Annotated in this window: 235 protein-coding genes, 9 tRNA genes and 1 other RNA gene (2 of these 245 cut by a window edge); 97 read left to right on the forward strand and 148 right to left on the reverse strand. The window is 40.4% G+C overall.

Annotated elements, in window-relative coordinates:
- The 14 genes from AC6H4V_RS08920 to AC6H4V_RS08985 all read right to left on the reverse strand — a co-directional run.
- Positions 1 to 178, reverse strand: partial view of a vWA domain-containing protein gene (locus AC6H4V_RS08920; protein WP_497606555.1) — the beginning only. It extends 752 nt beyond the left edge of the window; only the first 178 of its 930 coding nucleotides appear in the window; its start codon is at positions 176 to 178; its stop codon lies beyond the left edge, outside the window.
- Entirely contained in the window at positions 171 to 578 is a 408-nt protein-coding gene (locus AC6H4V_RS08925) for a hypothetical protein (protein WP_497606556.1), read from the reverse strand. The genes AC6H4V_RS08920 and AC6H4V_RS08925 overlap by 8 nt, the downstream gene beginning before the upstream one ends.
- On the reverse strand, positions 578 to 1408 hold the full coding sequence (locus AC6H4V_RS08930; protein WP_497606557.1) for a DUF58 domain-containing protein: 831 nt from the start codon (positions 1406 to 1408) through the stop codon (positions 578 to 580). Before AC6H4V_RS08930 ends, AC6H4V_RS08925 begins: the two co-directional genes overlap by 1 nt.
- A 15-nt stretch (positions 1409 to 1423) precedes the next feature.
- On the reverse strand, positions 1424 to 2371 hold the full coding sequence (locus AC6H4V_RS08935) for an AAA family ATPase (RefSeq protein ID WP_497606558.1): 948 nt from the start codon (positions 2369 to 2371) through the stop codon (positions 1424 to 1426).
- 65 nt (positions 2372 to 2436) lie between these two features.
- On the reverse strand, positions 2437 to 3441 hold the full coding sequence (locus AC6H4V_RS08940) for an LPP20 family lipoprotein (RefSeq protein WP_497606559.1): 1005 nt from the start codon (positions 3439 to 3441) through the stop codon (positions 2437 to 2439).
- Positions 3438 to 4445, reverse strand: coding sequence for a CsgG/HfaB family protein (locus AC6H4V_RS08945; protein ID WP_428729469.1), 1008 nt, complete (start codon positions 4443 to 4445; stop codon positions 3438 to 3440). Before AC6H4V_RS08945 ends, AC6H4V_RS08940 begins: the two co-directional genes overlap by 4 nt.
- A complete protein-coding gene (locus tag AC6H4V_RS08950; RefSeq protein ID WP_497606560.1) occupies positions 4442 to 5584 on the reverse strand; it encodes a hypothetical protein in 1143 nt (380 codons plus the stop codon). Before AC6H4V_RS08950 ends, AC6H4V_RS08945 begins: the two co-directional genes overlap by 4 nt.
- Positions 5565 to 6989 carry a vWA domain-containing protein gene (locus tag AC6H4V_RS08955; RefSeq protein ID WP_497606561.1) on the reverse strand — a complete coding sequence of 475 codons (1425 nt, stop codon included), beginning with the start codon at positions 6987 to 6989 and terminating at the stop codon, positions 5565 to 5567. The genes AC6H4V_RS08950 and AC6H4V_RS08955 overlap by 20 nt, the downstream gene beginning before the upstream one ends.
- Complete coding sequence (locus AC6H4V_RS08960) at positions 6986 to 7909, reverse strand: VWA domain-containing protein (RefSeq protein ID WP_497606562.1); 924 nt, start codon at positions 7907 to 7909, stop codon at positions 6986 to 6988. Before AC6H4V_RS08960 ends, AC6H4V_RS08955 begins: the two co-directional genes overlap by 4 nt.
- Before the next feature lie 4 nt (positions 7910 to 7913).
- Positions 7914 to 8684: a sulfite exporter TauE/SafE family protein gene (locus AC6H4V_RS08965; RefSeq protein WP_497606563.1), complete on the reverse strand. Its 771-nt coding sequence runs from the start codon at positions 8682 to 8684 to the stop codon at positions 7914 to 7916.
- Positions 8685 to 8882: 198 nt separating this feature from the next.
- Complete coding sequence (locus AC6H4V_RS08970) at positions 8883 to 9116, reverse strand: hypothetical protein (protein ID WP_497606564.1); 234 nt, start codon at positions 9114 to 9116, stop codon at positions 8883 to 8885.
- Between the two features lie 54 nt (positions 9117 to 9170).
- A complete protein-coding gene (locus AC6H4V_RS08975) occupies positions 9171 to 10754 on the reverse strand; it encodes a phosphoethanolamine transferase (protein WP_497606565.1) in 1584 nt (527 codons plus the stop codon).
- A 50-nt stretch (positions 10755 to 10804) separates the two neighbouring features.
- Entirely contained in the window at positions 10805 to 12193 is a 1389-nt protein-coding gene (locus AC6H4V_RS08980) for a sensor histidine kinase (RefSeq protein ID WP_497606566.1), read from the reverse strand.
- Positions 12162 to 12851 carry a response regulator transcription factor gene (locus tag AC6H4V_RS08985; RefSeq protein WP_497606567.1) on the reverse strand — a complete coding sequence of 230 codons (690 nt, stop codon included), beginning with the start codon at positions 12849 to 12851 and terminating at the stop codon, positions 12162 to 12164. The genes AC6H4V_RS08980 and AC6H4V_RS08985 overlap by 32 nt, the downstream gene beginning before the upstream one ends.
- 168 nt (positions 12852 to 13019) lie before the next feature.
- Between AC6H4V_RS08985 and AC6H4V_RS08990 the strand changes: the two genes are divergently transcribed.
- The 3 genes from AC6H4V_RS08990 to AC6H4V_RS09000 all read left to right on the forward strand — a co-directional run bounded on the left by AC6H4V_RS08990 (position 13020) and on the right by AC6H4V_RS09000 (position 15765).
- A tRNA-Lys gene (locus tag AC6H4V_RS08990) sits at positions 13020 to 13095 on the forward strand.
- Positions 13096 to 13108: 13 nt separating this feature from the next.
- Positions 13109 to 13183, forward strand: a tRNA-Glu gene (locus AC6H4V_RS08995).
- A gap of 101 nt (positions 13184 to 13284) precedes the next feature.
- Complete coding sequence (locus tag AC6H4V_RS09000; protein ID WP_497606568.1) at positions 13285 to 15765, forward strand: efflux RND transporter permease subunit; 2481 nt, start codon at positions 13285 to 13287, stop codon at positions 15763 to 15765.
- Positions 15766 to 15912: 147 nt separating this feature from the next.
- Here the strand turns inward: AC6H4V_RS09000 and AC6H4V_RS09005 are convergent, their stop codons facing one another.
- The 4 genes from AC6H4V_RS09005 to AC6H4V_RS09020 all read right to left on the reverse strand — a co-directional run bounded on the left by AC6H4V_RS09005 (position 15913) and on the right by AC6H4V_RS09020 (position 19764).
- Entirely contained in the window at positions 15913 to 16665 is a 753-nt protein-coding gene (locus tag AC6H4V_RS09005) for an energy transducer TonB (RefSeq protein ID WP_497606569.1), read from the reverse strand.
- A 57-nt stretch (positions 16666 to 16722) separates the two neighbouring features.
- Positions 16723 to 17898, reverse strand: coding sequence for an ammonium transporter (locus tag AC6H4V_RS09010; protein WP_497606570.1), 1176 nt, complete (start codon positions 17896 to 17898; stop codon positions 16723 to 16725).
- 206 nt (positions 17899 to 18104) lie between these two features.
- Positions 18105 to 18443 carry a P-II family nitrogen regulator gene (locus tag AC6H4V_RS09015; protein WP_428729482.1) on the reverse strand — a complete coding sequence of 113 codons (339 nt, stop codon included), beginning with the start codon at positions 18441 to 18443 and terminating at the stop codon, positions 18105 to 18107.
- Positions 18444 to 18507: 64 nt separating this feature from the next.
- Complete coding sequence (locus tag AC6H4V_RS09020) at positions 18508 to 19764, reverse strand: ammonium transporter (RefSeq protein ID WP_497606571.1); 1257 nt, start codon at positions 19762 to 19764, stop codon at positions 18508 to 18510.
- Positions 19765 to 19973: 209 nt separating this feature from the next.
- Between AC6H4V_RS09020 and gyrA the strand changes: the two genes are divergently transcribed.
- The 9 genes from gyrA (at position 19974) to AC6H4V_RS09065 (ending at position 28418) form a co-directional block, all read left to right on the forward strand.
- Positions 19974 to 22457 (forward strand): DNA gyrase subunit A, encoded by a 2484-nt coding sequence (gene gyrA / locus AC6H4V_RS09025; protein ID WP_497606572.1) that lies wholly within the window; start codon positions 19974 to 19976, stop codon positions 22455 to 22457.
- A gap of 45 nt (positions 22458 to 22502) precedes the next feature.
- Positions 22503 to 23078: an LPP20 family lipoprotein gene (locus AC6H4V_RS09030; RefSeq protein WP_497606573.1), complete on the forward strand. Its 576-nt coding sequence runs from the start codon at positions 22503 to 22505 to the stop codon at positions 23076 to 23078.
- The gene (locus tag AC6H4V_RS09035; RefSeq protein WP_497606574.1) at positions 23027 to 23440 is read left to right on the forward strand and encodes a hypothetical protein; all 414 of its coding nucleotides are present in this window, start codon (positions 23027 to 23029) and stop codon (positions 23438 to 23440) included. Before AC6H4V_RS09030 ends, AC6H4V_RS09035 begins: the two co-directional genes overlap by 52 nt.
- 12 nt (positions 23441 to 23452) lie before the next feature.
- On the forward strand, positions 23453 to 24619 hold the full coding sequence (locus AC6H4V_RS09040) for a sigma-54-dependent transcriptional regulator (RefSeq protein WP_497606575.1): 1167 nt from the start codon (positions 23453 to 23455) through the stop codon (positions 24617 to 24619).
- 113 nt (positions 24620 to 24732) lie between these two features.
- Positions 24733 to 25767, forward strand: coding sequence for an aspartate-semialdehyde dehydrogenase (locus AC6H4V_RS09045; RefSeq protein WP_497606576.1), 1035 nt, complete (start codon positions 24733 to 24735; stop codon positions 25765 to 25767).
- Positions 25768 to 25769: 2 nt separating this feature from the next.
- Positions 25770 to 26288 carry a YqhA family protein gene (locus AC6H4V_RS09050; RefSeq protein ID WP_428729489.1) on the forward strand — a complete coding sequence of 173 codons (519 nt, stop codon included), beginning with the start codon at positions 25770 to 25772 and terminating at the stop codon, positions 26286 to 26288.
- A gap of 34 nt (positions 26289 to 26322) precedes the next feature.
- Positions 26323 to 27354 carry a uroporphyrinogen decarboxylase gene (hemE, locus tag AC6H4V_RS09055; protein WP_497606577.1) on the forward strand — a complete coding sequence of 344 codons (1032 nt, stop codon included), beginning with the start codon at positions 26323 to 26325 and terminating at the stop codon, positions 27352 to 27354.
- The gene (locus tag AC6H4V_RS09060) at positions 27355 to 28287 is read left to right on the forward strand and encodes a radical SAM protein (protein ID WP_497606578.1); all 933 of its coding nucleotides are present in this window, start codon (positions 27355 to 27357) and stop codon (positions 28285 to 28287) included.
- 56 nt (positions 28288 to 28343) lie between these two features.
- Positions 28344 to 28418 (forward strand) — tRNA-Asn (locus AC6H4V_RS09065).
- A gap of 111 nt (positions 28419 to 28529) precedes the next feature.
- On the opposite strand, the gene AC6H4V_RS09070 is transcribed toward AC6H4V_RS09065, so the two are convergent.
- The 3 genes from AC6H4V_RS09070 to AC6H4V_RS09080 all read right to left on the reverse strand — a co-directional run bounded on the left by AC6H4V_RS09070 (position 28530) and on the right by AC6H4V_RS09080 (position 30499).
- A complete protein-coding gene (locus tag AC6H4V_RS09070) occupies positions 28530 to 29606 on the reverse strand; it encodes a tyrosine-type recombinase/integrase (RefSeq protein ID WP_497606579.1) in 1077 nt (358 codons plus the stop codon).
- Positions 29607 to 29862: 256 nt separating this feature from the next.
- A complete protein-coding gene (locus tag AC6H4V_RS09075; RefSeq protein ID WP_497606580.1) occupies positions 29863 to 30351 on the reverse strand; it encodes a hypothetical protein in 489 nt (162 codons plus the stop codon).
- Positions 30341 to 30499 carry a hypothetical protein gene (locus AC6H4V_RS09080; RefSeq protein ID WP_428729080.1) on the reverse strand — a complete coding sequence of 53 codons (159 nt, stop codon included), beginning with the start codon at positions 30497 to 30499 and terminating at the stop codon, positions 30341 to 30343. The genes AC6H4V_RS09075 and AC6H4V_RS09080 overlap by 11 nt, the downstream gene beginning before the upstream one ends.
- A gap of 119 nt (positions 30500 to 30618) precedes the next feature.
- Here AC6H4V_RS09080 and AC6H4V_RS09085 point away from each other — a divergent pair, with 119 nt between their 5' ends.
- A complete protein-coding gene (locus tag AC6H4V_RS09085; RefSeq protein WP_497606581.1) occupies positions 30619 to 30942 on the forward strand; it encodes a tyrosine-type recombinase/integrase in 324 nt (107 codons plus the stop codon).
- A gap of 30 nt (positions 30943 to 30972) precedes the next feature.
- On the opposite strand, the gene AC6H4V_RS09090 is transcribed toward AC6H4V_RS09085, so the two are convergent.
- Together AC6H4V_RS09090 and AC6H4V_RS09095 are read right to left on the reverse strand one after the other, a co-directional pair.
- A tRNA-Asn gene (locus AC6H4V_RS09090) sits at positions 30973 to 31047 on the reverse strand.
- Between the two features lie 12 nt (positions 31048 to 31059).
- Positions 31060 to 31136 (reverse strand) — tRNA-Met (locus AC6H4V_RS09095).
- 224 nt (positions 31137 to 31360) lie between these two features.
- Between AC6H4V_RS09095 and groES the strand changes: the two genes are divergently transcribed.
- The 4 genes from groES to AC6H4V_RS09115 all read left to right on the forward strand — a co-directional run bounded on the left by groES (position 31361) and on the right by AC6H4V_RS09115 (position 38837).
- Complete coding sequence (groES, locus tag AC6H4V_RS09100) at positions 31361 to 31621, forward strand: co-chaperone GroES (RefSeq protein WP_428729082.1); 261 nt, start codon at positions 31361 to 31363, stop codon at positions 31619 to 31621.
- A 108-nt stretch (positions 31622 to 31729) separates the two neighbouring features.
- Positions 31730 to 33358, forward strand: coding sequence for a chaperonin GroEL (gene groL, locus AC6H4V_RS09105; RefSeq protein WP_497606582.1), 1629 nt, complete (start codon positions 31730 to 31732; stop codon positions 33356 to 33358).
- A gap of 136 nt (positions 33359 to 33494) precedes the next feature.
- Positions 33495 to 36173, forward strand: a complete 2679-nt coding sequence (pepN, locus tag AC6H4V_RS09110) for an aminopeptidase N (protein WP_497606583.1) — start codon at positions 33495 to 33497, stop codon at positions 36171 to 36173.
- Between the two features lie 9 nt (positions 36174 to 36182).
- Complete coding sequence (locus AC6H4V_RS09115) at positions 36183 to 38837, forward strand: hybrid sensor histidine kinase/response regulator (RefSeq protein WP_497606584.1); 2655 nt, start codon at positions 36183 to 36185, stop codon at positions 38835 to 38837.
- A 19-nt stretch (positions 38838 to 38856) separates the two neighbouring features.
- On the opposite strand, the gene AC6H4V_RS09120 is transcribed toward AC6H4V_RS09115, so the two are convergent.
- From AC6H4V_RS09120 to AC6H4V_RS09140, 5 genes are all read right to left on the reverse strand, one after another.
- Positions 38857 to 39606: a response regulator transcription factor gene (locus AC6H4V_RS09120; RefSeq protein ID WP_497606585.1), complete on the reverse strand. Its 750-nt coding sequence runs from the start codon at positions 39604 to 39606 to the stop codon at positions 38857 to 38859.
- A gap of 322 nt (positions 39607 to 39928) precedes the next feature.
- Positions 39929 to 40549 carry an arylesterase gene (locus AC6H4V_RS09125; RefSeq protein WP_497606586.1) on the reverse strand — a complete coding sequence of 207 codons (621 nt, stop codon included), beginning with the start codon at positions 40547 to 40549 and terminating at the stop codon, positions 39929 to 39931.
- Between the two features lie 15 nt (positions 40550 to 40564).
- The gene (locus AC6H4V_RS09130) at positions 40565 to 41008 is read right to left on the reverse strand and encodes a hypothetical protein (protein WP_497606587.1); all 444 of its coding nucleotides are present in this window, start codon (positions 41006 to 41008) and stop codon (positions 40565 to 40567) included.
- A gap of 12 nt (positions 41009 to 41020) precedes the next feature.
- On the reverse strand, positions 41021 to 42313 hold the full coding sequence (locus tag AC6H4V_RS09135) for a DEAD/DEAH box helicase (protein WP_497606588.1): 1293 nt from the start codon (positions 42311 to 42313) through the stop codon (positions 41021 to 41023).
- 15 nt (positions 42314 to 42328) lie between these two features.
- Positions 42329 to 42940 (reverse strand): DedA family protein, encoded by a 612-nt coding sequence (locus AC6H4V_RS09140; RefSeq protein ID WP_497606589.1) that lies wholly within the window; start codon positions 42938 to 42940, stop codon positions 42329 to 42331.
- A 182-nt stretch (positions 42941 to 43122) separates the two neighbouring features.
- On the opposite strand from AC6H4V_RS09140, the gene AC6H4V_RS09145 reads away from it, so the two are divergent.
- A complete protein-coding gene (locus AC6H4V_RS09145) occupies positions 43123 to 44763 on the forward strand; it encodes a DNA polymerase III subunit gamma/tau (protein WP_497606590.1) in 1641 nt (546 codons plus the stop codon).
- Here the strand turns inward: AC6H4V_RS09145 and AC6H4V_RS09150 are convergent.
- Together AC6H4V_RS09150 and AC6H4V_RS09155 are read right to left on the reverse strand one after the other, a co-directional pair.
- A complete protein-coding gene (locus AC6H4V_RS09150; protein ID WP_497606591.1) occupies positions 44760 to 46154 on the reverse strand; it encodes a sensor histidine kinase in 1395 nt (464 codons plus the stop codon). The two genes, AC6H4V_RS09145 and AC6H4V_RS09150, sit on opposite strands and share 4 nt — an antisense overlap.
- Positions 46148 to 46822 (reverse strand): response regulator transcription factor, encoded by a 675-nt coding sequence (locus AC6H4V_RS09155; protein ID WP_428729096.1) that lies wholly within the window; start codon positions 46820 to 46822, stop codon positions 46148 to 46150. Before AC6H4V_RS09155 ends, AC6H4V_RS09150 begins: the two co-directional genes overlap by 7 nt.
- Before the next feature lie 198 nt (positions 46823 to 47020).
- Here AC6H4V_RS09155 and AC6H4V_RS09160 point away from each other — a divergent pair, with 198 nt between their 5' ends.
- Entirely contained in the window at positions 47021 to 47479 is a 459-nt protein-coding gene (locus AC6H4V_RS09160) for a hypothetical protein (RefSeq protein ID WP_497606592.1), read from the forward strand.
- On the opposite strand, the gene AC6H4V_RS09165 is transcribed toward AC6H4V_RS09160, so the two are convergent.
- From AC6H4V_RS09165 to yajC, 11 genes are all read right to left on the reverse strand, one after another.
- Positions 47476 to 48285, reverse strand: a complete 810-nt coding sequence (locus AC6H4V_RS09165) for a TIGR00282 family metallophosphoesterase (RefSeq protein ID WP_497606593.1) — start codon at positions 48283 to 48285, stop codon at positions 47476 to 47478. The genes AC6H4V_RS09160 and AC6H4V_RS09165 overlap by 4 nt on opposite strands.
- Positions 48286 to 48299: 14 nt before the next feature.
- Positions 48300 to 48983, reverse strand: a complete 684-nt coding sequence (locus AC6H4V_RS09170; protein ID WP_497606594.1) for a uracil-DNA glycosylase — start codon at positions 48981 to 48983, stop codon at positions 48300 to 48302.
- Positions 48984 to 48993: 10 nt separating this feature from the next.
- On the reverse strand, positions 48994 to 51960 hold the full coding sequence (gene mfd, locus AC6H4V_RS09175) for a transcription-repair coupling factor (RefSeq protein ID WP_497606595.1): 2967 nt from the start codon (positions 51958 to 51960) through the stop codon (positions 48994 to 48996).
- Positions 51938 to 53095, reverse strand: coding sequence for a bifunctional folylpolyglutamate synthase/dihydrofolate synthase (locus AC6H4V_RS09180; RefSeq protein ID WP_497606596.1), 1158 nt, complete (start codon positions 53093 to 53095; stop codon positions 51938 to 51940). The genes mfd and AC6H4V_RS09180 overlap by 23 nt, the downstream gene beginning before the upstream one ends.
- Complete coding sequence (locus tag AC6H4V_RS09185; RefSeq protein ID WP_497606597.1) at positions 53092 to 54636, reverse strand: GGDEF domain-containing protein; 1545 nt, start codon at positions 54634 to 54636, stop codon at positions 53092 to 53094. Before AC6H4V_RS09185 ends, AC6H4V_RS09180 begins: the two co-directional genes overlap by 4 nt.
- Before the next feature lie 9 nt (positions 54637 to 54645).
- Positions 54646 to 55170, reverse strand: a complete 525-nt coding sequence (locus AC6H4V_RS09190; protein ID WP_497606598.1) for a hypothetical protein — start codon at positions 55168 to 55170, stop codon at positions 54646 to 54648.
- Position 55171: 1 nt separating this feature from the next.
- The gene (gene leuS / locus AC6H4V_RS09195) at positions 55172 to 57622 is read right to left on the reverse strand and encodes a leucine--tRNA ligase (protein WP_497606599.1); all 2451 of its coding nucleotides are present in this window, start codon (positions 57620 to 57622) and stop codon (positions 55172 to 55174) included.
- A gap of 9 nt (positions 57623 to 57631) precedes the next feature.
- Positions 57632 to 57970: a DUF6394 family protein gene (locus AC6H4V_RS09200; RefSeq protein ID WP_428729111.1), complete on the reverse strand. Its 339-nt coding sequence runs from the start codon at positions 57968 to 57970 to the stop codon at positions 57632 to 57634.
- Positions 57971 to 58050: 80 nt separating this feature from the next.
- Complete coding sequence (gene secF / locus AC6H4V_RS09205; RefSeq protein ID WP_497606600.1) at positions 58051 to 59022, reverse strand: protein translocase subunit SecF; 972 nt, start codon at positions 59020 to 59022, stop codon at positions 58051 to 58053.
- A 2-nt stretch (positions 59023 to 59024) separates the two neighbouring features.
- Positions 59025 to 60590 carry a protein translocase subunit SecD gene (secD, locus tag AC6H4V_RS09210; protein ID WP_497606601.1) on the reverse strand — a complete coding sequence of 522 codons (1566 nt, stop codon included), beginning with the start codon at positions 60588 to 60590 and terminating at the stop codon, positions 59025 to 59027.
- Positions 60580 to 60846 (reverse strand): preprotein translocase subunit YajC, encoded by a 267-nt coding sequence (gene yajC, locus AC6H4V_RS09215; RefSeq protein WP_428729114.1) that lies wholly within the window; start codon positions 60844 to 60846, stop codon positions 60580 to 60582. Before yajC ends, secD begins: the two co-directional genes overlap by 11 nt.
- Positions 60847 to 60949: 103 nt before the next feature.
- On the opposite strand from yajC, the gene AC6H4V_RS09220 reads away from it, so the two are divergent.
- The 4 genes from AC6H4V_RS09220 to AC6H4V_RS09235 all read left to right on the forward strand — a co-directional run bounded on the left by AC6H4V_RS09220 (position 60950) and on the right by AC6H4V_RS09235 (position 65528).
- On the forward strand, positions 60950 to 62188 hold the full coding sequence (locus AC6H4V_RS09220; protein ID WP_497606602.1) for an apolipoprotein N-acyltransferase: 1239 nt from the start codon (positions 60950 to 60952) through the stop codon (positions 62186 to 62188).
- A 93-nt stretch (positions 62189 to 62281) separates the two neighbouring features.
- The gene (locus AC6H4V_RS09225) at positions 62282 to 64393 is read left to right on the forward strand and encodes an RNA degradosome polyphosphate kinase (RefSeq protein ID WP_497606603.1); all 2112 of its coding nucleotides are present in this window, start codon (positions 62282 to 62284) and stop codon (positions 64391 to 64393) included.
- A 10-nt stretch (positions 64394 to 64403) separates the two neighbouring features.
- Positions 64404 to 64910, forward strand: coding sequence for a gamma carbonic anhydrase family protein (locus AC6H4V_RS09230; protein WP_497607928.1), 507 nt, complete (start codon positions 64404 to 64406; stop codon positions 64908 to 64910).
- 6 nt (positions 64911 to 64916) lie between these two features.
- Positions 64917 to 65528, forward strand: coding sequence for a trimeric intracellular cation channel family protein (locus tag AC6H4V_RS09235; RefSeq protein ID WP_497606604.1), 612 nt, complete (start codon positions 64917 to 64919; stop codon positions 65526 to 65528).
- Between the two features lie 35 nt (positions 65529 to 65563).
- Here AC6H4V_RS09235 and argJ read toward each other — a convergent pair whose 3' ends face one another.
- Genes argJ through rpmB form a run of 3 tightly spaced genes read right to left on the reverse strand, consistent with a single transcriptional unit; the run spans position 65564 to position 68071 of the window.
- Complete coding sequence (argJ, locus tag AC6H4V_RS09240) at positions 65564 to 66742, reverse strand: bifunctional glutamate N-acetyltransferase/amino-acid acetyltransferase ArgJ (RefSeq protein ID WP_497606605.1); 1179 nt, start codon at positions 66740 to 66742, stop codon at positions 65564 to 65566.
- Positions 66735 to 67871 (reverse strand): potassium channel family protein, encoded by a 1137-nt coding sequence (locus AC6H4V_RS09245; protein WP_428729122.1) that lies wholly within the window; start codon positions 67869 to 67871, stop codon positions 66735 to 66737. The genes argJ and AC6H4V_RS09245 overlap by 8 nt, the downstream gene beginning before the upstream one ends.
- Before the next feature lie 11 nt (positions 67872 to 67882).
- A complete protein-coding gene (gene rpmB / locus AC6H4V_RS09250; RefSeq protein ID WP_428729123.1) occupies positions 67883 to 68071 on the reverse strand; it encodes a 50S ribosomal protein L28 in 189 nt (62 codons plus the stop codon).
- A gap of 103 nt (positions 68072 to 68174) precedes the next feature.
- Between rpmB and AC6H4V_RS09255 the strand changes: the two genes are divergently transcribed.
- From AC6H4V_RS09255 to AC6H4V_RS09275, 5 genes are all read left to right on the forward strand, one after another.
- Positions 68175 to 69002, forward strand: coding sequence for an HDOD domain-containing protein (locus AC6H4V_RS09255; RefSeq protein ID WP_497606606.1), 828 nt, complete (start codon positions 68175 to 68177; stop codon positions 69000 to 69002).
- The gene (locus tag AC6H4V_RS09260; protein WP_428729125.1) at positions 68999 to 70393 is read left to right on the forward strand and encodes a chemotaxis protein CheX; all 1395 of its coding nucleotides are present in this window, start codon (positions 68999 to 69001) and stop codon (positions 70391 to 70393) included. Before AC6H4V_RS09255 ends, AC6H4V_RS09260 begins: the two co-directional genes overlap by 4 nt.
- A gap of 65 nt (positions 70394 to 70458) precedes the next feature.
- Positions 70459 to 71100 (forward strand): ribulose-phosphate 3-epimerase, encoded by a 642-nt coding sequence (gene rpe, locus AC6H4V_RS09265; protein ID WP_497606607.1) that lies wholly within the window; start codon positions 70459 to 70461, stop codon positions 71098 to 71100.
- The gene (locus AC6H4V_RS09270; protein WP_497606608.1) at positions 71100 to 71687 is read left to right on the forward strand and encodes a phosphoribosylanthranilate isomerase; all 588 of its coding nucleotides are present in this window, start codon (positions 71100 to 71102) and stop codon (positions 71685 to 71687) included. The genes rpe and AC6H4V_RS09270 overlap by 1 nt, the downstream gene beginning before the upstream one ends.
- Entirely contained in the window at positions 71674 to 72468 is a 795-nt protein-coding gene (locus AC6H4V_RS09275) for a 3'-5' exonuclease (protein WP_497606609.1), read from the forward strand. Before AC6H4V_RS09270 ends, AC6H4V_RS09275 begins: the two co-directional genes overlap by 14 nt.
- Before the next feature lie 30 nt (positions 72469 to 72498).
- Here the strand turns inward: AC6H4V_RS09275 and accA are convergent, their stop codons facing one another.
- The 8 genes from accA to gpmI form a co-directional block, all read right to left on the reverse strand.
- Positions 72499 to 73434, reverse strand: a complete 936-nt coding sequence (accA, locus tag AC6H4V_RS09280; protein WP_497606610.1) for an acetyl-CoA carboxylase carboxyl transferase subunit alpha — start codon at positions 73432 to 73434, stop codon at positions 72499 to 72501.
- A gap of 10 nt (positions 73435 to 73444) precedes the next feature.
- Positions 73445 to 74662, reverse strand: coding sequence for a beta-ketoacyl-ACP synthase II (locus AC6H4V_RS09285; RefSeq protein ID WP_428729130.1), 1218 nt, complete (start codon positions 74660 to 74662; stop codon positions 73445 to 73447).
- Between the two features lie 106 nt (positions 74663 to 74768).
- Positions 74769 to 74996, reverse strand: coding sequence for an acyl carrier protein (gene acpP, locus AC6H4V_RS09290; RefSeq protein WP_041672290.1), 228 nt, complete (start codon positions 74994 to 74996; stop codon positions 74769 to 74771).
- A 135-nt stretch (positions 74997 to 75131) separates the two neighbouring features.
- Positions 75132 to 76187 carry an EAL domain-containing protein gene (locus AC6H4V_RS09295; protein WP_497606611.1) on the reverse strand — a complete coding sequence of 352 codons (1056 nt, stop codon included), beginning with the start codon at positions 76185 to 76187 and terminating at the stop codon, positions 75132 to 75134.
- Positions 76188 to 76264: 77 nt separating this feature from the next.
- Positions 76265 to 77599: a cryptochrome/photolyase family protein gene (locus AC6H4V_RS09300; protein WP_497606612.1), complete on the reverse strand. Its 1335-nt coding sequence runs from the start codon at positions 77597 to 77599 to the stop codon at positions 76265 to 76267.
- Positions 77596 to 78543: a YbgA family protein gene (locus AC6H4V_RS09305; protein ID WP_497606613.1), complete on the reverse strand. Its 948-nt coding sequence runs from the start codon at positions 78541 to 78543 to the stop codon at positions 77596 to 77598. Before AC6H4V_RS09305 ends, AC6H4V_RS09300 begins: the two co-directional genes overlap by 4 nt.
- 18 nt (positions 78544 to 78561) lie before the next feature.
- Complete coding sequence (gene fabG / locus AC6H4V_RS09310; protein WP_497606614.1) at positions 78562 to 79308, reverse strand: 3-oxoacyl-ACP reductase FabG; 747 nt, start codon at positions 79306 to 79308, stop codon at positions 78562 to 78564.
- A gap of 24 nt (positions 79309 to 79332) precedes the next feature.
- A complete protein-coding gene (gpmI, locus tag AC6H4V_RS09315; protein ID WP_497606615.1) occupies positions 79333 to 80808 on the reverse strand; it encodes a 2,3-bisphosphoglycerate-independent phosphoglycerate mutase in 1476 nt (491 codons plus the stop codon).
- A gap of 75 nt (positions 80809 to 80883) precedes the next feature.
- On the opposite strand from gpmI, the gene mraY reads away from it, so the two are divergent.
- The 5 genes from mraY to AC6H4V_RS09340 all read left to right on the forward strand — a co-directional run bounded on the left by mraY (position 80884) and on the right by AC6H4V_RS09340 (position 83950).
- On the forward strand, positions 80884 to 81945 hold the full coding sequence (gene mraY / locus AC6H4V_RS09320) for a phospho-N-acetylmuramoyl-pentapeptide-transferase (protein WP_497606616.1): 1062 nt from the start codon (positions 80884 to 80886) through the stop codon (positions 81943 to 81945).
- Complete coding sequence (gene murD / locus AC6H4V_RS09325) at positions 81945 to 83144, forward strand: UDP-N-acetylmuramoyl-L-alanine--D-glutamate ligase (protein WP_497606617.1); 1200 nt, start codon at positions 81945 to 81947, stop codon at positions 83142 to 83144. The genes mraY and murD overlap by 1 nt, the downstream gene beginning before the upstream one ends.
- A complete protein-coding gene (locus tag AC6H4V_RS09330) occupies positions 83144 to 83707 on the forward strand; it encodes a formyltransferase family protein (protein ID WP_497606618.1) in 564 nt (187 codons plus the stop codon). Before murD ends, AC6H4V_RS09330 begins: the two co-directional genes overlap by 1 nt.
- Positions 83708 to 83747: 40 nt before the next feature.
- Positions 83748 to 83823 (forward strand) — tRNA-Phe (locus AC6H4V_RS09335).
- Positions 83824 to 83874: 51 nt separating this feature from the next.
- A tRNA-Phe gene (locus AC6H4V_RS09340) sits at positions 83875 to 83950 on the forward strand.
- A gap of 6 nt (positions 83951 to 83956) precedes the next feature.
- Here AC6H4V_RS09340 and rfbB read toward each other — a convergent pair.
- On the reverse strand, positions 83957 to 85033 hold the full coding sequence (rfbB, locus tag AC6H4V_RS09345; RefSeq protein WP_497606619.1) for a dTDP-glucose 4,6-dehydratase: 1077 nt from the start codon (positions 85031 to 85033) through the stop codon (positions 83957 to 83959).
- Positions 85026 to 85901: a glucose-1-phosphate thymidylyltransferase RfbA gene (gene rfbA, locus AC6H4V_RS09350; protein ID WP_428729140.1), complete on the reverse strand. Its 876-nt coding sequence runs from the start codon at positions 85899 to 85901 to the stop codon at positions 85026 to 85028. Before rfbA ends, rfbB begins: the two co-directional genes overlap by 8 nt.
- 291 nt (positions 85902 to 86192) lie before the next feature.
- Here rfbA and ssrA point away from each other — a divergent pair.
- Both ssrA and AC6H4V_RS09360 read left to right on the forward strand, forming a co-directional pair.
- Positions 86193 to 86571: a transfer-messenger RNA gene (gene ssrA, locus AC6H4V_RS09355) on the forward strand.
- A gap of 188 nt (positions 86572 to 86759) precedes the next feature.
- Complete coding sequence (locus AC6H4V_RS09360) at positions 86760 to 87974, forward strand: tyrosine-type recombinase/integrase (protein WP_497606620.1); 1215 nt, start codon at positions 86760 to 86762, stop codon at positions 87972 to 87974.
- Here AC6H4V_RS09360 and AC6H4V_RS09365 read toward each other — a convergent pair.
- The 4 genes from AC6H4V_RS09365 to AC6H4V_RS09380 form a co-directional block, all read right to left on the reverse strand.
- Positions 87946 to 88137, reverse strand: coding sequence for a helix-turn-helix transcriptional regulator (locus AC6H4V_RS09365; protein ID WP_497606621.1), 192 nt, complete (start codon positions 88135 to 88137; stop codon positions 87946 to 87948). The two genes, AC6H4V_RS09360 and AC6H4V_RS09365, sit on opposite strands and share 29 nt — an antisense overlap.
- Positions 88138 to 88150: 13 nt before the next feature.
- Positions 88151 to 88792, reverse strand: a complete 642-nt coding sequence (locus tag AC6H4V_RS09370; RefSeq protein WP_497606622.1) for a hypothetical protein — start codon at positions 88790 to 88792, stop codon at positions 88151 to 88153.
- Positions 88782 to 89501 (reverse strand): Lin1244/Lin1753 domain-containing protein, encoded by a 720-nt coding sequence (locus AC6H4V_RS09375; protein WP_497606623.1) that lies wholly within the window; start codon positions 89499 to 89501, stop codon positions 88782 to 88784. The genes AC6H4V_RS09370 and AC6H4V_RS09375 overlap by 11 nt, the downstream gene beginning before the upstream one ends.
- A gap of 129 nt (positions 89502 to 89630) precedes the next feature.
- Positions 89631 to 89828, reverse strand: coding sequence for a helix-turn-helix domain-containing protein (locus tag AC6H4V_RS09380; protein WP_497606624.1), 198 nt, complete (start codon positions 89826 to 89828; stop codon positions 89631 to 89633).
- A gap of 156 nt (positions 89829 to 89984) precedes the next feature.
- Here AC6H4V_RS09380 and AC6H4V_RS09385 point away from each other — a divergent pair, with 156 nt between their 5' ends.
- On the forward strand, positions 89985 to 91019 hold the full coding sequence (locus AC6H4V_RS09385) for a hypothetical protein (RefSeq protein WP_497606625.1): 1035 nt from the start codon (positions 89985 to 89987) through the stop codon (positions 91017 to 91019).
- 533 nt (positions 91020 to 91552) lie between these two features.
- Here AC6H4V_RS09385 and mobF read toward each other — a convergent pair.
- Positions 91553 to 95680, reverse strand: a complete 4128-nt coding sequence (gene mobF, locus AC6H4V_RS09390; RefSeq protein WP_497606626.1) for a MobF family relaxase — start codon at positions 95678 to 95680, stop codon at positions 91553 to 91555.
- Between the two features lie 91 nt (positions 95681 to 95771).
- Between mobF and AC6H4V_RS09395 the strand changes: the two genes are divergently transcribed.
- Positions 95772 to 96155 carry a hypothetical protein gene (locus tag AC6H4V_RS09395; protein WP_497606627.1) on the forward strand — a complete coding sequence of 128 codons (384 nt, stop codon included), beginning with the start codon at positions 95772 to 95774 and terminating at the stop codon, positions 96153 to 96155.
- A 62-nt stretch (positions 96156 to 96217) separates the two neighbouring features.
- Here AC6H4V_RS09395 and AC6H4V_RS09400 read toward each other — a convergent pair whose 3' ends face one another.
- The 8 genes from AC6H4V_RS09400 to AC6H4V_RS09435 all read right to left on the reverse strand — a co-directional run bounded on the left by AC6H4V_RS09400 (position 96218) and on the right by AC6H4V_RS09435 (position 101419).
- Entirely contained in the window at positions 96218 to 96478 is a 261-nt protein-coding gene (locus AC6H4V_RS09400; RefSeq protein WP_497606628.1) for a hypothetical protein, read from the reverse strand.
- 392 nt (positions 96479 to 96870) lie between these two features.
- The gene (locus tag AC6H4V_RS09405; RefSeq protein WP_497606629.1) at positions 96871 to 97905 is read right to left on the reverse strand and encodes a hypothetical protein; all 1035 of its coding nucleotides are present in this window, start codon (positions 97903 to 97905) and stop codon (positions 96871 to 96873) included.
- A gap of 12 nt (positions 97906 to 97917) precedes the next feature.
- The gene (locus tag AC6H4V_RS09410; RefSeq protein ID WP_497606630.1) at positions 97918 to 98487 is read right to left on the reverse strand and encodes a hypothetical protein; all 570 of its coding nucleotides are present in this window, start codon (positions 98485 to 98487) and stop codon (positions 97918 to 97920) included.
- The gene (locus AC6H4V_RS09415; RefSeq protein WP_497606631.1) at positions 98462 to 98905 is read right to left on the reverse strand and encodes a MotA/TolQ/ExbB proton channel family protein; all 444 of its coding nucleotides are present in this window, start codon (positions 98903 to 98905) and stop codon (positions 98462 to 98464) included. Before AC6H4V_RS09415 ends, AC6H4V_RS09410 begins: the two co-directional genes overlap by 26 nt.
- Before the next feature lie 114 nt (positions 98906 to 99019).
- On the reverse strand, positions 99020 to 100180 hold the full coding sequence (locus AC6H4V_RS09420) for a hypothetical protein (RefSeq protein ID WP_497606632.1): 1161 nt from the start codon (positions 100178 to 100180) through the stop codon (positions 99020 to 99022).
- 27 nt (positions 100181 to 100207) lie between these two features.
- A complete protein-coding gene (locus tag AC6H4V_RS09425) occupies positions 100208 to 100426 on the reverse strand; it encodes a hypothetical protein (protein ID WP_497606633.1) in 219 nt (72 codons plus the stop codon).
- Positions 100427 to 100489: 63 nt separating this feature from the next.
- The gene (locus AC6H4V_RS09430) at positions 100490 to 100990 is read right to left on the reverse strand and encodes a hypothetical protein (RefSeq protein ID WP_497606634.1); all 501 of its coding nucleotides are present in this window, start codon (positions 100988 to 100990) and stop codon (positions 100490 to 100492) included.
- Between the two features lie 114 nt (positions 100991 to 101104).
- Positions 101105 to 101419 (reverse strand): hypothetical protein, encoded by a 315-nt coding sequence (locus AC6H4V_RS09435; RefSeq protein WP_497606635.1) that lies wholly within the window; start codon positions 101417 to 101419, stop codon positions 101105 to 101107.
- A gap of 194 nt (positions 101420 to 101613) precedes the next feature.
- Here AC6H4V_RS09435 and AC6H4V_RS09440 point away from each other — a divergent pair.
- Positions 101614 to 102455, forward strand: a protein-coding gene (locus AC6H4V_RS09440; RefSeq protein ID WP_497606173.1) for an IS5 family transposase whose coding sequence is annotated in 2 segments (ribosomal slippage) — positions 101614 to 102013 and positions 102013 to 102455 — 843 coding nt in all. Because the reading frame shifts where the segments join, the coding sequence is not laid out codon by codon here.
- Here AC6H4V_RS09440 and AC6H4V_RS09445 read toward each other — a convergent pair.
- The 12 genes from AC6H4V_RS09445 to AC6H4V_RS09500 form a co-directional block, all read right to left on the reverse strand.
- Entirely contained in the window at positions 102417 to 104249 is a 1833-nt protein-coding gene (locus AC6H4V_RS09445) for a type IV secretory system conjugative DNA transfer family protein (RefSeq protein ID WP_497606636.1), read from the reverse strand. The two genes, AC6H4V_RS09440 and AC6H4V_RS09445, sit on opposite strands and share 39 nt — an antisense overlap.
- Positions 104249 to 105520 (reverse strand): DUF1206 domain-containing protein, encoded by a 1272-nt coding sequence (locus AC6H4V_RS09450; RefSeq protein ID WP_497606637.1) that lies wholly within the window; start codon positions 105518 to 105520, stop codon positions 104249 to 104251. Before AC6H4V_RS09450 ends, AC6H4V_RS09445 begins: the two co-directional genes overlap by 1 nt.
- A complete protein-coding gene (locus AC6H4V_RS09455) occupies positions 105498 to 105737 on the reverse strand; it encodes a hypothetical protein (RefSeq protein ID WP_497606638.1) in 240 nt (79 codons plus the stop codon). The genes AC6H4V_RS09450 and AC6H4V_RS09455 overlap by 23 nt, the downstream gene beginning before the upstream one ends.
- 11 nt (positions 105738 to 105748) lie before the next feature.
- The gene (locus AC6H4V_RS09460) at positions 105749 to 106078 is read right to left on the reverse strand and encodes a hypothetical protein (protein WP_497606639.1); all 330 of its coding nucleotides are present in this window, start codon (positions 106076 to 106078) and stop codon (positions 105749 to 105751) included.
- Between the two features lie 74 nt (positions 106079 to 106152).
- Positions 106153 to 106362 (reverse strand): hypothetical protein, encoded by a 210-nt coding sequence (locus AC6H4V_RS09465; protein WP_497606640.1) that lies wholly within the window; start codon positions 106360 to 106362, stop codon positions 106153 to 106155.
- A 43-nt stretch (positions 106363 to 106405) separates the two neighbouring features.
- Positions 106406 to 108151 carry a type IV secretion system DNA-binding domain-containing protein gene (locus AC6H4V_RS09470; protein ID WP_497606641.1) on the reverse strand — a complete coding sequence of 582 codons (1746 nt, stop codon included), beginning with the start codon at positions 108149 to 108151 and terminating at the stop codon, positions 106406 to 106408.
- A 5-nt stretch (positions 108152 to 108156) separates the two neighbouring features.
- Complete coding sequence (locus tag AC6H4V_RS09475; protein ID WP_497606642.1) at positions 108157 to 108534, reverse strand: hypothetical protein; 378 nt, start codon at positions 108532 to 108534, stop codon at positions 108157 to 108159.
- On the reverse strand, positions 108521 to 108844 hold the full coding sequence (locus AC6H4V_RS09480) for a hypothetical protein (protein ID WP_497606643.1): 324 nt from the start codon (positions 108842 to 108844) through the stop codon (positions 108521 to 108523). Before AC6H4V_RS09480 ends, AC6H4V_RS09475 begins: the two co-directional genes overlap by 14 nt.
- Positions 108845 to 109147: 303 nt before the next feature.
- Entirely contained in the window at positions 109148 to 109945 is a 798-nt protein-coding gene (locus AC6H4V_RS09485) for a P-loop NTPase family protein (RefSeq protein ID WP_497606644.1), read from the reverse strand.
- 44 nt (positions 109946 to 109989) lie between these two features.
- Entirely contained in the window at positions 109990 to 110241 is a 252-nt protein-coding gene (locus tag AC6H4V_RS09490) for a hypothetical protein (protein WP_497606645.1), read from the reverse strand.
- 224 nt (positions 110242 to 110465) lie between these two features.
- Positions 110466 to 110939 carry a hypothetical protein gene (locus AC6H4V_RS09495; protein WP_497606646.1) on the reverse strand — a complete coding sequence of 158 codons (474 nt, stop codon included), beginning with the start codon at positions 110937 to 110939 and terminating at the stop codon, positions 110466 to 110468.
- Positions 110923 to 111165, reverse strand: coding sequence for a hypothetical protein (locus AC6H4V_RS09500; protein WP_497606647.1), 243 nt, complete (start codon positions 111163 to 111165; stop codon positions 110923 to 110925). The genes AC6H4V_RS09495 and AC6H4V_RS09500 overlap by 17 nt, the downstream gene beginning before the upstream one ends.
- Positions 111166 to 112604: 1439 nt before the next feature.
- On the opposite strand from AC6H4V_RS09500, the gene AC6H4V_RS09505 reads away from it, so the two are divergent.
- The 8 genes from AC6H4V_RS09505 (at position 112605) to AC6H4V_RS09540 (ending at position 121139) form a co-directional block, all read left to right on the forward strand.
- On the forward strand, positions 112605 to 112895 hold the full coding sequence (locus AC6H4V_RS09505; protein ID WP_497606648.1) for a hypothetical protein: 291 nt from the start codon (positions 112605 to 112607) through the stop codon (positions 112893 to 112895).
- 271 nt (positions 112896 to 113166) lie between these two features.
- Positions 113167 to 114093: a ribose-phosphate pyrophosphokinase gene (locus AC6H4V_RS09510; protein WP_428729141.1), complete on the forward strand. Its 927-nt coding sequence runs from the start codon at positions 113167 to 113169 to the stop codon at positions 114091 to 114093.
- Positions 114094 to 114107: 14 nt separating this feature from the next.
- On the forward strand, positions 114108 to 115898 hold the full coding sequence (gene lepA, locus AC6H4V_RS09515) for a translation elongation factor 4 (RefSeq protein WP_497606649.1): 1791 nt from the start codon (positions 114108 to 114110) through the stop codon (positions 115896 to 115898).
- Positions 115899 to 115940: 42 nt separating this feature from the next.
- Positions 115941 to 116159 carry a hypothetical protein gene (locus AC6H4V_RS09520; protein WP_428729143.1) on the forward strand — a complete coding sequence of 73 codons (219 nt, stop codon included), beginning with the start codon at positions 115941 to 115943 and terminating at the stop codon, positions 116157 to 116159.
- Positions 116160 to 116319: 160 nt separating this feature from the next.
- The gene (locus AC6H4V_RS09525) at positions 116320 to 116895 is read left to right on the forward strand and encodes a ComF family protein (RefSeq protein ID WP_497606650.1); all 576 of its coding nucleotides are present in this window, start codon (positions 116320 to 116322) and stop codon (positions 116893 to 116895) included.
- A 48-nt stretch (positions 116896 to 116943) separates the two neighbouring features.
- Positions 116944 to 118806 carry a TonB-dependent receptor plug domain-containing protein gene (locus AC6H4V_RS09530; RefSeq protein WP_497606651.1) on the forward strand — a complete coding sequence of 621 codons (1863 nt, stop codon included), beginning with the start codon at positions 116944 to 116946 and terminating at the stop codon, positions 118804 to 118806.
- Positions 118807 to 119238, forward strand: coding sequence for a hypothetical protein (locus tag AC6H4V_RS09535; RefSeq protein WP_428729146.1), 432 nt, complete (start codon positions 118807 to 118809; stop codon positions 119236 to 119238). It abuts the gene before it with no gap.
- Complete coding sequence (locus AC6H4V_RS09540; RefSeq protein ID WP_497606652.1) at positions 119232 to 121139, forward strand: EAL domain-containing protein; 1908 nt, start codon at positions 119232 to 119234, stop codon at positions 121137 to 121139. The genes AC6H4V_RS09535 and AC6H4V_RS09540 overlap by 7 nt, the downstream gene beginning before the upstream one ends.
- Here AC6H4V_RS09540 and AC6H4V_RS09545 read toward each other — a convergent pair.
- The gene (locus AC6H4V_RS09545; protein ID WP_497606653.1) at positions 121128 to 123119 is read right to left on the reverse strand and encodes an AsmA family protein; all 1992 of its coding nucleotides are present in this window, start codon (positions 123117 to 123119) and stop codon (positions 121128 to 121130) included. The genes AC6H4V_RS09540 and AC6H4V_RS09545 overlap by 12 nt on opposite strands.
- Before the next feature lie 168 nt (positions 123120 to 123287).
- Here AC6H4V_RS09545 and grpE point away from each other — a divergent pair, with 168 nt between their 5' ends.
- The 4 genes from grpE to AC6H4V_RS09565 all read left to right on the forward strand — a co-directional run bounded on the left by grpE (position 123288) and on the right by AC6H4V_RS09565 (position 128798).
- The gene (gene grpE, locus AC6H4V_RS09550) at positions 123288 to 123833 is read left to right on the forward strand and encodes a nucleotide exchange factor GrpE (protein WP_497606654.1); all 546 of its coding nucleotides are present in this window, start codon (positions 123288 to 123290) and stop codon (positions 123831 to 123833) included.
- Between the two features lie 90 nt (positions 123834 to 123923).
- Complete coding sequence (gene dnaK / locus AC6H4V_RS09555; protein ID WP_497606655.1) at positions 123924 to 125807, forward strand: molecular chaperone DnaK; 1884 nt, start codon at positions 123924 to 123926, stop codon at positions 125805 to 125807.
- A 136-nt stretch (positions 125808 to 125943) separates the two neighbouring features.
- Positions 125944 to 126939, forward strand: a complete 996-nt coding sequence (locus tag AC6H4V_RS09560) for a hypothetical protein (protein ID WP_497606656.1) — start codon at positions 125944 to 125946, stop codon at positions 126937 to 126939.
- A gap of 119 nt (positions 126940 to 127058) precedes the next feature.
- Positions 127059 to 128798, forward strand: coding sequence for a sensor domain-containing diguanylate cyclase (locus AC6H4V_RS09565; protein WP_497606657.1), 1740 nt, complete (start codon positions 127059 to 127061; stop codon positions 128796 to 128798).
- Here AC6H4V_RS09565 and AC6H4V_RS09570 read toward each other — a convergent pair.
- From AC6H4V_RS09570 to AC6H4V_RS09595, 6 genes are read right to left on the reverse strand one after another with little or no spacing between them, the layout of a single operon-like run.
- Positions 128795 to 130120 carry a diguanylate cyclase gene (locus tag AC6H4V_RS09570; protein ID WP_497606658.1) on the reverse strand — a complete coding sequence of 442 codons (1326 nt, stop codon included), beginning with the start codon at positions 130118 to 130120 and terminating at the stop codon, positions 128795 to 128797. The two genes, AC6H4V_RS09565 and AC6H4V_RS09570, sit on opposite strands and share 4 nt — an antisense overlap.
- A gap of 9 nt (positions 130121 to 130129) precedes the next feature.
- On the reverse strand, positions 130130 to 131272 hold the full coding sequence (gene folP / locus AC6H4V_RS09575) for a dihydropteroate synthase (RefSeq protein ID WP_497606659.1): 1143 nt from the start codon (positions 131270 to 131272) through the stop codon (positions 130130 to 130132).
- Complete coding sequence (locus tag AC6H4V_RS09580; protein WP_497606660.1) at positions 131262 to 131879, reverse strand: DNA polymerase III subunit delta'; 618 nt, start codon at positions 131877 to 131879, stop codon at positions 131262 to 131264. Before AC6H4V_RS09580 ends, folP begins: the two co-directional genes overlap by 11 nt.
- A complete protein-coding gene (locus AC6H4V_RS09585; protein WP_428729156.1) occupies positions 131866 to 132414 on the reverse strand; it encodes a HobA family DNA replication regulator in 549 nt (182 codons plus the stop codon). The genes AC6H4V_RS09580 and AC6H4V_RS09585 overlap by 14 nt, the downstream gene beginning before the upstream one ends.
- A 4-nt stretch (positions 132415 to 132418) precedes the next feature.
- Positions 132419 to 133630 carry an aspartate kinase gene (locus AC6H4V_RS09590; protein ID WP_497606661.1) on the reverse strand — a complete coding sequence of 404 codons (1212 nt, stop codon included), beginning with the start codon at positions 133628 to 133630 and terminating at the stop codon, positions 132419 to 132421.
- A complete protein-coding gene (locus AC6H4V_RS09595) occupies positions 133631 to 134101 on the reverse strand; it encodes an RNA pyrophosphohydrolase (RefSeq protein ID WP_428729158.1) in 471 nt (156 codons plus the stop codon).
- A gap of 125 nt (positions 134102 to 134226) precedes the next feature.
- Here AC6H4V_RS09595 and AC6H4V_RS09600 point away from each other — a divergent pair, with 125 nt between their 5' ends.
- The 6 genes from AC6H4V_RS09600 to queA are packed head-to-tail and all read left to right on the forward strand — an operon-like array spanning position 134227 to position 139097.
- The gene (locus AC6H4V_RS09600; RefSeq protein WP_497606662.1) at positions 134227 to 134610 is read left to right on the forward strand and encodes a PAS domain-containing protein; all 384 of its coding nucleotides are present in this window, start codon (positions 134227 to 134229) and stop codon (positions 134608 to 134610) included.
- A 9-nt stretch (positions 134611 to 134619) separates the two neighbouring features.
- Entirely contained in the window at positions 134620 to 135738 is a 1119-nt protein-coding gene (locus AC6H4V_RS09605) for a methyl-accepting chemotaxis protein (RefSeq protein ID WP_497606663.1), read from the forward strand.
- Between the two features lie 3 nt (positions 135739 to 135741).
- A complete protein-coding gene (gene hemW / locus AC6H4V_RS09610) occupies positions 135742 to 136794 on the forward strand; it encodes a radical SAM family heme chaperone HemW (protein WP_497606664.1) in 1053 nt (350 codons plus the stop codon).
- Positions 136795 to 136845: 51 nt separating this feature from the next.
- Positions 136846 to 137268: a Sec-independent protein translocase protein TatB gene (gene tatB, locus AC6H4V_RS09615; protein ID WP_497606665.1), complete on the forward strand. Its 423-nt coding sequence runs from the start codon at positions 136846 to 136848 to the stop codon at positions 137266 to 137268.
- Positions 137261 to 138067 carry a twin-arginine translocase subunit TatC gene (gene tatC / locus AC6H4V_RS09620; protein ID WP_497606666.1) on the forward strand — a complete coding sequence of 269 codons (807 nt, stop codon included), beginning with the start codon at positions 137261 to 137263 and terminating at the stop codon, positions 138065 to 138067. The genes tatB and tatC overlap by 8 nt, the downstream gene beginning before the upstream one ends.
- A 1-nt stretch (position 138068) precedes the next feature.
- A complete protein-coding gene (gene queA / locus AC6H4V_RS09625) occupies positions 138069 to 139097 on the forward strand; it encodes a tRNA preQ1(34) S-adenosylmethionine ribosyltransferase-isomerase QueA (RefSeq protein WP_497606667.1) in 1029 nt (342 codons plus the stop codon).
- On the opposite strand, the gene AC6H4V_RS09630 is transcribed toward queA, so the two are convergent.
- Together AC6H4V_RS09630 and AC6H4V_RS09635 are read right to left on the reverse strand one after the other, a co-directional pair.
- Positions 139081 to 139857, reverse strand: coding sequence for a DNA-processing protein DprA (locus AC6H4V_RS09630; RefSeq protein WP_497606668.1), 777 nt, complete (start codon positions 139855 to 139857; stop codon positions 139081 to 139083). The genes queA and AC6H4V_RS09630 overlap by 17 nt on opposite strands.
- Positions 139858 to 139860: 3 nt before the next feature.
- Positions 139861 to 140964 (reverse strand): divergent polysaccharide deacetylase family protein, encoded by a 1104-nt coding sequence (locus AC6H4V_RS09635; RefSeq protein WP_497606669.1) that lies wholly within the window; start codon positions 140962 to 140964, stop codon positions 139861 to 139863.
- A 188-nt stretch (positions 140965 to 141152) separates the two neighbouring features.
- On the opposite strand from AC6H4V_RS09635, the gene rpsF reads away from it, so the two are divergent.
- From rpsF to AC6H4V_RS09655, 4 genes are all read left to right on the forward strand, one after another.
- The gene (rpsF, locus tag AC6H4V_RS09640) at positions 141153 to 141572 is read left to right on the forward strand and encodes a 30S ribosomal protein S6 (protein WP_497606670.1); all 420 of its coding nucleotides are present in this window, start codon (positions 141153 to 141155) and stop codon (positions 141570 to 141572) included.
- 54 nt (positions 141573 to 141626) lie between these two features.
- Positions 141627 to 142151: a single-stranded DNA-binding protein gene (locus AC6H4V_RS09645; RefSeq protein WP_497606671.1), complete on the forward strand. Its 525-nt coding sequence runs from the start codon at positions 141627 to 141629 to the stop codon at positions 142149 to 142151.
- A gap of 25 nt (positions 142152 to 142176) precedes the next feature.
- Entirely contained in the window at positions 142177 to 142440 is a 264-nt protein-coding gene (gene rpsR, locus AC6H4V_RS09650; protein WP_497606672.1) for a 30S ribosomal protein S18, read from the forward strand.
- Positions 142441 to 142549: 109 nt separating this feature from the next.
- Positions 142550 to 144292 carry an OmpA family protein gene (locus tag AC6H4V_RS09655; RefSeq protein WP_497606673.1) on the forward strand — a complete coding sequence of 581 codons (1743 nt, stop codon included), beginning with the start codon at positions 142550 to 142552 and terminating at the stop codon, positions 144290 to 144292.
- Between the two features lies 1 nt (position 144293).
- Here AC6H4V_RS09655 and AC6H4V_RS09660 read toward each other — a convergent pair whose 3' ends face one another.
- Positions 144294 to 144614: a hypothetical protein gene (locus AC6H4V_RS09660; RefSeq protein WP_497606674.1), complete on the reverse strand. Its 321-nt coding sequence runs from the start codon at positions 144612 to 144614 to the stop codon at positions 144294 to 144296.
- A complete protein-coding gene (gene serB, locus AC6H4V_RS09665; RefSeq protein WP_497606675.1) occupies positions 144608 to 145237 on the reverse strand; it encodes a phosphoserine phosphatase SerB in 630 nt (209 codons plus the stop codon). The genes AC6H4V_RS09660 and serB overlap by 7 nt, the downstream gene beginning before the upstream one ends.
- A 54-nt stretch (positions 145238 to 145291) precedes the next feature.
- On the opposite strand from serB, the gene AC6H4V_RS09670 reads away from it, so the two are divergent.
- Complete coding sequence (locus AC6H4V_RS09670) at positions 145292 to 146185, forward strand: methylenetetrahydrofolate reductase (protein ID WP_497606676.1); 894 nt, start codon at positions 145292 to 145294, stop codon at positions 146183 to 146185.
- A 5-nt stretch (positions 146186 to 146190) separates the two neighbouring features.
- Here the strand turns inward: AC6H4V_RS09670 and AC6H4V_RS09675 are convergent, their stop codons facing one another.
- Positions 146191 to 148302: a putative bifunctional diguanylate cyclase/phosphodiesterase gene (locus AC6H4V_RS09675; protein ID WP_428731032.1), complete on the reverse strand. Its 2112-nt coding sequence runs from the start codon at positions 148300 to 148302 to the stop codon at positions 146191 to 146193.
- 100 nt (positions 148303 to 148402) lie between these two features.
- Here AC6H4V_RS09675 and serS point away from each other — a divergent pair, with 100 nt between their 5' ends.
- Both serS and AC6H4V_RS09685 read left to right on the forward strand, forming a co-directional pair.
- Positions 148403 to 149650 carry a serine--tRNA ligase gene (serS, locus tag AC6H4V_RS09680; RefSeq protein WP_428729952.1) on the forward strand — a complete coding sequence of 416 codons (1248 nt, stop codon included), beginning with the start codon at positions 148403 to 148405 and terminating at the stop codon, positions 149648 to 149650.
- 48 nt (positions 149651 to 149698) lie between these two features.
- Positions 149699 to 152047, forward strand: a complete 2349-nt coding sequence (locus tag AC6H4V_RS09685) for a tetratricopeptide repeat protein (protein WP_497606677.1) — start codon at positions 149699 to 149701, stop codon at positions 152045 to 152047.
- Positions 152048 to 152090: 43 nt separating this feature from the next.
- Here the strand turns inward: AC6H4V_RS09685 and AC6H4V_RS09690 are convergent, their stop codons facing one another.
- From AC6H4V_RS09690 to AC6H4V_RS09720, 7 genes are all read right to left on the reverse strand, one after another.
- Positions 152091 to 152720: a phosphatidylserine decarboxylase gene (locus AC6H4V_RS09690; RefSeq protein WP_497606678.1), complete on the reverse strand. Its 630-nt coding sequence runs from the start codon at positions 152718 to 152720 to the stop codon at positions 152091 to 152093.
- Positions 152710 to 154683, reverse strand: a complete 1974-nt coding sequence (ftsH, locus tag AC6H4V_RS09695) for an ATP-dependent zinc metalloprotease FtsH (RefSeq protein WP_497606679.1) — start codon at positions 154681 to 154683, stop codon at positions 152710 to 152712. Before ftsH ends, AC6H4V_RS09690 begins: the two co-directional genes overlap by 11 nt.
- A gap of 2 nt (positions 154684 to 154685) precedes the next feature.
- Positions 154686 to 155519: a 50S ribosomal protein L11 methyltransferase gene (locus AC6H4V_RS09700; RefSeq protein WP_428729948.1), complete on the reverse strand. Its 834-nt coding sequence runs from the start codon at positions 155517 to 155519 to the stop codon at positions 154686 to 154688.
- Positions 155519 to 155893, reverse strand: coding sequence for a response regulator (locus AC6H4V_RS09705; RefSeq protein WP_428729947.1), 375 nt, complete (start codon positions 155891 to 155893; stop codon positions 155519 to 155521). The genes AC6H4V_RS09700 and AC6H4V_RS09705 overlap by 1 nt, the downstream gene beginning before the upstream one ends.
- Positions 155894 to 155954: 61 nt before the next feature.
- Complete coding sequence (gene hisA / locus AC6H4V_RS09710) at positions 155955 to 156677, reverse strand: 1-(5-phosphoribosyl)-5-[(5-phosphoribosylamino)methylideneamino]imidazole-4-carboxamide isomerase (RefSeq protein ID WP_497606680.1); 723 nt, start codon at positions 156675 to 156677, stop codon at positions 155955 to 155957.
- Between the two features lie 8 nt (positions 156678 to 156685).
- A complete protein-coding gene (gene hisH / locus AC6H4V_RS09715; protein WP_497606681.1) occupies positions 156686 to 157297 on the reverse strand; it encodes an imidazole glycerol phosphate synthase subunit HisH in 612 nt (203 codons plus the stop codon).
- Complete coding sequence (locus AC6H4V_RS09720) at positions 157294 to 158199, reverse strand: PDC sensor domain-containing protein (RefSeq protein ID WP_428729944.1); 906 nt, start codon at positions 158197 to 158199, stop codon at positions 157294 to 157296. Before AC6H4V_RS09720 ends, hisH begins: the two co-directional genes overlap by 4 nt.
- Positions 158200 to 158298: 99 nt before the next feature.
- Between AC6H4V_RS09720 and AC6H4V_RS09725 the strand changes: the two genes are divergently transcribed.
- On the forward strand, positions 158299 to 159183 hold the full coding sequence (locus tag AC6H4V_RS09725) for a lipid A biosynthesis lauroyl acyltransferase (RefSeq protein ID WP_497607929.1): 885 nt from the start codon (positions 158299 to 158301) through the stop codon (positions 159181 to 159183).
- A gap of 143 nt (positions 159184 to 159326) precedes the next feature.
- Here AC6H4V_RS09725 and AC6H4V_RS09730 read toward each other — a convergent pair whose 3' ends face one another.
- Genes AC6H4V_RS09730 through panB form a run of 3 tightly spaced genes read right to left on the reverse strand, consistent with a single transcriptional unit; the run spans position 159327 to position 162180 of the window.
- Complete coding sequence (locus AC6H4V_RS09730; RefSeq protein WP_428729942.1) at positions 159327 to 160370, reverse strand: AI-2E family transporter; 1044 nt, start codon at positions 160368 to 160370, stop codon at positions 159327 to 159329.
- Positions 160367 to 161380: a Holliday junction branch migration DNA helicase RuvB gene (ruvB, locus tag AC6H4V_RS09735; protein ID WP_497606682.1), complete on the reverse strand. Its 1014-nt coding sequence runs from the start codon at positions 161378 to 161380 to the stop codon at positions 160367 to 160369. Before ruvB ends, AC6H4V_RS09730 begins: the two co-directional genes overlap by 4 nt.
- Before the next feature lie 8 nt (positions 161381 to 161388).
- Positions 161389 to 162180 (reverse strand): 3-methyl-2-oxobutanoate hydroxymethyltransferase, encoded by a 792-nt coding sequence (panB, locus tag AC6H4V_RS09740; protein WP_497606683.1) that lies wholly within the window; start codon positions 162178 to 162180, stop codon positions 161389 to 161391.
- 99 nt (positions 162181 to 162279) lie between these two features.
- On the opposite strand from panB, the gene AC6H4V_RS09745 reads away from it, so the two are divergent.
- Together AC6H4V_RS09745 and trpA are read left to right on the forward strand one after the other, a co-directional pair.
- Positions 162280 to 162684 carry an Hpt domain-containing protein gene (locus AC6H4V_RS09745; RefSeq protein WP_428729939.1) on the forward strand — a complete coding sequence of 135 codons (405 nt, stop codon included), beginning with the start codon at positions 162280 to 162282 and terminating at the stop codon, positions 162682 to 162684.
- On the forward strand, positions 162681 to 163421 hold the full coding sequence (gene trpA, locus AC6H4V_RS09750) for a tryptophan synthase subunit alpha (RefSeq protein ID WP_428729938.1): 741 nt from the start codon (positions 162681 to 162683) through the stop codon (positions 163419 to 163421). Before AC6H4V_RS09745 ends, trpA begins: the two co-directional genes overlap by 4 nt.
- 25 nt (positions 163422 to 163446) lie before the next feature.
- Here the strand turns inward: trpA and AC6H4V_RS09755 are convergent.
- The 4 genes from AC6H4V_RS09755 to AC6H4V_RS09770 all read right to left on the reverse strand — a co-directional run bounded on the left by AC6H4V_RS09755 (position 163447) and on the right by AC6H4V_RS09770 (position 164337).
- A tRNA-Arg gene (locus tag AC6H4V_RS09755) sits at positions 163447 to 163523 on the reverse strand.
- A 55-nt stretch (positions 163524 to 163578) separates the two neighbouring features.
- Entirely contained in the window at positions 163579 to 163797 is a 219-nt protein-coding gene (locus tag AC6H4V_RS09760) for a hypothetical protein (protein WP_428729937.1), read from the reverse strand.
- A gap of 4 nt (positions 163798 to 163801) precedes the next feature.
- Complete coding sequence (locus AC6H4V_RS09765; protein WP_497606684.1) at positions 163802 to 164029, reverse strand: hypothetical protein; 228 nt, start codon at positions 164027 to 164029, stop codon at positions 163802 to 163804.
- Positions 164030 to 164112: 83 nt separating this feature from the next.
- Positions 164113 to 164337: a hypothetical protein gene (locus tag AC6H4V_RS09770; RefSeq protein ID WP_497606685.1), complete on the reverse strand. Its 225-nt coding sequence runs from the start codon at positions 164335 to 164337 to the stop codon at positions 164113 to 164115.
- Positions 164338 to 164581: 244 nt separating this feature from the next.
- On the opposite strand from AC6H4V_RS09770, the gene AC6H4V_RS09775 reads away from it, so the two are divergent.
- The 4 genes from AC6H4V_RS09775 to AC6H4V_RS09790 are packed head-to-tail and all read left to right on the forward strand — an operon-like array spanning position 164582 to position 168433.
- Entirely contained in the window at positions 164582 to 165016 is a 435-nt protein-coding gene (locus AC6H4V_RS09775; RefSeq protein ID WP_497606686.1) for an ATP-dependent zinc protease family protein, read from the forward strand.
- A gap of 9 nt (positions 165017 to 165025) precedes the next feature.
- Positions 165026 to 165958, forward strand: coding sequence for a 30S ribosomal protein S6--L-glutamate ligase (rimK, locus tag AC6H4V_RS09780; protein ID WP_497606687.1), 933 nt, complete (start codon positions 165026 to 165028; stop codon positions 165956 to 165958).
- 2 nt (positions 165959 to 165960) lie between these two features.
- A complete protein-coding gene (locus AC6H4V_RS09785; RefSeq protein ID WP_428729954.1) occupies positions 165961 to 166998 on the forward strand; it encodes a peptidase M42 in 1038 nt (345 codons plus the stop codon).
- 4 nt (positions 166999 to 167002) lie between these two features.
- Positions 167003 to 168433, forward strand: coding sequence for a mechanosensitive ion channel family protein (locus tag AC6H4V_RS09790; RefSeq protein WP_497606688.1), 1431 nt, complete (start codon positions 167003 to 167005; stop codon positions 168431 to 168433).
- Positions 168434 to 168507: 74 nt separating this feature from the next.
- Here AC6H4V_RS09790 and AC6H4V_RS09795 read toward each other — a convergent pair whose 3' ends face one another.
- Positions 168508 to 168639 carry a hypothetical protein gene (locus AC6H4V_RS09795; protein ID WP_497606689.1) on the reverse strand — a complete coding sequence of 44 codons (132 nt, stop codon included), beginning with the start codon at positions 168637 to 168639 and terminating at the stop codon, positions 168508 to 168510.
- 131 nt (positions 168640 to 168770) lie between these two features.
- Between AC6H4V_RS09795 and AC6H4V_RS09800 the strand changes: the two genes are divergently transcribed.
- Genes AC6H4V_RS09800 through AC6H4V_RS09810 form a run of 3 tightly spaced genes read left to right on the forward strand, consistent with a single transcriptional unit; the run spans position 168771 to position 172220 of the window.
- On the forward strand, positions 168771 to 169637 hold the full coding sequence (locus AC6H4V_RS09800) for a radical SAM/SPASM domain-containing protein (RefSeq protein WP_497606690.1): 867 nt from the start codon (positions 168771 to 168773) through the stop codon (positions 169635 to 169637).
- A gap of 24 nt (positions 169638 to 169661) precedes the next feature.
- Positions 169662 to 171644, forward strand: a complete 1983-nt coding sequence (uvrB, locus tag AC6H4V_RS09805) for an excinuclease ABC subunit UvrB (protein WP_497606691.1) — start codon at positions 169662 to 169664, stop codon at positions 171642 to 171644.
- A gap of 9 nt (positions 171645 to 171653) precedes the next feature.
- Positions 171654 to 172220: a DedA family protein gene (locus AC6H4V_RS09810; protein ID WP_428729928.1), complete on the forward strand. Its 567-nt coding sequence runs from the start codon at positions 171654 to 171656 to the stop codon at positions 172218 to 172220.
- Positions 172221 to 172229: 9 nt separating this feature from the next.
- Here AC6H4V_RS09810 and pckA read toward each other — a convergent pair whose 3' ends face one another.
- Positions 172230 to 173816, reverse strand: coding sequence for a phosphoenolpyruvate carboxykinase (ATP) (pckA, locus tag AC6H4V_RS09815; RefSeq protein ID WP_497606692.1), 1587 nt, complete (start codon positions 173814 to 173816; stop codon positions 172230 to 172232).
- A 173-nt stretch (positions 173817 to 173989) separates the two neighbouring features.
- Here pckA and AC6H4V_RS09820 point away from each other — a divergent pair.
- A tRNA-Val gene (locus AC6H4V_RS09820) sits at positions 173990 to 174065 on the forward strand.
- Positions 174066 to 174069: 4 nt separating this feature from the next.
- Here the strand turns inward: AC6H4V_RS09820 and AC6H4V_RS09825 are convergent.
- Genes AC6H4V_RS09825 through AC6H4V_RS09845 form a run of 5 tightly spaced genes read right to left on the reverse strand, consistent with a single transcriptional unit; the run spans position 174070 to position 177159 of the window.
- Positions 174070 to 175218: a BaiN/RdsA family NAD(P)/FAD-dependent oxidoreductase gene (locus AC6H4V_RS09825; RefSeq protein ID WP_497606693.1), complete on the reverse strand. Its 1149-nt coding sequence runs from the start codon at positions 175216 to 175218 to the stop codon at positions 174070 to 174072.
- A gap of 51 nt (positions 175219 to 175269) precedes the next feature.
- A complete protein-coding gene (locus AC6H4V_RS09830; RefSeq protein ID WP_497606694.1) occupies positions 175270 to 175767 on the reverse strand; it encodes an outer membrane beta-barrel protein in 498 nt (165 codons plus the stop codon).
- Positions 175764 to 176207 (reverse strand): hypothetical protein, encoded by a 444-nt coding sequence (locus AC6H4V_RS09835; RefSeq protein ID WP_497606695.1) that lies wholly within the window; start codon positions 176205 to 176207, stop codon positions 175764 to 175766. The genes AC6H4V_RS09830 and AC6H4V_RS09835 overlap by 4 nt, the downstream gene beginning before the upstream one ends.
- Positions 176208 to 176236: 29 nt before the next feature.
- Positions 176237 to 176998 (reverse strand): formylglycine-generating enzyme family protein, encoded by a 762-nt coding sequence (locus AC6H4V_RS09840; RefSeq protein WP_497606696.1) that lies wholly within the window; start codon positions 176996 to 176998, stop codon positions 176237 to 176239.
- Positions 176995 to 177159 (reverse strand): hypothetical protein, encoded by a 165-nt coding sequence (locus AC6H4V_RS09845; RefSeq protein WP_497606697.1) that lies wholly within the window; start codon positions 177157 to 177159, stop codon positions 176995 to 176997. The genes AC6H4V_RS09840 and AC6H4V_RS09845 overlap by 4 nt, the downstream gene beginning before the upstream one ends.
- Before the next feature lie 143 nt (positions 177160 to 177302).
- On the opposite strand from AC6H4V_RS09845, the gene AC6H4V_RS09850 reads away from it, so the two are divergent.
- From AC6H4V_RS09850 to tilS, 3 genes are all read left to right on the forward strand, one after another.
- Complete coding sequence (locus AC6H4V_RS09850) at positions 177303 to 177566, forward strand: XRE family transcriptional regulator (RefSeq protein ID WP_497606698.1); 264 nt, start codon at positions 177303 to 177305, stop codon at positions 177564 to 177566.
- Between the two features lie 171 nt (positions 177567 to 177737).
- Positions 177738 to 179051, forward strand: coding sequence for a 30S ribosomal protein S12 methylthiotransferase RimO (gene rimO / locus AC6H4V_RS09855; protein WP_497606699.1), 1314 nt, complete (start codon positions 177738 to 177740; stop codon positions 179049 to 179051).
- Positions 179044 to 180045, forward strand: a complete 1002-nt coding sequence (tilS, locus tag AC6H4V_RS09860) for a tRNA lysidine(34) synthetase TilS (protein ID WP_497606700.1) — start codon at positions 179044 to 179046, stop codon at positions 180043 to 180045. The genes rimO and tilS overlap by 8 nt, the downstream gene beginning before the upstream one ends.
- On the opposite strand, the gene AC6H4V_RS09865 is transcribed toward tilS, so the two are convergent.
- Genes AC6H4V_RS09865 through AC6H4V_RS09900 form a run of 8 tightly spaced genes read right to left on the reverse strand, consistent with a single transcriptional unit; the run spans position 180028 to position 185559 of the window.
- Positions 180028 to 180567, reverse strand: a complete 540-nt coding sequence (locus AC6H4V_RS09865) for a hypothetical protein (protein WP_428729923.1) — start codon at positions 180565 to 180567, stop codon at positions 180028 to 180030. The two genes, tilS and AC6H4V_RS09865, sit on opposite strands and share 18 nt — an antisense overlap.
- Positions 180557 to 181120, reverse strand: coding sequence for a hypothetical protein (locus AC6H4V_RS09870; RefSeq protein ID WP_428729922.1), 564 nt, complete (start codon positions 181118 to 181120; stop codon positions 180557 to 180559). Before AC6H4V_RS09870 ends, AC6H4V_RS09865 begins: the two co-directional genes overlap by 11 nt.
- The gene (locus tag AC6H4V_RS09875) at positions 181121 to 182125 is read right to left on the reverse strand and encodes a DUF8341 domain-containing protein (protein ID WP_497606701.1); all 1005 of its coding nucleotides are present in this window, start codon (positions 182123 to 182125) and stop codon (positions 181121 to 181123) included. It abuts the gene before it with no gap.
- Positions 182122 to 182961, reverse strand: coding sequence for a tyrosine-type recombinase/integrase (locus tag AC6H4V_RS09880; protein WP_497606702.1), 840 nt, complete (start codon positions 182959 to 182961; stop codon positions 182122 to 182124). Before AC6H4V_RS09880 ends, AC6H4V_RS09875 begins: the two co-directional genes overlap by 4 nt.
- Positions 182939 to 183397: a hypothetical protein gene (locus tag AC6H4V_RS09885; RefSeq protein ID WP_497606703.1), complete on the reverse strand. Its 459-nt coding sequence runs from the start codon at positions 183395 to 183397 to the stop codon at positions 182939 to 182941. The genes AC6H4V_RS09880 and AC6H4V_RS09885 overlap by 23 nt, the downstream gene beginning before the upstream one ends.
- Positions 183387 to 184010, reverse strand: a complete 624-nt coding sequence (locus AC6H4V_RS09890) for a lysophospholipid acyltransferase family protein (RefSeq protein WP_497606704.1) — start codon at positions 184008 to 184010, stop codon at positions 183387 to 183389. The genes AC6H4V_RS09885 and AC6H4V_RS09890 overlap by 11 nt, the downstream gene beginning before the upstream one ends.
- Positions 184003 to 185304 (reverse strand): tRNA (N6-isopentenyl adenosine(37)-C2)-methylthiotransferase MiaB, encoded by a 1302-nt coding sequence (miaB, locus tag AC6H4V_RS09895; RefSeq protein ID WP_497606705.1) that lies wholly within the window; start codon positions 185302 to 185304, stop codon positions 184003 to 184005. Before miaB ends, AC6H4V_RS09890 begins: the two co-directional genes overlap by 8 nt.
- 9 nt (positions 185305 to 185313) lie before the next feature.
- Positions 185314 to 185559, reverse strand: coding sequence for an HP0268 family nuclease (locus AC6H4V_RS09900; RefSeq protein ID WP_428729916.1), 246 nt, complete (start codon positions 185557 to 185559; stop codon positions 185314 to 185316).
- Positions 185560 to 185744: 185 nt separating this feature from the next.
- On the opposite strand from AC6H4V_RS09900, the gene nusA reads away from it, so the two are divergent.
- Positions 185745 to 186887, forward strand: coding sequence for a transcription termination factor NusA (gene nusA / locus AC6H4V_RS09905; RefSeq protein ID WP_497606706.1), 1143 nt, complete (start codon positions 185745 to 185747; stop codon positions 186885 to 186887).
- Positions 186888 to 186992: 105 nt separating this feature from the next.
- On the opposite strand, the gene AC6H4V_RS09910 is transcribed toward nusA, so the two are convergent.
- Positions 186993 to 187952 (reverse strand): ABC transporter permease, encoded by a 960-nt coding sequence (locus AC6H4V_RS09910; RefSeq protein WP_497606707.1) that lies wholly within the window; start codon positions 187950 to 187952, stop codon positions 186993 to 186995.
- Positions 187953 to 188026: 74 nt separating this feature from the next.
- Positions 188027 to 189379 (reverse strand): OprD family porin, encoded by a 1353-nt coding sequence (locus tag AC6H4V_RS09915; protein WP_428729913.1) that lies wholly within the window; start codon positions 189377 to 189379, stop codon positions 188027 to 188029.
- Positions 189380 to 189502: 123 nt separating this feature from the next.
- On the opposite strand from AC6H4V_RS09915, the gene AC6H4V_RS09920 reads away from it, so the two are divergent.
- Positions 189503 to 189982 (forward strand): hypothetical protein, encoded by a 480-nt coding sequence (locus AC6H4V_RS09920; protein ID WP_428729912.1) that lies wholly within the window; start codon positions 189503 to 189505, stop codon positions 189980 to 189982.
- 2 nt (positions 189983 to 189984) lie between these two features.
- On the opposite strand, the gene AC6H4V_RS09925 is transcribed toward AC6H4V_RS09920, so the two are convergent.
- From AC6H4V_RS09925 to gap, 5 genes are all read right to left on the reverse strand, one after another.
- Complete coding sequence (locus AC6H4V_RS09925; RefSeq protein ID WP_497606708.1) at positions 189985 to 190650, reverse strand: TorF family putative porin; 666 nt, start codon at positions 190648 to 190650, stop codon at positions 189985 to 189987.
- A 141-nt stretch (positions 190651 to 190791) separates the two neighbouring features.
- A complete protein-coding gene (fabI, locus tag AC6H4V_RS09930) occupies positions 190792 to 191607 on the reverse strand; it encodes an enoyl-ACP reductase FabI (RefSeq protein ID WP_428729910.1) in 816 nt (271 codons plus the stop codon).
- A gap of 142 nt (positions 191608 to 191749) precedes the next feature.
- A complete protein-coding gene (locus AC6H4V_RS09935) occupies positions 191750 to 192457 on the reverse strand; it encodes a triose-phosphate isomerase (protein WP_497606709.1) in 708 nt (235 codons plus the stop codon).
- Between the two features lie 4 nt (positions 192458 to 192461).
- On the reverse strand, positions 192462 to 193661 hold the full coding sequence (locus tag AC6H4V_RS09940; protein WP_497606710.1) for a phosphoglycerate kinase: 1200 nt from the start codon (positions 193659 to 193661) through the stop codon (positions 192462 to 192464).
- A gap of 9 nt (positions 193662 to 193670) precedes the next feature.
- Positions 193671 to 194669, reverse strand: a complete 999-nt coding sequence (gap, locus tag AC6H4V_RS09945) for a type I glyceraldehyde-3-phosphate dehydrogenase (protein WP_497606711.1) — start codon at positions 194667 to 194669, stop codon at positions 193671 to 193673.
- A gap of 63 nt (positions 194670 to 194732) precedes the next feature.
- On the opposite strand from gap, the gene nadD reads away from it, so the two are divergent.
- Complete coding sequence (gene nadD / locus AC6H4V_RS09950; protein WP_497606712.1) at positions 194733 to 195281, forward strand: nicotinate (nicotinamide) nucleotide adenylyltransferase; 549 nt, start codon at positions 194733 to 194735, stop codon at positions 195279 to 195281.
- Entirely contained in the window at positions 195266 to 195601 is a 336-nt protein-coding gene (gene rsfS, locus AC6H4V_RS09955; RefSeq protein ID WP_428729905.1) for a ribosome silencing factor, read from the forward strand. Before nadD ends, rsfS begins: the two co-directional genes overlap by 16 nt.
- Positions 195602 to 195610: 9 nt before the next feature.
- Here rsfS and mltF read toward each other — a convergent pair whose 3' ends face one another.
- Genes mltF through AC6H4V_RS09990 form a run of 7 tightly spaced genes read right to left on the reverse strand, consistent with a single transcriptional unit; the run spans position 195611 to position 203245 of the window.
- Positions 195611 to 197032, reverse strand: a complete 1422-nt coding sequence (gene mltF, locus AC6H4V_RS09960; RefSeq protein ID WP_497606713.1) for a membrane-bound lytic murein transglycosylase MltF — start codon at positions 197030 to 197032, stop codon at positions 195611 to 195613.
- Positions 197033 to 197041: 9 nt separating this feature from the next.
- Positions 197042 to 198316, reverse strand: coding sequence for an ArsS family sensor histidine kinase (locus AC6H4V_RS09965; protein ID WP_428729903.1), 1275 nt, complete (start codon positions 198314 to 198316; stop codon positions 197042 to 197044).
- 7 nt (positions 198317 to 198323) lie between these two features.
- Positions 198324 to 198986, reverse strand: a complete 663-nt coding sequence (locus AC6H4V_RS09970; protein ID WP_428729902.1) for a response regulator transcription factor — start codon at positions 198984 to 198986, stop codon at positions 198324 to 198326.
- Between the two features lie 8 nt (positions 198987 to 198994).
- A complete protein-coding gene (locus AC6H4V_RS09975) occupies positions 198995 to 199510 on the reverse strand; it encodes a ferritin-like domain-containing protein (protein WP_497606714.1) in 516 nt (171 codons plus the stop codon).
- A 17-nt stretch (positions 199511 to 199527) separates the two neighbouring features.
- Positions 199528 to 201663: a ferrous iron transport protein B gene (feoB, locus tag AC6H4V_RS09980; RefSeq protein WP_497606715.1), complete on the reverse strand. Its 2136-nt coding sequence runs from the start codon at positions 201661 to 201663 to the stop codon at positions 199528 to 199530.
- Positions 201660 to 201899, reverse strand: a complete 240-nt coding sequence (locus AC6H4V_RS09985; RefSeq protein ID WP_497606716.1) for a FeoA family protein — start codon at positions 201897 to 201899, stop codon at positions 201660 to 201662. The genes feoB and AC6H4V_RS09985 overlap by 4 nt, the downstream gene beginning before the upstream one ends.
- 44 nt (positions 201900 to 201943) lie before the next feature.
- The gene (locus tag AC6H4V_RS09990) at positions 201944 to 203245 is read right to left on the reverse strand and encodes a hypothetical protein (protein ID WP_497606717.1); all 1302 of its coding nucleotides are present in this window, start codon (positions 203243 to 203245) and stop codon (positions 201944 to 201946) included.
- 152 nt (positions 203246 to 203397) lie between these two features.
- Between AC6H4V_RS09990 and AC6H4V_RS09995 the strand changes: the two genes are divergently transcribed.
- On the forward strand, positions 203398 to 203955 hold the full coding sequence (locus tag AC6H4V_RS09995; RefSeq protein WP_497606718.1) for a CDP-alcohol phosphatidyltransferase family protein: 558 nt from the start codon (positions 203398 to 203400) through the stop codon (positions 203953 to 203955).
- A 1-nt stretch (position 203956) separates the two neighbouring features.
- On the opposite strand, the gene AC6H4V_RS10000 is transcribed toward AC6H4V_RS09995, so the two are convergent.
- Complete coding sequence (locus AC6H4V_RS10000; RefSeq protein ID WP_497606719.1) at positions 203957 to 204340, reverse strand: DoxX family protein; 384 nt, start codon at positions 204338 to 204340, stop codon at positions 203957 to 203959.
- On the reverse strand, positions 204337 to 204534 hold the full coding sequence (locus AC6H4V_RS10005) for a hypothetical protein (protein WP_497606720.1): 198 nt from the start codon (positions 204532 to 204534) through the stop codon (positions 204337 to 204339). Before AC6H4V_RS10005 ends, AC6H4V_RS10000 begins: the two co-directional genes overlap by 4 nt.
- A gap of 266 nt (positions 204535 to 204800) precedes the next feature.
- Here AC6H4V_RS10005 and AC6H4V_RS10010 point away from each other — a divergent pair, with 266 nt between their 5' ends.
- The 7 genes from AC6H4V_RS10010 (at position 204801) to AC6H4V_RS10040 (ending at position 211386) form a co-directional block, all read left to right on the forward strand.
- Entirely contained in the window at positions 204801 to 205019 is a 219-nt protein-coding gene (locus AC6H4V_RS10010; RefSeq protein WP_497606721.1) for a cold-shock protein, read from the forward strand.
- Between the two features lie 294 nt (positions 205020 to 205313).
- Positions 205314 to 206945, forward strand: coding sequence for a DEAD/DEAH box helicase (locus AC6H4V_RS10015; protein ID WP_497607930.1), 1632 nt, complete (start codon positions 205314 to 205316; stop codon positions 206943 to 206945).
- Between the two features lie 234 nt (positions 206946 to 207179).
- Positions 207180 to 208211: a sensor histidine kinase gene (locus AC6H4V_RS10020; RefSeq protein ID WP_428730629.1), complete on the forward strand. Its 1032-nt coding sequence runs from the start codon at positions 207180 to 207182 to the stop codon at positions 208209 to 208211.
- Positions 208208 to 208897 (forward strand): response regulator, encoded by a 690-nt coding sequence (locus AC6H4V_RS10025; RefSeq protein ID WP_428730628.1) that lies wholly within the window; start codon positions 208208 to 208210, stop codon positions 208895 to 208897. Before AC6H4V_RS10020 ends, AC6H4V_RS10025 begins: the two co-directional genes overlap by 4 nt.
- A 2-nt stretch (positions 208898 to 208899) precedes the next feature.
- Entirely contained in the window at positions 208900 to 210225 is a 1326-nt protein-coding gene (locus AC6H4V_RS10030) for a TrkH family potassium uptake protein (protein WP_497606722.1), read from the forward strand.
- Positions 210222 to 210878 carry a potassium channel family protein gene (locus AC6H4V_RS10035; RefSeq protein ID WP_497606723.1) on the forward strand — a complete coding sequence of 219 codons (657 nt, stop codon included), beginning with the start codon at positions 210222 to 210224 and terminating at the stop codon, positions 210876 to 210878. Before AC6H4V_RS10030 ends, AC6H4V_RS10035 begins: the two co-directional genes overlap by 4 nt.
- Positions 210879 to 210993: 115 nt before the next feature.
- Positions 210994 to 211386: an HIT family protein gene (locus AC6H4V_RS10040; protein WP_428730625.1), complete on the forward strand. Its 393-nt coding sequence runs from the start codon at positions 210994 to 210996 to the stop codon at positions 211384 to 211386.
- A 23-nt stretch (positions 211387 to 211409) separates the two neighbouring features.
- On the opposite strand, the gene AC6H4V_RS10045 is transcribed toward AC6H4V_RS10040, so the two are convergent.
- The 7 genes from AC6H4V_RS10045 to metK form a co-directional block, all read right to left on the reverse strand.
- Complete coding sequence (locus AC6H4V_RS10045; RefSeq protein WP_497606724.1) at positions 211410 to 212411, reverse strand: beta-ketoacyl-ACP synthase III; 1002 nt, start codon at positions 212409 to 212411, stop codon at positions 211410 to 211412.
- Positions 212411 to 213409 (reverse strand): phosphate acyltransferase PlsX, encoded by a 999-nt coding sequence (plsX, locus tag AC6H4V_RS10050; protein ID WP_428730623.1) that lies wholly within the window; start codon positions 213407 to 213409, stop codon positions 212411 to 212413. Before plsX ends, AC6H4V_RS10045 begins: the two co-directional genes overlap by 1 nt.
- A 3-nt stretch (positions 213410 to 213412) precedes the next feature.
- A complete protein-coding gene (gene rpmF / locus AC6H4V_RS10055) occupies positions 213413 to 213562 on the reverse strand; it encodes a 50S ribosomal protein L32 (protein ID WP_294880190.1) in 150 nt (49 codons plus the stop codon).
- Positions 213563 to 213617: 55 nt separating this feature from the next.
- A complete protein-coding gene (locus AC6H4V_RS10060) occupies positions 213618 to 213989 on the reverse strand; it encodes a DUF177 domain-containing protein (RefSeq protein ID WP_428730622.1) in 372 nt (123 codons plus the stop codon).
- A gap of 9 nt (positions 213990 to 213998) precedes the next feature.
- Positions 213999 to 214412: a nucleoside-diphosphate kinase gene (gene ndk, locus AC6H4V_RS10065; RefSeq protein WP_428730621.1), complete on the reverse strand. Its 414-nt coding sequence runs from the start codon at positions 214410 to 214412 to the stop codon at positions 213999 to 214001.
- Between the two features lie 151 nt (positions 214413 to 214563).
- The gene (locus AC6H4V_RS10070) at positions 214564 to 214848 is read right to left on the reverse strand and encodes a 4Fe-4S dicluster domain-containing protein (RefSeq protein ID WP_428730620.1); all 285 of its coding nucleotides are present in this window, start codon (positions 214846 to 214848) and stop codon (positions 214564 to 214566) included.
- 151 nt (positions 214849 to 214999) lie between these two features.
- The gene (gene metK, locus AC6H4V_RS10075; RefSeq protein WP_497606725.1) at positions 215000 to 216157 is read right to left on the reverse strand and encodes a methionine adenosyltransferase; all 1158 of its coding nucleotides are present in this window, start codon (positions 216155 to 216157) and stop codon (positions 215000 to 215002) included.
- A 161-nt stretch (positions 216158 to 216318) separates the two neighbouring features.
- On the opposite strand from metK, the gene AC6H4V_RS10080 reads away from it, so the two are divergent.
- Both AC6H4V_RS10080 and AC6H4V_RS10085 read left to right on the forward strand, forming a co-directional pair.
- Positions 216319 to 216915 (forward strand): peroxiredoxin, encoded by a 597-nt coding sequence (locus tag AC6H4V_RS10080; protein WP_497606726.1) that lies wholly within the window; start codon positions 216319 to 216321, stop codon positions 216913 to 216915.
- Positions 216916 to 216983: 68 nt separating this feature from the next.
- On the forward strand, positions 216984 to 218894 hold the full coding sequence (locus tag AC6H4V_RS10085; RefSeq protein WP_497606727.1) for an HD domain-containing phosphohydrolase: 1911 nt from the start codon (positions 216984 to 216986) through the stop codon (positions 218892 to 218894).
- A 2-nt stretch (positions 218895 to 218896) separates the two neighbouring features.
- Here AC6H4V_RS10085 and AC6H4V_RS10090 read toward each other — a convergent pair whose 3' ends face one another.
- Both AC6H4V_RS10090 and AC6H4V_RS10095 read right to left on the reverse strand, forming a co-directional pair.
- A complete protein-coding gene (locus AC6H4V_RS10090; protein ID WP_497606728.1) occupies positions 218897 to 220873 on the reverse strand; it encodes a sensor domain-containing diguanylate cyclase in 1977 nt (658 codons plus the stop codon).
- A 51-nt stretch (positions 220874 to 220924) separates the two neighbouring features.
- On the reverse strand, positions 220925 to 222178 hold the full coding sequence (locus AC6H4V_RS10095) for an ATP-dependent DNA helicase (RefSeq protein WP_497606729.1): 1254 nt from the start codon (positions 222176 to 222178) through the stop codon (positions 220925 to 220927).
- A gap of 49 nt (positions 222179 to 222227) precedes the next feature.
- On the opposite strand from AC6H4V_RS10095, the gene AC6H4V_RS10100 reads away from it, so the two are divergent.
- The gene (locus AC6H4V_RS10100) at positions 222228 to 223472 is read left to right on the forward strand and encodes a diguanylate cyclase (RefSeq protein ID WP_497606730.1); all 1245 of its coding nucleotides are present in this window, start codon (positions 222228 to 222230) and stop codon (positions 223470 to 223472) included.
- Positions 223473 to 223540: 68 nt separating this feature from the next.
- Here the strand turns inward: AC6H4V_RS10100 and AC6H4V_RS10105 are convergent, their stop codons facing one another.
- The 3 genes from AC6H4V_RS10105 to AC6H4V_RS10115 are packed head-to-tail and all read right to left on the reverse strand — an operon-like array spanning position 223541 to position 226902.
- Positions 223541 to 224641 carry a vWA domain-containing protein gene (locus AC6H4V_RS10105; RefSeq protein ID WP_497606731.1) on the reverse strand — a complete coding sequence of 367 codons (1101 nt, stop codon included), beginning with the start codon at positions 224639 to 224641 and terminating at the stop codon, positions 223541 to 223543.
- A 3-nt stretch (positions 224642 to 224644) separates the two neighbouring features.
- The gene (locus AC6H4V_RS10110; protein WP_497606732.1) at positions 224645 to 225640 is read right to left on the reverse strand and encodes an AAA family ATPase; all 996 of its coding nucleotides are present in this window, start codon (positions 225638 to 225640) and stop codon (positions 224645 to 224647) included.
- The gene (locus tag AC6H4V_RS10115; RefSeq protein WP_497606733.1) at positions 225637 to 226902 is read right to left on the reverse strand and encodes a hypothetical protein; all 1266 of its coding nucleotides are present in this window, start codon (positions 226900 to 226902) and stop codon (positions 225637 to 225639) included. Before AC6H4V_RS10115 ends, AC6H4V_RS10110 begins: the two co-directional genes overlap by 4 nt.
- Positions 226903 to 226994: 92 nt before the next feature.
- On the opposite strand from AC6H4V_RS10115, the gene AC6H4V_RS10120 reads away from it, so the two are divergent.
- From AC6H4V_RS10120 to AC6H4V_RS10140, 5 genes are all read left to right on the forward strand, one after another.
- Positions 226995 to 227309 carry a hypothetical protein gene (locus AC6H4V_RS10120; RefSeq protein WP_428729855.1) on the forward strand — a complete coding sequence of 105 codons (315 nt, stop codon included), beginning with the start codon at positions 226995 to 226997 and terminating at the stop codon, positions 227307 to 227309.
- A 75-nt stretch (positions 227310 to 227384) separates the two neighbouring features.
- A complete protein-coding gene (locus tag AC6H4V_RS10125) occupies positions 227385 to 227705 on the forward strand; it encodes a hypothetical protein (RefSeq protein ID WP_428729856.1) in 321 nt (106 codons plus the stop codon).
- Positions 227702 to 228898, forward strand: a complete 1197-nt coding sequence (locus tag AC6H4V_RS10130; RefSeq protein WP_497606734.1) for a TolC family protein — start codon at positions 227702 to 227704, stop codon at positions 228896 to 228898. The genes AC6H4V_RS10125 and AC6H4V_RS10130 overlap by 4 nt, the downstream gene beginning before the upstream one ends.
- Positions 228895 to 229965: an efflux RND transporter periplasmic adaptor subunit gene (locus AC6H4V_RS10135; RefSeq protein WP_497606735.1), complete on the forward strand. Its 1071-nt coding sequence runs from the start codon at positions 228895 to 228897 to the stop codon at positions 229963 to 229965. Before AC6H4V_RS10130 ends, AC6H4V_RS10135 begins: the two co-directional genes overlap by 4 nt.
- A protein-coding gene (locus AC6H4V_RS10140) for an efflux RND transporter permease subunit (RefSeq protein ID WP_497606736.1) crosses the window boundary here: on the forward strand, positions 229965 to 230686 show its start. Its footprint extends 2350 nt past the window's final position; 722 of the gene's 3072 nt are visible here — the first part of the coding sequence; its start codon is at positions 229965 to 229967; its stop codon lies off the right edge, out of view. The genes AC6H4V_RS10135 and AC6H4V_RS10140 overlap by 1 nt, the downstream gene beginning before the upstream one ends.

Consider the following 230686-nt stretch of genomic DNA (forward strand, 5'->3'; position numbering starts at 1 on the left):
TGCCTAGCCATTTGAGAAAGAAGAGGAGTTTTGAAGCGGCTATGGTATTTTTGAGAAACTCTTTTGTATGCGGAAAATAGAGCGATGTTGCACGCTCTTTGCAAAAAAAGGCGCAAAGTGCAAAGAGAAAAAGAAGCAAAAAGAGGAACTCAAACTCAAAAGAGAGTCCATCAAACATCAATCATCCCCTTGTAAAGCTCTATATAACCAAGCGTCTCGCCATCAAATGGTGCAACGCTCTTTTTGTACTTATAAACTTCCAGCCTGCTTATGAGATTTTGGTACATCTCTTGATGTCTGGGACTATCATCCCTAAATGTTGCGCCGTAAAGCGTGATGGCATATGCCGAACTTTTGGCATCACTCAAATCAAGCGTGTGCAAAAGCCTAAAATGCTCTTTTTTGAGGTTGAACCTGTTGCGCTTTTTGTACCAAACATAGATGAGATATCCAAACCCAAAAAGCACAAGAAGCGCAAAAAAAGCACTCCCCAAAAGATAATAAATGGAGTACTCCTGCACATCAACTATGGTTTTTATATCATGAAGCGGGATGTCAAAACTCTGCTCTTGCGCCATTATCGCCCCTCAAAAAGTCTGCGGAGTGCCACGGCGGCACTTGCGTCTGTATATACTTTTGTAAAACGAATACCGTCACTTCTTAGTTTTTCAAAAAGAGCATGGTCATGCGCTGCCACTTTTTGTGCATAGGCCTTGATGCTTGAAGCGTTAAAATCCCCCTCCAAAGTCGCTCCGCTTTGCGGGTCAAGGAGTGAAGCAAAGCCCATCTCAGGCGGATTTTCTTCAAGTCTGTCTCGTACGATGACACACACTACCTCATGTTTTCTTGCCAAAAGTCTGAAGTTTGGTATCTCAAAAAAATCGCCAATCATCAAAATAAGAGATTTTCTTTTTAGCCGCCCAAAAAGAGTGTCGGCTAGCAGTTTAAAGTCAAGCTGCGCTCCAAGCGCATCAAACTCCAAAATATCTTGAACACTTTTTTGCACCATAAAAAGCTTTTTTGTAGGTTTTTCATGCGCTACCATCTTGTCCGTAAAGATGTAGGAACTCAGCAAATCGCCGTTTTTAAGCGTCGAGTAGCCCAAAAGTGCGGCAACCTCGGCGATACTCTCTTGCTTAAACTTTTGAGAGCCAAAATGGACACTTCCGTTTAAGATAGAGACCAAAACGACATTTAGCTCCCGCTCCTCACGAAATATCTTTATAAAGGGTTTTTGCATCTTAGCCGTGATGTTCCAGTCGATATGGCGGATGTCATCTCCCGCCATGTACTCACGGAGTTCGATAAAGTCATACCCCTCGCCGTGAAAGATGGATGGGTTGTTGCCGACCATTTCGCTAAAGACCTGCCGTCTTGCACGAACCAAGATTTTTTGAAGTTTGCTCATGCGCTAATGCCCGATCTAGGGAATCGCAACGGTTTGAAGCACTTTTTGGATAATCGCATCCGTTGTCACGCCCTCAGCCTCTGCCTCGTAAGTTAAGACGATGCGGTGACGCATAAGCTCTTTTGCTATATAAGCGACGTCCACAGGTGTTACAAAATCTTTGCCTCTCATAAACGCCATCGCTTTTACCGCCTTGAACATATCGATACTCACACGTGGAGATGCCCCAAACTGGATGTACTCTTTAATCTCATCAAGTCCATACTCACTCGGATAACGAGTAGCATTGACAAGTTCTATCATGTACTCCTCAACCTGCGCATCGACGTGAACATTTTTTACCGCCGCTTTTAACGCTTCCAAATCTTCATGCGTCACAACAGCCACAATCTCTTCAAAGTTGCCGCTTGAGATGCGTCTTGCTATCTCAAGCTCCTCTTTTTTTGTATTGTAATCAACAATGAGTTTGAGCATAAATCTATCTAACTGCGCCTCAGGAAGCTGGTAAACGCCCTCTTGTTCCACAGGATTTTGTGTCGCCATAACGAAAAACGGTGGAGAGAGTTTAAAGGTGGTATCGCCAAGCGTTACCTGTTTTTCTTGCATAACTTCAAGAAGTGCCGATTGGACTTTTGCGGGAGAACGGTTTATCTCGTCTGCCAAAAGAAGGTTCGTAAAAATAGGACCTTTTTTGATTTTAAAACTGTTGGTCTGCGGGTCATAAATCTCCGCACCGAGTATGTCGGAAGGAAGCAAGTCGGGAGTAAACTGCGCACGCTTAAAATCAAGTCCCAAACTCTTTGCAAGTGCATTGACCGTCGTTGTTTTTGCAAGCCCCGGAACACCCTCGATGAGTATATGCCCCTCACACAAAAGCGCAATAAGAAGAGCATCAATCATCTTCTCCTGCCCCACAACTACTTTGGAAACCTCTTTTTTAATCAACTCTATTTTAGAAATCATAAATATTTTGTCCTTTTACATATAAAATGAAGTATAACAAAAAGGGATAAATGTTAAGCAAAAGACTAAAATTCAAGCCCTAAAACCTTGCCAATTCCCTCTTTTTGTATCATCTCGCCAAACTTTATGGCAACGCTCTGTTTGGCTATCTCGTATCCTTGCGTTGACTGCCCTGTGATGTTGAGCTTATTGCCTGCGATTGTGCTGTTTTTACTATCTTTTACGCTTATCTCTATAGCAGAACGGGTGAGCGTGAAGCCGTAGGAAGAGGCTCTTTGGATGTCGGAGCGGATGATGATTTTAAAATGTGTCTTGGCACTGCTGTTGTCAATTTGAACTTTTTTCGCATTTAGTGCCTCACGGATGGGTGCTTGAAGGTTTTGAGAGCTCTCGTCCGTCTCTATCTCAAAACTGATAGAAGCAAGAAGTGCGGCGTAACTGTTTTTGATTTTTTGAATCTTTTGGATGAAACTATCACCTTGAAAACTGCTCTGCAAAACGTTCATGACGACAAGCGTATTTGGAACATCCTCTAGCTCTTGGAGCAGTTTTTTGTAGATAGTAATCTGCTCTAGTGCATGGTGTAGATGGAGCGAGCCTATCTGGGCATCGGCTAATGCGAACTTTTGCTCAAGTTCACTCTTAAGGCTCTCAAAAAGTCTCTTTTTATCTGAGGCGATGAGAACGATATGTTTTCGAAAACCAAGCTCTTGTGCCTCTACAACCTCATAATTGCTTATGCGGATTTTTTTGACATCGCTTTGTATCTCGCTAAGAGTAGTTTGTTGGTGTGTGTTATACGTTCCTTCTTCTACAAACTTTTTAGAGCTAAATTTGGACTCTATGGAGACGCTAAGTGTGGATGCCATCATGCTAAGAGCGTTTGTTATCGCTATCTCTTTACTCTCTCCATCGCCAAGAGCATAGAGCTTTGTCTGCGTAGTAAGTGGCGGGTTTGTGTACCATGACGGAAGCGCTTTTTTCTGCATAAGAGGTACCTCTTGCTTTGCAGTGCAACCCGCAAAAACAACCATTACCGCCAATAAAAGAAAAAAGAAACCTCTTCTCATTGCTTTAGCTGCTCCATCGCTTTTTTATGGCTTTGGATTAAATCATCGATTCTAAAATGAGCTGCATTGATCTCCTCTACAGGCTCTATGGCTAGCGCGTCAGCTCTTTTATAGTAGTTTTGCGCCTCTCCATAAACACCTTGTGCCTCTTTGACAACCCCTAGATTGTAAAAAGCGACATAACTTTGCTGCTCTGTTGCGTCAACAAGCTCCGTTAAAAGCTCTTCTGCCTTATCGAGTCTATTTTGTTCGATAAACTCTAACGCCAGCTCCAAAAGTTTCTCTTCTCTAGCATCATACTTCGTATCAGGGTCATCTAAAAGAGCTACTCTCATGTTGACGTAATGCGGTGTTAACTTAAAGATAAAATGCTCCGCTATGCGCTCTGCTAGCATCTGTCCCGCTGCATCAACTGTTGGGATAAAATGAGTATCGTCATCACAGTGCGTCCATATTGTAGATGCTGGAATACTCGCTGCATAGATAACATCTCCTTGTGCAACATCAACCATGCGAACTTCCGCTGCGAGCTGTACGTCACGTTTCGTGCACCCAACAAGATACTCCCTCATTCTTTCACATCTTTTATCCACACATCGCAAACGCTTCTCGTAGTAGTAGCTATCTCTTGCGCTCACATTTGAAACACTTCCTGAAACAATCGCTTGAGCACCTATGAGGTTACCTACTGCTATGGCTTTTTGAACTTCTATCAAGCCACTGCTTTGGAGTTTTTGTTCAGCGATAATCTCATCAAAATCTTTTCTGCTCACAACCGTAAAGTACTGTTTGTTATCGATGGTTTTCTCGTACAGTTTTGTCTCGATTTTGCTAGAAACATCAAATTCATCATTTTCAAAGTAAGCTACACTCACTTTTTTTGTCGTTGCCGCACGGTCAATCTCTGCGGGTTGCAGTGCTTTGATGGTTACATGTTGCGTACATCCACTCAAAAAGATGCCAAAGACAAAAGCAAAAACTACCCACAAAACCATCTGTTTCATAATGCTACACCACCCGTTTTTTTACTAGTCGCATTATATAATTTTTGTGTACGTTTTTTCGCATCTGCTAGCGATGTTACCATGTCTTGCTCTATCTCTTTTATGAGTGGTTCATACCTTGTGGCATCCTCAACCACCAAAAGAACCATCAGCGCATCAAGTGATTTGACATCTTTTACCTTTTGCAAAAAAGTATCACTCGGTTTTGTTTGCACAGATTTTTTTCTCTTGATTTTTCCGACTAAAAAACCTGCAACAAACGTAAGCACATAGTAAAGATAGGCGCTATCAAAAACAAACTCCTTCTTTTGAACTACGTCAAGAAGCTCCTCTTTGGCAAAACCGCCCTCCACTTTTACATCTACTGCATCTATGACAAGCTTCTCTAACTTTTTTGTTTTAAGACTAAAGTACTCTATCTCTTGCTTTGGTATGCTAAAGCTCTTCTCTCCCACAAAAGCAAACTTCTGACTCCAAACTCCACTCTGCGCCTCTTTGGTTAGTTTTTGATTTAAAACCACATCCTCTGCAAAAATCTTGACACCCTCTATCTCAAACCTAAGCGGTTCAAGAGCTTCAAAGTTTCCATCGCCTTGAATCTTTATCTCCAAATGGTAAGGCTCATACGCCTTGACTAAAGGCTCTCTCTTTTTGACATCAAGTGCAAAATCCCCCACCAGAGCACTCGGCGTCTCCTCGATGAAAAGTTTAAAAACTTCCTGCTTCACAACTGTTTTTTTCGTATCCTCTTTTTTGACATTATCACGTCCGATAACCATCTCTTCGATAGACTCTCTACTTGTAAGCTTCATCAACGCCTCAAAAGCTATCTCTATCTCGCCTCCCTCTTTTGCAAAAAGAAGAAACTCATACGAACTTATCTTTTTGCCATCAACGATACTCTCATTTACATGCAAGCTCTTCACACGAAACTTCTCATATTCGCCGCTTGGGTTAAACTCGATGCTATAAAGCTCCGCACGGTCGCTAAATGCACATGTGTAGTGAACATAAATCGGCTCATTGACATACGCTTTTTGCTTTTGTATCTGCGCACTCCACTCATACGTCGTTGCAAAAAGCTCTGCTGAAACAAAGAGCATCAAAAGAAAAAAGACTCTACCAAGGTTTTTTTTCATCGACTCCCCTTTTGTTGATAAGCTCGTACTGTTTGGAGCTTAGTTTTGCTTTGCCACCTTCAAGATTGACTCCATTTTGCATCTCTGTTTTTTTACCGCTATCATCTGCGCCACTACTGCTTTGTGCGCTTACTTGCATGTTTGAACCGCCCCCCTCTTTTGCTTTTTTGTTGCTTTGCTCTTTTTTGGCAAGTGAAGATTTGTCTTTGCTCTGCTGTTTTCCGCTTGTCATCTCTTTTTTCTCGCCCACCTCACGAATAAACTCCAGATTTTCATCCGCTTCCTTTGAGTAAAGAAGCGTTAAAGACTTCACATACGCTTCCCTTGCCCTCTCAAACTCTTGTAGCCGCACAAGCGCATTGCCTATGTTGTAAAAAACGATTGACTTTACCTCTGCATCCCCAGACTTCACCATCTCAAAGTTTTGCATCGCCTTCTCATACTCGCCGCTTCTGTATAACTCCACCGCTTTGTTGAAAAACTCCATATTCTCATTTGCACTCGCATGCACTCCAAAGAGAAGCAAAAACGCTACAACAAACCTCTTAAGCGTCGTCACGCTCACTAAAAACGAGAGTATTGCCAAAGCCACAAAATAGCTAAAAAGCTCAAGATTACGCATAATCGTTGTCTGGCTTTTATGCTCTTTTTTACCTTGTGACGCCAGCGCATCAAGCAGTTCATCAAAATCTTTTGTATAAACCCCGCCCGTCGCATCCGCTATCTCTTTTACCGCACTATTTTCACGGCTGACCACGATAGCACCAAGCTCGTCTTTCATAAGCGTACCATCCTCTAGTCCTAGCGTTCCACCCATAGTTGTGGCTGTCATAAAGATGTTCACAACAAGGTTGTTCTCTCTTGCAAAATGCGCCTCAGCCTCATAACCCAGCTCATCCGCCCCGTCACTAAAAAGCACAACGGTAGCCTTTTTGGATGCGGACATCTTGCGTGCAAGCTTGAGTGCAGACATGACATCGCTTCCCTGTGTAATGATAAACTTCTCATCCAAAGAGCCAAAAAGATGCAACAAAAGCTCTCTATCTTCTGTAAGAGGAGAGAGAACCACGGCATTCGTGGTAAATCCAAGCACCCCAAATCTGCTCTTTTGCCCTGCATTTACGAGCTTTGTTAGCATCTCTTTGGCGAACTCAAGACGTGTAGGCTCCAAATCAGAAGCGTGCATGGAGTATGAGAGATCCACTCCGAGGATAACATCGCTTAAAAGCTGTTCAGATTTCAGAGGCTCTTGCTCTATAACAGGTCTGCAAAGTGCCAAAACAACAAAAAGAAAACTAAGCATATACCCATAAGAGGCAACCCTTAGCTCTTTAAAGTTTACTTTGAGAAAGAGCGGCAGCAAAAGAAGCAAAAGCCAGAGAAATTGAGGATACAGAAATTTCATTTTTGCACCCCTTTGTAGAGTAAAAAGAGCAGAAGTGCCGCCACGCCGAGCAAAAACATCCAGTAAAAATACTCTTTTTGCAGATACTCCCTGCTTTTTATCTTTGAAGATTCAAGCGTATCAATCTTCTCATAAACAGACTTTAGCTCTTTTGCGGAAGTTGCACTAAAGTACTCTCCGCCGCTCTGCTTTGCTATCTCTTGTAGCAGCGCTTCATCCGCCTCTCCCTTATTTCCCATCCCAATAGTATAGATTTTTATCTCATGCTCCTGCGCTATTTTGAGAGCATCTTTTGGCGAGATACTGCCGCTGTTATGCTCACCGTCGGTTAAGAGGATGATGATTTTCGTTTTGGCTTTGGAGTGTTTAAAGGCTCTCACGCTCACGCCAATCCCCTCGCCTATGGCTGTATTTTGCCCTGCCATGCCATGTGTGAGGTATCCAAGCATCTCCACAACCATCCCTTTTTCATAGGTAATGGGCGAAGCGATAAAAGCAAAATCTCCAAAAAAAACAACCCCAAGGTTGTCCATCTCCCTCTTTTGGATAAACTCCGAGGCGATAACCTGCGCAATCTCAAAACGACTAAGCCGCTCCCCTTTGCTCACCTCATTTTCAAAATCAAACCCAGAAGCATTCATAGAACCACTGCCATCAAGTGCCAAGACGATATCTTTTCCCACACGATTATGCGGGTCAAGAGTGTCAACAACGATGGGAGAAGCAAGAGCAGCACACAAAAGTAGAAATATAGCCGCTTTAACAATCCATTCAAGTTTCAAAAGATTTTTTTTAGTAGAAAAAAAGTGCAGATGCACAAAATAGCGGCTCTTTAACTGTTCCCTGCATTTATACATACAGTAAAGAAGCGGGAAAAAAAGTAAAAAGAGGTACGGATACTCAAAGCTAAAAAAACTCATCTCTCTAAATCAACCCGCCCATAAGCCCAAAAGAGATAACGACAAGAAGCACAGAGACCATCTTGCGTATAAACTCTATAGAGACTTTTTTTAACACTCTGTTCCCGACAAGCGTCCCAAAAAAAGCTGCACCAATGGCAATCGCCACCATACTCCACTCTATAGTGACATCAAGCAAAAAACTCTCTTTATAAAGCATCATCCTCGCACCATCAACCATTACAGCAAGCACAACGCCCGTTGCAACAAACTGCTCCTTTGTCAAACCCGCTTTTAGCAAAAACATACTTCTAAATGCACCCTGATTTCCAGATAACCCGCCAAAAAAACCGCTAAGCACTCCGCCAAGAGGAAGCCATTTTTTATCTAACGCCGCTTTTGCAAAAAAAGGCAGAGACTCAAGCACAACAAAAAAGAGTATCAAAACTCCAATACTAAGCTTAATCGGGGTAATAAAAAAGCCTTTATTGAAAAGTGTATACTCATAAATCGGCTTCATGTCAGACAAAAAACCCAGCAGATATGCGCCTAAAAAAGCAAAGAGAACCGCAAGCACTCCAAAGTAAAGCAAAACTTTTTTATCTGCATCTTTTGCTACTAAAAAAAACTTGAGTATATTATTTGCAAAATGGACTACCGCTGTTATGGCAATCGCTATGGCAGGCGGAAAAAAAAGAGCTACGACAGGCATAAGCAAAGTACCTAGCCCAAAACCGCTAAAAAAGGTTAAAAGTGCCGCAAAAAACGATGCCGATGCTATTACAACAACTTCCACACTGCCTCTTTTTTGATAAATTTGTCACATTTTAACTTATTAAAAATAAATTTGTTTAAAAAAATTCGCTTTTGTAAAATATTTTTAAAATTTTACGATTCAAAATGTAAAACGGCATCTATTCAACTACGATAAACCCGACATTTTCATGATGATGACACGCATTACAAGAGTTTTTGAAATCATCAAAGCTACGCTTTAGGAGTGCATCGTCTCAAATATCAAGCACCCATCCTCTGATTCGATCTCTCTCACCGTCTTTTTCGTCATCTTCCATAACTGCTTTGAATCAAACTCCTCTGAACTCAAAAACCGTGTAATCTGATCGTGGCTCACACAATTGTCCATCATCGCCGATAATCCTGTCGCCGTAGCGAATCCGCTGTTACTGATTAAATAGTCTGTATAGAGTTCTAGGTAGTCTGTCTTCATACTCCTTTAAAAGCATATCGTGTGCCGATTTGAGCTACCGCTGCGTAACGTCAGTTATGATATTTTTTTAGCATGAAAAATATCCAAATTTTTATCATACTCTTTTGTTTCTATCCCAAAGAGACCTAAAAAGGTATGAAAAATATAATCATGCGAATATTCATCTGTTTTTAAAGCCTCAAGAATCTCTTTTTTTTCTTTCATATCATTGCCAAAATAGAAAACGGCAGGTATATGCTTTTGAAAATCAGGTGCTATGGCATAGGGCAGTCCATGCAAGTATATACCGCCCTCACCGAGTGATTCGCCGTGATCTGAAGCATACATCATAAAAGTCTCATACTTTGACTCGTTGTTTTGAAGAAATTTTATAGTTCTATCCAGTAAATAATCAGTATAAAGTATAGTATTGTCATAAGTATTGACTATCTCTTCTTGCGTACACTTCTCTAAATCTTGCGTATCGCAAGTAGGCTGAAACTTTTTAAAGCTATCTGGGTATCTTTTATAGTATGTCGGTCCATGGCTTCCTTCTTGGTGCAGCACTATAAAAGTATCTTCATAAGATGTGTTAATGCTTTGTTGCAAATCTTCAAGCATTACTTCATCATAAACATTCTCGCCCCCAAAATATTTTACATCTTTTATCCTATCTGCGACACCCTTTGAACGCCCAGAGTTGTTATCTCTCCAGACAACTCTAACACCGCTTTTACTTATAACATCTACAAGATTTTCAAAATACTTTTTATCTTCACTATATTCGCTTCGTGTAAATTTTGAAAACATACAAGGAAGAGATACCGCCGTTGCCGTGCCGCATGAATAAAAATTTTCAAGATTGACAATATTGTCTTGAGCTTTAAGAAGCGGATTTGTATCATGACTATAACCGTTTAGTGAAAAATTTGCTGCTCGTGCCGTCTCGCCTACAACAAATACAAACAATCTTTTTTTAGCTCCGCTTTGAACCATCTTAGCATCTTGAGCTATCGGTATTATAATTTTTTGTGATGAAAACTCTCTTTTTATATACTTTGCAAATGAGTAGATAGGATATGAAGGGTTTAGATAGTATCTAAGCTCTCCGTGATTTCTAAAAAAAGAGCTGTAGTTTTTACTAAATACGGTATAAGCAATTGAAGCAAGAAGCAGTGTTAGTAGCACCATAAAAAATCTATTTAACACCTCTGCTCTATAGTTTTTATACTCTATTTTGTATCTTACTAAAAGTAAAATAGGAAATATACAAAACATCACAATATAACCGATTAGTTTTACCGTAATCAAATCAAAAGCTTCTGCATAATCTGTTTGAACTACATTTGCTATCATATCTTTATCTATAACAGTAGAAAATGTATTCATAAAATAACTGCTTATCCCTGCTACGACTATCAAAACCATAAGCAAGGCTTTAAAACTGTGCCTATGTGTAATCAGCAATACTATGTTTAATACCAGAATAAGCAATAAAAATAGTATAAAAGGAGCCGTCATCATCATTGTATAGTTATTTTCAAAACTCGCAAATTCGGTTAATTTAGTAAAAAACACGATATTTGCAAACACCGTAAAATAAGCAGACATCCAAAAAATTATTTTTTGAGAATCTGTAAAAAAAATGCGTTTTACCACTAAAAAACCTCACTAAAAAATATAGTGAAATTTTAGATTTGCAAAATGAACTATATATGAAAAGTTATGGTAACGGCAGTAAATTGATTTTCAATACTTTGAACAGATATCTTGAAATTATGAATGTCAAGTATGGTTTTTGTTATGCTAAGCCCAAGACCGCTGCCGCTTGAGTTGCTTCTAACTTTATCTACTCTATAAAATCTATCAAAAATATGCTCTATCTCATCTTGTGGGATGCCTAAGCCGAAATCTTTGATACAAAGAGCATCTTTTGTAAGCGACACCTCTACTTTTGTATCGTTATGCGAGTATTTTATGGCATTTTCAAGCAAATTACTTATAGCGATTTTTAAAAAAACAGCATTTCCCGACATATGCACATTTTCTAAACCTAAGAGTTTAATGGAAATATTTTTGTTTTTTGCGAGAAGTTGTTTCTCCTCTACGACTTCACGCACTATCGTATCCATAGAGATAGCGGTAAAACTGTTTTTTATAATATTTTCATCGGTATTTGATAAAAAAAGTATCTTCTCAATCGTATCTTGCAGATGGAGTGCTTCACTACGCACAATTTTTAAGATATTTTTATACTCATCTACGCTTCTATCTTTTCTCAGCCCCACATCTACTTCACCTTTTATTATAGTCAGAGGTGTTTTAAGTTCATGCGAAGCATTTTGCCCGAACTCCCGTACTCTTTTATAGGATTGTTGGATTTTCCTGATGAGATTGTTAAATGTTTCTATAAGCTCGTCTATCTCTTTAGCTACATGTGTTTTTTGAATTTTAAAAGAGAAGTGGTCAACCTCTATGCTTTTTACCTCGTGTAGGACTATTTTAGTCTGCATAAGTGATTTTGAAATAATAATATTTGTTGCTATAAGTATAACAACCAGTAAAAGCGGCAAACCAATCAAAAGCATCAAGATACTGCTTTTAATATGTGCGGAATAGACATCATACGGCATAGCACACTGCAAAATTAAAATATCGGAATTATTCACATCAAGTACGGATGTAGCAACTTTAATAGCGTCGTTTGTTAAGTCACTATTTTGTTGGATAGAAAAATATATATCATCTTTTTTTAAACTGTTTGCATTTATATTTTTATAATCCAACTCATAATTTTTTAAATCGTAAGACTTTTCTATAATAGCTTTTGTACCGTTTGAGATTTTTACGATTTGAACATATAAAGTTTCAATATTAAACTCTTTTTTTACCTCATTGATTCCATGCTTAAAATGCTTATCTTCGTACTCATAAACAAGGTCTTTAGCAACCATAGTCAATGTAGATTCTATGGAACGGTAATATGCCTCTTGCAACGAGTTTATAAGCACAAATCCAAATATACCGAAAATGGCGGCTAAAAATATACCAAGCCAAAAAAGCAGCTTAAATCTGATATTTAAAAATATCTTTTTCACTTATTTTATACCCTTGATTTTTATATGTTTTGATAAGCTTGAGTGCATGGTTTTTATCTATCTTTTTACGCAGCCTGTAGATATATACATTTACAACATTGCTTTGCATCGTGTTATCTATGTTGCTGATGCTCTCTAAAAGCATATCCTCACTTATGATTCTATCCTTATTTCTTAGCAGATATTCCAATATTGCATACTCTTTTGCCGTCAGCTCTATCTCTTGCATAGCTCGCAAGAGCGTTTTTGTCGTTGTATTTAACTCCAAGTCTGCTATTTTAAGGATATTGTCACTTTGTTCTTTTTTACGCAACTGTACTTTTATACGCGCCAGAAGCTCGTCAAAATCAAAAGGCTTTGTTATGTAGTCGTCTGCTCCGAGATTTAAAAAGGTCACTTTGTCGAAAATAGTATTTTTTGCACTTAACATGATGATGGGAGTAGTAACTTTTGCATCTCTTATCTTTTTGCATACCTCATACCCGTCACTGCCGTGTATCATTATGTCCAAGATGACAATATCATAACTGTTTACCTCTGCAAGATAGAGAGCTTCATCCCCGTTTTGTGTAACATCTATACTAAAATACTCCTCTTCTAAACCTTTTTTCAAAAAAGAAGCTATTTTTTTATCATCTTCAACAATTAAAATTTTCATTAATTTAGCAAACCTTTTATGCTTTTATCGCTTAAATCATATGTTTTATAGATGAATAGAATATGAACAGTTATGATTTTTACAATTTTTTAAAATTTCACTCTTTTTTCTTGACATATAAACTCTATTTGTCTATAATTCGCGTCCACAAACACTAGGTTTGTAAATGTCTTGTTAGCTCAGCCGGTAGAGCATCTCACTTTTAATGAGGTGGCCGATGGTTCGAATCCATCACAGGACACCATTTTTTATGTTTTGGCCCCGTCGTCTAGCGGTAAGGATCCCAGGTTTTCATCCTGGTTACAGGAGTTCGATTCTCCTCGGGGTCACCAACACAAACACTTCATTTTTCACACTCCCCAACTCCAAGAATTTAATATTAAGAAGCTATAATTTCAATTTTAAAAATTAAATTTTTCATGAAAGCTACACTATGTTTTTACAACGATATATAGATTTTGTTACAGACCACTTTAAGAGCGTTTTGATTTTTGTAGCCCTTGCTACGGGGGTTTTTGGGTACTATGCACAGTATTTGAGTATTGACGCTTCGGCTGAGACGCTTTTGTTGGAGAACGATGTCGATTTGAAGTTGACGCGTGAAGTTCATGGGCGTTACATCAGTCCTGATTATCTCGTCGTTGCCTTTAGCCCTAAAGAGTATATGCTCTCTGAAACCAACATTGCGACCATCAAAGCACTTAAAGAGTCTTTGTTGCACATAAAAGGTGTCGAGAGCGTTACATCGCTGCTTGACGTTCCCCTGCTTGAGAGTCCGCCAATGGCAGTTTCAGAGGTTGTAAAAAATGTACGCACTCTTTCATCTCCTGATATCAACAAAACGATGGTGCAAAAAGAGCTTACCTCAAGTCCTTTGTATGCAAAAAATCTCGTAAGCGACGATTTTAAAACTACCGCTATTTTAGTCAATCTCAAAGAGGATACCAAATACACCGAACTTCTTCAAAAACGAAATGTTTTTATAGAATTACAGCAAAAAAGAGAGCTTAACAAAGAAGAGAAAAAAGAGTATGAAGCTGCAAAAAAAGCCTTTAAGGAGTATGGTTACAGCACAAGAGATGAAGTGCATCAACTCATCGAAAATGTGCGTTCTACCATCCATCCTTTTCGCAAAGACGGGGAGGTCTTCTTAGGCGGAGTTATGATGATTGCCGATGATATGATAGGTTTTGTAAAGAGCGATATTGCCATTTACGGAACGGCTATCATGCTCATTATGGTACTGATGCTGTGGGTTATTTTCAGACAAGTGCGTTTTGTGGTTTTGCCTATTTTGGTCTCTTTTTCTGCCGTCATTATCACAACAGGCATAAATGCACTTTTAGGGCTTGAAGTAACGGTCGTCTCTTCAAATTATGTTGCGATGCAGCTTATTACCACGCTCTCTCTGGTTATACACCTAATTGTGAGTTACCGTGAAGAGTATGCGCTTTACCCACATTTTTCACAAAAAGAGCTTCTTGAGATTACGCTCAAGCGTATGTCGGTTCCATCTGTTTTTATTATTCTTACTTCGGTTGCGGGGTTCGGTTCACTGATGACATGCGACATCTTGCCGATCATCGATTTGGGTACGATGATGAATATCGGCGTAACTGTCTCACTGATTGCGGCATACCTTCTTTTCCCATCTATGATGATGCTGTTTCCAAAAAAGGAGCCTGTACTTACATTTGACAAAGCTTTTACGCTTAACACCATATTTGCACAAATCGTAGAACATCACGGTAAAAAAATCATCGTGATAGTAGTTGCAATCCTTGGTTTTAGCTTTGTCGGCACTACACAGTTGATAGTTGAAAACAGTTTTATAAACTACTTTAAAAAGAGTACCGAAATCTATCAAGGTATGCAAAAAATCGACAACAATCTAGGCGGTACGACACCTCTGGAGATAGTTGTAAAATTTCCTGAAACAAAGAGCGAGGAGAAGGCAAAAAGTACGACCGGTTCGGATGAACTTGATAGCTTTGCAGACGAATTTACAGAGACGGACAATGATGCACAGTACTGGTTTACAGCACAAAAAATGGAGACGATACTTAAAGTGCATGACTATTTGGTCTCTTTACCTGAAGTGGGCAATGTCTCTTCGCTGGGAACACTCACAAAAGTTGGACGCATCTTAAAAGAAGGGAAAGATTTTGACGGTGTTGAGTTGGCACTTATGTACAACGAACTGCCTCTTGAATTCAAAAAAATCCTTCTCTCGCCATATGTAAACACCGAATACAACGAAGCACGCTTTGTGGTTCGCATAGTTGATTCCAACAAAGACCTTAGACGTAATGAGCTGCTTGAAAAAATCCAAACAGATTTAGAGACAAAAATCGGACTTAAAAAAGAGGAGTTTGAGCTTGTCGGCATGATGGTACTTTACAACAACATGCTCCAATCCCTTTTTGACTCGCAGATAGGAACACTCGGTCTTGCACTCCTCTCACTTGGGGCAATGTTTTTGTTTCTGTTCCGCTCTCTAAAAATAGCGGTAGTCGCACTAACGGTCAACATGGTACCCATCAGCGTTATCTTTGGCATCATGGGCATCGCAGGCATCCCTTTGGATATCATGAGCATTACCATCGCATCTATCGCACTTGGCATCACGGTGGACAACACCATCCACTACTTCTACCGTTTTAGAGAGGAACTTGCACTTGATGGGAACTATATCGCTTCTATGCACAGAGCGCACGGAACTATCGCTTTTGGGATGTTTTACTACTCGCTGGCAACCATTGTAGGCTTTTTGGTATTGGTAACTTCAAACTTTATCCCGACGCTTATCTTTGGTCTTTTGACTGTTATCGTTTTACTTGTAGCAATCGTCTCAGACCTTCTTTTCTCGCCGCTTTTGGTGGTAACATTTAAGCCTTTTGGGGTAAAGAAATAGTAGAGTTCTTGCAAAACCCAAAAATTAGATTCCAAGTGACCAAAGGAAATACCCTTGTGGTACAAGCTTGGAATGACAAGATTTGTGAGTTTTCGTCATCCTGAACTTGATTCAGGATCTAGGTTATGCAAAAAAGAAGTCTAGTAGTTATTCGCTTATTAAACTGTAGTTGATGGGGACACTTAGTGTCGTCTTGCTTGCAGGTTTTGGAAATTTTGTCGAGAGTTCTTCTATGGTTTTGATGGCTGCACGGCTTAAAATCTTATCGCTTGATTCCACCACTGTGATGTTATAAACTTTTGCATCCACATCTAACGTAAATTTCACCTTTACAACACCTACAATCCCTTTTTGTCTCGCACTTCTTGGATAGTATAGGTTCTCCTTTAAAAGCTCTACTATTTTTTGCGTATTGAGTTCATAATACTCTTGTTCATACGACTTCTCTTGAGGTTTTGGTACTGTTTTTTGTTCAGAAGAAACCTCTTTGTGAACCTCTTGTGCCACACTTTTTTGAGGCTCTACAATCATCTCGCTCTGTTGTACTTTTGCCTCATTGGAAGTTTGCTCTTCTTTTTTTAACTCTACTTTTTCCTCTTCACGCTTCTCTATCTTTTTTTCTACTATTTTCTCAACCCTCTTCTCATCTTTTACTCTCTCTTTTTTCTCTTCTGCTCTCTTTGGCTTGCTCTCTTGGGGCTGCACAATACAAACTTCCTCTTTAGACTGATGCTGCGCCGTCGTTTGTGATGCTGCTTCCATCATAGAGAGTTTTAGGGGGATTTTTAGTGGAATTTCTTGCTCTATTTTTGTATCGTTGTTGTAAAAAAACCAAACCGATAGCAGTAATGAACCATGAAAGATAAGAGAAAGAAAAAAGGAGTTGCTGTATCGAATCATAGTGCATATAGTAACAAAAGAATTGTTACTAAGTGCTTAGCTTATACGAAATATAAGTTATATCGACCTTTTAAATTCCGGATACGCCTCTACACCGCATTCGTTGATGTCCATACCCATAAGTTGTGCTTCGTCATCTGCTCTAAATTTGAACACTTTGTTGATTGCCGACAAAACAACATAAGAAGATACAAAAGCAAAAACTCCAACTAAAAACACCCCTTTTACCTGCGCCATAAATGAAACCTCTTCTACAAAGATTCCGGCGGCAAGTGTTCCCCATATGCCATTGACAAGGTGTACGGAGAGCGCACCTACAGGGTCGTCCAGTTTTAACTTATCAAATACTGGAACAGCAAAAACAACTAACGCACCGCCAACAAGCCCGATAAATATAGGTGTAAATATGTCATAATGGTTTGCCGCCGCCGTTACGGCAACAAGCCCGCCTAAAGCACCGTTTAAAATCATCGTAATATCAAAGAGTTTGTAGCGAACATACATGATAAGCGCTGCGATAAGTGCACCTGCAAGCCCTGCTGTGTTTGTGTTCATGATGGTTTTAGCAACCATGTCCGCATTTGCAACACTTGAGATAGAGCCAACACTTCCGCCGTTAAATCCAAACCACCCTATCCAAAGCAGAAGCCCGCCAAGAACAACAAGCGGAATGTTGGATGCGGGGATAACCTTGATTTTTCCATCTTGATAACGCCCTCTTCTAGCGCCGATAATAATAATAGCCGCCAAGAGCGCCCAACCGCCTGTTGAGTGGATAACGGTTGAACCTGCTAAATCATACATCTCTATATCAAAAAACGTATCTTTGAGCATATCCGCACCCCAACTTACATTTACTACAAGAGGGTAGATAACCGCACCCATCACAAGCGTAAAGAGAGCCAGAGGAATGATACGAACACGCTCACTTACCCCACCACTCATGATGTTGACCGTCTTACCCACAAAAGCCATCTGAAACATAAAAACAGCCCAGATACTGCTAGATGCACTCTCCCAACTGCCAAAAGCAAGTTGGTATCCAAAGAGCAAAAAGGCAAGAGAAGCAACGGCATAAATCATCACATTGGTAGTCAAAACAGAGGAGACGTTTTTTGTACGAACCAAACCTGCTTCAAGCATCGCAAAACCGGGAACCATAAAGATGATAAGCGTCATGGAAAACAGGATAAAAAAGGTGTCGATGATATACTTAAAATCAGCTTCTGACACATAAAATCCTTCAAAAAAAATTGAAGGAAATTATAACTTATAAAAGAGGGATAGAATTTTTTTACTGATTAATTTTTAATCAGTAAATAGGATCATAAGGCACTTTGCAAATCTCGAAAAACTTGTTTTTCGTAGCTTTAGGGGGTTGCAAGGGACATCTGTCCCTGCCACTAAAACGGACGAGTTCGTTTTAGTGCGTAACATTACTAGATGGCTTCGCTATCAGTTTCACCCGTACGGATACGGATGATTTTTTCAATATCGCTTACAAATATCTTTCCATCGCCTATCTTACCCGTTCTCGCAGCTTCAACGATTGTCTTTACCACTTGATCCACATTTTCATCATCAACAACCATCTCCATCTTTATCTTTGGGAGAAAGTCAACAACATATTCAGCACCACGATAAAGTTCGCTATGACCCTTTTGACGTCCATAACCCTTCACTTCGCTAACCGTCATCCCCGTGATTCCAATCTCCGCCAAAGCATCTTTTACATCTTCTAATTTAAATGGTTTGATAACCGCTTCTACTCTTTTCATAATCATATCTCCAAATTTAGTTTAAAATTGTAACGACTTTTGCTATTTTAAGCAACTACTCACATCAGATATTGAGTGCTTTTTCTCCATGGATAGTCTCATCAAGACCTCTGCTCTCGCTCTCATCATCCACTCTTCCACCACCTGTTACAGCTGAAGCCACATAGTAAACCACCGCTGTAGCGATAGCACTATACACAACTGTAAGTCCTATAGCCTGAACTTGTTTTACAAGTTGTGAACCCATCTCATATGCCTCCGGCATCGCATAAGGTACGATAAAGAGCGCTGTTGCGATAGAACCCCAGATACCGACTAAACCATGAATCCAAAACGCATCTAAAGAGTCATCCACTTTAAACATCCCTTTGAGCTTTGCAACACCCCAAAAGCCTAGCATACCGCCCACAAGTCCGATGATGATAGCACCCTCGACACCCGCTGTTCCAGAAGCTGGAGTAATTGCCACAAGACCTGCAACCGCTCCGGAAGCTCCACCTACGATAGTTGCTTTTTTATAAACGAACCACTCAACAACAAGCCATCCAAGAACACCGAGTGCCGCTGCAACATTTGTTACTAAAAATGCCGATGCCGCAACACCGTTTGCTCCAAGTGCCGAACCTGCATTGAACCCAAACCATCCAAACCACAAAAGAGCCGCACCGAGTGCCACTAAAATCGGGGAGAAAGGCTTGATAGCCGCTTTGCCGTAATCTCTTCTGCGTCCCAAAATCATAGCAACAACAAAACCTGCCACGCCTGCATTGAGGTGAACAACCGTTCCGCCCGCAAAATCTATCTCACCGAAGTTAAGAGACTCGCCTCCGCCCCACGCCCAGTGTGTTACCGGTGCATAAACCGCTACAACCCAAAGAGCCGCAAACACCATGTATGTAGAAAACTTCACACGCTCTATCATCGAACCGCTTGCAATAGCTACGGCAATAGCCGCAAAAGTTCCTTGAAACACCACAAAAAGAAGCTCCGGTATAGTTCCTTTAAGTGTTTCAGATGTGATACCAGAGAGCATCACTTTACCGCTTCCCATAATGTCCCCATCTCCAAAAGCTATAGAGTAACCTACAACAACCCATACAAGCGAAGCAACAGCATACGCGCCCAAACTCATACCCATGGTGTTAAGCACGTTTTTTGAACGTGTCAAACCACCGTAAAAGAGTGCCAACCCAGCTGGGGTCATGAGCATTACCAAAGCAGTCGCTACAAGCATCCACGCTGTATCACTGCCACTAAGCGCATCCTCTGCAAAAACAAAAGAGGGTAACAACAACATCACACCTAAAAGATATCTCTTCATCTTCTATCCTTTTTAAATAAATCTGCTCAAATTATACACCCTTGCTCTTTGGCGATGTGCATAAATATGATTAATTTTTAATCAATCACTTTTTTCTCTTTACTTTTCTAGCTTCTCTAAAAATTTCTCTCCCTTTACGAAATTTAAAGGGTTATTAAGATACCATCCGTGGAATTATTTTTAAATTTTATGAAGATTAGGTGTTATATATGAGCAACTTGCTAAACAGTGACAACGTACAAAGAATCAACATTGAAGAGACGCTTCAAAGCAGCTACTTAGACTACTCAATGAGCGTCATCGTAGGGCGCGCGCTTCCAGATGTGCGCGATGGACTCAAACCCGTTCATAGAAGAATTCTTTATGCAATGGACAAACTGAGCCTCTCTCACGGCTCAAAATTTAAAAAGTCAGCACGTATCGTCGGGGATGTTATCGGTCAGTACCATCCACACGGAGATACAGCAGTTTATGATGCACTTGTTCGTATGGCACAAGAGTTCTCCATGAGAATGCAGTTAGTTGACGGTCAAGGAAACTTCGGTTCGGTTGACGGCGACAGTGCGGCGGCTATGCGTTATACAGAAGCAAGAATGACAAAATACGCAGGTGAACTCTTAAAAGATTTAGAGAAAAACACGGTCAATATGATTGACAACTACGATGCGACTACAAAAGAACCTGACGTTATGCCAACCCGTGTTCCAAACTTGCTCATAAACGGTTCATCAGGGATTGCAGTCGGTATGGCGACAAACATCCCACCGCACAATCCGCAAGAGATTATGATGGGGCTTAAAGCACTTTTGGCAAATCCTGACATTGAACTCTATGAAATCATGGAACATATCAAAGCGCCAGATTTTCCAACGGGTGGAACGATTTTTGGTAAAAAAGGGATTATTGATGCTTACGCAACAGGTCGCGGACGTATCAAAGTACGTGCTAAAACGCACATAGAGCGCAAAGGAAACAAAGACGTTATCGTTATCGATGAACTTCCTTATCAAGTAAACAAAGCACGTCTGATTGAAAATATTGCAGATTTAGTAAAAGACAAAATGATAGATGGTGTTTCAGAGATTCGTGATGAGTCAGACCGTGAGGGTATCCGTGTTGTTATCGAACTTAAAAAAGATGCGATGAGCGAAATCGTTCTAAACAACCTCTACAAGCAGACAAGCATGCAGGTAACTTTTGGTATTATCATGCTCTCTATCCTTAACCAAGAGCCGAGAGTTTTTGGCATAATTGAGATTTTAAAACACTTTATCAACCACCGTAAAACCATCATCATCCGCCGCACTATCTTTGACCTTGAAAAAGCAAAAGCAAGAGCGCATATCTTAGAGGGTCTTAAAAAAGCTCTTGATATTATTGATGAAATCATTAGAGTTATCAAATCAAGCAAAAATGTAGAAGAGGCAAGAGACAACTTAGTCACAGAGTTCGACTTTAGCGTTATTCAGGCGCAAAGTATCGTTGACATGCGTCTTGGAAGATTGACGGGCTTAGAGCGTGAGAAGATAGAAAATGAGCTAAGAGAGATTTTAGAACTTATCCTTTACCTAGAGTCTATCTTAAAGAGCGAAGAGGTTTTACACGGCATCATCGACCAAGAGTTTGACGAGATTCTCGCAACTTATACCGATGCAAGACGCACAGATATAGAAGATGATTATGACGATATCGATGTTGAAGACCTTATCCCAAATGAGCCTATGGTAGTAACCATTACTCATAGAGGCTACATCAAGAGAGTTCCTCTTATGCAGTATGAGAAACAAAAAAGAGGCGGTAAAGGCAAGATTGCGGTTACAACTTATGAAGATGACTTTATAGAGAGATTCTTTACTTGTAACACTCACGATACACTTCTCTTTGTTACCGACCGCGGACAACTCCACTGGTTAAAAGTATATAAGATTCCTGAGGGAAGCAGAACAGCGAAAGGCAAAGCGGTTGTAAACCTACTCAACCTTGTTGCAGATGAACAGATTCAGTCCATCATCCCAACGACTGACTTTAGCGATGAAAAATCACTTGTCTTCTTCACAAGAAACGGAACAGTAAAGAGAACAAACCTAAGCGAATTTTCAAACATAAGAAGCAACGGCGTAAAAGCCATCCTTCTTGATGATGATGACAAACTCATCACTGCAAGAATCGCAGACCAGAGCATCAAGTACCTCTTTATCGTTACAAAACTTGCGCAATGTATCAAGTTTGAGATAGAAAAAACACGTGATCAGGGAAGAAACACAAGAGGTGTAAGAGGTATCAAATTTAAACTTGATTCCGATGAAGTCGTTGATGCAAACATCATCTCAAGCGATGAGCAAGAGATACTTATAGTTAGCGAAAAAGGTATCGGCAAGCGAACAGATGCCGGAGAGTACCGCTTGACAAACCGTGGTGGAAGCGGTGTTATCGCTATGAAAATGACGCCTAAAACTGGAAAATTTGTTGTCGGATGTTTGATGGTCGATGAAGAGATGGATATGATGGCACTTACAAAAGCCGGCAAAATGATACGTGTCGATATGCAGACTATCTCCAAATCCAGCAGAAACACAAGCGGTGTTTACATCGTAAAAGGTGATGATGTTGCAAGTGTTTCTCGCTGTCCAAAACAGTCCGATGAAGAAGAAGATGGCGAAGAGACTCTTTTTGATGCAAGCGAACTGGAATAGTAGTTGCTTAAACAAAACCAACAAACCCATGTCAGAGGACGAATTATGAGATATTCTGTACTATTTGCAATGCTTTTGAGTGCTGCATCACTCTTTGGAGAAGATAAAATCCTTGTTGTAGATACAACCGTTGTAGAACAAACAAATGCTGAAGTTGCAGCTGCAAAAGCGGAAGCTACTCAAGCAAAAGAGTTGGCATCACAAGCAAGAGCAGAGAGCCAAAGAACCATGGATGAACTCGCTCACGTAAAAGCGCAAAGAGAAGAGCAGCTTGCAACTATGGCAGCTCAGGAAGAGATACTAAGACAGAACAAATCGATGCATATCTCTGTGGTAGGGCAAGGTGTTGCACCTATGAACACCTCTTCTCCTGCGCAAGCATATGCTCTTGCAAAAAGAGCGGCTATCGCTGATGCTTACAGAGCAATCGCTGAAAAAGTCAAGGGCGTTCGTATTGATGGACAAGACACAATCAAAAATATGATGATGCAAAAGTCAACGCTCCGCACATACGTTCAAGCAATGGTAAGAAATGCTGATATCGTTGAGACTACATTTAAAGAGGGATTATGCGAAGTAGAGATGGAAATCGTCATTTCACACGCAGACTTTGCTCAGTAGCTCTTCTCTTCTTTCCACTTGCACTTGGTGCAAGTGAATACCTTATCTCTTACAAGTACATCGTCAAAGATGCAACACTCTATAATGAGGCACTTTTTATCTCACAAGGTATGAAAAAATGCATCGGTGCACCACAAACAGAATTACTCCTTATTAGCGATGGCGAGAGTGATTTAAAAAAAGTAATTGCTCAAAATTCAGCCGAATTTTTAGAGTACATCCATAAACTCGGTCTTCATGTTGCATACAACGATGTGACAACAAACCTTCAAAACACCTCTACAACAACACTCACACTTAGAACAACGTGCTTCAAAGTCGATTTTAATGATACTTTTGTTATAATCAACCCATTACGATAAGGGCGAGTTATAGTGAAAATTGCAATAGTTGAAGATGATATCAATATGAGAAAATCCCTTGAAATCGCAATGAGCGACTATAAAGAGTTTGAAGTAAAAACATTCAAAAATGCAAAAGATGCCCTCAAATCACTTGATGCAAGTTTCGACCTTATTATCACCGATATCAATATGCCGGGGATGGACGGCATCGAGTTTGTCAAAACACTCGGCGGCAGATTTGAAGTTATCATCATGACGGGCAACGCAACGCTTCAAAGAGCCATAGAGTCTATCCACCTTGGTGTCAAGGATTTTCTACTCAAGCCTTTTGATGTCGATACTCTCATAGCGGCAATCAAAAGAGAAGACAAAATACAAAAAGTCAAAAAAAATGTGCCAAAAGAGAGTAAAAAAAACGATTTTAGCGGCTTTTACGGAACATCAAAAGCACTTGAAGATGCACTCAAAATCGCAACCAAAGCAGCTAAAACCGATGCAACCGTTTTGCTTTTAGGGCAAAGCGGTGTCGGTAAAGAGGTTTTTGCATCTTACATACACAACCACTCACCCAGAGCAAACAGACCTTTTGTCGCTATCAATATGGCAGCCATACCGGACAACCTTATAGAGAGCGAACTTTTTGGATTTGAAAAAGGTGCTTTTACCGATGCAACCGAGGCAAAAGCGGGGCAGTTTGAGCTTGCAGAGGGTGGAACGCTCTTTTTAGACGAGATAGGCGAGATGCCTTATGGCGTCCAAGCAAAACTTCTCCGCGCACTTCAAGAAAAAGAGGTTCGCAGACTAGGCTCTGCCAAAGCTATAAAAACAGATATCAGAGTTATTGCTGCTACCAATGCGGATTTGATGCAAAAGATTAAAGATGGCTCATTTAGAGAGGATTTATACTACCGTCTCAACACGATTCCTATTACAATTCCGCCACTTTGCGAGCGAAAAGATGAAATATTGGCTATTGCTCAAAAAGTTTTAGAGCAAAATTGTGTAAAATACGGTTTCGAATTGAAAAAGTTCTCCGAAGAGTCACAAGAGCAGCTTCTAACCTACAGCTGGCCGGGAAATATCAGAGAGCTTATCTCTGTAGTTGAGAGAGCGGTTATCTTAAGTGATGATGAAGAGATAACACCGCATGAGCTTCTTTTAGAGTTGCGCAGTGGTGTTAACAGGGATATAAAATAGACTTCTTGCAAAACTAAAAACACGCTCACTAAGGCTTCGCTTCACTGCAGAATCGTTCGCTTAGTTTTTATTTTTGCAAGAAGTCTAAGAGATAAATTGAAAAGGAAAAGATAATGTCAAAAAAGTATAATGTAGCAGTAGTCGGAGCAAACGGAGCAGTTGGAGAGGAAATTCTCTCAATTTTAGAAGAGGTTGATTTTCCTATAAACAAAATTGTTCCTCTTGCAAGCTCGAGAAGTGCCGGTAAAACTGTTACATTTGCAGGCAAAGATATTGTTATAAAAGAGCTAACAGATGCTGTCTTTGAAGAAGAAGAGGTAGAGATTGCACTTTTTTCAGCTGGCGGAAGTGTCAGTGCACAGTTTGCTCCATCGGCCGTGAGAGCAGGTGCAGTTGTCATAGATAACACATCACACTTTAGAATGGACGCAAACATCCCTCTTGTTGTGCCTGAAGTAAACCCTGAAGATATCGCACAGTGGAGAAAATCCGGCATCGTTGCAAACCCTAACTGCTCAACTATACAGATGGTTCAAGTACTCAAGCCGCTTGATGATGCTTACAGTATCCAAAGAGTTGATGTAAGCACGTACCAAGCAACTTCGGGTGCAGGAAAAACAGCAATGGAAGAGCTCGTCAACCAGATGCAATCCTTTTTTACATTTAAACTTGACGAGGCGGAAGTCAAAGCCTTCGCTCACAGAATTGCGCTCAATGTGATCCCTCAAATAGATAAATTTTTAGATAACGGCTACACAAAAGAGGAGATGAAGATGGTCAATGAAACGACCAAAATCATGCACAAAGAGATTCCTCTAAGTGCAACTTGTGTTCGTGTTCCAACCCTTAGAGGACATGCCGAGGCGGTAAGTGTCAAGTTTGCTTGCGAAGTGGATGCAGATGCGGCAAGAGAGATTTTGAAAAACGCTCCAAACGTTGTTCTCTTAGACAAACCAGAGGAGTCAATCTACCCTATGCCTTCTCTTGCGTTAGAGAAAAATGAGACTTTTGTAGGAAGAATCAGAGTTGACAATTTTGACAAAACGATGCTTCATATGTTTATAGTAGCAGACAACCTAAGAGTCGGAGCGGCAACAAATGCAGTGCGCATCGCTCAAAAATGGGCAGAGATGGAAGAGGAAAAATAACAATGTTTGAAAAATTCTTTGAAAACAGTCTTTGGAGTTCACGATTTATCATTATTCTTGCTGTTGTTTTTGGTCTCATAGGAGCTATTTTACTCTTTGTAGTTGCAAGTTTTGATGTTTACGAAACTGCAGTGTATGTCATTACTACCTACATAACGCATGCGCATCCCGAACATTTTCATGAAGAGGTTGTAGGTGGCATCATTGGTGCGGTTGATCTTTACCTTATCGGTGTTGTTATGATTATCTTCTCGTTTGGTCTTTATGAGCTTTTTATCTCAGATATCGACCCTGCAAAAGATGCAGATGGATGCGAAAATCAACTCTTAGCGGTTCATTCGCTCGACCAACTTAAAGATAAAATCTCTAAAGTCATTGTTATGGTTTTGGTTGTTGGATTTTTCCAAAAAGTTGGACATACAGAGTATAACGGCGCACTCGACTTACTCTATCTAGCGCTCTCCATTACAGCTGTTGCGGTGGGTCTCTTTTTTTTAAGTAAAGTCGGAAAAGCACACTAAAAAATTAAAAAATTGAACTATTTTAAGGATACACATGAGTAAAATATTTGTAGATGCATGCTTTGGCAAAGAGACGCCTTACACTCCGGTTTGGATGATGAGACAGGCAGGTCGTTACCTTCCAGAGTACATGGAAGTAAGAAAACAAGCTGGAAACTTTTTAAACCTCTGCCACAATCCAGAACTAGCAGCAGAAGTTACACTTCAGCCTGTTGATATCGTCGGAGTTGATGCCGCAATTTTATTTAGCGATATTTTAGTTGTTCCAAACGAAATGGGCATGAAGCTTGATTTTCTCGTTGGAGAAGGACCTGTTTTTGAAAAGCCTATCAAAACTGAAGCAGACATGGATGCACTTTTAGGCGGCGACGAGGCGGCATCGAAACTTACTTATGTTTATGAGACCATAAAAATCATCAAAGAGCAACTGGCAGAGGACAAAGCACTTATCGGTTTTACAGGTGCTCCGTGGACACTTGCGACCTACATGATAGAGGGAGAGGGTACAAAAACATATAACATCTGCAAAAAAATGATGTACGCAAACCCTGAGCTTCTGCATAAGATACTTGCAAAAGTGACAGAAGTCGTAAAACTCTATATGGAAAAACAAATCGAAGCGGGCATAGATGTTGTTCAAATCTTTGACTCATGGGCTGCGGCGATAGAGCCAGCAAAGTATGATGAGTTCTCTTGGAAGTATATGGTAGAAATTGCTGATTATCTCAAAGCAAAGTACCCACATATCCCCATCATAATGTTCCCAAAAGGCATCCCTGCATTTTTAGATAAAGTTTACGGGAACTTTGATGTATTTGGTGTTGACTGGTCAACTCCTATGGGTTATGCAAAAGAGAAACTGGGTGAGAGATACGTGCTTCAAGGAAATATGGAACCATGCAGATTGTACTCCAAAGAGTCGACAACAGAGTGCGTAGAAGCACTTCAAAATATCATGGGCGGCAAAAGACATATCTTCAACTTAGGACATGGGATTTTGCCTGATGTACCTGTAGAAAACGCAAAACATTTTATCTCTGAATGTCACAGAGTTAGCAAAAAATAAGTGAAGAGTATCTTTGGACCCGTAAACTCAAGAAGATTTGGTTCTTCTTTGGGTATAGACCTCTCCCCTGCTCTCAAACAGTGCAATTTTGACTGCCTTTACTGCGAACTTGCTCCAAGCGCTACGACAGACAAGCAAGCCAATGTTGTAGAGGTTGCAACCATCATCAATGAACTGAGAGAGCATTTAAACGACAAGATAGACGTGATAACCATCACTGCAAACGGCGAACCGACTCTCTATCCATACCTAGATGAACTCATCGACGCATTAAACAAAATCAAAAACTCCACCCAAACCCTCATACTCACAAACAGCGCAACCTTAGTAGATGAGAAAGTTTTTAACTCACTCCTAAAACTTGACCAAGTCAAACTCTCCCTCGACGCGGTTACTGACAATGTGTTCAAGAGAATCGACAGACCGCATGTTGGGATAAAGATAGAAGAGATAGTCAAAAAAGCCATAGAATTCAGCCATATCTACAAAGGCAAACTCTTTATAGAGATACTTTTTGTGCATGGGCTTAACGACACAAAAGAGGAGATAGAAAAACTCAATGAAGTTCTCCTAAAAATGGATGTTACAAGAGTTGATTTAGGTACCATTGACAGACCTCCTGCGTATCCAGTAGTAGGACTTAGCTACAAGGAGCTTCATGACGCATCTCTTCTTTTTGATGCCTCTTTACCTATCCACATAGCCTCAAGAGTTCATGCCGAACCAAACAATAGAGCGTATGATGATGAAGAGATTTTAAATACGCTAGACAAAAGACCACAAACCATAGAAGATATAAACCTGCTCTTTGATGAAGAGAGTAAAAAAAGGTTTCAAAAGCTCCTATCTGAATCAAAAATAGTGACAAAAAAAGTCGGAAATTTGGAATTTTTCATACTTCACGCAAACGAGCAAAGAAAACGCGCAAAGTAGCGCAAAAATCTTGACTTTTTAAGCCTCATAAAGTATAATTCCGCCCTATCAAACATTCCGAATTAGCTCAGCGGTAGAGTAGGTGACTGTTAATCACTTGGCCACTGGTTCGAATCCAGTATTCGGAGCCACCCTTTTTAAAACCCCTAAAATACAAACTTTCAGAGCTTTAAAAATCTATGGTAGCTATATGGTAGCTAAAATATTTTTCTAGTATTACTTTTTTTAATACACACTTTTGTTTAAAACAGTCTAATTGACTTATCAATCTTTTTTACTTCCGATGGTATAAACTTATTATACTTGTATATCAACATCTCGATATTAGTATGCCCCATCATCTGTGCAACCTGATTGATACTGAACTTTCCGCTTGATAACATCATAGTAGCAAAGCTTGACGTTGTATCATAAAGTCTTTGATATGGTAGTTCTAACTTCTCCAGTAACTTTTTCCAATGGTAGTCTCTTATACGGTTTCCGTCATTAAACGGTGTGCCGTACATAGATAAAAACACATATTCGCTTTGGCTCTTTTTGGTAAGTTCTCTTTGACTCTTGAGATATGGAAGCAGTTCATCAAATATAGGAACGCTTCTATACCCCTTTTGAGTTTTTGGAGAAACATCTTTACCATATCTTCTAGTTCGCTTGACTTCTAACTCTTGAGTTTTAAAGTCTATATCTGCCCATTTAAGCCCGACAGCCTCACCAGTTCTAAGTCCAGTAAAGAAAGATAGAGCTAAAAAGTTTTTGAACCATACATCATCCGCACCGGATATAAGCAATTTCATTGTCTCTATATCAAACGGTTTTGCGCCGCTTTGCTCTTTTTTTGGTCGTTTGATAAAGTCAAATGGGTTTTTCTCTACCGCCTCATCATAAAATGCCTCTTTAAAAATGGCACTAAAGACATTTGCAATATAGATAGATGTTGCGCTACTTCTATTGCTTACCCAGTAGTTATACCACTTTTTTATCTCTGATAGTTTTATAGAGCTTATATCTCTATTGCCAAAGAGCGGTAAAATCTGATTGCGGATAATGGAGTCATACCTTACATAAGAGGAGTCTTTTAAAAGAGCTTTTTTGCTTTTTAAAAAAAGTTCCGCATAAAAAGAGACTGTCTTGCTCTCTTTTTTAGAAGATATGTCAATTTGTCCTGTTTGAATTTGAAATAACACATTAGGGAGCAAATCATTGCTCACTAACTTACGATTTTTAGCATTATCCTCAAGTCCAGTAGGTTTAATAACCCTTTGTCCGTTGTGATATATACTTAGATAGAGTTTGTTGTTTTTGGCATAAAGGCTTGCCATCAGCTTTTCCTTTCGCCCGTATCCTCTCCTTTTTAACACTAAACCTCCTATTCAAAAATGAAATTAAAGTTTAGCAAAACTAATTTATTAGTTTAAGCTTCAAAAATCAAAATATAACTTTTTATGATTTATTGACTGCCTAGTTTAGCAGTTCGTTTGACAATCAAATACCGTATTTACGGAGTTTTCAAAACTTAGATTCATAAAATTGGTACGATTTAAAAGTAATAAATAGCACCGAAATGACACCGAATATTCACTTTAGTTTTATAAATAACCAATATTTATTCAAAACACTAAACCCCATCTCTTTATAATGAGATATTAATTTTTCTGATTGTGCATCGGGATAGAGGGCTAAATATTTTAGTCCTATTGTCTCTTTTACATTTTCAGCTACATTCATAGCAAAAAGCAGCAGATAGTTTGAAATCGTTCCTTCTAGCTCATCTATATAAACTTTTCTATATTTGTAATCCACAAATAAATAATCTACTTGAATAACGGGAAAATCTTCAATGCTAGAAGCAGACAAAGCTATTAAGCCTAGAATCTCACTACTATTTTTTAGAAGATAGAGCTTTGTTTTATTTTTTTGAACAAGCTTTATTATCTCTTCCAGTAAGCCTCTTTCTCTCGTTATTCTCTCTAAGTCAGGATGAAAATTGAATGTTTGAAGAAGTTTGACCTTATATAGACGAATATTTTTATCGTCTATTTTAACGATAGTAACATTACTGCCCATATACTACATTAAATTTAGTATTTACTGCTTTTTGGATGAGTTGCTCATTAACTTGGCTATTCTCCAAAAGTTTTTTTTCACTACTTGTAAGTGTCTTCGGCGGTGTCACAATTTGGATTTTACCGCTTTTATCTATATGCAATGCCATAATGAACTCCTTTTTAAATTTTTGTTATCAAAATTATATCATAAGGGATATAGATATAATAGATACGCTTTTTCCCTATTTGCAAAATCAGTACAGCATTACTGGCAAATACAACAGCTATGTTTTTTTTAAATGAACATAAAGAGAACTTCTATGATATCAAGCGCATAAGAGACACTCATTGGAAGAGAGTGCTACAAAAGTGCGGTTTTAAGTATCGTCCAATTTACCATACAAGACATACATTTGCAACTGTAATGTTAGAAAATGGCGAGGATATTCTTTGGATATCAAATATGCTAGGTCATACAGATTCAACTATGACTTTAAGCAGATATGCAAAATATATCAAAAGGGATGAGAAAAAAAGAGCTGCATTCTTGGAAAAAAGAGTAGCACTAAATAGTACTGAAACGACACCGAATAATAAAAAAGTTGGTTAAAATGGCTATTTTGTGGAGGTTTAAAAAGGGTGGCTCCGAATACTGGATTCGAACCAGTGGCCAAGTGATTAACAGTCACCTACTCTACCGCTGAGCTAATTCGGAATCTTAAAAAAATGGTGTCAGAGGGGGGACTCGAACCCCCGACCCCCGGCTTATGAGACCAGTGCTCTAACCAGCTGAGCTACCCTGACATCTTTTAAGAGGCAGAATTATACTTTTTTAAAACTTTATTTTACCTAAGAGAAAGAGAATATGCTGATGGAAAATTAGCAAGAGAAGTTCGATGAGGGTTGATATCAATATAATTGAGTTAAAACAATAAGATAAGTTTAGTCTGCAAGACTAAGAGTATTGACTTTGTTACCTTTTTTTTGTAATATTGCGGCTCTAAACACTATTATTTAAGGAGTTTTATATGAATTTTCAACCGTTAGGAAAAAGAGTCCTAATCAAAAGAGTAGAAGAGGCAAATACTACGGCAAGTGGTATTATTATTCCTGATAATGCACAAGAGAAGCCTTCACGTGGCGAAGTTGTGGCGGTAAGTTCTGAGGTTAGTGAGCTTAAGTGCGGTGACGTTGTTCTTTTTGGAAAGTTTTCCGGCAGTGAAGTTTCGCTTGATGGTACAAAATATCTGGTTTTGGAAGTAGAAGATATTTTTGGAATAATAAACTGATGTTACACACTCAAACGAACAAGTCCGTTTGAGTGTGTCCCTACAATCCCCTAAAGCTACGAAAAATGATTTTTTCGAGATGTATATAAAAAATAAAAGGAAACAGATATGGCAAAAGAGATAATTTTTTCAGATAACGCAAGAAATGCCCTTGCCCGCGGTGTTGCAAAACTAACAGATGCAGTAAAAGTGACAATGGGACCTCGTGGTCGCAATGTTTTGATTCAGAAGAGTTATGGAAACCCTGTCATCACAAAAGACGGTGTTTCTGTCGCAAGAGAGATAGAACTTAGCGATAAGCTTGAAAATATGGGTGCAACGCTTGTAAAAGATGTGGCTTCAAGAACGGCGGATGAGGCAGGAGACGGTACAACAACGGCTACTGTTTTGGCAAATGCTATCTTTTCTGAGGGTCTAAGAAACATAACTGCAGGTGCAAATCCTATCGAGGTAAAGCGCGGAATGGACAAGGCTTGTGAAGCTATTTTGGCACACCTAAAAGCGTCAAGCAAATCGATTAACGGCAAAAAAGATATAGCGCAAGTGGCAACTATTTCTGCAAACTCTGATGAGCAAATCGGCAACATGATAGCCGAGGCTATGGAAAAAGTGGGGCAAGACGGTGTTATCACTGTAGAAGAGGCTAAGGGAATCGTTGATGAGCTTGCAGTCGTTGAGGGTATGCAGTTTGACCGTGGATACTTAAGCCCATACTTCATAACAAATACTGAAAAAATGGTAGCGGAGATTGAAAATCCGTGGATTTTACTGGTTGACAGTAAAGTAACATCACTTAAAGATTTGCTTCCTGTTTTAGAGCAGGTTCAAAAAACTTCCCGTCCGCTTCTTATCATCGCCGAGGATGTAGAGGGTGAGGCACTCTCAACTCTTGTTGTTAACAAGCTTCGCGGAGTCCTAAACATCTCTGCTGTAAAAGCTCCAGGGTTTGGCGACAGAAGAAAAGCTATGCTTCAAGATATAGCGGTCTTAACTGCCGGAACTGTTATCTCTGAGGAGACGGGGCATACGCTAAGCGGTGCTACTATCCAACACCTTGGACAAGCTTCTCGCATCGTTATAGACAAGGACAACACTGTTATCGTAAACGGTGCAGGAAAGGCTGAGGCAGTTCAGGCAAGAGTTGCGGAGATCAAAGTTCAAGTAGCGGCGACTACAAGCGAATACGACAAAGAGAAACTTCAAGAGAGACTTGCAAAACTTAGCGGCGGTGTTGCGGTTATCAAAGTTGGTGCGGCGAGCGAGACTGAGATGAAAGAGAAAAAAGACCGTGTTGATGATGCACTAAGTGCTACAAAAGCGGCTGTTGAAGAGGGTATCGTTATCGGTGGTGGGGCTGCTCTTGTGCGCGCGGCGGCAAAAGTAAAACTGGATTTGAGCGGTGATCAAAAAATCGGTGCAGAGATAATCTTGCGTGCCATAAAAGCTCCACTCAAGCAGATAGCGACAAATGCGGGATACGATGCGGGTGTAGTAGTCAATGCAGTTGAAAATGCGACAGATGAGAACATCGGATTTAACGCGGCAACTGGCGAATATGTCGATATGTTTGAGGCAGGAATTATCGATCCGTTTAAAGTAGGACGTGTGGCACTTACAAACGCTACATCTATCTCAAGCCTTCTTTTAACAACAGAAGCGGCGATTTATGAGATACCTGAAGAGAAGCCTGCGGCTCCTGATATGGGCGGCATGGGCGGTATGCCGGGGATGTATTAAGCCTAGGATTTCATTATTGTTGAAACTTCTTAAAAGCCCTTTATAGAGGGCTTTTAGCCTTTTTTATTCCTTTTTTCAATCCTTATACAACTTATTTTATAAACCAGCGAATCGCAAAAGAGTCTTCAGGTATTGTTTGACAATCTACTATGTTTTTACTCAAAATCACCCACTTTTGCAGATTTTAGCAGAAGCAAAAGAGCTTGGCTGGCTCTGCTGTGCTATTATTATAAAAAATATTGAAAGAAGCATTATGAACAAAGTTGAGACTATTTACCTAAAAGATTATAAAGCACCGCCGTTTACTATCAAAACTTGCGATTTGGTTTTTGAGCTTTTTGAAGAGCATACGCAGGTTACTAGCCTTTTAAACATCGTAAAGATGGACAAAGGTGCAAAGGATTTGGTGCTTGATAGTGTTGAGCTTGAGCTTTTGGAAATATACTTAAATGACAAAAAACTCGACACTAGCAGTTATGTCATAGAAGATGCGCATTTGAGGGTTTTGGATGTTCCTGAGGTGTTTAAGCTTATCATCATCAACAAAATTTATCCGCATCTCAACAGCGAACTTGAGGGGCTTTACAAATCGGGGGCTATCTTTTGTACGCAAAATGAGCCTGAGGGTTTTAGACGCATCACTCCATATATAGACCGTCCCGATGTGATGGCGGTGCTTAAAACAACGCTTGTGGCGGACAGGGGGCGTTATCCCGTACTTCTTAGCAACGGGAACAGAGAGTCCAACTTTAGGCTAGATGATGGCAGACATGGGGTGACGTGGTTTGATCCGCATCCAAAACCGTCCTATCTTTTTGCGCTTGTGGCGGGAGATTTGGGCGTTGTTGAGGACAAGTTTATCACTAAAAGCTCCAAATATGTGAGGCTTGCTATCTATACCGACAGAGGCAACGAATCCAAATGCAAACACGCCATGAAGTCGCTCAAAGAGGCGATGAGCTGGGATGAAGAGGTTTATGGACGAGAGTATGATTTAAGTGTCTATAATATCGTGGCGGTGGATAGTTTTAACATGGGAGCGATGGAGAACAAGGGACTGAACATCTTCAACTCCGCTTATGTTCTAGCGGATGAGGAGAGTGCGACGGATGCGAATTTTATGGGGATTCAGAGCGTTATCGCCCATGAGTACTTTCATAACTGGACGGGAAATCGCATCACTTGCCGTGACTGGTTTCAGCTCACACTCAAAGAGGGGTTGACGGTCTTTCGTGACCAGTGCTTCTCAGCGGATTTGAACTCTAAAGAGGTGCAGCGCATAGAGGATGTCAAGGCTCTAAGAGAGAGACAGTTTGTAGAAGATGCTTCTCCTACGGCACACCCCATCCAACCCGATTCATACATGGCGATAAACAACTTCTACACCGCAACGGTCTATGAAAAAGGAGCGGAGGTTATCCGCATGCTTCACACGCTTTTGGGCGAGAAGAAGTACCGTGCGGCGATGGATTTGTACTTTGAGAAGTTTGATGGGCAAGCGGTGCGAACGGATGACTTTTTGTGGGCGATGAGCAGTGCGGGCAAGTTGGATTTGGAGCAGTTTAAGAGATGGTACCATCAGTCAGGCACACCAAAACTTTTGGTGGATGAGAAATTTGAAGATGGCAGATACACGCTCACACTCACGCAAGTTGTCCCAAATGCAGTGGATGGAAGCAAACAACAACCCTATTTTTACCCGCTAAAAATGGCACTTTTGGATGAGAGTGGCAAAATAGTGGAAGAGAAAACGCTTCTTATCTCAAAAGAGAGTGAGGAGTTTGGTTTCAAACTCGCTTCCAAGCCTGTTTTGTCCATCAACAGAGATTTTTCCGCTCCTATTGTCATAGAACAAAAAGAGAGCAATTACGCCTTTTTGATGAAGCATGACACGAACAGTTTTGTAAAGTACGAATCAGCGCAATCTTTTGCGCTTGAGGTTACCCAAGCGTTGATGCGTGGCGAGGAGATAGATGAGGCGTACGTGGAGGCGTATGGACATGTGCTGGAGAGTTCGCTTGACCTCTCTTACAAAGCGTTGCTTTTGGAGCTTCCTAGCGTTTCGGCGATTATGCAAAAAGAGGATGTTATAGATTTTGAGCGCATTTATGAAGCAAAAGAGAAGCTCCAAAAACATCTCGCACAAAGATACAAAGAGCAGCTTTTGGCACTCTATGCAGACAACCATAAACCGCACTCAAAAGAGCTGGATGCGCAAAGTATAGGCGAGAGAAGCCTCAAAAACCGCACACTTAAGCTTCTAGCTTCTCTTGAGAGCGACGAGGTGGCGGCTATGGCGCATGAGCAGTACAACAACGCCATAACGATGACAGACAAAATCTCTGCACTTGATGTTTTGGAAAATATCTCGCCAAATCTCGGGGCTGTTGCACTGGATGATTTTTACAAAAAGCACAAAGATGAAACGTTGGTTATGCAAAAGTATTTCTCCATTTTGGCGGCTTCACACAGAGATGGAACGCTTGACCGTGTAATGGCACTTCAAAATGACGATGCGTACAATGAGCTTGTTCCAAATCTCGTACGCTCACTTATCGGGGTATTTGCTAGAAACTACAAACATTTTCATGCTAAAGATGGTTTGGGATATAAGTTTGTAGCAGACAAAATCATAGAGATAGACAAGATAAATCCGCAAATGGCGTCCTCTCTGGCAGGTGCATTTAAAATCTATGAAAAGCTCAATACGCAGAACAAAAACGTGATGCACAAAGAGCTTGAACGTGTAGCCCAAGAGCAAAGCCTCTCTAAAAATACATACGAAATCATTAGTAAAATCTTAAAAGTCAAATAGGGTAAAAACATGGAAAAAAAAGTCCCAAATCTAGTAAAAAATGCAGCTGCTTTAAGAGCTTCAAAAGAGGGCATTTTGGCACAGTGGCTCTCGTATGAGTCTCCTCGTAAGATTTTAAAGCAACACGATATCGATATAAAAACATTTATTGATGATTATGCAAGTGGTGTTTTTGACTACTTTATGGGGGTGATTGCAGGGGAAGTTGAGATTGGGGACTGCCCTATCATGCGTGGTTTTCTTGATTATCTCAAAAACAAAGAGATCAAAGCCGAAGAGCTTTTTGATATCTGCAGCCACTTCCGCCGCTCTATCATAGACTTCACTTACGATGCAAATCTCAACTCAAAAAATATTTTTGAAGAGATCTCTTATATGTTTGACAAAAATTTTCAAGGTATTTTGCGCTACTACACCGATACCATCTACCAAAAAGAGCAAGAGATAAATAGACATGCAAAGCTCCTTGGCGAGTACCAAAAAGCGCTTGATGAGAGTGCGATTATCTCAAAGACTGACAAAGGAGGCAAGATTACCTATGTCAACGACAAGTATGTCAAGATTAGCGGATACAGCCAAGAGGAGCTCATCGGAAGCTACCACAGCATCGTTAAGCATCCCGATATGCCGGAGGAGTACTTTAGAGATTTATGGTTTCAGCTTGAGCACAACGGTATCTTCCACGGTACTATCAAAAATAACAAAAAAAACGGGGAGTACTTTTATGTCGATGTGACTATTGTCGAGATTACAGACCCTTATGACAACACCACTGAGTACATCTCTATTGCAAATGACGTTACCACGCTTATCGATGCGAGGCTTGAAGCGCAAAAAGCTTCACAAGCAAAAGAGTACTTTTTGTCTAACATGTCCCATGAGATACGAACGCCACTCAATGCCATTTTAGGTTTTGTGGATCTTTTGTTGGAGCAAGATATCTCAAAACAGCATAGAAAATATTTGGAAATCATCTTAAATAGCGGGGAAAATCTCTTAAGTATTATTAACGATATTTTGGACTTCTCTAAACTCAGAAGCGGTGAGTTTACCATCGAACCTAGAATCTTCTCTATCCATAACGAAATCAGTCATACACTAGAACTTTTTGTCGCTTCGGCAAACCACAAAGATATCACTATCACCTCTTTTATAGATCCTGCTATTCCAAAAGAGCTCTATGCAGACTCCTTGCGTATCAAGCAGATATTGTCTAACTTTTTAAGTAACGCTATCAAATTTACTAGAAATAAAGGGCATATCCATGTGGAGGCGACCTGCAAAGAGAGAGTGCTAAGAGTAAGTGTACGCGATAACGGTATCGGTATTGCAAAAGGTGATATAGGCAATATTTTCACAGCATTTACGCAAGCAGGAGGAGGAGAGGTTGAACATATGGTGGGTACGGGGCTTGGGCTCTCCATCTGTAACCAACTTGCTCTGCATATGGGAGGCAGTGTTCATGTAAGCTCTGAGCTAGGCAGAGGGAGTACCTTTTGGGTGGAGCTTCCTGTGGAAATTCATGATAACTCATGTCAGGTCTTTAATGATTTGGATGAGATTCGACAACTTCACATCGTTTTTTATCTCAAAGATTTACAACAGGACTACAAGGCAGATTCATTTTTTAAATACTCTAAGATATTTAACATAGATATCAAGATGGTCGATACGCTCTTGCCAAGCGATGATGTCATTATCTTTTTGGAAGAGGGTGTTGATGAGGAGTTTAAAAAACAGATAATCGACTCTGATAAAAAGTATGTTGCACTTACGAACAAACCAAGCGATATGTACGAAAAATATCCACATATAGCGACCATATGTTTTCCGCTCTACTGCTCAAAGATAAAGAGCACCTTTGATGAGTTGCTCCATCCAGATGAAACCTCTCCTCAAAGAGTGCATAAGGTTCTTAAATTTCAAGGGCATATTCTTGTTGCGGAGGATAATGAGGCAAATCAAGAGCTTATCAAAATCTTACTTACAAAGTATGGACTTACCTATGATTTGGCAATCAATGGCTTAGAGGCAGTCCGCTTGTATAAACAAAATAGATATGACTTAGTTTTAATGGATGAGCAGATGCCAATCATGGACGGAAACAGGGCAGTACAGGAGATTTTAAAGTATGAGAGAGAAAATGAGTTGCGTCACACTCCCATCTCTGCACTAACTGCAAATGTCATCAAAGGCGCACGTGAGCGAGGGCTGATGAGTGGTTTTGACTCCTTTTTGGGCAAACCTATTGTGCTTAAAGAGCTTGAGAGAGTTTTTTCACACTACCTCAAATCATCCAAACAAAACCATGCACATCCAAAAACAGTGGTGCAAAGTGGCGGCATACAAGGGCTCGATACACATAAACTCGCAGAAGAGTTGATGCTTAGCCAAAGTGAGTTGATGATGCTAGCAGACCTTTTTATCAAAAAAATGTCCAAGCAGATACCACAGATGCAAGAGGCGATTGCGATGAGAGACTACAAAAATATAGCGCTTATAGCACATAGCATTAAAGGTTCAAGTGGTAATTTCAGACTCGAAGAGGTACAAGAAGAGAGCGCAAAAATAGAAAAAATGGCAAAAGCAGCAGATGCGAACTTTAACTATGAAGAGGCGTTTGAGTATATAAGAGAGAGGCTTTTAGCAATCAAAATAGAGTAAAGAACTCTCTAAAAAAAGGCTACTCTTCGATGTAGTAGCCAATTCCTGAAGCATTTTTAATGATGTCTGTTGGGAGCTTACTGCGAAGTCTCCAAACAAGGGTGCGAATACTGTTTTCAGTCGCACCGTTTTCTTTCCAAACATAGTTGATAGCTTGCTCAAACGTGATGACGCTTCCAAGTTTTGCCACAAGAAGACGTAAAATGGCATTCTCTTTTTTTGTAAGCTTGAGTTTTTGTCCATTGTAGCAGGTCTCATTTTTAGCGATATCTACAGAGTAGGCAGTTCCAAAAAGAACAATCGGTCTGTCTCTCTCTTTTTTTGCATGAAGAAGTTTTGTGATGCTCTCCTCATCTATCTTAGAAGCGTTTGCCTCCTCGATTCTCTTCATCTCCATATCGTACTTAAAGATAGCCATTTGAATCGTTGCATGAAGCGAAGATGGGTCAAAAGGTTTGACGATATACCCATAAGGCTCCGTCGTAATTGCCTCTGAGATAATGTCATCATCACTGTATGAAGTAAGATAGATAAAAGGAAGAGAGTAGTTTTGCCTGATTTTTCTTCCAAGAGCAATCCCATCACTTCCCTCTTGCAAAGAGATATCAATGATAACGATATGGGGTTTGTTTTTTTCGATGCTTAGCAAAGCATCTAAGGCATTATCGCATGTAGCAAGGATTTTATACCCATGCTTTTGTAAAGAGAGCTTAAGATTGAGCGCCGTAATTTCATCATCTTCGACAATAATAATAGTGTGTTTTTCCATAATCTTCTCTATTGATTTGCTATGATTTTTTAATGAAATAGTATGGTAATTCTAGCATAATAGTATAATTTTTTTTTATAAAAGAGTTAAAAATGTGATAAATGTGATAATTTTGTTACAAAATTACACGTGATTTTTAAAAAGCAGATGAAAAATCTTTTTAATCTTCTGAAATAGGAGTAAGGGCACCCCTAAAAAGCTAAAACAAAAATTGTTAAAAATAAAAAAGAATCGCTCCAAGTAGAAGCCATTTAAAAGCAAAACAATTCCCTTACCCACAAACTTCCAGAAGATTTATACTTTTGTTATATCCAAAGTGTGATTAATTTTCTTTCACCCCTATATATTTTCCAAACGCTTTTGCCATGATTTCGTACCCTTTTTGATTTGGATGAATTGCGTCTATTTTTAGGCTGTTGTCTGCCTCGACAAATGACAAAACATCCTCTTCAAAGAGTACATTTGTTTGTTGGGCTATCTCTTTATAAAGTGGATGTGGCTTGAAGCCGAGCAAACCAAAGTTGGGAACCCCTACGAGCAGTACTTCTGCTCCGCTTGCTTGGATGAGTTTTATCATCTCAAGGAGATTTTTTTGAAGGTTTAATGTAGAGCGTTGGCGCAAGATATCGTTACCGCCATGACAAAGGATGACTACTTTAGGTTTTGCCTCCAAAAGAGATGGGAGACGTACTAGTCCCTCTGCTGATTCCTCGCCTGAGATTCCAGCATTGACAACTTCTACTCCCAACAATTTTTGTAACTGTTCAGGGTAACTCTCTTCTAGCGCAACGCCATATCCGTAGGTGATACTATCTCCAAAAGCGACTATCGTGTCTTGTTTGCTTACTGTTATGGTAGAGGTTTGATTTGGGTTTTTGTTCATAAATATAAATAATAGGACAGCTACAACAACTCCAATGGTGCTTAGTTGTAGCCTGTTCATAAAATCATCTTAGTTTTATGCTACAAACATCATCTTTGCAAGAACAATGATAAAAAATCCGAGCACTAAAACAAGCTTATGAAAGTGTTCCTGCATAAATGGGTGTTTTGGTTTTTGTGCAAATTTTGTGTAGAGATTGTAAAGCACTCCAAGTGCTATGATGAGTGCCAGCGTTATCTTAACAACAAGCAGCTGCTGCAAAGGTGTCTCAAAAAAACCTGCGTTAGAGTTGATGTACTTTGACATCATCATGCCGCCTGTGAGTACAATGACAAGAAGTGCGAGCGGAAATATCTTGAAGCTTTTTGCCCCAAGCGTTTGTGTAATTTTCGTATCGGTCTCTTTGCCAAACTTGTTTTTAAGTGCTGAAATCATAACAACATCTGTAAAGACGTATCCTATAAAGATAACGGCAAGTGCCAAGTGGATGATGTGTGCGTATGGGTAGATTGCTTCCATGTGTCTCTCCTTTTAGTCTCGTTTTGTAGTTTTTCTTTTTTTAGAAGTTGGAGCTTTTTTTGTTGTCTCTTTTTTTGCTCCGCTAGGTTTTGTCGGCGCTTTTTTGAAGCGTTTTACCTCTGGTTTTTTGTGTTCACTTTTGAGCTTTACCTCATCTTGATCTTTTCTGCGGATAGTTGGGTCTGGTTCAAATCCTGCTACCGTCTCTTTTGGAATCTTCATCCCAATAACCTTCTCAATACTTCTGATCTCATGTTTTTCATAAATATCTATCAAGCTGATAGCCACACCATCACGCCCTGCACGTCCTGTTCGCCCTACTCTGTGTACATAATCTTCCGGCACTGAGGGAAGTTCATAGTTGATGACAAAAGGGAGTTCTTCTATGTCTAAACCTCTTGAAGCGATGTCTGTCGCCACAAGAACTTTTATCTTCCCCTCTTTAAACTCATTTAGCGTTTTTAGACGGTTTGCCTGCGTTTTATCGCCGTGGATGATACCGCACTTAAGACCGTCTTTTTTAAGCTCAAGCACCAACTCATCCGCACTTGCTTTTGTTCTGGTAAAGACTAAAACTTGTCTAAAATTTCTTGAACCGATGATGTACGCCAAAAGCGGCGCTTTTTTGTCCGTATCGACGAGATAAGCTACTTGGTTGATGGTGTCAACCGTTGAGTTCTTTTTTGATGTCTCTATAAACTCTGGTTTTGTAAGTATGAGTTTTGAGAGTTTTCTTACCTTGTCGCTGTATGTGGCGGAGAAAAGAAGCGTTTGATGTCTTTTTGGCAAGAGAGGATGAATCTTTCTTATCTCTTTCATAAAGCCCATATCCAGCATTCTGTCAGCTTCATCGAGGACAAAAATCTCAACATGGGAGAGGTCTAAACTCTTCTCCACATGCTCCATCACTCTTCCCGGAGTTGCGATGATGATGTCAACACCCTCTTTTAAAATTCTCTGTTGTGTCTCAAGGTCTTTTCCGCCGACAAGAACTGCAATATTAAGAGCCATATTTTTTGCATAATTTTGCAAATCTTCATATATCTGGATGGAGAGTTCTCGTGTAGGAGAGATGATAAGCCCTCGCACTACTCTTGCCTCTGGCGTTACATTTCTTAGGCGTTGGAGCATTGGAAGTCCAAAAGCGGCTGTTTTTCCCGTCCCTGTTTGAGCGGTTGCAAAAACATCGCTTTTTGCCAAAACCAAAGGGATAGAGCGGGATTGGATGGTTGTAGGTTTTTCGTAGCCTAAGTCGTTTATAGCGCTAAGAATGGGCTTGATTATCCCAAGTTTTTCAAATGACATTGTTTTCCTGTTTCGTTAAATTGTTTTTGTTCCTAAACCATTTTTTCGCTTATGGCGCTTAAGAACAAGGTTTTTCTCAAATTTGTTGAGATTATAAAAAAGTGTCCCAATCACTGTGACAATAAGCGGTATCGCAAAATACCAATGCGCCTTAATCCACTTGATAAGCTCTAAAAGCTCATCCCCGTAAAAATAGGCGGGAATAATCGTGATAGAAGCCCAAGCGATGGCACTTACAAAGTTAATAACGGCAAATTGGCGGCTTGAATATTTTGTGATGCCTATCGCCATAGGGATAACCGTGCGCATCCCATACATATAGCGTTGTACAAAGATGATAGGCCAGCCGTACTTTTTGAGCAGCAAGTGAGCCAGTGCAAACTTTGTGCGTTGCGAGCGAATCTTGTTGTGGATATACTTTTTGTTAAATCGCCCTATATAAAAGTAGATTTGGTCCCCCACAAAACCGCCAAATCCACCAACAATAATGGCAAAAGGTAAAAACATATCTCCTGTATGAGACATGATACCTGCCATTATGAGTCCCAGTTCCCCTTCTAAAATACTCCAAGCAAAAAGAACGATATATCCATACTCTTTAAGCCAATCAAGAAATAACTGCTCCACGCATACCTTCGATTTAACATTTTATTAAAGGTGAGGATTATAGTCAAATAAAGGTTAATTCAAGGTTATAGGCTCCCTTTGCATCGCGTGTTCATTGCAATGATTTCCAAAAATAGCATTTTTCATGCATAAAGTCAGCCTATAAATGTTAAAATCACGATAATTAAAATGTGGAGTGTAGCATGCAAGAGAGTTCGGAAGTTTTAGCACGAAAGTATAGACCTAAAAACTTTGAAGAGCTTATCGGGCAGGAGAGTGTCTCTCAAACGCTCTCGCTCGCACTTGATGCAAACAGACTTTCACATGCTTACCTCTTCTCAGGGCTTCGCGGAAGCGGCAAGACTTCTACGGCACGCATCTTTGCAAAAGCTCTTATTTGCGAAAAAGGTATCTCGCACAAACCTTGCGGCGAGTGCCACAACTGCATAAACGCACTTGAAAACCGCCACATCGACATAGTTGAGATGGACGGCGCATCATCTCGCAAGATAGACGACATCAGAGACCTCATAGAGCAGACAAAGTACAAACCAACAGTAGCAAGGTTTAAAATCTTCATCATAGATGAGGTGCATATGCTCACAAAAGAGGCTTTTAATGCACTTCTTAAAACCCTTGAAGAGCCGCCCTCTTATGTAAAGTTCATCTTGGCGACGACCGATCCGCTTAAACTTCCTGCAACCATCTTAAGCCGCACGCAGCACTTTCGTTTTAAGTCCATCGCAACAAACAAGATAACAGACCATTTGGCACATATCCTAAACCTTGAGGGCATCAAGTACGAACAAGAGGCGCTTGAGATTTTGGCAAGAAGCGGCAGCGGAAGTCTCAGAGACACACTTACCCTCTTAGACCAAGCCATCATTTACTCCAAAAACTATGTGGATGTGCGCACCGTGACAGATATGCTCGGACTCGTTGACCCGAAATTTTTAAACGAACTCTTTGGAGCTGTTTTTGCAAAAGATTATGCAAAAATAGTAGAGTTTGTAAAAGTGCTTGAGGATTATGAGGCGCAGATGGTTGTTGATGAGCTTATCGCCTACCTAAAAGAGCGTATGTATGCCTCAGATGCACTCTACTCAACTCTGGTGCTTGATAGATTTTTCAGGATTTTAAGCGATGCAAAGTACCTCTTTAGCATCAACGCCGATGGCTCTTTCGTACTCTCTCTTATCTTTTTCAAGATGGTAGAGGCACTGCGCATCAAAGAAGTTGACCAGATGATAGAGTCTCTGCAAAGAGAGATATACAGACCTCAAATTACTACACTGCCTCCGCAAGAAGAAGCACAAACACAAGTGCAAAGCAGCGCCCCAGCTCCTCAAGCACCAAAAGCGATGGAACCCATAGCAGACCCAAGCCAAAAGCTCTTTACCGCACTTGTTGCCAAAATCAAAGATAGAAATTTTGAACTAGGCAGCTGTTTTGAAAAAAGTATCTCTTTTCTCTCCTATGAAGATGGCATCTTAAGATGGGAGAGCTGCACGGATGAGGAGTGCAAAAAGGTTTTGACGCACGGATACTCCGTCATCAAACAACTTGTACGTGAAGTGTTTGGTTTTGAGACAAAAATAAAACATGAGGTGTGCAGCAAAGTTGCACCTGAAGTGCCAGAAGTACCACAAGAGATAGAGTTTTATGAACCCTCTTCCATGATAGAGGAGAGTGAAATGGGTGGAAGTGCAAGCTGCGTTACCAACTGCCAGAGCAGTGACTCTACCAGAGAGATAGATGGCGCAAAAATCCTAGAAGAGCCAATGGTTCAAAGAGCAACGGAACTCTTTGAAGCAACAAAAATCACCGTTCAACTAAAGGTTTAGTGCTTGAGCATTTTGGCAATTCCAAAACCAAATGTTGACCCCTTGCCAAACTTTGACTCTATCTCTAGCGAAGAGTCGAGCATCTTAAGAGTGTAGGTAACCATCGCCAAACCAAGTCCCATGGAGTTATCCCAGCTGTTTTTGTCAACTCTGTAAAATTTGCTGGTTACCTTTTGTAGTTCATCCTCTTTTATCCCTATGCCGCTATCTTTTACCAAAAGCCTTTGCCCGTCTAACGCTACAACAACATCATTTTTTGAGTATTTTAAAGCATTGTCTATAAGGTTGATAAGAACAAGTTCCAGCATGGTTTTATCGCTATAAAGCACCCTCGGCTCTACTTCAACTACAATCTCCCTGTTTTTATGTTTTAAAAGCAGGTTTGACGCTACCTCATGGCAGAGCTGCCCAAGCTCAAACTCACTTTTGTTCACTTTCAAGTCACCATTTTCAAGCTTGACTGAGAGCGTGAGCCTATCGAGCATCTTAGAGATTTTTTCACCATTGGATGTTATCTTGCCCAAAAATTTATCACGTATGCCCTTTGGCATCTCACTATCCTCTTGAATCGTTTGCGAGTAGCCTATAATAGCAGCAACAGGATTTTTAAATTCATGCGAAATAGCAGACAAAATGTCATTTTTTTGCTTATTGATGAGCCTGAGTTTTGCCATATGTTTGGACTTTTTTTTCTCATTTTTGCTTAGTTTTTTTACCAGATTTTTGAGCAGTAAAGAGATTTGCAAAAACTCATAAAAATATTTTGTTTTGATAACGGCTTTATAGTTTTTTGTAGAAACCTCATCAAGATACTCTGTAATCTGCCTAATGTCATACACCACCCTTTTGCTCATCTGCTGTGAAACAAAAGCTGCTAGGAGTAAAACGCCTATAAAGATGAAAAGAAGTTTTGTCCAAAGAGCATAAAAGTCATCCATGATTTGCGCCAAACTCATGGAGAGCCTTATGTAGATAGTTTCATTTTCATAACGCGCTTTTTTTACAACATACAAAAAATCTGCATTGACAGTTTTAGAATATCTGATGATATCCCCGTAATCTTGGGAGTTTGAGAGCATCACCTCAAAGCGTGAAGCATGGTTATCCATCTCTGCTTTATCGGCGTTTGATTCTGCTATAACAGTCCCATCTTCAGCGATGATAGTTGTACGCAAAGAGGTTCGTGTGTAGATTTGTACTACATAACTATCCAAATCATTCAAATCTTGCAGCTCTACTTCGATAAGCTCTATGGCATGTTTGAGATGATTTTTGTTGTGCTCAATGATGATAGATTTGAGCGCCAAATAACTGATGATGGAGGTTATAAAAAGCGCACTTGAGAAAAGAAGCAGAAATTTTAGGATAAAAATTTGATGGATTTTTAGCACAGCTTATACCCTACTCCACGGACTGTTTGTATGTACTCTTTTGTTTTATCTGGGTCGATTTTCTCTTTAAGACGGTTGATGGCGACATTGACCGTTTTATACTGGTACTCCTCTGCCCCGTCCCAGACATTTTCAAGGAGATAGTCACGCTCTAACACACTGTTTTTGTTGAGTATAAACTCACTAAGCAGATTGAACTCCAGCTTTGTTATCTCTACATTTTTGCCATCCACGCTAAGTGTGCGTGAACTTTTATCAAGCACCAAATCTCTATGAACCAAAACGCCGTCATCCACTTTTTTGGTTGTGCGACGAAGGACAGCTTTGATGCGCAGCAGAAGTTCTTTCATGTTAAAAGGCTTAGTGATGTAGTCATCCGCACCCCTGACAAACCCCTCTTCTATCTCGCTATCAAGGCTTTTTGCGCTTAGGTAGATAACAGGTGTCGTACACCCATCTTTTCTAAGTGACTGGACAAACTCACTCCCTTCAACCCCTGGGAGATTTCTATCCATGATAAGCAGATCAACACTCTCTTCTAGGAGCATCTGCTCCACATTTTTAGTATTCAAAAAACCTACAACGTCATACCCCTCTTTTTGCAAGTTGTACTCAACAAGTTCCAAGAGATCTTCTTCATCTTCTACAATAACAATTTTTACACTCATTTTTTTCCTAATTAAACAGACTTCTTGCAAAACTAAAAACTAAGTGAACGATTCTGCAGCACAGCGAAGCCTGAGTGAGCGTGTTTTTAGTTTTGCAAGAAGTCTAATATACTTTTTTTAGTTATTGTATCCAAAAAGAATTTCATTTTTATTACGTAAAAAGTGTTATAATTGTAACAAATAATTTGGAGGTGTTTTATGTTTGTATCTTCTTACAGCACATACGTTCAAACAGACAGCACCAACAAAAGCAGAGATTTCAAAGCAAACGAACTCAAAAAAGAGCCTTTCTTCCTTAGCGAGGCTGCTTCCAATGAGCCGGCATTTGCTCCAAGAGATGAAAAAAGCCTCCCCATCGACTATGTCTCTAGCTACAAATCGTTCCAAAACCAGCAAAAACTTCAAGAACAGCTACAAGGGCAAGATAGTTTTACGCTCAAAGGGCTGAACACTTTGGCAAATGCTAAAAATGCCTATGAAGAGAGCGCAAGAAAGTTCTCTTTAGCCAAAAAACCCACATTTGCTCTGGACTTAACTCCAAAAATCGACATAACCATGCCACAAGAGACCAAAGAAGCAAAAGTAAAAACCTTGCGCCAAACCATGGTAAACACCTATCTTGCCAACGACAGATACTACCGCATAACAGCTGCCTAACGCTCTACCCACGCATCCGTTTTTATTACCACTCCATCATCAAACACTTTGAGTTTAAACGCACTCTCACATTTTCCGTCGTTAAAATCCATAATCGCAATTTGGAGAATCTTTTTACACTTTTTAGGGATATCAAAATGCCCTTTTATGCCTGTTAAAAACTGCTTTATCGGCGTGGCATTGTCCATTCCTATGATATTGTCTCGACATCCCGTAAGCCCGATGTCCGTCAGATACGCAGTCCCATCGACTATCTGAAAATCATCCGTGCTTACATGAGTATGTGTCCCTATGATACCGCTCACGCTACCTTGAAGAAGCATCATTAAAGCCCGTTTTTCGCTTGTGGCTTCGGCATGAAAATCTATAAAGATATTTTTTACACCATCAGCGTGCAGAGCCTCAACTGTACTTTTTGCCGCTCTAAAAGCATTATCCACATATGGCATAGAGTAGTGTCCCATAAGGTTTAAGACAGCAAGCTTCTCCCCTGCCACATCATAAACTTTACAACCCGTCCCTTTAACCCCATCTGGGTAGTTGTGCGGTCGCAATATCTCATGCGTATCAAAAAGCGCTTCAATCTCTTTTTTATCCCAAGTATGATTTCCACCGCTCATACAGTCCACACCGTAGCCGACTATCTCATTTGCGTTTTTGACTGTAAGCCCAAACCCATGTGAAGCGTTTTCATAGTTCGCCACCACAAAGTCAATGGCATGTTCTTGCCTGATTTTTTTGAGATGTGCTTTTAACATATCTCTTCCGTGGCTTCCGACTATATCGCCTATAAATGCTACTCTCACTATTATTCCTTATTTTATATACACCACTTAATCGGGCTTATCGCTTTTGATACAAGATAATCATTTGTTTTTGAAAAAGGCTTTGAGCCGAAAAACCCTCTATATGACGAAAGAGGCGAAGGATGCGGCGCTTTGAGTATAAGATGTTTTTTTGCATCGATAAGCGAAGCTTTTGCACCCGCAGGACTTCCCCATAAGATAAAAACCAGATTCTCTTTTTTCTCACTTAGCAGTCTGATAACTGCATCGGTAAATATCTCCCAACCCCTGCTTTTATGTGAATTCGCCTCACTCGCTCTTACCGTTAAAACTGCATTAATCAAAAAAACACCCTCTTTTGCCCACTTTATCAGATTTCCGCTCTTTGGCATATCACAACCCATATCATCACGAAGCTCTTTAAAGATATTTTGCAGAGACGGCGGAAACGGCACACCGTCATTTACAGAAAATGCCAGCCCATGCGCCTGATTTGCCCCATGATAAGGGTCTTGCCCCAAAATCACGACTTTTACATTATCAAACGGAGTGTTGTTAAATGCGGCAAAGATATTTGAACCATGCGGATAGATAGTATGTCTTTGCTTTTCTTCAACCAAAAACTTCTTTAACTCTTCAAAATAGGGCTTTTGAAACTCATCAAACAGAACTTCTCTCCAACTCTCTTCCATTTTAGGGTCTATCATTTTTTTCTCCACGATAAATTTTTCACGCCCTCAAATACAAAAGCACCGCTTTTATAACATCGTCATCATCTTTAGAATCAGACTTTATACTCTCTTTTTTATCATCACTATGCGTAATCGTTATATTTTGTCCGTAGTTTGAGATGATTTTTATCTTTTTTTCCAGACATAAAAGCTTGATAACCATCAGTTCAAAAAACTGTTTGCTTGGGGTGTCTAGTTCGCCGAAGCGGTCTATCGTCTCTTCTTGTATCTCGTATATCTCTACTACTTCTTGACAAGCGGACAATCGTCTGTAGATATCGAGACGGAGTCTGTTCTCTTTTACTACCTCATCAGATATATAGGCTGAGATGGTTAGTTTTATGTCAACTTTGAACTTCTCTACTTGTATATGGTTGCTTAAAAGTTTGATGGCATCTTCTAGCATCCTCAAATAGAGCGAATAGCCGATGTTTTTGATGTGTCCGCTTTGGGCATCGCCTACTAAGTTTCCGCCGCCTCTTATCTCTAAGTCATGGTACGCTAAAGCAGAACCGCTTCCAAGGTAGGAGTTTGACTCTAACGCCAGAAGTCTTTTTTTTGCCTCGTCGGTTAGCTCCTCTTTGTTGTTTACTATAAAATAAGAAAACCCCTCGGTACTTCCACGCCCTACTCTTCCTCTAAGCTGATGCAAATCCGCCATTCCAAACCTGTCCGCGCCGTCCACGATGATGGTGTTTACTCTTGGCATATGGATACCCGATTCGATGATGGAGGTGGCAAGCATAAGGTCATATTCGCCTGCTTCAAACTTTAAAAGCTCTTTTTCGGTGTCGGTTGCAGAGATTTTTGAGTGAAGCATAACGACCCTAAGTTCGGGCAATATCGCTTTGAGTTCACCGTACTTTATGGGCATATGGTCTATGGAGTTATGTACATAAAATATCTGTCCGCCACGGCGAATCTCTCGTAAAATAACCTCTTTTATGAGTTTTTCTTCATACTCTTTTACAAAAGTTCTCACAGGTTCTCTCTCGCTTGGCGGGGTAAGCAGCTGCGACATGGTTTTGATGGAGCTTAGGGCTTGGTTGAGTGAACGGGGAATCGGCGTGGCACTCATGGAGAGAAGATGGACACTATTGTAAAGCTCTTTTATCTTCTCTTTTTGTTTTACGCCGAACTTATGCTCCTCATCTATGATGACCACACCGAGGTTTTTAAAGTCCAAATCAAAAAGTGCATGCGTTCCTACAACGGCATCCAAAATCCCCTCTCTTAGTGCTTTTGTGATGTTTGTTTTATCTTTTGCGCTTACAAATCTATCCAACTTCGCAACCCTTATGCCAAGAGCATCAAATCTTTGCGCCAAAGAGCGGTAGTGTTGAGCGGAAAGAAGAGTTGTGGGAACTATAAGTGCCGACTGAAAGCCTGATTTGTATGCCGCAAAAATGGTATTCATAGCCACTTCCGTCTTGCCAAAACCGACATCTCCGCTTAGAAGCCTATCCATGATGTGACCCGAACTCATCTGAGTAATTATCTCATCTATGGCGGTTATCTGATCGTCTGTGTAAAGAAAGCCTGAGAGTTTTTGAAACGCTCTTAGCTCGCTCTCATCCACGCTGATTTTAGGTGCGGCTATCAGCTCTCTTGCGGCGGCGGTATTTACAATCTGCCCTGCAATCTCCATCAAGCGTTTTCGCACACTCTCTTTGAGTTTGCCAAAACTCCCTTTGCCGAGTCTGTCAAGCTCCGGAGTTGAGCCGCCTGAAGCTATGTAGCGGTCTATGTAGTCGATATTTTCAACGGGGAGAAGTATCTTGTCATCGCCGACATATTTTATAACGATAAAATCTTTTACGCCGCCGAGTATCTCTGTCTTCTCAATCCCCTCAAAGATACCCACGCCGTAATCTTCATGCACGACATAATCGCCGACTTTAAGGTCATCAAGCAAAATGGAGCTTTTTCGTCTGCGTCTTGCTTTTTCTTTTTTATTGAGCGATATGACAACTTCGTCTTTGTCTATGATATTTAAGACATATGGAGCATAGATGATTTTGATGCCCTTGGTATCGTAAATCCTAGCTTGTTTTACAACCGCCTCATTTGATGCGATAACGGTTATCTTTTTATCTTTATGAACAGTTATGAGTGCCATGGCATCAGTAACCGCCAACTCTTTGCACTCATCATTTTGCGGCAAAATCTCTAAGTTAAAACATGCACGACTAAGTGTCGGGTTGTTCAGCGCATAGGCATCGACCAAAAGTGCATCCAGATTTCGTATAAGTTTTGCATTTTTGCCCTCTAAAAAGTTTGATGCCATCTCGCCCAAATACCAAAGTCCGAGCGAAGCGATATCGTAAGAGAGAGAGTTAAAATCGCTCTTTTTTACCCTCTCATTTAAAGCGTTAAAACCCTCCTCATCCAGAGAAAAAAAGGCAGGAGCTACATCTACACCCTCTAACTCCTCGCCTTGTGTGCGCTGAGACTCTAACTCAAAATACTTTATCTGCTCTATCTCATCATCAAAAAGTGAGATGCGAAGCGGCATTTTGCTTGCACTCGGATAGATATCTATGATGTCCCCTCGAAAGGAGACTTCCCCCTCCACTTCTACCATGTCAACAAAGCTATATCCCCAAAAAAGAAGAAGCTCTTTAAACTTTTTTAGCTCTATCTTTGAGCCAAACTCCAACACCGTACTCTTTAAAAGTTCCTCTTTTGGCAGATGAAAAAGAAGAGTTTTAAGCGGCGAGATGATGAGAGGCTTTTTCTTTGCAGTGTAGTATCTTCTAAGGCATGAAAAAAGCTCATGAAGCTCCTCTTTATAAACCCTAAGATCATCTCCAAATGTCGCTCTTAAGTCTGGAAAAACAACAACTTCTTTGCCGTAAAACTTGACAACGCTCTCAAGCTCAAGTGACTCTTTATGGTCTTGACAGATAAGCACTTCAAGATTTTGACCTCTTTTAAAATAGTCAAATAGTATATTTTGCGACACTTGCCTGCTCCTTCAAAAACTTCTCCGCAACGCTAAAAGAGCCAAAAACCAGATAGTTTCGCTCCTCTTTTATCTCTTTAAAAATCGTTCGTTTTATGCCCAAATCATCAAGCGCATTTTGGATTTTTTCTATCTCTTCCACTCTTTGGTTCAAAACTTCTATAATCTCTACACTTAAGATGATGGGCTTCAAAATGGACAAAATTTCTTTATAGTTTTTATCTCTGTAACTGTTATAGATAAGCGTAAATTTTTCTCCCGCTAACGCCTCTACTATGCTTGAAGCGGCAAGTGCGTTGTGTCCGACATCTACTATGACATTTTTGGCAACTCGGCTCAATCGCCCAAAGAGCTTTGCATTTTTAAAATCATCCGCTTTATACTTTACGCCTAAAAATTTCAATGCCGCAATGCTAAGAGAGAGATTTTGTACAAGATAGGGAGCTAAAAGCAGCTCCTTGCTTATGACTTCTCTCTTTTTTTTGTCATCTTCATCCAAAAGTTCATCTACTCTATAGATATTTTTATTTGCCAAGCTTTTAGCAACCTCGCAAACTTCATCAAACCGCTGATTTGCGATTATCGCACTCTTTTGGATGGCATTTAACTTTGTTTTTGCAATTTGCGATATGTCACTGCCTAAAAATGCTTCATGGTCATAAGCGATAGGCGTTACAAGAGTAAGTGTTTTTGGAAATACAGCCGTTGCATCATGCTCGCCGCCAAGCCCCGCTTCCATAACGACATACTCGCACTCACTAAAAACAAGCATAGCAAGAAGCGTGGTATATTCAAAATAACTAAGCGTATCAGTATCCTCTTTACTTAAGAGTTTTTGCAGCTCTTCATGGGCATTTTGCAACTCTTCATCGCTTGCATTTTCTCCGTTAAGCCACACTCTCTCTTTAAATTCTAAAATATGCGGTGAAGTGTAGTGTCCCACACGATAACCGTTTGCAAAAAGTGCAGTCGCCAAAAAACGCCCCGTCGTACCTTTGCCGTTTGTGCCGATGATATGGATGATTTTGTGGATTTTTAAAGAGTGTTTTATGGTCTCATAAACTCTGGGCATCCGTGAGTAGTCTATTTCGTCATAGTAGAGCGGTTTTGCATTTAGATACTCTTGAAGGCTCACTTCGTCTCGACCCTGTCTCTACCGTTTTGCTTTGCTTTATATAGTGCTTCATCCGCCGACTTAACGGTATTTTGAAGTGAAAAATGGGTTTTGCGTTCGCTCACTCCGCAACTTACAGTAAGCTCTATGCGATTTTCTTTGTACATCAAACGCGCATTTTTGACTTTGTTGCGCACTTTATTTGCAAAAACAACGCCGCCCTCCACATCAGTCTCTCCAAGAATCGCTATAAACTCCTCTCCACCATAACGCCCGACAACATCCACATTTCTCGCCTCTTTTTTCAGTATCTTTGCAAAGGCAAAAAGCACCGCATCACCAGCATCATGCCCGTATGTGTCATTTACAGATTTAAAAAAGTCCAAATCAAAAAAGACAACACTATAGTTTTTTCCATAGCGTGTAAACTCCGCCTCTTTGATATTCATATACTCTTCAAGCGCACGTTTGTTAAAAAGTTTGGTTAAAAAATCCTCTTTTGATTGCTCCTTGGCTCTTTGAAGCTCCTGCTCCAACTGCTCAACACGTTTGCTTAGAAGCGTAACTTCATTGCTATGTTTTTTCAAATCTTTTGTCAAAGCCTGTGTGTTTTCTTCGAGTGCCGTTGCTATAGTATAGAGTTTTTTATGCGCAATCGTAAAGTTGGTGATGCCACCCCCATTGTAACTCTCAAGCTCTTTTTTGATTTTTTGTATCTCTACCGTAGAGCTATCAGAACTCTCAATCATCTCGATAAGTCTTAGCGAGAGTTTGTCAAGCACCCCGTCAATGGACTCAATCATCTCTTTGACACTCTGTTTATCAAGGGCGATGCGAAGCGATATTGCTGACTTTATCTCTGCTTCTACGCTCTCACTTTCCAAAAGTGATGGGTCTTTTTTGATTTTTTGGCTGATAGAAGCAATCTTCTCATTTACTTCCGAAGCGATGGATGGAACAAGGGAAGCCACAAGAAGTGATGCAACTTTGGAGAGCTCAAATGGCTGAGACGGAGCAAGATGGAGGTTCTCAAGATTTAGATTTTCAACTGTTTTTCTTAAACTTGTTGTATCCACATCCCCTAAGAGTTTGAGTTTTTGCAAAAATGTGGTGTCATACGTCGTGATAAAATTGACCCATAGCTGTCTGTACTGATCAATCTCCACAGGTGAAGCTTCACGGCTTAAGAGGTCAAGACTTTTTCTCGCCAACTCTGCTGCTTCTTTGTTATGCAAAACTTCTACAACCTGAAGCACACGCTTTGTAAAAACAGTTTGTGACTCTAGCAGGTTGGAACAGTGTGAAGGGTTTGTTCTGTTGAGCTTTGAGATTAAAAAATGGGCAAATTCAGAGATAGTTTTGATATGGTACTTTTTAAGCTCCTCTTGAAAATCCTTGTTGAGCATCGACCTAAACTTCTCTAGCTTAGAGCAATCATCAACATTAAAACCCGCTTTGGAAGCCTCTTTACAAAAAGCCTCCGCATAAAAATCAGGAGTAAGAAGTTTACCCTCCAACTCTAGTCTTTTGATGCTTTTTCTTATAATCTCTTGGATATTCATACAAACTCCCTATTTTTTAGCTCTTGCTCCCTCAGCAGAAACCTGTGCGACAAATGCTCTAATTGCTCTTTGAGCGGCAAAACCGATAGCATTAAATCTATCTTGATCCGTAACGATAGCATTTGGAGCTACAGAAAAGTCATGAAACCCTCGTGTCTGATACTTTTTTAACACACCCTTTGAGTCTCTCACGATGTGAAGTACAACACTCATTCTATACCCCGTAATATAACCATTCTCATCATAAACAACTGGTGTATAGATTGGTTTATTCATCTGGATGACGAGGTGCGAATCCGAAGCCTCTTTTGTTGTCAATGATGCCTGAAAAACTTCAATCACAGCCTTGTCAACCGCATCTTTGATTACAACCGTATTTTGCGGATCTTCGGCAGAGATAACAACGCTCGTGCTAATCTTCTCTCCCATGACATCGCGGGAAAATTTTGCATTTGGAGCGTAGCCACATCCGCCTACCAAAAAGAGCAAACCCACGAAAAGCACACCTTTTTTAAGATTGAAAAATCGTCTCACATTAATCCTTGATAACGAGATTTACTAATTTTTTAGGAACAACTATCTCTTTGACTATAGTTTTGCCCTCAAGCCATTTTGCGGCACTCTCTTTTGCCATTATGATTATCTCATCATTTGGCGCATCAGGAGAGACTTCTATCTCCGCTCTTGCTTTTCCGTTTATGGAGATACCCAAAGTGATACTCTCTTGCACAAAAACCTCTTCTAAAACTCTCTGGGAAGTGAGGTTTTTAAGAGAAAAATAGTTACTGCTTATCTCTTGGCAAACATGTGGAATAACAGGCTCCATGATGGAAGTAAGTATCCAGTATGCTTCACTCCATACAGCGGCGTTGCTTTGAGTATTAAGAGCGTTCATCGCCTCCATTACGCCTGCTATCATGGTGTTAAAAGTATATTTTTCATTGTAAACATCTTGTGCACGCACAAGTGCTTCATACACTTTTTTTCTAGCAAACTTCTCTTCTTTGCACAATGCACTATGATTTATCTGAGGAATCGTCTCCGACTTTAGTACATTCGCACTTCTCTCATAAAATCGCTTGATAAATCTGTATGCCCCATCAACAGCACTGTCGTTCCACTCCAGCTCTTGCGTCGGAGGTGCGGCAAAAAGTATGAAAAGTCTAGCCGTATCTGCACCGTATTTCTCGATAATAGCATCTGGGTCAACCGTGTTGCCTTTAGATTTGCTCATCTTCGCACCATCTTTTAAAACCATCCCTTGAGTAAGAAGCCTATCAAACGGTTCATCAAAACTTACATACCCCAAATCACGGAACACTTTTGTGAAAAATCTTGCATACAGAAGATGTAAAATCGCATGTTCTATACCGCCAATGTAGTGATCCACCGACATCCAGTATTTGATTTGCTCTGCCGAAAATGCCTCATCTTCCCAGTTTTTAGGAGATGCGCAAAAGCGTAAAAAGTACCAGCTAGACTCGACAAAGGTATCCATCGTATCTGTTTCACGCAAAGCATCTTTACCGCAAGATGGACATTTGCAGTGCTTCCAAGTCGGATGTTTGTCAAGCGGATTTCCCTCTCCGGTGATGACTATATCTTCAGGAAGTGCGATGGGGAGGTTCTCTTTTTTCTCCATAACAAGCCCACAATCGTCACAGTGAACAAACGGGATAGGAGCACCCCAATATCTCTGACGACTCACTCCCCAATCTTTGAGTTTAAAGTTTGTCTTTTTTGTGCCGATGCCAAGAGCTTCAAAATGCGCTATGATTTTCGCCTGCGCCTCTTTGGAATTTAGTCCGTTAAAATGCTCTGAAGCAAAAAGCTCCCCCGCCTCGGTAAACGCTTTTGAACCATCAGCCTCACCGCCAAAAGGTTTTATAACCGCATTTATAGGCAAATCGTACTTTTTTGCAAACTCAAAATCCCGCTCATCATGTGCAGGAACAGCCATAACTGCACCGCTTCCATAGTCCATTAGAACAAAATTCGCCACCCAAACAGGAACGCTCTTTTTTGTCAAAGGATGCACAACGTTCAAGTTCAGAGTAACACCGCTCTTCTCTTTTTGTCTATCTATGGAAGAGGCATTTTTCATAGACTCTATCTGCTCTCTTGTGTTATCGTCTAAAAGAGAGTTTTGAATCATATAGGAGACTATCTCATGCTCAGGTGCAAGTGCCGCATAGCTCACACCATAGATGGTGTCGGGACGGGTTGTAAAGACTTCAAAACCATCAAAGTTACCGCTTAGTCTCTCATGTGAAGCAGCGTCAAATGAGAACTTAAACTCCAAACCGTACGACTTGCCTATCCAGTTCTCCTGCATCGTGAGAACCTGTTTTGGCCAGCCACCCTCTAGTTTTTTAAGGTCTGCCAACAGTTCATCCGCATAGTGCGTGATTTTGAAGTAGTACTGATTCATATCTTTTTTAACTACTTGAGTATCGCATCTCCAGCAACTCCCCTCAATTACCTGCTCATTTGCCAAAACGGTGTGACAACTAGGACACCAGTTTAAAAACCCTTTTTTGCGATAAAGCAGCCCTTTTTCATACATATCGATGATAAAGCCCTGCTCAAACTTCGTGTAGAGTTCATCACTTGTTGCAAGTTCACGCTCTTTGGAAAATGAAAATCCTAGCGATTTAAACTCGCCTTTCATGTAGTCTATGTTGCTGTAAGTCCATGTTTTTGGGTGTGAGCCGTTTTTGATAGCCGCATTTTCGGCAGGCATTCCAAAACTGTCAAAACCGATAGGGTGAAGGACATTGAAACCCTGTTGGCGGTAGTATCTGGCAAACGCATCACTTATGGTGTAGTTTCTGACATGTCCCATATGAAGCCGTCCGCTTGGAAAGGGAAACATGCTAAGGATATATTTTTTATCTTTTGTAAAATCTTCACTCGGCTCAAAACTTCTCTTTTGCGCCCAATACTCTTGCCACTTTTTCTCTAACTCTTTTGAACTATACTCCAACACTAACTCCTAATACTCATCACGATTTTTTGAACTCTCTATATAGATAAGACCTACAGAGAAAAGATTTGCTATAAGCGCACCGATAGCCAAAGCGATAGCCCACTCTAAGTTACCGACAACTTCAAGATAGATAAATGCGGGGATAAGATGCAAGTCTGCGACAAGTGAAGAGGCTAAAAGTTCAGCAGAGAGCAGATTTCTCACACCAATTTTTAAAAATGTAGAAACTAGATTTAAGCTACCCGCAAGAAAAAGCGCTGCAGAGCTGTGCTCATACAAGAAACCTGCAATCGATGTTAAACTCATCAATGCAAAAAAAACATAAACTACTTTGCCCCAATCCATATTAAGTCCTTAAAATTAATTGTGGGGATTATACAAAAACTATCTTAAGGAGCAACTGAGAAGGCGTAAGCACCCTCCTCTTACATCACTCCTGATTCAAACTGGTTTCTCATCTTCTCTTTTTCTGCCTCTCGTCTTGCTTTTTCGGCAAGGTTGATATGATACTGTTTGACATCAAACCCTAAAAGAAGAAGCATTGGAGAAGCGACAAAGATAGAGGAGTATGTTCCAATCGTGATACCTACTAAAAGAGTAAATGCAAACGCATGGATAATCTCACCGCCCCATACAAAAAGCGTAACAACAACAAAAAGAGTTGTAAGCGATGTAAGTGTCGTTCTTGAGAGTGTGTTTGTGATGGAGTCATCGATAATCTCGCTAAACTCCACCCCTTTTCCTCCGACAATCCCTTCACGGATACGGTCAAAAACGATAATAGTATCGTTGAGTGAATATCCAAGGATGGTTAGGAGTGCAGCTAAAACATCGAGATTGACCTCCATTTGCGTAAGCGCAATAGCACCCATCGCTATAGAGACATCGTGTACAAGTGCCAAAACAGAAGCAAGAGCAAATCTCCACTCAAAGCGAAATGCAACATATATCAAAATCCCTGCAATCGCCAAAACAAGAGACATAATCCCTTTTTCTTTGAGCTCACTCCCAACCTTTGGACCAACGATATCGACACGGCGCACTTCAAAATCACCCGTGCCTTTGAGCGTCTCTCTTGTAAGATCGCCGATATCGACTACAACATCGCTTGATGCACTTCGCATACGAATAACCACCTCATCGGCAGAACCAAACTCCGTAATGCTAGCACCCTCAAAAATCTCGTTTCCTTTTAGTTTTTCACGCATAGCATCAATGGGAGCTGCAGAAGCGTATTTGACCTGAACAATCGTTCCGCCTGCAAAGTCAACACCGTAATTGAGCCCTTTTATTGCCACAGCGGCAAAAGAAGCCAAGATAAGAGCGATGGAAAAAAACATTGCCGCTTTTGATTTGCCCATAAACCCAAAGGTTTTTGCATATCTAAAAAATTCCATAACTACCCCTTTATCCCAAACCATAAAAGGTTGTTTTTGCTCTTTTTCATCTTCTCTTCAAGCATCTGGTAAATCCCGTGTGTTCCCAAAATCGCCGTAAGCATGGAAGCCAAAATACCTATACTGATAGTGATGGCAAATCCTTTGATAGCCCCCGTGCCATAAGCGTAAAGCACAACAGCGGCGATGAGTGTGGTAATGTTTGCATCCAAAATCGCACGCATCGCATTGGAGTAGCCATCCTCTATGGCTTTGTGCACAGAGACACCCTGACGTAACAGCTCACGGATTCGCTCTGAGATGATAACATTTGCATCCACCGCCATACCGATGGTAAGGACTATCCCCGCCATCCCCGGAAGTGTGAGCGTTGCACCAAAGAGACTCATAACCGCTATAATAAGCAAGATATTTGCAAAAAGGGCTATGTTTGCAACAACTCCCGCCATTCTGTAGTAAACAACCATGAAAACGACAACAAACCCAAAACCGCTCAAAAGTGCAATCATGCTAGCCTTGATACTATCGGCTCCCAAGCTAGGACCCACAGAACGCTTCTCCATAACATAGATAGGCGCCATCAGTGAACCCGAACGCAGCGCAATTGCCAAATCTTTTGCCTCTAACACAGTGTAGTTTCCGGAAATCTGTCCGCTTCCCCCACCGATGCGCTCATTGATAACAGGAGCAGAATAGACTTTGCCATCAAGCACAACAGCAAGGCGTTTTCCGACACTTTTACCAGTAAAATCACCAAATATCTGCGCACCCTCTGCGTTGAGCGTAAAGCTAATAAGAGGACGGTTATTTTGGTCAAAACCGACACTCGCATCGGTTAGCATCCCACCATCAAGAACGGGAATCTCACGTACAAGGTGCTTGATGCTTGGGTTTGTGACATCTTCTAGTATCACATCGCCATAAGCAGCAGCGTCGCTCGCACTCATATTGCCAACTCTTGCAGCCCTATCTTCATCTACAGCCATAAGCTCAAGCTTTGCAGCACGAGAGATAAGCTCTCTTGCTCTTTGCTCATCTTCGGCAGTTTTGATACCTGCAAGCTGTACAAGAATCTTCTCATCCCCTTGGCGTGCTACGATGGGCTCAGACAAACCAAACTGATCAAGTCTGTTTCTGATGGTCTCAATCGCTTGAGAAATCGCCTGCTCTTTGGTTCTTGTTACCTCTTCGCCTGTAAGCGTTAAAGAGACACTCTCCCCTGCAACAGTGACAACAGCGCCCTGAATCTCATGTAAAAAAGTTTGAATCGTCTTTACATCATCTTTGTCCAAGAGTATAAAAGAGATATGTTCTGCATCAAAAGAGAGTCCATCAATGAGAATCTCTTTTTTTTCCGTAAAATACTTGATACTTGCAGCAATAGATTTTATGCGTGATGCAACCGCTTCTTCGGTTTTAACACCAAGAAGCATATGAAGTCCGCCTTGAAGGTCAAGACCAAGTGCTATTTTTTTGCCATCTTGCGTTTGGAGGAGTGACGGAAGAGAGAAAAAGATACCAAAAACTATTGCAAAAGCAAAAATAACTATGCGATAATTAAGCTTCATCCTCGTACTTTCTGATAACAGAATCTTTTGTTATCTTAACAACTACTTCTTCGTTGATTTTTACATTTAAAAACTGCTCTTCTACTTTGTTAACAATAACGATAAGCCCCCCAGTAGTGATAACTTTGTCTCCTTTTTTAAGAGCCGCTATCATCTCTTGACGCGATTTAGCCTCTTTTTGTTGCGGGCGAATAATCACAAAGTACATAATTGCGATTAAAAATACAAACGGTAAAAGTTGTCCTAATATTTCCATGATTCTGGGTTTCCTTGAATTAAATTGCGGCGATTATACAAAAAATATAGTAACAAAAGACTGAAGAGTGCTATAATTTGGCTTAAAAACCAAGCAGAGAGCCATGAGAGAAGAGATACAAAATATAAGAAGCAACTACAATGAAAAACTCTTTGATTTAACATGCGGCATTATTGCCGCACTTCTTTTTAGCGCATTTCTCTATCTTGAACATTTTGGCATCACACTCAAATTTCTCAACACACTCTTTGGACTTTTCGCCATTGCACTTCTTTTATATATCCCAAAAAGAGCCGTTTTGGTTGCGGGATTTTTCATAGGACTTTTATGGTTTTACTGGATAGGATACAGTTTTGAGTACAACGGTGTCGGCTATCTCACACCGCTTGTCACATTTGGTTTTGCCCTCATCTATATGCTCTTTTTTGGTGTTTTGGCACTTACTAAAGATGTCGCTCTTCGTGCCGTTTTACTCTTTGGACTCTCCTTTTTTGAGCCGATGGATTTTAACTGGATGCAGCCAGAACTCCTTTTTGTCGATAGCTTCATTGGCATCCAAAAACTTGATTTTGCACTACTGCTTCTCTCGCTCTCTTTAGTTGCCTATGTTCCCAAACCTTACAAGTACGTTCCGCTCGCACTTCTTTTGGTAACACTCGACTTCACACCGCCACTGCAAAAAGATGCACCGCTTAAGATAAAACTCATATCCACGGACATAAAACAAGAAAAAAAATGGCAACAAGAGAGCTTACAACCTACACTGCAACTCATCTTTGGAGAGATTAACAAGGCGATTGATGATGGTTACGACGTCGTTGTTTTACCAGAGTCTGTTTTTCCCTTTTACATGAACAAAGCACCCGCCGTTTTGGGAAAACTACAAGAGCTCTCGTATGAAATTTCCATCGTTGCGGGCACACTGCTCAAAGAAGAGGAACACCACTATAACGTTACGTATATGTTTGAAGGCGGCGCATACCAGATAGCAAAAAAGATGATTTTAGTCCCATTTGGAGAGTATATCCCGCTCCCAGAGTTTGCCAAAGGCTTTGTAAATGAGTTCTTTTTTGGCGGCGCATCGGACTTTAAGACAGCCGACAAACCCACAGATTTCATCATCAAAGGCGTAAAGTTCCGCAACGCTATCTGCTATGAAGCGACATGCAAAGAGATTTATGAAGAGGGCGTTGAGTATGTCCTAGCCACAAGCAATAACGCGTGGTTCTACCCATCCATCGAACCGACCCTTCAAAAACTCCTTATACGTTTTTACGCCAGAAAAAACGGCACAACAGTCTATCATGCCGCAAACTGGAAAGGAAGCGGGGTTGTGAAGTAAAAAAATAAAAATTGCTTATGTTTAAAATCCCTCTGTACCCGTACGGTAACCATTGTTTGCTATAATAAGCAAAAATAATTATGCGGAGTTTTTATGCTCAATCTCAAAAATCCAGATCTTTATAACAACCGTGAAACTTCATGGCTGCAGTTCAACACAAGGGTTCTTAAACAGGCTCTTGATGAGTCTCTTCCGCTTTTGGAGAGGCTCAAGTTTTTAGCGATTTATGGAACCAACTTAGATGAATTTTATATGATAAGAATCGCGGGGCTTAAAAAGCTTTTTGCTGCAGGCATCGTCGTCTCAAGCGCAGATAAACTTACACCTCTGCAACAGCTTCGAGAGATACGGGAGTACCTCCATCAAGAACAGCAAGTGGCAGAACACTGTTTGGTTAGCATCCTCAAAAAACTCGAACATGAGGGGATAAAGGTCAAAGATTATCACGAACTCTCTCAGGGGCAAAAGCACTATCTAAACAGATACTTTAATGAAAATATCTACCCTGTTATCATCCCTATCGCTGTGGACGCAACTCACCCTTTTCCACATCTAAACAACCTTAGTTTTGGACTTATCGTCAAACTTAGAGATAGTGACAACGCATCTGTTGAGAGATTTGGAATTATCCGTATTCCTCGTGTTTTGGAGAGATTTGTAGAGCTTGATAATGATATCTATGTTCCCATCGAGAGCATTGTTGCAGAGCATGTAGAAGACCTTTTCCCTGGGTACTCTCTTATCAAATTCGCATCTTTTAGAGTAACAAGAAATGCGGATATCGAGATAGAGGAAGAGGAAGCAGATGACTTTTTGGAGATTTTAGAAGAGGGACTAAAACTTAGAAGAAAAGGGGCGATGGTGCGCCTTGAAGTTGGAAGTGATGGGGATGAGGAAATAGTCAACTTTTTCAACCGCCACACCAATGTTTATCAAGATGACATCTTCCGTTTTCACACCTTTTTAAATCTCTCCAGCCTTTGGCAAATCGTCTCAAACAAGCGTTTTGCACATCTGCTCTTAGAGCCTTTTAAGACAAAAACATTACCACCTCTTGATCATAGTGAAAATATTTTTGCTACCTTAGAGAAGCAAGACATTCTTCTTTTTCACCCTTATGAGAGTTTTGACCCTGTGGTTATGCTTATCCAAACTGCCGCAAAAGACCCTGATGTCGTCTCTATCAAGATGACACTTTATCGTTCTGGCAAAGATTCTCCTATTGTTAAAGCGCTTATGGGAGCAAGTGAAGCAGGCATTCAAGTGACCGTTATGGTTGAGCTAAAGGCGAGATTTGACGAAGAGAACAACCTTATCTGGGCAAAAGCACTTGAAAAAGCGGGTGCGCATGTTATCTACGGTATCAAAGGATTTAAAGTCCACGCAAAAGCAACCTTGATTACAAAAAAGAAAAATGGCAAACTCAAGCAGTATGCACACCTTGGAACAGGCAACTACAACCCTTCTACTTCTAAAGTCTATACCGATATGAGTTACCTCACTTCTAAAGATGAGATAACAAATGACATGACAAGATTTTTCCACTTCTTGACAGGTTTTAGCAAAAAAGGCAAACTCAACGAACTCTACATGTCGCCATCACAGATAAAACCAAAGATTTTATCGCTTATACAAAACGAAGCACGTAAAAAGAGTGATGGACGCATTATCGCAAAACTTAACTCTCTTGTGGATGAAGATGTTATCCGTGCGCTCTACAAAGCAAGTCAAGCGGGCGTCAAAATAGACCTTATCGTGCGCGGTATCTGCTGCCTTAAACCAGGAATTGAAGGGGTAAGTGAGAATATAAGAGTTATCTCCATCCTTGGAAAATACTTAGAACACGCCAGAGCCTTTTACTTTAAAAATGACGAGGCAGGAGTTTACATCTCAAGTGCGGACTGGATGCCACGAAACTTGACTAGACGCATAGAGCTTCTTACCACCATCAAAGACCAAAAAGCAAAAGAGAAGATAGTGCAGATACTCAAACTTCAGTGCGCAGACAACTCTTTGGCGCATGAACTCCAAAGCGATGGCTCTTACATCAAAGTAAAACATGACGATATCAAAACTATAAACAACCATCTTCTTTTAGAGGATTATGTCAACAAAGTGACTAAAGCCTCCGCGAAAGAGAGCATGGGAACGTTGGAACAGATTATGTCCAATATCTTTAACGAGGAAAATAACAGTGCTGTATAGTTTTAAAGATATGAACCCAAAAATCGGCAAAAATACATGGGTTGCACCCTCTGCCGATGTCATAGGCGATGTCACTTGCGGCGAAGATTGCTCTATCTGGTTTGGAACGGTTGTGCGAGGCGATGTTCACTACATCACAATCGGCGATAGAGTTAGCATACAGGATTTAAGTATGGTTCACGTCACACACCACAAAAAAGCAGACAGAAGCGATGGACACCCGACCATCATCGGCAGTGATGTAACCATCGGTCACCGTGTTATGCTTCACGGATGCACTATCGAAGATGCATGTCTTATCGGGATGAGTGCTACCATCCTTGACGGCGCAGTGATAGGCAAAGAGTCCATTGTCGGAGCCGGTGCGCTTGTAACCAAAAACAAAGTCTTCCCACCTCGCTCGCTCATTATGGGAAGCCCCGCAAAAGTCGTAAGAGAGTTAAGCGATGAAGAGGTAAAAGAGCTTTATGCTTCAGCTTCACGCTATGTAGAGTTCAAATCCCACTACCAAAACTAATACCAAATGCCCGAATACTTTATCTTCGCTGATATCATAGGCATAACCGCTTTTACGATAAGCGGTTTTTTGGTTGCCATCAAAAACAGGCTTGATATCTTGGGTATTTTGATAGCCGCCACACTTACCGCTCTTGGTGGCGGTATCGTACGAGATGCCATCTTAAGTGTTCCGCCCTTTGCATTTACCGCACTCCACCCAGCCCTCACACTCACACTTACCATTTTTTTGATTTTTGCTCTTAGGCTTTACAAAAAAGACTCTATCGAGAGAGGATGGATATTTGTAGTGAGCGACACCATAGGGCTTGTAGCATTCAGTATCACAGGCGCACTTATGGCTATCAATGCCGAATTTAACTTTTTTGGAATTATTATTCTTAGTTTTATCACAGCAGTAGGCGGGGGAGTAGCAAGAGACATCATGATAAACCAAGTCCCATCGGTTCTCATCAGCGACTTTTACGGATCCATAGCGGTCATAGCCGCACTCCTCTTAGGAACACTCCACTTCTTTGACGCTATCAATGAGTTTAGCATCCTCGCAGTCGCACTATTTAGCATCGCGTTAAGACTTTTGGCTTATAAAAGAGGATGGCATTTGCCGAGGGTTGGGTAAAGTTTTTAGAGGTGCCCCATAGGACGTAACGTCAGTTACGTCCTATAATCCGCATTTATCTTCACATATTCATGACCCAAGTCACATCCGTAAGCTTTGAAACTACCATCACCCACGCCGATATCACATGAGATAGTAAACTTTTGGTGTTGCATGACAACGGCGCACTTTTTCTCCATTTCAGCATCAAAGAGAATCTCTCCTCTGTCGTAAACACAGAGATTGTCAAATAAGATTTTGAGTTTCTCTTCGTATGCTTCTATGCCGCTTGCTCCGATGGTTGAGGCGATTCTTCCCCAGTTTGGGTCTTCGCCAAAGAGTGCGGTTTTTACCAAAAGTGAATCAGAGAGTGCTTTTGCAGCTATCTCTGCCTCTTTGTCATCTCTCGCGCCCGTTACTTTGTATGTTACAAGCTTAGTCGCACCCTCGCCGTCTCGCACCATTTCCAGTGCTAAAAAGTGCATCACTTTAAAGAGTGCTTCTTTAAAAGCTTCTCTCTCGTAAGCGCCACTTTTGCCGTTTGCCAAAACAAAAACAGTGTCGTTTGTAGAAGTGTCGCCATCAACGCTGATAGCGTTAAAAGTAGTTTTAACTACCTCATCCAAAATCTCTTGCATCTCTGCTCGCATCGCTTTTGCGTCGGTAGTGATAAAGCAGAGCATCGTTGCCATGGCAGGATTTATCATCCCTGCACCTTTTGCTATTGCTCCGATGTTAAAACTGCTTCCATCACTCAGTGAAACTTTAAAAGCTATCTCTTTTGCAAACGTATCTGTTGTCATAATCGCTCTTGATGCGCTTGCTGAGTCCCTTTTTGTAAGGTCAAAAAGCTTCATCCCATCAATGATTTTTGCCTTTGGAAGTCGCACACCGATAACACCCGTTGAACTCATGATAGGGTTTTGCACCCCTTGCGGACAGTGTGACAAAACCTCCTTGATATCTGCAATCCCCGCTTGTCCCGTCATCGCATTTGCATTTTTAGAGTTGATGACGACAAAATTTGACTGCACGTCACCCATAGAGCGAAAATACCTGATAGGGGCTGCCGCCATCTTGTTGGTCGTAAAAACAGATGCCACTTCACATGGCACGTCACTATAGATAAACGCCATATCTTTGGCATTCTCTTTTTTGAGTCCGGCACTTATGCCATCAGCAAAAAAACCTTCACTCGCGCACACTCCGAGGCTTGAATAGATTATATTATACAAATTTGAGCTCCTTTGGTTTATCTCTTTTTCTTAGTAAATCTTTTGTCACGCTAATATCTTTTTGTGTCCCAATCACAAGCAGTTTACACTCACTCGTTATCAAAACATCCCCTTTTGGCATTGCTAAAAACTTTCCGTCTTTTTTTGTAATCCCCACTATAGAAGTGTTTGTTATCTCTCTGATGTGGGTCTCTCTAAGTTTTTTTAGCACTGCCCAACTATATTTTGGCACCTCTATCTCTTCCATGTTTAAAGGGTTGTCGCTTTTATATAAAAACTCCTCCAAAAGATTCTCCATATCAGGACGTGCCGCCATTGCACTTACTCTTTGAGCGGTTAGTTTTGTGGGAGAGACAACTGTATCTGCCCCAAGTTTTTTGAGTTTTTCCACATCACTGATGGTTTCAGCAGAGGAGATGATATAGTAGGGACGAGGCAAAAAATGCTCTTTTTCAAAAAGCCTTACCGATGCGATAAGAGCGATATTGTCCGACATAGAGCTTGAGAGCGTTATAAGCCCCTTTGCGGAAGCGAGATGCGCTTTGAGCATAGTGAGCTCCGCGTGCGGCTCAGCTTTTAGGTAGGTCGTATAGTTATGCTCTTGCGCCCATTCATGGATCTCTTCTCGTGGGTCAACAACAACAAAAGGGATATGATTTTCCCTTAGCTGCTTTGTCACTTCTAGCGTATAGTCGTTGTGATAACAGACAACATAGTGCTTCTTCAGCCTCGCTATTGCATAGAGCATTCTTCGCTCCTTAAGTATTTTAGATAACTTCCCTTTGTTTACGACATCCACAACGATACCAATGGCGATAGTAAAAACAGTAAAACCCAAAATAATAAGCGTTACCGTAAAAATCTGCCCTGCGGCGGAAAACTCCCCCTCATTAAGAGCGCCAAATCCAACTGTGGTAAAGGTATATCCAGACTGGAAAATCGCATCCATGATGGTGTAATTTTCTATATAGACGTATCCTAATGTTCCTATGAGCATAAGAAGTTGGATAAGGATTAGAGGTGTTCTAAAAGGTAAAAGTTGTGCGTAAAGTTCATCGTTGAGGGTAATAGTAGGTTTGGGAGAGGTCTCCCAGTGTAGAAAGTTTCGAATCTTCTCTAAGAGATTCAAGGTCGTAACCCTTAAGAGTTTTTCTTAAGTGTACGCAACTCTCTTGCAGAGATTTTAACCTTTTGAGTTGTACCATCATCTAAAGTGATGCGGACAGTTCTAAGGTTGAGTAAGAAACGACGTTTTGTTTTGTTTTTTGCGTGAGAAACATTGTTCCCGCTCATTGGGCCTTTGCCACTGATAGCGCATTTTCTTGCCATGGTTAGCTTCCTTTTTTTAGGTTTTAAAGTTGCGAATTATAGCAATCCTAAACCAAACTTCTGCTTAAGGGTTTAATTTTTCTTTTATTGATATAAGAGTAAAATGATACAACTTTACGAATGCGTGGTAACGATGATAACTAGAGAAAATATAGATGCGTATATACGCAAGATTCCTCCCTCTCCAGAGGTTTTGAACGAAACCATTGCACTTTTACGTATTGGGGATTTGCACAAAGCTGCAAAAGTGGCACAAAACGACCTAGCACTCAAATCTTATCTTAAGAGCATCGTCAACAAACCTATCTATGGTTTTAAAAATGAGGTGAGTGATGTCGGGCAAATCTTTGGAATATTGGGTGTTTCGCTTGCACAACAGAGTGTTTATAACTATATGATTTCTTTACTCAACCCCAAAAAATGGGTGCTTTTCAGACTAAACACTACACTTTTTCATGACCTTCAAGCAAATCTTTCAAAAAAATGGGAGACTATCCTCAAGCATCTTGATTGCAAAGATGCAAATGTCTATGCGGCAATAACGCTCCTACCTGCGAGTATCATCGTCACAGAAGCACTCTTTGCACAAAAAAAAGAGGATGTTGCTCTGCTTAGAAGCGCAAAAGCGCTTGACTACAACACCATCCTCAAGCGTCTTTGTGGCATGGGACTTTTTGATATTTGCGAGCAAATCGCACAGAAGTGGGAGATGCACCCAAAGATAGCCCAAATAATTCAAGCAGCCTCAGGTGTAAAACCATCAGAGGACGAAGAGAGTGACAACTTTGGAAAATGGATGCATCTTTTGCTTTTTTACGAACTTTCACAACCAGAATTTATAACGGCGGGACTTAATGATTTTGTTGATTTTCAGCCTGAATATATAAATGATATCTATGAAGATTTTGCTTCACTAATGGAGATTGCATGAAAGCCGTAGTCAAAGATGGTATAGCGGTTTTTTCGCCTCAAGGGTTTTTAGATGGAAACAGCTCTAACGCTTTTATGAGCCTTGAAGATATAGAAGCCACAGCAAACATAAAAGCAGACATGATTTTGGTTTCACTCAAAAAAGTGGTTTTTTTCAATCGTAACGGCTTGGACATCTTTGTCAAGCTCTTCGTAAAAGTTCGCAAAAAAAACCAAGCGGTTGTAGGGTTTTGCGACTATGACCGTAAAAAGTATGAGGCGATAAAGAAGTTTTTTCATGATGAACTGAACTTTTCGCTTTTTAAGACTCTTGAAATCGCCCACCTATTTTCGCCAAGCTTTAAAAATCTGGGAAAAAACATTCTGCTTTACAGCGGTGACAAGTCACAACGCTCTGCTATGGCGATAGAGCTGCACGATGGCGGACACAACCCCATCGTTGCGCAATCATTTGAGGAGTTTACTACCAAAGCAGCCAACAAAAACGCTTATGACTATATCGTTGATTCGACTTTTTTAGGGCAGATGGGTCAAAAGGTTGCTGCACGTGTCACGGGAAATGCCATCATCTACACCATCTCCTCTTTTTTAGATGCAGATATAGGTGAAAATTTTAACATCGAGTATCATAATAATTCGCTTAATGTTGGCTTTCGGCTCTTCATCTTTGATGCCTATAAAGTTATCAGCATGAATATACATGCTCTGAACTTTTTCTCAAAACTTGCGAGTTCTGGGGCTGAATACAATGCGACCATCTGTTTTGTAGGAATGAAATTTGACAAAACGCCCCTTGCATTTAAAGAGACGATGGAAGATGCGGGAATCTTGTTTTATGAGCAGATGGATGACATCTTACAGAACAAAGAACTTCTCAAAGAACTTGGTGCAAGCAGTGCTTCAAACGTCAAAAACAAAAGAGTTCTTAACAAAGAGACGGTCTCTGAACTACCAAAATTTATCGATGCAACTGTTGTTACGCTAGAGATGATGACCAATGCAAAAGCTATGAAAGAGAGCGCAAGTATCCATAATTTAACCATTGAAGATACAAATGGAAAAATTGCCAGCTCGATTGGCTACTATGGGGATATGGATGGAATGGTCGTTTTGGTTTTTCCGGAGGGAATTGCCAAAAAAGCGTGTGAGTTACTTATCGGTGAGAGTACAAATGATGCAGAACTCGTATTAGACACATTAGCAGAGCTTGTCAATATCGTAGGAGGAAGGATAAAAACATTGCTTGCTGATGAGAGTATCAGTGTAAATATCACTCTTCCTAGAACTTACCAAGACATAGAGAGTTTGATGGAAGTTGTTGCAAACAGAAAAGGAGTTCAGGTCGATCTCTCCTTTAACGACGACAAATTTCTCTTCTTCTTAACAAGATAAAAGATATAAAACTGTAGAATTCGCGCAATATTAAAGAGATTTCTTGCAAAATTAAGGAAAAAATTGTGTATGTAGCCCCAAGTATTTTATCTGCCGACTTTGGCAATTTAGCGCGTGATGTTCAAGCTATTTGCGATGCAGGGTGTGACTTTGTGCATGTGGATGTCATGGATGGTCATTTTGTTCCAAACCTTACCATCGGACCTGTTGTTGTCTCGAGTGTTGCAAAAGTTGCCACGAAACCGCTTGATATCCACCTGATGGTAGAAAACAACACTTTTTTTGTTGACCTTTTTGCACCTCTTAAACCTGAGTATATCTCTTTTCATATCGAAGAGGAGAAACATCCGCATAGACTTATCCAAAAGATTCGCTCTTTAGGCATAAAACCTGCTATCGTTCTTAACCCGCACACGCCGCCTGAGGCTATCGAGTATCTGCTTGGAGATTTGGACATGGTGCTACTTATGAGTGTTAACCCTGGGTTTGGAGGGCAGAGTTTTATAGACACTGTTGTACCAAAAGCCAAAAAACTAAGCGCCATGAGAGATGCGATAAATCCTAATTGCCTTATAGAAGTTGACGGTGGTGTAAGTGACAAAAATATCCATCTACTCAAAGATGCAGGAGTAGATATCGTAGTTGCAGGAAGCTATGTATTTTCTCATGCAAACAAAGCAGAAGCTATCAAGAGTTTACAAATCTAATGCGCTGTAAAATTTGCGGTATCACCTCCTACAAAGATGCCATGATGGCAATAGATGCAGGAGCAGATGCGCTAGGTTTTGTCTTTTATGAAGCCTCTCCGAGATATATCTCGCCAAGCGATGCGAGAGCTATCATCAAAAAACTTCCGCCTTTTGTAGAAAAAGTGGCTCTTTTTGTCAATGCCGATGCACAGATTATCAACTCTTACTGCCAAGAAGCCGGAGCAACTCTCGCACAGATTCATTTTGAAGCAGCGCCGAAACTTTATGAGCATCTTTTTATCCCTCATATCAAAGTTGTACGTGCAAAAGAGCCTCACGATGTGTTAGCATATAGTGACGAATACAGACTTGTCGATGCCTACTGCGAATCATACGGCGGAAGCGGTAAAAGGGTCAACTTAGAGTGGTTTGATGGGGTTGACTGCTCTAAAATCATACTAGCCGGCGGTCTTGATGCAGACAATGTCGCTTTAGTCAAAAAATATGGTTTTTACGGCGTTGATGTGAGCAGCGGGGTGGAACTCTCTTATGGTAAAAAAGATGCAAAAAAAGTAAAAGAGTTCATAGCAAATGCTAAAAAATAGTTTTGAACTTGACGACAAAACGCTCCATCTCCTCTCAACAAACGGCATAGGAGCAAACGCCCTCTCGCAAAGGCTCAAAAACGACCTTGATTACTATCTGGAGCTTTGGCACTCGCAAGGGCTAAACATCGTCAAACACTTTAGCAACTATTACTTCTCCACAAAATTTACAAAAATAGAAGATGAAACTTTTTGCATCGTTGATATTGAAACAAACGGTTCTAAGATAGAAAAACACCAAATTATAGAGATTGCCGCACTTAAGATAAAAAATGGGCAGATTATAGGCAGCTTTGACTCTTTTGTGAAATGCGACGAGATTAACGAACACATTACGCAAATCACAGGTATAAGTATCGAAGATACAAAAGATGCACCGTCGCTCAAAAAAGTTCTCTATGACTTCAAACTTTTTTTGGGCGACGCTGTTTTTGTGGCTCATGATGTCAAGTTTGACTACAAGTTTATCTCACAAAGTCTGCAAAAAATAGGACTTCCGCCACTTCTCAACCGCTCACTCTGCTCTATCTCGCTAGCCGAGAGAACAATCGAATCTTACAGATACGCCCTCTCCTACCTTAACAAACTTCTTGATTTGCACCCAGAAGCAACACACCATCGTGCGATGAGCGACGTGATGACAACGTATGAACTCTTCAAGATATCACTGAGCCGTTTAGGCAGTGAAATCAAAACAACAGAAGATATGATTTCGTTTGTAAAAAAAGCAGAGAGGTTAAAGAGACCAAAATTTGATCCCTTCTTGTTTGCGGAAGAGTAGAAGGCACAAGAGTAGTTTTTTTTAAAAACTCTACTCGCTAAATGCGCCTATACCCGTAAGTTTTTTATATCGCTGTTCCATACGCTCTTCATCGCTCATCGCACGTAATTTTGCAACTTCTTCTAAAAAGTACTCCCCTATGGCAGCGGCAGCGGCCTCTTTGTCTCTGTGTGCTCCTATTAAAGGCTCTTTGATAATAGCATCAATCAATCCAAGCTCTTTTAAGTCACTACTTGTAATCTTCATTGCATTGGTTGCAGCTTCTACTTTTGCAGGGTCATTCCATAAAATAGCAGAACATCCCTCAGGAGAGATAACACTAAATACGGAGTAGCGCATCATAGCAAGTCTATCAGCAACACCGATGGCCAAAGCACCACCGCTTCCGCCCTCTCCTATAACAACAGAGATACTCGGCGTGTTGAGCTGGGAGAGTTCTAAAAGATTTCTTGCTATCGCCTCGCTTTGGTTTCTCTCTTCAGCACCAATCCCTGGATAAGCACCTGGAGTGTCTATGAGCATCAGCAAAGGAAGGTTGAACTTTTCTGCGAGTTTTGCAGCACGAAGAGCTTTTCTATACCCCTCAGGATGGGGCATACCAAAGTTTCTTTTTATTTTATTTTTCGTTCCACGCCCTTTTTGCTCACCAATTACCACAACTTTCTCATCGCCAATATAACCCATATAACAGAGTATCGCAGCATCGTCACGGAAGTGTCTATCTCCGTGAATCTCATACTTATCACGCATCAAAAGATTGATATAGTCTAGGGCATATGGTCTGTCCACGTGGCGCGCTAATTGCAGCTGCTGGAAAGGCGAGAGGTTGTTAAAAATCTTTGAAACTTCTCTGTCTAAATTTGCTCTAAGTGTTGTTACAAGTCCCTCATCATGGCGCACTTGAGCAGATATGATATCTTCTTGAATAAACTTTATTTTGCTCTCAAACTCTAAATATGTTGCCAAAAGAGACTCCTTAGATTTTTCTAAAGATTAAAACGCCGTTTGTTCCACCAAAACCAAATGAGTTGCTCATTACAGTCGTTAGTTCAGCTTTTCTTGCAACATTAGGAACGATATCTAAATCACAATTTTCATCAGGTGTTTCATGGTTAATAGTTGGAGGAATGACTCCATCGCGCATCGCCATCAAACAAACAACCGCTTCTATACCACCTGCTGCACCTAAACAGTGACCGATTTGCCCTTTGATAGAGCTCATTGGAGGACAGTTTTCTTTACCGCCAAGAAGCTCTTTAACGGCAGCCGTCTCGTTTTTATCGTTGATAGGCGTACTTGTTCCGTGTGCATTGACATAGTCAAGTTTCGGTTTACCAGCCATTGCGTATGCTGCTTTCATCGCACGCGCAGGACCATCAAGACTTGGAGTTGTGATGTGGTTTGCATCACCGCTCTCTCCAAAACCGATGATTTCACCATAGATATGCGCACCACGAGCTACAGCATCTTCATACACTTCAAGCACTAAAGCAGCAGCACCCTCGCCCATAACAAATCCATCACGATCTGCATCAAACGGACGAGATGCTCTTTTAGGGTCTTCATTTCTTGTTGAGAGAGCCTTCATAGAGGCAAATCCGCCAACACCGGCACCTGTTATCGCGCACTCTGCTGAGACAACAAGCATCTTATCTGCACCACCGCAAATAATCGTCTTTACCGCTTCACTGATAGCGTGTGTTCCAGCCGCACATGCTGTTACGCTTGAGAGGTTTGGACCTTTTGTTCCATGTTCGATGGAGACAAAACCGCCAAGCATGTTCACAAGTGCACCAGGGATAAAAAACGGGCTTATTCTTCGTGGACCTTTTGTCTCAATGATGATAGAGTTTTTCTCTATCGAAGGAAGTCCGCCGATACCAGAACCAGCACTGATGCCAAAACGCTCCATATCTGTACCCTCAGGCAAGTTTGCTTCAGCCATCGCCTCTTGCGCAGCCTTTAGCCCTAGATGGATAAATCTGTCCGCTTTTTTTACCTCTTTTGCATCCATAACAGTCTCGGGATCAAAGTTTTTAACTTCACCTGCAATCTTTACGCTGTAATTTTCTGGATCAAAAAGAGTGATTGTATCGATGCCGCATTCGCCGTTACAGATAGCCTTAAAAGAACTCTCTTTATCATTTCCAACTGCATTAATCATGCCCAGTCCAGTAACTACAACTCTTTTCATACAAATCTCCGTTAAAGTTAAAATAGTGAAATACTTTTTAAAAGCCAGAAAACTGACTGCTAAAAAATATTTGCTACTGAGGAAGCCTCAGTAGAGTCGTAAATAATTACTTGCTTTCGATATAGTTTACTACATCTTTAACAGTTCTAATCTTCTCAGCCTCATCATCAGGAATTTCAATATCAAATTTCTCTTCAAGTGCCATTACTAATTCAACTACATCAAGGCTATCAGCACCTAAATCCTCAACAAATTTTGAGTCCTCTTTTACTTCATCAGCGCTTACGCTTAATTGCTCAACTACTACCGCTTTAATATCGTCTAAAAGTGCCATTCTAGCTCCTATGTTTATGTGTAAAATCTTGGAATTGTAGCACATTTAACTTAAATAATCTATCAAGGGGGAAAAAGAGATACAGAGGGTTTAAAGGGCAATAGAAGCGGTTGTAAGGCCAAAAAGAGAGAAGTTTTACAACTTTCTTCTTGGCTCTGCAGATGGTTTGCCAAAATAGTACCCTTGCGCAAGGTCGGCTCCCTCTTTAGCACAAAATGCAAGCTCCTCGGCTCTCTCAATCCCCTCAGCAAGCACAATAATGCCATTTTCCTTGGCAATTTGCACAATAGCTTTAAAAATGGATTGATTGACAGCGTTTGTGTCTATGTTGTCTATGATTTCTCTATCTATCTTGATGATGTCAGGAAGTAGTTTTGCTATCATATTAAGCGATGAATAGCCACTTCCAACATCATCCAGAGCAACCATATACCCTTGAGATTTGTAAAAATCTAAAATAGTTTTAAGATGTTCGATATCTGTGACATACTCACTCTCTACAACTTCAAAGATAATGTTTTTCGGGTCAAAGTTAAGCTGTTTTGCCCATGCAACTGTTGATTGAAGGCAGTGGTTTGGGTCATAGATGGCTGTTGGGATAAAGTTGATAAATACTTTTGCGTGAATATTTTTGACGGCTGCTGTTTTAAGGGATGTTTCACGGCACGCACGATCCAAATAAAAAAGCATATCACCATCTTTTGCCCATCCAAAAAGCTTGTCAGGATAGATTAAAGAACCATCATCTTCTACCCCACGAACAAGAGATTCATAGCCATAGATATTGCTTGTTTGTATATCGATGATTGGCTGAAAATGAGTAGTGAGCGAACCATCCTCAATAATCTCAATGAGTTTTTGGCTACTTAAGAGATCTTTATACTGCTGCAATGTTTTCATACGGATAAGCGCGGAGGGCGTCAGTGTTTCATGCGACTCTAAAAAAAGCATCTTCACATCATCACGTAAAACCTTGCTTGTAAAATGTGTTTTGCACATATCGGAGATTGCATCGGCAAAGGTGTCGATTTTTGCCCAAAGAGTACGCTTATCTTCAAGTTCATACCCAATCTTGTTTTTTTCAAGATACTCCACCATAATTTCGGCAAGTTCCACAACAGCGCAACTTATAAGCAAATTACCGCCTGTGTTTGTAACTGGTTGAATATTTTGACATTTTTGACAGCTCATTGTTAGTGCTCCTCTTTCGTAACAGATTTTGGATTTTACTCTCTTAAAAAAAATTTTGGTACTCTTTTTTTGTACGTTTATAATTTTGTCTTAAAAAGTGCAACAGCTTTTTTTGCCGCTTCTTTGTGCTCTACTATAGGTTGTGGATAGTTTGGGAGTGTACTTTTTTGAAGATACGCTTCATCATGTAAAAATTTTGGCGCAACGTCCATAATCTCAGGAAGCCATTTTTTGATGTAAAGAGCATCTTTGTCAAATTTTTTGCTCTGTAAATAGGGGTTAAAAACTCTAAAATAGGGCTGCGGATCAACTCCTGTGCCTGCACTCCACTGCCATGAGAGCGCGTTGCTTGCCAAGTCATAGTCAAGCAGATGAGAAGCAAAAAACCGCTCTCCCCACTGCCATGGCAAAAGTAGGTCTTTGGTAAAAAAAGAAGCAACAACCATGCGAACACGGTTGTGCATTTTTCCAGTTTGCAGCAGTTCACGCACCCCCGCATCGACTATAGGAACACCTGTTCTTGCCTCGCAAAAGGCTCTGAACTTCTCTTTATCTTCTATGCCGTTAAAGTTATATTTGTAGTTTTGTGCCTCTAAAGTCGGGATATGAAAAAGCAGGTAGGCGTAAAAATCTCTAAAGATAAGTTGTCTGATAAACGGTTCTGCATCTGCGCCTTTTAAAGAAAAAAGAGCTCGTAAAACTGCTTTTATAGAGATGGTTCCAAAGCGTAAATCAACACTTAAATCTGAAGTCGCATCAGAGGACAAATAGTCCCGATTATGCTGATACACATCTATCTTTTTTAAAAAACTCTCTAACTTTACATGAGGATTTACGATCTCGATATTTTGTTCTGCAAACCCTAGATTTTCAAGTGTCAATGCGACTATTTTGCCATTTTTTTCGATACCATCGTACTCTGTTTGTACCAAAATATGCTCTGCGATTTTTGCCGTATCTCTATTTTTATGAGCAAGTATGACTCTGGCTTTTTTATAAAACGGTGTAAAAACAAGGTAAGGTTCGCCGTTGTCTTTGAGCACCTCTTTTGGCTTGAAGATATAGGTGTCGTTTAAGTAACGAAAGTGCAGCATATGAGAGATTTTAGTGTCTCGCTCTTTTGCATAAGCGTCATAATCTCCCGATGCCACAACCTCATCAAAACCCTTAAAGCGCGCAAAAATCTCCTCCGGTTTTCCGTAAAAAACCTTAAGATCCAACCCCATTTTTTTCAAATCGGATTTTAGTTTTACTACATGATAAAAGATAAAAGTCACTCTTTTATCGTTTTTAGGCAGCTCTTTTAGGATATTTTCATCAAAGATAAAGAGAGGCAAAACCTCTCCGCCAAAAGAGAGGAGCGGGTTATCCTCTACTCTTAAATCTCTTCTAAACCAGAGGATGCGTTTCATTTGGAGCTAAGCAGACTTGAGCGAAGAGCAAGTTCTTTTGGGTAAGGTTCTAAAAATGTCTGCCCCAAAAGATAGGCAGTTTTATGTTTTTTGGCATAGAGTTTTATGGTGCTTAGCGGGACGATGAGAGGAACTATCTTTTTTGCATACTCGTCAATCTGTTCATGCAACACCTCTTTTTCTTCAGAACTCAGCTCATTTTTGAAAAAACCACTCATGTGCTCTAGTACATTTCTGTTTCTTTTGATGGAGCTTTTTTGGGCGATTGCAACTTTAAAATTGTAGGCATAGTTTTCAAAAAGTGTCTCAAGAGGGAGTTTTTCATGGTTGGCTACTATATTTCCAAGCACTCGGTAGAGCTTCTCATCTTTTGCTTGAAGCAGAAATTTGTTTCTTGTATGAAAATCGACAATTGACTTCATGTCAGGCTTGCTCTCTTTTAGCTTCTCAATTGCATCATAGGCAAAGAGCTGCATTACAAAATTTTCCCTAAGCCACATATCTTGAAGTCTTCCCTCCTCTTCCATCGGCAGAAGCGGAAATTTCTCTCTGCAGATTGTGACAAAAACCCCATCTGTTTTTGAATCTGCATACCCATTTTCCATGTAGGATTTTGCACTTCCCATGCCACAGCTTGGGGATTTTGACTTGAAAATAATACCTCTGAGGTTTGCTGCAGCTATCTTGTTTGCTTCAAAATAAGATTTCTCTTGAAGTTGCGGTGTCAAATCCTCTGCAGTTTTGTTGGAAATGACAGAGATTTTGTCCTCATGATTGACAAGACGGATAGAGGGACGAGGCGTACCAAAAGCTATGGCTTCTGGACAAAACGCAACAAAAGAGGCGTATCGTCCAAGCTCGTCCGTCACAAACCTGTCATGTTTATGTCCACCGTCAAAACGGACTTCCTCACCTAGCAAACATGCCGATACTGCTATATTCATCTCTTCTCCTTTTTTGGCTTACGCCATATTCATGCCGCCGTTTACTTTGAGAGTTGTACCTGTGATGTAGCTTGAGTGGTCAGAGAGTAAAAACGCCGTTGCCTCCGCTACTTCGGCAGGATTTCCAAAACGCCCCATTGGGATTTTTGATGTAAAACTCTCTTTTATCTCATCACTTAAAACATCCGTCATCTCCGTTGCGATAAAACCTGGAGTGATAGTGTTGTAACGGATACCGCTCGTTGCGGCTTCAAGTGCGAAACTCTTTGTCATCGCAATCACGCCGCCCTTGCTTGCAGAGTAGTTTGTCTGACCCGCATTGCCAGTTTCGCCTACGATAGAAGCGATATTTACGACTGAACCGAACTTCTTCTTTCTCATCACTTTCATAGCTTCTCTGCATCCTACAAAACATGAGAGAAGATTTGCATTGATTACCGACATAAAATCTTCGTTCTTCATTCTAAGGGCTAGTTTGTCGTTTGTGATTCCAGCATTGTTTACGAGGTAGCTTAACTCTCCATCGCAATCAACGATAGTTTTTATCGCATCCACAAACGCATCTTCGTTGCTTACATCAAAACCGATAACCGCCGCACTTCCGCCAGCCGCCTCAATAGCATCTTTGATAGCATCCGCCTCCGCCGCACCGCTTCTGTAGTTAATCCATACCTTTAAACCGTAACTTGCTAAAATTTTTGCAATCTCCGCACCTATACCACGACTAGAACCCGTTACTAAAACATTTTTTCCGCTAAATTTCATCCAAATTTCCTTTAATTTTATTTTTTAAACCAGACTATGGTCCATCTCTAATGGAATCTCTAAACCCATCAGCTTTAAAACAGTCGGAGCGATGTTGTTCAGCCCGCCATTTTCGACTTTGCTTACACCCTCAGCCTCGACAAAACACCACACTTTTCCAACCGTATGGTTTGTGAGAACATTACCCTCGTCATCTCTCATCTCTTCACAGTTTCCATGGTCTGAGGTGATAATAAGAGCATAATCTTTCACTTTTGCTTTTTGCATGATTTTGCCAAGTTCGGTGTCCACCGCATTTACCGCTATTTTTGCCGCTTCAAAATCTCCGGTATGTCCCACCATATCGCCGTTTGCAAAGTTTACGACTATAAAATCATACTCATCATCCATAGCCTTTAAGACAACTTCGCCGACCTCAGGCGCACTCATCTGCGGTTTTTCATCGTAAGTTTTTACATTTGGAGATGGCATCAAAATCCTTGTCTCGTTCTCATACGGCTCATCTACGCCACCGTTAAAGAAAAATGTCACATGGGCGTATTTTTCGGTCTCTGCGGTGTGAAGCTGTCTCAAACCCGCCCTTGAAATCACTTCAGAGAGTGTGTTTTTCGGCGAATCTTTCAAAAACAAAACAGGGTAAGCAAAACTCTTGTCATACTCCGTAATCGTGGCAATATGAAGCTTTTTAAACTCTCTTGCAAAACCGCTAAAATTTCTATCTCCAAGAGCAGTGACAAGCTCTCTCATGCGGTCGCTTCTATAGTTTACGGTTAAAATTCCATCCCCATCTCTCATGCCATCATATGAGCCAAAAGCGGCAGGTTCTATAAACTCATCCGTCTCATTTTTTGCGTAAGATGCGTCGATGTAAGCATCAGGGTTCATGTCGGTTTTTGGTGTTGCGTCCACCATCGCCTCGTACCCTTTTTGCACTCTCTCCCAGCGGTTGTCTCTGTCCATGGAGTAGAAACGACCTGAAATTGTAGCTATTTTGACATTCTCACTCAGATGTGCGACAACCCTGCTTAGATATGTTTTCGCAGAAGTAGGAGAGACATCCCTTCCATCGGTAATGAGATGTAAAAAAACCTCTTTTCCCTCTTTTGCCGCCAAATCCGCTATCCCCATAAAGTGGTCTATGTGTGAATGAACGCCGCCGTCACTCATAAGTCCGATAAGATGAAGTCTCTGTGTTTGTGCCAAAAGATTTTTAAATTCTGGATTTTCCCCAAACCTGTTTTCACTCAGTGCCAAAGAGATTTTGACCAAATCCTGATACAAAATCCTTCCGCTTCCGATGCTCATATGTCCCACTTCAGAGTTGCCCATCTGCCCCTCGGGAAGCCCAACACTTAGTCCAAAAGTGTCTATAAGAGAATGTGGTGTTTTGCTAAAAAGCTTCTCATAGGTCGGCTTATTTGCGCTGTAAAATGCGTTAAACTCAGTCTTTGCGCTATAACCTATACCATCGGTTATAACCAAAATAGCTTTTTTTGCCAATAAAAATCCTTCATAATAATAGTTTTATGCAATTATACTATAATGTCATTTTTCTTTACATAAGGACTATTTACCTTGCTTTATTGGCTCTCAGAAATTCTTCATATCAATCTTCTTGGCTATATTACGGTGCGCGCGGGCATCTCATTTTTTCTTGCACTTTTTTTTACACTTTTTCTTCTTCCTCGTTTTATCAGATGGGCGCAGGCGACTTCAAGCGTGCAACCCATAAATGAGTGGGCTCCCCAGCGTCATCAAGGGAAAGCAAAAACGCCTACAATGGGTGGGATTGTTTTTATCTTTGCAACCATCCTCGCTTCGCTTCTTAGTATCAAATTTTCAAATCTCTACGCTATCGGAGCAGTTGCAACCCTTGTGCTTTTTGCATTTATAGGATTTCAAGATGATATCGCAAAGGTTAAAAAAAATGAAAATCTTGCAGGCTTAAAAGCAAGAACAAAGCTTTTGCTGCAAACTATTTTTGCATTTGCCATGTCGCTTTTTTTATATAGTCTGGGAGATTTTAACACACAGCTTTATGTTCCGTTTTTGAAAAACCCTGTTTTAGATATGGGCTTTTTTGCCGTCATTTTTTGGACTATTGTTATCATCGCAACATCCAATGCGGTAAACCTAACTGATGGACTTGACGGACTTGCAACAGTTCCATCCATCACGGCTCTTGTCTCACTGAGCATTATCATCTACATCACGGGAAATGCGACGATTAGCTCCTACTTGCTTATGCCAAATATCAACATTGGTGAGGTCGCCATCGTCTCTAGCGCACTCATCGGTGCATTGACGGGCTTTCTATGGCACAACTGCCACCCTGCAGAGGTTTTTATGGGAGACAGCGGTTCACTTACTATCGGTGCATTTTTGGGCTATCTTGCCATCATCACAAAGAGTGAGATTTTGCTTCTGCTTATGGGTTCTATCTTTGTTATAGAGACGCTATCGGTCATACTGCAAGTAGGAAGTTACAAACTTAGAAAAAAGAGGGTTTTTCTCATGGCTCCCATCCACCACCACTTTGAGATGAAAAACTGGGCGGAAAACAAGATAATCGTACGCTTTTGGATTATCGCAACGATCTCAAATATCATCGCTCTTATCACGCTAAAGATTCGCTAATGCAAAGAGTATCGTTATTTGGCTACGGCAAGACCACAAAAGCTCTTGCAAAACTCTTTTCAAACCCCGTTTTTTATGATGACAAATGCTCAAAACCATTTACAGACGAAAATGGCTATAAGGTAAAACCCTCCTTTGATTTTGACCCAAACTACTCAGACCTAGAGATACCATCCCCCGGGATTGCTCCATCAAATACGCTGATACAAAAAGCCAAAAATCTTATAAGCGAATATGACTGTTTTGCAAGCGCAGCACCTCTAACCATCTGGATAAGCGGCACAAACGGCAAAACAACAACAACGCAAATGATGCAGTATCTTCTAAAAGACAATGGCTCACAAGAGGGCGGCAACATAGGAACACCGCTTGGTGAGCTTGACCAAAATGCCCAAATCTGGATACTTGAAACTAGCTCTTTTACCATCCACTACACCAAAAAAGCCGTGCCAAACATCTATGTTCTGCTCCCCATCACACCTGACCACCTCAGTTGGCACGGAAGCATGCAAGAGTACATCGATGCAAAGCTAAAACCTCTTTTAAAGATGCGTGAGGGAGAGGTGGCAATCATCCCAGAGGCATACAAAGATGTCAAAACAGCGGCACATCTCATCACCTACAAAGATGAGAGGGATTTGGCATCTTCTTTTGGCATAGAGATAAATAAAGTCAGCTTCAAAGGCGCATTTTTGATGGATGCACTTTTGGCGATGGCGGTTGATAAAATCCTTTTTGACAGAGTTGACTATGCAAAAATCAACTCCTTTGTCATAGACCCACACAGACAAGAGGAGTTAAGAGACTCCAAAAGCCGCCTCTGGGTAAATGACACAAAAGCGACAAACCTTGATGCGACGATTGTGGCACTTAAGCGATACAAAGAGCATCATGTACGGCTTATTTTGGGCGGGGATGACAAAGGGGTCGATTTGAGCGAACTCTTTGCATATCTGCAAAATTGTGATGTCAAGATTTACACTATCGGTTCAAACAAAGAGAAGCTTTGCACACTTGCACAGCAGTATGGTGTTGCGTTTGAACTTTGCAAAAATCTCGCTGATGCAGTTGCTCAAATAGACAAAGTTTTACAAACGGATGAAGTGGCTCTCCTCTCTCCTGCCGCCGCAAGCCTTGATGAGTTCAAATCCTACGCTGAGAGAGGCGAGCAGTTCAAAGCCGCTATCAGAGCCTTGTAGTGCCTAGAGTTGCCATCCTTGCATCCTACAACGGAAGCGGTTTTGTCGCACTATATGAAGCGATGCAGAGCGGCAAACTCTCCATCGAAATTCCTCTTGTTATCTCCAACAACTCAAATGCCACGGTTTTAGAAACCGCAACTGCTTATGGCATTAAAAACTTTGCTATCAACACAAAAACAGCCCCAAATCCAGATGCAAAAATTGAAGAGCTTTTGCATGAATATGGATGTTCCTATGTTTTTCTCTCTGGCTATATGAAAAAAATTAGTGCGAACATCACACAAAATTTCAAAGTCATCAACTCCCATCCAGCACTTCTTCCAAACTACGGCGGAGCCGGAATGTACGGTCGCTTTGTGCATGAAGCCGTTATAAAAAACAGTGAAAAAGTAAGCGGCGTTACCATCCATGAGGTCAATGAAAACTATGACGATGGAAAAATCATCTTACAAAAAAGTCTCCTCTTGGACGAACAAGAGAGCGTTGATTCACTAGAAACCAAAATTAAAGAAGTAGAAAAAATCGCAATCGTAGAGGCATTTCAAGCCCTCATAAGCTAACTTTCAGTCCTAAGCAGATACAATTGCGCTCTTAAAAGATGGCTAATTAGCTCAGTCGGTAGAGCAGCAGACTGAAAATCTGCGTGTCCTTGGTTCGATTCCGAGATTAGCCACCATCTTTTACTGATATCTTCATTCCAAACTTGATTTGGAATCTTTTTTGTAATGGCTAATTAGCTCAGTCGGTAGAGCAGCAGACTGAAAATCTGCGTGTCCTTGGTTCGATTCCGAGATTAGCCACCACCTCTTTTATAACTTCCTATTGTATTTCTCTAAATACCATTCTACTGTTTTGATGATTCCGCTCTCAAAATTTTCATCTGCACTCCAGTCAAGTTCATTTTCCAGTTTTGTAGCATCTATCGCATATCTTCTATCATGCCCTGCTCTATCTTCTACAAAAGTGATAAGTTCTTTATAGCTTCTCTCTTTTGGCACTTTCTCATCAAGCAGCGTGCATATCCTATCTACTATCTGAAGATTTGTTCTCTCGTTTCTGCCACCGATGTTGTACGTCTCACCACTTTTGCCAGAGTGGTACACTAAGTCTATCCCTTTACAGTGGTCAAGCACATAGAGCCAGTCACGGATGTTTTTTCCATCTCCATAGATAGGGATAGGGTTACCTTTGAGAGCATTTCTTATGATGGTCGGGATAAGTTTTTCATTGTGCTGTTTTGGACCGTAGTTGTTTGAGCAGTTTGTAATCACCGTGTTCATTCCGTACGTATGATGATAGCTTCTCACAATCATATCGCTGCTTGCTTTGGAGGCTGAATAGGGAGAGTTCGCAGCGTAAGGAGTAGCTTCTGTAAAAAGCCCTGTTTCTCCTAAAGTACCGTAAACTTCATCCGTAGAGATGTGATGAAATCTCGGAAGTGAGGTTTCAACCTCGCCTTTTACCGACACTGAAGTGTCAGTTCCTAAAAACCTCTCTTTGTAAGTAAAAGGTTTCTCCATCCAGTACTTATACGCTACGTCGATGAGTGTGTAAGTTCCATTTATATTCGTTTCTATAAATACACCCGGATTTTTGATAGAGTTGTCCACATGGCTCTCTGCTGCAAAGTGTATAACGCCTTGTATACCATACTCGCTAAAGATAAACTCTATAAGCTCACGATTGCAGATATCACCTTTGATAAATTTGTATCGTGGATTTACCTCACACTCTCCCAGATTTTCTAAGCTTCCTGCATAGGTGAGCAAATCTAGGTTTACGAGATTGTAATTTTGGTATTTTTCCAAAAAGTACGGTACAAAGTTTGAGCCTATAAAACCTGCGCAGCCTGTTACCAATATAGTTTCGTTACTGCTATTAAACATTATCTTCCTTTGCCAAATCATAAAGATACTGACCGTACCCATTTTTTGCTAAAGGTTTTGCGATTTCAAGTATCTTTTCTTTATTTATCCAACCATTTCTATAAGCTATCTCTTCCAAACATGCTATCTTATAACCTTGTCTATGTTCTATGGTTTGTACAAACTGTCCCGCTTCTATGAGGCTGTCGTGCGTTCCTGTGTCCAGCCATGCAAAACCTCGTCCTAAAACTTCTACTTTTAGTTTTCCATTTTGCAGATACGCTTGGTTGACTGAGGTTATCTCAAGCTCTCCCCTCTCGCTTGGCTTCACATTTTTAGCGATTTCCACTACATCGTTATCGTAAAAGTAAAGCCCTGTTACGGCAAAATTTGATTTTGGCTTGAGCGGTTTTTCTTCTATGCTGATGGCATTGTACTCTTCGTCAAACTCAACCACCCCAAATCTCTCAGGGTCTTTTACTTGATACCCAAAAACTACGGCACCGCTTTGGAGTGAGGCTGCATTTTTGAGAAGTGGCGTAAAACCATGTCCATAAAAGATGTTATCACCAAGAATCAAACAGACGCTATCGCTCCCTATAAACTCTTCACCTAAGATAAAAGCTTGTGCCAAACCATCTGGACTTGGTTGGACTTTATACTCTAACTCAATACCCCAGTCACTGCCATCATCCAGCAGCTCTTCAAATTTTCCTATATCTTGTGGAGTTGATATAATAAGTATCTCTCTAATCCCTGCAAGCATAAGGACAGAAAGAGGGTAGTAAATCATAGGTTTATCGTATATAGGGAGAAGTTGTTTGCTTATACTCCTTGTCACTGGATAGAGCCTTGTTCCTGAACCGCCTGCTAAAATTATCCCTTTCATCCACCTACCCCTTTTTCACAAAAATATTTGTACAGCTTCTTTTTAAAATAGACTTCTTTTATAAGCTCTGTTTGTGAACGATTCTGCAACGGAAGGGTCAAATCTAGCTTGCTAGATTTGGGGTACCCACCGTGAAGCCTTAGTGAACAAACAGAGCTTATAAAAGAAGTCTAATCAAATTTTTACTTTCGATACCAAGATAGAGATTCTATATTATTCACACTTTGAAATGCGTTAAAAATCACTCTATTTATATTTGATTATTCAAAACATCGCTATAATTTCGCCAATGGGGCTGACCTGGTTTCGACGGGATCTTGTCGCTTCTAATTGCATGTCGGACTGAGCACTTCCGTTACGCGGCTCAACTTGCTTAAATGCAAACAATACAAATTATCGCCCAGCTTTAGCAGTAGCTTAAGTTTTACCCCCTCGCAAGAGGACGGGCTGCTTCACCTATAGACTCTGGATAAATAGGATTCGAAGTATCACCCCTTATGCAGATATACTTTGCGTTTGTCTCGGATGCAAAACGAACCCAAGAGGCTCGTCTGGCGTAGCTTTGCAAGTTGTGTGAAGCAAGATTAAAAAACAAACAACTTCTCTAAACATGTAGACGTTAGGAGTAGCGTGGTTTCGGACTGGAGTTCGATCCTCCACAGCTCCACCATTTATACTATCCCATTACTATCAATAACCACTTACAACTACCATAAAACCTATGTTTCAGTTTGATAATTGCTAACAAATGATATTATTCAATTATAGATAATTACAATATTTTAAGGGTATTATTTAGGGTACATTTTATATTTTTCATACTCTTCTGATTTTTATACCCTTATAAAAAGGAAAATAATGGCTCGCAGAACAATGCCTTTAAAAGATACGGATATTCGCAAAGCTAAAGCAGCAGATAAAGAATACTTTTTACGCGATGGCGATGGATTGGTACTGGCAATTACGACAGGCGGTAAAAAAATATGGAGACTAAAATATATACTCAACAAAAAAGAAAATACAATTTCTTTGGGTCAATATCCAGATGTATCTTTAGCCGATGCAAGGATAGAAAAAGATAAATTTAGAAAGATGATATCAAACGGTCAAGATCCATCTTTGTATAAAAAGCATCAAAAGCACCTGAGCGAAGTAAAAAGAGAAAATACTTTTGAAGCAATTGCGATTAGCTACATGGAACACCGCAGCGATTTGAACGAATCTTATGCAAAACGAACCAAAAGAGCACTTGAGAGAGACTTCTTTCCTTTTTTAACTAACCGCAATATTGATGATATAAAACCCCTTGAGATGCTAGAGATAATTAAGCGTATAGAACAAAGAGGAGCAGTAGAATCATCCCACCGATTGTTTACACTGATTGATAGAATTTACAGATATGCAGTAACAATTGGCAGAGCAGAACGAAACATAATGGCGGATGTTGATAAAAATCTAGCTCTAAAAGCTCATAAACATAAAAATTTACCCAATATAACGAATGTCAATGAGCTTCAAATTTTATTAAAATTGATAGAAGATTATAAAGGCGACTTTGCAACAAAACAAGCTTTACGATTAGCTCCTTATATTTTTGTAAGACCGTTTAATATACGCTATGCCGAATGGGATGAATTTGATATAGAAAATAAAATTTGGAAAATACCTGCAGACAAAATGAAAATGAAGCTAACTCATATTGTGCCATTGACGGATAGTATGATAAAAATTATAAAAGAAACAGAGCCTTTTAGCCGCCATAGAAGTAAATATTTATTTCCCTCGCCGATAGACACCAAAAGAACTGTTAGCGAAAACACATTAGGCTCTGGATTAAAACGGATGGGATATAACGGACAAATGACAGTGCACGGATTTAGGCACACGGCAAGCACACTTTTACATGAAAATATGCACAAACACGGGGTACACAGTGAGGCAATTGAAGTACAAATGGCGCATGTGGATGGAAGTATGCGTGGAATATATAACCACGCAAAGTACTTAGAGGAAAGAATAAGATTGATGAATTGGTGGAGTGACTTTATTGATCACTTGAAAGAGAACGAGTAGCAATATAATTTTGCAGCTCGCTTTTCTCCCAAACTAGGGTTTTATAGGTAAGGGCTATTGGCTGCGGTATTTTACCCTCTTTGCGCCAGCGGCGGATTGTATTAACACGAACATTAAATAACTTAGCGACATCACTTTGATTTAAGTATTGTAAATTTTGCATTTTTTTATCTCTCTCAAAAAATCAATAAAGCTTGTTTTTTACCATTCTTAATGGTTTTAAGCTCCATTTCAGGTACATCATTAGGGTTGTACCCTAAAATCTCCTCGGCCGTATAATCGAATTTTGCGCATAGTTGACAAAATTCAAAATCTCCAAAATCGTCGTAAATGCCGTCATTCCAAGCTTTTTTTAAGCCCTCTTTAATTTTATCTTCATCAATTTTTTGTAAAAAATCATTGATTTCTAAATTTTTAAGGACTTGCTCCTCTTCAAAACTTTTCCCTTCATCGAAATTTGCTCTAAAGATACCAAGGGCGGACCTTTTATAGTTAGGATTTGAGCCTAAGCTTATTATTAAATTTTTGAGCCTAAATACCACATAATTTGAGAACTCTTCGAGGTTGCCACCCTCAAAAATTTCTTTGTTTTTTCTTAAATTTGGTTTAGCGATTGTCTCTTTAAACATTTCGCACGCTTGTCCAAAGAAGAAGTCAAAATCAGCGACATACTTGCTCGAATCGGACTTGAGCAGCCTGAAGACATCATCCCGGCTGACCTCAAGTATTGCGTCTATCTTTTCAATCCAATTTTTTTGATTTTGGATTTTTGAGCAATTACATAAAATTTGGCTTAAAAATAATTTTTTAGTTTTCATTTTCGACCTCTTTTTCGAGGTATTTTTCAAGATTTTTTAAGCAATTTTGATCATTTCTATCATGATATTCAATTGATACAAGCAAATCTTCGAATCCTTGATCTCGAATCATAGTTCGAGTGAAGGGCTCAAGATCAAGCTCTTCAATTTTCAATTTAGATCTTTCTGCCGTCGAGAGCCTGGAGATCTCTTTGAGTCTCAGAAATTCTTTTTTGATTTTTTCTTTTTCTTCTTTGTTTCTTTCTTTCTTTTCTTTCTTTCTTAGTTCAACGGGTGTCGAACAACGGTTCAACACCAGTTTAGTTGAGTGCGAATCACTCAAGGTTAAGAGGAGCTGCTCGGCTCTTTTTCTTCTTATTTCTCCACTTTTTAAGCCGTTCAAGCGGCTTAATTCTCGCCGAGCAAAGTATGGCTCAAGATATTGAATTTGCTTCGGAGAAAAGAAGACGTGCCCGTCCCCAGCTTCACGAAGTGAGAATAGATCATAGTTGAGTATGATCGTCTTAAGCTTGGCTTCTGAGGTCCCAAAGTCATCGGCCAAGATGTCAATGTCTGACAGAGGATACGACAGCTCTTGCTCTTCTCTTAATACTTCGAGAGTCATGAAGTAGAGGGCATAGCCCTCGATGCCGAAATCACGGCGTACTCGTTTGATTTTTCGGTCGTTTCGTGCGCCGATGAAGTGTGGAAAATAGAATGCTTCTTTCATTTTTTTGCCTTTATTTTAGGCACTTTTGAGGGTTTATGAGGTATGATTACATACCGCTTTTAATCTTAAAAGTGTGTATTTTTCAAGCCTTTTGCTCTCAATCTTTGGTCGGGGCGAGAGCTAAGGCGACTATGCTTTTATCGGTTGTACTTCATTTCTATCCAAGTACTCTTGTATCCATTCTTTTTTATACATGCATTCATTTCCCACTTTTGTATATCTGATCCTCTTTTTCAGTCTCAAATTTCGCATGGTTGCTATATTTATAGGTGGTAGTCCTTCGAGACCTTGAGCTATTTCATTTGTCGTAAAATATTCTTTTTTCATTTTGTTTCCTTTTAGTACTCAATGAGTACTTTTTATCATTTATGTATTAAAATAGTATCCAATATATACTTAAATATATTTTAAATAGTATTTAATAAACACTTTTATACAATAATATTTAAAATTTGTATTCAATAAATACTAAAAGGTTGATAAATGACTTTCAAAGAAACTATGGCAGCCCTGTTTAGCACAGCCGAGGGAACTTACTATAAGTGGAAACGGGAGGAACGCCCAATAATCTTGTTGCTTGAAAAATACTTCACAAAAGAAGATCTTGAGGAGTTCTTAGAGAGTGGTAGGGTTCGTAAGTTTGATAGTATTGACACTACTATATCAATCTCTATTATTTCTTTTTTGAATAAACTGAATGTGTTATATCACGAAGACGGTAATCCTCAACTTTTTTATCGTTTTATTGTTTATTATATTCAATACGAGGAATCTTTTAACAGTGATGGCACATGGCAGGGGCTTAATGGTATAGAAGAATTTCAAGATGTTTTTTATCAATATCTTGTAAATATTGGTGTGCGCATGGAAGAGTTAAGACACACTTCTATTTTTATAAACCAATTGAGCCGAGCGGATCTTTTATTTTTAAACATGAATATACTAGATGGTTTTGAATTGATGTTTAGCTTTAAACATCCAAATGTACACAAAAATTTCTTTATTATATACTCTCGTACAGATTTATTAACTGAGATGAAGCATGGCTTAAAAGAAGCACTTAAAGAGGTTGTGAGTGTAAAAACAGAAAACATTAAACAGATGGTTGAAGAACTCACAATGCGAATCAAAGAAATTAGGATTCGCAAGGCAATGGAAAAAACAGCAAAACTACACAATATTTTACAATCCAAACCGGAGCAAACAGGCTCACATGCTGATTTTATATCATATAATATCAGGATTCTCTCATCTCTTGAAAAATCAAGAAGTGGATGGTTTACGCTAAAAGACGGAAACGGTGTTGATGTGTCATTTGCAACAAGCAAGACACACGGATACCCTTTGTTGATAAACGAACAAGATAGCGGAATATCTTATGAAACATTTAGCTCTTTGATGCAAAATCAAGATATGGCATCACAATTCGGCAAGGCACTTGCAGGTTTAGATTTGACGAGCAAAGAGAGTTTTGATTTTATAATTGCAATGTTGATAAATATGAAAGCAGAATTGTAAAAATCAACTATTTAATTTTTTATGATATAATTTTTCCGTGAACAACGAGCTTGGTTGAATTAACGGAGCGACAAATTAAGGTTAGGGGAAGTCATGAACCTCTAACCTTTTTTTTTGTCCTCCGAAATTCAATCAGGGAGACACTATGGATAAGCTGTTGTTCACAATACTGCTTATGTGCATTTTTGCACCGTTACTTAGGTAGCGTCAGGGGAGTTTTTACTCCCTTGTCTCCCAAATCCTCGCTTTAAAAATCAACTATTTAATTTTTCTATGATATAATTTCTTTTGTAAAACACGGAAAAACTGTCTGATTAACTACCGGACTACTTGAAGTAAGGGTTAGAGCTTCGGCTTTAACCCTTTTTTTTTGCCTTTTTTTTCCAGCAAGGATGGGGTGGGTGGGAACTTCAAGGAAAGGAATTTCCTGTGTTTTATAAAATTATAGTAGTCTTTTTAATATTGATGGTGTTCGCACCCGCTCTTTATTAATCAAAACAGAGGGATTAGTTACCCCTCTGGCTGCTATTACTTTACCTCTCATATTCGTATTCATCTTCACGCTCTTTAGCCGTTTCATTTTCTATATTTTCAAGTGCCGTATCTTCAATTTCTTTAGCCGGCTCTATCGCATCTGTTGAGTTATCATTTTCAAGTTCTGCTGTATCTTCTAACTCTTGGAGTAAAAATTCTTCTTGCTTCTCAAACTCTTTTTCCAGCTCTTCTTGAACTGTTTCAAACTGTTCACTCATACTGTATTCAAGAGTTGTTTCAAGAGATTTTAGGTCATTTTCTTCTAGCAATTCTCTATTCTCTTCGAGCAGTTCGGTAGCTTTGTATAGATTACCTGCTTCAATCTCTGTTTCAATCATATTGATTTTTGCTTCATACTCTCTTGTCTCATGCAGCTGCTCTTTAAATCCTTGTGTGAACTCTATCATCCTTGTATTTCTCTCTTCAAGCTCTTTATCGTTTGTGCCGTCATGTTTGCTCATAAGATGTTCAAACTGCTTTTCCGTTATGAGATCTGCAAGAGTGTTGTACTTCTCATCTTTGTAGTTTAGTCCTTGGCTTTTTAGTTCGTTTGCCATACCTAAAGGAGTATCCAATCCAAACTTTTGGATATTTTCTTCAAACCGTAAATGAGTATGCTCCTTTACCATTGCATCAAGATAGTCCTTGCTTTTTATATCTAATGCGGTGGCATATATATCGATCTTTATCTGCTTTTCCTCTAAAGAGGTTTGAGGGAACTCTTTTTCATGCTTTTGGTCCAGCAGCTCAAGAGTGTCGATATCCTTTTTGTATGCTGCAAACATCTCCGCCCTGGTTAAATCTCTAAAGTAATTATCCTGCTGTACGCTTGAGAGTTGTGAAGAGTCTATACTTAGCAGATGTTCTGTAGGATTTTTAATAGTATTGTTAAAAGCTGCACTATTTTCAGATATATACGCCTTTGTCTCTTTAGCGTTCATTTTACTTGTGTCGATATCTTGATATAGCTTGTCTGCTATCTTTTGAGCAAAATCAAGCTGTTTATCGCTTGGGGTTTTAACTGTTTGAAGTTTTTCAAACTCTCCGATATGCTCTTTTATAAAAGAGTCGGTATTTACTCTCTTACCTATGTCAGGGTTTTGGATACCTAGTTCTTTTGCGATATTTGCCGCAAAATCAACCTGTCGTTTTGAGGCAGGCGCATTATTATAGGCTTCTATTCTCGCTTCTTGTCTCTCTTCAAAGCTTAGTTTCTGCATCTGCTCTTCTTTTGCCTTTCTCTGCTCATACTTATCGTTTAGAGATAGAGCATTATCTTTTATTTGTTCGTTATGCACCATTGAGCGTAAATCTTCTTTTGAGTCAGTAAAGATAGTTAGATTGTCTTGCGCTCTTGTTACCACGGTATAAAAGCTATTGAAATTTTGAGCTTTTGCAGGCATGTGAGCTATGACATTTGCAGAAGTTTGACCTTGAGCTTTATAGCTTGTTACCGCATAGCCGTGATTGAAATAGTTATATTCAGATGCGTTGAAAGTTATAGTTTTATCTTCCATTTTTGCGGTAATATTTCCTTTTTCATCTATCTTTAAAATTTCTGCGACATTTCCGTTATTTACTCCTAGCTTTTTATCGTTCTTCTCAAAGACTATTTTCTCACCTTGAGCAAAATTTCTTTTTTCTTCTGAATATGCCTGTATAGCGTTAGAGTTTTTCTTTAGGTCTATTATATGACTCTTACCCTCTTTATCCTCAACACTTAAGGTGTTGCTTTTGGTATCAGAGCCTATAATCTTAAACTCACTTCCTTTGCCTAGTTTGTCTACCGTTCCATCCTCGCCCTTGATATAAATATCTCCCTGCAAAAAGATACTGCTAGAGTCCTTGTAGTTGCTTGCGAAATATTTTTGAGATGGAGTAAGTCTTGATGATTCTCTTGTATCGAGATTTATATCATTACCCTTTAGATGTCCTCTTGTTCTCATCTCGCCTCTTATAGAGTGGTTAAGCTCATCTTTGATTCTATTGGTATTGGTTAGAATAAGATTATTTTTAAAAGTATCCTTTGCAGCTGCAATAGCTGTAGTATCCATCGGCTTATTATTGTCCTTGAAATACTCTTTAGTAATCTCTTCGATAACATTATCCTCTTTTGATAACGCTTTTATCTTACCGGCATCGTCTAGTGTTTTAAACGCTTCAAAAGAGTTATAGTTATTTAAGTGTTTTACCGCTTCTTTAAGGGTTTTATCGTTCTGGCGCAAGACTTCGTTCATGTTTTCCGTTTTCATATTGTTATCTTGTAGCATCGTAAATGGATCTCCGGCATTGATTGCTTTAAACTGCTTGACATCTCCCATTAGTACGACTTGCGCACCTGCTTCCTTTGCAAACGATAAAAGTTTATTTGCATCTTTTATACCTAACATCGAGGCTTCATCGACTATGAGCTTTGCATCTTTGAGTTCTTGTTTATTAATAGTGCCGTTTTCAATGCCGTTTAAAAAACTGGCAATAGTGGATGATTTGATGCCTCCCTCTTTAAAAGTGGTTTGGGATGCTTTTTCTTTCTCTTTTTCTCTCGTTGCGGTTTCTATCTCTGAGGCAGCTTTGCCGGTGTAAGATAATCCTATCAGCTTGGTATCTTCTTTTAGGGCATTTACCGCTTTTAGCATCGTGGTCTTACCTGTTCCCGCATCTCCTTGAATACCTATGATAGAATCTTTAGAAGATAATATAAGCGCCGCTGCTTGGGCTTGTCCTTTTGTTAGAGGATGTTCCTGTTTTTCGGAGTATCGAGATAGCTTCTCTTTTGCTTCTGATTGCGTATGAATTTGTTGCACTTGATTTTTAGACTCTTTGAGCATATCTAGTACACTTTTTTCGTGATTTAATATCTCTTTAGTCGTGTAATTATTATCTCGTATTTTAATAAGTCTATCATCCTCTTTTGATATAAATTGCTCTTTAAATACCTGATCTAGTATTTGCGGATTGATAGCATCTGCGAGAAGAAACTTTTGAGCATTTTGCATGATATCTTCTTTTTCAAATACTGATTTCTCATCCGTCATAACTTGTATAGATATCTTGAGCGCATCCCTTGCTTTGGTTTTATCTTCATCCTTTTGAGCTTGTATCTGTTCGGGAGTTAGGTTTTTTAGCTCTTCTTGCTTTAGCTCCATGGATTTAGATAAATCATTGATATTTTCAAGTGTTAAACCTGCTTCTAAAGCTCTGCTTAGATTATCTTCTCTAATTTTATCTCTGTCTATCTCACCTTTAAACTCTCTTGTTTGATGAGCCGCCAGCTGCTTTAGTTCGCTCTCCGATTTATAAGGATACTTCTCTTTCAAAGCAGGTAAGGCCTCTTCTATCTGTTTAGAGCGTAACGACTGACTATCAAGTATCTTTTCATCTAGTTTTTCATCTTGAGAGAGTTTGATTTCATAAAAACCTTGATTATAGTCGGTTACTACAATTTCAAACCCTGCCGCTTTTAGTTCTGCAGCCATGACTGCGCGATATTCCATTCCTGCACTTCTATAGTTCTCAAATATCTCTTTAGACTCAATAGCTTTATATGTGCCATCTTTGGATTTGGTCATATTCATAATAACCGCATGAGTATGAAGCGACGGGTCTACGGTTACATTACCTTTCTCATCTGTTATCGGTCTTGCCGTGTCGTGTTGAAATTTAGCTATTGCTAGATTGCCGGTATCTACATGAGTAGTGATACCGTCTTTGGTTTCTCTTGCTTGAGAGTAATTTTTCTCTATTTTTTCAAGAACTTTAGTCGTAGCGTTATTGTGGATTTCAAGCAGCTTAGAAGCCAGAGCTTCATTACCGGTAGCCTTTGCAAGTTCATAAGCAACGGATACGGATTTAGGAGCATTGAAAGTTAGATCTAATCCTGCTCTCGTTCTCTCTCCCGTCGCTTTATCGATAGATATATTTTTTAATATTTGTGTACCTTCTTGATTTTTACCGTTTAAAAGATTTTCAAGGTCTTTATCGTTAATGGCTCCGCTTAAGCCTAACTCTGTAGCTAATTTGCCTTGCCAGATACCTAAATCACCCTCTTTTTTATAATAGTTGTCTTTAGACTCTTTGTGATAATCCATAATTGAGGTTGATGTCCCCCATGTCGGTGTTGCGATCATAATATAAACTCCTGTTTTTAGTGTTTATATATATTCATAATTTTTTGTGGTAAAATTTAAATTAATTTTTTAATAAGATTAGGTTGTACATATGATAGTTTTAAGAAAAATTTTATTGATTCTTTCAATAATTTTATTGAGTTCAAGTAGTTCTAATGCAAAAGAGAATGATGTTGATTTATTTACTGAGTGTTTTAACGCATTATCAACTTGCGAATTTCAAGCAACTAAAAAAGAAAAAGGTGATATGAATGTCTGTTTAGCAGGAAAAAAATTCCTTGAGAGTAATTGTAAAGGGACAGTTATGGAACCACACATCCATGAAGAATATCTGAATATAGGTGTGTTATATTATTATAAAAATGACAAACTTAATGCACGAGATTATTTGCTTAAAGCAGCAAAATTAGGGAATTTAAAAGCTCAAAAAAATCTTGATATACTATGTAAAGAAAGCCCATGGGCTTGCAAATAATAATTTTAGAAGACAATTAACGCCAAGGGTTTTTTACCCCTGACCCCCCCTAGTTTTTTACTTCAGTTTTTTTTAAAAAAGAAGCCGACCAGCAAAATCTCCATCAAAGAACCAAAGCTATAAGATAGCACTTCAAGTATCTTCAGTACAATATTTACGAGAATAAATGCCACAACAACTGCTAATGGTATAAAGATACTATCAGCTGCAATACCTAATAAAATCAAACCTACGATAGCCAAAACCGCAGGAAACATATCAAGATATACTTCTGCTTCTTCTCTGCCGCTTACAGCAGCGTATTTTTTAATTAAACTCATCATAAATCCTTTTTTTGTTTTTTTTAAGAGATAAATTTTTGATATTTATCTCTCTATTGATATTCATAATTTTTCGTTTATTTTTTGAGTAAAACAAAAAATCAACTATTTATTTTTCTATGATATAATTTTCTCGCTTGGATAACAATGTAAATCTTGTCTGACTAACTACCAGACTACCATAAGATAGGGTTAGAGCTTCGGCTTTAACCCTTTTTTTTTGCCTTTTTTTAGGCATGGTAGGGGTGGGTGGGAACTTATGGAAAAGGAAATATTTTGTTATCCAATTTAATAGTAGTCTTTTTAATATTGATGGTGTTCACACCCGCTCTTTATTAATCAAAACAGAGGGATTAGTTACCCCTCTGGCTGCTATTTACCTTCTGCTATATCAATCACTGAAAAATCTTCAATACCGCAGTAGGCGAACCTGAGTTAATAGCCTGCACCGTTGCCGTGGCGGTATTGCTTACATTTGTAGTAAGAGCTTTCTCCACAAAAGCACTTTCAATTCGTGAAGCCGTATCGTTTTGTCCATGGCTTTTTAGGTAGCTTGCATACTCTCTAACTGCTTGAGCAACTGCTTTAGTTTGACTGTCCTGTGCTAATTTGCTCATTGCATCACTTGTACTTGTCGCAAACGATAAAGTTAAGCTAGGAGTAGAAAATCCTATCCTCTCTGCGCTGTAGAAAGGTACTCCGTTTTTAAGCAATGTAGGAACTGAACTCGTTAAAGATACAGTATATTCACCGTTGTTGCAAGTATAGGTATCGTTGTTACCGCCGTAGCTGCATTGATGGATATCTACTTTTTTTACCGGAACTTCTTTTATTGCTTTTTTAAGTGTATTGAATGCAATATTTTCTATATCCGTTGCATCCGGATTGTTAAACTTGTTCATATGGCTTATTGCTCTGTCTGCAATAGCACCCGAATAGTTTAGAAGCGTAATGATCTCTTGAAGTTTTGCGACTTGAGAACGCTGCATTTTACCCCTTGTGGATGCTTTAGCTTCGTTGAACGCTTTTTTATTGAGATCTATTATCTCATCATCATCGTCTGCATAGTAGTAAGATGTGCCGATATCTTTATTGGTCAAGAAAAAAGCTCTTCTATCCCATCCGTTATCTCTTAGCTGCATTAAGACATACGGCACCGGATTGATGCTTATACTCCAATTGCCGGTTTTACTCTTGTTGATGCTTTGGGTTACGCTTCTTGTACTGGTAAGCGTGTCGGTAAGCGATTGATTTATCGAATTCTCGCTGCCTTGGTTTTTGGTAAGAGATTTTGTATCGCTTTGGTTAATGCTCTTTTGCCGCTGCTCTCTTGTCGCTTCACTTTGCTGATCTTGCTTTTGAGTATTGTTGCTTATATCTGCGTAAAGCAGGTTAATAGCGATTGCACTTAGTATTAGTATCTTCTTCATCCGTTCTCTCCTTTATTTTTTTATTTCCAGGCTGTTTATGCCTCTTAAGATGTAATTTTGAATGTTCATAGATTCAGCCGTTTGCGCATAATTACCCTTAACGATAAGGCTGTCTGTTGCCATAACAACATCTATTACCGTTTCGGGAGATATTTTTTTCTTAACACCGTCAGAAATCAAGTATACCCCGCCGTAGGAGTCTATTTCTATGTTTAACCCCATCTTTGATAGTCTCTTATTCTCTTTTTTAAGCTCCTCTACCTCTTTGTTTAAAGTAGCGATATCTTTGCTTGTGCTGCTTTGTTTTTCAAACTCTTTTTTTAGATTTGAAGCCTCTTTCTCTTTTTTCTGTTTCAATTCCTTGTTTTCATTAGATAGTTTTTTTATCTCTTCTTCAAGATTTTGAACATCGATGTCTTTGTCTTTTTGCTTTTCAATCTCTTGTGGTTTGTTTGCAGCTACTGTAGTATCTTCTACAGTATTAAATCTTGCCGCTACTATAAGAATTACAAAGAGTATTAGCAGAATATCAACGAACGGCGCTATATTTATGGGATTAGTGTGTTTTGACATCGTTGCCATGAGCAATATCCCACATTTTTAGTGTTTCATCTATTTTGGCACTAACAGAGTTAAAAATAAATGTGCCTATAATCGCTACTATGATAGAAACTGCTGTTGACAACAGAGGCAGTGATAACGATGATATAAGTGCTTTTTGTTCAACCTGTTCAATTGCCGATAGAGTAACCATTACTCCTAAAACCGTACCGAACAATCCTATATAAACCGCGTTAGAGACAATAGAAAATAAAAATGTTATTTTCTTATTTAGCTCTATTTCTAACTCTGTCTTGTTCTTAAAACTCTGTAGTTGCGACCTTAGCATTGAAATGGCTCCGCTTCGGTTAATCGCAAGATATATAATCGTAACCATTGAAATAGCAAGCGTTATCATTATTCCTGCCTCAATAGCGAACTTAATCTGTTCTAAACTCATGTGTATACTCCTTTTGTGTTTTTAGAGTTTTTTATCTCTCTATTGATATTCATAATTTTTTTGATTTATTTTAAAAACGAGAAGCAGATACCCCCTTTTATAAAGGGGTATCTATTAATTTGAAGAAGAACTTATAATGTCGTACATTCTCTTTACGCCAGGTAAATTCAATATTGTCATAGCCTTATCATCAGGATGCCCATCGCTTCCTAAAATAATAAATAATTTTAGGTGTACACTATCGTCTTTTTTAGATAAAAGAGTTTCTACGATCCATTTTGCAGAATTTTTAAAATCCTCCGCCCAAAATCTACAATTATTATATTCCCCATTAATTTTAAGTCCTTTGCCAAAGTCAAGTCCCACTATGTCATTTGCAGCAAAATAAGCTTGAACAAGCTGCACACTTTGTTTAGAATTTAAAAAGTTAATAATATTTTTAGCTTGTGTCATTGAAGTCATATTAGATTTTAAATTCATCTTGGAAGTCTGTAAATCTAAATTTCTAATATCAAGATTACCATAAATATTACCCTTGGCATCTATAAGCGCCTTTATAGCAAGCACATCCATGCCGCCATATCTTGTATCACTCATTTTATTGTAGTATTCAGGATACACCCATGTATGAGCATAGTATCTCGCAAGATTTTCACCTTTAGCCATATATACACTACAAATATTTTTACCGTGTACATTTCCTGCCCAATCTGTGCGTTCTGCTCTTTCTGAACTATGCAAATCTTCAATATTCATAAAACCTTTAGCAATCAAAGAGTTGTTTTTTATCTGTATTAGCACATTTTCATTATACTTCGCAGGTATATTGTTCGACATCGCATCGACAAATTTAATATAATTTCTCCAATACCCGTTATCAGGTCCTTCACTGCATTTATCAATTTCTAGCTCGCCGTACTTCTGCCCGTTAGTAATGACACACTTAAATTCTTCAGGCAGTTTAACGATTTTATCATTTTGGATTTTATAGCAGTTTTTACGCATACTTTTTATTTTATAGCCGTCTTTAGAGTCCTTAATCCTGCCATTAACCCACAAGCAGTTATTATTATCTACATCACTAGCTCCTCCTGTCGCTTGTCCGACCGGCCATACTAACTCTTTTAAACTTTTATTTAGAGCCATTGCCTTTTGTTCTTCAGAAATATTAGAGCTATTTACTTGCCCACTAAAAGGTTGTGGTGGAGTTACGCTACATCCTGTAAATACACTTGCCATAGTCAATAAACCTAATAAACTTACAACTTTAATCATCTTTCTCATTTTACATCTCCCGCAATGTTATTTTTTTGGCGATAAACGACAATTCGGATCATTTGGATTGCCGGAGCATTTACCTAATTTTTGCATACTTTCAAGTGCACCGTCACCTTTTGACAAAAAATCAGAAGTGCTCTTAGCTGCATCTTCAATTGCGGCGTTCATGCTTGCACACCCTGTAAATACACTTGCCATAGCCAATAAACCTAATAAACTTACAACTTTAATCATCTTTCTCATTTTATATCTCCTGTATTTTTTTAAATAAACTACCCAATCCGTAAAGACGGATTGGAACTATGGTTAAAATATAAAATACGCTTTAACAAGCGCGTTTCTTTGTTCGAGGTCTTGAACCTCATTGTAAGAAGCAGCGATATTAAACCAAAATTCATCCGTTCTATAGAGAGGTACTTCGACATCGATGCCGTTATTTTCAGCATCCGCTAAATAACTCTTTATAAAGAACCATTTGTTCTCATAAGCCATGCTTAAAGTCGGCTTTGTGATGGCTTCGTCATATATATCGCTATGTACAATACCAATTCCGATATTTACCCCATGTTCGTCAGGCACAACTTGAAATGTTTTGAAAATTGCACCTTTATACAATTTTTTATCTTCATCGATTTTCTTGAAGTTAAAATCACCCACTGTTAAAGTAGGTACATTAATTAAAGTAAATCCAGCTTCTACAGTATCGTTAGAGCCTACGCCTGCATAAATTCTGCTCGCTGTATATGCAGATAAACTGCTGCTGATTACTAAACTCGCCATAGCCATTGATAATGTTTTTCTTAACATTTTGAATCCTTTGTTTTTGTGTTAAAATTTCAAGTGCTTAAAAAAGCACAACCTCTGCTTAATTCCGGAGAGATAAAATCTGTTTTTTATCTCTCTATATGTATTCATAATTTTTCAGAAATTTTCAAACTTCTTATCAAAGTCTTTAAACTTCTCATCAAACTTTTGCCATTTATCATCTTTTGCTTCTGCTTCTTTAGTTTCAACTTTAGGCGTGTTCTCTCTTTTAGTTTCATTTGTGTCTTGAACCATCGAAGCATTGTTGTCATTTACTGCCGGCTGCTGTTGTAGTGCTTGAGCTTTTGGCTTATCAAGCCCAAAGGATTTAAGCGTTATCTCTTTTGCTATTTTGTTATTTTGAATAGCTATGTAGCTAAATACAAGCGTTAGCATCAGAAGTATCGCACCTCCAAAAAATCCAAATTTCATTTTGTTTTACCTCCTTTATTTTGTGGTTTCGTATATATTCATAATTTTTTGAATTACATCATGATTTTTACGGTAGGCTTGTTAAGCAAACCTCTCTCATGTACATTTGTGGTGTTGATAAAATTGTTTTCAATATACTTGATTAGACTTCTTGCATAACCCAAAAAGCGGTTCAGAAATTGCTTTTTGTTTGTATGGAAAAATATGAACGATTGCAAAAAATGAAACCGACTGATTTTAAACGATTGGTAGGGGTAAAAAAAGAGACATTTGGGTTGATGCTTGAAGTATGCCAAGAGTATCATAAAGCCAAAAAGAGCAGAGGCGGGAAACCAAATACTTTGTCGATTGCAGACCAGCTATTGCTTATGTTGGGATACTATCGAGAGTATAGGAGTATGGCACATATTGCATTTGACTATGGCGTAAGTGAAGCGACAGTATCAAGAGTGATTCAAGAGATGGAGAGCGTATTGATACAATCAGGTAAATTTTCACTACCTGGTAAAAAAGCCTTATATGAAGATGGAGGAATTGAACTTGATTATATCGTTATCGATGCAACTGAATGCTCAGTTCAACGCCCAAAAAAAGGCAACAAAGATGCTACAGTGGAAAGAAAAAGCGACATACAGCCAAAGGACAAATCGTGATTGATAGCAATCAACGCATTATTTGTACCGCTGTTAGCGTACATAATATCCACGATTTTAAGCTGTTCAAACAATCGAGATTGCCAATCAAAAAAGAGACCAATGTAAAAGTAGATACTGGCTATCTTGGAATCAATTCTCTTCATATGAATAGTGATATTCCAAAGAAAAAAACCAAACTTCATCCTCTTACAAAAGAAGATAAGCTTTCCAACAAAATGAAAGCATCTGCTCGCATATGCGTTGAGCATGTGAATGCTAAAATAAAAACATTTAAAATACTTGGAGAAAAGTACCGAAATCGCAGAAAACGATTTGGTTTACGCTTCAATCTGATATGTGCTTTAATTAACGCAGATCGAGGATTTGGAATAAAATGTTAGGTTATGCAAGAAGTCTATTATATATCTGACTTCTTTTTCAAGCGCCTCAATTGTCATTTTTGGATTTTCAAGATACTTAGGTATATTTTTGCTAAGTATAAACTCTGCAGCCAATCGGCCCTTAAGCACATCAGCACATCCCTCTATCTTTGCGTAAAACTCAAATATATTGAGCCTGCTTATCTCTGCGCTATCGATTAAAGCCTCTTTTACCTCTTTGCGAGATACCGTTACCCTGTCCGTCATAGAGTCCATACCAAAACTAAAACTCTCATCGTTTCTAAGCACTGTTGTTTTACCAAAGTATTTTTCCAAAAACTCCGCTCCGATGTTGTTCTGGAATATCACATAGCTATTGGTAGTGTCTAATATGCTCTCCGCTTCTTTCTCTCCGAACTCTTTTTTTATCTGGCTGTATGACTGCATTGCCATGATGATCTTTATGCCTTTTGAGCGTCCTACCGCCAAAGCTTTTTCAAGATTTTCGCCTAAAGCTTTACCTAGACGAGGCAGCTCATCGAGTATGAAATAAAAATTTAAATCACGATTATCAGCTCCTTCAAGAATGGAAGAGATGAGATAACTTGTAATAACACCATAAAGAGGACTAAATACACGGCTTAAATTATCTGTAGCAAGTAAAAAGAGTTTACCGCCTTTGCCGTCGCCCAGCCAGCTTTTAAACTCAATGAAATCATTACCATCTAAATCATCCGCATACTTAAGATATTGCAATGGTTTAGCTTTTCTTGCAAGTGTAGAGAGGATTGAAGCAGTTTCTCTCGAGAGTGCATCCTCAGTAACATCGCCTCTTAGAAAGTTGTATACAATATTTCTGATATCTTCGTCGTTTTTAAGCTCGTTGAGCAGTTTTGCATCGCTAACCATAGCAAATATCTCTTTATTGGATAATTTTCTTTTAGCTGCTTTGACTAAGATACCCTCCATGACTGCTCTTGCTGCACTGGACCAATGCAGGTCTGGTGTGTTTTTATCGTCCGGGATTAATATATCTGCTATAACTCCTGCATCCACATGAGTTTTAATGAATTTGTATAGCTCGAATTTAACACTTCTTAGGTCTGCTGGGCATAAGATAAAATCCGTCAAAGGGTTGTAAAACTTCTCTACAAATTCACCCTTGACATCGATGATTACGGTTTTGGTATTTGCATTATTTGGGATTTGATTAATTATGCGATTAATGAGAACTGATTTACCTTTACCCGGTGAACCCATAATGCATAAACCGGTTGCAAGCGAGATACGAGGTATCTTCATATCCTGCGGCTCTACTTCAAATCTCTTATCATCGTCGTGTGAGAGCTTTTGCAGAGGTACTTTAAAAGTCTCTAAAGTTGAACTGCTTTTGCTTATCTCAAATTCTGTTTTTAAGAAGTGCTCTATGGTCTGATTATACTCTTTAGTATTAGCGAACTTTGCACCCTTTTGATAAACATCTTCACTTAGATCTTGAGAGTGTTTTTTCATGATGTCATCAAAAAGAGGCTTGAAATATTTCAAAAGAAATAGATTTATAGCCGCTGTGATAATAAGAATATAAAAAAATGTAGCACTAAAAAAATCAAAACTTTGATTGTAAGGCAGGTCCATATCCTGTATAAGTCCAAATAAAAAATATACGAACATGACGGCAATCGTAGGAGCAAAGTATATACTCTGCTCAATACCCCACGCTTTAAACCGCATTTGAGATTCATGCTCTAATTTTTCCCAGGCTCTATACGTTTTGGAGTTGATATTTTTTTCAATATCCGTTCTTAGCTTTTCCATTATCTGCCTCTCTCTGTTTCTGTGACTTTAGCCTGCTTTGAAGAGCTTGATGAATTTTGATTTTGATTTTGGCTTTGTTTTTGAGGTGCTTGAGCCGGTGCAGGCTTTTGATTTGACAAACCGGCAATAGGCTTTCCCATGTTTTTAGTATGAGCCGATACATTTGCTTGAGCCTTTTGAACCGTTGCGGCGGATTGTTTAGTTTTTGGCTGTTTTTCCGCTTGAGTCTCTTTTGCCTTTTCATTATCTAGCTTTACATCATGAAATGTAGTTTGTGCTGCTTGAGACGCTTGAGCTTCTTGCGCTTTTATACCGGGAATTGCATCACTATCCATGATTTTACCGTTGCGGTTAATGTTTTGATTGTCGTAATGTTCGCCTAATCTTGAGAGAACATTTTTTCTAATCTCCATCATCTCCTTGTGTGGAATATTATGCTGCTCGTGGTGCTTGTTCAACTCTTTTGAAATTGCCGGAGCATCCGCTAAACGGCTAGGATTGTCTTTGTCATTTGCAGCGTTTCTAATGATATTATCGCTCTGGAGTCTATTTAACTCTTTTTTTTGAGAGCCACTTAAGCTTTTGAGCGATTGAATATCTCTAACATCATTGGTTATATCCTTGCCCTCTTTGAATTTATCTTTGACACTTTGGATATGTCCGCCGATTTTATCCTTTTGTTTTACCTGCTCTTGATATGCGCCTCTTGAATTAGGATTAGTTCTCTCAGGCTCATATCTTGTGGAAGATTTATAGTCGGGATTATTGCTGTATTCTAATTTAGGCATATTTTTAAGAGCAGACATATTGCTTCTAATACCTTTATAGACAGAATTTAATGCAATAGCAGCTATACCGCCTGCCATAAGTCCTGCTCCCACACCTAACAATAATGCTCCGCCCGGTATTGCTGCCATACCTGCAAGAGAAGTTAAACCCATCCCAGCCAAGCCTTTTGCTGCAACTGCACCTAACATTTGAGCTTTTGCGGGCATAGCAAGAGCGCCTATGATTCCTACAGCCGAACCCAATTGTACACGTTCCGCATTGTTGCGTCTCTCCATCGCACTATCATAAGAACCTCTATTTACTGTATATTGGTCATTTTTTTTAGTGTATGGATCATCTTTCGGTTTGTAAGGGTCGTGTATGTTTTTATATGGATCATCTTTTTCATGAAGCTGATCTCTAAGATACTCATTTTCTTGTCTAAGCCTCTCCATCTCTTCTGTCATATTTTCGTGGTTATCATTCTTTACCGAAGATTGCATTTGATGCCCCTTTTAGTAGCTCATCTCTTTTTTCTTCCATTTTTTTAGCTATAGCATAGCCTTTAGGATCAACTTGCTTAGCTAGCTCTTCATCATTTGGCACAAGAGAAAAAAGAATAAATACAACTAATGCCGAACCGACGGCAACGAAAATATCACCGATTAATTTATCTTTTCTGTTTGACTCATATTGTCTTCTGTTGAAATTGTTATACATCTCACACCTCCCTAATTTAATGCAGCTTCTGAAGCTAGCTCATTAGCTTCAACTGCTATGTCTAACGCTCTTTGCTCGTGTTCACCCAATAGATCCGCATGCAGGTTAGTCACTTGATGTCTTGTCGCATAAGTGTTGATTAGTATCTCCGTAATCTTTTGTAATAAAGTACCCTCTAGAAATGTCGCCACCTGTTGCACGCCTAGCATTGCTTGAGAAGTGTTAAAAGAGTAGGAAAGCATTGTTTTTGCAAACTCGTTAACTTCCATTCCTGCTGCTTCAGCGCCTGTCGTAAGCGCAACTTGTAAATCTAAATCTTCGATTGTGAACTGTAGTACCATGTTAAATCCTTTGTCTTGTTTATTTTTTGAGAGAGTTTTTTAACTCTCTCTTATGTATATTCATAATTTTTCAATTAAAATCTAAGTGCTAAAAAAGCACCCAATAAAGCCGCCAAAATTACAAGTGCAAAAAGGTTGCTACCTTTGCTTTTTGGTTTATTTTTATAATAATCTCGTCTTGCATACGGGTCATGAGTTGTCTTGTAGGGGTCATGATTGTTTGCATAAGAGTCTTTAACCTTATATGGGTCTTGGACTTTGTGCGGGTCGTGATTGTTTTCCATTTTTTTCTCCTTTTATTTTTAAGAGAGATAAAAACTATCTCTCCTACTTATATTCATAATTTTTAATGAATACTTTTGATTTAGTCCAGTCAAGCCCGTTGAGCTTAATGTAGAACTCTCGCTCTTTGAGATTAAGTATCTCACTCGGTAAGACTACGCTTTTGATGTTTTTGTGTTTTCTGACATTTAAGCCCTCCATATCTTCTACTTGAGTTTTATGATGGATAGACTCATCCTCTTGGGTCTTCTCTTCTTCTCCGATTTGTGCAGAGATCTCTTTCGCACTATCTGCATCGTTTATGCCAAAGTAGATCTGATTTGAGCAAGCGTTTACGATAGTCTTTCTGCCCTCCTTGCCATACTTTGCTTCGATTTGCGCAAATTCTTGAACTAAGATATATACGCTCGCTCCTTTGCTTCTGCCGTTAGTAAGCAAGTCTAGAACGCTGCTCATTCTGTTGAGTCGCCCAAATTCGTCAAGGACAAAGATTGTCTTGTCCGTCCTATCATCATGACTCAGCAGCTCCCTACTAATAGTGTCGATAAAGAGCGTAAGAGCCGGAGATATTGCTTCCTTGATATTTTCTCGGTTTTGCACAAAAATTTTTTTTGAGGAGTTTTTAACCCAATCGCGAACACTAAAATCCCCATCAATATCCGCCAGGTACTCAAAGCATGATGTATAGGTTCTAAATACCGACATCAAAGAGTTTAGGGTCTTTTGATTTGACGGGTCGAATGCGTAAGCGTATTTACTAGCCGATACGGATGATCTTAAAGCTTCCTCTATCGTTGCATTAGGGCTTGTAACAAGCTCATAAATATCTTTATTTGATTTCTTACCACTCTCAAAAAGCGACATGAGACATGCTGCTAAAATGTCTCGGCTTGCATTTTTCCAAAACGCATCCTCTCCGACAACCGGAGCAGGTATCAAAGAGTGAGCTAATGCTCTCATGTCTTCTTTGTTATCGATGTCGTTGAAGACGCTCCACTTGACACATCTATCCGGTATCGTAGGATTAAAAATCAAATCCTTACCTACTTTGTAAAAGTTTTTAGTAAAATCTCCCTTGTAATCATGAATGATCATCCTGTCGCCACGCTCTCGTATCTGCTCTACCGTCGGATTGATAAGCGAAGTCTTACCGCTGCCGCTTTTACCTATTACGCAGAAGTGCGTATATTCAAAATTCTCAGGTATCTCAATGCTATGCTCTCTATAGCTCATCTCTTTAGCTTTATCCAGCTTTAGAGATATATCATCCGCCTCTGTGAGGATATGAGTCCTCTTATCGTAACCGCCAATAGCTATATACTTGTCTTTGTATGCTTTCAGAGATTTCACAAGCTCATCAAGCCTAACCAGCTTTGCGCCTCTCGCCTCTTTTACTTGAGCTTCTGCATCTTTTCGTGCAAAAAGATAAAAAATACCAAAAATCAAGAAATATGTACCAAAACTCAATATCAGCGGTATTGTTCCATTTTCTATCAGTATCGCTTCTTGCTCCTGTTTTATGGTCGTGTACGGCTCTGATTTAGCCTTAAATATGCTTTTTGCATATGTTTTGAGATTGAATTCCTCGACTTTTTTTAAGTTATTTGTGAGCAAATACGCAAAGACAAATGCTTGGAAGATGAAAGCGATTGATATTATCTTCGCTATGTATGCGCTCATTAGTTTGAGCCTAACTACTCTGTTTTGAAAATTTCTGTAACCCATGATAAATCCTTTTTTTGTTTTTTTAAGAGATAAATTTTTGATTTTTATCTCTCTGTCTATATTCATAATTTTTATAGATATTTTGCGGCGTAAAAAACAGCGGCGGCAACTGCGACCATAAGCAGAAAACAGTTCATGCTTTTAAGCGTGGTTGTTTTTTCTGCCGCTTTTTTTAGGTACGCAATATTTCTATTAATGCTGTTTTCAAGTTCATCAAATCTTTCAAGGGATTTGAGCCGTTTGTCTAGCTCACCGTTGATTGATTGCTTGATGGTAAAATCAAAAGATCTCAAATTACCTTCTAGCTCTTTGTTTAAAGCTAAAGCCTCTTTGTTTGTATCTTTCATCTCCTTAGCCCTCTTAAGAAGGTCTTCCAGTGTAGGAGTTATGATTTTTAGCTCTTCAAGCAGTGACTCCGCCTGCTTGAAAGTAAAGTCACTGCTCGCCATCGTTAATCCTCTTTTGCCAAAAAGCTACGACTTCTTTATCGTTTGACTTCGCAGCTCTCGACATGATCTCTTTTACCGTCTCTTTGTCGCTATCCATCAAATATATCAATGATTTGTAGAGAATGTTTTGTTGTGTGAGATTTTTGAGGATATCCCCTTGAGTATGCTCAAGGTAGGCTTTCGTGTCAATCATGGCTTTTAGTTCACGATTGGTTTCAATGATTTCATTTGAACTCTTTACGAGTTGTTCTACTGCTATGGCAGCAGCATCAAACGAGATTATTAATTTTTCAATTTCTTCCGTTGTCATTGTTGTATGACTCCTTTTTTATAGTTTCATATATATTCATAATTTTTTGATATAATTTCTCTTGAAACAAGTTAAGTTCTGAAAGCTTGGTCTGATTAACTAAGCGCTGGAAGATAGGCTATGACTCTTTATTGAGTTATGGCCTTTTTTTTTGTCTATAGGTTTGTGGGTGGGTGGTGATCTTCCTATGAAAGGCTTAGCTTGTTCATCAAATTTGTAGTAATCTTTTTGGTGCTTATGGTCTTTGTGCCATACTTATACTAATCAAAAACACAAGAGGATTAATCACCCTCTTGTGGATTACTACTTCTTGATAATTCTATCTAACTCATCAAACAAGCCGTCATACTCATTTTCTAAAATACCTTTTGCGATGATAGACTGCTCTTTTAAAAACATAAATCGTCTTGTTTTTTTATAAAGGTCCTGATTAGATTTATCTGCAAAGAATTCAAGAGCAGCTTTTTTATACTCTTCATCATAATTGTCTAATGCCACTTCCGTTATCGTTTTCTTAAGTTTACCTACAACATTGTAGATAGCGTTTTTATTGATTGCGATATGAAATGTATTTTTATCTTTTATGATTGCAGGAACATCTAAAACATCACTTCCGAAAAAGTCTATGAACTCTCTCTCCATAAGCTCTTGATTGCTTGTATTCGTGCATCTGTTTAAGACATAGATTATCTTACTATCTTTATCAAACTCTCTGATAAGATTAAAAGTATCGGCAGCGTTTTTAGCGTCCTGGTCACCGTCAAACATAGGTATAAAGTAAGTAGTAGGCGCTACAAAACCACCTAAGCTTTTAAGCTTTTGCAGGAACATAACGGCTGTAATATTTCCCCCTACATCTACTACAACATCATTTTCAAATAGGATACTCTCCTCTACAAACTTACTTACATTCTCAACTTTAACAATGTTGGATTCAAGTATTTGTGATTCTGACATACTTTTTATACTCTCGTTTTGATCATCGATTTCATAAAACTCTACTTTATCGTTTGTTTTTGCATTGATATAAGCACTCAAAAATTGAGAGCTAACCGAACTTTTTCCTACGCCGCCTTTTGTGTTGATTACTATATTTATCATTTGATATCTCCTGTTTTTTTTAAATTAAGCAAGTAAAAAAATACTTACTTACAACCATATTCATATTTTTTATATGAAACCTTATCCGCTAGCTTCTGCCACTTTGTAAGCAACTCTTTATCATTCTTGCAAAATAGCGTAATCGCATACTTCATACTGTCTAAACGCCCATGCAGATATGCATAATCACTGTCTGTTAATTTTTCTACTGCCGGTAAGCTTGCATCTAAGATACTTATCATATATCTTATGTTGCTTTTATTTGGTCTAAAGAATAATTCTAAAATTTCTCCCATCGTATGTCCTTTTTTTATTTAGAGATAAAATCTGTTTTTTGTCTCTCTATATGTATTCATAATTTTTCTTCATTCTTAGAGTTTTTTTTATCAATCTCTTCTTTAATGAGTTGATTGCAAATGTACTCTTTTCTAAGAGTGCATACTATCCATCTTGTTTTACTCTTCATGCACTGTTCTCTTTGAGGGCAGTGCATATTTGGCCATTTCAATCTTTCCATTTTTTAAGTCTTGTATCTATCGGTAGGTTTCCATATTTTAATTTCACCTTCTGCTTTCGATTCGGTTTTATCAAAGACTTCCTCCATGGGTGGCGTCTTATGTGTTTTAGCCTTCTCTGCAAACAGCCTAGCTCTTTTCTCTCTTGTAGATTCTTCCTTTTCCTCTATTTGCATCTCTTGCGCCAGTGAGTCGCTAATTACTTCATTCTCTTTCTCAACTACAGCTGGAGTAGCTACAACGGTATTACTTTTTACATTTGGTACGGTAGCTTTTGGATTGTCTCTTGCCTGCAATTCTTTAATATACTGATATACACGCCTTTGAGTTATAAATATCTTTCTATGCATTATATATTCGTGTATCTGCTTTGGCTTGAATTTATTAATAAGCAACTCTAAAATATCTTCATCAAGTTCAGATAATTTGGATCTTTCAAGCGGCTTATTTGACTTCATAAATTTATCGATTGGTCTCATCTTCTACCCTTATTGAAGCTATGTCATAGTTCTCTTTTAGCTTTCTGACATAACTATATATAGTGGCCATACTTACCGGAGCTATATGCTTAGAATCCAAAAACTCTTTTATATCTTTAGCAGAACGCTTTGAAGCTAAAAGGTATAAAATATCGGTTTCATACTGTTTATATCTTCCTGGTCCTGCCGGTTTATTCTCGCTTATAAATCGTTCAAAATCAGTCATTTTGTTTTCTCCATTATGAAAATTTTAAAGAGATAAAAACTTACCTCTTTAGCTGTATTCATAATTTTTTTACTTTTTTAATATATTTTGAAATGATTTTGAAAGAAGATTGAAACAGTTTGAAATTATACCAAGCTCAAATCCCATAAAATAGGATATTATAAAAAATATATTTCGCTTAAAAATAATTGATTTTGATAAGAAAAGAGTAAAAATAGCCTATTTTGATAATATTTTCTTATCAAAATCAATTTTTTACATTTTTTGAAATGATTTTGAAAGAAGATTGAAATAATTTGAAATGAAACCCCTTTCTAATCATCTAAAACACGATATTTGAGAAAAAAATATTTTTATTTTGGCGGAGCAAAAAACAGCGACTAAGCTACTAGAATAGGGGCTTTATTGTACTACCGAGCAGGTTGCGTAAGGTGTCTAGCATTTCAGAGCATATTTTTAGGTGTTTTTATAATAGTAAAGAGTGTATTTTAGCAGAAGACAACAATGTTTAAAGAAAGATACAGAGTGGAAAATTTTATAAGAAAACCTAGTTTTTCTTATAAAAAAGCAGCACTAAAAAATTTATGTTTAATAGAGTTCATATGGTTTTTAAGATATCCGAAAACTCGATTATTTGACTTTTGATATTGTCTATCTTTTTAACTTTCTCATACATTTCAAACCAGCTCTTAACTCATGGTGGAACTTCTTTTAAATACTTCCATTTAGTAACGGTACTATAACTAAGTAAGGACTCTTAATAAAGAGTGTAAGCATTTTAAAAGTTTATGAAAAAGATAGACATTGTTCTTTAAGAATTCATTAAGCTTAATTTAAGTGTGAAAAATTCAATGCGCGTAAACGCGCATTTAGAGATAAATTGCTTCCGCAATTTATAGTTAAGGGCGGTTTCTTTTTTTGTAGTGTAAATTTTTTGGTCGACGATTCATCATAACATTATGCCCCTCTGCCTTGCTTGTAGTAAATGATACAGGATTTGTATTTGCATTTTGCAGTGCTATATCCGCTTGGTTGGGTTGCGAAGTTGTACGGAAGTTGAAAAAATTGGGAAACATGTGATTTTAGATTTGTAGACTCGGTTTTGAGGAGATAACCCTTGGGTTAGTGCTCCACTGAGACCGAAAACTCATTGTTGTATACGACCTACAGTCATTGAATTATTTATTAGATATAATACTGTATTCAAGTGTGGTAGGTCAATACAGTGCAAGCTGGTAATATGACTATTACTGATACATAATACTGTATTCAAGTGTGGTAGGTCAATACAGTAGCCAAATTTTAGCTACAAATCGTTTAAGATGGGAAATTTCAACACATTTTACCGCTTACAAATTTTATACTATCATGAAAGTAATGAGTTCATTTGGCGTTAAAATGCAAGTATCCGCATAAGATAATAAAGAAGGTCGGTTGATATGAAAATAAAAACATTAGCTTTTTTACTAGCCTGTAACATATTCTTCTTAACCGGCTGCACCATTAAAGATGATGATGCTATGTCTGAAAAGATAGCCAAGCATACTATTAACACGCCTGTTTATATAGTTATTGGTGCTGGCTTTATCGCCTCTGAAGGTTCAAAAGCTGCTCTTACTGCTATTCTAGTTCCGCCTTATGCAGCATATAGATATTTAACCGAAGATATAAATAATACTGCTGACATTAATAAGACAAATATAAATTTGATGCCGAATGTTGAGGAATGATTTTTACGCAAATAGGTACAGTTTTTGTGTAAATGTATATATCTTTATAAATAAAAATTATTGATATAAATCGAAAAATTAAGTACAAGGGTATTTTTAAGGGTATAAATATATAAAGTAAATAAGAATAATGCCTATTATTGGGATATAAAGCAATAGATTTAATCCTCCACAGCTCCACCAATTTAAATTTTCTTTATCATCCTCCCATTTTAACAACTCCTCAGCACACTTTTAGTATCATTTCATAATTTTTTCTCAAAGGTATCCCATGCGTGGTTATAAGATTTTTGCCGGTTCTGCTAGCGTAGAATTTGCTCAAGAGGTTTGTCAGATACTCGATGTTCCGATGGCAAGAGCTGATGTTAAGAGATTTAGCGACGGTGAGATTTCGATTCAAATCTCCGAGAGCGTGAGAGGTCGTGATGTGTTTATCATCCAATCCACCGGTGCGCCATCCAACGACAACCTTATGGAACTTCTTATCATGACGGATGCGTTGCGCCGCTCTTCAGCTTCCAGTATCACGGCAGTCGTTCCTTACTATGGCTATGCAAGACAAGACCGTAAAGCCGCTCCTCGTGTTCCGATTACAGCAAGACTTGTAGCAGATATGTATGAAGCGGCGGGGATTGACAGAGTTGTAACTATCGACTTGCATGCGGGACAGATTCAAGGGTTTTTCAACATTCCTGTGGACAATCTTTACGGTTCTGTGACTTTTGAAAACTACATAAGAAGCAAAAACCTCAAAAACCCTATCATCGCTTCTCCGGATATCGGTGGCGTTGCACGTGCGCGTTACTTTGCTTCACGTATGGGGCTTGACATGGTTATCGTCGATAAACGCCGTGAAAAAGCAAACGAGAGCGAGGTTATGAACATCATCGGAAACGTTGAGGGCAAAGATGTTATCATGATAGATGACATGGTTGACACAGCCGGAACGATGGTAAAAGCGGCAACTGCTCTTAAAAACAAAGGTGCTACCTCTGTTATGGCATGTGCGACACACGGAGTTCTGAGCGGAAAAGCGTATGAAAACCTTGAAAACGGCGAACTTGACGAGCTTATCGTTACCAACACGCTTGTTTGTAAACCTCACGACAAGATTATCGTTTTAACGGTCGCACCTCTTTTTGCAGAGGTTATCCGCAGAGTTTACCACAACGAAAGTGTTAATTCACTATTTGCATAACCTAAGGGAATTCATTGAAAAACATTAGAAACTTTTCTATCATCGCACACATAGACCATGGTAAAAGCACTTTGGCAGACCGCATCATTCAAGAGTGCGGTGCGGTGAGTGACCGTGAGCTTGGCAAACAGATGATGGACACGATGGACATCGAAAAAGAGCGTGGCATCACTATCAAAGCGCAAAGTGTGCGCCTTGACTATGTCAAAGACGGCGAACACTACATCCTAAACCTCATCGATACTCCGGGACACGTTGACTTCTCTTACGAGGTAAGCAAATCTTTGGCTTCAAGTGACGGTGCACTACTTATTGTCGATGCGGCGCAAGGCGTTGAGGCACAAACCATCGCCAACGTTTATATGGCTATGGAGAACAACCTAGAGCTTATCCCAGTCATAAACAAGATAGATTTACCTGCCGCAGACCCTATAAAAGCAGCCGAAGAGATAGAGTCAAGCATCGGCATAGACGCAACAGACGCTGTTTTGGTCTCCGCAAAAACAGGTATCGGCATCCGTGAGCTTCTTGATGCCATCGTTGACCGTATCCCTGCACCGGTGGGCAATCCTGACGCAACGACCAAAGCCATCATCTATGACTCATGGTTTGACTCCTACCTTGGAGCGTTGGCGCTTGTGCGTGTGTTTGACGGCGAGATAAAAGTAGGGCAAAAAGTACGCCTTATGAGTAACGGCGAAGAGCATGAGGTGCTAGACCTTATGTATCCGCACCCGCTCAAACGCAAAAAAACGGCTGTCATCAAAAGCGGCGAGATAGGCATCGTCGTACTTGGGCTAAAAGAGGTTCATGTTGTAAATGTCGGCGACACCATTACCGATGCAAAAAACCCAACCCTAGAGCCTGTTATGAAGTACGAGCCTGCAAAACCGTTTGTTTTTGCGGGGATTTACCCGATAGATACAGATAAATTTGAAGATTTGCGTGATGCGCTTGACAAACTCAAGCTCAATGACTCTTCCCTCTCTTATGAGCCGGAAACATCGGTAGCACTTGGATTTGGCTTTCGTGTCGGGTTTCTTGGGATGCTTCATATGGAAGTTATCAAAGAACGCTTAGAGAGAGAGTTTGACCTTGACCTTATCGCAACGGCTCCATCTGTTGTTTACAACGTCTATCTTACAAACGGCGATATGGTAGAGGTACAAAACCCCTCAGAACTCCCGCATGTCAGCAGAATCGAGCGCATAGAAGAGCCTTATGTCAAAGCAACCGTTATCACTCCGGTTGATTATCTGGGAAATATCATCACGCTTTTGGTAAACAAAAGAGGCGTGCAGGACAAGATGAGCTATCTCAACGAGAGCAGAGTTATGCTTGAGTATTCGCTTCCGATGAATGAAATCGTCGTTGACTTTTACGACAAACTCAAGTCCATCTCCAAAGGATACGCAAGTTTTGACTATGAGCCTATCGGTTTTAGAGAGGGCGACCTTGTCAAGCTTGATGTTGTCGTTGCAGGCGATGTCGTGGATGCGCTCAGCATCATCGTACATCGCTCTGCGGCAGAGTACCGTGGACGTGCTTTGGTAAAAAACATGAAAGAGATAGTTCCGCGCCAGCTCTTTGAAGTCGCCATCCAAGCATCTTTGGGCAACAGAGTTATCGCAAGAGAGACGGTAAAGTCTATGGGCAAAAATGTTACCGCAAAATGTTACGGCGGCGACATTACCCGAAAAAGAAAACTCTTAGAGAAGCAAAAAGAGGGCAAAAAACGTATGAAGGCGATAGGAAAAGTACAACTGCCGCAAGAGGCGTTTATGTCTGTTTTAAAGATGGATTAAATTATTTATCGTCTCTTGTTTATATTTTGATACAATATCAGTATGAGCAAAAAAGATAAACTAATAAAAGAGATTGATATACTAAGAGAGAAGCGTAAAGATTGGTTCAATGTACTCTTTGCACTCTCTTCTGCTGTTATTGTTTTAGTGTATGCGGTATTATCTGGTGAAAAGCCAGTTTTTATTTTGATATTGGGGTTGATAGGTTTTGTTGGTATCATAGGTCTTGGTATTTACTATAAAAAATTGAAACTGATATAGAAGAAAAACTTGATAATCTCAATGAGGAGGACTAATGATTGAAATATTTGCTTTAGCGCTAGCGGCACTAACGATTGCTGCTCTTGTCTATATCTCTAAACACGATGCCACAACGTGGAGAACTGAAAAGTAGTCTAGTCTAAATTTGAAGGGGTCGTTTATGAAATGTTTACTTTGTGAACGCCTCTCGCTGTCACACATCTGCAAAAAATGTCAAAACACCTTTTTAACGCCCTCTCTTTACAGAAGAAAAATCCTCCACGATGTCGAAGTTATCTCCTTTTACAAATACGACGACATCAAAACACTGCTTCACACCAAACATACCGATTTGGGCTACTATGTCTATACTATTTTGGCGCAAAACTCTCTTGCTCTCTTTGCCAAAGAGTTTTCGTATGAGACACAGGTAACCTCTATCGCCGTTGACGATGTTCCAAAAGGAGGCTACTCCCACACTGCCATCTTGAACAAAGCACTTAAGAGCAGCTGCATAAAACCGGAGTTTGGCAAACTAAGAGCAAAAAACAAGGTAACATACTCTGGCAAAAGCAGAGAGTTTCGTATGCAAAACCCTAGAGATTTTAAACTAGAAAACACAAAAGCACAAGAGCTGATTTTGGTTGATGATATCGTAACAACGGGGCTTACTTTTAGCGAAGCGATTGGCGTTTTAAAACAGAACAACAAAGAGCCTCTTTTTTGCCTCTCTTTGGCTGATGCAAGTTTAAAATAAGAATCATAGATATATACTTTTGCATATTATTAAAAATTAAGGTTTTTCTTGAAGTTATCTTTTATTTTACTTTTCTTTAGCACTCTTCTTTTTGCACAAGAAGAAAATCTTGATGATTTGCTCTCGCAGTACCGTGAGGCAAGCGAACTCTCCCATGAAACAAAGCAAGAAAAATCTGGTCACGTCACTATCTTTAGCCGCTCTGACTTAGATAAGATGCAAGCATATACACTCAACGATATCATTAAAACGATTAAGATGTTTACGCTCAAGAACTCTGCTTTTGGTCCTACCGCTATCGTAAAGAGCCCCTACTCTGAGCAGTCTATGTCCTCTGTCAAAATCTATATCAACTCCTATGAGGTCACCTCTATCACCGCGGGTACGGGGATTGCACAGTTTGGGCAGATGGGGCTTAACCACATCGACCATATCGAGATTTACCAAGCATCCAACGCTATCGCTTTTCATGGCGAATCTGGAAATATGGTCATCAAACTCTACACCAAAGACCCCGCTCGTGAAAATGCAACCGTCCTTCAAGGCTCCGTTGATTCAACAGGTGGCGGCAGAGGGCAAGTTATCGATGCGCAGAATTTTGGTGATTACTCCTATCTTGCAAATGTTGATGTAAGCGGCAATAGATTTGACAAGGAGAGAGGCAGAAATAACAAAGAGTTCTCAAGAGACAGCAGCAGAGGGCAACTCTATGTGAATTTTGCCAAAAAAGATGACTACGTTATCGAGGGGGGAGCTTCCAAAGAGAAAAGCGATATTTTCAGTGGATTTGGTCAAAGCGTCGAAGATGGCGATATCACCTCAACATATAGCTATCTTCACTTTACAAAGTACCTCCCTTCACAGACAGAGCTTATCATCTCAGGAACGTATGAAATCATCGATGTTCTCAACAGCGACAGCTCTGGCGTGCGCCTTTTTGATAGCTCCCTCAGCAATAATCTTGATGTAACCTCGGGCTCATACACCTACGATATCCTTTTGCAAAAGCGCTATAGCTACAATGACCACAACTTTTTGTTTGGCACTGAGGCAAAATTTAAAACATTTTTTCTCGACAATCTGCAAAGTAACGGTATGGAAAAAAGCTACCCCGCAGGTCCAAAAGAGCTTGACATCTACATGCTCTTTGGAGAAGATAGTTATGACATAAACGAAGAGCATCAGATTACACTTGGTGCTAAAGCAAACTACTACGACAACCATGAAACAAAAGCAAACACAGAGTACCTTTTGCGCCTTGCCTACCTTGCAAAGCTCTCCAAAGAGTTCTCTTTAAAGAGCTTTATCCAAAAAGGGCATGTTTACCCTATCTTTGCGCAAACAACTTTTTCACCCATAATTATTCCAAATCCTGATTTGAGGGTTTCAAAAAATCGCGTTATCAAAGCAGAACTTGAGTACAAAAAAGAGAAACTCACACTTACTCTTGGAGGAGGAGCGTCCAAATCTAAAGATGGGATTGTTTTTAACCACTCACTCCAACAATATGTCAACAATAGTGGAAGTTCAGATTTTTCTCAATTTTCTCTCAACCTAGAGTATAGATTTGACGCGGATAACAAACTTATCGCTGAGTACTTTAGAACATACAAAGACAACTACTCTTTTAGCTCTGACACAGGCGCACTTGTGCAGCTTTACTCCACATTTGGCAAGTTTGACTTTTACAATGAGCTCATCTATCGCTCCTCTTATATTGGAGTTGATGGCGTGAGTATGGATGCGGGGTACGACTACACCGCAGGAGCGATTTACCACTACAACAAAAATCTCAACATAAAGCTCAAAGGGGAAAACATCTTTGACAGGGCAATCGAGACAAGCATCAAAGGGGCAATGGTTCCTGCACTTGAGCGACGTGGCATCTTGACTTTGGAGTATATTTTTTAGATGAAAAAGCTTTTTCTTCTTCTCTTTTTAGCACTATCACTCTTTGCAGAGCAAGGAAAAGAGATGATTCAAGCGCAAATTTTAGAAAAAATTTTTCAAAATATAGAGATAAACAAAGAGATTATCCTCTGGTCTGACAACAAAACGCTTCTCAAAGAGTTTGAGAAAAAAGGACGCTTGAAAACGGCAGATGACTGCCGCGAGGCTACACTTCTTATCGTAGAACAGACGAAAAATCTTCCAAAACAGCTCTGCCAAAAAGCAGTTTTTGTACTTGACTATACACTTCTCAAAGAGATTCCAGAGAGTTTTGGCTCCATGTTTTGGAAAAAAGGCAGACCTAACGTTGTTCTCATAGAATCTCGATTGAAACTCCATGAGATAAAAATCTCTCAAGAGCTTGAGATGTATGTCGAGGAGAAGATATGGTAAAGAGAAGAGAATTTTTTATCTTTTTTCTTCTCTTTCTTCTTGGGTTGTTTTTTGTTTATACCTACAATGAGATTTCAAAATCTAAAGAGTCCATTTTTGAGCGCATAGAAAAGCATGAGATAAACCAAATGGCTTATGTTTTACAAAATATGCAACAGCAGATACTCGCACATGCCAAAGAACATGAATTTCAAGATTTAGCCACCTTCTTTGAAGATAAAGAGCACACCACCCAGTATGAAGAGATGCTCTCTATGATGCTCACATCTGATGTCAAGTACTCCTATATTTTATATAGAGATGCAACACAAAAGTTTCGCTTTTTACTCGATGCATCCAAAACAGACAAAGCAAGCTTTAACCAAAAATTTGATGTCAATGCTCCTGAGTATGAACTTGCGTACAGTACAAAAAAACCGCAACTCATCAAGCAGCAAAATGTAGAAAACCTCTACCTCACCTATCTGCACCCCATCATCAAAGATGGCGAAGTTGTCGCTCTTTTTAACATCGACTTTACAACAGATATCAAGGCAATCATCCTTGAGTCCATCAAGCCACTTGAAACTCTTTTTACGCTCTTGACGCTCTTTATCGTCATTTTTATGGCAATGACATTGATGCAGATTTTCCACTACTTTATCACCAAAAGAAAGATTTTTACAGACCCACTTACAAAAACATTTAACAGAAACTACCTTGAGGAGATTGGCTCTGTACTCAACCTTGAAAACTACTCTCTTGCGATGCTAGATCTAGATAAATTTAAAATCATCAACGACACATACGGACACAAAACGGGGGACTATGTTCTCTCACATGCAAGTAAAATCATCAAAAACTCTATCCGCGACAATGACATCTTGGTGCGTTATGGCGGAGAGGAGTTTTTGCTTCTTATCAACAACCGCGATAACACAAAACGAGATATCTGTGAGAGGATTAGAAGTAACATTGCCAAAGAGAAGTTTGTTTATGATGGGCATGAGATTTCTGTGACTGTCTCCATTGGTCTGCACGTCAACCCGCATTTGGAGAAAAACATGCAAGAGGCGGTAAAAATAGCCGATGCGATGCTCTACCATGCGAAGAAAAATGGAAGAAACAGAGTTACCGTCTATGATGAAAAGAAGCTAACAACCGCCTCATCCTCCTCTTCCTCAAAAGATTTGGCTTTTGTCAAAGAAGCTCTTGATACAAACCGCGTCACATGCTACTACCAGCCCATTTACGACCATAAAACAGGCTCTATCTTCAAGTATGAAGCACTTGTTCGTATCCTTGATGAAGAGGGCAAAGTCGTTATGCCTTACCAATTTTTGCCTCAGATAAAGCTCACAAACATGCACTATAAACTCACACAGAGGATTTTAGCCCTTGTTTTTGAGAAGTTTAAAACAAACCAAAAGCTTGTAAGCATTAACATTAGTTTCTCAGATCTCAACAACCCAGATATCGAAGATACCATCGTCCAAGCACTCCGCGCAGACCACTACCTCGCATCACGTGTTACTTTTGAGATTTTAGAGAGCGATGAAGTTGACGACATCAACCTCTTTAAGCAAAAGATTCAGCTGCTTCACTCACTCAAAGCAAAAGTCTCCATCGATGACTTTGGAAGCGGCTACTCTAACTTCAAGCGCATCATCGACACTGAGGCAAACTACCTCAAAATCGATGGCTCACTCATCAAAAATATCCATAAAAACAGCAAAGATTTTAAAGTTGTCAGAAGTATCATCCATTTTGCAGCGCAGAGCAACATGCAGACCATAGCAGAATTTGTCCACTCAAAAGAGGTATATGACAAACTTCTGCAACTTGATATCGACTACATGCAAGGGTACTACATCGCAGAGCCAAAGCCAAATCTCACCACGAATGAGGAGTTATTTCAGTAACTTTTTGAACAACTTCTCAACCGCTTTTTTTCCTGTTTCAGACTGCAAAAACTTCTCCAAATCCACACTTACTTTTGGCGCATCTATGTCACCGCTAAGTTTTGCATCGACTTTATCACTTTTGGCAACGATACTCAAATCTGACTCTATCTGATTTGTTTTTGTATTGAGCTTTGTATCTGTTGTTTTGATTGCTGTCTCTTTGGAGCGCAAATCAAGTGAAACAAGTATCTTCTCTTTTTCCATCTTTGCTCCTATATCTCCATTGAAGTTTTCTCTGTACATATCAACTTTTGTAAACTGCTTGATTAGGTCAAAGGTCTGATTTTTGGCAAACACACCATTACTTATCTGTCCATCAAGCTTTCCTCTGCTTTGCGCCAAGTTATAGTCAAGTTTTGCATTGAGTGAGGCATCAAAGAGTTCAGGGCGATAGAGCATAGAGAGCAGTTTTGTTGTCTTGAGTGCGTTGAGGGTTGCGTGCAGGTCATCATTATGAAGTTTGGCTTCCATCTTTCCGCCCGCAAGAGCGGCACTCATAGTCGCATCCAAATCTTTGCCCTTCTCTACCGTGCCAGTTGCGCTAAGTTCTCCTCGCAAACGTTCTTTTGTCACAAAAGAGAGTGCTTCTAAGTTGGAGACAAAAAGTTTATAATCACTCTTAAGCGTCTTATCTTCTAGGTTATACTTTGCGCTCTTTACATCAAGGTTTGCGAGGTTGGAGTTTAGGTCTATCTTGGTATCTGCAAAAGAACCTTTGAGAAGCGTTGTGGTTGTGGCATCAAACGTTGTCTTTGGCATAGGCGAGGTAAGTGCATAGGCTTTTGTAAGATAAGCGGTATCAAGAACACCTTTTGTAAGCGACGTCACAACCTGTCCGCTGAGATTTTTTGGATTCATATCGCTTATATCTGCTTCCATAGAGAAGAGCCCATCGCTGTAGTGTGGCTGTTTGAGCATATAAAGCAGTTTTGCCACATCAAGATTTGCTACTTTTGCTCTAAGTGTCAAGGGTTTCAACTCTTTGAGTGTGGCTTCAAAAACTGTGTTAGATGATGCCAAATCGCTCACACCTTGAACCACCAGCCTCTCTCTATCTCCTTTTGCACTGCCATTGAGATTGAGCGCTCCTCTGACATCTGCCCCCGTTAGAGGTTTGAGCACTTCAAGGTCTTGAACACTCAGTGCGTAGATCACATCTGTTTTAAGCGTCTGGGGAGTGACGCTGCCCGCAGAGGTAATTTTAAAAAGGTTTGAGAGAAGTTCGCCCTTAAAGTTGATATCACTCCCTTGCAGTGCTGCGTCAAGATTCATAGCAAAAGAGGTGTTTGGGATGGTAACATTAAAATCACTCAGCATATATTTTGGGTCAAGTCTGCCCTCTTTTGTCTTGAGCACTACCGCCCCATCAAGCGCGCCTGCTTTGATGTTCTTAAAGTTGATATCCATATCGACATCTGCCGTTGCATAAGGATTTTTCGCTGTCATTTGCAAAAGTGAAGCGAGTTTCGCACCCTTGATAGTAGCGATGATGGAGGTTGGGTTCAAATCCGCAAGTGTAACGCTATACGACGTTTGACTCTGTGCAATCGTACTTTTTCCATCTATGCGCATCAAAGCCATATCACCTTTGACCTCTCCATCGCTAAAGAGTGCCCCTCGCAACGGCTGTCCCGCAAAGCTCTCTAACGCTTGAAGATTTTTCAAATCAAGCACATAGTCAACATCGAAAGAGCGCGAAAAAAGCGAGTATGCGCCTTTTGCCGTGATGCGGTTGCCCTCACTTAAACTCAATACTACTTCAAAATCACTCATAGTAAGCAAAAAAGTCTCAAGTTTACTTTGTGTTTGCGTCGCCTCTTGTATCTTTGCTTCTACCATTGGCTTGATAAGACCATTTCCAAGCGGTGTAAAAGCAACTATATAAAGCGTTAGAACCAAAGTAGCAATAATTGCGCCTATCCAAGCTAAAAACTTCATCTATATCCTTGTATTTTTTTAAAAATGATACTATAAAAAAGTTACATCCTAAAGTTGATAGTAAAAGACTAAAGTTAATTAAGTAATTTTGCTTAACTTTCTCTTGACATTGTTACACTCAATATGTATAATTGTGCCATCTTTTTAGAAAAGGAGTGTGAAGCGACTATGTCTCATGAAAATAAAGAAGAGAATCAAAACGAAGATCTTGAAAAAGTTGAATTAGATGAAGCGGCGGCAGAAGCGGTAGCAGTTGAAAACGAATTTGACCTTTTACAGGCTGAGATGAGCGAACTTAAAGATAAGTATGCCAGAGTTCATGCAGATTTTGAAAACATAAAAAAAAGATTAGAGAGAGAAAAATATACGGCTGTTGAGTATGCAAACGAAAAGTTTGCAAAAGACATGATTCCCGTTCTTGACTCACTTCAAGGTGCACTCAGTTCGGTAAATACCGATGCAAAGTGTGAAGAACTTTTAACAAAACTTAAAGAGGGGATCGAGCTGACTCAAAAGCAGCTTATCACATCACTAGAGAGACACGGTGTTAAAATGGTCTCTCATGATGAGCCTTTTGATCCAAACATCCACAATGCCATCCAAAGTGTAGATAGTGACACTGTAGAGAGCGGTCAGATTGTTCAAACTTTCCAAACAGGATACAAATATAAAGATAGACCGCTTAGAGAAGCGATGGTTGTAGTAGCAAATTAGTTTTTTGCTACTAAAGTAGCATTTTAAAAAATGACAGAGTGCTAGAATATCACTCGAAAAATATAAAAAATCAAATTAAGGAATAAAATTATGAGTAAAGTAATAGGTATAGATTTAGGAACAACAAATTCATGTGTAGCAGTTTATGAAGGTGGTGAGGCAAAAATCATCCCTAACAAAGAGGGTAAAAACACGACTCCTTCAGTAGTTGCATTTACAGATAAAGGCGAGGTTTTAGTAGGTGACCCTGCAAAACGTCAAGCGATCACAAACCCAAACAAAACTATCTCTTCTATCAAGAGAATTATGGGTCTTATGATGAACGAAGAGAACGCAAAAGCGGCTCACGATAAGGTAACTTACAACATCGTTAACAAAGACGGCATGGCTGCAGTTGATGTTGCGGGCAAGATTTATACTCCACAAGAGATTTCTGCAAAAATCCTCTCAAAACTAAAAGAGGATGCTGAGGCTTACTTAGGTTCTACTGTAACTGACGCAGTTATCACGGTTCCGGCTTACTTCAACGATGCACAAAGAAAAGCTACAAAAGATGCGGGAACTATTGCAGGACTTAACGTTTTACGTATCATTAATGAGCCGACTGCTTCTGCACTTGCATACGGTTTAGAGAGCAAAGGCGATGAGAACGTTCTTGTTTACGACTTGGGCGGCGGGACATTTGACGTTACTGTTTTAGAGATTAGCGAGGGTACTTTTGAAGTTCTCTCAACGGATGGAAACGCATTTTTGGGTGGAGACGACTTTGACAACAAAATCGTTGACTACCTAAGCAGCGAGTTCAAGAGTTCTCACGGTGTAGAGCTTAAAAACGACAAAATGGCACTTCAAAGACTTAAAGATGCAGCAGAAAATGCTAAAAAAGAGTTAAGTTCTTCTACTGAAACAGAGATTAACCTGCCGTTTATCACGATGACAGAAGCTGGACCACAGCACTTAGTTATCAAACTTACGCGTGCAAAATTTGAGAGTATGATTGAAAAGCTTGTTGAAGAGACTATTGAGCATATCAAAACAGCTATGAAAGAGTCTGGCTTGTCAAACAGCGATATCAAAGAGATTATCATGGTTGGTGGTTCTATCCGTGTTCCACTTGCTCAAAAGATGGTTTCAGACTACTTTGGCGGTAAAACTCTAAACAAGAGCGTAAATCCTGATGAAGTTGTTGCAGCAGGTGCGGCTATCCAAGGCGGTGTTTTAAGAGGAGATGTTAAAGACGTACTTCTTCTTGACGTTACTCCACTTTCACTCGGCATCGAGACTTTAGGCGGCGTTGCGACAAAAATCATCGAAAAAGGGACAACAATCCCTGTTAAAAAGTCTCAAATCTTCTCAACGGCAGAGGACAACCAGCCAGCGGTTAGTATCTCGGTTGTTCAAGGCGAGAGAGAGTTTGCAAGAGATAACAAGTCTTTAGGTCTTTTTGAACTAGGAAACATTGCAGCAGCTCCAAGAGGTGTACCTCAAATCGAAGTTACTTTTGACATCGATGCAAACGGAATACTCACTGTTAGCTCAACAGACAAAGGTACGGGCAAATCACAGTCTATCACTATCAGTGGTTCGTCTGGGCTTAGCGAAGATGAGATTAACAAGATGGTAAAAGACGCTGAACTTCACAAAGCAGAAGACATGAAGCGCAAAGAGCTTGTAGAGCTTAAAAACCAAGCGGATGCGCTTATCGCTCAAACAGAGAAATCTTTAAGCGAAATCGGCGATAAAATCAGTGCTGAAGAGAAAGCAAAAATCGAAACAGCTATCACTGAACTCAAAGATGTTCTCAAAGACACAAACTCTACAAAAGAGCAAATCGAAGCAAAAGTAAAAACTTTGACGGAAGCAAGCCATAAAATGGCAGAGCAGATGTACAAAGGCAATGAAGGTGAAGCAGGAAGTGCTGATACTTCAAAGAAAAAAGCGGATGACGACGTTATCGACGCTGAGATAGAATAACTAAAACCTAACTTTCTGCGTCACTTAGGTTGCTTCATAGATTTTATTCTCGCAATGACCACATCATTGCGAATGAAGCAACCAAAAAATATGCTATAAATCTGCCTTTATACTAGACTTCTTCCAAAGGAACACCATGCTTTACAAAGCAGCGTTTTATGCGCTTTTTTTTCCTCTTTTTTTCATAGGGTGTACCTCAGGGCAGCCTAAAGTTACAGCTCCAAAACCCCCAGAACCAAAAAGTGACTATGTCAGCCAAAGCGGGTACTACTATGCACTCCTAGAAAAAAACAAAGAGGGCTGGAAGATACTAGAGATTGAGGACAAACCCGTCATTAGAAGAAAATTTACCAATCAAGAGATTCTTCGCGTCACGCAAGATTACGGCAATATCTATCCGCATTTTGAAGAAGAGAACAATGCCACAAAAACAAATCACTATCTCTGCAAAGAGTCCAACAGCACACGCTACACCCCTTGCACAACAAAATTTGGGGTAGTTCCTGAGGCTACAAATATTGCAGAGCATATCATCAACCTCAACCAAAGTGCGCCAAAGTACAAGTACATAAGCAAATCAGCAATCAACAAAGCCGTTATTGAGACAAAACTCCTTGCTGCCATCGAAGCAAAAAAAGAGAGCTTTAAGTTTGCGCTATGCCAAGAGGAGTTTCAAAAAGCATCCACTGTTGATGCGTTTAACGACTTTGTAAAGAAGTATGCCGACTATGCAAACGCGCAAGATATGCTCCATCTCGCACTCAAAAACCTTGAGCATCTCAGAGATGAAGAGCTCAAAAAGCAAGGGGCATCCCAAAGGTTGCCAAGAAGCTACCAAGACCTCTACAACAAAAGCGAACAACAGCTTGAGAGAGAGAACTACTCCCTTACCAAAAAAGAGCAATCAACCCTACAGCAACAAGCACAAAAGATTGAAAATTTTAGAAAAACGCTTAAAGTTGGCATGCAGACAAACTGCGGAACCATTGTTGAACTTGATGCATCCAAAGCAAAAATCAAGTTTGACGCGCAAAATCAAGAGCCTCAATGGATCGAGCGCCGTAAAATATTTCCAAAAGGAGAAGGGTGTCGCATCGTCAAAGGCAAATACATAGCGCCCCCTTCTTTCTAGTTTTCGTGCTCTAAGTGTTACTTTTTAGTAAGCACTTAGGCAAATGTTATCTTTTGTTGCTATTTTTTCTCATTTTTTACGCATTTTGAAGTAAAGTGTAACAGCTAAAGGTAACTGCCATGAATGAAAAAAATCTTCTCAAACTTATCACTATCGGTCCCGTTCTCTTTATCCCACTTGTTGTATTTCTTATCTTTTTCAACTACATTTTTTTTACACAAGAGCTCTTTAACACCACAACTGCGAACCTCAAAGAGGAGCTCATCTCACAACAGAAGCAAAACACCATCTCCAAAGTAAAAATGGCGGTTGACTTTATGGTGTATGAACGCTCCACCATCGAAGAGAGGCTCAAAGAAAAAGTCAAAGACAGAGTAAAACAGGCGTATGCGATTGGTCAAAATATCTACAAACAAAACAGCGCCACAAAAGATGCAAGCAGTATCAAAAAGATGATAACAGATGCGTTGCGTCCTATGGTCTGGAACGAAGGCGAGAGTTTTATCTTTATTTTAGACAAAAAAGGCGTCTTTACCCTAGCGCCTGAGTACCTCAAAGAGTTAGAGGGCAAAAGCATCCTAGATTTTAAAGACGCTACGGGCAGATATGTTATCCAAGAGGAGATTGCCCTTGTTTCAAGAGAGGGTGAGGGTTTTTTGTGGGACACCTTTACACGCCCAAACAAAGACCCCTCTATCCAATACCAGCAAGTTGCTTTTGTAAAAGATTTTGAGATGTTTGATCTCTATCTGGGCTCTTCTGAGTATCTTGATAGCACCACGCAAGAGATAGAAAAAACAGCACTTGACATCCTAAGAAATATCAACAAAAACACGCAAGGGTACTTTTTTGTTTTTGACACCAAAGGCAAGGTGATTCTACACTCTAGCAACCCAGAGCTTGAGGGGCAAAATCTTCTTACGTCTCAAAGTCCCACCTACAAAACGCTTACTCAAAAGCTCTTAAGCAAGAACTCTTCTAATTTTGGCGATTTCATCTCCTATACGTGGCAAAACCCAGACAGCGGCAAGGTGGAGACCAAGCTCTCCTACTTCCAAAAAGTTCCACACACAGAGTGGGTCATCGGCAGCGGTTTTTATACCGATGGCATAGAGCATATCGCTGCTGAAAAAAAAGCACAGATGCAAGAGAGTAATGACGCAAAAATCTTTATGCTCAAAATCTACGCTCTGCTCTTTACTCTGGCTTCTCTTGGGATTTCCATCTTTATTTCCAAAAAGCTTCAGACGAAATTTGCACTTTTAAAAATGGCACTAGAGAGAAAATCAAACGAACTTCAAGAGCTCAACTTAGCGCTTGAAGAGAAGATCCGCAAAAGAACGCAAGAACTTGAAAACGCTTATATCAAAATGAAGTACATCGCCAACACCGACTCTCTCACCCAGATAAAAAATCGTTACTCTTTTTTAAACGCCTTTAACGAGGAGCTCAAAAAACATAAAAATGAGCAAAAAGAGTTCTCTCTTCTTATGTTTGACATAGACTATTTCAAGCGCATCAACGACACTTATGGGCACAATATCGGCGATATTGTCCTCATGGAGATAACAGAGGTTGTAAAGGGGTGCTTAAGAACAGAGGATATCTTTGGACGCGTTGGTGGAGAGGAGTTTATGATATTTTTGCCTCAAACATCTCTGCAAGAAGCGCAAGAGATAGCACAAAGAGTAAGAAAAGCGGTTGATGAAAACAACTTTAGCGTGGTTCAACATGCAACTATTAGTCTTGGCGTTGTTACCTCACACAAAGATGAAGAGGGTGCAGAAATGTTCAAAAGAGTAGATGTCGCACTCTACGAAGCCAAATCACAAGGGCGCAACCGAGTTTGTGTCGGCTAGTTCTGCACCACGCAGTTTCTACCGGCATCTTTTGCCCTATAAAGTGCACTGTCCGCTCTATCGACCGCACTTTTGAGGTCATCATCTACTCTTACCTGAGTCACACCAAAACTCGCTGTTACTTTATGGACAGTCTCTATCTCCATCATCTCGATGCGCCCTCGGAGTTTTTCGGCCAAAGAGAGCGCGTCTTTTAGGTTTGCGGAGGGTAGAAGGATAACAAACTCTTCGCCACCCCAGCGGCAGACGATATCCTCATCTCGCAAAAGAGACAAAAAGAGTTCTGAGATGTTTACAAGCACTTTATCGCCAACACCATGTCCATAAGTATCGTTAATCTTTTTAAAAAAATCAACATCAACCATCACAAGCGACATCATCCCTTCTCTCTCAACCATCGACTGATGCGAAAGCTCAAAAAGCTTTGAAAATTTATAGCGGTTATAGAGGTTTGTAAGCGGGTCACGTGATGCCAGATGCTCTATCTGCGCATTTTTCTTGATAAGAGATTCGTTGATTTTGCCTAGCTCCTCTTGATACTCTTTTGTAAGCATCGCCCATTTTGAGTATGCCAAAGAGATAAGCTCTTTTTGTGTTATCATGCCACTAAGTGAGCCATCATCGTTGACGACAACCACTCTTTTATAGTGTTTTTGTGCCAAAAAATCAAGCGCTTCTTTTACGCTGCTCTCTTTACCCAGCGTATCGACAGGCGAGGACATATAGGTGCTGATGGGCGCTTCTACATCTAGGTTTTTTCTTATGATTTTGACAACATCTTTGGTCGTGAAGATGCCTATTGGCTTACTCTCTTCTACTATCATCACGCTATCAGTTGCATTGTTTATCATCTCTTGCAAAATCACCGATGTTTTTGTCTCTTTGCGTATCCACTTGACTCTTTTGCCAAGTTTTAAAAAATCATCAAGACAAAAACTGTTCATAAGCGTATCGGGGTCTATGCTGCTTGTGATGTCTGTATGTGTCAAAAGCCCATAGAGTGTTCCATCTTCATTGAGTGCGCAAATGTGTTCTAAGTTACAGTTGAGATACTCGATAGTGCTAAGGATATTTTCATTTTTATAAACTGTTGGGATTTTAGCAAGTTCCAGAGAGCCTATGGAGATGTCAAGATTTGGTACTCTCATCTTTGCGCTCAAGATATCGTTGATGCCAAGAAGGAAAAAGGAGTTTCTATCTTCTACGATGATATTTCTGTGTCCATGATGGCACATCACATCAATCACATCAGAGAGAATGCTCTCTCTCGTTACCGTGACAACCTTTGTAGTAGCTATCTCACCAACAGTTGGAAATCTCATTTTTTTACCTCATATAGCATCTAATGCTTTTTGTACCTTTAAAGCCTGCACATGTTCAAACACATCATGCACCCGAATAATCGAAGCTCCATTTTTAACCGCTTCAAGATGCAGTGTGAGCGTTCCTGAGAGCCTCTGATGCGGCAGAGACGGCGCAATCTTATCTATCATAGATTTTCTTGAAGCACCGACAAGCAGCGGTTTGCCAAGAGTGAGGAAGTGTTCATGATGTTTGAGTAGCATCAAGTTATGCTCCAGCGTCTTGCCAAAACCTATGCCCACATCCAAAACAACATCTTCTACACCAAAAGAGGCAGCTTTTGCCATCCTCTCCTCAAAAAATGCGTACACATCACCCAAAACATGCTCATACTCTGGACGCTCCTGCATCGTTTGAGGCGTGCCTTGCATATGCATAATCACCGCTTTTGCACCACTGCTTGCGCAGAGTTTACACACCTCATCATCAGAGAGCCCCGTGATATCGTTGACGATACTAAAACCACACTTAAGCGCATACTCAATCACAAGCGGCTCATAACTGTCTATGCTAAATTGTACCTCTTTGTAAAGTTTTTCATCTTGAATTAAATCAAGAATCGGTTTTACACGCTCTAACTCTTCCTCTTTTGTTACTTTTTTGGAGTTTGGCGCAGAAGAGACACCGCCTATGTCGATGATGTCCGCACCATCGGCAATCATGCCTCTTATAGCCTCTATCGCACCGCTCTGCTTAAAGCGAGAGGCAGAAAAAAAGCTATCGTCATTGGCATTGATAACGCCCATCACTTCTACTTTTGAAGGCTTTTTTACTCGTAAAATCTCTTGAAGTTTTTTTGCCACCTCTTTGAGCCCAAAAGGCTGTGCGAGCTCTTTTTTACTAAGCGTTTGAAGCTGTCTTGAAGTTGCGATAAGAAGCGCATCCACAAACGGTGTCTTAGCGATAACCGTCCCCCGAGGCACCGCCAAGTCAGCCCCCACGCTTAGTGCATCCTGCTTTAAGATATTTGCCGCCCCAACATGCAAGTCCCGCAAAAGTATAAGATGATGCGCCGCTTTGGATGCCATGATAGCAACACCGCCATCATCTACCTTGAGATTTTTGAGATACTTCTCTACTAAAGTGTCACGTGATAAAACTTCAATTTCCATTTATAAACCCCATAAGCAAAAGTGCAAAAACACTCTGTGGTCTTGCATTTAGCTCCAGCAGTCTGTACGCTTTGTCAAAATTCTCAAGTTGCGCGCTTGAGAGCAGAAGTTTGTCCACAACCGTTGCACGATAGTAAAGCGCTTCCATCAGCTCTTGCGCTTCACTCTTGCCCACCTTTGAAGCCATCTTTAAAAAATCAAAAACATCCTTATATCCGACCTTGACAAGAGAAAAAGGAAACTCCTGTATCTTTCTCTCACCCTTTTTTTTCACTATGGGCAAACGAGAGCGAACCGTGGGAAGGAGGTTGGACGTTGTAGGTGCTATGATGATAAATTCTATATTTCTAGGAGGTTCTTCAAGTGCTTTTAAAAGTGAGTTTTGGGAGATAGCGTTAAAGTTGTTCGCACCCAAGACGATGTACTTTGTCTCCGATTCGCTTATGTACGCCTCTGCAACCGCCGCTTTTGCGTGTTCGATTTTAAACTCATCTTCTATGAAGCCCACAACTCTTTTTGGTTTGAGTGCATTTTTGAGTTGTTCAAACTCAGCTTCAATATTTGGGGAGATGATAATGTGGCTCTTTGTAAAATCAAGCTCCAACATCAACTTCTCCAAACATCGCCGCATTAAGAGATGCGTTAAAGAGACGGTAGAGTTGCAAAAGTTTTATATCAAGGAGTTTATCGTAGGATTTTAGGTGAAATGCGTTTAAGTACTCTTCATCAAAAATCCAAAAGTAACTTGTATCTTTTCTCTTTGCGATGTCTGCTCTTCTATCGTCACCCCTGCCGATGTACCAAAAAAAGTACTCATCCTTATGCGCCAAAGAGATCATATCTTCCACCACATCAATCATCTCTCCGCCACTTATGTTGTTGTAGTGTCTGTAGATGCTATCGATGCTCACAATGGGAAGAAGCGGTCTCTCCATCATAGAAGAGTTTAAAAAGTCCAAAAGATAGGTCTCAAACCACTTTCTCTTCTCATCTGTGATAAGGATAATCGTTTTGCCTCCCAAAATCTGCTCCAACGCTTGAGAAGTGGTTGTCGTCCAGTCGAAACGCTGCTCTTCTATCCAACTAAAGCAGCCACCCTCTTCTCTGATGGCATCCAGACTCCATTGAGCAAATTCTTGCATAAGGCTACTTGTCGAGTTCGTATGCGTTGTGAAGCGCTCTTACAGCCAACTCCGCATATTTTTCCGCGATAATCATAGAGATTTTTATCTCCGATGTTGAAATCATGTTGATATTGATATTTTCAGCCGCCATCGTTGCAAACGCTTTTGCCGCAACACCCGTATGCGACTTCATCCCCACACCGACGATAGATACTTTGCAGATATCTTCATCGTAAGAGACAGCATCCACTTCAGACTCTTTGACAAATGACTCTACAACACTCTTTGCATCATTCAAGTCACCCTTAGGAACGGTAAAGTCCATATTTGCTTTGCCGTCATGACCAACATTTTGAACAATCATATCGATGTTGACACTGTTGTTTGAGAGTTTTGTGAAGATATCCGATGCGATTCCGGGTCTATCTTTTACGCCTACAAGTGAAACACGTGCTTGGTTTTTGTCGAGTGCAATTCCGCTAACTAATGGTTTTTCCATGATATTTTCTTCCTTTGTGATTAATGTTCCCTCTTCATTGGTAAAGCTTGTTCTTGTGACTAGGTTTACGTTGAGTTTTTTTGCCAGCTCAACAGAGCGATTTTGAAGCACTTTCGCGCCCAAAGAGGCAAGTTCAAGCATCTCATCATAAGAGATTTCATTGAGTTTTTTTGCTTTTGGTTCGATGCGTGGGTCGGTTGTAAAAATCCCGCTTACATCCGTATATATCTCACACAAATCCGCTTTGATAGCACCAGCGATGGCAACTGCCGAGAGGTCACTTCCACCGCGCCCCAAAGTAGTAACATTACCATCTTGAGAAACGCCTTGAAATCCAGCGACGACTATAATCTTGCCCTCTTTGAGTGCTTCATTCATAGCCGTTGGGTCTATCTCCTCTATGCGGGCTTTTGTATGAACGTTATCTGTTACAATTCCTGCTTTTCTTCCGCTCATAGAAACCGCAGGAAATCCCATCTCGGTGAGTGCAATCGCCAGAAGTGAAGCGGTAACTCTCTCGCCTGAACTTAGCAGCATGTCCACCTCGCCACGGGCAGGGTTTTTTGAGAAATGCTCCGCATACGCCACAAGTTTGTTCGTCTCGCCACTCATAGCAGAGACAACTACCACCACATCATTTCCGGCTTTTTTTGTCTCGCTTACACGATTTGCCACATTCTGGATACGCTCCAAATCACCAACACTCGTTCCGCCAAATTTTTGAACTATCAACATCTACAATAATCCCTCTTGTTTGAAATAACTAATCACACACTCATATACATTTTTTTTGAAACTCGCACTCATACTCAGCGCTTCATCGACACTCACAAACTTATAGTCGCAAAACTCAGGATGCTGTGTCTGGATGTTTATAACAGCATCTTCTTTGAGTTTTACTAAAAAATATCTCTGTTTTTGTCCTACAAAAGGCTTCATACTCTGGGCGATTTTAGGAGGAAAATCGTACGATATCCACTCAGGAAACTCTGCAATCACCTCAACGCTATCGGTACCAATCTCCTCTTTAAGCTCTCGAAAAAGAGCTTCTTGAATCTCTTCGCCCTCATCGATACCGCCTTGAGGAAACTGCCACACATCAAGCAAATCATTTCTTTGCGCCAAGAAAATCTCCCTCGCACTGGGATAACTGCTTGAGACGATAATCATCGCAACATTTGGGCGATACAAATCTTTTTGGGTCATAAGTTCACTTCCTCATTTCGTGGCGCAATTGTACAAAAGGTGGGTTTAAAATAAGCTAATTTGTTACCAATTCTATTTTTTCCGTGCTATAATTGCGACACATTCCAAGAAAAAGAGATAAAAAAATGAAAGAGTACGTCTTAAAAAATGATGATTTTTTAGTTTCTCAAACCGATGCAAAAGGGAAGATTCTCTTTGCAAATGATGACTTTTGCAAGGTTGCAGGCTACTCGCTTGAAGAGCTTGTCGGCAAGCCTCACAACGTAGTACGTCATAGAGATATGCCAAAAGCTGCCTTTAAAGATTTGTGGGAGACTATCAAAAGTGGCAAGGTATGGCACGGTTATGTCAAAAACATGACAAAAGATGGCGGTTTTTACTGGGTCTATGCAACAGTTTATCCAATGTATGATGCAACAAGAAAAGAGCAGACTTACCTCTCATGCAGAAGAAAACCTTCTCCCTCAGAAATAGCAGAAGCTCAAGCACTCTATAGTACTTTAAACTAGGAATCACACATGAACAACATAACAAAAAATAGTATCATCGCTGTAGCTTTTATAGCCCTTATTGCTTCTCTTTTTCTTACTGATTCGGCAGTTATCCAAGCCGTAGTAGCAGTTGTCGTATTTGGAGTTGTTTTTGCACTCAACACATTTGTCGGCGCGCAAGGAACCACAAACGTTCTTAATCAAAAAAGATTAGAACTTATCGAAATGATGGAGTTTAAAAGAAACAAAATCAAGATTGATGAAAATCCAAAAAACGATGCAGAGGCGAACTTTAACAAGATAGTAACCGCATACCAAGACTCTGTCTTAGAAGACACAAGAGTTGCGGGGGAGATGGTTCTCTTAACAGACAAAGTTGCAAAAGGACACTACTCTTGCAGGGTTGGCTCTGACTCAAAAACACCTTATGTCCATGTGTTGCGCAATAGCCTCAACAATATGCTTGATTCTACTGAGAAAAATCTTGACAATGCCATACTAACGCTTCAAAAGTTCTCACAAGGACTTTTTGCAACAAGAAGCTATGTCCATGTTGAGGCAAAAATGGCAGATTTGCTCAACAACATCAACTCTCTAGGTGAAGCGCTTCAGAGCATGGAGCAAAAAAACCACGAGAGCCAAGAGACCATAGTTGAATCTTCTAAAAGACTTAATGAGACGATTGGTCAAATCACCAACTCAACCATCAAAGAACTCAAAGAGATGATTAGCGATGCAGTAGAGCGCATCCACAGTGTTGCACAAAAAGAGGACGACATGGTGCAGGGACTTCAAACACTTGTAACCAACGCAAATGAAACAAAGACGATTTTAGCAACTATCGGCGACATCGCAGAGCAGACAAATCTTTTGGCACTCAACGCTGCTATCGAAGCTGCACGCGCTGGTGAGCATGGTCGTGGATTTGCCGTTGTAGCTGATGAAGTACGCAAACTTGCAGAGAGAACACAAAAAAGTCTCGCTGAAACTTCTGCAACAACAAATATCCTTATCCAATCTATCTCTGAGAGCTCTGATGCACTCAACAAAAATGCAAGAGAGGTCAACGATATCTCTAATGATGTTAGTCTCATAAGCAACAAAATGGATGAAATCATCGCAACACTTAGCAACCTCTCAAAATAAGGGATGTTGCTCTACATTCACATCCCTTTTTGTGATTCTAAGTGTTACTACTGCTCTTTTAACTCTTATGTGGACAAGTTTCACCTCAAAGAGAGTTACATGGAGGCACTCTTAGTTCAGCTAGACTTTGAGCTAGAGCGCTTTTGCGTCACTCCAAACTCCATAGAAACTCTCTTTATCGGCGGTGGTACACCCTCAACCGTGGCGCCTAAACTCTACAAAAATCTCTTTGAAAAACTCAAGCCCTACCTCAAAAAAGATGCCGAGATAACAAGCGAAGCCAACCCTAACAGTGCCACAAAAGAGTGGCTTCTTGGGATGCGTGCCCTTGGAGTAGAGCGTATCAGTTTTGGGGTGCAGAGCTTTGACAAAGAGAAGTTACGCCTCCTCAACCGTGCGCACACCCCGCTTCAAGCAAAAGAGGCAGTTTTGCACGCCAAAGAGGCAGGATTTGAAAATATCTCGCTTGACCTTATCTATGCCACGCTTGGAGATACAAAAGCGCTTTTGGAAGAGGACTTAAACACTGCTTTTGCCCTCCCCATCAACCACCTCAGTGCCTACGCGCTTACCATCGAAGAGGGCACTCCCTTTGCATCCAAACCCCAAATGTCCAATGAGAGGCTAGAACTGACCACATGGCTTTTTGAGAAGATAAAAGCATTTGGATTTGAGCAGTATGAGATTAGCAATTTTGGCAGCTACCAGAGCAAACACAACCTTGGGTACTGGGAGTACAAAGAGTACATCGGGCTTGGAAGCGGAGCCGTTGGCAAACTGGCACATGAGAGATTCTATCCGACTCCAGACGTTGAAGCATACATCGCTAACCCGCTAAACATCCAAAAAGAGACACTTGGCGATGAAGAGATTAGACTAGAGAAAATCTTTTTGGGACTGCGTTCTTGTGTTGGAATCAAGCAAGAGATACTGGGCACGCAAGAACTTTATAGAGCATATCTTTTAGCAGATGAAAAAAAACTTATATTTCAAAATGGCACTTTTTACAACCCAGAGTATCTTTTAGCAGATGAAATAGCTCTTTTTATATCGTAGTTTAATTTTCTTTTAGCTAGAATTGCCGCAATTATACTTTGAGGATTTTTTATGTTTGGTATGGGTTTTACAGAGATACTTGTCATTGCAATCATTGCTATTTTGTTCCTTGGACCAGATAAATTGCCCGATACAATGGTTCAAATAGCGAAATTTTTTAGAAATACAAAAAACACTATCAACAACATGAAAAGCTCCATTGAAGAGGAGATGAATGTCAAAAGCATGAAAGAGGAGGCTCTTGCGTACAAAAAAGAGCTCGTTGATGCTAGCGACAAAGTCAAAAGTGCTACCGACATCAAGCAGATGGCAGCAAAACTCACAACACTTGAAGATGATGATTTTGGCGGTATTTTTGATGCTCCTGAAAAACCAGCTACGCCTCTTGTGCAAAGCAAACCCGATGAAGTAACACTCCCTAAAAAAAAGAGTGAAGAGACCCTAGAGAAAAAAGAAGATACTAAAAATGTTTGATGAGATAAAACCACACCTAATAGAACTTAGAAAAAGACTAGCCATCTCAGTTGGCAGCCTTATAGTTATGTTTTTTGTTATGTTTTACTTCCATGAACCGATTTTGGCTTGGATTGTTGCACCACTCAATGCAGCCCTTTTGGAAGTCGGTAAAGTTTCTGTTCATGCAGCAGATGGAATGGTCACAACAAATCAAGTAGGTGGAGCGTTCTTCGTAGCTCTTAAAGTCTCTTTCTTTGCCGCAATCGTTGGTGCTCTGCCTATCATACTTGCTCAGATTTGGGCATTTGTAGCCCCTGCACTTTATGCAAATGAGAAAAAAATGGTTCTTCCTTTTATCTTTGGTGGAACAACTATGTTTGCAGTTGGGGTTTTGTTTGCCTACTATGTCGTCACCCCTTTTGGTTTTGACTTCCTTATCTCTTTTGGTAGTTTCAAGTTTACTCCGCTTATCAACATAGAGGATTACGTAGGGTTTTTTACAAAAATCATGTTTGGTTTTGGTATCGCTTTTGAACTTCCTGTTTTTGCCTACACGTTAGCACTTCTTGGTATGATTAACGATAGACAGATGATTGATTTTTTCAGATACGCTATCGTTATTATCTTTATCGTAGCAGCTCTGCTTACTCCACCCGATGTACTCACACAGCTTCTTATGGCTCTTCCACTTATTATTCTCTATGGCGTCTCTATCCTTATCGTCAGAGCAGTTAATCCTGCTACTGAAGAAGATAATGCACTCGATGATGATGACGATGAAGAAGACGATCAAAACACAAAAAAGCTAGAGAACTAAAATGAGCAGCAATGCGCTGCTTACCTCTAGCTATGATTTTACTCTCCCAAAAGAGCTCATAGCAACTCACCCCACCCATCCAAGAGACAGTGCCAGACTTCTTGTTTACAACAGAGCAACAGATGAAATCTCACATGTTCACTTTTACGATTTAGAGCGTTTTATCCCGCAAGATTGCGCTCTTATTTTTAACGATACAAAAGTTATCAAAGCAAGACTTTTTGGCGAAAAAGAGAGTGGCGCAAAGCTTGAACTCCTCATAAACAGAGCCTTAAACGCACACGATATCCACGTTTTTATCCGAGGAAGAGTAAAAGCTGGCACAAAAATCATCTTTGAAAATAACCTTGTTGCAAATGTAAAAGAGCTACTTGAAGATGGTAGCAGAGTGATAAACTTCTACCAAAATGAAACACTTTTGCGCTTTGAAGAGCTGCTTCCCATTATAGACAAAATCGGGCATATCCCTCTCCCTCCATATATCCAAAGAGAAGACAACGAGGAGGATGCAAGCGAATACCAAAGTGTTTTTGCCAAAGAAGAGGGAGCAGTAGCCGCACCAACTGCATCACTGCACTTCACAAAAGAGCAACACGAGAGAGTTTGCGCAAACTTTCTTCACGCTTACATTACCCTGCATGTCGGAAGCGGAACATTCAAGCCAGTAGAGTGCGACATTATCACAGACCACCCCATGCATTCAGAGTATTATGAGATTTCCAGCGGAGCAAAAGAGCTTCTTAGCTCTAAAACACCCATCTTAAGTGTAGGAACAACTGCAACAAGAACGATTGAGTTTTACGCTAGAAACCAAGACAAAGAGCGTGGAGAAGCAAATCTCTTTTTACATCCCAACAACAAACCACTAAGAGTAAACCATCTTCTCACCAACTTTCACCTGCCAAAATCAACACTTCTTATGCTTGTTGCCTCTTTTGTGGGACTGCAAAAAGCAAAAGAGCTCTACGCCACCGCCATAGAGGAGCGTTACAGATTTTACTCTTACGGCGACGCTATGCTAATCTTATAGTACCGTTTACCACTTCGATTTGACCGCTAAGTTCTGCTTCAAAAACTCTTTGGGGGAACTTTGCAAGGGCTGCGTCATACGTTGGGTTGGTTGCACAAAAGAGAAGAAACGCATCTTCCTTTTTCTCCACCATCACCGTCCTATCCCAAAATCTAGCCGCAAACGCTTCGATATCGTAAATCGCCTCTGCTTTTTTCTCTTTAAGAAGCCTGTTTGTACCGCAACTCTCGCCAAGACGCTGCGGGAGAACAAAAATCTCTTTGCCCATCGCAAGGGCAAACTCCACGCTTCGCATCGTTCCGCTTTGTATCTCCGCTTCTCCCACCACCAGTACATCCCCAAGTGCCACGACAAGCTCATTACGCACCACAAAACTCCATGGCGAGGCTTTAAAACCATTTTCAAATTGACTCAGTAAAAGTCCACTCTGCTCTATGCTCTCAAGCAAGTTTTTATTGACAGCTGGGTAGCGTACATCCACCCCGCATGGCAGAACCGCTATGGTGTTAGCGCTACTGGCTCCTAGATGTGCTGTTGCATCGATGCCCATTGCACCGCCACTGACCACACAAACGCCACCTTTTGCAAGTTCACTTGAGAGCTTTTGGATAAGCATTCTTGAGTATTTCGTAGGTTTTCTGCTCCCCACGATGGAGATTTTTCTTCTTTGCAAAAGTTCAAGATTTCCACGGTAAAAAAGCTCTTGTGGGTACTTTTTCATAGACGCCAATTCGCTAATCTCAAACGTTACTCTGCTCATCCCTTAAAGCTTATCCACCAAAACAAGTTCAACCTCTTTGAGTAGCGATTTTGATTCACCCAGTGCTGCGATAGTGTTTGCATGAGGATGCCCTATCGCTATAGCGCTTCCATGTTTTTTTGCAATCTGAATCGCTTTTTTGATTTGTGCTACGATGTAACCTTTATCCATTTGATGATCCAAAAAAACATCACGCCCTATATACTCCAAATCATACTTTTTACTCACCTTTTGAGCCTTGGAACTACCCGTTGTTCTGCTATCTATAAATGCGATGTTTTGGCTCTTAAGTACCGTTATAAGCCTCTCCATCGCCGCTTCATCTGCTGTAAATTTGCTTCCTGTGTGGTTGTTGATGTACCGTACTCTTGGAAAGAGCTGTTTTAGCTCCTCTATCCTTTGAAGGATTTTTGCATGCGAATCATCAACTCTTAGCGTCATGGGCTCTTCAGCTTTAAAACTTTGCGCTTCCATAGGTAAATGCACCATATAAAAATCCTCTTTTGCTGCAAGCGTATGAGAGTTTGGTCTTGATTTGCTTGGTGGTAAGAAGGACATTGTTATGGGGAGATGCAGACTTTTGATAGAGAGAACATGCGAAGAAGCACTCACATCATCGATGATAATCGCCAATTTTGGTTTTTGAGAACCCGTGGCAATCTTGCGCTCTGGTGCTATCGGCAAAAGTTCCTCTTCAACTTCATGTGAAGCATCTTCATACTCTTTTGTCGCCTCTTTTAGAGCGCGTACCTCTTTTTGTTTTGTAGTGTTGCTCTCTTTTGGCGCAACCTCTTTTTTAGGAGCCTCTTGTGGTGCTTGCTCGGCTTGACTCTCTTTTTTGAGAACCTCTTTAAGCTTTTGGCTGACACTTTGCTCTTTTAGGCGCTCTTTTGCAGCAGCCTCTTCTTCAAGCTTTTGCACCATAGAACGTTTTGCCTCCTCTTTGGAGCGCTCTTTTGCAGTAACCTCTTTTTTTGCCCCATCATGACCGACGTAGTATCCAGCAACAAAGACAACTACAATGACGATGATAAGGGACAATCCCCATGCTATATATTGTAAAAAATTTGAATTTTTTCTAGGGGTAGTTTTTTTTCTTTTTGGCATAGATTCCTCATAGATAACGTGCAAAACTATATCCTAAAAAATATAAATCTTCTCTATTTTTAAGTATTTTTTTTGTATAATTCCGCGTTCCTTTCTCTTTGTATCAAAGCACTCTTTGATATATATACATCCGAAAGGGAAACAAAAGCCTTGTTTTAGGGCGAAATACCAAAGGGAGACTATACTCTATGAGACATTACGAAAACCTAGTAATCGTAAAACCGACACTAACAGCTGAAGAGATTCAAGCAAATATCAGTGCTATTGAAGAAGTAATCACTTCTAACGGCGGCGAAATCGCTGCAAGAGATGCAATGGGGATGAGAAAATTAGCATACCCACTTGGAAAAAATGAGCGTGGTTATTTCCATGTTATCTACTATTCAGTTGCGCCTTCAGCAATCAATGAAATCGAGAGACGTTTCCGTATCAACGAAGACCTTCTTCGTTTTGTGACTATCAAGTACGACACAAACCGTGAAGTAACGGCGTGGAATCAACTTGTGCAAAAAGCTCAGAAAAAAGCAACACAACCTGCTGGTGAAGCAAAAGTTGAAGAAGTTGTTATTCCTGCAGCACTTGAGCAAGCAAACGAAGACGAAGAATAAGCCAAATAAAACGGCTAAGTGAGTGGCAAACGCCGCAACAAATAAGGAAAATTCATGTATAACAAAGTTATTTTGGTTGGAAATTTAACTAGAGATATTGAACTTAAATACTCTCAAGGCGGCATGGCAATAGCAAGCGCAGGTTTAGCTACAAGCCGCAAATTCACTGTAAATGGTGAAAAAAAAGAGGAAGTTTGTTTTGTAGATATCACTTTTTTTGCAAGAAGTGCAGAGGTTGCCAACCAATACCTTAGAAAAGGGAGCAAAATCCTTGTAGAGGGAAGACTTAACTTTGATCAATGGGTAGATCAAAACGGACAGAAGCGCTCAAAGCACTCTGTTGTTGTTGAAACTATGCAGATGTTAGATAGCAAAGGTAGCGCGCAAACAGGCGGTGATGAGTACGCAGCACCGCAAATGACGCAACCAAACCAAAGCTATCAGCAACCTAGTTATCAACAGCCAAGCTATCAACAACAGCAACCACAAAGCTATCAAAAGCCAAGTGCGCAGCAGCAGATGCCTAGCAACAGCTCTATTCCCGTAATCGACATTGATGAAGATGAAATTCCATTTTAGACATTAGATAACAAAAGGAGATACCATGGCAGAAAGAAGAAAATACAAAAAAAGATTTTGTAAATATTGTGAAGCAAAAGTTGACTTCATGGACTATAAAGATGTAGCAGCGTTACGCTTCTCACTTTCAGAGAGATATAAAATCATGCCTCGCCGTCTTACAGGAAACTGCAAGCGTCACCAAGACATGATTGCAACAGTTATCAAAAGAGCTCGTGCAGCTGCACTTGTTCCATACACTGTAACAAGAAAAGCAGTTGTAACTGCACCATTTGAAAATCTAAAATAGGTTTTCACTACGATGCCCCTTCGCGGGCATTTTTCAACTCCTCATCCTACTCAAATCTATCGCTTTTTTAGGAATGTTTTTTGCTACATACTAGCTAAAAAGTAGCACTATGCATTATTTTATTCTCACTCTATTTCTTATTTCTTCGCTCTTTGCAAAAACTGTCCCGTTTTCTCTTATCATAGACAAGCCATTTGAAAATGCTCTTTTTGATGTCACTGAAGATTATGACCGTTCCATAAGTTCGGTTGGTTTTATCAGACCCTATAAAAACAGTACAGCCAAAAATGATGGCGTTTATACCAATGCTTTTGAGTACCTCGCTTCGGTCTCTAACACTCACGGTGCGGCTCTTCATCTTGTCAAGGTTGATGCGGATGCAGAGATAACCTTTGAAAAAACACTGAATCTCTCACAATTTACAAAAGGAGTTGGCATCGTTAAAACTCCACAAAACGGCTATATAGTAGGTGGCAATACAATGGATGGTTCGCTTGTCGTAGCAAAACTTGATGCAAATGCAAATCTGCAATTTCATAAAATCTTTGGAACACCAAAACAAGACACTATGAACAAAATCCTTTTGTTGCGTGATGGAGGGGTTCTGGTTGTAGGCTCTTCAACAACTGCAAAAACCACAACAGACAACCTTTTTCAAAGCGGTCTTGGGCTGAGTGATATTTACATAGCAAGATTTTCAAGCAACGGTGAGATGCTCTGGAGCAAAAAATATGGCACAAACTATGATGATAGCGGCGTTGATGCGCAAGAAGCAGCGGATGGAACTATCATGCTGCTTGGACAAACAAGCGGTGAAAAGTCCAAATATCCAACTCTTTTGCGCATAACAGAGGAGGGAGAGAAGATTTGGCTCCGTGAGATAAAAGGGCAAAATAGGAGCAGTGCACATAAGATAGCAAAGCTTAGAGAGAACAATTTTGTCCTCTCTCTCTCCCACCCAAACGATATGGGCAAAGAGCAGATACGTCTTGTTAAAGTCGATTTACACCAAAATATCTTACTTGACAAAACAGTTGCAACAACCTATGCATCGGTTTTGTATGATATACAAGAGTCTGCAGAGGGGAAGCTTTTTGGTGTAGGGTCGGTAAAGGACGGTTACAATACAGACGCACTTGCGATGCTCTTAGATAGCAAACTTGGCATGGTAACACAAGAACACTATGGCTCTGACGCTTATGATGCTTTTCATGCGCTCACACTCCTACACAACTCACAAATAGCAGCCGTTGGGGTTCATACAAACACTCCCTCACAAGAGAGTGATATGTGGGTTGTGAAGCTGGGTCAAGACTTGAAGATGGTAAAAGTGACGAAAAAAGAGCTCTCTCAAACAACAGCAGTGCCAAGTGGTTCAGACCTCTATACGCAACTCCAAAAGCTCCTCAAAGAGGAGATTGATGCAAAAAAAATTGCCCTGCATAAAGATTTGAGCATAGACTTTATCGACAAAAACCTCTATTTTAACGTAGGAGAGTTTGTACTTAGCATAAAACAAAAAGAGTTTTTGCAAAAGTTTGGCGCTAAACTTCTTCCTTTTTTAGAGAAAAATAAGCAACTCATAGCAACCCTAGAGGTAAGCGGACACACATCAAGCGAATGGGGTGCAACTGATTTTTCACAAAGGTATCTTAACAACGCAGACCTCTCCATGAAACGCTCTTTTTCTACGATGAGTTATCTCTTTGGCTTACAAAATCAAGAGAGACAAAAGTGGTTAAGTGAGATTTTAAAAGGAAGCGGTCTTAGCTTTTCTAAAAAGGTAACAACCAAAGAGAGTGAAGATAGAGAAAAATCAAGAAGAGTATCCTTTAAGATACTTCTTCGATAGGTTACTCAAAATCCTCTATGCTTGAAGCACGAAAGCTAAATCGTACTTTATCTTGTTTGAGTTTTTTGTAGAGTTTAAACTTTGCTTTTTCCAACTCTTCATCATTGAGCGAAAACTCTGATTTCATTGTCTCATCAGAAGCGTTTGCGCTATCCATGGCAAAAAGTCTAAGCTCTTTTTTTGTCAGTTTTGCCTTAAGGGCGTTATAGAGTGCTTTATCATCTTCTATCAGGTCGCCCTCGCTAAGTCTGCAAAATTTTGCTATAAGTTCTCTAAAACTATTTGTATCGTTATACTGTTTCCAGATGCTGTTTTCTAACATGTTATTTTTCCTAATATCTGCGTTAAGTCTTTTGTCTCGACTACTATATTTGCCTCTTTGCGTAAAATCTCTTTCGCGCAAAAAGCAACTCTTGTCCCCGCATGTGCAAACATTGAGAGGTCATTTGCCCCATCGCCACACACCAGTGTCTCTTCCTCTTTTACTCCAAGAAGTCCCTGCAGACGAATGAGCATATCCCCTTTGGAGTAGTTAAACATCATATCGCCACCCACAAGACCCGTCAGTATCTGGTTTTTGTGATGCAGTACGTTTGAGAAGTCTGCATCGTACCCTAAGATATTTTTTGCATACCCAGTCGCACTTCTAAATCCGCCGCTAAAACAGACCACTTTCATGCCCATCTTCTTGAGCTCTACTATCGTCTCCACTGCCCCATTCATATATGGAAGATTATGACTAATTCGCTCGACAACACTATACTCTAGCCCCTTTAGAAGCCCTACTCTTTGCTGGAGCGATTCAAAAAAATCAAGTTCGCCGTTCATGGCGGCTTCGGTAATTTTACTTACCTGCTCCCTAAGTCCTAGCTCATCTGCAAAAAAATCTATCGTCTCGCCATCCATAAGTGTAGAATCAAAATCAAAAACAGCCAATTTCAACATATATTCGTTCCCTATCTGTTATAATTTCGCAATTATACCCATTTAGGATTCCTTTTGTTTGATAAACTCATAGATAAGCTCAAAAATGACACCTACATAACGCTGGAAACCACTCCTGCTCACTCTCCTCTTTTTGCACCTATCGTAAAAAAGATAGCGGAACTTGGGCTTGACAAACTCGTAGATGGCTTTACCACGACAGACAACCCTCTTGCAAAACTAAAATACAACTCTCTTTTTGCGGCAAAAATGCTACAAGAGAGATTTCAAAAACCCGTCATTGCAACCATGAGTATGCGTGATAGAAATAAAATCGCCCTCCAATCAGACCTGCTTGGAGCAAATGAGGTGGATGTCAGAGCCATTTTAGCACTCACGGGTGATCCTGCCACCATCTCAGACCAACCACACACAAAAGGGGTTTTTGAGTCTGACAGTTCACTGCTTCTTGACATCATCTCCTGCTTTAACAGCGGCATCAACTATGCGGGTAAACCTTTTGCGCACAAACCACGCGAAATTTACCCTTTTGCAGTTATCAACTCTTACGCCAAAAACCCAAAAACTCTGCAAAAAAAGATGCAAAAAAAGATAAAACATGGCGCTCTTGGCATCATCACACAACCCATCTATGATATAGAGAGTGCGAAGCTTCTGCTTGAACTCAAATCAGAGCTCAAACCAAACTCCACAGAGCTTATCTTTGGCATCTTCCCAATTACAAAACTAAGAACTGCACAGTTTTTATCTGCTCACGTCCCCGGTATCAACGTACCAGAGAGCTGGATAGAGGCACTTAGAGAGGCAAACGAAAAAGGAGTGGAAGAGGAGTACCGTGTCGGTTTTGAGCTAAGCAAAAATCTCCTTTTAGAGTTAAGAGCGCTCCATCCAAAGATTCATCTTATGACTGCAAACCAGTTTCAACTTGCAAAAGATTTGCTCTCATAATTTTTTTAAGTCGCATCACACTTAAAGTTGGTTACGAACTCTTTAAACAGCTCTATTTTAAGTGGTTTACTAAAGAAGTAGCCTTGCACTTTAGCGCACTCTAGCGACCGCAATGCTTCTATGTGCGCTCTTGTTTCAGAACCCTCAGCAATAACATCTTTTCCTAAAGATGTCGCCATAGCGATAATCGCCGCAACGATAGAGCGGTCATCAGGATTTTTGTCGATATCAAGTACAAAACTTCGGTCTATTTTGATGGTTTTTGTTGGCAGTTTTTTAAGATAGTTGAGTGAAGAGTAGCCTGTTCCAAAGTCATCGATAGAAAGAAGGAAACCTCGCTTATCCAGAACATTTAAAACCTCAAGAGCATAGTCAACATTTTTCATGATGTGTGATTCAGTGATTTCAAGCTCTACGTAGCTTTTATCTATCCCTATATCATGCGCAAGAGCACAAATCGTATCGACAAAAGAGGGGTCTTCTAGCTGTTTACTCGATACATTGATAGAGACAACAAGTTGCATCCCTGCATCATGGAGTATTTTTGTCTGGCGCATTGCCTCTTGCGCTACCCATAGACCAAGTGGGAGTATCTGGTCGCTCTCCTCCGCAATCCCGATAAACTGATCTGGACGCACAAGCCCTATTTTGGGATGATTCCAACGAACAAGTGCCTCCATTCCATAGACGCTTTTTGTCGCAATGTTAACCTTTGGTTGGTACTCCAAAAAGAGCTCTTCTCTGGCGATAGCACCCCGTAAATCATTTTCGATAAGCACGCGCTGTGTGATTTTTTCATTCATAAGCCGCGTATAAAACTTGTACCCTTTCTTACCAGACTCTTTTACCTGATACATCGCAGTATCTGCCGCTTTTACCAGCTCTTCATAGTTTTTCCCATCATCTGGATAGATGCTGATTCCAAGGCTTGCACCCGTGTAAAACTCTCTATTTTCTATCTTGATAGGTTTATCAAAGGTATCGATAATCTTTTGTGCGACAGATGCGACATCTACAAGCGAGTCGATATCTTCCATGATAACAGTAAACTCATCACCGCCAAGACGCGCTAAAGTGTCTTGTTCATGAAGTAAGCTTTTGATAAGCCTTGCAACCTCAATCAAAAAGCGATCTCCTGTAAAGTGTCCATACGTATCGTTGATATTTTTGAAATTATCCATATCTATAAAAAATATCGCCATTTTTTTGCCATTTTTCTTGAGTGAAGGGATTTTTCTACTTACACGTTCTTGAAACAAAACTCTATTTGGAAGCTCCGTGAGAGGGTCAAAGTAGGCAAGGTTATGGATGAGCGTCTCTTTTTGCTTCTTTTCACTGATGTCATTGACGATAGAGATATAGTTGGTCAGCTCCCCACGTGTGTTATGTATCGCAATGATATTGAGATGTGCTGTGTAGAGTTCACCATTTTTTCGCCTATCGATGAGCTCGCCACTCCACTGTCCACTGGTGTTGATGGCCTGCCATAACTCTTCATAAAAATGTTTATCATGCCAACCTGAACTCATCACATGGGGTGTTTTGCCTACTATCTCTTTAAGCTCATATCCAGAGATTTTGCTAAAAGCAGCATTGATGGTAATGATTCTTTGCATCGCATCGGTAATCATTACTCCATCATTCATCTTCTTAAAAAGTGCCGCCGCCAAATAGAGCTCATTTTGCGTCATCATTTTCTCTGTGACATCATGCACCGTGCCAATAGAGCGAATCGCCTCTCCATCTGCGTTAAACTCATGTTCACATCGCTCTTCGACAAACCCCACACTCCCATCTTTACGCACGATACGGTGCTCTATATAGTACCCCTGTTTCTGCTGGAGAGAATGCGTGTAGGCATCATTTACTTTTGTGCGATCCTCAGGATAGGTGTGTTGTAAAAAAGCCTCATAAGTAGCGTCAAATTCTTGAGGTTCAAGCCCAAAGATGCGGTAAACCTCATCAGACCAGTAGAGCGTATTTGCAACCAAATCAAGCTCCCAATGCCCGATATTTGCCAGCGCTTGTGCCTCCATAAAGCCTGCATAGAGTTTTTTGCAGTACTCTTTTTTTGCTACAATATCAAGGCTTACTTCTAAATTATCAGAGTTTTGCATCCCTCTCTATCCTTTGTTTTGCTTCGCGTATTTTATCATAGTCATTACAACGAGATGGTTTATTTTGCTATAATATCCAACTTATTTTTTTAGGATAACTATGATCGATTTAAAACTACTTCAAAAAGATTTTCAAAGCGTAAGTGACAAACTTATGCGCAAGGGTGTGAGCATTGAACTGCTTGATACTTTAAAGAAAAAAAACGAAGAGCTCAAAAGCGCAAAAGCAGCTTACGAGACGCTTCAAGCAGCGCAAAATGCGATGAGTAAAGAGTTTGGTGTCTATAAAAAAGAGGGCAAAGACGTAAGTGAACTCAAAGAAAAAGTGGATGCAAACAAAATCAAAATCACTGAGGCACTTGAAGTTCAAAGGGTGAGACAAGAGGAGATGGAAGCTCTTGCGATGTCCATTCCAAATATCCCCGATGATGATGTTCCAGAGGGTAAAGACGACAGCGACAATGTAGAGATAAAAAGAGTTCTCACACCGCGCACTTTTGATTTTACGCCAAAAGAGCATTGGGAACTAGCCGAACAAAACGGCTGGATAGATTTTGAGCGAGGCGTAAAACTTGCAACTAGCCGCTTTAGCGTCTCTTTTGGTATGGGTGCGAAGCTAGAGCGCGCTCTTATAAACTTTATGCTGAACTTCAACTCCAAAAGAGGGTTTGAAGAGGTAAGCGTGCCTGCTTTAGTTAACAGAGCAGCGTTAGAGGGAACGGGACAGCTTCCAAAATTTGAAGACGACCTCTACAAGGTTCAAGACCAAGAGCTTTTCTTGATTCCAACGGCGGAAGTTCCCGTTACCAACCTCTACCAAGATGAAATTTTACCATCTGAAAAACTCCCCATCAAGATGACTGCCTACACCTCATGCTTTCGTAAAGAGGCGGGTGCGGCAGGGCGTGACACAAGAGGAATGATTCGCCAGCATCAGTTTCATAAAGTCGAACTTGTAAGCATCACAAAACCAGAGGAGAGCGATAGAGTTTTTGAAGAGATGGTACAAACTGCTTCTGATTTGCTTAGCTCACTTGAACTTCCACACCGCCTTATGACGCTTTGCAGCGGAGATTTGGGATTTGGTGCGGCAAAAACAGTTGACTTAGAAGTTTGGCTTCCGGGGCAAAACTGCTACAGAGAGATAAGCTCGGTATCAAACACCAGAGAGTTTCAAGCAAGACGTGCAAAAATCAGGTTTAAAGACGGAGATAAAAACTCTTTTGTCCACACACTCAACGGCTCTTCTTTGGCGGTGGGCAGAACGCTTGTTGCCATTATGGAGAACTTTCAAAACGAAGACGGAAGCATCACCATACCTAAGGTGCTAGAACCTTATATCAACTAAATATGGCATCCTTTTTGCTCTAAGTAACAAATAATCCTAAGGTAATAAATGGCAAGTGGACTAGAAGAAGAGATTATAATCATTGAGGACGCTGATGCCGCTACCAACGAGAGTAGTGATGCAGCGTCGCAAGCAACACCAAAAGACTCTTCTCCTCTAAACAAAAAAAAGATGCTCCTTATCGCTGGTGGTGCTTCTGTGCTCCTTGTTGTTGTCGGTGTAACTCTCTATTTTTTGCTTCAAAAATCCTCTCCAGAGAGTGAAGAAATCTCTACGCAAAACATCGAAGAAAAACTAGACAAACCAACCGAAGAACCCGTTGAACTCAGCAAGATAGAAAATCTCATCGCCAAAGCCGATTATCTCTACTCAACAGGCTCTAAAAGCGAAGCACTCTCACTCTATGAAAAGATAGCGCACTACAGCGAAGCAGTATCTGCCTACAACTTAGGTGTTGCACAAATCAAAGAGGCGCAATATGAAACTGCTCTCGCCTCCTTCCAAAAAGCGATACAAAACAATGAAAAAAGATGCGTAAGCGCCATTAATGCTGCTGTTTGCTCACTACATCTTGGCGATACAAAGAGCTTTCGCTACTATATCGACTTAGCCCATGCCTATCTGCCGCAAGAGAGATCCTCACCACTCTACTCCTACTACTACACACTTATAAACTACTATAATCAAAACTATTTAGAAGCACTCAGCGCACTCAATAACCCAACAACAGCAGAGTACGCCAACACTCAAAATAGCCTAAGTGCAAAGATAAATGCACTTTTTGAGAACAATATTAAAGCTATTGAGAGCCTTGAGAAAAGCAACTCTGCTGAAAATGATTTTAGTCTAGGAACACTCTATGCAAGAGTTGGCGATTTAACACTTGCAAAAAAACATTTTCAAAACGCCATCAAGCAGGGTGTAGAGCCCATGAAGGCGCAACTTGCACTAGGGCTTATCAACATTAAATCTGGACAAATGCAAGAGGCGGCAAAAGAGATAGAAAATGCGACAGATATATTTGGTGAGGAGGTCTATAAGCCCTACCCAATCAAAGTAAAACTAAAAGATTCGCTCTTTAATCCAGACGAAGCACAAAAGCACTATAGGGACTTTGTAAGTAGCTCTGCAGCAACAAACTATCAAAAGATATTTTACTTCTCTCCCTATAAAATTTTCAATGCAAATCAGACCATAAGTTACATCCGTAAGGGAAACGCTACTATTTTCATAGACAATATTGACTCCGCAAAAGAGTATCTTGAAAGAGGAGCATCTACCTCTAACGTAAACATAGGCATCACGCAAGCGATTAAAAAAGCTCTCTCTTTTCAACTCAGAGAAGCAAACGATATGCTCCTCAAACTTGTAGAGATTCAGCCAAAACACTCAGCACTGCACTACAATCTTGGACTTACTTACGCACAAATGGGCAACTTTGTCGATGCACACAAACATTTTTTACGCTCCTACAATCTCGATGCAAAAAACTACATCTCTGGTATCTATGCCGTGATGTGTTCACAGCTCACAGACAAGGAGAGCGCAAAGCTTCTCTCCATCCTCAAAGAAGAACTTGCCCATGAAGCCCCGAGTGAAGAGCTAGAGCTTTACAAAACACTTCTCTTTATTTCGGAGGATAATTTTTTGGCGGCTTCTGATTGGCTGGAAAAAGAGTACCAACAAAAACCTCTCCATCTTGCACTCGATGTCATCATTGCGCTTAAACAAAAAAACAGCATTGTTGCACAAAAATCTGCAACAAAACTTACCACGCTTCTTCCAAATGAGATACTCCCTCATCTGATGCATATCGATGCATATTTAAACACCCTAGAAGAGAAAAAATATGCTCTTGAGGTCATCAACTATCTCAAGGCACAGCAATTCTCTTTTGAAGATCTCTATTTTGGAGCACATATCACAAGGTACCTCTACACACAACAAAACCTTATCACAGGAAAGCTCTACTTTCTAAGAGAACAGCTCAAAGAGGCGTTGGCATCGACAACCTCACAAACTGATGAAATTACAGGTGCACTTGCTCTTGCTTCACTTTATGATGGTGCTTTTGAAGAGTCCTACTCGCTCTACAATGACCTCATCGATAACCATAAAATAAGAGACTCTCACACTCTTTTTCTCGGGGCAGCCGCTTCCATAGCAGCCAACCATCATGAAAATGCGATTGCACTTTTAGAACTCTCCAAGATGAAAGATAGCAACTTTTTAGAGAGCAGATATGCCCTTGGACTTCTCTACCTAGAAGCAAAGAACAACAAAGGAGCAGTTATTCAGCTCTCACGAATCAACAAAAGCACTTTCCTCTCAGAATATTTTGATTTTACTATCGATACAGATAAAGTGATGTTTGAGAGAAATGTAAAGAGTCAATAGAAGCAGAAATTTTCACCCCAAAGGGGAGTTGAAAATCTTTTTTTTAGAGCGTAAAATAACCTACAAGTGTCTCAGAAGCAACAAGTTCACTTCCAACACTTACGTTTAATCTAAAATTTGTTGGCAGATAAAGCGTTGTAGTACCATTAACCATCACCCCATAACGAGAGCCTTGCATCACACTCTGATTTTCTGCCACATTGATAGCAATCGGAGCAAAACTCTGCTTGAGCATATGGACTATTTTCATCTTGTTTAAAGATTTTTTATCACTAAAGAGCATTTCTACTTGCTCATTGAGGTCTTGAGAAAGTGGAGATAGACTAGATAGTCTTGCACCTCTTCTTACTGCGATATTTTCAAGCGTTGCAGAAAAGGGAGCACGCAACAAAGAGACATTAAAATAACTCCCATCTATAACAACTTTATATCCCTCTGCAACCTCTTCGATAGAAGCCACAGTGCCATCTACAGGTGCGACGACGCTCTCTTCTTGATAAAGAAGATACTCCCTCTCAGGATTTCTAAATACAAAAAGAAAAAAGAGCGTTGCTACAAATGAGAAAAACTCTAAAAAATCAAAATCTAAAAATGCAGCAACCAAAAACGTGACAACTGCACCAAAAATCCAGTTCCACCCCTCTTTGGCGATAGGAAAAAGATTATTTTTCATCTGCCTCTCCTCGCTGTGCCTCTTGAGCCATTGCTGCGTCAGTTTTGAGCTCCTCTTCTATGTCATCTACAACGACATTGACTTTTGAGGTCAACCCATTCTCTTTTTCAAACTTGATAATGATATCTCGCACCTCTTCGCCTGTAATGTTCTCTTTTTTATAGAGAAGTCTTACTATCTCTTCAATCGCACCTTTGTACTCTTGAAGTCTCTCTACGACTATCTTATAGCGTGCTTGAAGTGACGATTTGATAAAAGTATCCATCTCTTCAGCCATCTTGTCACTATACTCTCTTGGTGATTGTCCATAGCCTCCAAGGAAAGAGTGTCTGCTCTTCTCTAGCACCATAAGCCCCGCAACATCACTCATACCATACGTCTGAACCATAGATTTGATGATATCTGTCGCGCGTTCAAGGTCATTGCCTGCACCGGTAGAAATCTCTTTTATAAAAACCTCTTCAGCCGCACGTCCGCCAAGAAGTACGTCCACCTCTGCCCACAACTCATGCTGCTGCATCATAAATTTATTTTCCTCAGGCGTGTTAAGCGTGTATCCGAGTGCCGCGAGTCCACGAGGAACAATAGATACCTTTGAAACTTTCTTTGCACCGACTGTCGTCTCTGCTAAGAGAGCATGTCCACTTTCATGGTAGGCAACAATCTTCTTCTCTTTAGGGTTGATACGGCGAGATTTTTTAGCAAGTCCTGCCAAAGCACGCTCTACTGACTCATAAAGATCTTTTTGCGTTACTGTTTTCTGGCTCTTTCTTCCTGCCAAAAGAGCTGCTTCATTGACGACATTTGCCAAATCTGCCCCTGCCAAACCTGCTGTTAGGCGTGCAACCTCTTCAAGGTCAACATCATCGCCCATCTTCACGCCCTTAACGTGTACTTTTAGGATTTTTATACGCCCCTCAAAGTCTGGTTTGTCAACAAGCACCTGTCTGTCAAAACGCCCCGGTCTTAAAAGCGCTTGGTCAAGTATCTCAGGTCTATTTGTTGCCGCTAGAATAATAACCGGCGTATCTGTTCCAAATCCATCCATCTCCGCTAAAAGCTGATTGAGTGTCTGCTCTCTCTCGTCATTTCCACCCATGTTTGCACCGGCTGCACGACTTTTACCTATAGCATCAATCTCATCGATAAAGATGATACTTGGTGCATCCTTTTTTGCCTGCTCAAAAAGGTCACGTACACGAGCCGCTCCAACGCCGACAAACATCTCGATAAAACTAGAACCAGTTACCGAGAAAAACGGAACATCCGCTTCACCTGCAACTGCTTTTGCCAAAAGAGTCTTTCCAGTTCCAGGACTTCCAACGAGCAAAACACCCTTTGGAATCTTCGCACCGATTTCGACATAACGCCCTGGGTATTTTAAAAAGTCAACTATCTCTTGAACTTCCTCTTTTGCCTCTTCAACGCCTGCAACATCATCAAACTTTGTTTTTGGCTTCTCTGAGTTTATCATTTTTCTCGAACCGCCCATACCTAAAATGCCGCTGCCCATGCTTTTTTGCATACGTCCGGCAAAAAACATCCATATTGCGATAATAATGAGAAATGGAAAGAGCCAGCCAAACATCTCTGTAAACCAGTTTGTTTCACTAAATCCTGTGTACTCTATGCCCTGCTTATCAAGCTCTTGCGTTAGCGTCGCATCACTTGGAACGATGCGTGTTGTATAGAGGGTTGTAGCATCTAGGGAGTAGGCTTTGATGTAACTCTGCCCAATCTCTACTTTACTCACATCTTTTGCTTCTATAAGCGATTTAAGCTCAGAGTAGCTTATCTGTTTTGCTTTTTTGCTTGTTGTTGCCACTGCTGCATCTGAGGCACTATTTTCCCCGATGAGTGTTTTAAAAAGCAAAATGATAACAACTGAAAAAATCGCAAAAGTTATAAGTGGATTTTTGTTAAAAAAATTATTGTCATTATTGTTATTGTTACTGTTTTGCATCTCTATTTTTTACCTTCTTTGAGGATAAGCGTTACCCACTCATCTTGAGCAATTTTTTCAAGAACTTCAAAATTTTCATAAAACTTCAAAACTTTTGATTCGTACTTCTCTAAAATACCAGATAAGATAAGGATTCCGCTCTCTTTTACAACACTTTTCAAATCATTTGCTATAAATATCAAGACATCAGCCACGATGTTGGCAACGACTACATCGTACTTATCTGATGCCAAACCACAAGAGCCTTCCCATAAATTTTCAAACTTTACTTCGTTTAAATCAGAGTTTAACTCACTGTTTTGTATGCACGCGCTATCTGTGTCACATGCATCAACCAGTGCGCCAAGCTTGAGGGCTGCTACCCCGAGAATCCCGCTTCCACAACCGACATCTAGTACTCTGTCGCCTTTTTTAACATGCTTAGCTATCGCTCTAAGTGCAGAAGCAGTAGTTGGGTGATGTCCTGTACCAAACGCAAGCGCTGGATCTATGGCGATGTTTATAAGTTCTGGGTTTGGAGCATCCCATGTAGGATGAATATAAAATTTATCGATAACAAGAGGCTGTATGCTCTCTTGATACACCTTCACCCAGTCACTGTTTTTGAGTTTTTCCTGCTTGCACTCAAGCTCTATGCTCTCACTGGTTGCTTTTTGCAAAGCTTCTCTAAACTGCTCTAATCCCCATATGATGGTGTCAAGTTCCTCTTCGCTTCGGATGATAAACCCATCATCCGTCTCTTCAAATCCAACTGGTAATGTATCTGCTAAAAAATCTGAGAAAAGGGCGTGATGAGAGGAGACGTTAACAACAAGTTCAAAATAATAGTCTTGCATTACACCTCTATGCCCATAACTGCACCAAGTTTTTCTTTAAGAACTTGTGGAGTAAATGGCTTTACTATGTAGTTGTTTACCCCTGCTTTGAGTGCAGTGATAACCTCGGCTTTACCACCCTCTGTTGTTACCATGATGATAGGGAGGTCTTTGAATCGCTCATCTGCGCGTACTTTTTTTACAAGTTCTAACCCATTCATCTCTGGCATATTCCAGTCAGTAATCAACATATCGATATCGGGATTTGTGTTGAGTGTATTCCACCCCTCCACGCCATCTCCACCTTCAAATATATCTTTATGCCCAAGTCTCTGCAAAGTATTTTTTATAATACGGCGCATTGTAGAGCTATCATCAACAACAAGTAATTTCAAATGAAATCCTTTTCTCTAAATATTTGCAATTTTTTAAGCAATAATGATACCTAAATTTTATTTATTTTGCCATTAAGCTCAGACGCTGAAACATTTTTGCAAGGTCGAGTGTTCCCTCGTAGTAAGCCTTGCCAATAATAACTCCGCCTATAGCATTGGTCTTTATGAGTGCCTCTATATCGCTCTCATCTTTGACACCGCCGCTTGCTATCGTTGTGATGCCACTTGCTTGTGCAATCTCTAGTGTAAATTCGACATTTACACCGCCAAGAGTTCCATCACGTGAGACATCTGTACAGATAATCGCCTCAACTCCCGCATCAGCAAACTCGCGTGCAAGGTCGGTTGCGCGCATCTTGCTCACTTCACCCCACCCCTCAACAGCCACAAATCCATCAATCGCATCAATGCCCACGGCGATAGGATATTTTGCTGCCATCTCCTTGACAAATGCAGGGTTTTTTACTGCGATAGAGCCTAAAATAATGCGATTTATACCGATTTCTACCATTTTTTGGATAGTTGCTTCATCTCTTATGCCGCCACCAAGTTCTAGTTTGACATTGCAGTTTTCTCTTATTTTGACAATCTGCTCCAAGTTTTTTGGCTCTCCCGCAAAAGCACCGTTTAAGTCAACAAGATGCACCCACTCCGCACCCATCTCTTCAAACTTTTTTACAAGCATCCAAGGCTCATCAGAATAGACTTTTGCGCTATCCATAACCCCTTTTGTAAGTCTAACAGCTTTGCCGTCTTTTAAATCAATCGCTGGATATAAGGTCATATTTTTTCCTATAGTTTTGTAAAATTTTCAAGTATTTTTAGCCCGTTTTGATGGCTTTTTTCTGGGTGTGGCTGAATGCCCATAACGTTTTTATGCGCAACCGCAGAAGTAAACTCATACCCATAAACCGTTTTGCCTATGGCATCCTCTTCATTTGCACAAAGGGCATGAAAAGAGTGCACAAAATAGAGGTAATGCTCCTCATCAAGCCCCTTGAAAAGCGGGTGTTCTTTGGTAAACATTCTGTTCCATCCCATGTGCGGGACTTTAAGCGCTCTGTCAAACTTAGAGGTGTCAAAAGCAACAACTTTACCTTTGATAAGCCCTAGACCCTCATGCACACCAAACTCTTCAGAACTCTCAAAAAGAAGCTGCATCCCAAGGCAGATGCCAAGAATAGGCTTTGAGGAAGCGGCAAACTCTTTGATAGCCTCTATCATCCCTCGCTCTCTTAGATGTTCCATCGCATCGGGAAATGCCCCCACACCTGGAAGTATGAGTTTGTCGTACTCTTTGAATCTCTCGGGATTACTCTCAACAACCGTTTGCGCGCCTACTTTGGCAAAAGCGTTGCGCACGCTTGCCAAATTTCCCATATTATAATCAACAATTCCTATCATTCTTCAATCTTTAATTTTGTAAATTTTATATAAACAGCCAGCGTCACTAAAAGCATCGAAACCCCTATGATGATATACATCGCATAGAGTATCTTCTCCGGATCTGTAATGGCAAACTTAAAGACAAGCATCAATGCTTCAATGGAGAGTGCGATAATGATAGAGCCTAAAAACCGCACCATCGTTTTATGCGGTCCTGATATGCTATGCTCTTTGCTTCTGCCTAAAATCTCCTCTTCTATGAGCGTTTTAGCCAAATCAAAAATAGCAAGAGCAAGGGTGAGCAAGATAGTCGCTTCAAAGACATCTTTTATCTTGAAGTGATCTGGCGAAATCTCATAAATGAAAAAGCTCTGCGCTCCTTTGATAAAGAGAAGCAGAGCAACAGAGATAAGCGCAAATGCAAAAAATGCATAGGAGTAGCGAAAAAGTGAGAGAAAGAAGCGATCAAGCATCGTTGAACGCGAAATCTTAATAACCTCATCAAGAGGCATATCAAGACATGCGACAAATTTAAGTTCCCCTTTTTCATCATATACAGGCTGAGAGACAGTAACAGTCAAATCACCCGTGATAAGCGATGGATAGGGGTCTGTTATAGTACATCTTCCCTCTTTGACAGCGCGGTAATAGTATGCGCGATCTGCTCTGATTCTTCCAGCGTCATCATCGAGACGTGCTGTTGCTGTAAAGGTTGGAGAGACCTGCACACCACTGCTATCGAGAAGGTAAACACCCTCGCATTTTTCTAGTGCTTCTTTTGTTTTTAAAAGCCCTATCATTGCCATCTCTTGGTTAAGAGAGGGCATCCTATTTTGAATATTTTTTGAAAAAAGATAGCAGAAATAGGCTCTTGCTTTGGTACGACCATCGGAGAAATTCTGAATGTCTGATGCCATCATTTGCTTTGTGCCTTTTGTAAAAATGGGGCAATTATACCAAAGTGACACTAACAATTCGCTATAATTTGGTTTTAAACTACACACATGGATTTGGTATTTATGGGATTTAAGCTATTTTTACTATTGGAAAAATTTTTAATGCTTTTGCCTAAAGGGGCAAGAAAAAATTTCTTTACATTTTTAGCCTCTCTTGCCTACTATCTCTCTTCACGCTACAGAAATATAGGCTTTGTCAATCTTGATTTTATCTATGGTGATACGCTTTCTCGTGCACAAAAAAAAGAGATTGTAAAATACAGCTTTAGAAATCTGATGCTTAACTTTTTGCATCTTATGGAGCTTAGACATATGAGCAAAGAGGAACTTGCAAAAAATATCACCATCAAAAACAGAGAAGTTTTAGACAAGATTCATGCGCAAAACAGAGCCATTCTCTATGTAACACCGCACTACTGCGCATGGGAACTTGGAGGCACCGGAATTGGTGCTTTTGTAGAGCCTATTGCCGCTGTTTTTAGAAAGATGAAAAATAGAGAGTATGAGAAGTGGGTTTTAGAATCACGTGAGCGATTTGGAAATAGTTCACTTGAGAAAAGAAATGTTATGAGAGCGCTTATCTCACTTGTCAAAAAAAAGATGGCAAGCGGCATCCTTATAGATACTGCCATGAACCAAAAAGAGGGCATAGAGGTTGATTTTTTAGGTAAAAAAGTATATCAAACACCTGCGCCTGCTTATTTGGCTAGAAAGTATGATGCCGCTATCGTTCCTGTTGTTATGTTGAGCGAGGATGAAGAGAACTATGAACTCGTGTTCTTTGATGAAATTGTGGTAGAAAAAACAGAGCATGAACAAGAAGATATCCAAAGAGCAACACAACTCCAAGCAAACTGGCTAAGCACTCTCATCTACAAAGAGCCAAAATACTGGTTTTGGATACACAGAAGATTTAAGAGCGAATACCCACATATCTACAAGCGATAATTAACTGATGTCATACACTAAGTCGAACTCGTCCGCCTTAGTGGCATGGACTAAAGTCCCTACAACCCCCTAAAGCTACGAAAAACTTTGTTTTTCGAGAAACTAGAGGAGTGTTACGCATTTTTTTACAAAAGTGCGTAACATCAGTAATTAACACACTCCTGCGTTCTTGCCTCAAAGAGTTTTAAAATAGCAAGAAAAAAGGCGGTGATAGCAGGTCCAAGTATCATTCCCCAAAACCCAAATGCTGTCAATCCTGCGATAATTGCAAAGAAGATGATAAGCTCATTCATCTTCGCATCATCCTCTTTTAAAAGTCTGATATTTATCTCTTTGATGATAAGTGGCTTGATGAAAGTATCCGCGATAAGTGAGATAACGACCACGGTATAAGCAGCGATAAAGATAGCGTTTGCACTGTTTCCCATAGAAAACTCATAAAGCATAAACGGAAGCCACATAAGCGCTCCGCCAACAACAGGGATAAGCGAAGCAAAACCGTACATAATCCCAAAAAGAAGTCCATTATAACCCATATAAGAGATTGCAATGCCAAAAAGAACGCCTTGAAACATAGCATTAACGATGATGGAGTAAAACACAACGCTCATAACAGAGGAGAGTTCCCTTGCCAAAAGCGTTGTCTCTTCAACAGACATCTGCACCACTCTTTTGAGCAAATCAAGCACAAAGCCACCATTGTACTGCGCAAAAAAGTAAAAAATGATAACTAAAAATGAGTTTTTGAGATACCCAGCACTGAGTGACCCGATGCTTCCTGTAAGCGACAAAACATAAGAAGCTATGGAGTTAACACTTACTTCTTGCGTTATGTCGTTCATATAGGGTTTGAGGAAGTGGAGATATTCAGGAGGGCTAAGCAAAAAATTCCGCACAGTTATCTCTATATTTCTAAAAATCTCAGGCTCTATTGTGTTAAGCTTGAGCGTTAAAGTAACCAAAAAATAGCCTAGTGGTGCAAAAAAGAGAAGTGCAAGCAAAAAACTGCTTGAGAGTGCTGCTAAAAATTTTGATTTTAAAAGTCTCTCAAAGAAATTTTGAATGTTTGATGTAGAAATTGCCAAAAGTGCCGCAATAATCATCCCCAACAAAAACGGAGCATAAAGAAGATACATCCAGTAAAGCGATGTTGCAAAAAGTATCGCTACAAAATATTGTGGTTTCAAAAAAGAGCTCCATTATCTGATTTTGGGGGAGTCATATTTAAGGCTTGGTAGGTTGCGTGTGTCGCTTTTCTTCCCTTAGCCGTTCTCTCCAGATAGCCATTTGCAATTAGGTAAGGTTCTAAAACATCCTCAACCGTTCCTTCATCCTCGCTAAGTGCCGCTGCAATAGTGCTCAGCCCCATCGCTCTTCCATTTGCCCCAGCCAAAAGATGTAAAAGTCTAATATCCATCGCATCAAAGCCATGTGAATTGATGCCAAGTTCATCAAGGGCGTACTGTGTCCGTGCATACACAATGCTACTCTCATTTGCCACATCAGCAAAATCCCTTACACGGCGCAAGAGTCTTAGCGCGATACGCGGAGTTCCACGGCTTCGTTTTGCTATCTCTGCGCACGCTTCATGGGCTATGCTTTTGTTGAGCTTATTGGAAGCTTGAGAGATGATTTTTGCAAGCTCCTCAGAAGAGTAAAACTGCATACGAAAGTTCATGCCAAATCTGTCACGAAGCGGATTGGAGAGCATGCCTGCCCTTGTCGTAGCACCTATAAGCGTAAAACGCGGCAAATCAATCTTCACGGTTTGTGCGGCAGGACCGCTGCCTATGATGATGTCGATGCGAAAATCTTCCATAGAGGAGTAGAGAATCTCCTCCACTGCAGGCGAGAGGCGGTGAATCTCATCGATAAAGAGGACATCCCCCTCTTGCAGGTTTGTCAAAATTGCCGCCAAATCACCGCTTTTTTCTATCATGGGAGCTGCGGTTACTTTGATATTTGCCTGCATCTCATTTGCGATGATGAGTGCAAGTGTCGTCTTTCCAAGCCCTGGAGGTCCGTAAAAAAGGACATGGTCAAGCGCCTCGCCTCTTTTTTTGCTCGCTTCTATAAAGACACTGAGATTTTTTTTAATCTGCTCTTGCCCGATGTACTCACTCCACGCACTCGGACGAAGAGAATTTTCAACAACCTCTTCCCCCTCAAATCGCTCTATCTCAACCAATCTTTCCATATCTTCTCTTAGTACGTGTGGATGTCTTGAGGAAACTCTTTTGATTTTACCTCATCAGCGTATTGCCCAACCGCTTTCTTGACCAAAGCCGCACCGTCTATATATTTTTTGACAAACTTCGGCGTAAACTCCTCAAAAAGTCCAAGCATATCAGAGAACACAAGCACCTGCCCGTCAACCTCCGCACCTGCTCCGATTCCGATAACAGGAATAGAGACGCTTTTTGCAACAGCAGCGGCAACATCAGCTTTAACACCCTCTATAACCATACAAAAAGCCCCTGCTCTCTCTACGGCTTGCGCATCTCTGATGAGTTGCTGCTCCTCCTCTTTTGTTCTGCCTTTGACCTTATAGCCACCTTCTGAGCGAAAAGCTTGCGGCAAAAGCCCGATATGCCCGCACACAGCTATGCCATTGGAACATAAATGCTCTATGATGTGTGCCTTATCCTCTCCGCCCTCTATTTTGAGTGCATCTGCCGGTGTTTGCTGAAAAACTGTAATCGCATTTTTCAAAGCCTCCTCTTTAGAGACATAAGTTCCAAAAGGCATATCGGTAATGATAAAGCTATTTTTTGCACCCATCGCAACGGCATTTGTATGGTATATCATCTGCTCAAGCGTAGCACTAAGCGTATCGGCTCTGCCCGCAAAGCTCATGTTCAAACTGTCTCCAACCAAAATCATATCGGAACTCGGTTCTAAAAGTCTCGCAAAAAGAGCATCATAAGCAGTTATCATAACAAGCGGCTGAACACCTTTGCTTTTTTTGATTGAAGTGATTGTCATTTTTTTTGCCATTTTAAACTCTTCTCTTTCACTGACTCTATGCCATTTTAAAATAAAAAGTATTTTAACGAAAAATAGATATAATTTTAGACTTATAGGAGAAAATATTTTATGGGCATAAGAAGTGATTTGGATTCTAACTTTGATTATGAAATAGTCGATGAATTTTTAGATCACTACTCTATTATGGTTGATTCCATGGAGGTGATGATTCTTGATTTGACAAAACCAAATATGTTTGAGCAGAGTATCAATGAACTTTTTCGTGTTTTTCACAACATCAAATCTGCTTCAGGTTATCTCAAAATAACACCCATGGCAAAACTTGCAACTTTTGTGGAAGAAGCACTCGAAGAGATACGAACGAATCATACAAAGATTAACGAAGAGACACTTAACTGGCTTCTTAGCATCAGCGATATGTTTGCTATATGGAAAGATGACTTCAAATCTGACAATGAACTTACGCGCATCAAATATTATCTACTAAAATTACCTGATTTGGAAACCCCTTGAAAAAACTTGTAGCATACATCACCTCTGGATATCCAGAAAAATCATTTAGTATCGATTTGGCATTAGCGCTTCATGAAAATGGCGTTGACACACTTGAGCTTGGCATACCATTCTCCGATCCTGTTGCAGATGGTCCTTTGATAGAAAAAGCAAACCAAAAAGCGCTTGCGCTTGGGTTTAAATTTGAACATCTTTTGGAGATTTCAAAAGTGGTTGCTCCTAAAGTAGATACCCTTTGGATGGGATATTTTAACAGTTTTTACCAACACAATATGCAAAAACTCATCCCTGCGGCAAAAGAGCTTGGTGTCAATGGATTTATCATCCCCGATTTGCCTTATGAAGAGAACCATCCATACAATGCACTCTTTAGAGCAAATGACTTGGCAAACATCTGCTTTGTCGCACCAACAGACAGCGAGGCAAGAATAGAGGAGATAGTAAAAAATTCCAAAAAGTTTATCTATTTGGTTGCTTACACTGGCATCACAGGCTCTGGAGCGGCAGAGGATTTACAACCCATCCTTGCAACTATCAAAAAATATACGCAAACTCCCATCAATGTAGGCTTTGGCGTAAACCAAAAAACAGCAAAAGAGAAAGTTAAAGGTGCGGATGGAGTTATTGTCGGAAGTGCTTTTGTCGAGATACTTTTAAATGAGAGTTTAAACTATAATGAGAAGATAAAAAAGTGTAGTGAACTTGCAAAGATTCTAAAAAGTGAGATAAACAGTTAAATGAAGTAAGGGGATTTGAATAAAGTGGTGCGCCCGAAGGAATTCGAATCCCTGACCGCTGGTACCGCAAACCAGTGCTCTATCCAGCTGAGCTACGAACGCACATTATCTCTTAATTAAGAGAACGAAATTATATCACGCTTAACTTATAATTATTTTAAAATTCTAGTTTTTGTGTGATTTCTTCTATCTTTTGCTCTTGAAGATACAATTCGTGGTTTTTGCGGACGTACGCCTGCAACAATACCTTCAAATCATTATTGCCATCAACATTGAAATCTTTTCGCATCTGCTGCTCCAAAAAAGGAGCAAAACCGTCATCTATATCAACATCAAAACGGCGTCCCGCTATATTTAACCCAAGCTTTTTGCTCATTCCCCTAAGCCATTATACTTTCGAGTTTCTCTACGATAGACTCTATTTCAAAATCTTTGAGACTATTTTGTTCTACAAGTTTTTCTATCGCTTGATCTTTTAGTTCATTTTGGGCCTGAAGCGCCACTATCTCCAACCTTAGTGCCTCACTCTGCTCTTTCATCATCTTGTACTGTTCAACCATTGTTGAAACTTTCTCACTCAATCTCTCTAAAGTTGTTTGGTCTTGCATAAAAAATCCTACCTTTTTTTCACTTTGTTATATAACTATAATTCTATCATAATTTAAAAGCTAGCTGCCTTGAGTACTCTTTGTTAGTCATAATCCTCTGAAAATTTGCTGCGAGGTTTGATTTTTTCTACATGACCATAGTCATCTTCATCATCATCCCAACCGCTTTCTATTTCATTTTCGATAATTCTCTCATACCCCAGTTTATTGAGCTCATCATCGATCTCTTCTTGATTGATGCCATTTTTTCTACTAAAATCTAAAATATAATCAATATCGTTTCGCATGACACCATTCAACTCTAACATAAATTCCAAATCTTTAAACGTCATATTTGCCCTCTTAACAAATACCTTTCACTTTCTGTGAATGTCCTTACGCAACCGCGTAATATTTGAGCCCTTTACAAGCCGCCTAGCCTCTTTATTTCCATTTTGTTTCTACAAAATTATACTCACAAATAAAAAGAAATTTGCTAAAAAAAAACTTAAAAAAAGGCTATTTCTGCCTCTATTCTATGCTATAATCACCCTAAAATATCGGATAAATTCAATGATTAAAAAGAGAATTATCGGCGCAAAAGAGCTTGTCTCGATTCCAGATTTACAACTTTACAATCTTGATGCAAAAATTGATACAGGTGCAGACTCCAACGCACTTCATTGTAATGATATATCTGTAGATGAAGAGAATGGTTTGGTACATTTTAGGCTTTTAGATGCAGCGCATCTTGCCTATCATGGAAAAAGGATGACACTGCCTCTTTATCGCATCAAAAGGGTTAAAAGTTCTAACGGCGAGACGCAAGAGAGACCTTCCATCCGCATAAAAGTTGATTTCTTTGGAAAGAGCTATACAACCGTTATCTCTTTAACAAACCGCTCCGATATGAAGTACCCAATGCTCATAGGAAGAAAGTTTTTGGCAAAAAAATTTTTAGTTGATGTTTCGCAAGAATATCTCACCAAACAAACACAAGAGGCATAAAGGGATAAAATGAGAATCTATATACTCTCAAGAAACAAAGAGCTCTACTCCACAAAAAGACTGGTTGAAGCTGCGGAAGCCAGAGGCTGGGAAGCGCGCGTAATCGACTATCTCAAATGCAGTATAGAGATTATGAAAGATGAGCTCAAAATCAACTACGAAGGACAAGAGCTCCCGACACCTGATGCAATCATCCCAAGAATAGGCGCAAGCAGAACATTTTACGGCACCGCAATGGTACGACACTTTGAGATGATGGATGTCTTTAGTACAACAGGTTCTTTGGCGATTAAAAGAAGCAGGGATAAACTACGAAGTCTTCAAATCCTCTCAAAAAACGGTGTTGACATGCCAAAGACAGTTTTTGCCTCTAACAAATCAAGCGCAAAAGATGTTATCGCTCTTAGTGGCGGTGCGCCGCTTGTGCTTAAAATCTTAGAGGGAACACAGGGTGTTGGCGTTGTTTTGGTTGACAGCGCAAAAGCAGCAAAATCGGTACTCGACGCTTTTTATGGAATGGATGTGAATTTGCTTGTTCAAGAGTACATTGAAGAGGCTGGTGGAGCAGATATTCGCGTCTTTATCGTGGATGGAAAAATCGTAGGGGCTATGAAGCGTCAAGGGGCAGAGGGGGATTTTAGATCCAATCTCCATCAAGGCGGACGCGCAACGGCACATAAACTCACAAAGAGAGAGAAAGAGACGGCACTTGCGGCCGCAAAAGCGATGGGGCTTGGTATCTGTGGGGTCGATATGATTCCATCATCGCGCGGACCTCTTGTCATGGAGGTTAACTCTTCCCCTGGACTAGAGGGGATCGAAAAATCCACAAAAATCGATATTGCTGGAAAAATCATGGAGTATGTGGCACAAAATGTAGCCCCAAAATGCAAAACGCATCCAAAAAAAAGAAAAATTAAAAAAGACAATATTGGAGCGTAGTGATGGAGTTGTTTTACGATATATTGAAACAGCTTATCCGCATACCAAGCGTGGTGGGAGCTGAACAACCTTTTTTTATGTTTATCAAAAGAGAGCTTGAAGAGCTAGGTATCACGGTGGAGTACTATGACGGCGTACTTGTGGCAAAAGGCAACAACCCACAACGTGGCTACATCTCAGCACATGCCGATAGACACGGGCTTATCTGCACGGGGCATAATGAGTTTCAGTATGCCGCATTTATCGCAAAAAACAAAGCGGATTTAACGGGTGATTCTAGTTCGGAGCAGCTTTTGCACAACTTTACTGCTCGATTTGTCGATGAAAAAGTGCAAGCATATCAGCCATGGGCAGGAAGCTATCTTGGACTAGGCTCCATCAAAGATGCTTTTTTATGCGAAAGAAGAAACAACATTATCTTCAAGATAGATGGCTTTGACTATCTCTTACCAGGGATTCCCATAGCTTTTATGGATAAGCTAGTCATCAACGATGATTTGGTCTCTGCACAGCTTGATAATGTCATAAGCATCGCCATCATCATCTATCTCTACTCGCTTGGTTATCAGGGAACGGCATTTTTTACAGCTTCTGAAGAGGCTGGCAAAAGCTGGAGATTTTTACTCGAGTGGTTTCGACGCTTCAACATCAAAACAGATGAGTTGCTTGTACTCGACACAAGCCCCTACCCAACACTAGAAGAGATTCGCAACATCGATATCGTACTTAGACACAGAGACTCAAACGCCGTTTTTCGTTCTCCTCTAAAAAACAGAATCAGAAAAATAGCGACCAAAGAGAAGATAAAATTTAGTTTCAAAGATACCTATCTTAAAAACAAAATGCGCAAAAACGGCACTGTTCGCTCTCTTGGAACCACTGAACTTGGAAGGCTAATCCATGCAACAAAAGGTGAAATTCAAGGAACAACACTCCAAATACCAACTATCGGCTACCATACTGTCAATGAAACAACGACAACAAGGGCCATTGAGAGTATGATAACTGTTTTAAAAAATATCTATATCACACAAGAATAAGCCTATGAAAAAAATCATCTCTCTTCTCTTTACCCTTATTGCTCTCTCTACGCTCTCTCTGGCTGGGGAGTTGGACTATCTCGAAAAAGAGAAAAACAGCTGGCTGCAAGTCTATAGCAACCAACTCAAAGCACAAGCTCTTGATGATGAGATAAAAATTCTTGAAAAATCTATCAAAGAGTCATGGGGCAAGAAAAAAATCGAATTAAAACAGCTTCTTGAACTGCAAAAAAGCAAAAAAAAGATTCTTGATGAACTACCACAATCCTTTGACACCATTCTTGAGAAGATTACCCTAGAAAAAATCGAAGAGATTAGCTTTATAGAGTTCCTCTTTACAAACCAAAAAAGCAAATTTAGGATTCAAACCCAACGCCTCAGCCTCCTAGAAGAGGAGTTTGTCCACGCTGTGGCTTTTTTAGAAAAAGAGCTCTCTTTAACCATCGAGCAGGAGGCAAAAGAGCCTGCAAAAGAGCAGCAACTTCAAAAAGCACTCGATTTTTTTGAGAGTGCGGCAGGGTTGATTGAAAACAAAAAAGAGGTTTTAAAACGCACAAAACAGAGCTATCTGGGTGAACTTGAAACGTACAAACAGACACAACTGCCTATCCACATCATAAAAATGGCTATTTTGCTTCTGATGTTTTTTCTCTTCCATCTCTTAAAACATTTCATTGCAAAAAAGACCGATGACGTGGATCGTCTCTTGAGGATGAAGCGTGTGCTTAACATTACCTTTTTCTTTATCATCTTGCTCATGCTCATCATCTTTAACATCAGCAACATCGTCTATGCTGCGACGCTCATAGGTGTCATCGGTGCAGCGATGACGATAAGCATGAAAGAGTATCTCCAAAGCGTGGCAACATGGTTTCATCTCTCCTTTGGAAACTTTATCAAAGTGGGAGACAGGATTCTCATCCAAATCAACAACAACCAAATCATAGGCGAGGTTATCGACATCTCTCTCTTTCAAGTTACTCTCTATGAGGGCATCAACAACACAACCGCCCTCGATTTGAAGCGCTCTGGAAGAACAGTTTTCATACCAAACAATTTTTTTGTCACCAACTATGTCTATAACTACACGCATGACAAGATGAAGACTATCTACGACCTCATAGAGTTTCGCCTCCCCTTTGATGTGGATACAAAAAAGGTTGAAGAGCTTGTGAATACGGTAACTTTAGAAGCGACAGAGCGTTATATGGAGGTTGCTTCAAAACAGTTCTCAAGCTTAAAAAAACGCTACGATATGCGCTCTCGTGAATTTCGACCGCGTGTCCATTTTGTTCCAGATACAAAGAGTTCTTGCTTTATCCTTTATGTGTGGTACGCAGCACCTTATCATCAGATAATGGAATTAAAATCACAGTTAAGTCAAAAAATCGTTAAAAAGCTTCATGAAAATGGGGTAGAGTTTTATAAGAGTTAAGAGAGGTTAAATTCACTAAAATAGGTCAACGGTAAAGACCTATTTTAGAAGGAGAAATAAAAGGTTTTCAGATATTAGTGAATATCTGAATTTGGGTGGTTGGGCTTGCTAATTGGCGCTTGCGCCTCTTTAACATCATAATGTACAATTTCGTTAGCTTGGAGAGCACCTAGTGTCAATGCGATTAGTAAGATGATTTTTTTCATCGTGTATCCTTTGGTAAGAGAGCGTTACCCTCTAAATTTTTAAATCGGAGTAATTTTATCCGATTTAACTTTTATCTTTCTTATTGCTTTTTAGTTATCTTTTGATTTTAAGTTTTTTTTCAAGGAACAACATGCACTTGCATCGTGTCTATATCGAAGTAACCAACATCTGCGGTCTGGCATGCAGTTTTTGCCCTCCAAAACAAGAGCCATCAAAAACGATGTCGCTTCCTTTTTTTGAAGACGTATTGCAACAGCTTCAGTCCTATACGAGGCGCATTGCCCTGCATGTGATGGGCGACCCTTTGACGATTTCAAACTTACAAGACTACCTTGATATTGCCGAAAAACAGGGCTTTGAAGTAGAACTTACCACAAGCGGCTACTATCTTCAAAAACATCAAAGTGCTACTCTTTTTCATGATGCGGTGCGTCAACTCAACATCTCTCTTAACAGTTTTAACAAAAACAGCTTAACAATGACATTTGACGCATATATGAGTGCTATTTTTCATCACTGCTCGCAAAAACTTCAAAATTACCCAAAACCATTTCTCAATCTTCGTCTTTGGAATCTTGATGCGCTTGCAAGTGAGAGTGCTTACAATGAAAAAGTCTTTGAAAAACTGAACGCTTTTTTTGGCTCCTCTTTAGATGCAACCACTCTTTATAAAGAAAAACCTACATCCATCCGCTTAGCCTCTAAAGTGCTTCTTGATTTTGACAACTACTTTGAGTGGCCATCACTGAGCGCAACACACACAAGCGATGGAACATGCCATGGACTAAAATCACATATCGGCATCCTCGTAAACGGAACTGTTGTGCCTTGTTGTTTGGACGGGGATGGGATTATCAATCTTGGCAATCTTCATGAAGCAACGCTCACAGAGATACTACAAGCCAAGAGAGCACAAGATATCATCGAGGGTTTTAAAAAAAGCATCGCCGTAGAGGAGCTTTGTAAAAAATGCACCTACAAAGAGCGCTTTGGTTAAATACCCTTTGGTATAATCGCACCCATGAATAAAAAAAGAACATTTGAAGTTGTATCCGACTATGAACCAGCAGGCGATCAACCAAAAGCGATAGAAGTTTTAAGCGATTCCATCCTTAAAGGCAATCGCTACCAAGCGCTTGAGGGCGTGACAGGAAGTGGTAAAACGCATACGATGGCACGTATCATTGAAAAAGTACAGATGCCAACGATCATCATGACACACAACAAAACACTTGCTGCACAGCTCTACAGCGAGTTTAGACAGTTTTTTCCAAAAAATCATGTTGAGTATTTCGTCTCCTACTACGACTACTATCAACCCGAAGCGTACATCCCCCGTCAAGACCTCTTTATAGAAAAAGATAGTGCCATAAATGATGAACTCGAACGCTTGCGCCTCTCTTCAACGGCAAATCTTCTCTCTTATGACGACGTTATCGTTGTGGCGTCTGTATCTGCAAACTACGGTTTGGGAGACCCTGAGGAGTATGAAAACATGGTGCAGTCCATCGCCATTGGGGACACTATCGCACAAAAAAAACTTCTGCTTCGCCTTGTTGAGATGGGTTATGTGCGTAACGACACCTATTTTGACAGTGGACATATACGGGTAAACGGCGAAAGTTTGGACGTGTTTCCGCCCTACTTTGAACAAGAAGCCATTCGCATAGAGTTTTTTGGCGACGAGATAGAAGCCATCTACACTTTTGATGTCATAGACAACAAAAAGCTTGAAGAGCATAAAAGCTTTACCATTTACGCAACCTCCCAATTTAGCGTAAGTCAAGAGAAGATGGCTATCGCTATCAAACGCATAGAAGACGAGTTACATGAGCGTCTGGCATATTTTCAAAAAGAGGGGAAAGTTGTCGAGTATCAACGCCTCAAACAGAGAGTAGAGTTCGACCTTGAGATGCTCCAAACTACAGGCATGTGCAAAGGGGTTGAAAACTACTCAAGGCTGCTCACAAACAAAAAAACAGGCGAGGCGCCCTACACGCTTCTTGACTACTTTGAACTGCACCGCAAAGAGTATCTCGTCATCGTTGATGAATCGCATGTTTCGCTTCCTCAATACCGAGGCATGTATGCAGGGGACAGAGCAAGAAAAGAGGTTCTTGTGGAATATGGTTTTCGTCTGCCAAGCGCACTTGACAACCGCCCGCTTATGATAGACGAGTATATCACAAAAGCGCCGCACTACCTTTTTGTCTCGGCAACTCCCTCAAAATATGAACTAGAACTCTCAAGCGTAAAAGCAGAGCAAATCATACGTCCAACAGGGCTTTTAGACCCCATCTTAGAAGTAAAACCATCCACCAACCAAGTAGAAGATATCCATGATGAGATCAAAAAAGTAGTAGCAAAAAACGAGCGTGTGCTTATCACAGTTCTGACCAAAAAAATGGCAGAAGCACTTACTAAATACCTTGCCGATTTGGGCATAAAGGTGCAGTATATGCACTCCGACATCGACACTATAGAGCGCAATCAAATCATCAGAGCATTGCGTCTTGGAGAGTTTGATGTCCTCATCGGCATAAATCTTCTTCGTGAGGGGCTTGACCTACCTGAAGTGAGCCTTGTCGCGATTTTGGATGCCGACAAAGAGGGCTTTTTAAGAAGCGAAACCTCTCTTATCCAGACCATCGGGAGAGGGGCAAGAAACGCAAATGGCAGAGTTATCCTCTATGCCAACAAGATAACAGGCTCAATGCAAAAAGCCATCGACGTTACAGATGCAAGAAGAAAAATGCAAGATGAGTTCAACAAAACACACAACATCACACCGACAACTACCATCCGAAAACTTGATGAAAATCTCAAAGTTGAGGATTACGGTGCCATTTACCAAAAAAATAAAAAAATAGATAAAATGCCGGCTTCAGAGAGAAAGGCACTTGTCACACAACTCTCTTTAAAGATGAAAGAGGCGGCACGAGAGCTTAACTTTGAAGAGGCGGCACGCCTGCGTGATGAGATAGCAAAAATCAAAAAACTCTAAGGAAAAAAAATGGAAGATACTTTTAGTAACCTAGCCACATACGGATATATAGGACTTTTTCTCTACTCACTGGGCGGAGGATTTGTAGCAATTGTCGCCGCGGGTGTCCTCTCCTATATGGGCAAAATGGATTTGGGGCTATCTATATTTATAGCATTTACAGCAAATGCAATGGGGAGTTTTTTGCTCTTTTATATGGCAAGATACCAAAAGGGGATAATGATGGAGGGGCTTAGAAAACATAGAAGAAAACTGGCTCTTGCACATCTTTTACTCAAAAAACATGACTCTTGGATTATTGTCGTTCAGAAGTTTATCTATGGCATAAAAACCATTATCCCTATAACCATCGGACTTACAAAGTATGATTTTAAAAAGTTTGCATTTTTTAACATCTTTGGAGCGGCACTTTGGGCTTTGGTTTTTGGATTTGGAAGTTACTACTCTGGAGGATTTTTAGTAAAGATGGCAGAAACTGTAGCTCAAAAACCATGGATAGCGCCTATTATCCTCATAACTTTTGGTACCACTTTGTGGTTTTACATGACACACGCCACGAAAAAAAAGGTTAAGTAAAGTAGAGGTTTAAGCCTCTACTTTTGGTCCTGCGGCAGAGAAGTCAAACTCACTCTCCTCCGTTTGGTACTTCTGGAAGTTTTTGATAAACATCTCTGCCAAAGTATCTCTTGTTTTATCGAAAGCCTCTTTGTCACTCCAAGCATTTCTTGGATTAAGTATCTCAGGATTGATGTCACCCAATGTTTTAGGAACATGAAGTCTAAATGTTTTTGTAGTGTCAAACTCACTCTTGTTAATGCTGCCATCAAGAATAGCGTTGATACATGCACGCGTATCTTTGATGCTCATTCTCTTGCCAACACCGTACTTTCCGCCTGTCCATCCAGTGTTTACAAGATAGACGTGAACATCATGTCCGTCGATTTTTTCACCTAAGAGTTTGGCATACACCGTTGGATGAAGTGGTAAAAACGCCTCTCCAAAACATGCACTAAACGTCGCAACTGGCTCAGTAATGCCTCTTTCAGTTCCTGCTACTTTAGCAGTATAACCGCTCAAGAAGTAGTACATTGCCTGATCACGCGTAAGCTTTGAAACCGGAGGAAGTACGCCAAAAGCGTCAGCAGTTAAAAAGATGATATTTTGAGGATGTCCCGCACTTAGGGAAACTTCGTGGTTTTTGATATGCTCTATCGGGTAAGAGACACGTGTGTTTTCTGTTTTACTTCCGTCATTGTAGTTGACAACACCATCATCATCTAAGACAACATTTTCAAGCAACGCGCCCCTTTTGATGGCGCCATAAATCTCTGGTTCGTTGTTACCATCAAGGTTGATCACCTTGGCGTAACACCCGCCTTCAAAGTTAAAGACACCATTATCATCCCAACCATGCTCATCATCACCGATAAGTTTTCTGTAAGGATCAGTAGAGAGTGTCGTCTTTCCTGTACCGCTTAGTCCAAAGAAAAGCGCTGTATCGCCCTCTTTCCCAACGTTTGCAGAGCAGTGCATCGAGAGCTTGTTTTCTAGCGGCAACCAGTAGTTCATCATGGAGAAGATGCCTTTTTTAAGCTCCCCTCCATACCACGTACCACCGATGATAGAAAGATTGTTTTCGATATCAAAAAGAACAAAAACTTCCGAATTAAGTCCATGCTCTTTCCACTTATCATTTACCGCTTTACAAGCATTTAGAACCGTAAACTGTGGTTTAAAACCATCAAGTTCAGTCTCAGTCGGGCGAATAAACATGTTTTTTACAAAGTGTGCCTGCCACGCTATCTCAGTCACAAAACGGATAGAACGCTTTGAGTCAACACTTGCACCACTGTAAACATCAGTGACATAGAGGTCTTTACCTGAGAGCTGCTCTTTTGCCACCTCCAAAAGCTCTTTGAAAATTTCTTCACTGACTTTATGGTTTACATCACCCCAAGCGATGTATTTGTTGGAAGGGTCTCTGTCAACGAAATATTTATCTTTTGGACTGCGCCCAGTAAAAACACCAGTATCCACAGCAGTAGCACCCTGCTTTGTAAGCGTACACTCACCATTTTCTATCTCGTGGCGAATTAACTCATCATAACTAAGATTATGATAAATCTTACCAACATTCCTTAAACCTATCTCTTCTAACTCGGTTAAGTTCATAACTTGCCTTATGGTACTTTTTTAATTATAGACGAAATTATACACCGAACATACCTAAATCCAAAGTAAATATGTTCCTTAATTTGCGAAAATCTAACAACTTTTCAATCCCACAAAATAAAGAGCGTCTTTGAAAAATTACTTTAAGTTTTTTTTGGTAAAATTCCACTCTCGCTCGCATAACTCAGTTGGTAGAGTGTTACCTCGACAAGGTAAAAGTCACTGGTTCGAGTCCAGTTGTGAGCACCACTCTTTAACTTCTATTTATCCCTTTTGCACAAACATAGCCGCTGCTAAATGCCCATTGAAAATTGTATCCGCCCAACTCTCCCGTTACATCGACTGCTTCGCCTATAAAATAGAGATTTTTCACATCCAGTGCTTCCATGGTGTAGGGGTTTAGCTCCTCACTCAAAACACCGCCACGGCTTACTTCGGCTTTGCTAAAACCAAAATTTCCTGCCGGTGCGAACTCGTATGTGTGGATTTTTGCCAGTTTCTCTTTTGCTGTGCTACTGATTTTTTTGCACTCGGTATCTTCTACTTCTAACGCTTCTAAGAGTGCTTTTGCTAGTCTTTTTGGGAGCGGAATGAGGGAGCTTAAGAGCTTTTTGCTCCCCTTTATAAGCTCTAAGATGTTGGCATCGGGGAGAAAATCTATGCTTATATTGCCCCTTTGCCAGTAGAGTGATGTGCTTAAAATAGCTGGTCCGCTTATGCCTTTGTGGGTAAATAGCAGCTCTTCTTTGATGGTTTTTGCGCCTACTTTTACAGCAACTGGGCAGCTAAGACCACTTAACTCTTTCATCCAAAATTGCTCTTTTTGCACCGTAAACCCTACAAGTGCGGGGGCAAACTCTTTTACTTTGATGCCAAAACTCTTGGCTATCTCTAGGGCAATATCGCTTGCACCCAACTCTTTGTAGCTCTTGCCTCCCGTGGCAACGACCACTTTTTTGGCTCTCAAACTCTCTTTTTGGGTCTGAATGACAAAAAGTTCGCCCTCTTTTTTGACCCATAAGATAGTGCCGTTGAGATAAAATGTCACATCTTTTGTAGCTTTTTTAAAGATTTGTATAACCTCATCGGAGGAGTCTTTGCAGAAGTAGTAACGCTTTTTGCGCAGTTCCGGCACAACGCCGTTTTTGCGGAGGTACTCAAGCAGGTCGTCTCTGCTAAAGCTCTCAAATACATGAAAGATAAAATCTCTATCGCCGTCAAAATTCTCTTGACTTAGCTGTGCGTTGGTAATGTTGCACTTGCCACCACCCGAAATCTTAAGCTTTTGGGCGATTTTGCCGTTGCCCTCAACCATAACAACACTTAAACGTTTATCCAAATGTGAAGCGCACATCAAGCCGCTTGCACCTGCACCGAGAATCACAACATCATATATTTTCATGGTGCAATTATACCAAAGAGAGCGGACTATGCAATCTTTGGATAGAAAACTCTAAAACTTATATCTCAAAGAAGCAACGGCTTTGTTGTAGTCGTAGTCTAGCAGAGTATCTTTCATACTGTAAGTTTTGTATCTCACATCAAAAATAATATTATCGGTCAGCGCATAGTCCATCCCTGCACCATACCCAAAACCATAAGCACCATCATTCTCTATGTACTGCCCTGCCCCCGCCACTAAAGCAAACACCGAAAAGTCTTTAAATGGAACAAAACCCGCTTTTAAGTCGAGCTCTATGGTAGCTACCATGTCATTTTCATTTGTGGCATCATCCGAGAGTTTGCCAAAGCTATACTCGCTATGAAGCCCCCAAAGCATGCAGCTGCTATAAATTTTATCCACCCCAAATCCAAATACTCCCTCGGTCATACTCTCATTTTCTATAGAAGCAGTTGCAACACCGATATATACTGTTTTTCTAACCTCATCGGCAGCTAAAGAAGAAACTGTAAGGACAGAAGCTAGAAGTAAACTTTGTAGTTTTTTCACAATAGCTCTTCCCTTTTATATAAACTCAATAATTCACCATTATCTTTTTGTGTTAAATAATCGTCTTGAACAAAAAAATGCTTTCCTCCAATGCCATTTATTGAAGCTCCGACTATAAAAGCTTTTGAATCATCAATAATCCAAAACCTATCATGAAAATCATCACTTTTAAAGACTTTTATATCATAATTTGAAAAGTCACGCTTAAATCGTTCATAATTACTTTTATTTATTTTTGATTCAACTGTTACTATTTCAATTATTGATATTGTATTTTCAAATGGCTTGATAATATTTTTCAACAAATTAGTAATACTATAACTGCTGTTACTAAAAAAGTAAGCATCTATAATCGTAATTTTTGATTTCACACCTGCTTTTCTAATTTTTTCACTTAAAAACTCAGCTACCTCTTCAATAGTTGTCCCTTTTTTAAACATTTGATTCCTTTAGTTAAATTTAGGTTTAGTTATTTCACCCTGATGAGTCGAAAACCTTGGAATAGAGTACGGAAAAGAGGACCGAGGTAGCCCCGTCTCGCCGAACTGGTGCTGGGAATATTGGCATTCCAGCCCCCGCCACGGAAGACTTTATAATTGCACTCTTTTGCGGAATTATAGTCAGCCGTCCAACAGCTATCTGTCCACTCCCATACATTGCCACTCATATCGTAGAGACCCCAAGCATTTGGTTTTTTGCTTTTTACTGGTTTAGGAGAAGGTCCAGTAACTGCTATGGAACTTACACAGCTTTCATTATCTCCACAGTACCATTTGGTAGTAGTTCCTGCTCGTGCTGCATACTCCCACTCTTCTTCTGTAGGAAGGCGATATTTATTGCCTCCTTCTTTTTGGTTGAGCCTAGAAATAAACTCTTTGGCATCATCCCAGCCTACTCGTTCTACTGGCATATCTGCGTTGCCTGTTTTAAAATTTGAAGGGTTGTCTCCCATTATCTCATACCACTGCCCTTGAGTTACTTCGCTCTCTTGCATATAAAAACCATCAACAAATACTTTGTGTTGTGGAGTTTCAGATTTGCCAATCTCCATACAATCTTTGTATTCATTTTCTTCAGTAGATAAGTCATCTTTGGGACAACTTGGGACTTTTGTGCCCATCAGAAAACTCCCCGCAGGAATCTCTTTGAATACCATACCTATAGAGTTTGTAAAATCACCAGCAAATAAAAAACTAGAAGCGACGAAAGTTGAGAGAATAATTTTTTTCATTTAATTTTTCCTTTTAATAATACTATTCCCAATGCACTGACTGAAACTACTAATATCATCATTAAGTAATCTTGTTTATCATTCATAAAAAAATTCGCAGCCACACCACCTATTAACCCAGAAAAAATATTTAGTACAACTTTTCCATAATAATCAAACACTATTTTAATCTCCTTTTGCTCTGTAATAGCAGATTGTACTTTTTAAAATGTTTATTTTTTCTTAAATCTTAGTCTGTTATTACAGATTGAGCAATTTTTTTCATTCAACTAAACTTCACTCTGTAATAATAGAGGATAAATTATTGAGTGAATTTAACGATATTGAAAACTTTACAGATGAGCAGCTAGAAGAATTTTATAGGCTTATAGGTAGTAATGTTGCTAGACTTCGTAAAAAATATAAACTTACACAGTTGAGATTATCTGAGATGCTAAATCATACATCGACTTCGCTTGTATCTGGAGCTGAGATTTATTATAAAAAACAACACTTCAACTTAGAACATCTACTTAAAATATCTTTTGTATTAAATGAAGATATATCAGAGTTTTTTAAAAAACCATAAAAGAAACATTTGAGCTTTTGGCTATAATACGAAAAATATATTTTATAACTCATACTCGTTCATTAAGGCTTCACGGTGGCTACCCCAAATCTTGCATAACAAGATTTGACCCTTCCGTTGCCCAAACTTCACTTCGTATGATTATAAAAAGTTTATCAAGAATGGAAATAAATGGGCAATAAACTTCATATCGTATCTCTTGGATGCACAAAAAATCTAGTCGACACCGAAGTCATGATGGGCAAACTTAAAAATTTTGAACTAACCGATGAGCAGGGTGATGCGGACGTCATTATTGTTAATACCTGCGGTTTTATAGATGCAGCAAAACAAGAGTCGATAAATACAGTTCTTAACCTTCATGACGCAAGAAAAGAGGACTCTGTTTTAGTAATGGCAGGATGCTTAAGCGAGCGATACAAAGAGGAGTTAGCTAAAGATATGCCTGAAGTTGATATCTTTACAGGTGTTGGCGATTATGACAAGATAGATGAACTTTTGGTGGAGAAAAAGAGCAGATTTTCTGAGGAAGTTTACCTTATCGATGGGGCAGAGAGAGTGGTTACCGGTTCTACTTACCACGCTTACATCAAACTCTCGGAGGGGTGTAACCAAGCGTGTAGTTTTTGCGCCATCCCATCTTTTAAAGGGAAGCTCAAATCAAGAAGTTTGGAGTCCATCGCCAAAGAGGTTGAGGGGCTTGTCGCAAAGGGGTATTGGGATTTTTCATTTGTATCTCAAGACAGCTCTTCGTTTTTGCGAGACCAAAATGTCAAAGACGGGCTTAGTCTGCTTATGCAGCGCATAGAGCTTATCGAGGGTGTGAAGAGTGCTAGGATTTTGTATCTTTACCCGTCCACAACAACGCTCACGCTTCTTAAAAACATAGCAAAAAGCGAGATTTTTCACAACTACTTTGATATGCCCATCCAGCACATCAACAACGACATGTTACGCATCATGAAGAGAGGTTTTGGTACAAAAGAGACGCTTGAACTTTTAGAGTTTATGAGGGGACTTCCAAACTCGTTTGTGCGCACAAGCTTTATCGTCGGGCATCCGCAAGAGAGTGAAGAGATGTTTGAGGAGATGTGCGAGTTTGCGGCTAATTTCGGATTTGACCGCATCAATGTTTTTGCATACTCCGATGAAGAGACGACAACGGCGCATGAGATGAGCGAGAAAATCCCTGCAAAAGTTATCAACAAAAGAGCGGCGGTTCTGGGCAAAATCGCCTCTGAGGTTATGGAGAAGTCGCTTCAAGGCGAAATCGGCAAAGAGGTACAAATCGTCATTGATGGGCAGAGTGATGAGCATGAGTATCTGCTGAGTGCAAGAGAGCTTCTTTGGGCGCCTGAGATAGATGGCGAGATTTATGTAAACGACCAAACGAATGAGGCGGAGCTAGAGTTTGGCAAAGCTTATAGAGCAAAAATCACAGGCAGTGTCGGCTCTATCTTGACTGCAACTGTAGAGAATGGTTGAAGAATCTCTACTTGTAAAACTTCGGGATAAAAAAAATCTCCTCGCATTTTCAGGCGGGGCGGATTCTACTGCTCTGTTTTTTATCCTTTTAGAACACCACATCCCTTTTGATATCGCTATCGTTGACTATGGCGTGCGTGAGCAGAGCAAAGAGGAGGTTTCCTATGCAAAGACACTTGCCAAAACACATAACCTTAAGTGTCATCTGCACACCGCACCAAAAATAGAGAAAAATTTTGAAGCAAAAGCAAGAGAGATTCGCTACGCTTTTTTTGAAAAAATTATCAAAAAAGAGGGGTATGATAACCTCCTTACCGCACACCATCTCGGAGATAGACTTGAGTGGATGCTTATGCAGTTTTGCAAAGGTGCGGGATGTGCGGAGCTTGTGGGGATGCGAAAGGAGCAAAAGAGAGGCTTTTACACTCTTGTACGCCCACTACTGCATCTTGACAAAAAAGAGCTTCTTGTCTATCTTGAGGCGAACAAAAAAGTCTATTTTGAAGATGAGAGCAACTTGGATGAGGATATAAAAAGAAACTCTTTTCGGCACAACTACTCGCTTCCTCTTTTAGAGAAGTATCTTGGCGGTATAAAGAGGAGTTTTGAGTATCTTGATGAGGATAGAGCAACTCTTATAGAAGAGATTGTTGTGCATAGCATGGGTGATTTTGCCTATTTTAAACGCTCACACAATGCAAGAGCAGAGATTTTTACCATCGACAAATACCTCAAATCACAGCTTTATATGCTTAGTGCCAAAGAGAGAGAACTTTTAAAAAACAAGAGTGTTCTTGTAGTAGGTAGAAAGTTTGTGGTTGCTTTGGGCGAGGAGTATATCTTTATAGCACCTTATGAACAAGAGGTTTCTAAGATGGATGAGAAGTTTAAAGATGCTTGCAGAGTTTTAAAGATAGAGCCAAAATTGCGCCCCTATCTCTACAAAAACAGTGACGCTTTTTTTAAAGTCAAAGAGCTACTTGCTACTGTTTGAATCGCTTTTGTTGTTATAGACTTTCATGGTAAAAGAGGAGTGAATCATCTCGTCCTCTCGCTTAAAGTTGATAGGAAAGTTCACGGCGATAATCCAGTCACTTTTGCCTAGCGCGTCTAAGAAGTTGTAAAAACTCTTTGGAGAGCTTATCTCGGAGCTTGCGTTGACCTCATAGACGCTAAAACCATCTTCATCTTCGATACCCTCTTTTTTAAAAACATGCAAAGAGGTAAAAAAAGCTTTATGTTGTTTAGTAAAGCGTTCAGGATTAAACTCCGTCTCAAAAGCTTTGATGGTGTGAAGATTTTCGCTTTGGATTTTTTGTAAAATCACCTCTTTTTGCGCGGCAAAATCACTAAGCTGTTTAAGCTCGACGTTTTCATTGGCGAGTTCACCCTTTTTAATGCGGTACTTTTTGCCCTCTGGAATCAAAACAGCAAACGAAAAAACTAAAACAAAAACAAGCAAAAAGAGGGAGGATGCCAAAAGATAGATGCTCTGTCTTGAAATGTTAATCTTCACGCTCTACCTCCTCTCTTGGCTCTTTTGTCTGCATCTCTGCTGTCTCGTCTGTTTGGTCTATATAGTTGGTTGACACAAAGCGCAGCCACCCATTTTTCTCTGGGTAAAAACTACTGTATGTCCTGTGAAAAATAGAGCGAAGCGGTGCTTGAAGCATAAAGTTATAGACATCCTTGTTTGGCGTAATGCCATAGAGCACAAGCCCATCTTGCATAATCTTCGCCTCTGAGAGCGTTATCCTGCTTGGCACTAAGTCAAAAAGGTTGGTAATGCTCTCTTTGAGTACACTGTTTTTTGTAAAAATCTTCTCCGCTAAAAGATTTTGCTTCTCTATTGCCGCTATCTGCTCGCTCATCTTTGTGATTTTTACTCGTAACTCCTCTTTTTGTTGGTTTATCTCCACCAAATCCTGCACATAGCGTGCATCTTTAAAAAGTAAAAAACCATAGGTTGCAAAAAGCATAAAAAGTGTCACGCCAAAAAAGGTAAGCAGGAGCTGCAAATCTTTTGTAAAAACAGTTTTATTTCTTGGTTTTATATAGCTGTAGCGCATCTATGCCTCTGCTTTTGCCATATCACAAAGTGAGGCACCAAGGTCTATCTTTCTGATAAAAACAGTCAAAAAAATCTCTTCTTCTAAGTAATTTTTCAAATCCGAACTCACCCCGATACTATCGGCAATGTAGATATTTTCCACAAACTGGCTTTTGTATTTTGGGTCTTTATAAAAAGTATTGAGCGCCCCTTGTAGCAAGACAAAGCGCTGATAGTCCTCATTAAAGCCTCCAGAGGAACTTTGCTCCTCTTTTTCTTGCACCACTTCATTGAGCACTACTGTTTCAGAGAACTCATCGATACTATCGCCCGAATCCAAATCTTCAATGGTTCCAAAATCCTCAAATCCGGAAGAGTCATCCTCTATGGCAATATCTTCCAAATCAATCCCATCCATCATGCCAGCGTCCAAATCCTCATCCATAGAGGAGTCAATCAACAAGGTATCACCTTCTCTCTCATGCTGCATGCTAAGATGTTCCCCATAAAGAAGCTCTCCGTGATCAAAAACGCTAAAAGAGAGTGCATTACTCTGCACTAAGACAAAGATGCTAAGCGTACTCTCAATCTTGTCTTTGAAAAAATTTGCCAAAAGCGTAAAGGGGGAGAAGATAAAATCAACACCGATGCTTCGATAGTCATGCTTTATCGCCTCTATGTCATACTCTGATGTATAAAACGCCCAACTTGTAGAGTAGCATCTATACTCTGAGGCGTTGATATCACAATACTTTCCCATCTCACTTGTGATGCATGTGGGAATAGCACCTTGAGAGAATGATTTGTCTAAAACAGAGATGTAGCAAAAGGGGGTCTCTTTGTAGAGGGCGCTAATAAACTCATGCATCTGCGTATTTATAGTAGTTGTAGCAAAGTACTTATGCATACTGCGTTCTACTTTTTTGCTTGAGCAAACTTCCACGTAAACAAGACTCTGTGTACCCTCTACTACAATATTGACAAACACTCTTGTGTATAAAGAGGCGAAAAGTTTGCTTATCATGACTCTTTAATCCCGCAAAGTGGATGTGCCATAGTGTAGTTTTGTTGTTTCAATGCACTGCCCAGCTTTGTGTATATTTGCGTTGTAGCCATAGACGAGTGCCCAAGCAACTCACTCACATCAGCAATCGGCGCATGAGCGTTGAGCAATTGCGATGCAAAAGAGTGACGGAGTTGATGTGGAGAGACCTTAAGCCCTACTCTTCTAAAGACTTTTATAACCATATATCTTAGACTGTTTTCGCTTAATTTTTCGCCATTTTTTTCAAAAACAAATCGATTTCTCTTATATTTGCTCAAATACGCATCAAGTAATTTCTTAGAACCCTCAAGGAGCGGTACATCTCTTTGCTTGTTTCCTTTGCCTATGACACGTACCCAATCATGCGAGATGGCTTGAAGTTCCAAAGAGGCAAGCTCAGAGATGCGCAAACCCAGTGTGTAGAGCAGAGTTACAACCACTCTCTCCTCAAGTTCCCCACCTGCAAGTGCCTCTACGATGTACTCATGTGCGATGGGTTTTGGCAATGTTTTTGCGATTTTAATGCTCTCATCTGCCTTTAAAACCACCCGCATCCCATTGTCGTTTAGATACGTTGCAAAGGAGCGCACGGCACTGAGTTTTTTACTGATTGTTTTGGGGTTGAGTGAAGCGATTTTGATACGGTAAGGCATAAGGTTGAGGAGAATATGCTCTTTTTCTTCTAAAGCCTCTATGTACAAAAGTGCTTCATTTAAAGACTCATCATAGCTTTTGATAGTAAGGTCAGAGTAACCTCTTCTCTCTTCGAGATAGGAGAGAAACTCTTTTTGCTTAGTTTTGAGTAACTTTTTCAAGGAGCTTCTCAAATTTTGCATGATACGCCGCGGCTTCTTGCACCAGCTCCTCATCAGTAATGACGCTTGGTGCTAGCTTGATATACGAACCTAACATAATGTTGCACATCATTTTTATCTTTGCTTTATCGGCATCTGATATCTGCTTATGTTTTGCGATTGCATCTATGCCCTTCATATACTTTTTTGCATCGTCTATGTAGTTTTTATACTTGAGCGATGTTTGCGATTGTGCCATAACAGTTGCCGCCATACGGTTGTAAACATCGATATCAAAAGCCTCTTTTGCAAGGTTGTATGCCTCTGCGTACCCACCTGTTTCATAGTAGTACTTTGCACGAAGGGATTTTTCGTAAGATGGGTTAATGAGAAAGTAAAGAGCCATGATAAAGAGCAAAGATGCAGCGACAACAAAGACAAACACCCTACTCTTCATGTTTTTTTAACCCCTCTTGAATTATCTTTTTTGCACTCTGCATATCCAACCCACGCACATCAAGAGGTGACGAGGCATAGTAGTTTAGCGTGCCAAAAGGCTTTGGTATGGTAAATCTGTCCCAACTACTCAGCTGCCAAAACTTTGTCGGTGTCATCCTCACTAGAACAATTTTAGCTTCCGCTTTTTGCGCCATGGCTATTATACCATCTGCTACTTCATATCTGGGACCTTTTGGACCATCTGGCGTGATTCCTATGTCGTAGCCGTCTTTGATAGCCCTAATACCCTGCATCAAAACTCTTGTTGCATTTCTGTTGGTCGAACCCGCAATGGTTCCAAGTCCAAAATAGGTAATAGTTTTAGAAATCAACATCCCATCAAAATGGCTTGAGATAAGTACTTTAGCGTGCGGAGTTTTTCTGTATCTGGAGTAGAGGTATGGAAGCATCAAAAGCTCCCCATGCCAACAAGCAAAGATAGTTGGTTCTTCTGGGATGCTAAGAGGTGCGTAAAAGTTTTTTTTGTTTGTAGCGTAGATAAATCTGATGAGCAAAGAGGCTAAAAAAGGAACAACCAGAAGCGCCAATGCTCGAAAAAATCTCTTAGCCAACAATTTCCCCAGTTAAAATCGTTCGTCCTATCTCTGTTATCTTGACATCACGAAACGCACCTAAAAGCTCATCAGAGCCTTTAACTTTGATAAGAAGGTTGTTGTCGCTTCTTCCACTTACAAAGTAGTCTTGATTTAAATCTTCAAAGTAAACACGATACACTTTTCCAAGATGTGTCTTGTTCTTCTCATCCAAAATGTCGGTTGCAAGATTTTGCAGTGTGGTAAGTCTCATAGAAGCGATATCTTCATCGACTACATTGGTAAAATGCTCCGCCTCAGTTTCAGGACGAGGAGAGTACTTAAATGAGAAGATTTGGTCAAATTCGACACGTCGCATAACATCTAGCGTATCTTCAAAATCCTCATCGCTCTCACCTGGGAATGCAACGATGATATCAGTAGAAACACTTACTTCAGGGCAAAGAGCTCTTAGCTTCTCCACTCTATTTAAAAACCACTCTTTTGTATAACCGCGCTTCATATCGCGAAGCACTTTAGTCGAACCGCTTTGAAGCGGCATATGCATTGATTTACAGATTTTTGGGTTTTTTGCAAACTCCTCAATAAACTCATCATCCATATGAAAAGGGTGGGGGGAGGTAAAACGAATCCTCTCTAACCCCTCAATAGCACTTAATCTTCTCAGTAGCTCCGTAAAGTTTACCTTCTCATGTTCCCCTGAAAAACGGCGACCGTAGTTGTTGACATTTTGCCCTAAAAGAAAAACCTCTTTCGCGCCACGTGCAACTGTTTTTTCTGCTTCACGCAAAATAAGCTCTATGGGGATAGAAATCTCTTCTCCGCGTGTTTTTGGAACGATGCAGTAGGTACATGCTTTGTCGCATCCGATGGAGACATTGATGTAGGCTTTATAGGGAGATGTACGAAAGTCATTAAAAGCAAATTCGCTCTCATCGTAGTTTATATCTATCTCGACCGCTTTGTCTTTGTGTAAAACCTCTGTAATTTTAGAGACATTTCTCGCACCTAAAACAAAACTCACATAAGGAGCACGTTTGATAATCTCTTCACCAAGATGCGAAGCCGTGCATCCGCACACACCTATCTTCGCACCCTCTTTTCTCTTTTTGTTAAAAACACCGAGTTCTGAGAAGAGTTTTGCTACAGGTTTTTCCCGTACGGAACAGGTGTTAATGAGAATCAAATCAGCCGTAGTGATGTCGTCCGTTGTCTCGTACCCCTCTTTTTCATGGAGTTCTGCGATGATATGCTCACTGTCACGTGAGTTCATAGCACAACCAAGCGTCTCTAAAAATAGTTTTTTTGGCACTTCTGCTTCTTAGTTGATGATATGAACTTGATACATGTACTCATTATCTGAGAGTCCGTATCTTACTTCTGTCATATAAAAACTTTTTCCTTTTGCCTCAAAATGGTCTTGAAGCTCAAGCAAATCTTTATGTGAATTTTCTCTGTCAAAATAGAAGATAACGCTCTCTTCTTTTTCAACAGCAGCCTCAATCTTTGCTAATTCCGCTTTTTTCGGTTTTGCAGTAAGTTCAGTTCTTGCAAATTTTAAATCCATAATTAATCCTCAACTTTAGGGGTGCCCTATATTTTTTTTGCATTATAGTTGAACTCTACTAAAAATCCCATTAACCGATATTAATGCTATTTTTATGCAACTTTGCTATAATGTCACTCTTCATAAAAAATTCCCACTTTTTTTATACACTGTTTTTTTATGATACCACCAAGATAAGGATAATTATGGAAAAAATTTTAGATATCGTTGACGCTATCGCCAATGAAAAAGGGCTAAAGCCTGAAAAAGTAACAGAAGCACTCAAAGGCGCATTTGTTCAAACTGCAAAGAGAGTTATCAACCCAAAATTTGCTTTTGAAGCAGTTATTAACAACCAAACAAAAACTATTGATATTATTCAAACGATTACAGTTGTGGCAGATAACGATGAGAGACTTCAAGACCCAGAGATTGCCCCTGCGTATATCTCTATCAAAGATGCACGTGAGTACGATGACCAAGTAGAACTTGATGACCAACTTCAAATCCCTCATGAGCTCGAAGAGTATGGCAGAACAGGAGCTTCACATCTTCACCGCGAGATAGAGTACCATATCCAAAGACTTGTGGAAGATGAAGTTTTCAACAAATACAAATCTAAAATCGGAACACTTGTCACAGGCAGAGTAACACGCGTAGATCACCAAAATGCAACGTACATCGAAATCGATGAAATCCGTGCAGTACTTCCGATGAAAAACCGTATCAAAGGCGAGATTTTCAAAGTGGGCGACCACCTCAAAGCGGTTGTACGCCGTGTCGATATGAACAAAGAAAACGGTATCCAGATAGAGCTCTCACGCACCTCTCCGAAGTTTTTGGAAGAGCTTTTGGCACTTGAAGTTCCTGAGATTTCAGATGGAACGGTTATCATAGAAAAAAGTGCACGTATCCCTGGCGAGAGAGCTAAAATAGCACTCTTTAGTACGCACACGCAAGTTGATGCAGTCGGGGCAACGGTCGGTGTCAAAGGCGTGCGCATCAACGCTGTAAGCCAAGAGCTTATCGGCGAAAACATAGACTGTATAGAATATACAACGATTCCAGAGCTTTTCCTCTCAAGAATCATGAGCCCTGCTATCATCTCAGCCGTGGAAATAGTAAGAGATGAGAATGGCGAAGCACAAAAAGCGATTATCACGCTTCCCTCAGATCAAAAATCAAAAGCTATCGGTAAAAACGGTATCAACATCCGCCTTGCATCTATGCTTAGTGGACTCAATATCGAACTAGTAGAAACTGATGCCAAAGCCCCACAAAAAGGTGAAATGCAAGAGCAAAGAGAGCAAAAAGAGGGTGTGGACGCACTTAAGGCGTTGTTTAACTAATTACTTTATGTTACGCACTAAAACGAACTCGTCCGTTTTAGTGGCAGCTGCTTATGTCCCTTGCAACCCCCTAAAGCTACGAAAAACTTGTTTTTCGAGATTACACTATCCTCTTGTCATATACGGATTTAATTTTAAGAGAATTAGATCCGCTATCATGTTACCCAAAAGTGTTAAAAATGCCGTTATCATGAGTGTGCCCATGATGATGGGGTAATCACGGCTCATGGCACTCATATAAAAGAGCTGTCCCATCCCCTCAATCCCAAAAATCGACTCCAAAATCACGCTTCCACCTATAAGCCCCGGTAGAGACAATCCTAAAAGAGTAACTATCGGGGATAAAAGATTTGGAAAAATGTAGTAGCGCAAAAGCTCTTTTTTTGTCAAACCACGTGAGAGCGCAAAATAGTAATAGTCACTTTTGAGTATCTCTAGTGTGAGAGAGCGGATGTAAATAACCATGCTTCCAAGCCCTACAAACACCATAACGCCTATGGGTAAAACAAGATGCCACGCCATGTCGAGGTAGTAGGCAAACCCCTCTTTTGGCTCTATGGAGTGCAGACCGGAGATAGGAAAAAGCCCAAGCAGGAGTGCGAAAAAGATGATAAAAAGAAGTGCGAGATAAAATGAGGGCATAGAAAAAGAGAGAAGCGAAATCTGGCGGATGATATAGTCACTCTTTTTCTCAAAGTTAAGTGCCGCTTTGATGCCCAAATAGAGTGAGAGTACAAAAACGGCTACAAGGGAAGTGATGTTCATCACAAGCGTAACAGGCAGACGCTTGAGTATCTCAGCACTGACATCTTGTCCTGAAACAAAAGAGATGCCAAAGTTAAGCGTCATGATATTGACAACCCAGTCGGTATATTGCTCTAAAAGCGGTTTATCAAGCCCATAAACAGCTTTAAGAGTTGCTATCGCCTCCTCTGTCATGTTTGGGTTAAGCTCACCTGCTGCAAAAAAGCTGTTTGGTGCGGCATGAATCGCCAAAAAAGAGATGATGGAGATAAGAAAAAGCATAAAGAGGATATAAAATATTTTTTTAAGGAACTGTTTCATGGAGGAATTATACCAAATAAGAGGCTGAGTGAGAAATCTCAGCCTCTTTGAGAGAAAAAAACAGGAAGAAAAATTTAAAAGTTGTACGTTAGATAGATTTGAACGTCTGTTGTTTTGACATCCGCTACTTCTCTATCGCCATGGATAAGTGCTAAAGATGTAGCGAGAGGTCCAAATGTTTTTGAAGCAACAAGTGCAACTTCTGTAAGCTCTTCTTTATCAAACAAAAGTGACTCTTTTGAAATATCTGCATTATAGTAACCTAAAAGGAAATCTACACTTGCAAGTTTTGTCTCAGCAGAGAGTGCGTAAGACTGGGCTCCTACAGCAGAAACATAGCCATAGTTCCACCACATCTCAGTGTAGAGTTTTGACTGTCCACCTCTAGTTGCGATGTCTCCTGTTGCAGTATTTGCCACACCCAAAGTACCCTCATCATCAACATCAGAGTATGCTGCTTTAAATGTAGCAACATCTTTCATCTTGTATCCAACCATTGCTGCCCACGCAGTTGTATCTTTTGTATCTGCACCTACAACACCGCTAATAACACCCAAATTTGTTTGCAAATTGCCAACATCTGCTCTTTTGTCTAGGTCAGTATTTGCATACTGCACACCAACACTTAAGCCCTCAATTTTAGAGCATTTTGCATCAGCTTGAAGCCAATATGCTTGTGCAAAGTCAACCATATCATAGTACCATGCTTGAACAGTCAGCGGCTTAAATGAGTTGTTTACAACTCCAAAAGCGTATGTTCCCTGAGTACCAAAAGTTGAGAATGTTCCATCTGCCGCAACATAGCCTGCCGCTGTTGCGCCAAGGTCATTCAAGTTGCCAACACCGCCCTCACGAGCACTTGTTCTATCATCAGAAGAACCGTTTGATTTCCCTATAAAAGTAGCAACCAAAGTAGTGCTTGGAATGCTTTGGTTAATCAAAACTCCCGCTTCAAAAGTGTTTTTATCAACACCCCACTTCTCTGTAAATGCCAAAGGTGTATCAAGAGCTTGACGACCGATTTTAAGTGTAGTGTCAAACGCACTTCCTGCTAACCAAACTTCATCAAACCACATTGCACTATCTACTTGAGCACCACCTGCAAAACTAGCTCCAGTCGAGCCATCCACTGTATGTGCATTCGACCAAACTTTATCGACCAAGTTATGCTCAACACCAAGTGTTGTTACAACCTGCGTACCGACACCTGCAGAAACACCTTTTGTCAAATCAGTTGTCAAATCAAGACGTGCTGAAAAGTTAGTATATGCAGACTCTTTTGTAAAGAGATTCGGTGCATTTGGTGCATCTGAATCTTGCGTTCCGTAGTAGAGTCTTGCATCTCCAGAAACTTTTGTATTTTCAATCGCAAATGCGCTTGAGCCAATCAATAACGCTGCTATTAAACTTAATTTTGTAACTCTCATTTTCATTCTCCTAAACTTAATGTTGTCAACATAATGTCATATAGAAGATTAATTTAATATTAAATTATGGATTGTTTTTTATTTTTCCTATAAGTTAACAAAATAATTGTGTATAATTGTGTCATGAAAACACTAATAATGACATTATCTGCGGCTTTGCTGCTTGTTTCGTGCGCGAAAGTGGATGGTGTAAATCCATCTCAAAACAGAGCATTAAATGCTATTTCAGGAAAAAAAGAGAGTGACAATAGTGGCTTTATGCAACAAAAACTAGATAAGTGGCTCAAAGAGGAGTGGTCGCCTATAGTAGAAGGAACAACACCGCCAAGTGGCGAAACTTCAGTAAAAATTGTCCCAAAGGAGAATGGTACTTCTGAACTTATAGATGTAAAAACGGGGGCACTTTTGAAAAAAATGGATAAAGAGGAGACAAAAAGGCAACAGGAGCTCCAAGCAAAATACCAAGACGAGGAGAGACCTTTTACACTTCAAGAGTATATAGATAAGATGGAGCGCTACAACAACGTAACGAGTTCTGATGCCCAAAACTCACATGTTGGTAAAATGAACGCTATGCCGGTAATTGGCACAGCGACAAGATAAGGCTAAAACTTAAAGCTAAGTGTAGCGACGACATTCTCTTCGTCTGCGCTTGAATCTGTATCGTGGCTAAAGTCGATGTATGCCACGCTTACATCAAACTTCTCAAACGATTTGCTAAGACCTACTAAGTAGTAGTCGCCTATGTCCTTATAGCTGCCGTAAGTTACTTTGAAACCAACCTCATAAGGCAGGATGGAAGAGGTAACGCCAACTTCATAGTAATCCTCTGGGTCAAGCTCATCAGTCTCTACGCCTTTGTAGTATTTCGCATTAACGCCAAATTTTTCCCACTCTTTACTTATGCCGACATACGCTTCACCAAAGTTGTACTCATCTGACATATTTGGATAGACATACTGAATGTAGCCCAAATCATAACCGATTCCCGCAACTTCACCCTTATATCCTCCGTACAAATCCGTTTCCATAGAGTTTTTGCCATCTCCAAACTCTACGTTTGAGCCCCAAACACCAGCATAGATGCCTTTGTAGTCCAAATCAACTCCACCTTGAATGGCAGGTGAATCTTTTGTCTGCGTCATACCTCTCCAGACATAGTTGCTTGTAAATGCCGCATTTGCACTCATATTGAGACCCGATTTTTGCTCATCTCCAAACGCTAAAGTTGCAAGCAAAGCAGTTACTAGACTTAATTTTAGAAGTTTCATGTTCTATCCTTTTTTTGTAATTGCGATATTATTGCACATGAATGAAGTTGATGTTTAAAAAAATGGATTAAAAATTAAGCAGTAAGTAGAGGAAAATTTGACTTCTCACTAGAGAAGCCAAATATAAGTTGCGGTTGTGTTTTACTTCACATCCCAAGAGAGAACAGTTTTACCGTCTCTCTCCTCAGCGGCAGCCATTCCCATGATATTGTATCCAGCATCGACATAGTGAACTTCGCCAGTTACGCCTGAAGCCAAATCGCTAAGCAAGTACATAGCAGAGTTGCCCACCTGCTCTGTTGTCACGTTTTTCTTTAGCGGTGCGTTGATCTCATTCCAGTTAAGTATCTGTTTAAAGTCGCCGATGCCCGCCGCCGCAAGAGTACGAATCGGTCCTGCAGAGATAGCGTTAACACGCTGTCCTTTGTTTCCAAGCTCAACCGCCATGTAGCGTACTGTTGATTCAAGTGCAGCTTTTGCAACACCCATAACATTATAGTTTACGATATATTTTGGTCCGCCAAGGTAAGAGAGCGTTAGAATAGAAGCGTCATCCGCAAGAACACTCTCAAGACGGTTCGTCAAATCGATAAGCGAGTAAACAGAGATATCCATAGCGATGGCAAACGCCTGTTTTGTTGTTTTCATAAACGGCTCGCTAAGTGCCTCTTTTGGAGCAAACGCTACTGAATGTACCAAAAAGTCAATCTTGCCAAAATCTTTTGCAACAAGAGAAGCGATATTTGCCATATGCTCTTCATTTGAAACATCAAGTTCATATACTTTGTCGCTTCCAAAAGATGCCGCAAGTGGCTCTACTCTTTTTTTGAGTGCATCATTTAAGTACGTAAACGCCAGCTCTGCACCCTGTTCATGACACGCTTTTGCGATACCGTAAGCGATTGATTTATCATTTGCCAAACCTACTATTAAACCTTTTTTACCCTTCATTACCATTTCTACTTCTCCTTTTTTATTATTAACAAACTTTACACTATTGACTGGAAGTGGGGCTTTAGCCCCGCCAAAGCTTGAACTTGCAGTGCGATTTTTCTAGCATCTCTATGCAAGGCTAAAGCCTCACTTCCAAAATAAAATCTTATTTATCTAACTCTTGTGCGTATGTACACATTGTACAAAAGTGCTGGGCATAAAGTGCAGCACTTCCTACCAAAATCCCATCGACATTTTCAAGTGCCATAACCTCTTTTGCGTTGGTTACTTTTACGCTTCCGCCATAAAGAAGCGGAGCGGGAGATTTGGCTTTTAACTCTTTATGGATGGCATCAATCTCTTCAAGCGTTGGTGTCAGCCCCGTTCCTATCGCCCAAACTGGCTCATAGGCAATAATGAGATTTTCATACGAGGTGTCGATGCCCTCGTACTGAGCGGCGATGTATGCCATCATCTTCTCATGCCCAGACTCTCTCACGCCTAGAGGCTCTCCGACACAGTAAACGATTTTAAACCCAAGATTTTTGTAAAAGTCAAACTTTGCAACAAGAGATTCTTGTGTCTCACCCAGCATATGCCTTCTCTCGCTATGACCAATGAGAATCGTTTTGATGCCAAACTCTTCAAGTTGCTCATACCCTATCTCGCCTGTAAAAGCCCCATTGAACGCTGGGTAAGCGTTTTGCGTTCCAACGATAAGCTGCCCATCGTGCGCATTTAAGTTTGAGATGGCAGGAAAGACTAAAACCTCTTGTGAGATACTGTTTTGCTCTAAAAAATGCTCCACTTCTTGCAGATAGTGAAGCGTTTTTTCTCTTGTAAGATTTGTTTTGAGGTTTGCTGCTATTATCATCAGCTTACTTCTCTTGAACCATCAAAGAAGCCACACCTGGTAAAATCTTGCCTTCTAAAAGCTCCAGTGAAGCACCGCCGCCTGTTGAGATAAAAGTCATCTCTTCATCCACGCCGATTCTTTGCACCAAGTCCGCTGTATCGCCGCCGCCAACAACTGTCGTTGCATAGCTATCTGCCACAAAGTGCGCTATCTTGTTAGAGCCTCTTGCGAACTTCTCCATCTCATAAACGCCCATCGGTCCGTTCCAGAGGATTGTTTGGACATCATTTAAAACTTCTCTGTAAAGTCTTACTGTTGCAGGTCCGATATCTAGCCCCATCCAGCCTGATGGTATCTCTTGTGATGGAACTATCTTGCTTAGCGTATCTTCAGAAAACTTCTCAGCTGCCACAACATCAATAGGAAGGTAGAACTTCACGTTAAGTCTCTTTGCCTCTTCCAAGATGCGTCCCGCTTCATCAAGCAAATCATCCTCAACAAGAGAAGCCCCGATGTCGTAACCGAGGTGCTTTAAGAATGTAAATGCCATTCCCCCGCCGATAAGTATCTTATCCACTTTTGGAAGAAGGTTGATAAGCGCTTCAAGTTTTCCTGAAACTTTGCTTCCGCCGACTATTGCGGCAAAAGGACGAACCGGATTTTGGATGATTTTGCCTAAAAACTCTATCTCTTTTTGAAGCAAGAAGCCCGCTGCTTTGTGTTCGTTGTCAAAATAGCGTGTGATACCCTCTACAGAAGCGTGCGCACGATGACTCACGCCAAAAGCATCATTGATGTAAAACGCAGCCATTGAAGCGAGTTTTTTGGAAAGTTCCTCGTTGTTTTTTGTCTCGCCTGCTTCATAGCGGAGATTCTCAAGCATCAAAATCTCACCCTCTTTAAGTGCTGCCGCTTTTGCAAGAGCATCTTCTCCCACGACATCATCTGCAAGAATAACCTCACGCTTAAGAAGCTGTTGGATTCTCTTTGCTACGGGAGCGAGTGAGTACTTTGCAACAACCTGTCCCTCAGGGCGACCAAGGTGTGATGCTAAAATGACTGCACAGTTTTGATCTAAGCAGTAGTGAATCGTTGAAATCGCCGAACGGATGCGGCGATCGTCAGAGATATTGCCAAACTCATCCATAGGTACGTTAAAATCACATCTGATAAAAACTGTTTCGCCCGCTAAATCTAAATTTTTGATATTTAAAAGTTCCAAATCTCTGTCCTATTTGCTGATATGAAGTGCCATGTCGAGAAGTCTTGTCGAGTAACCCCACTCGTTGTCGTACCATGCCATGATTTTTACCATATCGCCATCGATAACTTGTGTTAAATCCTCTGCAACGATAGAGCTATATGCACACCCCACGAAGTCCTGAGAAACACGCATCTCCTTATCCATCAAGATAATGCCCTTGAGTGTTGTTTGCGCTGCAGTGTTAAATGCCGCTGTTACTTCCTCTTTTGTTACTTTTCTCTTCACAATAACGTTTAAGTCAACCATGGAGACGTTAGGTGTCGGAACACGCACGCTCTGTCCGTGAAGTTTGCCTTTGAGTTGAGGAAGTACCAAACCGATGGCTTTTGCCGCTCCTGTTGTTGTTGGAATCATGTTGATAGCTCCAGCACGTGCGCGGCGCTTATCTTTGGAGTGTTTCACATCTAGGATATTTTGGTCATTTGTGTAGGAGTGGATAGTTGTCATAAGCCCTTTTTCGATTCCAAAAGCATCATCAAGCACTTTTGCGATAGGTCCTAGACAGTTTGTCGTACATGAAGCATTTGAGACGATGTTCTGCCCTGCATAGAGATGTTCATTGACACCGATAACAAATGTCGGTGTGTCATCTTTTGCCGGAGCGGAGAAGAGAACCTTTTTGACACCGTTGTCGATATGAATCTGTGCATTATTTTGACTTAAGAAGACACCTGTACACTCTAAAACCATATCAGCACCACAATCGGCAAATTTGAGGTTTTTTGGGTCACGGTCGCTAAATACTCTGATTTTTTGTCCATTTATCGCAATATGGTCTGCATCAACTTGCACCACTTCAGCGTTAAATGTTCCATGGACAGAGTCGTTTTTGAGAAGATAGAGCATCATGTCCATACTTGCAGTGTCGTTTATAGCCACCACTTCCACATCATCTCTTGTTGCAGCTATGCGTGCGACACAGCGACCGATTCTACCAAATCCGTTAATTGCTATCTTTAATGCCATACTCTATTCCTAATTAAAAAGATGGGCAATTTTACCTAAAATTAGTTATAATTCGCTTTAAATATGGATACGATTGCACTTTTTGGCGGCTCTTTTGACCCGCCTCACATCGGACACGAGGCTGTTGTCAGGGCTTTAAAAAAGTTTAAAGATATTGACAAAATTATCATCATGCCAACATTTTTAAATCCTTTCAAATCAAGTTTTCATGCACCTGCACACTTAAGAGTGGAGTGGCTTAAAGAGATTTTTTGTGATGATGAAGATGTTGTCATCTCAGATTTTGAAGTTTTACAAAAGAGACAAGTTCCAACGATAGAGACGGTGGAGCATCTGCTTGAGAGTTACAAAAAAATCTATCTTATCCTAGGTGCGGATAATCTCGCAAAACTGCATCTGTGGAAGAGCTATGACAAACTCAAAAATCTTGTCACGTTTGTTGTCGTCTCACGCGAAAATATCGAGATTCCAAAAGAGTTTTTTACTCTTCATGTTGCTGTAAATATCTCCTCAACTCAACTCAGAGAGAAGATGGAGATATCAAAACTGCCAAAAAAATGCGCAACGCAAATATATAACTTTTACAAGGAAAACAATTGCAAAACAGAATAGAAAGAATCACAGAGGTTTTGGATAAAAACAAAGCAGAAAATATAGAGGTTTTTGACCTTAGAAACAAAAACTACTTTGTTGACTATGCCATCATCGCATCCTCTTTAGGTTCAAAACACACATACGCTCTTTTGGATCATCTCAAAAGAGATTTAAAACCCTCAGAAAAGTTCAATGCCGTAGATGAGAGCAGTGACTGGATCGTTGTGGATTTAGGCGATATCCTCATCCATATCATGACACCGGAGTATCGTGTAAAGTACGATATGGAGAGTTTTTTAAGCGCTCTTGCCGATGGCAAAGAGGGGATGAACCGTTAATCTTTCTTCTTAATTCGTAGCAGAGGCGATTGCCTCGCTGTCGAGCTTTTGTAAAATATCTCTATAGTCATAGACAGCGTCCACATAGCGTACAGCTTCACTTCCACGTGCATAACCATGTTTAAGCGTTTTGTAGTATTTCTTTTGTGAGAGAAGCGGTAACACAACCTTCAAATCTGTCCAACTGTTTTGGTTTAGTCCTAGCTGTTGTGCTAATTTTTGAGCATCAAAGACATGTCCAAGCCCTATGTTGTAAGCCGCAAGAGCAAACTTAAGGCGGTCTTCTCCTAAGACTTCCATTGGGATGCTCTTAAGCATCTGATGCAGATGTTTCGCCCCTCCAAATATACTCTCTTTTGGGTCTGTTCTATCTTTTACACCAAGCAAATCCGCGGTATTTTGTGTAAGCATCATCAGCCCTCGCACACCCGTATAGCTGACCGCATTTGGGTTCCAGTGAGACTCTTGATAAGAGAGTGCCACTAGCACTGAGTAGGGAATGTTATACTCTCCTGAAGCCCCCTTAAAGTAGCTTTCATATTTTGGGAGGCGTGTTTTGATGCGCTCTTGAAACATAACCGTATCGTAGTAATCAAAAAAGAGAACATAACTGTAGTAATGGTCTTTAAGTCGTGCCATTTCACCGCTTTGGTTGAAGGAGTTAAACCACTCGTACATATCTGCCTTGAGCATATCTGATTCGGGTGCCAAAATCCATGCCTGCTGTCTTCTGTTGCTTACGTCAAACGCCAACTCTATATTTTTGAAATAGCGCTGGTTAAGTGCGTAGATGTTAGAGTCAACGATGGTACAATCTATCTCGTGTGTGTCCACCTGCGCGATAAGCTCTTCAGTCGAAAACTCCGGTGAGTAGGTTGCGTTCATCTCAAAGCCATCTTGCTTAAGTTGCTCTATGGTCTCGCTGTAGCTTGTATCTTCGCCGACAACGATGCTAAGATGCGATAAATTGTCTGCATTTTTTGGAAATTTTCCACTTCCAAGTAAAGATTTGTTACAGACTAGCTGCTCTTGCGCTTCAAAATAGGAGGGTCCAAAACTGAAATTTTTTTCTCTCTCCTGCGTTTTTGTCAAAGAAGCAGAGGTAACATGTATCTCTGGGTTTTTGCTCAACTCCAACGCCTCTTTTACGGTATTGGCGGTTGTAATGTTGAGTTTGACACCAAGATGCGTTGCGTAAGAGTTTAAGAGGTCATGCTCAAAACCTTTTGGTCCATCTGAGCCTATATAGTAGGTTGAGGGGGAGTTGAGAAGCACTACATTTAAAACACCCTCTTTTTGTATCTTTTTAAGCGTTGAATGTTTTATGATTTTATGTCCATTTTCGTATAGGGCATGCCCCATCCAACCAAAAAGAAAGAAACATATCGCAATAAGAGTTGTTTCTCTACTTATATATTGTTTTATAGTCATAATGTTGCCTTATGCAAAAATAAATCGATTTGTTCCATCTTCATACTCATGAGCAAGCACCTGCGCATGCACTTTTAAGATAGAATCCACGAGATAAAGCCCAAGCCCAAAGCTGTTTTTTGCAGGGTTGTCTTTTGTAAAAGGTTCTATGTAGTACTGCAAAGGATGCGCAATACACGCCCCTTTGCTCTCAAAAACAAGTTCGCCATTTTTGATAAGAATCTTGACATGCGCATCGGTGGAGTATTTGATACCGTTATCTATCATATTTTTTATCGCTGTGGTGTAGAGTCTGTAGTTTGCGTTGATTTTTTTAGTCGGGTCAACAGTCACACTTACACTCTCATCCTCCACCATCGCCATATCGATAGCACCGTCAATGATATCGATAAGGCGGTACTCTTTAAACTCAGCTTTATCGCCAAGACTTGTTACCTCTTCGATAAGTGCAAACTCATTGACAAGCGACTCTAGGCGTCCAAAAATAGAGCTAAATCTGTCACGCTGCTTTTGAGAATCTAGCATCTGCGTTGCGATAGTTCCCTTTGCTATGGGTGTTTTGAGTTCATGCATGATGTTGCGTAAAAAGAGGGTACGTGACTCAAGGATGATATTTATCTTTTGGCGTGTAGCTTCAAGTTCATTTGCTACAAGCGCTATCTCGTCTTGCCCGTTCGTCTTAAAGGAGATATTCATATCGCCGTTTCCATAAAGAGCTATCTTTTTTCTAAGCCTGATAAGCGGTCTTAATCTACGTAAAATCAGGATAAAAGAGATTAAAATAATAGAGATGATAATAAGATAAGGGGAGACGACATTCCAGTATTTGTAAGGTTTGAGCTCCTCATCAAGGATGATAACAGAAGCATTTGGCGAACTGATATGAAAATAAATCTTTTTGTTGAATTCCAGCATCGTTGCAGTTAGATCGGTTACAACGCGTTGTGTGTAAAAACCATTTCCAGAGAAGAGAAGAGAAGCATTGACATTTTGAAAATCTTTTTTCTTAAGCGTTTGTGCATTTTTTAGGATAACCATCGCATCGGCTTTTTGCTTGATGAGGACAAAATTGTAAACAGCAAGATTTGCCTCAAGCATAATCTCTGAGTCCTCTTTTTGCTGATACTGCTGATAAATCTGAGTGATAATAGCGTGTTTGGTAAAGATGTTGTTGATGTAGTTTTGTTTGTTGAGTTGAAAAAATTTCCAAAAAACAGCACTTACACTCACAAGCGTAACTGTGAGTGCAAAAAGAACAGTGATTAAGACGGCATGTTTGCGCAAATGAGAGCTACTTTAAGAGCTTATAGCCCACGCCTCGAACAGACTCGATAAGCGCTTTGTCTCCAAGCTTGTTGCGGATACGCCCTACCATAACATCGATGCTTTTGTTGGAAGAGTCTTCATTTATGGCATTGACATTATGAATCAAATCTTCTCGTGAGACGACTAACCCCTGCTTTGCAATCATGTAGGAGAGTATCCCAAACTCTGCATTTGTGAGGTCGATATTTCTGCCTTTGTAGGTTATAATCATCGAAGAGAGGTCACATTTAAAGTCGCTTTTAGACTCCTCTTTTTGCTGTGATTTTGCCTCATAGCGGCGAAGAACAGAGTGTATGCGAGCCTCTAGTTCTCGAGGATCGTAGGGTTTTGGGATATAGTCATCTGCCCCAAGCTCAAGCGCTTTTACTTTGTCCGTCACATCGCTTCTAGCTGAGGAGATGATGATGGGGATATCCTGACGCTCACGTATAGCTTCACAAACTTCTAAGCCGTCCATCCCTGGAAGCGTCAAATCCAAAATAACAAGATCAAACGGTTCTAACTTCAAGATGCTCACCGCCTTAAATGGGTCATCCTCTGTAATAATCTTAAATTCGAACTGCTCAAGATACTCTGTAAGAATCTCCGCAAGCTCCAAATCGTCTTCAATCATCAATATTTTTTTCATTCCAAAACCTATGCAAGTGATTTTTTAAGCTCTGCTACAAACTCTGTGATATCGTCATAAAGCGATTGAAGATCCTCTTCATGCTCTACCTCATCCGCTAAAATCTGCGAAACGATATCATATGTTACGATATCTTTATCTCGTGTCATATCAACTAGCTGTGAATAGACAGAGATAGCGCACTGCTCCCCTTTGATGGAGTCTTGCAAAATGCTTACAACATCAAAATCTTTTGGCTCTTCATAACCACAACTTGTATGGGTAAACCACTCTTTTGGGTTAAGTAGCGGAGTGCCGCCAAGCTGGATAATTCTATCTGCAACCATCGTCGCATGTCTGAGCTCATCTGCCGCATGCTGGTTAAGCTCCACAATTGCAGCATCCTTCATGATACCTTTGACAACTTTTGCCTCGATAAAATACTGGTAATGTGCCAACCACTCATCTGCGTATGCTCTGTTAAGTACAGCGATAATTTCGCTTACTTCTAAGCCTTTGATAATCGAATTTCCAAATTTTGCCATAACGAACTCCTAAAAATTTAAGTAAATAGCCTAGCAACATTGTAAGCAATAAATGCTAACGTATAAGCAACAATGGAAGTAAACGCCAGAAGATAGAAGAAGTACTTTATATGTCCCGCCTCTTTTGTAAAGACGATAGAAGCCGCCAAACAAGGCAAGTAGGTCATAACGACAAAGATGAAAGCTACGGCAGAGGCAAAAGGGATATTTTTGGAGATTATCTCTTTGAGCGAGCTGTTCTCTTCATCCACCTCATCGCCCAAAGAGTACAATACCCCAAGTGTTGACACCACAACCTCTTTTGCGGCAAGTCCCGTCTGCAAGGCAACGCTCATCTTCCAGTCAAATCCAAGCGGTGCAAAAAGAGGCTCTGAAAACTTTCCGATTTGCCCCAGATAACTCTGCTCCAAATTTGCCTGAGCAAGGGAGTTTGCGAGCGTTTTCTTCTCATCCTCGCTTGTAGCATTTTCGATTTTTTGTGCGTAACTCTCTTCTAGCGCAAGGTTATGCGGATAGTTGCTAAAAAACCAGATAAGCATCGAGGCAACGGCAATAAATGTTCCCGCTTTTTTTAGATACATAACCGTTTTTGTAACCACCGTGTGCCAGATAAGCTTGAGTGATGGAAGCCTGTACTTTGGCATCTCCATAACAAAAGGCTCATCCACTCCCTTAAATGCGGTAAGTTTGAGCACCTTTGCAGCAACAAGTCCAAAAGATGCACCTATGATATAGATAGCAAAAAGAACATTTCCTGCCATACTCTCAGAGAAAAAAGCACCTGCAAAAAGGACATAAACAGGAAGCCTCGCCCCACAACTCATAAATCCGATGATAAAGAGCGTAAGAAGTCTATCACGGTCATTTTTGAGGATACGTGCAGACATATAAGCGGGGATAGAACATCCAAATCCCGTGACAAGAGGAATGAACGACTGTCCATGAAGACCAAATTTGTGGAAAAAACCATCTAGCAAAAAGGCAACTCTAGACATATAGCCCGTACTCTCCAAAAGTGCGATTCCTAAAAAGAGGATGGCAATATTTGGCACAAAGAGCATAACCGCCCCTACTCCGGCGATAACCCCATCCACAACTAAAGAGCGGACATCCTCGTTTGGTATGGTCGCACCCACGCTCTCGCCAAGCCATGAAAATACGCCGTCTATCCACTCCATCGGGATAGAACCTATCTCAAAAGTGAGCTGAAAAAGCGACCACATGAAAAAAAGAAAAATAGGAATACCAAAAATATTGTGAATCAAGATGGAGTCTATCTTGTCGGTAAGTGTTCGCTCTTTTGGATCTTTGGCAAAATGGAGCACTTCAGCGACAACACCTTTGTTGAAAGAAGCGTACTCTTCAGCAAACGCCTCTTTTATGTCGTCACTTCCATGATGAAGCTCTACATGCTTTAGCGCATCTACTAAAAGAGGCTGCAGCTCCGTCCATACTGGGTCATCATGCAGCTTTGCATAAGTTTTTTTATCGCCTTTAAGCAGGTTGATGGCGATGTTTCTGTAGGAATTTTCATCTTCAAATCTATGCTTTTTTAAACTCTCTTCTAAAAGCACTATCTCCTCTTCAACCGCCTCGCTAAAGAGAAGTTTGTTTTGTGTATGTTCCTCTTCAAACTCTTCAACCACTGCCTCAATAAGCTCTTTTATGCCAAGTTTTGTAACAGCAGAGACCTTCACACAAGGCACTCCAAGGATAAGCGACATCTGTTTACTATCTATCTCGATGCCCTCTTTTTGCGCCTCATCGCTCATGTTAAGCGCAATCACCATCTTCTTGCCAAGGCTCATAAGCTCCGTTGTAAGCTGCAGGTTTTTCTCCAAGTTCGTCGAATCTACAACATTGATGATAAGGTCATAATGTTGCGTTACAAGAAACTCAGTTGTCACTCTCTCTTCGATGGAGTACTCGCTTAGCGCATACGTCCCTGGCAAATCCACAACCGTAAAGTGATGCTCGCTATAGTCAAAAAGAACCTCACTCTTCTCAACTGTAACACCTGTGAAGTTTCCAACATGAAGGTGAGCATTAGAGATGGAGTTGATAAGCATGCTTTTGCCGACATTTGGCTGTCCGACAAGGGCTGCTTTGATATGTTTTGCCGTTATAGGGCAACTTTTTGCATCTCTTTTCATACTTTTTGCACCTCTATAAGTTCGGCTTCTTGCGCTCTAAGAGCCAGTCTTGTTTTACCCACTTTTATCTCTATGGTACTTTTTGCGGGAGGATACTCCAAAACTTCTATAACCGCATCTTTCATGACACCAAAGGAGATAAGGCGCGCTTTAAGCTCGGCTGTGGCGTTTAGTTTTGCTACTCTGACGACACAAGCTTTTTTACACTCGCTCAATTTTTTAGTACTCTTTGGCATATTTCTCTTTTCTTTTTCTCTAATGATAATAGATATCATATTAATTAAAAATTATAGGAGAGCAAAACTCTCACATTTTCCCAATCTCCGCCATTGCTTCCACCCTCTTTTTTATCTTCGTTTTTGACATAAAGAGCTGCAAAAGTGACCTTTTCATCTGGCGTGTATTCAAAACCGATATTTTGTTCGATTATACGCTCTTTTATGCCAAAAGAGTTTGCCTCACCATCAAAAGCACCATACACATACATAAATCCAAAATCATTATAACGGTATGTTAAACCAGCAACCAGTGCTTGCGCATCTCTATCCATCGTTATGGTATCTAAAATCATTGAGTCCATATTTGTATAGAGCGTTCCTCCTCCAAAACCAGAAAAACTTCCTTTTCCTTCTTGTTTTTGGGATTTGTTATACGCAGTCGAGAGTGCAAAATCTTCAAACATAACAAGCTCCGCCATCGCACCATAGATAGTCGCATCCATTGCGCTAGCGTCTGCCTCTTTTTGGTTGAGATACTGTGCGCTTGCATGAAGTGCATACTCTTTTGATAGCTCTATATGTAAAGAGATATCCGTATAAAATGAACTATTTGCAACATTACCAGTCGCACTGTTTGGGTCACTATCCTTAGAGATACCATAGTACCATACGCTAGAATCGATAAAATCATCAGAGTAGCTAAGCCCACCAAAATGTGTTCCATCTTCACCCGTATCAGACCAATGATTCTCGGCAGACAAACCCGTATCTGTCCCTTGCCATCTTGTAAGCAATCCACCCATAAACGTCAAACTCTCCCACTCATAAGAGAGCGTATATGCTTCAAACGTATTTGCAATGATTCTTATGTCATCACTATCTGCAAGCGGTGTATCGATAAGCTGACGCCCTGCACGCAGATTTACTCCACCATTTTTATAGTTGATATACGCTTGGGAAAGCTCCGTATAGTTTCCCTTGGTTGAGGAAATTTCAGCGTTATGCCCTACCCCCTCTCCTGTGGCAAAATCTATATCATGAGACGAACTAAACTCTACAGCTGCATGAAAACCGCGAAACGCTGCAAGTTCATACTTTATTTGCGCCCCAACAGCAGTTGCGTGTTGGCTTTGAGCTCCACCATACTCATACCCTGAATATAAAGCTCTTAGCCCACCAGAAATTTTTGCGTCTGTAAACATATCGCTCGCCTCTGTAACTATAGAAATCTCTTTATCTTGGGATTTTGCAACACTATCGATGATATCGCGCACCGAGTGTTCTCTCTCTTTTACGTTAAAAGCTACCTCTTGCGCATACCCATGAACCACAACAAGAGCCGCAATAATGATTTTTTTCATCATTTTCTTTACCATTTCTCTATAAATTTTAAAAATGATAACAACTCTCAACTTACAAAAGACTTAATATTGATAATTCTTATCATTTATCTTTTTCCCTAGAGAGCTGTTATAAGAAATCCAATTTAGGTTATAATTTTAGAAAAAAGAGTATCATGAAGTTTCTATTTACAAGCACATCACATTTTAACCTCGCAAACCTCTTTACTTTTGTCAACATTACTGCGGGGCTTTTAGCAACCTACTTCATCACGCAAAACAACTTTTTTCTAGCCGTTATTTTGGCTTGGATGGGCGGAGCGTTTGATATCTTTGACGGCAAAATCGCCAGAAAATATAAGCTCTCAAATGAATTTGGTATCCAGCTTGACAGCTTTGCAGACTTTTTAAGCTTTGTGCTTGTTCCTGTTTTTCTTATCTTTCAAGCTATCTATAGTGTGAGTTTTTCGGGTGTATGGATGCTTGTAGCGGGAGTTGTAAGCATCTACTATGTCATCTCGGGGCTTCGTCGTCTTATCCAGTTCAACATCAACTCCGACGTGGGAGAGGTAAGCAAATACTTCACAGGCGTTCCAACCCCTCTGGGAGCGATTTTGCTCTGGCTTGTCTTTTTGGCACAAACCTACGCATCACTTCCCTCAACAGCGGTTTTGCTCTTTATGGTAGCCATAGGATGGAGCTTAAACTCAAAGATTAAAGTGCCGCATCCGTAAACTACTTCCCATTAAGCGCATACTTCCCGCTTCCAAAAACAAAAATCATAAGCGACAACACAAGGTAGAGAAACGGGAGTTCAAAAGCAGGTGCGCCATGCTTTCCTAATGTAAATAGCGAGTTTCCGTACGCCAAAAATATCGCCACTGCCATGTTAAGCGCCAAGATAAGCGATGCGGCTCTTGCGTACGCTCCAAGGAGGATAAAGATAGGTACAACAACCTCCCCTACATAGACACCGTATGCTAAAAACTCAGGCAGACCTGCGGCAACAGTAAGCTCTTTTACTCCGCCTATGCCGTGGATGATTTTATGCAGACCATGAAAAAGCATCATGATGCCAACAGTAAGGCGTAAAAAAAGTTTTGTTATATCTTGCATCATTTGCTCTCCTCTTTGCGTTTAAATCTACAATTGCCAACTGTTATCACTTTACCATTTTTTATCGCTTCTTTTATGTAGGCGAGGATACCTTGTGGGTCTGCATCTCCGACCTCTTCTACGATTATCTGCAAAAGATGCTCCTCTTTGGTTGCTCTCCAGCTCTTTTCATAGCTATACTGTGTCTCTACCGTCATTTTTGCCCCTCTGTTTTGGAAATTTTACCTTTTTTCTTTTCTATTTTCTATCTTCTTAAATGGTATTTAAAAAAGAAATAGCTCTAGCTATATACTTTTAGATTTTATTCAGTTATACTGCGCCCAATAAAAGATGATTCGAATTACATCTTTAGCTGCTTTACATTGATGACTTAGTTAACAGTATAATCTGCCTAAAAGAAAACTTCATATTAGATTTTAGACCACTACAGTAATGTGGTGTATTCAAACACAAAGGTATTACAATGGCAGCATTAGTAAACGGCACAGTTAAATGGTTCAACAGCGAAAAAGGTTTCGGATTTATCGAACAAGAAAATGGCGGTAAAGATGTATTTGTACACTTTCGTCAAATCAACAGCACAGGTTATGGTCGTGTTTCACTAGACGAAGGTCAAAAGGTAACTTTTGAAATTGGTCAAGGCGACAAAGGTCCTCAAGCAGAAAACGTTACAGCTCTGTAATTTTTCTTTGAGCGGATCTCTCCGCTCATAAATTCACAAACCCACTTTTATCTTCACTTCTTTAACTTTTTTTCAAAATAATAAAAATAACAAAATCTTCTCTATCTCCCTACTTTAGGTATTTTGCTTTACAAAAAACATCTCTTTTTACTCAATATAACCTTAAATAATTCTAAATATTATTTATTTCAATAAAAAAGAGAGTTTATTTGGGTATAATTCGCCAAATATTTTAGGGGAAGGTGCCTTGCCGTTTACGGCTTGCTTGTATCATCTCCAATTTAAAGGAAAATGATGCAAGAAAATGCACAAACACACACAGAAGAAATAGCAATCACATTTGATGATTTAGGTTTAAAAAAAGAGATACTTCAAAGTATCAAAGATGCGGGCTTTAGTATTCCAAGCCCGATTCAAGCAGCGGCGATTCCATTTGTATTAGCAGGACGTGACATCGTCGGTCAAGCGCATACAGGAACAGGAAAAACGGCGGCATTTGCTCTTCCAGCACTCAACAACATAGATGTAAGAGACGGCGTAGGTCTTTTGGTTATCACTCCTACTCGTGAACTAGCAACTCAAGTAAGTGACGAGATTTTCAAGTACGGCAGAAACATGGGTGTTAAAACCGTAACAGTTTATGGCGGAAGCTCTTACAACAGACAAATCGACCTTATCCAAAGAGGTGCAAGCGTAGTTGTTGCAACTCCGGGAAGACTTTTGGATATCCTTAAGAAAAACCTTGTAAAAGATTTTGCTCCAAGCGTTGTTGTACTTGACGAAGCTGACGAAATGCTTGATATGGGCTTTTTGGATGATATCAACGAGATTTTCTCTTACCTTCCATCAAACCGCCAAACGCTTCTTTTCTCTGCTACTATGCCAAAACCTATCAAGCTTCTTGCAGAGAGAATCCTTGAGAATCCAGAGTTTGTAAGTATCACAAAAGGCGAGACGACAAATACAGACATCGACCAAGAGTACTATGTGATTGACGAATCAGAGAGAGATGATGCAATCATCCGTTTGATGGATTCTGAAAAAAGCACAAAGTCTATCGTATTTTGTAGAACAAAAAGCGAAGTTGACAGACTAGCAAATGTTCTCTCAAGTGCAGGTTACCTTGCAAACGGTCTTCATGGCGACATGGAGCAGAGACAAAGAGAGACAGTTATCAAAAACTTCAAAAACAGCGGTGTAAAAGTTCTTGTCGCTACTGATGTTGCAGCGCGTGGTATCCATGTGGACAACATCTCACATGTTTTCAACTACCATATCCCTTTTGACCCAGAGTCGTATGTTCACCGTATCGGTAGAACAGGTCGTGCAGGCATAAAAGGAAAAGCTATCACGCTTCTTACTCCACTAGAGTTCAAAGAGCTTCAACGCATCAAAGCAAAAGTTGGAACGACAATGACGCATGCATTTGTTCCAAGCAAAAACGACCTAAGAGCGTTGAATCTTAAAAATATCGTTGACACCATAGAAGCGCAACACATCTATGACGAAGCGCACAAAATCCTTGATATGCTTAAAGAAGATATCGATGAAGAGACAATCATGTTTAAACTTGTCTCTATGATTTTGGACAAGCAGACTATCCAAGGACCAAACCACATAGGTATCCCTGCCGATAGACTAGCAGCCATCCTAGAGCGTGCAGACAAAAGAAGAGATTCAAGAGGCGGCGGTCGTGGCGGTAATTTCCGTGGAAACAGAAGCCGCCCAAGCTCAAGCGGAGATAGAAACCGCTCAGGCAGTGGAGACAGAAACCGTTCAAACAGCGAGAGACCGGCTCGTTCAAGCGAAGGCGGAGATAGAAGTTCTCGCCCAAGCGGCGGCGGTTACCGTGGCAACAACGCAAGTGGAGGAGAGAGAAGCTCTCGTCCAAGCGGCGACAGAAATCGCAACAGAAACAGAGACTAAAAAAAACACCCGCAAATCCGAGCTTTTTTTTCGGGTTTGCATCCCCTCTCTACTACCTCTTCTTTATATAATTTTGATATTTTTACAAATTTATTGACAACTCCTTGATACAAAATGCCATACAATACACAATATCTCAAATAAAGTATAAATCATGGACTTATCAAGTAAAATAATGTTAGCGGTGTTACTGCTTTTATCTATAGGCTTAATTTTAAGGTTACCAAAAGCATAATGAACCAAAAGAAAAAAAACTATATCAAGCATAGCTATATCTTTAAAGCCTTAGCCGTTCTTGCCGTTATAACTCTTATAAGCCATCTCTTTCGTGAGCATTTGGATATCATAAACATCGGGCTTATTCATATCATCCCCGTGGTCATCGTAGCTATTCATGGCAACATGAAAGCTACTATCTTTATAACCGCTTTGAGCGTTATCTTTTTTAACTTTTTGTATATCCCTCCGCTTTACAGTTTCTCGGTTCACAATGAACTTTATCTCTGGAGTTTTATTATATTTGCCGTTGTCGGGTGGATTATCACGGTGCAGGCAAAAAATCTCCATACACAGACAAAACAAAATGAGCTAAGAGAGAGTCTGCTTCATATCATCTCGCATGATTTGAGAACGCCGCTCTCTACCATACATGGGACTATCAACCTCATCTTGGCAAATGAAAATATGGACAAAAAAGATAGAAAAAGTTTGCTTGAAGATATCAACTATGCCTCTTTGAGGATGAAGAGACTCATCACAAACCTTCTTGATAGTGCAAGACTGCACAGCGACGACATAGACCTTGAGTATGAGTGGTGCGATTTTGAAGATATTTTGGGGGTGGTACTTAAAGATTTCTCACAAAAGCAAAACGATGAACTTCTCTCTATTGAGATGGATGACCTCTCGCTCTTTTGGGGCGACAATATACTGCTTACACAGCTTATAACAAACCTTTTGGATAACGCCTTTAAATACTCAAAAAGCGATACAAAGATAGAGCTAAAAATCATCCACTTTACATCTTTGGTTAAAATCGAGATATTTAACCAAAGCGAGCATATCGACAAAGACAAACTCAAAAATATATTTGACAAATTTTACCGTCTTGAAGATACCAACGATATCTCAGGAAGCGGCATCGGGCTTGCTATCTGCAAAAGCATAGTCAAACTTCATGGAGGCGATATTAAAGCAGTCGCCAGAGACAACGGAATCTCCATAGAGGCTGAACTCCCCATAATAAAAAAGGCAGCTTTACTATGAAACAGCTAATCTTGATAGTCGAAGATGACCTCTCCGTCAAAAAGCTCTTAGAGATAACACTCAAAGAGTATCAGTTTAACTCTATCTCATCAGATAGCAAAAAAGGAGCGATGATGCTCTTTTTAACCCATACGCCCGATTTGCTTATCGTCGATTTGGGGCTGAGTGACGGTGATGGCAAAGAGCTTATAGCGCAAATCAGAGAGGTTTCAAAAACCCCTATTATCGTACTCTCTGCAAGACATGACGAAAAAGAGATTATCGCCGCACTTGATTTGGGAGCGGATGATTACATCACAAAACCTTTTTCCATCAACGAGCTTTTGGCAAGGATAAGAGCGGCACTAAGAAGAAAAGCGCAAGAAGAAAATATCTCCCAAACTATCCTCTGCGGTGAACTGGAGATAAATCTTGCTTCAAGAGATATCTTTTTTAAAGGGGAGAAGCTAAAACTGACCCCCATCGAGCATGAACTGCTCAAATACTTTTTGCTTCATACAAACAAAACACTCACGCACAAACAGATACTAAAAGAGGTTTGGGGCGTGGGCTACCAAAATGAGATGCAGTACCTACGAACCTATGTCAATACGCTAAGAAAAAAGATAGAAGAGGACAGCACAAGACCATCCTACATAAAAACAGAATCCGGCATCGGCTACAGATTTTCATGCAATAAAGAGTAACCATGGAACACAAATATATCAGAACCATCTTTTACGGCTATGCAATTCTTATCTTACTTGGCGCACTTTTGCTTATGCTTCCCGCCTCTCATGTTGACAAACTAAGCTTCATAGATGCGCTCTTTACCTCGGCATCGGCTACATGTGTGACAGGGCTTATCGTCACAAGCACCTCGGAAAACTTTACATTTTTTGGAGAATGCGTTATTTTGCTTCTTATCCAGATAGGCGGCATCGGCTACATGACGCTTGTGAGCCTCTTTTTTCTTTTTATAAAAAACTCTCTGAGCATGGATGAAAAAAGGGTTATGAAACAATCTTTGGATTTACCCGACCTCAATATAGGCTCTTTTGTAAAAAAGATACTCTTAGTTGTTCTGAGCATAGAGCTTATAGGTGCAGCTCTGCTAACAGTGCAATTTAGCCAAAAGTACGATTTCTCCGAAGCGGTGTGGCATGGAATCTTCAATGCCGTAAGTGCTTTTAACAATGCCGGCTTCTCTCTCTTTACTGATAGTCTCATAAGCTACCAAGGAGACGCTATCGTGCTGGGGACGCTCTGCCTTTTGATTATTTTGGGCGGGTTGGGCTTTTTTGTTCTTATAGAGATGTACGAAAACAGAACACTTGCCAAAAAGTTTACGCTTCACACAAAAATCATGCTTTACGGAACGCTCTTTCTCATCCTCTTTGGAATGGCTCTCTTTTTATCGATTGAGTGGAACAACCCAAAAACATTTGGCGCACTCTCTCTTTATGATAAGTTCCTAAACTCTCTTTTTCTCTCCGTTAACTTCAGGACAAGCGGTTTTAACAGCATTGACCTCTCCGTACTTGAAGAGTCATCCCTCTTTTTCTCCACGATTTTTATGATGATAGGCGGCGGGCAGGGAAGTACGGCAGGGGGAATTAAGATAACTACGGCAGCGATTTTGATAGTTACCGTATTTTTTATCCTTAAAAACTCCAACCAAGAACCAAGCATCTTTAAGCGAACGATAGAGCAAAAAATCATCAACAAAGCATTGGCGATTATCATGTTCTCATCTTTTCTTGTTCTTTTTGCCACACTTCTTTTAGTGGAGACGCAAAACCTTCCATTTATAAAAATACTCTTTGAAGTTGTCTCGGCATTTGCCACGGTAGGTGTTTCCACGGGAGACGGCGGCATCTTAAGCTTTTCTGGACAGTTTGATACATTTGGCAAAAGTGTCATCATCTTGTTGATGCTAGCAGGAAGATTAGGTGTTTTTGCATTTGGTATCGCACTCGTGGGAAAAGCAGAGATAAAACATTTTAAATATCCAAAAGGGAGAATCCTTATATGAAAACAGTTGCAGTTATTGGTTTGGGGAAATTTGGCTACTACATAGCAAAAAGCTTGTCAAAACTTGATCTCTCAGTTATAGCAGTCGATAACAACGAACAGAGAGTTCAGGAGATAAGCGAATATATAGAGAATGCCTTTGTACTTGACAGTACAAACAAACATGCACTCGAAGAGGTTGGCATAGTTGAACTTGACACGGTTATAGTTAGCATCGGCGAAAATATTGAAGCGAGTATCTTAAGCGTTATGGCACTCAAAGATTTGGGCAACAAAAACATAATCGCAAAAGCCATCACAACAACGCATGGCGAGATTTTGGCAAAGATAGGAGCTTCAAAAGTTGTCCATCCGGAGAAAATGGCAGGAAGAACACTTGTAAAAAACCTTGTCGAAAATATCAACTTTGAGAAGATAGACCTCAGCAACAGCATGAGAATCATCAAATTTATCGCCCCGCCAAACACTGTTTCAAAAATATTTAAAGAGATAGAGATTAAAACCCATGACGCAAAACTCATAGCTTATAAAAGCAGTGGAGAGTGGTTTACAGACTTAGAAAACAACCATAAAATCAAAGAAGACGACCTTTTAGCATATCTAGGCGATGCAAAAAAAATAGAGAGTTTTTATGATGAGTTGTCTAAACTATAGGATATAATAGACTTCATAACCTCTGCTTGTTCACTAAGGCTTCACGGTGGGTGCCCCAAATCTAGCAAGCTAGATTTTGACCCTTCCGTTGCAGAATCGTTCACAAACAGAGATTATGAAGTCTAATAAAGAGAAAAAGATGACCATTTTCCAAAACAGTAATTTTTTTGTAGAAACAGAGCAGAGCGAGATTCCATGGCTTAAGATTTTTACAAAAGAGCCTTTCGTAGAGCTAGGCGATATGCCAAAAGAGTTAAGAGCCAGGCTTTGGGAACTTTACGACATCATAGAAGATGAGATGAGAAGTTACTACAATCCAAAAAAGATAAACATGGCATCCTTTGCCAATATGCTTCCCCGTGTTCATGTTCATGTTATGGCAAGATTTGAAGAAGACAGCCGTTTTCCAAATCCGATGTGGGGAGAGAAATTGAGAGAGTCTAAACTCACGCTTCCTGATGAAGAGGAGTTTTATAGAAGAGTTAAAGAGGCTTTACAAAGCTTCTAATCTCTTTTTTACTGTAACAAAAACTACTTTTGAAGCGGAGAAAACGGAACGAGAGCTGAACCCCATGTCAGTCCGCCGCCAAAAGCATCAAGGAGCATAAGCTCTCCTGTTTTTAGTCTTCCGCTCTCATAGATATCGTTTATCGCCATCGGGATAGAAGCACCAGAAGTGTTGCCGTACTTTTCAACCGTTAAAACAACTTGCTCATCTGTAAGCTTGAGTGCTTCGCCAACTGCTTTGATGATTCTTAGATTTGCTTGATGTGGCACAAAGTGTTTGATTTGCGATGCCTCAATAGAATTTTCACTTAAAATATCTACAACATCTTTTGTCAATGTTTTAACCGCAACTTTAAAGGTTTCGTTTCCTTTCATCTGCATAAAACAACTTGCTGCTTCTTGATCAAGTGTATCGTGAGCGGAACCGCTGCCGCCATTTGGAGACATAAGCAAATCCGCAAATGCACCATCTGCGCCAGTGTGGACATCAATAATGGCTTCATTTTTATCTTCCGTAGCACTAATGACTGCTGCACCAGCACCGTCTCCAAAAAGGATACATGTTCCTCTGTCGCTGTAGTCTGTAATAGAAGAGAGTTTTTCAGCACCAATGATAAGGATGTTTTTTTTCATACCTGATTCGATAAAAGCTTTTGCAATGGACAAAACATAGACAAAGCCCGTACATGCCGCTGAAATATCAAAAGCAGTTGCATTGGATAATCCAAGTTTTGTAGAGATGATAGCAGCGGTTGAGGGCATACAAAAGTAGTCTGGGGAGATAGTAGCGCATACTATCATATCAATTTGGCTCTTGTCGATACCGCTTCGCTCTATGGCTATCTGAGCTGCTTTTGCGCCCATATCGCTTGTAAATTCACCATCAGCTGCAATACGTCTCTCTTTTATGCCTGTTCTCTTAGTAATCCACTCATCAGTCGTATCAACCATATTTGCAAGATCTTCGTTGGAGAGAATTTTGCTTGGAGCGTACGCACCGATAGAGCGAAATGCAGCATATGCCATTACTTTTCCTTATTTTTTAACGCTTCTAGTCTTTCTACTATATGCTCGTTTACGCCTGTATCGACATAACGAATCGCCTGAAAAATCGCATTTTTTATCGCTTTTGGATTGCTTTTTCCATGACTTACTATAGCACAGCCTTGAATCCCGATAAGTGGCGCACCACCTATCTCGGCATAATCCATTTGTGTTTTAAGAAGCGCAAAAACCTTACGCATCAAAAGCGCACCCGTAATTGCAACAGGCGATTTACGGATATACTCCTTAATCAAACCTGTTATCGTAGAAGCAACACCCTCAGATGCTTTAAGTACGAGATTGCCGACAAATCCGTCACAAACGATAACATCACAACTTGCGTTGAAAATATCGCTTCCCTCGACATTGCCTTTAAAGCCTTTATAGCCCTCTAGGAGTTTAAATGCCGCTTTTGTGACTTCATTGCCTTTGCTATCTTCTTCTCCGTTTGCAAGCAAACCGATGGAAGGTTTGTCTATCTTGAACATATCTTCAGCGTAGCATCCACCCATAACGGCGAATTGTGCTAAATGCTCAGGTTTAGAGTCAACATTTGCACCAACATCCAAAATGACAGAACGACGAGTGCTTTTTGTAGGCATCAAAGCCACAAGTGCAGGTCTCATAACACCTTTAAGTCGCCCTAGTCTTAGCGTTGCCAAAGTCATGGTCGCTCCACTGTGTCCGGCAGAAACTACACCATCTGCTTCACCATTTTTTACAAGCTCTATCGCTTTATAAATCGAACTTTCACTTCTTTTGAGTGCATCTGTAGCCGCATCATGCATCGATATAACGTCATCAGCTTCGACTATAGAAATCTTATCTCTATAACGTTTTGGTAACAGAGGTAAAATTTCTGATTTTTTACCTACAAGAATAGGAATGAAAAGTTTTTGCTTGAGAGCCTGAATACAGCCTTCTATGATAGGTTCGGGACCAAAGTCCCCGCCCATTGCGTCAATAGCAATCTTAACCATTGACTATTTGTACTCACCGGTTGTTGGATTGATGTGGTGTGGAAGCTTGTATGTTCCATCCTTATCTTTCACTGGACGAGCTAAAGAAATTTTGTAGTGAGTTCTTCTCTTTGCTGCGCGTGAGTGAGAGACTCTTCTCTTTGGTACTGCCATAGTATATTCCTTTCTGTTTGAATTAAATTACACAAATGAAGCTTTGAGCTTCACACTACTCTACTATATAGTCAGAGCCAGTACAATTTCCGCAACTTTTATAGTCGCTCAAAATGAGTTCTATCTCAGAATTTATTATCTCTTGCAAGTCAATCATAGAGTCAAATGACTCTACAACTTCCAAAAAGAGGTCTTGGTTCTTAGTATAAATCCCATCAGAGATGTAAAACTCTACATCTTCATCTATATCGAGCAAAAAATCTTCAGCGCATACATCGCAAGCAGTCTCTAGCTTCCCACTTAATTTTGCCTTCAGCAAAATTAATTTGGCAGAATCATACTGCAAAAAACCTTTAAAAGTTATTTTGTCTGCTTTGACATCAAAATCTAAAGGAGTTTTACTTATTTTATTTAAAGATATCTTCAAATAGTTGTCTTACGCAATTTCTCTTGTAGAGAAGAAAAACGCGATTTCAACTGCTGCATTTTCAGCAGAATCACTTCCGTGAACAGCGTTTGCATCGATGTTTTCAGCGAAATCTGCACGGATAGTGCCTGCTTCTGCCTCTTTAGGGTTTGTTGCTCCCATAAGTTGGCGATTTTTTGCGATTGCATTTTCACCTTCAAGTACTGAAACTACTACTGGACCGCTAATCATAAAATCAACTAGATCACCAAAGAAAGGTCTCTCAGAGTGTACTGCATAAAATGCTTCTGCATCAGCACGTGAAAGCTGCATTTTTCTTGTTGCTGCTATTTTAAGACCATTGCTCTCAAAACGATCTAAAATCTTACCGATAACACCTTTAGCGACGGCATCTGGCTTTATTATTGATAGTGTGCGTTCCATCAAATCTCCTATGAAATATAAAAATTAAAGTGGAATTGTACCCAAAAAATCACTGATTTGAAATTAAAGTTATGGAAGTCAGTTAAAAAGAGAAACGAAGAGAGAAAAAAGGGAAAAAAACACAAAGCAAAAATGCTCTGCGTTTTAAAAATTACGCTACTACGGCTTTACCGATTCCACGCATATCGTCTGTAATATCTGCACGGTGCGCTGGGCTATCGCCTATAGCGTCCCAAGTAATACATCCCTCAGTTGGACATGCAGTAGCACATGCCGGCTCATCATGGTGTCCAACACACTCTACACACTTGTTAGCATATACGTAATAAATTTCTTCACCAGTTGGGTTATCATCCTCATCTACAATCGCTTCTACTGGACACTCATCGATACAAGCGCCGCAGTTAATACATGTATCACCAATAATTACTGCCATTAGGATTCTCCTATTTTGAATTTCGGGGTAAGTTTAACAAAAGATTTTTAAAGAGAGCTAAAAAATCGCGCTCAAAATCCAAACAAATCTTTTTTGTTACAAAATCTTTGTACAAATCCCTATTTTTAGGCATTTTGATAACTATTATTATCTAAATTTTCAAATAGTTTTTTATATCTTCTACTCTGTTGGTCAACTCCCACGTAAAGCCCTCTTCTTCGCGTCCAAAGTGCCCATAAGCGGCAGTTTTGCGATAAATTGGGCGTAAGAGGTCAAGAGAGGTGATGATTCCTTTTGGAGACAAATCGAAAAGCTCTTTGACGCATGCCTCGATTTTTTCTTCCTCAACAACAGCAGTTCCATGTGTATTTATCATGATAGAAGTTGGCTCTGCTATGCCTATGGCGTAAGAAATCTGTATGGTTACTTTCTCACACGCACCCGCTGCAACGAGGTTTTTGGCTACGTGTCTTGCTGCATACGCCGCACTTCTGTCCACTTTTGTCGGGTCTTTGCCACTAAATGCGCCGCCGCCATGAGGGCAACTGCCGCCATACGTGTCCACGATAATCTTGCGTCCTGTCAAACCTGCATCGCCTTGGGGTCCGCCTACGACAAATTTGCCTGTCGGATTGATATGAAAAATGGTATTTTCATGCATCATCGCTGCTGGGATAACTTCGCGAATCACATCACGCACAACATCTTCATAAATCTTCTCTTGACTTATCTCTGGAGCGTGTTGGGTTGAGACAACAACTGTTTCCACGGAAACTGGCTTGTCATTTACGTACTTTATGCTGATTTGTGCTTTGCCATCTGGTCTTAAGTAGGGGATAATCCCCTCTTTGCGTACCTCGGCGAGGCGTCTTGTGAGGCGGTGTGCGAGATAGATGGGAAGCGGCATAAGAACATCAGTTTCACAACACGCATAGCCAAACATCAGCCCTTGGTCTCCTGCGCCTATCTCGCCATCTGCTTGTTTTACACCTTGGTTGATGTCGGGAGACTGCTCTCCAACTGCATTGAGCACCGCGGCGGAACGGTAGTCAAAACCGTACGTTGCGTCTGTGTAGCCTATCTCTTGGACAACCTTGCGTACAATCTCTTGCATGGGTGCATAAGTCGTTGTTTTGAGTTCGCCTGCTATTATACAAAATCCATTGGATACCAAAGTCTCACATGCGACATGTGCGGCGGTATCTCGCTCAATAATATAATCCAGAATTGCATCACTGATTTGATCAGCCATCTTATCGGGATGCCCCTCTGTTACAGACTCCGAAGTAAATATATACTCTTTTGTCATCGATTTATTCCTTATTGAAGTACAGAGTCTTGCTCCGTAAATCGCCAAAATTATAGCAAAATATCTTTTTGCTTAAAGCTTTTTGCTATCCCAAAGCATTTGAGTTTGATTAATCTACTTTCGTTAGAATTTTGCAAATTTATTGAAATAAGGATTATTTTATGTTAGTAACAAACCCAGCTCCAGATTTTAGTGCAACAGCAGTTTTAGCAGACGGTTCTATCGTTGAAAATTTCAAATTATCAGAAAACCTTGGCGAGAAGGGGACGGTTCTTTTCTTCTATCCATTGGATTTTACTTTCGTTTGTCCATCTGAAATCATCGCTTTTTCTCACAGAATAGAGGAATTTAAAAGCCGTGGCGTAAATGTTATAGGTGTATCTGTTGATAGCCAGTTTTCACACTTTGCATGGAGAGAAACTCCAGTAAACAGCGGCGGTATCGGTAGAATCAAGTACCCTTTAGTAGCTGACTTGACAAAGCAAATCTCAAGAGATTATGATGTTTTATTTGGCGATTCAGTGGCACTTCGCGGTTCATTTTTGATTGACGGCAAAGGTGTTGTGCGTCATGCGGTTATCAACGACCTTCCACTTGGAAGAAACATCGATGAGATGATAAGAATGGTGGATGCGATGCAATTTACGGATGAGCATGGCGAGGTGTGTGCGGCAGGATGGCAAAAAGGCGATGAGGGTATGAAAGCGACAACTGAGGGTGTTGCCGAGTACTTGGCTAAAAACAGCGAAAAACTCTAATCTTCCCTTTTTTTTAACATGTGAGCTTCTCACATGTTATTTCTCCAAAATTTGTGTAAAATATCCTCATGAAAACACTCCTTTTAGCACTTCTTTTTTTAATGGCACTCTATGCAGATGAACCCAAAGAGTTACGCGTGGGTCTTTATGAAAATGCTCCTAAGATTTTTTTGGATGCCAAAGGGAACCCTTCTGGTTTTTTTGTAGAGGTTTTGGATGAGATAGCAAAAAAAGAGAATTGGTCTCTTACCTACAGCCCTTGTCAGTGGCAAAAGTGCCTTTTGATGCTTGAGAATGGCGAATTGGACATCATGCCCGACGTCGCCTACTCCAAAGAGCGAGAGGAGCACTTTTTGTTTAACAAAGAGATTGTTCTCTCCACGTGGTCAACGCTCTTTGCGAACAAAAAAAGCAATATATTTTCGATTTTGGATTTGGATGAAAAACGCATTGCCGTGTTACAAAGCAGTATCCAGCAAGAGCAGATAAGGGAGAGTTTTACCCTTTTTGGCGTTAAGCCTCTCTTGCTGAGTGTAAACAGTCTTGAAGAGGCGTTTGCTTTTACGCAAAGCGGCGTTGTCGATGCGGCAATCGTGAACAAGCACTTTGGAGCGCAATATTTTGAAAAGTACAACCTTGTGGAGAGCTCCATTCTTCTCAACCCAGCGGCTCTGAAATTTGCACTCCCAAAAAGAGGGCAGAGTGTGGAGATAACCCAAAGACTTGATTATCATCTTGACTTAATCAAAAAAGATAGAAATTCCATCTACTACAAAGCGGAGAAAAAGTGGCTTGAAGTCAAACCAAAAGTGGGGCTTCCAGAGTGGTTCTACCCATTTCTCATCATCACCTCTTCCCTGCTTCTGCTTCTTGGCGCTGCGGTACTCTTTTTTAAGCATCTACTCAACATCAAAACCAAAAAAGTGGTCGAAAATGCGCACCATCTTCAAGCCATAGAGAATGAAAAGGCGCATAACTACCGACAAGTTCTCTACTCACTCATCGCCATGATAGAACAAAGAGACTCCTACACAGCAGGGCACTCCCAGCGTGTAGCGCGCTACAGCGAGCTCATCGCCAAAGAGATGGGGTATGATGAGGCGGAGCAAACTCTGCTTTTCAAAGCCGCAATGCTCCATGATATCGGCAAAATCGCCACTCCTGATGCCATCTTGCTCAAGCCTGACAAGCTTACGCAAACCGAGTATGCCATCATCCAAGAGCATGTCAATGTTGGTGTAAAAATCCTTCAAGATGTTCCGATGTTTCATGACATTTTAGAGATTATCAAACACCATCACGAGAAGTATGATGGAAGTGGCTATCCTATGGGCGTAGCGGGAGAGATGATTCCAAAACTTGCGCGTGTGATGATGGTTGCCGATGCGTTTGATGCGATGACTACTAACAGAATCTACAAGCACAAAAAAAGCACTGCGCAAGCCATAGAAGAGATACTGGAACTTAGTGGCAGATTTTACCATCCAGAGGTCACCCAAGCAGCTGCAAGAGCGCTTCAAGAGGTTGATACTTCGGAGGATATCAGCCAAACTCCTCAAACCGTTTTGGAGGAGCAGCGTTTTGTTTACTTCTACAAAGACAGTCTTACAGAGCTTTACAATGCAAAATATTTGGAAGCCACGCTTGTCAACAATGAGGATTTTAGAGCGTTTCAAAAGATAGTCGTTATCTCCTTGCATCAGTTTGACGACTACAATAAAAAGTATGGCTGGGAGAGCGGAGATAAAGTGCTTCAAAAGTTTGCCACACTTTTGCAAAAACTCTTTGCCAACAGAGCCCTCTTTAGAGTAAGAGCAAATGACTTTATCATTTTGCTTGGCGCACAAGAGAGCATAGATGAGAAAAAAGCAGAGATTAGGGAGTTTTTAGAAGCACATGAGCTCTCTTTTGACTGCACGTTTTATGATGCAGTGCAAAATCAAATCAACTCCTACGAAGCGCTTAAGAAGTTTTTGTAGGCTTATGGTCTATTACTATAATCCTCAGGCAAAATCCTCGCAACGCCAAAAAGCCCGATGATGTTGCCCTCTGTATCTTTGATGGGGTACTTTCTGTTGTCCACCCATCCCTCTTTGCCATCCACGCTCTTATATGGCTGGTACTCCTGCGCAACATCGACATTACCACTAAATACAGCCTTTTCTAGTTCAAAATACGCATCTGCATACTCTTTTTCAAAAACTTCATAATCCGTAGCGCCTACAAGCTCTTCTTGCGTCTTTGCAGAGGTGATGTTTAGGAGTGTTTTACTTGCGGCAGTGAAGAGATGATTTGCATCTTTAAAGTAGATGAAATCATTGGTTTTCTCAAGCATCGCATTGAAGTTATAAACAAGCATAGCGTCACGAATGCCCTCTGCTAGGAGTTTGGCGTCCACCATCTCTACAACGACACTACCTTTATGCTCACGGAGGTTCAGACGCACTATCTTGATTTTTCCATCGGCACAGACGATGCGGAGGGTTCTTGAGTAGGAGAGCGCGCCATCTTGCAACACATCATGGTCTGCCTCGTAGATGAGGGAGTGAAAGTCTCTCTCTTTATGCACAAACTCCTCTGCCCGATAACCCGTTATCTCAAAAATCGGTCCGTACGCTTCTACTAACTTACAAAGCGCTCTATCTTCAAAGAGAAAAATCGACTTATGCGCTTCATCGCTGTTTTTTTGCTCATGTGTCTCTTGCACTAAAACGATTCTGTTTCTTCCCTCTTCTTTAGCTCTGTAGAGCGCGATGTCTGTCATTTTGTAGATGTTTTTGTAGTTTTTTACCCCTGAGTGGACATCTGTATGATAGACACCGGCACTCACGGTTTTGTGGAGCATAACACTCCCTATTTTAAAGAGATGCTCTTCCACGACATGGCGGATTTTCTGCGCAATCATCAAGCTCTCTTCAACGCTGATACGGCTGAGCAGTGCCACAAACTCCTCTCCCCCTGCCCTGTAAATTTTATCTTCATGACGGAAGTGCTCTCTGAGAAGTTTTGCAAATTCGCTTAGCACAAAATCCCCCACATCGTGCCCATACGTATCGTTGACATCTTTAAACCAGTCGATATCAAAGAGAATGACCGCAAAGGGAGCTTTATGGTTATAGTAGTGTTTGATGAGCAAATTGATGTCTGTCTCAAAGGTAAGTCTGTTGAAAAGCCCCGTTAAAGGGTCGTGACTTGCGAGTTTGTTGAGCTGTTCATTGGCACGTTCGAGATGGAGTGTGCGTAGCTCCACTTGCGTACGCAAATCACTCATAAACATCTCTTTTTCACCTGCAAGCTCTGTAAGTTGGCGTGCCATAGGTTGGAAGATGAAAATCACCTCTAAAAGAAGCGTTATAAGCGTAACGGCATAGATGATGTTCTCCATGCGTTGTATCGTGCGCAAATCTGCTTCACCCTCTTTTTGGTACTGCGCAACGACTTTGTTCAAATCCTCTAAAAGTCCCTCTGATTCACTGTTAAAAAAGAGAACCAGCTTCTGCATATCTTGCGCTTTTTGCGCATGAGAGAGCTCTTTTGCGGCATGCACATAAGCCTCAACACGTTTTGCGATATCTAAATGACCAAAGTAGAGCTCTTGCATCTCAGGCGTAAGTTTTATCTCTTTGGTGTCGCTGAGTTTTCCGCTAGAGAGCATCGTGTTGGCATGAAGCATCTCATCGCTTAGTCGCTCCAATCTTCTTTGAATAATTTTTGCAGTTTCCACATCTTTGCCTTCGTGGCGATGATGCACTCGATGCACATCAAGTGCGATATGCTGTGAGAGCATACGCTGTTTTCCAGCAATATTGACGACATAAGCGATATTTTGCGTGTCTTTTAAAACAAGATGGAGCATCGAGAGCGCTAAAGTAGAGAGAACTGCGATAACGCCCAGAGCGAAGACATAGCGTTTTGTGATGACTTTTTTTACATAGCTTGATGTTATATCTCTGTTCACAAAAAAATCCTTTTCGTTATAAACATATTGTAACGAAAGAATGTTTCAAAATCAACTCGTAGTAAACTCTAGCGCTTTTGGATGGACAAAAATCTTCTCATACCACTGCCCTCTTGGTGCAAGAAGTGTGAGGCGTGCGGGTTGCATCGCACGAGAGAGAGCGACATAAAACTGTGAGGGCGCAAAAATCTCATTGGTGGCGATAACAAGATCAAGGATGCTCATGCCTTGGGATTTGTGGATGGTGATGGCGTAGGCGAGTTTGATGGGGTACTGATAGAGCGTCATGACAGGCTCTTCCACAAGCTCTTTTTTACCCTCATGGATGCGTTCCGTCCATGCCATCTTGCTTTGGGCGACTTGCTCTAGTTTGACAACTTTTGCATCGCTCTTTTTGACATAAACATAGCTTGCGTCTATGGCGACTATCTCGCCCCGCTCGCCGTTGTAGTAGTTCCATGCGTTTTTGCTAAAGAGTACGGGTGCGCCCACTTTTAGCTCCAAAAGCCTCTCTATGCGGGCATCGTTCATAAAACGCTCTACTTCCGCATCGCTGAGTGTCTTTTTGTGCTTGATGATTTGTGCCTCTTTGGCGTAAAGCTCACCATCAAGTTTAGCAAGCTGCTCTTTGTTGTGCCGCTGTGCACTTTGGTTAAGTCCAAAAAGAAAAGTCACATCGTTAAAATCATGCGGCAAAGGCTTGATGAAGGCATTTAGCGCATCATGTACCTCCTCGTCCACCTCTCCAAAACGCACCTTATGCAGAAGCTCTATAAAATGCGCATCGGTAGTTCTGTAGATGTGTGTAAGCTCTATGCGCTCAAACATGCACGCTCTCCACGCCTCCGACTCAAAAGCAAAACGAACCTCGCCCCCACGCACAACGGGAGGAAGTTGCAAAAAGTCCCCCACCACCAAAAGCGCACCGCCAAATGCACACTGTTCAAGGCGCATCGCCACCATCTCAAAGAGCGTGTCGCTTACCATAGAAATCTCATCAATCACGATAAGTGCAAGTGAGGTCATGAGTTTTTTGAGCTTCTTAGAAGGCTCGCTTTTGCCATCACGCACAAGCTCATCTCTGTTTTGCGCAATCCCAAACTCAAAAAAACTATGCAGTGTCTGACCGCCGATAAGCGTTGCTGCCATCCCAGTAGAGGCGAGTTTCGCAACTTTTTTTGCCTCTTGTTCAAAGTGTTCTATCACTTTTTTTGTAATCGTCGTCTTGCCGACCCCTGCTCCGCCTGTGAGAAAAATACTCTGTTTGTTGTGCAGTTTTTGCATAATTGTTTCAAAATAATCCATGTAAGATTATACTATAATGACAAAATTTTTTCGTAAGGATACCCCATAAATGCAGAGGATACTCATCGTAGAAGACAACAAAGCACTCGCAAAAGTGATAGCAAAAAAGATAAATCTTGAGCTTGACTTTGAAGTCGATGTTGCTTACTCCTTGTCTGAGGCAAAGCTTTTTTTAAAAAGATATCGCTACTTTTTGGTTCTTACCGACCTTAACCTTCCCGATGCTCCCAATGGCGAAATCGTTGAGCATGTGCTTGGCAGTGGCAACCATGTGATCGTGCTAAGCGGCAACATAGATAAAACCTTCCGTGCTTCGATGCTCAAAAAAAACATCATAGACTATGTCAACAAAGGGGGCGTGGATGACATCAACTACATTCTTCAAACCATCACGCGACTGCAAAAAAACCAAAGCCACACCATCCTTGTCGTAGATGACTCTTTAGTTTTTAGAAAACAGATGCTTGGTATGCTTGAAAATATGTTCTTTAAAGTCATCACCGTAGCACATGGCGAGGAGGCAATGGGGATTTTAAGCACAAGAGGTGACATCAGTTTGGTTTTAACCGACTACCATATGCCCGTGATGGATGGACTACAACTCACAAATGAGATACGCAAACTCTACACCAAAAATGACCTCACCATCATCACCATCTCTAGTGATGACGAGGAGGACACAACTGCACTTTTTCTAAAAAGCGGCGCAAACGACTACATCAAAAAGCCTTTTTCAAAAGAGGAGTTCTCCTGCCGCATCAACAACTCCATCGAAGCGCTTGAAAATATCCACGCCATCACCAACCACGCCAACCGCGACTTTTTAACGGGGCTTTACAACCGACGCTACTTTTTTGCGTCGATGCAAAGCTACTTTGAAAAGGCACTTCAAGAGAGCGAGAAGTTTGCCATTGCCATGATTGACATCGACCACTTTAAAAAAGTAAACGATACGTATGGGCATGACACGGGTGATAAAGTTATCAACGCTGTAGCTGACATCCTGCGTGCCAACACAAGCCAAAATGACATGGTGGCACGTTTTGGAGGTGAGGAGTTTTGTGTCGTACTTCAAAATGTCGCTCCATCGCGTGCGCTAAGTGTTTTTGAAAACTTAAGAGCGAAGATAGAGATGTGTGATGTGAGTGTAGCTGATGGAAGCACCATCCACTGTACTGTCTCTATCGGCGTGCTTCTTTCTCCAGAAGAGAGCCTAGAAGAGAGCATCAACCAAGCCGATATGCTTCTTTATAGCGCAAAACAGCAGGGGAGAAATAGGGTTCTTAGCAACTAATCTCTGCTTGGAAATGGGGCTTTAGCCCCGTTGTCAACCGTTGACAACTTCCATGCGAGGCTGAAGCCTCACTTCCTTTCATCCTCCAAAACTATCACACTCCCAAAAGGGACGTCTCTCTCTTTTAGGGTTATCCATTTTACCTCGTACTCTGGGGCTTGAAGCGGGAAGATTCCATCCAAATCGCTAAAGTACAAGAGTAACTTGACATCTTCAAGCTCTTTTTCTATCAGCTCAAAAACAGGGCGGAAGTCTGTTGCACCGCCGCCGCTTAGCTCTGCTTCTAAGATATCGCCGCCGTAAAAAGTTTTGCGCATCCTAATCTTATCATCGCACACGAGAAGTTCTAGTTCAAAGTTTGGGATGGTGTGCATGAGGGAGTTTAGTTCGCCCAAAAAAGTGGCTAAAAGCGGCTCATCGATAGAGCCTGAACTGTCCACCGCAACGACAAACCTAAACCTCTGGCTGATGCATGAGGGAAGGTAAATCCCCGCATAGAGCAGTTTTTTGCTTGGCGGCAGAAGCGTGTAGTCATCTCTGTGAAATCTCTCTAAGGCGGCTTTTAGTTCGTCACGCCAGTTGATTTTGCCATTTTTTGGCGTGTGAAAAAAACGCTCTATTGCCCCGATAACCTCGCCGTTTTGCATCTCCTCTTCAAACTTTGCATTGGCAAATTCTGCAAAAAGCTGCTCATCTTGTGCCTCTTCTTGTGCGTTTTGATTTTGTACATCATCTGGCGTGTCGGCTTCATACTCCAGCTCATCACGCAAAATATCCTCTTTGAGTGCGGCGTAAATCTCCTCGGCATAAAGTCCGCTAAAACGCTTCGAGTAGTGCGCCTCATCTGGACGGACTAAGCCGTTTTGCACAAGCATATCGTTGATGGCATAATCCGTTGCAAGCTGCCAAAGCCAACCGCTTCTGCCGTTTTTTCTAGCCTCATGCGCCAAAGATGCGTGCATCGCTCCATTGGCAAAGATAAACTCCAACTGCTCTGATGAGAGTTTTGCCAAAAAATCACTGTTATACTCAAGCGTGATGCCGTTGCTCTTAAAACTCTCTATATCGTCGTTTGAAACAAGCTTTAGCCTAGAAGCAAGCGTGCCAAAGAGGGGAAATCTGAGAAGAAGTTTGGCTTTGGCTTCTGAGATTTTTTGCTCCAAAACCACGCTCTACCCCAAAAGATAGGCAAATTTCTCGACCCACTCTCTAAATGCGTCGGAGTGTTCCATGGTTATACCGCTACGCTGCAAATCTTGCACTATCATCACGGCAAATTCGCTCTTAAGCCCAAAAGTGTAGGTGAGCAGGTGTTCAAGGCGTGCGTCGCTTGGGTCTGCGAGATATGCGCTTACCACGCCGGAGCTTAGCGCATAAAGCACATCCACTTCATCACTGTACGCTCCGCTTCCGCTCTCTAAAATCGCTTCAATATCTGGAAGTTTGTTCATTACTTTTGTAAATGCCAAAAAAGAGACACCGACATCTTTGCCAACCGCCGCACCGATGGCTTCAAGCAAAAGAGAGGGTTTGATACCTGCTTTTAGGATTTTATCTACATACTCCCAGCTTCTTGGCGTTGCAAAACTCTTGTTTTCGCTCTTTGCATCAAAGGTGAACAGATGTTCTTTTTTATAGGCGATGTAAGCGACGATGCGTGCGTCCACGCCGTTTGCGTAAGCCCACATACGCCAATCATCAACATGAACATCCATCTCAAAGTGGACAAAGCGATTTGCCAAAGGGCTTGGCATACGGTATGTCACACCACGATCACCCTCACGGTTACCCGCCGCCACAATCGCCCATCCAGATGGGAGTTCATACTCGCCTACTTTTCTGTCCAGTACAAGTTGGTACGCTGATGCCTGAACGCTTGGCGGTGCAGAGTTTAGCTCATCCAAAAACAAAATCCCCTCGCCCTCTTTTGGCAAAAATGCAGGCGGTGCCCAGAGTGCAGTATGGCTCTCTTTGTCGTAAAACGGAATCCCCTTTAGGTCGGTTGGATCCATGAGCGCCAAACGCAAATCGATAAAACCGATGTTTTGCTCCTGCGCTATCTGCTTGATGATAGATGACTTGCCAATCCCTGGTGCGCCCCACAAAAATGTAGGCACTTTTTGCGCTATAAGTGCAGTTATGGTCTCTTTGAGTTCTGTAATCGTCACACTATCCATCCTATATTTTCTTGTTGTATATATCTGCCAAAAGCGGGGTTTTCTTTGACTGTGCGTGCAAGCCTTGAGTCAAGTTGCAACTGGTACAAAAGCTCAACGGGCGTGCTTTTGTTTTGCGCCAAAGCTTTTAAAACCTCAATGTCAGCAGAGTTTGAGAGTGCTTCTAAAATCTCTTGTGGTGTGTTTGGGTTCGAAGCGATGGCGGCGTGGTTGACGCTCTCTTTGTACGCCTCTTGAAGCATCTCTGCCGGAGTTGCGGCATTTTTGTAAACCGCTTGTTGGAGTTCCAAAGAGCCAAATGAGAGAAGTTTTTCTACTACCACAAGAGCGATTTTCTCGTTGGAAGCAAGAGAGAGATGGACATCGCTTGCATTAAGCGCAACAAGCCGCTCTTGCATCTGTTGGGTAAGCGTCTCGTTTTGGGCAAGATGGAGCGGTACGACTGCCAAAAGTTTTTCAAAAAGCGCATCGTCAAGTTTGGCGTAGCGTGCCAAAAGCGGAGCAAACTCTGCTTCTTTTAAAAACTTCTCAAGTAGCGTTTTTGAGAGATTTTCATTTTTACAGAGGGCTTCAAGCACGCTTGGTTCGCCTGAGCCATAAAGTGCCATCTGCATAGCCTCGTCACAATCATGACGCATTGCGATAAGCGTTTTAATTTTTGTGTTTGCGCTATTTATTTTCTGCAACGGCTCAAGCTCTAAAATCGCACGGATTAGCTCCTGATTGTCCGTTTGCGCCAAAAGATGGATAAACCCAGAGGTCGCATACTGCACATTGTGGTTACGCTCGATATCTTTGTAAAAACGCAAAATAATCGCCGCACTCACATCACGGTTGTCATCATTTTCAAAAAAATCCTCGCCGCCCCATGCGTACATCTTGAGGAGTTTGAAAAAGAGCGCATCCTCTATCATGGAGTTTTGCAAAAAAGATTTGAGCCGCTCCTTGTTGCGGCTGAGTTTGAGCGACATCAAAAGTGTATTTGCGTCGATGTAGCGTGCGACTTCCCGCTCAAAAACATCTATGCCAACAAACTCAAGCGCACTCCCATGCTCATCATAAAGCGCACTGCTCGCATTTTGCTCATAAGGCGTCATCATCTTTCCCTCAACAACAAGGGCAACATCATCGCTGTAACTGCTCACAACGCTAACCTTGTGAAACTTCATCTGCGAGGCAAACTCATCCATACTAAAAGCACGGCTTTTGCCAAAAAGGAGGATTGTTTTGTTTTGTAAGTTTTGTAAATTCATGGGGAGATTGTAACCAAAAAGTTTAAAGATTAAAAAGAATTTTTACAAAAGATGGGAGAGTTACATTAACCATTTTTAAGTAAAATGGCATTATGAACTCAAAAAAAATATGGTCATTGCTGTTGTTGTTTGCGATAAGCTTCTCGGTAGTACATGACTATACTTTTGCCGTACTGGATGACAAACACTCTTCTATGGAAGCCTACGTAACCGAACTTTCATCTCCGGTTATGGGCGAACATGCAGACATGTTGTGCGATATTCATTTTGAATACCATACGCCATATCTGTTTTTAGACAATCGCATCTCTTTTCCTATCGTTGATGCACAAGATGCTCTTTTTCCATACGACGAGATATTTCTTTCACTCGACTACTTTAACTTTTTTAAACCCCCTATCGCATAATCCTTTTTTAAACACAATTATTACAATCTTAAAAATAAAATATTCACAGCTTTGCTTGTGATAAAAAAGGTAATTATGAAAACTTTTCTATTATTGATTATTCCGTTTATTGTTTTTGCTTCGGGCAAAATGATGAGCAACTCCGATTATCTGTACTTTAGCGGCATTGACAAACAGCCCTTTACGCAACAAAATGAAAAAGCAAGATTATATGCTATAGATACGATAGGTGAAAAAAAAGCCCACTCTATAACTAAAGAGCTGACAACAGAAGATGTCATGTCTCTAAAGCTCACCCACAGCGGCAGATATCTAATTTACAAAATAACGACAAAAAATTATAGAGTTATCATTAATGCGCTTGATGGCACCGTTATAGGGAAAGAGTCGAAATGAAATCTCTACTTTTCCTACTCTTTTGCACCCTGTTTTTAAACGCATCAACGCTTAGCTTAGATGAGATTTTGCAAAAACTTAGAAGCGAACATCCTTTGGCAAAATCGATTCAAGCTTCCCAGTTCGCAAACTCTTCACAAATCAAAGCTCTCTCATCAAGAGAAGCGACTAAACTTTTAGCTGATACAACTTATGCTAAGCCACAAATAGAGAGTTCAGGATACGAATACAGCATCGGACTTGAACAAAATTTTATGAATCCAAATGTCAAAAACAGTATCGTTAAATCTGCTGCATATCAGGGTGAAGCCGAGATTTTAAGCCTAAAACATGAGTTTATGCTTTTAGAAAATGAAGTGCGTCTTCTTTACCATGTAAACTGTCTTGATAAAGAGAGCCTTGAGCAATATAAGAGATCTTTTGAGGCTTTTGTTGAGTTATACAAAAAAAAAGAAAAAGCATATTCATTTGGAGAGATCTCCAAAAAAGAGCTTTTACAGCTTCAACTTGAGCTAGATCGCCTCAAAACTGAGTATAAATATTATGAGGATGAAGTAGAAGTTTCTCGTGCCGCTTTACAATCTTTCGTTCTTTTGCCGCTATTTAGCGATAAGCAACTTTACTGTCAAGATGTCCAGCAAGTCACAAAAGAGCTTATCTTTAACAATCAAGAAGAGTCCCTGCAAGAAGAGTCGCTAAATAAAAAGGTTCAAAGTCTTCAAAGCGATTTTGACCGCTACAGTTCACAGTTCGACTCCTTTACGCTCAGTGCGGCTTATCAAAATGAGATTGATACGGATAGATTTGTAGTCGGCTTGTCAGTTCCGCTGAACTTTACAAGCTCTCTAAATGAAGAGAGCCGTGCCATGCTTATGCATAAAAAAAGCGCGCTTATGCATGAAAAAGAGGGCGTTAAACTGCAAAAAGCATCCCAAGCGGATATGTTAAAAAGCCAACTTTTGCAACATTTTAAAGAAATACAAGCAACAACGAATATGCTCAATAAATATGAAAACACCCTTATGCCTCTTGTTGAGAGTGCTTATACTCTGGGCGAGAGTTCGGCTATCGAGTATCTGCTCTCTGGGCGTGAAATATGGAAGCTAAAAGAAGAACTTATAGAGAAACGAAAAAACTACTATAAAACACTTTTTCAACTCTACAGCGTTTTAAAAATCAAGGAACAACTATGAAAAAAACAGCTATTTTACTACAGGCACTATTTAGTATATCACTCTTTGGGGACATTACACTGACTCCCCAAGATGAGAAAAATTGGCAGATTCAAACCGTTCTGGCACAAGAAGTTACTCATGTGCCTCTGGATGAGTATATGATGAGCGTTACGACTCCGCCAAAGCTTCTTTATACAATCTCCCTTCCCTATGAAGCTCATGTTACAAGGCTTAATAAAGCAAATTTTGAGAGTGTCGGAAAAGGAGAGATCTTAGCCGAGCTAAGTGCCTCTGAGTGGATTGAAGCTCAAAAAGAGGTGATTGCGGATTCATTAGAGTTAACGCATAACGAGAATGAAGCATCTCGTAAATCAAAACTTTGCAAAGAGGAGATTATTGCCCAAAAAGAGTGCCTTCTGGCAGATTCTGAGCTTAACAGAAGCAAGACAAAACTCTCTTCATCAAAAGCCCTGCTTAAAACTTACGGTGCAGATGATGAGATGATTAAGAGATTAACCAAAGAACTTAGCGTCTCTTCAACCATAAAGTTGGTATCACCCATAAAAGGGGTGCTTCTTGAAGTAAATGTCAAATCAGGAGACAACATATCTCCTGCAAACTCTCTTTTTGTTATAAAAGCTGAGGGTGAAAACTGGCTTGAGAGTGACCTTCCGCAGGCAGTTGCAGATAACCTTAAGGCTACTCAAGAGGTAATCATAACCATTGCAGGCAACGAGATAAAATCAAAAGTATTGCTTCTCTCTCCGTCACTAAATCCCCTAAACCAGACTAGATATGTTCGTTTTTCACTTCCAAAAGAGGCGAATCTTCTAGTGGGATTAAAAATCAAAGCCACAATTAGCATTCAGCGAAAAGCTTTTTTAATCAACAAAAATGCAATCATACAAGACGGTGAAAACTCGGTAGTTTTCATAAAAGATGCTCAAACATACCGCACTCTAAAAGTAGCCGTAATTTCCCAAAACCGTCACATGTGCTATCTTGAGTATGACGCAGAGCTAAAAAAACCTATTGCGGTTAGTGCAACAAGCATATTGCAAAATATGCTCCAAAAAGGCGAATAATGAAAGGATTAATCTCTTTTTCACTTACACAAAGACTTTTTATATCACTGTTTGCTATCGTGATTTTAGGGTTTGGCGTTAAGTCATACTACAGTCTTCCCGTTGATGCTTTTCCAGATATTTCGCCCACGCAGGTAAAGATTATTATGAAATCAAGTGGCATGACGCCCGATGAAGTCGAGTCGCGAATTGTTATTCCTATTGAGATGGGGATGCTTGGCATTGCTAATCAAACTGTTATGCGCTCAACCGCAAAATACGGTATTTGCGATATTGCCATTGACTTTGAAGAGGGCACGGATATATACTGGGCAAGACAGCAAGTAACTGAGAGGCTAAGCGGTATCGCTGATGAGCTGCCTGCAAATCTAGAGGGTGGATTAGCACCTATCAGTACGCCTCTGAGCGAAATTTTGATGTTTACTATTGAGTCAAAAACACTTGATTTAAGCGAAAAACGCTCTCTGCTTGATTGGGTAATTTCGCCGAAAATCCGCTCTATCAGCGGAGTTGCAGAAGTTAATGCGCTTGGCGGTAAAGTAAAGAGTTATGAAGTTACACCTAAGCTTGAGGCGATGCGCACTTACGGCATCACGCTAGAGAAGCTTATATCAACGCTTGAAGAGAATAACCTAAATGACGGTGCAGGGCGTGTTACAGAGGGAGTAAACAGTATCTTGGTGCGGAGTGTCGGGCGTATCAATGATATATTTGATATTAA

It is taken from the genome of Sulfurimonas lacustris, assembly GCF_059705355.1.

Bases quoted from the DNA above. Each gene is read 5' to 3' on its own strand.
- AC6H4V_RS09070 (WP_497606579.1), bottom strand. From the start codon at position 29,606: ATGGCAAGCCTTTATGCCAAAAACAACAAACTCTATCTAAGTATATAT.
- AC6H4V_RS09435 (WP_497606635.1), bottom strand. From the start codon at position 101,419: ATGAAATTTGGATTTTTTGGAGGTGCGATACTTCTGATGCTAACGCTT.
- AC6H4V_RS09985 (WP_497606716.1), bottom strand. From the start codon at position 201,899: ATGCCAAAGAGTACTAAAAAATTGAGCGAGTGTAAAAAAGCTTGTGTC.
- AC6H4V_RS09495 (WP_497606646.1), bottom strand. From the start codon at position 110,939: ATGAGACCAATCGATAAATTTATGAAGTCAAATAAGCCGCTTGAAAGA.
- AC6H4V_RS10095 (WP_497606729.1), bottom strand. From the start codon at position 222,178: ATGGATTATTTTGAAACAATTATGCAAAAACTGCACAACAAACAGAGT.
- rpsF (WP_497606670.1), top strand. From the start codon at position 141,153: ATGAGACATTACGAAAACCTAGTAATCGTAAAACCGACACTAACAGCT.
- AC6H4V_RS09220 (WP_497606602.1), top strand. From the start codon at position 60,950: ATGAGAGAAGAGATACAAAATATAAGAAGCAACTACAATGAAAAACTC.
- AC6H4V_RS09900 (WP_428729916.1), bottom strand. From the start codon at position 185,559: ATGGATTTAAAATTTGCAAGAACTGAACTTACTGCAAAACCGAAAAAA.
- AC6H4V_RS09975 (WP_497606714.1), bottom strand. From the start codon at position 199,510: ATGGCAAAATTTGGAAATTCGATTATCAAAGGCTTAGAAGTAAGCGAA.
- AC6H4V_RS09490 (WP_497606645.1), bottom strand. From the start codon at position 110,241: ATGGGAGAAATTTTAGAATTATTCTTTAGACCAAATAAAAGCAACATA.
- AC6H4V_RS09260 (WP_428729125.1), top strand. From the start codon at position 68,999: ATGAAAGCCGTAGTCAAAGATGGTATAGCGGTTTTTTCGCCTCAAGGG.
- AC6H4V_RS09970 (WP_428729902.1), bottom strand. From the start codon at position 198,986: ATGAAAAAAATATTGATGATTGAAGACGATTTGGAGCTTGCGGAGATT.
- rpmB (WP_428729123.1), bottom strand. From the start codon at position 68,071: ATGGCAAGAAAATGCGCTATCAGTGGCAAAGGCCCAATGAGCGGGAAC.
- tilS (WP_497606700.1), top strand. From the start codon at position 179,044: ATGGTTGAAGAATCTCTACTTGTAAAACTTCGGGATAAAAAAAATCTC.
- AC6H4V_RS09375 (WP_497606623.1), bottom strand. From the start codon at position 89,501: ATGAAAGAAGCATTCTATTTTCCACACTTCATCGGCGCACGAAACGAC.
- gyrA (WP_497606572.1), top strand. From the start codon at position 19,974: ATGAGCAACTTGCTAAACAGTGACAACGTACAAAGAATCAACATTGAA.
- AC6H4V_RS09155 (WP_428729096.1), bottom strand. From the start codon at position 46,822: ATGAGTGTAAAAATTGTTATTGTAGAAGATGAAGAAGATCTCTTGGAA.
- AC6H4V_RS09300 (WP_497606612.1), bottom strand. From the start codon at position 77,599: ATGAAACGCATCCTCTGGTTTAGAAGAGATTTAAGAGTAGAGGATAAC.
- AC6H4V_RS09565 (WP_497606657.1), top strand. From the start codon at position 127,059: ATGAATGAAAAAAATCTTCTCAAACTTATCACTATCGGTCCCGTTCTC.
- AC6H4V_RS09020 (WP_497606571.1), bottom strand. From the start codon at position 19,764: ATGAAGAGATATCTTTTAGGTGTGATGTTGTTGTTACCCTCTTTTGTT.
- fabI (WP_428729910.1), bottom strand. From the start codon at position 191,607: ATGGTAATGAAGGGTAAAAAAGGTTTAATAGTAGGTTTGGCAAATGAT.
- nadD (WP_497606712.1), top strand. From the start codon at position 194,733: ATGGATACGATTGCACTTTTTGGCGGCTCTTTTGACCCGCCTCACATC.
- AC6H4V_RS09790 (WP_497606688.1), top strand. From the start codon at position 167,003: ATGAAAAAAATCATCTCTCTTCTCTTTACCCTTATTGCTCTCTCTACG.
- AC6H4V_RS09200 (WP_428729111.1), bottom strand. From the start codon at position 57,970: ATGGATTGGGGCAAAGTAGTTTATGTTTTTTTTGCATTGATGAGTTTA.
- AC6H4V_RS09505 (WP_497606648.1), top strand. From the start codon at position 112,605: ATGAAAATAAAAACATTAGCTTTTTTACTAGCCTGTAACATATTCTTC.
- AC6H4V_RS10040 (WP_428730625.1), top strand. From the start codon at position 210,994: ATGAAGTCTAATAAAGAGAAAAAGATGACCATTTTCCAAAACAGTAAT.
- AC6H4V_RS09675 (WP_428731032.1), bottom strand. From the start codon at position 148,302: ATGCAAAACTCTGATAATTTAGAAGTAAGCCTTGATATTGTAGCAAAA.
- AC6H4V_RS09410 (WP_497606630.1), bottom strand. From the start codon at position 98,487: ATGGCAACGATGTCAAAACACACTAATCCCATAAATATAGCGCCGTTC.
- AC6H4V_RS09885 (WP_497606703.1), bottom strand. From the start codon at position 183,397: ATGAAGAGTAGGGTGTTTGTCTTTGTTGTCGCTGCATCTTTGCTCTTT.
- AC6H4V_RS10035 (WP_497606723.1), top strand. From the start codon at position 210,222: ATGAAAACAGTTGCAGTTATTGGTTTGGGGAAATTTGGCTACTACATA.
- tatC (WP_497606666.1), top strand. From the start codon at position 137,261: ATGTTTGATGAGATAAAACCACACCTAATAGAACTTAGAAAAAGACTA.
- secF (WP_497606600.1), bottom strand. From the start codon at position 59,022: ATGGAATTTTTTAGATATGCAAAAACCTTTGGGTTTATGGGCAAATCA.
- metK (WP_497606725.1), bottom strand. From the start codon at position 216,157: ATGACAAAAGAGTATATATTTACTTCGGAGTCTGTAACAGAGGGGCAT.
- AC6H4V_RS10005 (WP_497606720.1), bottom strand. From the start codon at position 204,534: ATGACGGTAGAGACACAGTATAGCTATGAAAAGAGCTGGAGAGCAACC.
- AC6H4V_RS09420 (WP_497606632.1), bottom strand. From the start codon at position 100,180: ATGATTAAAGTTGTAAGTTTATTAGGTTTATTGACTATGGCAAGTGTA.
- AC6H4V_RS10115 (WP_497606733.1), bottom strand. From the start codon at position 226,902: ATGAATTTACAAAACTTACAAAACAAAACAATCCTCCTTTTTGGCAAA.
- AC6H4V_RS10125 (WP_428729856.1), top strand. From the start codon at position 227,385: ATGAAAACTTTTCTATTATTGATTATTCCGTTTATTGTTTTTGCTTCG.
- AC6H4V_RS10130 (WP_497606734.1), top strand. From the start codon at position 227,702: ATGAAATCTCTACTTTTCCTACTCTTTTGCACCCTGTTTTTAAACGCA.
- AC6H4V_RS09425 (WP_497606633.1), bottom strand. From the start codon at position 100,426: ATGAGAAAGATGATTAAAGTTGTAAGTTTATTAGGTTTATTGGCTATG.
- AC6H4V_RS09130 (WP_497606587.1), bottom strand. From the start codon at position 41,008: ATGGAAGCAATCTACCCATACGCACACATCATCCACTTGGCACTTGCC.
- AC6H4V_RS09875 (WP_497606701.1), bottom strand. From the start codon at position 182,125: ATGATAAGCAAACTTTTCGCCTCTTTATACACAAGAGTGTTTGTCAAT.
- panB (WP_497606683.1), bottom strand. From the start codon at position 162,180: ATGGCAAAAAAAATGACAATCACTTCAATCAAAAAAAGCAAAGGTGTT.
- AC6H4V_RS09525 (WP_497606650.1), top strand. From the start codon at position 116,320: ATGAAATGTTTACTTTGTGAACGCCTCTCGCTGTCACACATCTGCAAA.
- AC6H4V_RS09635 (WP_497606669.1), bottom strand. From the start codon at position 140,964: ATGCCAAAAAGAAAAAAAACTACCCCTAGAAAAAATTCAAATTTTTTA.
- AC6H4V_RS09605 (WP_497606663.1), top strand. From the start codon at position 134,620: ATGAACAACATAACAAAAAATAGTATCATCGCTGTAGCTTTTATAGCC.
- AC6H4V_RS09045 (WP_497606576.1), top strand. From the start codon at position 24,733: ATGTCAAAAAAGTATAATGTAGCAGTAGTCGGAGCAAACGGAGCAGTT.
- AC6H4V_RS09285 (WP_428729130.1), bottom strand. From the start codon at position 74,662: ATGAAAAGAGTTGTAGTTACTGGACTGGGCATGATTAATGCAGTTGGA.
- AC6H4V_RS09535 (WP_428729146.1), top strand. From the start codon at position 118,807: ATGAAAAAGCTTTTTCTTCTTCTCTTTTTAGCACTATCACTCTTTGCA.
- hisA (WP_497606680.1), bottom strand. From the start codon at position 156,677: ATGACCTTATATCCAGCGATTGATTTAAAAGACGGCAAAGCTGTTAGA.
- AC6H4V_RS09655 (WP_497606673.1), top strand. From the start codon at position 142,550: ATGCATTATTTTATTCTCACTCTATTTCTTATTTCTTCGCTCTTTGCA.
- AC6H4V_RS09120 (WP_497606585.1), bottom strand. From the start codon at position 39,606: ATGGAAAAACACACTATTATTATTGTCGAAGATGATGAAATTACGGCG.
- AC6H4V_RS10100 (WP_497606730.1), top strand. From the start codon at position 222,228: ATGCAGAGGATACTCATCGTAGAAGACAACAAAGCACTCGCAAAAGTG.
- AC6H4V_RS09125 (WP_497606586.1), bottom strand. From the start codon at position 40,549: ATGAACAGGCTACAACTAAGCACCATTGGAGTTGTTGTAGCTGTCCTA.
- AC6H4V_RS09185 (WP_497606597.1), bottom strand. From the start codon at position 54,636: ATGAATATCCAAGAGATTATAAGAAAAAGCATCAAAAGACTAGAGTTG.
- AC6H4V_RS09795 (WP_497606689.1), bottom strand. From the start codon at position 168,639: ATGAAAAAAATCATCTTACTAATCGCATTGACACTAGGTGCTCTCCAA.
- AC6H4V_RS09785 (WP_428729954.1), top strand. From the start codon at position 165,961: ATGGAGTTGTTTTACGATATATTGAAACAGCTTATCCGCATACCAAGC.
- AC6H4V_RS10010 (WP_497606721.1), top strand. From the start codon at position 204,801: ATGGCAGCATTAGTAAACGGCACAGTTAAATGGTTCAACAGCGAAAAA.
- AC6H4V_RS09455 (WP_497606638.1), bottom strand. From the start codon at position 105,737: ATGTATAACAATTTCAACAGAAGACAATATGAGTCAAACAGAAAAGAT.
- rfbA (WP_428729140.1), bottom strand. From the start codon at position 85,901: ATGAAAGGGATAATTTTAGCAGGCGGTTCAGGAACAAGGCTCTATCCA.
- AC6H4V_RS09995 (WP_497606718.1), top strand. From the start codon at position 203,398: ATGAAGTTTCTATTTACAAGCACATCACATTTTAACCTCGCAAACCTC.
- AC6H4V_RS09775 (WP_497606686.1), top strand. From the start codon at position 164,582: ATGATTAAAAAGAGAATTATCGGCGCAAAAGAGCTTGTCTCGATTCCA.
- AC6H4V_RS09685 (WP_497606677.1), top strand. From the start codon at position 149,699: ATGGCAAGTGGACTAGAAGAAGAGATTATAATCATTGAGGACGCTGAT.
- AC6H4V_RS09990 (WP_497606717.1), bottom strand. From the start codon at position 203,245: ATGATGAAAAAAATCATTATTGCGGCTCTTGTTGTGGTTCATGGGTAT.
- AC6H4V_RS09925 (WP_497606708.1), bottom strand. From the start codon at position 190,650: ATGAAACTTCTAAAATTAAGTCTAGTAACTGCTTTGCTTGCAACTTTA.
- AC6H4V_RS09500 (WP_497606647.1), bottom strand. From the start codon at position 111,165: ATGACTGATTTTGAACGATTTATAAGCGAGAATAAACCGGCAGGACCA.
- dnaK (WP_497606655.1), top strand. From the start codon at position 123,924: ATGAGTAAAGTAATAGGTATAGATTTAGGAACAACAAATTCATGTGTA.
- rpsR (WP_497606672.1), top strand. From the start codon at position 142,177: ATGGCAGAAAGAAGAAAATACAAAAAAAGATTTTGTAAATATTGTGAA.
- AC6H4V_RS09800 (WP_497606690.1), top strand. From the start codon at position 168,771: ATGCACTTGCATCGTGTCTATATCGAAGTAACCAACATCTGCGGTCTG.
- AC6H4V_RS09005 (WP_497606569.1), bottom strand. From the start codon at position 16,665: ATGATTCGATACAGCAACTCCTTTTTTCTTTCTCTTATCTTTCATGGT.
- AC6H4V_RS10025 (WP_428730628.1), top strand. From the start codon at position 208,208: ATGAAACAGCTAATCTTGATAGTCGAAGATGACCTCTCCGTCAAAAAG.
- AC6H4V_RS09485 (WP_497606644.1), bottom strand. From the start codon at position 109,945: ATGATAAATATAGTAATCAACACAAAAGGCGGCGTAGGAAAAAGTTCG.
- rimK (WP_497606687.1), top strand. From the start codon at position 165,026: ATGAGAATCTATATACTCTCAAGAAACAAAGAGCTCTACTCCACAAAA.
- folP (WP_497606659.1), bottom strand. From the start codon at position 131,272: ATGGAAATTGAAGTTTTATCACGTGACACTTTAGTAGAGAAGTATCTC.
- AC6H4V_RS09545 (WP_497606653.1), bottom strand. From the start codon at position 123,119: ATGAAGTTTTTAGCTTGGATAGGCGCAATTATTGCTACTTTGGTTCTA.
- feoB (WP_497606715.1), bottom strand. From the start codon at position 201,663: ATGAAAAGAGATGCAAAAAGTTGCCCTATAACGGCAAAACATATCAAA.
- AC6H4V_RS08935 (WP_497606558.1), bottom strand. From the start codon at position 2,371: ATGATTTCTAAAATAGAGTTGATTAAAAAAGAGGTTTCCAAAGTAGTT.
- AC6H4V_RS09510 (WP_428729141.1), top strand. From the start codon at position 113,167: ATGCGTGGTTATAAGATTTTTGCCGGTTCTGCTAGCGTAGAATTTGCT.
- AC6H4V_RS10045 (WP_497606724.1), bottom strand. From the start codon at position 212,411: ATGGCATATGCTGCATTTCGCTCTATCGGTGCGTACGCTCCAAGCAAA.
- AC6H4V_RS09085 (WP_497606581.1), top strand. From the start codon at position 30,619: ATGTTTTTTTTAAATGAACATAAAGAGAACTTCTATGATATCAAGCGC.
- AC6H4V_RS09015 (WP_428729482.1), bottom strand. From the start codon at position 18,443: ATGAAAAGAGTAGAAGCGGTTATCAAACCATTTAAATTAGAAGATGTA.
- mltF (WP_497606713.1), bottom strand. From the start codon at position 197,032: ATGACTATAAAACAATATATAAGTAGAGAAACAACTCTTATTGCGATA.
- AC6H4V_RS09595 (WP_428729158.1), bottom strand. From the start codon at position 134,101: ATGACCCAAAAAGATTTGTATCGCCCAAATGTTGCGATGATTATCGTC.
- AC6H4V_RS10120 (WP_428729855.1), top strand. From the start codon at position 226,995: ATGAACTCAAAAAAAATATGGTCATTGCTGTTGTTGTTTGCGATAAGC.
- AC6H4V_RS09035 (WP_497606574.1), top strand. From the start codon at position 23,027: ATGCGAAGTAGAGATGGAAATCGTCATTTCACACGCAGACTTTGCTCA.
- tatB (WP_497606665.1), top strand. From the start codon at position 136,846: ATGTTTGGTATGGGTTTTACAGAGATACTTGTCATTGCAATCATTGCT.
- AC6H4V_RS10070 (WP_428730620.1), bottom strand. From the start codon at position 214,848: ATGGCAGTAATTATTGGTGATACATGTATTAACTGCGGCGCTTGTATC.
- AC6H4V_RS09935 (WP_497606709.1), bottom strand. From the start codon at position 192,457: ATGATAATAGCAGCAAACCTCAAAACAAATCTTACAAGAGAAAAAACG.
- AC6H4V_RS09305 (WP_497606613.1), bottom strand. From the start codon at position 78,543: ATGAATATAGCAGTATCGGCATGTTTGCTAGGTGAGGAAGTCCGTTTT.
- AC6H4V_RS09760 (WP_428729937.1), bottom strand. From the start codon at position 163,797: ATGAGCAAAAAGCTTGGGTTAAATATAGCGGGACGCCGTTTTGATGTT.
- AC6H4V_RS09835 (WP_497606695.1), bottom strand. From the start codon at position 176,207: ATGTTTAAAAAAGGGACAACTATTGAAGAGGTAGCTGAGTTTTTAAGT.
- AC6H4V_RS09910 (WP_497606707.1), bottom strand. From the start codon at position 187,952: ATGAAACAGTTCCTTAAAAAAATATTTTATATCCTCTTTATGCTTTTT.
- secD (WP_497606601.1), bottom strand. From the start codon at position 60,590: ATGAAGCTTAATTATCGCATAGTTATTTTTGCTTTTGCAATAGTTTTT.
- ftsH (WP_497606679.1), bottom strand. From the start codon at position 154,683: ATGCAAAACAGTAACAATAACAATAATGACAATAATTTTTTTAACAAA.
- AC6H4V_RS09645 (WP_497606671.1), top strand. From the start codon at position 141,627: ATGTATAACAAAGTTATTTTGGTTGGAAATTTAACTAGAGATATTGAA.
- AC6H4V_RS09870 (WP_428729922.1), bottom strand. From the start codon at position 181,120: ATGCGCTACAGCTATATAAAACCAAGAAATAAAACTGTTTTTACAAAA.
- AC6H4V_RS10020 (WP_428730629.1), top strand. From the start codon at position 207,180: ATGAACCAAAAGAAAAAAAACTATATCAAGCATAGCTATATCTTTAAA.
- acpP (WP_041672290.1), bottom strand. From the start codon at position 74,996: ATGGCACTTTTAGACGATATTAAAGCGGTAGTAGTTGAGCAATTAAGC.
- AC6H4V_RS10000 (WP_497606719.1), bottom strand. From the start codon at position 204,340: ATGATGCAAGATATAACAAAACTTTTTTTACGCCTTACTGTTGGCATC.
- AC6H4V_RS09920 (WP_428729912.1), top strand. From the start codon at position 189,503: ATGAAAACACTAATAATGACATTATCTGCGGCTTTGCTGCTTGTTTCG.
- AC6H4V_RS09570 (WP_497606658.1), bottom strand. From the start codon at position 130,120: ATGAGATTTCCAACTGTTGGTGAGATAGCTACTACAAAGGTTGTCACG.
- AC6H4V_RS09030 (WP_497606573.1), top strand. From the start codon at position 22,503: ATGAGATATTCTGTACTATTTGCAATGCTTTTGAGTGCTGCATCACTC.
- AC6H4V_RS09470 (WP_497606641.1), bottom strand. From the start codon at position 108,151: ATGAATATAGACAGAGAGATAAAAATCAAAAATTTATCTCTTAAAAAA.
- AC6H4V_RS09585 (WP_428729156.1), bottom strand. From the start codon at position 132,414: ATGCAAGAATTTGCTCAATGGAGTCTGGATGCCATCAGAGAAGAGGGT.
- AC6H4V_RS09075 (WP_497606580.1), bottom strand. From the start codon at position 30,351: ATGGGCAGTAATGTTACTATCGTTAAAATAGACGATAAAAATATTCGT.
- nusA (WP_497606706.1), top strand. From the start codon at position 185,745: ATGGAAAAAATTTTAGATATCGTTGACGCTATCGCCAATGAAAAAGGG.
- AC6H4V_RS09915 (WP_428729913.1), bottom strand. From the start codon at position 189,379: ATGAGAGTTACAAAATTAAGTTTAATAGCAGCGTTATTGATTGGCTCA.
- AC6H4V_RS09825 (WP_497606693.1), bottom strand. From the start codon at position 175,218: ATGAAAATATATGATGTTGTGATTCTCGGTGCAGGTGCAAGCGGCTTG.
- AC6H4V_RS09225 (WP_497606603.1), top strand. From the start codon at position 62,282: ATGCTCAATCTCAAAAATCCAGATCTTTATAACAACCGTGAAACTTCA.
- AC6H4V_RS09415 (WP_497606631.1), bottom strand. From the start codon at position 98,905: ATGAGTTTAGAACAGATTAAGTTCGCTATTGAGGCAGGAATAATGATA.
- hemE (WP_497606577.1), top strand. From the start codon at position 26,323: ATGAGTAAAATATTTGTAGATGCATGCTTTGGCAAAGAGACGCCTTAC.
- AC6H4V_RS10135 (WP_497606735.1), top strand. From the start codon at position 228,895: ATGAAAAAAACAGCTATTTTACTACAGGCACTATTTAGTATATCACTC.
- AC6H4V_RS09370 (WP_497606622.1), bottom strand. From the start codon at position 88,792: ATGAAAACTAAAAAATTATTTTTAAGCCAAATTTTATGTAATTGCTCA.
- AC6H4V_RS09160 (WP_497606592.1), top strand. From the start codon at position 47,021: ATGTTTGTATCTTCTTACAGCACATACGTTCAAACAGACAGCACCAAC.
- AC6H4V_RS09230 (WP_497607928.1), top strand. From the start codon at position 64,404: ATGAACCCAAAAATCGGCAAAAATACATGGGTTGCACCCTCTGCCGAT.
- AC6H4V_RS08970 (WP_497606564.1), bottom strand. From the start codon at position 9,116: ATGAAGACAGACTACCTAGAACTCTATACAGACTATTTAATCAGTAAC.
- AC6H4V_RS09475 (WP_497606642.1), bottom strand. From the start codon at position 108,534: ATGGCGAGCAGTGACTTTACTTTCAAGCAGGCGGAGTCACTGCTTGAA.
- hemW (WP_497606664.1), top strand. From the start codon at position 135,742: ATGTTGCTCTACATTCACATCCCTTTTTGTGATTCTAAGTGTTACTAC.
- AC6H4V_RS09405 (WP_497606629.1), bottom strand. From the start codon at position 97,905: ATGAAGAAGATACTAATACTAAGTGCAATCGCTATTAACCTGCTTTAC.
- AC6H4V_RS08930 (WP_497606557.1), bottom strand. From the start codon at position 1,408: ATGAGCAAACTTCAAAAAATCTTGGTTCGTGCAAGACGGCAGGTCTTT.
- AC6H4V_RS09385 (WP_497606625.1), top strand. From the start codon at position 89,985: ATGACTTTCAAAGAAACTATGGCAGCCCTGTTTAGCACAGCCGAGGGA.
- AC6H4V_RS08985 (WP_497606567.1), bottom strand. From the start codon at position 12,851: ATGAAAATTTTAATTGTTGAAGATGATAAAAAAATAGCTTCTTTTTTG.
- AC6H4V_RS08960 (WP_497606562.1), bottom strand. From the start codon at position 7,909: ATGAGTTTTTTTAGCTTTGAGTATCCGTACCTCTTTTTACTTTTTTTC.
- AC6H4V_RS09690 (WP_497606678.1), bottom strand. From the start codon at position 152,720: ATGAAAAATAATCTTTTTCCTATCGCCAAAGAGGGGTGGAACTGGATT.
- AC6H4V_RS09360 (WP_497606620.1), top strand. From the start codon at position 86,760: ATGGCTCGCAGAACAATGCCTTTAAAAGATACGGATATTCGCAAAGCT.
- AC6H4V_RS10015 (WP_497607930.1), top strand. From the start codon at position 205,314: ATGCAAGAAAATGCACAAACACACACAGAAGAAATAGCAATCACATTT.
- AC6H4V_RS09770 (WP_497606685.1), bottom strand. From the start codon at position 164,337: ATGTTAGAGTTGAATGGTGTCATGCGAAACGATATTGATTATATTTTA.
- rimO (WP_497606699.1), top strand. From the start codon at position 177,738: ATGGGCAATAAACTTCATATCGTATCTCTTGGATGCACAAAAAATCTA.
- AC6H4V_RS09380 (WP_497606624.1), bottom strand. From the start codon at position 89,828: ATGAAAAAAGAATATTTTACGACAAATGAAATAGCTCAAGGTCTCGAA.
- mobF (WP_497606626.1), bottom strand. From the start codon at position 95,680: ATGATCGCAACACCGACATGGGGGACATCAACCTCAATTATGGATTAT.
- hisH (WP_497606681.1), bottom strand. From the start codon at position 157,297: ATGATAGGAATTGTTGATTATAATATGGGAAATTTGGCAAGCGTGCGC.
- AC6H4V_RS08955 (WP_497606561.1), bottom strand. From the start codon at position 6,989: ATGAAATTTCTGTATCCTCAATTTCTCTGGCTTTTGCTTCTTTTGCTG.
- AC6H4V_RS09700 (WP_428729948.1), bottom strand. From the start codon at position 155,519: ATGCAAGACTATTATTTTGAACTTGTTGTTAACGTCTCCTCTCATCAC.
- AC6H4V_RS09810 (WP_428729928.1), top strand. From the start codon at position 171,654: ATGGAAGATACTTTTAGTAACCTAGCCACATACGGATATATAGGACTT.
- AC6H4V_RS09080 (WP_428729080.1), bottom strand. From the start codon at position 30,499: ATGGCATTGCATATAGATAAAAGCGGTAAAATCCAAATTGTGACACCG.
- murD (WP_497606617.1), top strand. From the start codon at position 81,945: ATGCAAAGAGTATCGTTATTTGGCTACGGCAAGACCACAAAAGCTCTT.
- AC6H4V_RS08945 (WP_428729469.1), bottom strand. From the start codon at position 4,445: ATGAAACAGATGGTTTTGTGGGTAGTTTTTGCTTTTGTCTTTGGCATC.
- AC6H4V_RS09630 (WP_497606668.1), bottom strand. From the start codon at position 139,857: ATGAGCAGAGTAACGTTTGAGATTAGCGAATTGGCGTCTATGAAAAAG.
- AC6H4V_RS09720 (WP_428729944.1), bottom strand. From the start codon at position 158,199: ATGATGGCATCAGACATTCAGAATTTCTCCGATGGTCGTACCAAAGCA.
- fabG (WP_497606614.1), bottom strand. From the start codon at position 79,308: ATGAAATTTAGCGGAAAAAATGTTTTAGTAACGGGTTCTAGTCGTGGT.
- AC6H4V_RS10080 (WP_497606726.1), top strand. From the start codon at position 216,319: ATGTTAGTAACAAACCCAGCTCCAGATTTTAGTGCAACAGCAGTTTTA.
- AC6H4V_RS09520 (WP_428729143.1), top strand. From the start codon at position 115,941: ATGAGCAAAAAAGATAAACTAATAAAAGAGATTGATATACTAAGAGAG.
- AC6H4V_RS08940 (WP_497606559.1), bottom strand. From the start codon at position 3,441: ATGAGAAGAGGTTTCTTTTTTCTTTTATTGGCGGTAATGGTTGTTTTT.
- queA (WP_497606667.1), top strand. From the start codon at position 138,069: ATGAGCAGCAATGCGCTGCTTACCTCTAGCTATGATTTTACTCTCCCA.
- AC6H4V_RS09445 (WP_497606636.1), bottom strand. From the start codon at position 104,249: ATGGAAAAGCTAAGAACGGATATTGAAAAAAATATCAACTCCAAAACG.
- rpmF (WP_294880190.1), bottom strand. From the start codon at position 213,562: ATGGCAGTACCAAAGAGAAGAGTCTCTCACTCACGCGCAGCAAAGAGA.
- AC6H4V_RS08950 (WP_497606560.1), bottom strand. From the start codon at position 5,584: ATGAAAAAAAACCTTGGTAGAGTCTTTTTTCTTTTGATGCTCTTTGTT.
- AC6H4V_RS09235 (WP_497606604.1), top strand. From the start codon at position 64,917: ATGCCCGAATACTTTATCTTCGCTGATATCATAGGCATAACCGCTTTT.
- AC6H4V_RS09540 (WP_497606652.1), top strand. From the start codon at position 119,232: ATGGTAAAGAGAAGAGAATTTTTTATCTTTTTTCTTCTCTTTCTTCTT.
- AC6H4V_RS09275 (WP_497606609.1), top strand. From the start codon at position 71,674: ATGCTAAAAAATAGTTTTGAACTTGACGACAAAACGCTCCATCTCCTC.
- AC6H4V_RS09465 (WP_497606640.1), bottom strand. From the start codon at position 106,362: ATGGAAAACAATCACGACCCGCACAAAGTCCAAGACCCATATAAGGTT.
- AC6H4V_RS09295 (WP_497606611.1), bottom strand. From the start codon at position 76,187: ATGAGCTGTCAAAAATGTCAAAATATTCAACCAGTTACAAACACAGGC.
- AC6H4V_RS09135 (WP_497606588.1), bottom strand. From the start codon at position 42,313: ATGTCATTTGAAAAACTTGGGATAATCAAGCCCATTCTTAGCGCTATA.
- AC6H4V_RS09050 (WP_428729489.1), top strand. From the start codon at position 25,770: ATGTTTGAAAAATTCTTTGAAAACAGTCTTTGGAGTTCACGATTTATC.
- ndk (WP_428730621.1), bottom strand. From the start codon at position 214,412: ATGGAACGCACACTATCAATAATAAAGCCAGATGCCGTCGCTAAAGGT.
- AC6H4V_RS09480 (WP_497606643.1), bottom strand. From the start codon at position 108,844: ATGACAACGGAAGAAATTGAAAAATTAATAATCTCGTTTGATGCTGCT.
- pckA (WP_497606692.1), bottom strand. From the start codon at position 173,816: ATGAACTTAACCGAGTTAGAAGAGATAGGTTTAAGGAATGTTGGTAAG.
- AC6H4V_RS09430 (WP_497606634.1), bottom strand. From the start codon at position 100,990: ATGTTAAGAAAAACATTATCAATGGCTATGGCGAGTTTAGTAATCAGC.
- AC6H4V_RS09365 (WP_497606621.1), bottom strand. From the start codon at position 88,137: ATGCAAAATTTACAATACTTAAATCAAAGTGATGTCGCTAAGTTATTT.
- ruvB (WP_497606682.1), bottom strand. From the start codon at position 161,380: ATGGAAAGATTGGTTGAGATAGAGCGATTTGAGGGGGAAGAGGTTGTT.
- AC6H4V_RS09580 (WP_497606660.1), bottom strand. From the start codon at position 131,879: ATGTTGGAGCTTGATTTTACAAAGAGCCACATTATCATCTCCCCAAAT.
- AC6H4V_RS10085 (WP_497606727.1), top strand. From the start codon at position 216,984: ATGAAAACACTCCTTTTAGCACTTCTTTTTTTAATGGCACTCTATGCA.
- groL (WP_497606582.1), top strand. From the start codon at position 31,730: ATGGCAAAAGAGATAATTTTTTCAGATAACGCAAGAAATGCCCTTGCC.
- AC6H4V_RS09115 (WP_497606584.1), top strand. From the start codon at position 36,183: ATGGAAAAAAAAGTCCCAAATCTAGTAAAAAATGCAGCTGCTTTAAGA.
- AC6H4V_RS09590 (WP_497606661.1), bottom strand. From the start codon at position 133,630: ATGTTGATAGTTCAAAAATTTGGCGGAACGAGTGTTGGTGATTTGGAG.
- AC6H4V_RS09000 (WP_497606568.1), top strand. From the start codon at position 13,285: ATGTTTTTACAACGATATATAGATTTTGTTACAGACCACTTTAAGAGC.
- AC6H4V_RS09145 (WP_497606590.1), top strand. From the start codon at position 43,123: ATGCAAGAGAGTTCGGAAGTTTTAGCACGAAAGTATAGACCTAAAAAC.
- AC6H4V_RS09840 (WP_497606696.1), bottom strand. From the start codon at position 176,998: ATGAAAAAAATTATTCTCTCAACTTTCGTCGCTTCTAGTTTTTTATTT.
- AC6H4V_RS09765 (WP_497606684.1), bottom strand. From the start codon at position 164,029: ATGCAAGACCAAACAACTTTAGAGAGATTGAGTGAGAAAGTTTCAACA.
- AC6H4V_RS09255 (WP_497606606.1), top strand. From the start codon at position 68,175: ATGATACAACTTTACGAATGCGTGGTAACGATGATAACTAGAGAAAAT.
- uvrB (WP_497606691.1), top strand. From the start codon at position 169,662: ATGAATAAAAAAAGAACATTTGAAGTTGTATCCGACTATGAACCAGCA.
- serS (WP_428729952.1), top strand. From the start codon at position 148,403: ATGATCGATTTAAAACTACTTCAAAAAGATTTTCAAAGCGTAAGTGAC.
- AC6H4V_RS09395 (WP_497606627.1), top strand. From the start codon at position 95,772: ATGATAGTTTTAAGAAAAATTTTATTGATTCTTTCAATAATTTTATTG.
- gap (WP_497606711.1), bottom strand. From the start codon at position 194,669: ATGGCATTAAAGATAGCAATTAACGGATTTGGTAGAATCGGTCGCTGT.
- AC6H4V_RS10030 (WP_497606722.1), top strand. From the start codon at position 208,900: ATGGAACACAAATATATCAGAACCATCTTTTACGGCTATGCAATTCTT.
- AC6H4V_RS09460 (WP_497606639.1), bottom strand. From the start codon at position 106,078: ATGGTACTACAGTTCACAATCGAAGATTTAGATTTACAAGTTGCGCTT.
- plsX (WP_428730623.1), bottom strand. From the start codon at position 213,409: ATGGTTAAGATTGCTATTGACGCAATGGGCGGGGACTTTGGTCCCGAA.
- yajC (WP_428729114.1), bottom strand. From the start codon at position 60,846: ATGGAAATATTAGGACAACTTTTACCGTTTGTATTTTTAATCGCAATT.
- AC6H4V_RS09270 (WP_497606608.1), top strand. From the start codon at position 71,100: ATGCGCTGTAAAATTTGCGGTATCACCTCCTACAAAGATGCCATGATG.
- AC6H4V_RS09745 (WP_428729939.1), top strand. From the start codon at position 162,280: ATGGGCATAAGAAGTGATTTGGATTCTAACTTTGATTATGAAATAGTC.
- AC6H4V_RS08925 (WP_497606556.1), bottom strand. From the start codon at position 578: ATGGCGCAAGAGCAGAGTTTTGACATCCCGCTTCATGATATAAAAACC.
- AC6H4V_RS09600 (WP_497606662.1), top strand. From the start codon at position 134,227: ATGAAAGAGTACGTCTTAAAAAATGATGATTTTTTAGTTTCTCAAACC.
- AC6H4V_RS09725 (WP_497607929.1), top strand. From the start codon at position 158,299: ATGGGATTTAAGCTATTTTTACTATTGGAAAAATTTTTAATGCTTTTG.
- groES (WP_428729082.1), top strand. From the start codon at position 31,361: ATGAATTTTCAACCGTTAGGAAAAAGAGTCCTAATCAAAAGAGTAGAA.
- AC6H4V_RS09660 (WP_497606674.1), bottom strand. From the start codon at position 144,614: ATGTTAGAAAACAGCATCTGGAAACAGTATAACGATACAAATAGTTTT.
- AC6H4V_RS09560 (WP_497606656.1), top strand. From the start codon at position 125,944: ATGCTTTACAAAGCAGCGTTTTATGCGCTTTTTTTTCCTCTTTTTTTC.
- AC6H4V_RS09400 (WP_497606628.1), bottom strand. From the start codon at position 96,478: ATGATGAGTTTAATTAAAAAATACGCTGCTGTAAGCGGCAGAGAAGAA.
- serB (WP_497606675.1), bottom strand. From the start codon at position 145,237: ATGTTGAAATTGGCTGTTTTTGATTTTGATTCTACACTTATGGATGGC.
- AC6H4V_RS09450 (WP_497606637.1), bottom strand. From the start codon at position 105,520: ATGCAATCTTCGGTAAAGAATGATAACCACGAAAATATGACAGAAGAG.
- grpE (WP_497606654.1), top strand. From the start codon at position 123,288: ATGTCTCATGAAAATAAAGAAGAGAATCAAAACGAAGATCTTGAAAAA.
- rfbB (WP_497606619.1), bottom strand. From the start codon at position 85,033: ATGTTTAATAGCAGTAACGAAACTATATTGGTAACAGGCTGCGCAGGT.